The organism is Streptomyces sulfonofaciens (assembly GCF_014656295.1).
GTDB lineage: Bacteria > Actinomycetota > Actinomycetes > Streptomycetales > Streptomycetaceae > Streptomyces > Streptomyces sulfonofaciens.
In genome coordinates, this window is sequence record NZ_BNCD01000007.1 from 1 (window position 1) to 230,686 (window position 230,686).

Consider the following 230,686-nt stretch of genomic DNA (forward strand, 5'->3'; position numbering starts at 1 on the left):
AACCCGGAAGCTAAGCCTTTCAGCGCCGATGGTACTGCAGGGGGGACCCTGTGGGAGAGTAGGACGCCGCCGAACTCCTTTTGAAAGAGCCCTTGTACCGGGTCCGCCCGGTACAAGGGCTCTTTGTCGTACCGTCTACTGTCAGGTCATGCGCTACGACCTGGTCATCTTCGACAACGACGGTGTGCTCGTCGACAGTGAGCCGATCTCCAACCGGATTCTCGCCCAGTACCTGACCGAGCTGGGACACCCGACCAGCTACGAGGACTCGCTGCGCGACTACCTGGGCGGCGCCGTGCACCGTGTCCACGACCTCGTCCTCGAAAGGTCCGGCCGGCGGCTTCCCGAAGACTTCGACGAGGGCTACCACGCCCGTGTGTTCGCCGCGTTCGAAAAGGAGCTGGACGTCGTCCCCGGTGCTCCGGAGGTCCTGGCGCAGCTCGCGCGTGCCGGCGTCGCCTACTGTGTCGCCTCCTCCGGAAGCCATCAACGGATCCGCGTCGGGCACCGCAAGACCGGGCTGGACCACTGGTTCGACGACGGCCGCATCTTCAGCTCGCAGGACGTCGGGCGGGGCAAACCGGCGCCGGACCTCTTCCTCCACGCGGCCGCACGCATGGGCGTGCCTGCCGAGCGGTGCGCGGTCGTGGAGGACAGCCCGCTCGGCGTCCAGGCTGCGCTCGCGGCCGGAATGGACGTCTACGGGTTCACCGCGATGACCCCGGCCGAGCGGCTCGTGAGGGCCGGCGCCCGGCAACTCTTCGACGACATGGCACTGTTGCCGGACCTGCTGCTCCCGGATCCGCCCGGCACCGTCGCAGGGAAGGGCCCGGGCACCATCGCGGCGACGGGCGGGGCGGAACCAGCCTCCCCCGCCCCCACTGCGGTGGAATGACATCGCCTGACACATCTACCCGGAGGTAGCCCGGAGGCTTACGCTGTGCCGCCATGACGGAAGTGCTGCGGCGCGGCAGGGCCTGCCTTGCGTTCGCCTTCTTCGTTCAGGGCACCGCCTTCGCGCTGCTTGTGACCCGCATTCCCGCGATCCAGGATCGGTACGGGGTGGCCGACGCGCTGCTGCCCGCCTTCCTCGCGGCGGTTCCGGTGCTCGCGGGGGTGGGCAGCGTGACCACCGAGCGTCTGGTGCGGCGGGTGCGGCCCAGCCGCATCCTGCGCTGGTCGCAGCCCCTGGTCCTGCTGGCGCTGCTGGGCGCCGGAGCAGGGCACCGGATGTGGCAGGCGGCCGTCGCGCTCGGCCTGTTCGGGCTCTTCGTGGGCGCGCTGGACGCGTCGATGAACATGCTGGGAGTGAGCCTCCAGCATGCGTACGGCCGCAGCATCATGCTGGGGTTCCACGCGGCGTACAGCCTCGGCGGCATCCTGGGAGCTTCGATCGCCTGGGCGGGCGCCCACTGGCAACTGCCGCTGCCCGCCACGTACCTTCCGGTCGTACTGGTGCTGCTGCCGGCCGCGCTCGTCGGCAGCGGGTGGTATGTCGACGGGCCCGGGCACACCGCGGGGCACCGGCCGCCGACCACGTCGCCGCCGTCCCCCGGGACCTCCCCCGGCGCACCCGAGCCCCCCGAACCCCTGGCGTCCCCCGACTCGCCGGGGTCCCCCGGGCCCCCCGCCGCCGGCCCCCAGGCCCCCGTGGCGTTCGCGCTGCTGCTGCCCTTCTGCCTGGTGATGGCGTTCGCTTACATCGGGGACTCGACGGTGTCCAACTGGAGCGCGAAGTACCTCCAGGACGTGCTGGGCGGCTCGGAGCAGCTTTCGACGCTGCCGTACAACGTCTACATGGCGATGACGCTGCTCGGCCGTGCCCTCGGGGACCTAGGCGTCCGCAGGTTCGGAGCGGTCGCGGTGGTGCGGTGCGGCACGCTGGTCGCCGCGCTCGGATTCGCCGTGGTGGCCGGGGCGCCCGGCGCCTGGACGGGCATCCTGGGCTTCACCCTGCTGGGCCTCGGGCTCTGTGTGCTGGTGCCCCAGACCTTCGCCGCGGCGGGACGGCAGGCCGCCGAGCGGCACGGGCCCGGCGCCTCGGACGCGGCCGTCGCACGGCTCAACGTCTTCAACTACGTCGGCTTCCTCGTGGGTTCTCCGCTGGTCGGGGCGCTCGGCGACGCCTGGGACTACCGGGCGGCGATGCTGGTCCCCATGGTGCTGGTGCTCGTGACACTGTGCTACGCCGCGTCGTTCGCCTCCGGCCCCGCCCGATACGGTGGCGGGCATGAGCGGCCGCGCACAGTTGATGTGGGATGACGCAGTATCGGGTTACGACTTCGGTCCGGGGCACCCCATGGACCCGATCCGGCTCGGCCTGACCCGCAGTCTCATCGCGGCCTTCGGGCTCGACCGTGAGCTGAAGGTGGTCGGTGCCCGCCCGGCGGGGGAGTCCACCCTCCGGCTCGTGCACCGCGACGACTACATCGACGCGGTCAAGGCCGCCTCCGCGGATCCCTCGGCAGCCCGCGGGTCGTACGGGATCGGCACCCTCGACGATCCCGCCTTCGCCGGGATGCACGAGGCGTCGGCGCTGATCGCCGGCCAGTCGGTGAGCGCCGCGGAGGCCGTCTGGCGCGGCGAGGCGCTGCACGCCGTGAACTTCGCCGGCGGCCTGCACCACGCCATGCCCTCGGCCGCCTCCGGCTTCTGCGTCTACAACGACCCGGCGCTCGCCATCGCCCGGCTCCTTGAGCTGGGCGCGGAACGCGTCGCGTACGTGGACGTCGACGTCCACCACGGCGACGGTGTGCAGACGGCCTTCTGGGACGATCCCCGCGTACTGACCATCTCGCTGCACGAGCACCCCCGCACGCTCTTTCCCGGCACCGGCTGGCCCGAGGAGAGCGGCGGAGAGCGGGCCGAGGGCTCGGCGGCGAACGTGGCGCTGCCGGCCGGCACCGGCGACGCGGGCTGGCTGCGCGCGTTCCATGCCGTGGTGCCCGAGCTGTTGGCCGATTTCCGCCCTCAGGTGCTGGTGACCCAGCACGGTGCGGACACCCACTTCGAGGACCCGTTGGCGCACCTCGCGGTGTCGCTCGACGCCCAGCGTGCGGTGCAGCTCGCCTGCCACGACCTGGCGCACGAGCATGCCGAGGGGCGGTGGATCGCGCTCGGCGGCGGCGGGTACTCCGTGGTCGACGTGGTACCGCGGTCCTGGACGCACCTCGTGGCCATCGCCGCGGGACGGCCGATCGACCCCGAGGAGCAACTGCCGGAGGAGTGGCGGGCCGAGGTGTCCGCCCGAGGCCGCGGCATGGTGCCGGGGCGGATGACGGACGGGCGCCGACCGGTGTCCTGGGCGGCCTGGGAGGACGGCTACGACCCGGCCGCCCGCCTCGACCAGGCGATCCGCGCGACCCGCGGTGCGGTGTTCCCGCTGCGCGGCATGCTGCCCTAGCGGAGGCCCACCGGCCTTGGCGGGAGGCCACGGGTTCTGGAAGCCACGGGCCTTGGCGGGAGCCCGCGGGCCCTGGCGGGAGCCACCGGCTCCGGAGGGCGTCGCCCGCTCCGGCGGGGACGGGCTGCCTGGGTGGGATGCGGCCGCCCGGGCGGATGCGGCCTGTCCCGGCGGGACAGCCTGTCCCGGCGGATGCCGCGGCGCCCGCCCCGCGATCGTGCGTCCCGCGGTTGTGCGTCCCGCGGTCGTGCGTCCCGCGGCGCACGAGCTTTCCCGAACCCGGTGCCCAGGGTCGTGCGATACGGCAGCATCGGGGGCGTGCCGGTGGTGCAGAGGGCCCGCGGCGGCCCGGGAAGCACCGCGCGTGACCCGCTCGCGAACACACACACCCGAACGTCCCCGCCCACCCCGGCGCCCCGCCCACCGACGCCCGCCACGGCCCCCTCCTCCGCCCTCCTCCGCCCTCCTCAGCCCCGTCGTGCAGACACTTTGTCGGCGCTGTGAGGTCATGTTCTCGTACTGTTGCAGGGCAGAAGTGTCGACAAAACGACCCAGTTCGTCCTACGCATCTGCAATCTCCTTGACGTACGGGCAGTCGCTCTGGCGCGCGAACCCGGCGCACGCCCCGTCGCGAGTGAGACCGGCGCACACACCCGTCCACCGCATCCCGTGCGCCTCGCCCCGCCCCGTCGTCGCAGTCCCGGGTGGCCCGTCGGCGGTGTGGTCGTCAGTCGTCACGGAGGGTTTCCCGGCAGGTCAGTGCTGGTGTCGCGGTAACCGGGCGGCAGTGGCGGGGACTTCGCCAGGGTGCGCCGGCGCGAGCGGAGTGCCACTTTCCGGCTCGGCCGCGGTCGACGGCGTCGTACGTCCGGCGTCCACCAGGCGCCTACACGCTATGTACTCAAACGGGCGTGTCTGTCACAGTAGGCGGCTGAATGCTGCTCCTCTTCCCCACTCGCATCACCCGCCCCTACTCTGGGGAGTGAGCGCACAGCGACGAGGAGTCACCGGAGGGGAAGCCGGTGCCCGTCATGTGCGGAAGGTTCAGGTGTGTCATGGCTGCTGGCGAGAGGCCTCTGAACGAGGTTCAGTTCCTGACCGTGGCGGAAGTCGCCTCGGTGATGCGTGTGTCGAAGATGACCGTGTACCGGTTGGTGCACAGCGGTCATCTGCCCGCGATCCGGGTGGGGAGGTCCTTCCGAGTCCCGGAGCAAGCGGTTCACGAGTACCTTCGCGAGTCCTATGTGGGGGTGGAGACGGCCTGACGACGGACGTCCCGGATTCCGGGGGGCCTCTCGGGTGCCCCTCGGGATCCACTCCGAAGGCTTGCCGACCCCTCGATTGGAGCCCTGGCGCCATGGCGGGGTAGGCTAGTCCCTCGTAGGTCGTGTGGGCCCCAATGCAGCCCCGCACCGTGTGATTGTCCCCGCCCAGCGGGGGTTGTCCGAGAAGTGAGCGAGGGTCGACGTGGGCTCAGTTATCAAGAAGCGGCGCAAGCGGATGGCGAAGAAGAAGCACCGCAAGCTGCTCAAGCGCACGCGCGTTCAGCGTCGCAACAAGAAGTAGCGACTGCTGGACCAAGCGCGCTCTGTGGCCCTCCCACCATCGGTGGGAGGGCCACAGCCGCTTGCGTTCCGATAACGTCTCGCCCGCGCCGTCCCCTACGGGCCCCGCGTGGCGGTAGGACGGTAGGGCGGCGTGCGGCCGGGGCGGCGCGGCGCCGGGGCGGTGCGCCGGGGGACGGCGTACGGTCTGCACCACACGGCACGGTGCTCCGCGGAGCGGGAAGGCAGGCGCTGATCTTGGGCAGGATCGTGCTCGTGACCGGGGTGGCCCGGCAGCTCGGCGGCCGTTTCGTACGGCGCCTGGTGCGGGACCCCGAGGTGGAACGCGTCATCGCGGTGGACGCGGTCGCGCCCGAGCACGAGCTGGACGGCGCCGAGTTCGTCGCGGCGGACATACGCCAGCCCGCCATCGCGCGGGTGCTCGCCGAGTACGCCGTCGACACCGTCGTGCACATGGACGTCTCGGGCACCGCGCTCGGCGGCGGCAGCCGGGCCGCGGTCAAGGAGACCAACGTCATCGGCACCATGCAGTTGCTCGGTGCCTGCCAGAAGTCGCCCACCGTCGAGCGCCTGGTGGTGAAGTCGTCCACGAACGTCTACGGCTCCGCACCCCGTGACCCCGCCGTCTTCGGCGAGAGCACGCCTCCCAAGTCGCTGCCCGGCGGCGGCTTCGCCAAGGACGCCGTCGAGGTCGAGGGCTACGTCCGGGGCTTCGCGCGGCGCCGGCCCGATGTCGCGGTGTGCATCCTGCGCTTCGCGAACATCCTCGGCCCCACCGGCGACACCCCGCTCGCCGAGTACTTCTCGCTGCCCGTGCTGCCGACCGTCTTCGGCTACGACCCGCGGTTGCAGTTCGTGCACGAGGACGACGTGCTGGACGTGCTGGGCCTGGCCGCCCACGGGGCCGAGCCGGACGCGCCGAGCAGCGGCACGTTCAACATCGCGGGTGACGGGGTCCTGCTGCTGTCGCAGTGTGCGCGCCGCCTCGGTCGCCCCACCGTGCCCGTCCTGCTGCCCGCCGTCACCTGGGCCGGTGCGGCGCTGCGGACCATCGGTCTTACGGACTTCTCGCCCGAGCAACTGCGGCTGCTCACGCACGGCCGGGTCGTGTCGACCCGGCGGATGCGCGAGACCCTGGGATTCACCCCCCGGTACAGCACCGTCGAGACCTTCGCGGAGTTCGTCCGTGTCCGCGGCACCGGCCTGCTGCCGCCCGAGACCGTCGAGGCGGCCGTCGACCGGGTGGCCGCGCTGCCCTTCCTGGCCCGGGCGGCGGCGCGGACGGCCGGTGGACCGGGCCCGGCCAGTGCCGACCAGCGTCGATAGAGGAGCGCAGCAACAATGGCGGACGCCAAGGTCATTCCGTTCGACGACGACCGGTCACGCGGGGGCGCACAGCGCTCAGGCCGCCGCCGCGGCGGCCAGCCGGCGGCGTCCGACACGGCACGCGGCGGTGAGGCCCGCGGCAGGCGGAACACCCGCGAGTCCCGGAACGCGCCCGGCACGGACGGCACGGAGGACGCGAGCGAGCTGAACGGCGCAGACAGCCGAGACAGCCCAGACGACACGAGCGGCACGAACAGCACGGGCGACGCCGCGGGCACTGCGGGCCCGGACGGAACGCGAACCACCGGCGACAGCGGCGACACCGGCGCGCCGGGACCGGTGGGCGAGGTCGCTACCCTGCCCGGACAGCAGGCCCGCCGCACGGGGGCCCGCGCCGGCTCCGCGGCGGCCCCGGCCCCCGGCACGCGCAAGGACCGCGAGCCCCGCCGGCCGGCCCGCCGCCCGAAGCGCCGGGACGAGTCTACGGACGGGGCCGGCGGCAGCTCTTCCGGCCGGGGCGGCGCCACCGGCGCATCCAGCACCCCGGGCGCCGGCACCCGGCCCGACGCGCCCGACACGCAGGCCGACGCGGGCACCGGCTCCACCGCCGGCACCGCGCCCGGCAAGGACGTCCCGCCCGACCTGCACGCCGTGCCCTCCGGACCGAGCGTGTCCGGCCGGCCCACCGGGGGCGACACGTCCGCCGCGGCCACGGGGGCCAGGGGGCCCACGGACACCGCGGGGCCCACGGACACCGCGGCCCGGGACTCGGGCGACCGCTGGGAGCGGCGTCTGGCGAGCGGATTCGCCTTCCTGCGCCGCCGGCTCACCGGTGACTACGAGGTCGACGACTTCGGCTACGACGCCGAACTCACCGACCAGGTGCTGATGTCCGTGCTGCGGCCCCTGTACGAGAAGTACTTCCGGGTCGACGTCAAAGGCATCGAGAACATTCCGTCCGAGGGCGGGGCGCTGATCGTCGCCAACCACTCCGGAACCCTGCCGCTGGACGGCCTGATGATGCAGGTCGCCGTGCACGACCACCATCCCGAGGGCCGCCATCTGCGACTGCTCGCGGCCGATCTGGTCTTCATGCTGCCCGTGGTCAACGAACTCGCCCGCAAGGCCGGCCACACGCTGGCCTGCGCCGAGGACGCGGAAGCGCTGCTCGGGCGCGGTGAGCTGGTGGGTGTGATGCCGGAGGGCTTCAAGGGCCTGGGCAAGCCGTTCGCCGAGCGCTACAAGCTCCAGCGGTTCGGGCGGGGCGGCTTCGTCTCCACGGCGCTGCGTGCCGGCGCCCCGATCGTGCCCTGCTCGATCGTCGGGGCCGAGGAGATCTACCCGATGATCGGCAACGCCAGGACGGTCGCCAGGCTCCTCGGCTTCCCGTACTTCCCGATGACCCCCACCTTCCCGTGGCTGGGGCCGCTGGGCGCGGTACCGCTGCCGACGAAGTGGACGATCCAGTTCGGCGAGCCGATCGAGACCGACGGGTATCCGCCGGAGGCCGCCGAGGACCCCATGCTGATGTTCAACCTCACCGACCAGGTGCGGGAGCAGATCCAGCACACGCTGTACCGGCTGCTGGTGCAGCGCAGGTCGGTCTTCTTCTGAACGGGCCGCGGCACGGCGGGGCGGGGCACGAAAGGGCCGCGGCACGCCGGGCCGGGTCCGCGAGCCCGGTCCCCGTGGGCCCCGTGGCGCACGCTCACCGTATCCGGCTCACGCGCTCCCGCAGCCAGAACGGTCTGCCGCCGCGCAGGCGGGGGAAGCGGCGCAGGTCCTCGCGGTACTGGCGCCGGGTCGGCGGCCGCTGCCAGGTGGGCGGCACGAGGTCGTGCCCGTCGCGGAAGGTGACGCGCCAGGGCCGTGCGCCGGGGTCCGCGCGCCGGGTGGCCGGCTCCTCGTCGACGGTCAGGGTCTGGACGTACGGCGCTCCTTCCCCGGCGCGGTAGGCCGCCTCGCGCAGCCGCCACAGGGCCGCGAGCTCGGGGAAGCCGGTGAGCTGGAGGACGGTGTGCTGTGGGTCCTGGGGCGCCTCGCCGACCGGGTCCCAGCGGCGGGCTGCGGGCGGGTCCACCTCGAGCTGGACCTCCTGGTGGCCCAGGACGGCGCGGTGCTCCAGCAGCAGTGTCCGCCACGGGCCGGGCGCACAGGCCACCGCGGCTGCCGCGATCCGGTCCTTCAGGGCGCGCTCCTCCTCGTCCGGGAGCGGCCGCTCGTGGGCCCGCATCGCGCGCAGCCGCTCCGGGCGGGGCTTCCTGCCCGGGAGCATGCCGCGGTCGCCGCTGTAGGAGAACGGGACCACCAGGAACCGGACGGTGAGCGCGGTGAACCGGTCGCTGTTGTAGTACGTGCAGGCGATCACCCAGAACTCGAACGCGAAGGACACGTCGGCGGCCGTCCGGGCGAACTTCACGGGGCTGTGGTCCGCGAGCCATGCGCCGAGGGTGTTCTCCCTGCCCAGCGCGGCGGCCAGCAGCCACTGGAGGACCCCTTCCACGGCCAGGACGGCGACGAACCAGAGGACACAGGTGACGACGGCGAGGGGCGCGCCGAGCCAGGCCGGGGCCCGTTGCGTCCAGTAGCCGTAGGTGTGGCTGGGCACCCAGGTCAGGGCGGTCTCGACGGCACCGGGGAGCAGGGTCGCGTAGCCGGCGAGGATCGCGAAGGCGGCGGTGTTGAGCAGATGGCGCAGGATGCTGAGGGGGTTTCGGGTGAAGGGCCACTCGGGGCGGAAGCCCACCATGGCGCTGCCGCACTGGACCAGCAGGGCGAGCACTGCCCCGGCCACCGAGAACAGGGCGACGCCAGCATGGAAACCGGGATGTTCCTGGAGGCGTGAGGAGATGAAGTAACCGACGAATCCGGAGGCGGCGCACCGGGCGAGCCAGGCCGCGGAGATCAGCAGCCGACCGGCCGTCACCGTGGCCGCGGAGCGTGGCACCGCCTGGTCGGGCGGGGGCCGCATGGGGGGCCAGGCCAGCAGCAGGATCGAGGTCACGATCAGGGCGATGGCGAGCGAGAGGTGCGCTCTGCCCTGGCCGTGCACGTCGCCGAACGCCGAGTAGATGCCCAGTGCGATCAGGGCGAGCACGCCGAGGACGAACGCTGCGCCGCGTGCCCCCCGCCCCGACATCCCCTCATGGTAACGCCACCCCGGGCCGACGGACTTGGAGTTGCGGAGGGGATCGGGGGCCGGACGAGGCGGGACGCGCCGGGGCCACCGCCCTCTGGTGGACGGTGGCCCCGTGCCGTGCCGGGCGCCGGTGCGCACCGGGTCCGGTTACTTCTCCTGGCCGCCCTGGCCGTCGATGCCGAGCCCCAGGACTCCGGGGAGGAGGGGCGGCAGGGTGATGTCGGGCTCGGGCGTGGTGCTCCTGCCGCCCTTGGCCGAGGGGCTCGGGGGGTCGATGTCGCCGGTCGGCGGGGTGAGGATGCCGCCGGGGGAGCTGCCGAGGATGCCGCCGCCGGTGCCGGACCCCGAGGTGGACGGCTCGGGGCCACTGGTGCGGTCCCGGTCGCCGCTCCTGGAACCGCCGGGCGTCGAGGGCTCGGGGTTGCCCGAGCCGGACGGGCCGCCGGAGCCCTGGCCGCCGGAGGGCCGCCGCGAGCCGGGGCCCTGGGTGGGGGTGCGCGGCAGCAGCGGGCGGAGCGGGTCCACTTCCTGGTCTATGGCGTCGAAGACCGAGGTGACCTGGTCGCGGACGTCGCCGAGCTGGACGGGAAGCTTGTCGCGCAGGGCGGTCCAGCTATCGCGGTGCGACTGGGAGAACGAGGACAGGGCCTGGATGGGCGCCAGCGAGCCGTCGCGCCGGTAGGCGGCGAAGAGCAGGCGGTGGCCTTCGGAGGCGTCGTGCCGCATGCCGGACAGGGCGTGCCTGACCTCCGAGACGGACTCCGTGTCGAGGGGGCCCGAGCGGCCTCGCTCCATGAGCCTGCGGGCCTCGTTCAGCCGGGTGGATGCCTGGCCGAGGTAGATCTCGCCTCGGGTGGAGTCGCTGTCGGCGAGGCCGAGCCTGACGTCCTCCATGCCGCGCTTGAGGCCGTAGAGGGAGTCGCCGGGGAGCGCGTCGGTGCTGGCCGCGGCGACGCCGCCGAAGGCTCCCGCGGCCACCCCTACGGTGAGCCCGCCCGCGGCGAGCCCCTTGGTGAGGCGGGTCCGGGGGCGCAGCCCGCGCAGCGGCCTGGCCCGGTGGGACTTCCGCCCGGCGGAGCGCTGCTCGGGAACGGCGGGGTCGGTGGCCTCGCCCGGGGCCGTGCCGCCGTGCTCCAGGGCCTCCATGGCGGCGACGAGCCGTGCGCGCTGGACGGCCTTGACGTCGCGCTCCAGCTCCGGCCTCGGCAGGTCGGCGAGACTGCCGGCCAGGGCCAACATGCAGCTCTGCTCGGTGCGTTCGCCCGGCTCTTCGGGGCGCTCGGCAGCGGTGCCCCGGGCGGATCGCTCCTCCAGGGCCTGGGCGAAGGCGTTCGCCCGCCGGTGTGCCGATACGTTCGCGATCACTGGCGGCACCTCCTCTCGTCATGACGGTCGACTCCCCAGGGGGTCCTGGGGGTTGCAGCGCCCGACCAGGCTCACACGATCGAGTGAGCCTGGGCAGAGGGCGTGCAACCGCAGGGAGCCTGCATCTCGCACAACGAGTGGCGCGGCACATGGGTTACGGACGAAAGATGATCGGATCGTGCCGCCAAGTGTCTTTCACCGTAAGTGAATTGGCAATTGCTCTCCGTGTGAGCGGTTTCCGTCCGTACCGGGTGGGAGGCGGTGGGTGACGGGAGGGCGGGTGCCCGGGCGGCCTCGGTGGGAGGCTGGGCCGTGCGGGGACGGTGGCGGTGATGAGGGTGATGAGGGTGATGAGGGTCGTGAGAGTGGTGGGGGCGGAGAGGGTGGTGGGCTTGGCGGGGGTGCCGGGTGCTGTGGGGTGGTCTGCCCCGGGCGCCGCGGGGACCGGGTGGGGCGGCTCAGCGGGCGTCGTCGGGGAGGAGGCGGGCGAGGGTGCGGACCGCGCGGTACTGGAGGGTCTTGATGGCGCCTTCGTTCTTCCCCATGACGCGGGCCGTCTCGGCGACGGAGAGGCCCTGGAGGAAGCGCAGGGTCACGCACTCCTGCTGCTGGGGGTTGAGACGGCGCACCGCGTCGAGCAGGGCGGCGTTGGACAGGGATTCGAGGACGGAGTCCTCGGGGCTGCGCTCGACCTCGTTGGCGTCGAGCATCTCGCCGGTGGTGACTTCCAGGCGGAAGCGGCTGGACTTGAAGTGGTCGGCGACCAGGTTGCGGGCGATGGTGACGAGCCAGGCGCCGAAGTCGCGGCCCTGCCAGGTGAAGGTGCCGATGCGGCGCAGTGCGCGCAGAAAGGTCTCGCTGGTCAGGTCCTCGGCGGTGGCCTTGCCGCCGACGCGGTAGTAGATGTAGCGGTAGACGGTGTCGCTGTACTGGTCGTAGAGGCGCCCGAACGCCTCGGCCTCGCCGGCCTGGGCGCGCTCGACCAGCTCCATCATCCGGGCGCTGTCGCTGTCGGCGGCCGGGCGCCGCGTGGTGGTGGGGGCGGCGGCCTGGGTGGCACGGCCTCGGCGGCCGACGGCCGCGCTGCCGTCGGCCAGGGCGTAGCACGGCCCGGTGGGCCCGGTGGGGTGGGGCGCGGTACGGGTGGGGGCGGCGGGCACGGCGTACGCGGTGGGGGCGGCGTACGCCGTGCGGACGGTGGGGACGAAGCCGCGCAGACAGTCGAGGACTGTGTCGCGCAGCGTAGCCAGGCCCGAGGCGTCAACCCCGACGTGTGGGTACACAAGACTCCCAGAGGCAGAGCTTCCATCACGTGCAGTACGGGACCATTCACCCGTCGTGGCGACGCGTGGGTACCGGTATTCGTCTGAGGAGAATAACGCTTCGTACAGGCAGCACTACACCCAGTTGCTCAAAGTATCGGTTCCGTCGCTTCTGTTATCGATCGACGACCGTTTAAGTAGCAATCGGTGACCGAATGTTGATCGTTTTGGTTCAGGTTCGGTCTGGTTCCGAGGTGTGTTGTGGTCGAGTGGTACCAACGCGACTGGCGGGGGGCGTGCGGGGGTGAAGCAGCAAGATTGCGGCGTGTCCGTGCTTGTGTCGGATTGTGTGCCCTTGCGCCGTACGGACGCATGCGGCCGCCCCGGTGTTGGGCCGAACGGAGCGGGCGCTTGTACTCCGTACGGACGCCGGGTGCGGGGTGCACGGAGCGTGAACACCGCTCCGCCCCGTCGGCCTGCGGCCCCCTTCAGCCCGGGCTCCGCCCGCCTTCGGGCCGTCCGCCGGGGAGCCCCGCCCGTACCGCGTACCGCTTCCCCGGCCCCTGCCGGGGTGCGGTTCAGTGGCGGCGGCGGGAGAGGGCGATGGCGGCGGCCGTGCCGCCCGCCACCGCGCCCACGCCCGCGGCCGCGGGGATGCCGACCTTCGCTGCCTTGCGGGCCGTGCGGTAGTCGCGCAGCCGCCAGTCGTGTTCGCGGGCGTGTCTGCGCAGCTTGCCGTCGGGGTTGATGGCGTGCGGGTGGCCGACGAGGGAGAGCATCGGGATGTCGTTGTGCGAGTCGCTGTAGGCGGCGCAGCGCGACAGGTCCAGTGACTCGGCGACGGCGAGCGCCCGCACCGCCTCGGCCTTGGCGGGGCCGTGCAGCGGCTCGCCGACCAGCTTGCCGGTGTACACGCCGTCGACGGACTCGGCGACGGTGCCGAGCGCTCCGGTCAGGCCGAGCCTGCGGGCGATGATGGTGGCCGTCTCCACCGGCGCGGCGGTGACCAGCCACACCCGCTGCCCCGCGTCCAGGTGGGCCTGCGCGAGCGCGCGCGTGCCGGGCCAGATCCGCCCGGCAAGGTACTCGTCGTAGATCTCCTCGCCGATGGACATCAGCTCGGCGACCCGGTGCCCCTTGACGATCGAGAGGGCGGACTCCCGGACGTCCTGCATATGCTCCGGATCCTCGACCCCGGCCACCCGGAACCACGCCTGCTGCCAGGCGAACCGGGCCAGTTCGCGCCGCTGGAAGAACTTCCGCTTGTACAGGCCGCGACCGAAGTGGAAGAGCGCGGCGCCCTGCATCACGGTGTTGTCCAGGTCGAAGAAGGCGGCGGCCCGTTCGTCGCCGGCGACGGGGAAGGGCGCCGCGGTGTCCTCCTGTTCCCGGGAGGACTTGCGCGCTGCCTCGGCCGAGGCCTCGCCGGCGAGCACGCTCCGCGCGGTGGCGGGGCGCCTGCGGTGGGGGAGCCATCCTAGAGCGGACATGACGTGAGCATAGCCAGTTCGCGCGGCGCTCCGGAGACGGCCGGATCCGGGGTGCGTGAACTCTCCGCGACGAAACGTCGAATGCGTGCGCGGTGGGGTCAGAATGGAACCATGAGCCCCATGTTCCGGCGACCCGGGAAGAAGCCCCCCGAGGAGCGGGTCGTCACGCTGGTACGCAAGCCCGGCTGTCATCTGTGCGATGACGCGCAGGCGGTGGTCGAGAAGGTCTGCGCCGAGCTCGGGGCCACTTGGGAGCAGCGCGACATCACCCAGGACGAGGAGCTGCACCGCCGGTACTGGGAGCAGATCCCGGTCGTGCTGGTGGACGGCGCGCAGCACGACTTCTGGCGGGTCGACCCGGACCGGCTGCGCCGCGCGCTCACCACGTAGGCGGTGCGTCTCGGTTCGCGGCGTCCCGTACCGCGGCGTCTCGTATCGCGGACAGTGTTGACGCATCGCGGACAAGCGCTGACCTGCGTCGTGATGGAACAGTCACGGTACGAGGGCGTACGACGGCCCGGAAGCCGCTTACGATCGAAGGCGGTCTGATCTCGGGGGCGAGGATCGTGAGGAGTGTGTACGGCTTTGCCCCCATCAGTTGAGGAACGAAGCCGCCCGGGTGGCGGTTTCCCGCGCCCGTCCCGAGGGCGCGTGACCCCGGTCACGTTGGCCGGGCAATTCGGACACAATCTTTGTGCACGCGTTCACAAAGACATAGCCTGCATACGACGGGGCGGTCCTGGGACGTATGACCGCCCACAGCCCCGCTCTACCCGCAGGAGCATCGTGGCAACAGGCCGAACGCACCGACCGGCGACCCGCAGCCGAGGGATTCCCGAGGCCACCGTCGCCAGGCTTCCGCTGTACCTGAGGGCGCTCACCGCACTGTCGGAGCGCTCGGTTCCCACGGTCTCCTCCGAGGAGCTGGCGGCCGCCGCCGGCGTCAACTCCGCCAAGCTGCGCAAGGACTTCTCCTACCTCGGCTCCTACGGGACGCGCGGTGTCGGCTACGACGTCGAGTACCTCGTCTACCAGATCTCCCGCGAGCTCGGCCTCACCCAGGACTGGCCGGTTGTCATCGTCGGCATCGGAAACCTCGGCGCGGCCCTCGCGAACTACGGCGGATTCGCCTCCCGCGGCTTCCGGGTCGCCGCACTGATCGACGCCGATCCGGCGATGGCCGGCAAGCCGGTCGCGGGCATCCCGGTGCAGCACACCGACCAGCTCGAAACGATCATTCACGACAGCGGGGTGTCCATCGGCGTGATCGCCACCCCGGCCGGTGCGGCCCAGCAGGTGTGCGACCGGCTGGTGGCCGCGGGCGTGACCTCCATCCTGAACTTCGCGCCGACGGTCCTGTCCGTGCCGGACGGCGTCGACGTCCGCAAGGTCGACCTCTCCATCGAGTTGCAGATCCTCGCCTTCCACGAGCAGCGCAAGAACGGCGAGGAGCGCGACGAGCGCGCGGACCGGGACGAGCGCCCGCCGCGGGACACCGGCCAGGCCGTGGCCGCAACCGTCGCACCGGCCGCGGAGGCCGCGGGGCCCGGTGCGAACGCCGCACAGGGCCCGGTGGCCGGGGCGGTGCCGGGAGCGAGCCCGAAGGGGCCCGACGGGGACGTCCCCGCCGTGATGCCGGCATGAGCCTGCTCGTCGTCGGACTGAGCCACCGCAGCGCGCCGGTGAGCGTGCTGGAGCGCGCCGCGCTCTCCGCGGACGCCGCCGCCAAGCTGCTGCACGACACCGTCGAGGCGGAGCCGGCCGCGGCCGCCGCGGTGCTCGCCACCTGCAACCGCATCGAACTGTACGCGGACGTCGACAAGTTCCACGCCGGGGTCTCCGAGCTGTCCACGCTGCTCGCCCAGCACAGCGGTGTGGGCCTCGACGAACTCACTCCGTACCTGTACGTGCACTACGAGGACCGGGCCGTTCACCACCTGTTCTCGGTGGCCTGCGGCCTGGACTCGATGGTGGTCGGCGAGGGCCAGATCCTCGGGCAGATCAAGGACGCGCTGGCCACCGCGCAGGAGCTGCACACCGCGGGCCGCCTCCTCAACGACCTCTTCCAGCAGGCGCTGCGGGTCGGCAAGCGGGCGCACTCCGAGACCGGGATCGACCGTGCGGGCCAGTCGCTCGTCACCTTCGGCCTTGAGCAGCTCGCGGGCGCCGGCCCGGGCGCCGAGGCCGCGGTGCGCGCCTGGGCCGCGGGCAAGCGGGCCCTGGTGATCGGCGCGGGCTCGATGTCGTCGCTGGCCGCGGCCACGCTTTCCAGGGCGGGCGTCGCCGAGGTCGTCATCGCCAACCGCACGCACGCCCGCGCCAAGCGCCTCGCCCGGATCCTCAGCGAGAGCGTCGGCGAGGGCCCCGGTCCGCACGGCGGCACCAGGGCGGCGGCCCGCGCGGTCCGCATGGACCGGGTCGCCGACGAGCTGACACGTGCCGACGTGGTGGTGTCCTGTACCGGCGCCACCGGGCTCGTACTCACCGCCGAGGCCGTCGCGGCGGCCGTCGCCGACCGCCTGCCGCCCGGTGCCGCGGGACCGGGCGCTGCCGGCGGCGATGGCGCTGCCGCCGTCCGCGGCGCCGTCCCGGACGGCCGGACGGGGCACGCGGCGGGCCCGCAGGAGGCCGCGGGCCCCGCGGGCAAGGACGCCTGCCCCGTCGACATGGCCGCCGTGCAGGAGGCCGCCGCGGGCTTCTCCGTGCAGGGCGAGGCGGCCGTGGCCGGTATGGACGCCGCCGCGCTCGAACAGCACGCCGCCTGGGTCGACAAGGGCATAGGGGGTCCCGCCGCAGGTCGGACGGCCCCCGTGGTGCACGATCCGGCAGCCGACGCCGAGACCATCGTCGCGCTGGCCGCCGCGGCCGCCGCCGGCCGGGTGCCCGAGCGCCGCGGGCCCAGGCCGGAAGGGCCGGCCGCGCACCGTCCGCCGGTGCTCGCACTGCTCGACCTCGCCATGCCGCGCGACGTCGACGCCGAGGTGCACCGGATCGCCGGGGTCCGGCTCGTCGACATCGAGTCGCTGGCCGCGGCCTCCGCGGACGCCCCGATGGCGGCCGATGTGGACCAGGTGCGCGTCATCGTCTCCGACGAGGTCGCGGCCTTCGGCGCCGCCCAGCGTGCCGCGCGCATCACCCCGACGGTCGTCGCACTGCGTACCATGGCCGCCGATGTGGTGGCCGGCGAGATCGCCCGTCTGGACGGACGGTTGCCGGAGCTCGACGGTAAGCAACGCGCGGAGATCACCCAGACCGTGCGGCGCGTCGTCGACAAACTGCTGCACGCGCCGACCGTACGGGTCAAACAGCTTGCGGCCGAGCCCGGCGGCGCCGGGTACGCGGACGCGCTGCGGACCCTGTTCGACCTGGATCCGGAGACGGTCGCCTCCGTCTCCCGGGCCGAGCGGAACGATCTGAACGACGCCGACGTCAACGACGGCAAGAACCGAGGGCGAGCATGACCGACGGCATTATCCCGGGGGACATCCCCCCGACTCCGGGTCCTCCCGGGCAGGGTCCCGGGGCCCCCGGCGGGGGTGCGCACCCGGGCGCGCTGCGGCTGGGGACCAGACGCAGCAAGCTCGCCCTGGCCCAGTCGGGGCTGGTGGCCGAGGCGATACGCAAGGCGACGGGCCGACCCGTCGAACTGGTGGAGATCACCACCTACGGGGACACCTCGCGCGAGCAGCTTGCGCAGATCGGCGGCACGGGCGTCTTCGTGACCGCCCTGCGGGACGCGGTGCTGCGCGGTGAGGTGGACCTCGCGGTGCACTCCCTGAAGGACCTGCCGACCACCCAGCCCGAGGGGCTGACGCTGGCCGCCGTGCCGCGTCGCGAGGACCCGCGCGACGTGCTGGTCGCGCGCGACGGCCTCACCTTCGCGGGCCTGACCGCCGACGGGCCCCGGCCCGCCAGGATCGGCACCGGGTCGCCGCGCCGGATGGCCCAGCTCAACGCCTGCGCACGCGAGCACGGCACGGTGATCGAGGCCGTGCCGGTGCGCGGCAACGTCGACACCAGGATCGGCCTGGTGCACAGCGGTGAACTGGACGCCGTCGTCCTGGCCGCCGCCGGGCTCAGCCGCCTCGGCCGGCTGTCCGAGGTCACCGACTTCCTGTCGGTCGACACCGTTCTGCCCGCCCCCGGCCAGGGGGCGCTGGCGGTCGAGTGCGCGGCGTGGAACGCCCCCCTCGCCGCCGTGCTCGGCGAGCTCGACGACCCGTACACGCGGGCCGCCGTGACCGCGGAGCGGTCCCTGCTCGGCGCCCTGGAGGCCGGTTGCAGCGCACCTGTGGGCGCGCTGGCCGACCTGCTGGCCGACGGGCAGATTGTCAAGGAAATGCGCCTGCGCGGCGTCGTCGGCACCACCGACGGCACCACGCTGGTGCAGTTGTCCACCACCGGTCCCGTGCCCGAGTCACACGACCAGGCAGTGGCGCTCGGCCGTGAGCTCGCGGCCGGGATGCTCGCAAAGGGCGCGGCCGGTCTGATGGGGGAGCGAGCACTTTGAGCCCCACCACCTCGAACCATCCCACCCACTCCGCCCGCGGCGGCGCGGCCCCGAACGGAAGGGCCACCCCTCGCGGCCCCGGCGCCGCGAGGCAGCCCGGCACCGCACAGGGGCACGTCACCTTCCTCGGCGCCGGGCCCGGGGATCCGGGACTGCTGACGCTACGCGCCGTAGAGGCGCTGGCCAACGCTGATGTGCTGATCGCCGAGCCGGACGTGCTCGATGTGGTCCGGACGCACACCAGGGCCGGCATCACCGTCTGGGACACGGCCACGGCGGCACAGCCGGAGGCCCGCACGGGCACCGACCCTGCCGCAGGCCCGGGCACGGCCGACGCCGGCGAAACGGGCGCGCCCCAGCCCGCGGTCCTCAACGGCTCGCCTGTTGACGGCGCGTCAAAAACCGCTGGTGTCCCTGCTTTGAGGGATGCGGCCAATCTTGTCATGGCGGCCGCGCGGGGCGGCAAGCGGGTCGTCCGTGCGGTCGTCGGCGACCCCGGCCTCGACACCACCGCCGCCGACGAGATGCTGGTCTGCGCCGCGGGAGGCGTGCCCTTCGAGGTGGTGCCCGGCATCGCCACCGCGGTCGGGGTGCCCGCCTACGCGGGAGTGCCGCTGCGGGACGCGCAGGGCACGGACGTTCGGTTCGTCGACGCGCGCACCGCCCCCGAACGCTGCTGGACCGAGGTCGGCGCGTCGGACGGCACCGTCGTCGTCTCCGCCACCCTGGAGACGGTGGCCGCGGCGGCCGGTGAGCTGGTGGCCGCGGGCCGCAAGCCCGACACGCCGCTGACCGTCACCATCGCGGGCACGACCACGCGGCAGCGCACCTGGACCGCGACGCTCGGCACCATCGCGCAGACCCTCAAGCAGGCGAAGGTGCTGCCCTCGCCGGACGGCGCCAGGCCGGTGATAGCCGTGGTCGGCGAGCGGTCCGCGGCGGCCCAGCGCGAACAGCTCTCCTGGTTCGAGTCCAAGCCGCTGTTCGGCTGGAAGGTGCTCGTGCCGCGGACGAAGGAGCAGGCCGCGTCGCTCTCCGACCAGTTGCGCTCCTACGGCGCCGTGCCGCACGAGGTCCCGACGATCGCCGTCGAGCCGCCGCGCACCCCGCAGCAGATGGAGCGCGCCGTCAAGGGCCTGGTCACGGGGCGCTACGAGTGGATCGCCTTCACCTCGGTGAACGCGGTCAAGGCGGTGCGCGAGAAGTTCGAGGAGTACGGGCTCGACGCGCGCGCGTTCGCCGGGATCAAGGTCGCGGCGGTGGGTGAGCAGACCGCGAAGGCGCTGGTCGCCTTCGGTGTGAAGCCGGACCTGGTGCCGAGCGGCGAGCAGAGTGCCGCGGGCCTGCTGGAGGACTGGCCGCCGTACGACCCGGTCTTCGACCCGATCGACCGGGTGTTCCTGCCGCGTGCCGACATCGCCACGGAGACACTGGTCGCGGGCCTCGTCGAGTTGGGCTGGGAGGTCGATGACGTCACCGCGTACCGCACGGTCCGCGCGTCGCCGCCGCCCGCGGAGACCCGTGAGGCGATCAAGGGCGGCGGCTTCGACGCGGTCCTGTTCACCTCGTCGTCGACGGTGCGCAACCTCGTCGGCATCGCGGGCAAGCCGCACAACGTCACCGTGATCGCGTGCATCGGCCCCGCCACGGCCAAGACGGCCCAGGAGCACGGGCTGCGGGTGGACGTGATGTCTCCCGAACCGTCCGTGCACCGGCTCGCGGAGGCACTGGCGGAGTTCGGCACGGGACGCCGCGAGGCGGCGATGGAGGCCGGCGATCCGGTGACCCGGCCGAGTGAGCGCCGGCCCGGTTCCCGGCGCCGGCGGACGACTCCGTAGGCGTCCGGCGGCGCCCTGCCGCCGAGGGCCGCACCACGTGCGTGCCGCGTACGGCCCGCACCTGAGCCACGGTGCGGGCCGTACGGCGTTCCCGGGGCCGCCCCTGTGCCTCCCGCGCCCTGTCGCCTATGCGTCTGTGCTGCCTGCGTGTGCGTCCTGTCGCCTATGCGTCTGCGCTGCTTGTGCCTGCGTTCTGTCGCCCATGCGTCCGGGTTGCCCGCGCGTGCGTCTCGTCGTCCACGCGTCCGGGTTGCCCGCGCCTCTGCTCCCGTCGCCCATGCGATCCCGCCGTCCGTGTGGGCTTCCCCTCCCTTGTCCTCCCTCCTCCCCTTCCCCCTTCCCCTTCCGCTTCCCGTATCCCTTTGCCTGCGCCGGCGGGGCCCTTCGGGACGACGGCCCACCCGGCACCTGCGGCGCCGCGCCGGACACACGCCCGCCGCGCGGGCCGGTGGGCCGGGGCCGGGGCGCTCTCGCGACTGCCGATCCGGTCCGTCCGCGGCACCCGACCCACAGGACGCGGCCCTGAGTCCGCGGCCTCGGACCGGGACCGCCCGGGCCGCCGGGGCCGCCCGGGGGACCGTTCAGCGGCCGTTCAGGGGCCGACACGGCGTCGGCAAAAGCAGGACCGCGCCGGGCGTAGCGTGGAGGGCATGACGACGTACGGATCCTTCCCCGCGGCGCGGCCCCGGCGGCTGCGCCGCTCCGCGGTGATGCGGCGGATGGTCGCGGAGACTCGCCTGCACCCCGCCGACCTCATCCTGCCCGCCTTCGTGAAAGAGGGCCTCACGGCTCCGGTGGAGATCGCCTCGATGCCGGGTGTGTACCAGCACACCCGGGACACCCTGCGCAAGGCCGCCGCCGAGGCCGTGGCGGCCGGGGTCTCCGGGATCATGCTGTACGGGGTGCCGGAGGAGGACAAGAAGGACGCCAACGGCTCCGCGGGCACCGATCCGGACGGCATCCTCCAGGTCGCCTTGCGCGACGTGCGCGCCGAGGTCGGCGACGACCTGATCGTGATGTCCGACCTGTGCCTCGACGAGTTCACCGACCACGGCCACTGCGGCGTCCTCGACGAGCACGGCCGGGTCGACAACGACGCCACCCTGGAGCGGTACGCCGAGATGGCGCGGGTCCAGGCGGACGCCGGCGCCCACGTGGTGGGTCCGAGCGGGATGATGGACGGGCAGATCGGCGTGATCCGCGCCGCGCTCGACCAGGCGGACCACGAGGACGTGGCGATCCTCGCGTACACCGCCAAGTACTCCTCGGCCTTCTACGGGCCGTTCCGCGAGGCCGTCGCCTCGTCGCTGAAGGGCGACCGCAAGACGTACCAGCAGGACCCGGCCAACGTCCGCGAGTCGCTGCGCGAGCTCGCCCTCGACCTGGAGGAGGGCGCCGACATGGTGATGGTGAAGCCCGCGGGCCCCTACCTGGACATCCTCGCCAGGGTCGCGGACAGCACGGACGTGCCCGTGGCCGCGTACCAGATCTCCGGCGAGTACGCGATGATCGAGGCGGCCGCGCAACGCGGCTGGATCGACCGGGACCGGGCGATCGCGGAGGCGCTGCTCGGCATCAAGCGGGCCGGCGCGAACATGATCCTGACGTACTGGGCGACGGAGGTCGCACGGCAGTTGTGAGCCCCCGGCGGCTCCCGAGGCGGATGTCGTCCGGCCGGCGCGAGCGGGCAGTGCGCCCGTCCCCGACGCGGCACCGTGTGGCCCCGGGGACGGGCGGACGGCACCGCGGCGGGGTGCCCGTCCGGGCTCACCCCAGCAGCGCGGCCACCGCGAACAGCACCGGTACGGACGCGATCGTGGAGACCAGGATCGACTCACGGGCGAGTTCCTCGGCGACCCGGTACCGGGTCGCGTAGGTGAAGAGGTTCTGCGCGGCGGGCAGCGCCGACGTCACCACCACGTCCAGCAGGGCGGGGCCGTGCAGGCCGAACGGCCCGGCTGCCAGGGCCCAGGCGACGAGCGGCTGGACGACGCACTTGAGCAGGGCGGAGAGCACGACCGGGTGCCGCTCCGGGCCGCGGACGGGCAGGGCGCTGCCGCGCAGCGAGATGCCGAAGGCGAGCAGCACGGCGGGCACGGACATGTTGCCGATCAGGGTCAGCGGGGCCAGCACCGGGCCGGGGACGGTCCAGCCGCAGGCGGCGACCGCCACTCCGGACAGCGAGCCCGCCGCCATGGGGTTGCGCAGCGGTGTGGTCAGCCGGCGCCACAGCGGCACGCTCCCGCCCGAGCCCGGCCGGGTGAGGTCGAGCACGGTCAGGGCGAGGGGTGTCATGACGATCTGCTGGAAGAGCAGCACGGGCGCGACCAGGGCCGCGTCGCCGAGGACGTAGACGGCGATCGGGACACCGAGGTTGCCGGCGTTGACGTAACTGGAGCACAGGGCGCCGATGGTGGTGCGGCCCGCGCCCCAGCCCCGTAGCGCGCCGACCGCGACGAAGGCCGCCGCGACGGCCGCGGTGCTCAGCGCGGTGACCAGGAGCCGTTCGGAGAGGATCACGGAGAGGTCGGCCCTGGCCAGTGTGGTGAACAGCAGGGCCGGGGTGGCGACGTGGAAGGCGAGCCGGGTGAGCACCTCCTTGCCGTCCCGGCCGAGGTGGGCGCGGCGGCCCAGCACGTAGCCGACGGCTATCACCGCGCCGATCGCGGCGAAGCCGGTGAGCACTCCCCTCATGGCGTTCCCCGCTTCCGTGGGCCGCCCCCGGCGGCCCGGGGACGGCAGGGCCCGCCCCTTCGGGCCGGTGGCGGTGCGCCGGTCGTGCCGGAGCCTCGCCGCGCGGCCGCCCGCGCCCCTGCGCCACGCACGCCGCGGCAGCGGGTCAGCCGGCCGCGCCCGTCCGCTCCGCCGGCCCGGGCCCCCGGGAGCCGGACCGCTCCGCCGGGTGCAGGATCGTGCGTGCGCGGTCCGCGTCGAAGTCGTGTTCCCACTTGCCGATCACGATCGTGGCGACGGCGTTGCCCAGGACGTTGATGAAGACGCGCCCCTCGTCGAGGATGCGGTCGATGCCGACGATCAGGGGCAGGGCGGCCAGCGGAATGTGGCCGACGGCGGTGATGGTGCTGGCCAGGACGAGGAACGCGCCCCCGGCGATGCCCGCCGTGCCCTTGCTGGTGAGCATCATGACACCGACCATGACGAGCTGCTGCTGCCAGGACAGGTCGATGCCGAGCGCCTGGGCCAGGAACAGCGACGCCATCGTCAGGTACACCGCGGAGCCGTCCAGGTTCAACGAGAAACCGGACGGGATCACGATCCCGACCACCGGGCGCCCCGCGCCGAGTGCCTCCAGCTTGCGGACCACTCCCGGCAGTACGGCCTCGCTGGAACAGGTGCTGAGCGCCACCAGCAGCTCCGCCTTGAGGTGGCGCATCAGGGCGAACAGGCCGAGCCCGCAGGCCCGCACGACCAGGCCGAGCACGACGACGACGTACGCAGACCGCGGTGAACAGGACGATCAGGTGGCCGAGCTGCTTCAGGCTCTCGGCGCCGTAGGTGGCCACGACGGTGGCCAGCGCGCCGAAGGTGCCGAACGGCGCGAGCCGCATCACCCAGCCGACGATCCGGAAGACGACGTCGGACAGTGCCCTGAGGCCGCCGGTCAGCGGCGCGGCCTGCTCGCCCGCCGTGTTCTCCTCGTACCAGAACAGGCCGTAGGGCTCGATGGCGCGCCCGTACTCCAGGGCGGTGGCCAGGTCGAAGCGGCCGTTGACGTCGACGGCCAGCCGGGAGCCGTCGCCGTCGAGCACGTCGAGGACGGCCTCGATGCGGCGCAGGTCCTCGGCCGGGTCCGCGCCGCCGATCTTCATCTTCACCACGCGGTAGCCGAGGTCCAGGAAGCCGCGCATCTCGTCCTTCAGGTCCCCCAGGGTCATGCCCGGCGCGTAGTAGCCGCCGGCGGCGTGGACGAAGACGGAGTCGTCGGGACGGCCGTCGCCGTGGCGGTCGGACAGGTACCGGTACAGCGGCTGCTCCGCGATCTTCGCGGCGAGGTCGAAGAGCGCCATGTCCACGACGCCGACGGCCACCGAGCGCTCGCCGTGCCCGCCGGGCTTCTCGTTGCGCGTCATCACCTCCCACGCCCGGGCGGGATCCAGCTCGCCCCGCTCGTCCAGGAGGTCCTCGGAGGGGGCGGCGAGCAGCCGGGGGATGATGCGCCGGCGCAGGATCTCGCCCGCGCCGTAGCGGCCGTTCGAGTCGAAGCCGTAGCCGACGACCGGCTTCCCGTCACGGATGACATCACTGACGACCGCCACGATCGAGCAGTCCATCGCGCTGAAGTCGATCCATGCGTGGCGGATCGACGAGCTGATCGGGACGGTGCCCTCGTGCACGGCGGTGATCTTCATGGTGTCCGGTTTTCTCATATCTTATAAGTTGCGACGGCTGCTAGAGTCGGGTGCCTGCTCGCGTGGTGTCAAGGCTGGTCGCGTGAGGGAAGGGAACACCGGGATCGCATGGCTGGGACGACGAACCTCTTCCTGAGCAAAAGTGACCTCGCCTATGCGGAGCTTCGCGGCCGGATCCTCTCCGGCGCCCTGGCGCCCGGCTCACGACTGGCCCAGTACGAGCTCGCCGAGTCCCTGAACATGAGCATCACCCCGCTGCGCGAGGCCGTCAGACGGCTCAGCAGCGAGGGCCTGGTCGACGTCGAGACGCACCGCGACGTACGGGTGGCGGCCATCAACTCCGCCGAGGCCCGTGAGCTCTTCGAGGTCCGCCTCTCGCTGGACCCCACCGCGGTGCAGCTCGCGGCCGCCCACAGGACGCCCCAGGACGTCACCGCCATCCGGACCGCCCTGGAGAACCTGCTGCCGGTCACCCGGCAGTGGGGCGAGGAGGCCCTCGCGGCGCACCGCGCCGTCCACCGCGCGCTCTACGCGGCCTCCCACAACGACGTCCTGATCCGCTTCCTGGACGACCTGTGGGACAAGTCCGACCGCTACCGCAGGCTCGGGCTCGAACTGCCCCCCGGTGACGACCCCCGCACCCGCGACCTCGGCGAACACCACCGGATCGCCACGCTCGTGATCGACGGCGACGGCGAGGAGGCGGCGCGCCTCATGCGCGACCACATCACCATGAGCCTGACGGCTTCGGCGATCAGTGCCCTGGAGGACCGCGAGGGGCGGGGGCGGGACCAGGGTTCCGACCGTTGAGACCGCGGACGGCAGCCCGGGGGACCGGTGCCGTCCGGTGGCTTGCGGCTTGCGGCTTGTCGCTTTCCGCGTGCTGCGTGCTGCGTGCTGCGTGCTGCGTGCGGCTCCCCCGTGCGGAGCGTGGGTGACCCCGGGCCCCGGGGGTACCCGCCCTGGACCACCGGTCGGGGCGGGCCGGCCGGACCTCCGGACCGGACCGGCCCTTTGGCACGGCAACGCAGGAGGGCAACGCGATGAACGACACCCGGGGCACCGGCAGGGTCCGCGTCCGCGGGCGGCAGTTTCCGCCCACCCCCTCGGACCTGCTCGGCATCTATCTGAACGACCACCTCGCCGGTGCCACCGCCGCCGTCGAACGCGCCGGGCACATCGTGCGGACGCAGCGCGGGTCGGCACTCGCCCGGACCCTGGAGCCGATCGGCACCGAGATCGCGGAGGACCGCAGGAGCCTCCTGGAGATCATGGGACGGCTCGACGTGCCGGTGCGCCGCTACAAGATCTGCGCGGGCATGGCCGGGGAGCGGCTCGGACGGCTGAAGAGCAACGGGCGCCTGGTGCGCCGTTCGCCGCTCAGCTCGATGCTGGAGCTGGAGGCCCTGCGGCTGGGGGTGGACGGCAAGGCCGCCATGTGGGAGACGCTGCGCCGGCTCCCCGACGGCACGGGGCGCCTCGACCACCGGCGCCTCGACGACCTGCTCGAACGGGCCCGGCGGCAGCGGAACACGCTGGAGGAGGAGCGCCGCCGGCAGGCCGGGACGGTCTTCCGGGAGGGCTGATGCCTTCCCGGCGGGTCGGTGCCATCGGGCGGGCTGACGCCTGCCGGGCGGACCGAGGGACGCCGGGGCAGGAGGGGCGCCGGGACAGGGAAGACCCCGGTCAGCGGGGGACTGGCCGGGGTCATCGTGCGCGGGCTGCGAAGGGCGGTCGCCTCGCGGCGAACGGCTCCGTGGGGCTTCAGCCGAACGATCTTCCCCACGGGCTTGAGGTGAGGCCCGGGGACACTGTCCCCTCCGCACCCGCACACACAAGAACCGTGTACCGCCCCGGAATGTTCCGCCCCGGTGGTGAACCGCGTCACCTGCCCGGGGGAGGCAGGATCGCGGTGCCGGGCGGACGGGGTGCGCCCACGCCCTTCGAAGACGCGGCGGCCCTCCTCGGCCGCGGCCCCGCCCGACCACCGCGTGGCGGCCCTCAGACCTTTGGGCCGGGGGCGGCGCCGCGCGGCGTGACCTCCACGGTCCCGGCGTCCGCGTCCAGGCGCAGCCAGTCGCCGGTGCGGATGGCGGCGACCGGGTCCCGGTCCAGGTCGGTGAGCGCCGGGACGCGGGTGACCACGGCACCGAGGGCGGACTTGGTGGTGTTGACCGTGAAGATCATGCCGAGCGGTGCGGTGCCCATCAGGCGGGTGGTCTGGAAGAAGCCGGACCACCCGGACGAGCCCTTCGCGCCGGGGAAGACCAGGATCTTTCCGGTGAAGCAGACGCCGAAGAGCTCGTGCCGGCGTTCGATGACCGTGCCCGCGGCCGGGTCGATGCCGCCCCAGCCCGAGATCGTCTCCTGCGAGACCAGCGCCTCGCCCTCCACCACTCCGCCGACGACCTTCCGGCCGTGCAGGACGAAGGGCTCCGGTGCGTCCGGTGTGTCTGGTGCGTCCGGGGTGTCCGGCGCGGACGGGGCCGAGCGGCCCAGCGGGCTCTGTTCGGCCGCCTTGCGCAAGGTGCGCTCGTTCACCGCAGCTCTCCTCCCCAGCGGCCCGTGACCGCCGCGTCGATGCAGTCCTCCAGCGTGCCGAACCAGGCCTCGATGCCGAGGATCGCCGGCAGGTAGTGCGCCTGTTTCGCCGAGTCGGTGGCGAAGACCCTGGTGCCGGGCGGCGCCGAGCGCGACATGGCCGGGCAGGAGTCGACCAGGACCCGGCCGCCCGCCGCCTCGATCACGGCCGTGTACCCGCTGCGGTCCGCCACGTCCTTCAGGGCCCGCGGAGCCATGATCCACAACTGGGTTCCGGAGTGCAGCCGGCGGCCCTCAAGGGCGCGGGCCGCGGCCCTGATCTGGTCCACGGACGCGTGCGGGCAGCCCAGCAGCACGAAGTCGACGTCCGTGCGGGTGCCCTGGTTGTTCAGCGTCTCGTACACCGCGCGCCGCTCGGCCGCGCCGTACACCAGCGGCTCGGGGACGCGGCGCCCGCCGAATGCCTCCTTCAGGCTCGGTGCCTCGGGGGTGACGCCCGGGATGTGGTACATCTCCACACCGCCGGACGACGCGCTCGCCGCGCCGAAGTGCTTGAGGTCGACCAGGTCGGGGCGGTCGAGGTCGCCCGTGACCACCGGGCGGCCCTCCTGGACCAGATCACCGGTGAAGTAGCCCAGCAGGCCCCAGTCGAGGAAGCTCGTGACCCGCTCCTCGACCCGGACGAGGTGCGTGCCGAAGCGGTTCTCCGGGCAGTGGTTGCCCCAGTACGGGATCTTCCCGGTGAGGCTCGCCGCGCCGGTGGACGCCCCGCCCTCGCAGTTGGTGCGGGCGCCGAGGACCGAGTTGCAGTACACGACCGCGGACGACTCCATCCAGGCGCAGTGCTCGCCGCGCACCGGCAGATTGCCCACCTGGTACGGAGTGCAGGTGGCGAGGATGTTGACGCCGCGCCGGCCGGCGAACGCCTCGGCCTGCGTCTGGAGCTCCACGAACTCGCGCGGGTACGGCGCGATGCCCACCGAGTCGGGCCCGAAGCCCTGCTGGAGCTGGCAGGTGGGCACCTTCATGTCGGGGATGTCCAGGGTCTCGTCGCTGTCCAGGCTGAGCACCGAGAACGCCCGGTTCCAGCCGCCCTCGGCCACCAGCCGCGCCTTGGCGGGCGAGGGCTGGGTCGTGGTGCCCGCGACGTTGCGGGTGTCGCAGAGGCGTTCGGCGTCGAGGGCCTCGCCGTAGCGGACCAGCAGGTCCATGGCCGCTGCGACCGCGGGCCCCTCGGCGCCGTCGAGCATCGCCTTCTCGTCGTCGGTGAGCCTCATCGTGCGCCCTCCGCCGTGACGGGCGCCGCCCCGGGCACGGCCTTCGCGCCCGCGGTGACCGCGGCGGCGTTGGTCTCGGGACCGCGCCGCACCGCGACGTGCATCAGCAGCCCGCCGAAGACGATCAGCACGATCGGCGTGTACGCGTACGGCATCAGCTTGCTGAGCCAGAGCAGTTCGAAGGTGTACAGGCCGGGCAGGATCAGTCCGAACATATAGCCGATGCCGTAGCCGCTGGCCCGTACGGAGGCCGGGAAGCGCTCGTTGAGGTAGGTGAGGATCACCCCGAGCGGCGCCGACGGGGTCACCTTCGCCACCAGGTACACCAGCACCACCAGCCAGGGCGGCATACCGGTGCGCGGTGCCAGCGCGAGCAGGGCGAACGCCGCGGCCACCACGAACGCCATGACCAGCGAGCAGGTCATCAGCAGCCGGCGGCGGCCGATCCGCTGCCCGAGCCTGGCCAGCACCAGGATGAGGGCGATGGTCAGCACGGAGGCGATCAGTTCGGCGGTGGTGCTCAGGTCTGCGCTGGAGCCGAGCACCTGCACCAGCAGGGTCGGCAGGAACGACACGGACATCTGCGCGGCGAACCAGTAGCCGCAGGTGAACAGGAACACGCTGCCGATCAGCGCCCGGTGGGTGGTGAACAGCTCGACGACGGGCTGCCGCCGCCCCTGGGAACGGCGTGCCTCGAAGACCGCCGCGTCCTCCTGCACGGCCCGGTAGTGCCACAGGTACACCAGGCCCATCACGAAGCCGAGCAGGAACGGCAGCCGCCAGCCCCAGGACAGGAAGCCGTCCTCGGGCACGACGTTCAGCATCACCAGCAGCAGGGCGTTGATCACCAGGAAGGAGGCGGGCGCGCCGGCGCCGATCAGGCCGCCCACCCAGCCGCGCCGCTCGGGCCGCGCCTGCTCCAGCGCGAGCGGCATCGGCGCGGCGTAGCCGCCGGCCAGGAAGACGCCGCTGATCAGCCGGAGCGTGGCGAAGACGGCGATGGCGCCGTAGCCCAGGGCGGCGTGGCCCGGCAGCAGGCCCATGAGCAGCGTGCAGATGGTGAAGCCCCAACCGCTGATCATCGTGGTCCGCTTGCGGCCGATCCGGTCCGAGACGTTGCCGAAGATCACGCTGCCGATGGGGCGGCCGAGCAGGCCCACGGTGAACATCAGCGTGGTCATGGTGGCCCGGGTGGCCGCGGGAGAGCCCTCCGGCATGAAATAGCCCATGGCGGCGGGCAGCACGAGTGCGGGCAGGTAGACGTCGAAGCTGTCGACGAACATGGAGAACGCGCCCGCCCGTGCGGAACGGCGCTCTTCGGCTGGGCCGACTACGGGGGACGGTGGGGCTTCGGACTGCGTCATTGCGGCTCCTGGCGTTGGGTTCGGGGGCGGCCCCGGGGTTCGAGCGCTGGGCGCTCCTCCTCCCGCCGTGACGGCGAGCGGCCCGATGGACCTGCCGGGCGGTACCGGACGGTGCGCGGCGGGACCGGTACCGCCGGTGTCGTGGGGCGTCACGCGGCCGGGCGCCGCGCGGGCGCCCGCTCAGGTGGTGCGCAGGGTGGCCCCCTCGGACAGGGGGCGGACGGTGCGTTCGTACACGGACAACCAGCCGCGCTCGTCGTGGTCCCGCCCCGCGGCCGCGTGCCGCCCGGCGAGTTCGGCAGGGGGCACCCGCAGCTCGCAGAGCCGGCCCGGCAGGTCCACGTGCACCGTGTCGCCGTCGCGCACCAGCGCCAGCGGACCGCCGTCCGCCGCCTCCGGGCGGGCCTCGCCGACCACGATCCCGCGGTTGACCAGGCCGGAGAGCTGACCGTCGGTGACCACGGCCACGCGGCCCGTCAGGCCCGCGCGGTCCAGCGCGAAGACGATCTGCGAGGCCATGCCCATCCCGGGCCGCCCGCGCGGCCCGAGCCCGCGGACCACCACCACGTCCCCCGCCGCGATGGCTCCCGAGGCGAGCGCCGCGAGCGCGTCCTCCTGGCCCTCGAAGCACCGCGCAGGCCCGGTGAAGGTCTCGGGCCGCTCCTCGTCGACGGAGAGCTTGACGATGCCGCCGAGCGGAGTGAGCGAGCCGCGCAGCACGAGGATCAGCGGATCCCGCGAGAAGGGCCGGTCGCCGGGCCGGATGACCTCCGCGTCGGCCACCACGGCGTCCGCGAGGTCCTGACCGAGCGTCCTGCCGGTGACGGTGCGCGCCTCCAGCTCCAGCAGGCCGGACAACTGCGCCAGCACGGCACGCGCGCCGCCCGCCGCGTCGAACTGCTCGATGGTGTGCGGGCCGTTGGGCCGTACCGCCGACAGCAGCGGCGTGCTCGCGCCCAGCTCGCCGTAGAGCGCCGTGACGTCGACGTCGACCTCGGCCTCGGCGGCCACCGCCTGGAGGTGCTTGATGGTGTTGATGGACGCGCCGACCGACAGCGCGACCCGGACGGCGTTGCGCACGGCGGCCGCGGTGAGCACCGTGCGGGGCCGCAGGTCCTCCTCGACCATGGCCACGATCCGCTCGGCGGCGCGGTCGGCGGCCCGCCACATCGCCGGGGAGTTCGCGGCGACCGGCGTACTGCCGGGCAGCGCCATGCCGAGCGCCTCGGCGACGATGTGCATCGAGTTCGCGGTGCCCATCCCGGCGCAGACCCCGGGGCCGCGCACCGCGTCCTCGCTCATCTCGGTCAGCTCGTCGGTGAGCGCCGGCCCCGGTGTGCCGCAGGCGTGCAGGAAGACGTCCTCGATGTCGCAGTGCTCGCCGCGGAAGAGGCCGCTCGGCTGGTAGCCGCACGCCAGCAGCAGTGTCGGGACGTCGAGCCGGCCGGCGGCCATGAGTTGCGCGGGCGCGGTCTTGTCGCAGCTCGCGAGGCAGATCATGCCGTCGAGCTGCGCGCCCTCCACGCCGACCTCGATGTCGTTCACGATCAGGTCGCGGGCGGAGAGTATGTAGCCGCCGCCGTGTCCCGCGGAGTGGATGAAGTCGCTGGGCGCGGTGGTGCGGATCTCGAACGGCAGCCCGCCGGCCGCCCTGATGCCCTCCTTGACCCGGGCCGCCACAGCGTCCAGGTGGCTGAAGCAGATCGCCAGGTCCGACGACGAGTTCACCACCGCGATCTTCGGCTTGCGCATGTCCTCGTCGGTGAGGCCCAGCGCACGCCACTGGGCGCGGCGGGTTGCCCAGCGGACGGTGCCGGGCTCGTAGTTGCTGCGGTACATGCGTCCTCCCGTGGACGTCGGCGGCGGGTCAGCCGTCGAGGTTGTGGGCCAGCCGGGCGGCCAGCTCGCCGTGGTCGACGTCGTGCACGCTGCCGCCGGCCCCCGCCTCGTCCGTCATCTGCAGGACGTGCGCGGCGGCGGCGCCCATCGCCCCGCAGGGCCCCATCACCCGGATGCTGGACAGCGCCGCCGCGTCCCCGTCCACGCACCGGCCCGCGACCAGCAGGTTGTGCACACCGGGCGGTGTCATCGAGCGCAGCGGCACATAGTGCAGGTGCTCGGGTCCGAAGGTCTCCCAGACGTAGCCCTGCGGGCTGTCGTGCAGTTCGATGGGCCAGGCGGTGCGGGCCACCGCGTCCGGGAAGCGGGTTCCGGAGCGCACCTCGTCGACGGTGAGCTGGTGCGCCCCCTTCACCCACCGCGTCTGCCGGCGTCCCGGGAACCCGTACGAGCGCACCCGGGCCTTGGCGAACGCCGCCGGGAACTCGGCGCGCAGGAACGCCACGACCCGGTCGGCCTGCACCTTGCCGTCGAGCTGGGCGCGTGCCGCGGCGACCGGCTCCAGGGGTGCCTCGATATGGGTCATGTTGAGGACGGCGGTGTCGCGGCCGGGGAAGAAGAACGCCAGGCCGTCGTGGCGCCGCAGCCCGTACTGCTCGGCCTTCTCGGCGACCCGGGCGGCCAGCTCGGCGGGCTCCGGGCGGCCGGTCTCGGCCAGGTGCTCGACGACCAACTGCTGCGAGCCGTAGATCTCCCGGTCGGGCAGCCGGCACTCCAGGCCCGCCTCCCAGGCCAGCGCCGCGTCCCCGCTGGCGTCGACGAAGCCCGCGGCACGCACGTCGAGGGTGCCGTAGCGGGTGGCGGCGCGCAGCGAGCGCAGCCGCTCGCCGTCCCGGACGACGCCGGTGAGCACGGCTCCGGTGACCGTCCGGATGCCGAGGTCGAGGACCGTGTCCTCCACCCAGCGGCCGAGCGCGACCTCGTCGTAGCCGACGGTCGTGGTGTGCGTGCGCTTGTAGAAGAGGTCGCCGCTGGCGCCGAGGTCGCGGAAGATGTCGTCGAAGATGCCGTGGGTGAGCTGGTGGTGTTCGGGTGCGTTTCCGAAGACTCCGCAGAAGAGGCCGATCAGGGAATTGACCATCTGGCCGCCGAGCACCGGAAGCGCGTCGACGAGCACCACACTTCTGCCGAGCCGTGCCGATTCGACAGCGGCGGAAAGGCCGGCGATTCCCGCACCGACCACGCAGACATCCGCTGTGAGTTCGTGGTCGGCGGCCCGTGCCGGCTTGGTGACGGTGCGCGTTTTGAGGTCCGTAAGTGCGTGGGGCATGCCGCACAACGTAAGGATCCGGACGGTTGCTGGGAACCCGGCGGAAGATAGACATTACGTCTCGTGGATCATCGACGTGGTTTATCTTCGCAGTTCAGGGCGGTGCGGAGAGAGCGCCTCGGAGACCTGGAGAGGGCGCCTCAGAGGTCTTCCGACACACTGGTCAACATCTGCCGCAGCCATTGGTGGGCTGGATCGCGGTCGTATTCGTCATGCCACCAGAGCCTTTCCGTAATCGGTTCCGGATCCTGCGGGCAGGGCAGGACGGCCAGTCCCATGGGACCGGCCACGAGGTCGGCGAGACGTTTTTGCAGCAGGGCCACACGGTCGGTGCCCACGACGAAATGCGGTACCGCCCGATAACTTTCCACCCGCACCCGGACGTCCGGCTGGATTCCGAAGAGCGTGAGCTGGCGGGTCGTCGGCGCGGCCGTCATGAAGCCGGGGTCCGGCTGGAAGGGCGCCACCCAGCTCAGGCGTGCCATGTCCTCCGGCGTGAGGTGGCCGCGCTCCGCACAGGGGTGCGCGGCGTCCAGCACGCACACCCAGCGGTCCGTGAACAGGTCCGCCGAGCGCAGCCCCGGCACCTCGAAGCGGCTCACGGGCGGCGCGATCATCCCGTCGATGAACCGGATGGTCTCCGCGGCGTCCGTGCTGAACGCCTCGCGGACCATGCGTATGTGCAGCTCGACCCGGGGCGCGTGCTCGGCGAGCGCCGCCGAGAGGCGGGCGCCCAGCACCTCCACCGTGTAGTCGGCCATCAGCAGCGTGAACTGCCGCCGCGAGCTGGCGGGGTCGAAGCTGCTGTCCGTCGTGAACAGCCGCTCCGCCGCCGCGCACACCGTCTCCACCTGGTCGGCGAGCTGGAGCGCGAGCGGCGTGAGGACGTATCCGTTCCTGTTGCGAACCAGCAGGTCGTCGCCGAAGTGCCGGCGCAGCCGGCCGAGCGCCGCGCTGGCCGCCGGCTGGGTCACCCCGATCCGGGCCGCCGCGCGCGTGACGTTCCGCTCCCGCAGCAGCTCCCGGAGGGCCACCAGCAGGTTCAGGTCCAGGTTCGCCAGATGGACGGAGGGGTGCCGCGTCACGAGCGGACTATAACCCTCCGCCCTCCGGGCACCGGTTCGACGGTGCGGGCCGACCGCGGTCCGTGGCCGACGAGGCACCGCCGGTCACGTGGTGGGCGGTGGGGAACCCGTCAGAGCCGGTCCGGGGTGCGGATCCCCAGCAGGGCCATGCCCTGGTGCAGCGTCCGGGCCGTCGTGTCGCACAGGAAGAGGCGGTTCTCGACCACCTCGGGCGGGTTCGCCTCGCTCAGCACCTGGCACTCCGCGTAGAACGTCGTGAACAGCGACGCGAGCTGGTACAGGTACGCGGCCAGCTTGTGCGGCGCGAACTCCGCCGCGGCCTCCGCGACCGTCTCCGCGAACCGGTCGACGTGCAGGCCCAGCGCCCGCTCCGGCGCGGCGAGCGCCAGCTCGGGGTGCGCGGCGCTCCTGGCGTCGCCGGACAGCCGCAGGATCGACCGGATCCGGGCGTACGCGTACTGGATGTAGACGGAGGTGTCGCCGTTCAGCGAGACCATCTGGTCGAGGTCGAACTTGTAGTCCCGGCCGGCGGACGTCGACAGGTCGGCGTACTTCACGGCGCCGACGCCGATGTGCGCGCCGTTGGTGACGATCTCGTCCTCGCTGAGCGCGACCTTCTCGTTGTTCTTCTCGCGGACGACCGCGGTGGCCCGCTCGATCGCCTCGTCCAGCAGGTCCTCCAGCCGGACCGTCTCGCCGGCCCGGGTCTTGAACGGCTTGCCGTCCTTGCCGAGCACGGTGCCGAAGGCGAGCTGCACGGCGCTGACGTCGTCGTTCAGCCAGCCGGCCCTGCGGGCGGTCTCGAAGACCATCCGGAAGTGCAGCGCCTGCCGGGCGTCGACCACGTACAGGAGGGTGTTCGCCTTGAGGGCGAAGACCCGGTCGCGGACGGCGGAGAGGTCCGTCGCCGCATAGCCGTAGCCGCCGTCGGACTTCTGGACGATCAGCGGGACCGGCTTGCCGTCCGGGCCCTTGATGTCGTCGAAGAACACGCACAGCGCGCCCTCGGAGCGGACCGCGACGCCCGACTCCTCCAGCAGCCGGCAGGTCTCGGCCAGCATGGAGTTGTACCCGGACTCGCCGACCACGTCGGCGTCGTGGATCTCCATGTCCAGCTTGTGGAAGACCGACTGGAAGTAGAGCTTCGACTCGTCGACGAACTTCTGCCACAGGGCCAGCGTCTCGGGGTCGCCCGCCTGGAGGTCGACCACCTTGCGCCGGGCCCGGACCTTGAACTCCTCGTCGGTGTCGAAGAGCCGCCGCGCCGCCTTGTAGAGCCTGTCCAGGTTGGACATGGCCTCTTCGCCGGTGGCGCCACCGGCCTCGGGGGCCTTGTGGTCCAGCTCGTGCGGGTGCTCGACGAGGTACTGGATGAGCATGCCGAACTGGGTGCCCCAGTCGCCGATGTGGTGGCGCCTGACGACCGTCTCGCCGGTGAACTCCAGCATCCGCACCACGGCGTCGCCGATCACCGCGGACCGCAGGTGGCCGACGTGCATCTCCTTGGCGACGTTCGGCTGGGCGTAGTCGATGACCGTGATGCCCGGGTGCTCGGCGAAGGGCACGCCGAGGCGTCCCTCCGGGTCGGCGGCACGCGCCGCGAGGTTCTCGGTGATCGCCCGGTCGGAGACGGTGATGTTCAGGAAGCCGGGCCCGGAGACTTCGACATCCGCCAGCAGGCCCGGGGCGTCGACCGCGGCAAGGACGCGCTCCGCCAGCTCTCTGGGCTGCGTCCCGGCCCGCTTCGCCAGCGCCAGGATGCCGTTGGCCTGGAAGTCGGCCCGGTCGCTTCGGCGCAGCAGCGGGTCGGCGGCGGCGGCCTCCGGCAGCGCGGCCGCGAGTGCGTCCGCGAGACGCTGGTGGACAGAGGCACTGAGCGAGGTGACCGAGGCCATGGAGAGGGTGCCGTTCTCCTAGACGATGCAAAAGGGACCTGAACGCCCTCAGTATCCCACGCCCTGACAAGCGGTTTTCGCGGTTGGGAAGCGAGCTGGGAGAATGGGGCGGTAAGGCCGGGGACCTCGCGCGCACGCGCGCGGCGCCGGGGGCGCAGGGAAGAAAGAAGGACGTGCCGATCGTGGCTCAGAGCACCGAGACCAGCGACTGGGTCTCCCGTTTCGCGGACGAGGTCACCGCCGAGTCGGAGCGCCGCGGCACGGGCAAACCCGTCGTCGTGGCGTCCGGGCTCTCGCCGTCGGGACCGATCCACCTCGGCAACCTCCGCGAGGTCATGACCCCGCACCTGGTCGCCGACGAGCTGCGCCGCCGCGGCCACGTCGTGCGGCACCTGATCTCCTGGGACGACTACGACCGGTTCCGCAAGGTCCCGGCCGGCGTCGGCGGGGTCGACGAGTCCTGGGCCGAGCACATCGGCAAGCCGCTGACGTCGGTGCCCGCGCCGAAGGGCTCCGAGCACCCGAACTGGGCGGAGCACTTCAAGTCCGCCATGGCCGCCTCGCTCGCCGACCTCGGCGTCGAGTACGAGGGCATCAGCCAGACCGCCCAGTACACCTCCGGCGCCTACCGCGAGCAGGTCCTGCACGCGGTGCGGCAGCGCGCCGAGATCGACGCGATCCTCGGCCAGTACCGCACCAGGAAGTCCGGCGGGGGCAAGCAGCAGAAGCAGCTCGACGAGGCCGAGCTGGCCGCCGCCGAGGGCTCCGGCGCCGCCGGCGAGGAGGACAGCAGCGGGGGATCCGTCGGCTACTTCCCGTACAAGCCGTACTGCGGCCACTGCGAGAAGGACCTCACCACGGTCACCGGCTACGACGACGACACCACGGAGATGACGTACGTCTGCGGGGCCTGCGGCCACACCGAGACCGTGCGGCTCGCCGAGTTCGACCGCGGCAAGCTGGTCTGGAAGGTCGACTGGCCGATGCGCTGGGCGTACGAGGGCGTGGTCTTCGAGCCGAGTGGTGTCGACCACAGCTCACCCGGCTCCTCCTTCCAGGTCGGCGGCCAGATCGTGAGCGCCGTCTTCGGCGGGCGGCAGCCCATCGGGCCGATGTACGCCTTCGTCGGCATCACCGGCATGGCGAAGATGTCGTCGAGCAAGGGCGGCGTGCCGACGCCCGCCGACGCGTTGCGGATCATGGAGCCGCAACTGCTCCGCTGGCTGTACGCGCGGCGCCGGCCCAACCAGTCCTTCAAGATCGCCTTCGACCAGGAGATCCAGCGGCTCTACGACGAGTGGGACCGGCTGGCCGCGAAGGTCGCCCAGAGCGCGGGCGCGGAGCCCGGCGACGCCCCCGCGGTACTGCCCGCCGACGCGGCCGCGTACGCCCGCGCCGTCGGCACGGCCGCCGGGGAGCTGCCGCGCACACCCCGCCCGCTGCCGTACCGCACGCTCGCCTCGGTGGCCGACATCACCGCGGGCCACCGAGACCAGGCGCTGCGCATCCTCAGCGACCTCGACCCGCAGCACCCGCTCACCTCGCTCGACGAGGCCCGGCCCCGGTTCGACAGGGCCGAGGCGTGGATCAACACCCACGTCCCCGCCGAGCAGCGCACCGTCGTGCGCGACGAGCCCGACACCGAACTGCTCGCCTCCCTCGGCGAGTCCGACCGCGCCTCGCTCGACCTGCTGGTGGAGGGCCTTGAGGCGCACTGGTCGCTGGACGGCCTGACGGGCCTCGTGTACGGCGTGCCGAAGACCATGGCCGGGCTCGCGCCCGACGCCCCGCCGACCCCGGAGCTGAAGGCCGCCCAGCGGGCGTTCTTCGCCCTGCTGTACCGGCTGCTGGTCGGCAGGGACACCGGGCCGCGGCTGCCCACCCTGCTGCTGGCGGTGGGCGCGGACCGGGTGCGCAAGCTGCTGGCGGCCTGACGGCATCCCGCCCCGGGCACCGGGACCCCCGGGCACCGGGACCCCCGGGCCCCGCGCAGCCCGGGGGCTGCGCGCCTTGCGCGGTACCCGGGCGGGGCGCTCCCGCGGGGGCGGCCCCCGCGGGCGCTATGCGATGTGCTCCGCGTCGGCGTCCAGGTTCTGCTGGTAGCGGTCCCTGAAGGTGCGCAGGTAGGGCCGCAGGGTGCTCTCCGTGAGCGGACCGCCGGACTGCCCCGCGATGCCGTACAGGTCCTGGAGGTAGAGGCCGAACTGCCGGGCGTTCGGGAAGTCCATGTGCTCCCTGACGTACCTCTGGAAGGCGTGGAAGTACGCCTCGTCCCTGGAGAGGCCGTCCGGGAGCAGGGCCGCGGCCGGCTCGTCCGCGGCCTGCTGCTCCGGCTCCTGCGGCTCCTGCGGCTGCTCGCCGCCCGGCTGCGCCAGCGGGTGCTGCTCGGCGCGCGGGGCCGGGATGGGGCTGCCGCCCAGCGCGCGGGTGCGGCCGGGGCCCGCGGGGACGCGGAAGGACTGGGCGTCGTCGCCCTGCTCGGCCCCGTCCGGGCCGGCGGCGCCGTCCGCGGCGGGCACGGCGCCCCGGGCCCCGGCGCCGTGCGGGGCGGGGGTGTCCGTCGGCGTGGCCTGACCGCCCCGCGGGCCCGGGCCCCGGCGCGGCCGCCCGTACTGCCCCTCGGCGTACCGCTGTTCGGCGTACCGCCCCTCGGCGTGCTGCTGCGGCGGCTGCTGCTGCGGGCCGGCCGCCTGCTCGTCACCGGCGTACTGCTCGGCGTACTGCTGTTCCGCGTACCACTGCTCGTACTGCTCGTCCGGGCCGTACGAGGGGTCGTAGCCGCCGTCGTAGGGCCGCTGGGGCTGGGCGGCGAACCAGGGGCTCTGCGGAGCGGGCGCCTCCTCGTCGGGCCCGGCGGGCGGTTGCGCCGGGAGCGCGGCGGGATGCCCCGCGGTGGTGGACTGGCCTGGCGCGGCGGCGAGGTGCACGGGCGCGGTGGCGGCCGGGTCCTCCTGCGGTGCGCGTGACCCGGCGGCGGGCGCCGGCTCCAGCTCCACGGGCGCCGGCGCGGTCGGCAGCAGGGCGGGTTCGATGCCCGCGGCGGCCAGACCGGCGGGAGCCGTGTCCTTGAGCGGGACGCCGTAGCGTGCCAGGCGCAAGGGCATCAGGGACTCCACGGGCGCCCTGCGGCGCCAGGCGCGGCCGAAGCGGGAGCGCAGCCGGGCCTGGTAGACCAGGCGTTCCTGCTCCAGCTTGATGGTCGCCTCGTAGGAGCGCAGCTCCCACAGCTTCATCCGGCGCCAGAGCAGGAAGGTCGGCACCGGTGAGAGCAGCCAGCGGGTCAGCCGGACGCCCTCCATGTGCTTGTCGGCCGTGATGTCGGCGATCCGGCCCACCGCGTGGCGGGCCGCCTCCACCGCGACCACGAACAGCACCGGGATCACGGCGTGCATGCCCACGCCCAGCGGGTCGGGCCAGGCCGCCGCGCCGTTGAAGGCGATGGTGGCCGCGGTCAGCAGCCAGGCCGTCTGGCGCAGCAGCGGGAAGGGGATCCGGATCCAGGTCAGCAGCAGGTCGAGGGCGAGCAGCACGCAGATGCCCGCGTCGATGCCGATGGGGAAGACCAGCGAGAACTGGCCGAACCCCTTCTTCAGCGCCAGGGCCCGCACGGCCGCGTACGACCCGGCGAAGCCGATGCCGGCGATGACGACGGCGCCGGTGACGACCAGCCCGATGAGTATCCGGTGCGTCCGTGTCAGCTCGAGTGGCGCGGCCACCGTTGCTCCCTCCCTGTCGCCCCGTGCGGGTTGCCGCGCAACAGCCTGGCACATGTGTGCGGGGCACGCCGGGTCGGCATACCGGGAGCACGGCCGCGGCGGTGGCCCTGCTCCCGATAAGTGCCGTGTTGTACGGGGGAGTTGCCGTACCGTCAGCCGGCCGCCCGGACGACGCCGGGCGTCCGCCTCAGTGCCGGACCTTCCCCGTCGAGGAGTGGTGCGACGAGGAGCCCGACGAGCTCGACGAGTCCGATGAGCCCGCGGACGGGTGCCCGGAGGAGTGGGACGTCCCCGACGGCGACGCTGACGCGGAGCTGTCGTTCGCGGCGGCGACCGCGGCCACCACCTCCTTCGCGGCGTCCTCGGCGTCCTTCAGCAGGGCGTCGGCGTCCGGGGTCTTCTCGCCCGCGAGCCCGGCGCCGTTGTAGTCGACGCTCACCACGACGTTCTCGGTGCGGACCACGACCGTCTGCTGCTTGAAGGAGCCCTCCTTCTTCTTCAGGTCGTAGCGCACGGCCGTCGCCGCGTCGCCGGTGCCCGCCACCGGCGCGGTGCGCACGGAGGTGGCGCCCTCGGCCGCCTTGGCGGCCGTGACCTGCTTGTCGTAGTACTGGTCCGCCAGCTTGTCGCCGCCGCCGCGGGCCGGGTCGGACGCGAAGCGCACCAGCGACACGTTCAGCCAGCGGAACTGCGAGCCCTTCACGCCGTTGTTGTCGAGGCTGTTCCAGGAGCAGGTGCCGCGCAGCGAGGTGTCCTCGGACTTGCCGACCGTGCCCGCCGTGTCCGCCTCGGGCACCAGGTCGCCGAGCGTCTTCTTGGACAGCGTCTTGCAGGCCGACGGCAGCGCCGCGTAGGCGGGCGGCGCGCTCGCCCCGCCGCCGGGGGCGGACGCGGAGGCGGACGGGGCCGAAGGACTGGCCCCGTCGCCGTCCGAACCGTCGTCGCCCGAGCCGGACGAGCATCCGGACGCGACGAGGATCACCGGGACGGCGGCCGCGCAGGCGAGTATGCGGGTGAGTCGCTGTGCTGGTCGGTGCATGGTTCCTTCACTCGTGACGCTCGTACGGTGGTGTCTCCCGTGGCTGCGGAGGGCGCCGCCACGGGACCCGGGCTCCTCGCGGGGCCCGGTCCGAGGGGCCACGGTACGCCGAAGCCGGCACCGGCGGCCGGGCTCCGCGCGGTCCGCGGCCCGCCGGCGAGACGGTGCGTACCGTCGTCACTCGCTGAGCTTGCCGGCCAGCTTGTGCGCCAGTTCCTGCACGGTGTCCTGCATTTCCTTGCTGTCCGGCACCAGCGCCGGGTTGCTCGGCTGCTCGTCGTACTCGACGGTGACGATCACGTTCGACGTGCGGAAGACCACAGTGACGGTGCGGTGCCGGGCGGCCGACGACGGGCTGGAGCAGGTGTCGTCGAGGAACGCGGCGTCGCCGAGGCCGCCCAGCGCACGGGAGGCGAGACCGCCCGCGCCGGACGTGCCGCCGGGGGCGCCCGCGCCCGCGCCGGAGCCGGGGACCGCGCAGGAGTCGCCCGCGGTGTCCGCGCCGCCCGCGTCGGTCGAGTCCGGGCTCATGCCCTCGCCGCTCGGCGTGCCCCCCTTCTGCGGCCCCTTGCCGGGATCGGCCGGCACCTGGAGGCCGGCGTCCGTCTCCTTGGAGACGAAGACCTGCTGCGCCTCGCTGTCGTCGCTGACCGTGGTGTCGTACGAGACCACCCGCTCGAAGTCGATGAACAGGTGGTCGGTGGCGGGCCCCGACTCGCCGGTCCAGCGGCAGCCGACGCGGCGGTCGGTGTCGTAGGTCAGCGTGGCGGTTCCCTCGTAGGCGTTCTCGCGCTGCCGCTCGTCGGTGATGGCCTTGATGCCGGGCAGCATCGCGTCCAGGGTGGAGTGCTCGACCTCGCCGCACGGCTCGGGCAGGGTGCGGTACTTGCCGGGGGGCGCGGGCGCCGCCGAGACGCCGGGCTCCTCGGGCTTGGCGTCGTCGGCCGTACCGGTGGACCCCGGGTCCCGGGTACAGCCGGCGAGCAGGGCCGCGAGGGCCGCGAGCAGGGCTGCGGTGCCTGTCACCAAAGCCTTCCGCTGCACGGTGCTGGCTCCTCTCGGCGGGGGGTTCGACGGGGAAATGCGGTTGCCGCGGGCGGGCGCCCACTGGACACAATGTCTACCGCACACCCACCCGTACCCGCCGGTCCAGGGGCCCTTTCGTGGCGCCGGGTCCGTTATTTGCGGTTGGCGCATTTCTTTGCGGTGTGGGGGAACCACGGGGGAATGGAGCAGGGATGTCGTACGTAGAGGTACCGGGTGAGAAGGTGCCCATCCGGATGTGGACGGATCCGGCCGCGGTCGAGGACGCCGCGCTCCAGCAGCTCCGCAACGTCTCGACGCTGCCCTGGATCGAGGGCCTCGCCGTGATGCCGGACGTGCACTACGGCAAGGGCGCCACGGTCGGCTCGGTGATCGCGATGCGCGACGCGGTCTGCCCGGCCGCGGTCGGGGTGGACATCGGCTGCGGCATGTCCGCGGTGCGCACCTCCCTCACGGCCGGCGACCTCCCCGGTGACCTCTCGCGGCTGCGCGCCAGGATCGAGCGTGCCGTCCCGGTCGGCCGCGGCATGCACGACACCCCCGTCGACCCGACCCGCCTCGGGGCCGTGCCCGGTGCCGGCTGGGCCGACTTCTGGGCGCGCTTCGGCTCGGTGGCCCAGGCGGTGCGGTACCGCGAGGAGCGGGCGGCCAGGCAGCTCGGCACGCTCGGCTCCGGCAACCACTTCATCGAGGTCTGCACGGACACCGCCGGCGCGGTCTGGCTGATGCTGCACTCCGGTTCCAGGAACATCGGCAAGGAGCTCGCCGAGCACCACATCGGCGTCGCCCAGCGGCTCTCGCACAACCAGCGCCTCGTCGACCGCGACCTCGCCGTCTTCCTCGCCGGTACCCCGCAGATGGCGGCCTACCGCAACGACCTCTTCTGGGCCCAGGAGTACGCCCGGCACAACCGCGCCATCATGATGGCCCTGCTCAAGGACGCGGTCCGGGCCGAGTTCAAAAAGGCCCGGGTGACCTTCGAGCCGGAGATCAGTTGCCACCACAACTACGTCTCGCAGGAGCGGTACGAGGACGTGGACCTGCTGGTCACCCGCAAGGGCGCGATCCGCGCCGGGGACGGCGACCTCGGCATCATCCCGGGCTCGATGGGCACCGGCTCGTACATCGTGCGCGGCCTCGGCAACGAGAAGTCGTTCAACTCCGCCTCGCACGGCGCGGGCCGCCGGATGAGCCGCAACGCCGCGAAGCGGCGCTTCACGGCCAGGGACCTCCAGGAGCAGACCCGCGGCGTCGAGTGCCGCAAGGACGCGGGCGTGGTGGACGAGATCCCGGGCGCGTACAAGCCGATCGAGCAGGTCATCGACCAGCAGCGGGACCTGGTCGAGGTGGTGGCGCGGCTGAAGCAGGTCGTGTGCGTCAAGGGCTGAACGCGCTGCGCCCTCGGCCGACCTGACCGCGCCCGCACGCCGGTGCCCCGCGGGCGTGTCCTTTCGAGTGGGGTGCGGGGCGGGCGGCGCCCTGCGGCTCCGCCGCCCGGGAGCCCGGCCGCCGGGTGCCCCCGGCGGGCCGCGGGCGCTCAGCCGCCGTGCCGCACCGCGAAGATCATGACGAGCGCCACCAGGTGGATGCCGAAGAGGAAGTAGGCGAGGTACCACCACATCTGGCGCTCGGTGTGCCTCTCGTCGGCCCGGCGGCGCGCCTCCCCGGCGGCCGAGAGGGCGCCCGCCGGCTCCGCGGGGCCGTGCGCGCGCTGTTCGGCGCCGTCCGTGGGCTCTCCGGGGCCGTCCGTGGGCGGGCGCGGGGTGCCGTCCTGGGGCGGGGTGCCGTCAGCCATCGGTGCGGCGCTCGGTGCCGTGCAGGGCCCGGGCCCTGCCGAGGACCGCGTCGAAGTCCCGCTGCGTGTCGTCGCACCAGTGCAGGAGGTCGGCGAGGACGCGTTGCAGCGTGGCGCTCGGGCCTGCCCGCCAACCGTCCTCGGAGAGGGTGTAGGTCCGCAGGGCGGCGTCGGCGCGGCGGACCGCCGTCTCGTGCGCGTACGCGGCGTCCGCCGCGAGGTCGGCCGGGTCGGGCGTGCCCGCCGCGGCCGCGTCCGACCCGGATCCGGTGGGGGGCCCGGCCGCGGCGCCGCCCTCGGGGGCGGCCCCGTGCGGCCTGGCGTCGTCGGGCGGGTTCACAGCTCCCGGTGCACCTTCGTGTTGGATGCCTGCGCGCGCGGGCGCAGCACCAGGAGGTCGACGTTCACATGGCTGGGGCGGGTGACCGCCCAGGTGATGGTGTCGGCGACGTCCTCCGCGGTGAGCGGCTGCGCCACGCCCTCGTAGACCTTCGCGGCCTTCGCGGTGTCGCCGCGGAAGCGGGTGGTGGCGAACTCGTCCGTCCTGACCATGCCGGGCGCCACCTCGATGACCCGCACCGGGGTCCCGACGATCTCCAGGCGGAGCGTCTCGGCGAGCACGTGCTGACCGTGCTTGGCCGCGACGTAGCCCGCGCCGCCCTCGTAGGTCGCGTGGCCCGCGGTGGACGACAGCACCACCACCGTGCCGTCCCCACTGGCGGTGAGGGCGGGCAGCAGGGCCTGGGTGACGTGCAGGGTGCCCAGCACGTTGGTCTCGTACATCCGGCGCCAGTCCTCCGGGTCGCCGGTGGCCACCGGGTCCGCGCCCAGGGCGCCGCCCGCGTTGTTGACCAGCACGTCACAGGACCCGAGTCCGCGCGCGAACGCGTCCACGGCGGCCCGGTCGGTGACGTCGAGGGCGTGGGCGGTGGCCCGGTGGCCGGCCGCGGCCAGCTCGTCCGCCAGCGCCTCGATGCGGTCCTTGCGGCGGGCCGTGAGGACCACGTGGAACCCGGCGGCGGCCAGCCGGCGCCCGGTGGCGGCGCCGATACCGCTGCTTGCGCCGGTGACGACGGCGGTGCGTGCCTCGGAGTCGGAGGCGTCGTGCGCGGCGGTCATGAACGTGCTCCTTGGCGTCGTACGGGGCGGACGGGGCGGGACCGGCCGTGGGTGCCGGCCGCCGTGCTCTGCTCCGGCCGCCGGCGGTCCGTGCCGGGCGACCGGTCCTGCGGCCAGGATAAAGGGGGCGAAGTCCGCGGCACCGGGCGCGGTGCCCGGATCAGCGGTCCCGCGGCACGTACCTGATCAAGGCCATCCCGGCGAGGCCGACCAGGGCCCCGACGACGTCCCCCCGGTCCGGCCGGTACCCGTCGGCCACCACGCCCCAGGCGGGCGAGCCCGGGCCGGTTCGCGGCGGCGGAAGCGCACCCGCGAGGGGAGCCCCGGGGCGTCCACGGTGCCGCGGGTGTCAGGGCGCGGCGCTGCCATACCGGGACCGTATGCCGACCGCGTCGCGTTTGTTCAAGCCACCGGGGGGCCGCCGTCCTACGGTCGGGACATGAACGACATGCATCCTCACGCGAGCGGTCCGGCGCACTTCGGGGCGGGCGGGAGCACCGGCGGGGCAGGCGCGGCACGGCCGGTCGGCGAGCTGCTCGACCAGGCCGCACGGCTGGCCGTCCCCGTCGTCCGCGGCATCCCCGAGGACGGGCTGACGGCGCCCACTCCGTGCAGTGACTACGACGTACGGACCCTGGTGAACCACCTTTTCCACGTGCTCGTCCAGTTCCGGGGCCTCGCCGAGAAGAGGCACGCCGACTTCACCCTCGTCCCGGACTACGTCGCCGAGGGGGACGACTGGCGCGAGCGGTTCTCGGCGGCGGCCGAGCGGCTCGTGGCGGCCTGGTGCGAGCCGGGCGCCGAGGACGGCACCACGGGCTCGATGGACATGCCGGCCAGGACGGTCGGCTGCATGGCGCTGCTCGACCTGACCGTGCACGTCTGGGACCTGGCACGCGCCACCGGCCAGGAGTACCGGCCCGACGCGGCGGCCCTGCCCGTGCTGCGGGTGCTGAGGGACTCCGTCGAGGAGATGGCGCCGGTCGCCCGCAGGATGGGCTTCTTCGCGGAGCCAGTGCCGCTGGCGGAGGACGGCACGGGGGCGGACGAGTTCAGCCGGCTGCTCGCCGAGACGGGTCGCGATCCGGCCTGGACCCCGCCCGCGCCGCGGTGAGGGCGGTGGGCCGTGCGGCTCCCGCCGGCTGCCGGCACGAGGGGCCACACCGCCTGCGGCGGGCCACCGGGCCCAGCCCCGTACCGCCCCGCGCCGGGCCGCCGGGTCACCGCCCCGCGCCGGGCCGCCGGGTCACCGCCCCGCACCGGGCCGGGCGCGCGGCGTCCGCGCATCTGGCGGGACCGGTGCGGGACGGGGGTCACGGCCTGCGCCGCAGGCGCCTGCGGGCCCGGCGGACGCGGCGGCGCACGGCGGGCAGGAGGCGCCCCTGGAGGCGGCGGCAGGCACGCCGGCCGCGGGTGGCGGCCAGTTCCGCGAAGAGGAGCTCGTAGCGGGCGACCACCGGACCGGGGTCGAAACGGCGGGCGCTCTCCAGCGCGGCACGGCCCATCGCCCGCCGGCCGGGACCGTCCTTGATCACGTCGAGCAGCGCGTTCGCGAGGGCCGCCGCGTCGCCGACCGGCACCAGCCGCCCGTCCACGCCGTCGTGCACGATCTCGGCCGGCCCCAGCGGGCAGTCGGTGCTGACCACCGGCACCCCGCACCGCATCGCCTCCACCAGCGTCATGCCGAACGACTCCGCGTCCGAGGCGCTGACCACCACGGACGCCTTCGCGAACTCCGGCTCGATGGGGGAGTGCGGCCCCATCAGCACGGCCCGTCCGGCAAGGCCCAACTCGCCGATCATCGCCTCCAGACGCTCCCGCTGCGCCCCGCCGCCGTAGATCCGCAGCCGCCAGTCCGGCTCCTTCACGGCGACGGTGGCGAACGCCTCCAGGAGCAGGTCGAAGCGTTTGCCGCGGGCCAGGCGCCCGGCGGCGGCGATCACCGGGGCGGTGTGGTCGGAGGGCGCGACGGACGGCGCGGGCACGATGTTCGGCACGCACAGCACCCGCACGCCGGGCAGCGGCATCCGCGCCCGGTACACGGCCGCGTCCGCGCGGGTCGTGGTGACCACCGCGTCGAGCCGCCGGTAGTGCCGCGCGAGCACCCGGCGCAGCGCCTTGCCGTGGGCGTCGTGGCGCAGGTGCTCCTGCGCGATGCGCAGCGCGCGGCGCGGCCCGAACAGCGCGAGGTAGACGTTGATCCCCGGGCGGGTCCCGATCACCACGTCGGCGCCGCGGCCCGGCCCGGCCAGGTACTCCCGGACGCGGACGTCGACGAGCCTGCTGTACTGCCCGTGCCGCTTGTCCTCGACGGGGAAGTCCGCGGCAGGCGCGCCGAAGCCGGGCAGCTCCCGGTCCGGGCTGCGCTCCCGGGTGTCCACCAGCGGCACGAGGGTGACGCGCGGATCGACGGTGAACCTCGGCCGGGCGCGGTGCCGCATCATCGACACGATCTCCACGTCGTGCCGCTCGGCGAGCGCGGCGGCGAGGTTGAGCGTGGTGCGTACGGTGCCGCCGATCGCATAGGCGTTGTGCAGCAGGAACACGATCTTCATCAGATGCCTTCTCGGTGCCTTGCGGATGCCTTCTCGGACCGGGGCGCGTGGGACGGCCCCGACATACGGCATAGGCGCACAGAGTCCGTGCACGGTGTCACCGGACACCCCGGACCGGGTGAAATGCGGAGCGGAAGACCACCCTTGGGGCTCGGATCCGCACGCACGGGTTGACCGCCCGGTGCGAGGGGCCCACGGCACGACCGACGGACCTGCCCGACCGGTACGACGGGGCCGTGGTCGCCGTGGCCGTGGGTCGCGAGGCGTGGCGACCGGTCGCCGGGGGACGGGGGACGGGGCCGGGCACGGTGACGCGGTGTCAGGCCCGGGCGGTGACATGACACGGGCACCGGGCCCGCGCAGTGGTGCGACGTCAGGTGCCCTGCGGTGACTCAGCGTCAAGCCCGGGCCGGTGGCGGGTGTCGGGGGCCGGGTGGTGACGCGGTGTCAGGCCCGATCGGCGACGGGTGCCGGACCCGGTCGGTGACGCGGCGTCAGGGACCGGCGGGGGCAGCCGCCGTGGGCGGTGCTGAAGGCAGGACCGCCCGCCGTCAGGGCCACACCAGGCAGTACGGCTGATGCCCCGCCTCGTGCAGGCGGTGGCTGAAGTCCTGCCACTCGTGCAGGAGTTGGTAGACGTTGAAGGCGTCGCGGGGGCCCCCGCGGTCGGGCACGGTGGACCAGATGAACGCGGCCGCGCCGACGGCCTCCTCGCCGACGCCGCGCAGCGGGTCGACGACCGTCATGGGGAGCTTGACCACCGCGTAGTCGGGGTGCAGCACGACCAGCTCCAGCGGCGGGACCTTGTGCAGGGGTATGCCCTCGATGCCGGTGAGGACCATGGCGGCCATCGTCTCCGGCTTGATCTTGGTGAACATGCCGCCCATGCCGAGCTCGTCCCCGCCCAGCTCCTCTGGGCGCATGGAAATGGGCACACGGGCGGCGGTCGCGCCGTCCGGAGCGCCGAAGTACTTGTAGGTCACCCCCACCCGGCCACTCCCGCTCCCTCCCTGAGCCCACTGCATGCCGCCTCGTGCGTCGCCGCGCGCCTGCGGACCCGGGGCCGATGCGGCATTATCCGTCGTCTCGCCCTCGGAGCGCTGGTGCTCCCGCCGGTGCCTGCCCCGCCCCTGGCCGGTGGCAGGGGGGAGCCTGCGCCGGGGACCCAGGTCATCGGTCCCCTCGCCCAGTCCGCCACCGCGATGCATATCTCCACCCGACTGAATGTCCTCAACGACGCTGGTCCGCCGCGCCCGCGTGCCTCACGAACCTGGGAGGTGTCCCCACCGATCATCGTGTCAGTGACCTCCCCATCGCCCGCCTAGTGAAACGTGCCCCCAGGCACCTGTCCGCGGGATCGGAGACGGCTCTGACACCATGGTCTGCGTGACCTATCCGTACAGCGCCCCAGTTTCGCAGAACCTCTTCGACCGCGCGGCCCTCGTGACGCCAGGCGGTGTGAATTCCCCCGTGCGTGCGTTCGGCGCGGTGGGGGGTACGCCCCGGTTCATGGTGTCAGGTACGGGACCGTACCTGACCGATGCCGACGGCCGCGAGTATGTGGATCTCGTGTGCTCGTGGGGACCGATGATCCTCGGCCACTGCCACCCCGAGGTGCTGGCCGCCGTCCAGGAGGCCGCCCGGCGCGGGACGTCCTTCGGTACGCCGAGCGAGGGCGAGGTGGCGCTCGCCGAGGAGATCGTGGCCCGCGTCGAGCCCGTCGAGCAGGTGCGCCTGGTCTCGTCCGGCACCGAGGCGACCATGTCCGCCATCCGGCTGGCGCGCGGGTTCACCGGGCGCAGCAAGGTGATCAAGTTCGCCGGGTGCTACCACGGGCACGTCGACGCGCTGCTCGCCGCCGCGGGCTCCGGCGTCGCGACGTTCGCCCTGCCGGACACCCCGGGCGTCACCGGCGCCCAGGCCGCGGACACGCTCGTGCTGCCGTACAACGATCCGGACTCGGTCCGCGCGGCCTTCGCCGCCCACCCCGGCGAGATCGCCTGCGTGATCACGGAGGCGTCGCCGGGCAACATGGGCTGCGTACCGCCGCGGGACGGGTTCAACGCCGGCCTGAAGGAGCTGTGCGCCGAGCACGGCGCGCTCTACGTCTCCGACGAGGTGATGACCGGATTCCGCACCTCAGCGGCCGGCTGGTACGGCCTGGACGGGGTGCGGCCGGACCTGATGACGTTCGGCAAGGTGATGGGCGGCGGCTTCCCGACCGCCGCGTTCGGCGGCCGCGCCGACGTGATGGCCCGCCTCGCGCCCGCCGGGCCCGTGTACCAGGCCGGCACGCTCTCCGGGAACCCGGTCGCCACCGCCGCGGGCCTCGCCCAGTTGCGGCTGCTGGACGACGCCGCGTACGCCGCGCTCGACCGGGTCTCGGCGCGGTTGCGGGACCTGGTCGGCGAGGCGCTCGGCAAGGAGGGCGTCGCCCACCGCGTGCAGAACGCCGGCAACATGTTCTCCGTCTTCTTCACCGCCGACGAGGTGCGCGACTACGAGGACGCCAGGGCGCAGGAGTCCTTCCGGTACCGCGCGTTCTTCCACGCGATGCTGGCGCAGGGCGTCTACCTGCCGCCGTCCGCCTTCGAGTGCTGGTTCGTCTCGACCGCCCACGACGAGGAGGCCGTCGAGCGGATCGCCGCCGCGCTCCCGAGTGCCGCGCGCGCGGCCGCGGAGGCGACGGCATGAGCAACCCGATCGACCCCGCCGCCCCCGACCCCGCCGCCCCCGACCCCGGCGTGCCCGGCGCCGACGGCGCGCCCGCGGTCGAGGGCGCCGAGCACACCGTGATCGCCCTGGACGCCGACGTGCCCGGCGAGCGCACCGTCGTCCACCTGATGCGCCACGGCGAGGTGCACAACCCCACCGGGCTGCTCTACGGGCGGTTGCCCGGCTACCACCTCTCCGAGCTGGGCCGGCGGATGGCCGACCGGGTCGCGGGTCACCTCGCGTCCCGCGACGTGACCCACGTGGTCGCCTCGCCGCTGGAGCGGGCGCAGGAGACGGCGACCCCGATCGCCAAGGCGCACGGCCTGGACATCGCCACGGACGAGCGGCTGATCGAGGCGGAGAACATCTTCCAGGGCAAGACCTTCGGCGTCGGTGACGGCGCGCTGCGCAGGCCGGCGAACTGGAAGCACCTCGTAAACCCGTTCAGACCGTCCTGGGGCGAGCCCTACGCCGTCCAGGCCGCCCGGATGCTCAAGGCGCTGGAGGCCGCGCGGGACGCGGCACGCGGCCACGAGGCGGTGTGCGTCAGCCACCAACTGCCGATCTGGGTGGTGCGCAGCTTCGTGGAGCGGCGCAGGCTCTGGCACGACCCGCGCAAGCGGCAGTGCACGCTGGCGTCCCTGACGACGTTCACCTACCACGGCGACACGCTGGTGACCGTCGGCTACACGGAGCCCGCCCTCGACCTGGTCCCCGCCCATCTGCACGCGGGGGCGAAACCGGTGAAGGGCAAGGACAAGGCATACGGCGCCTAGGCGGGGGCCCGGTGCCGGCACACGGTGCCGCGCCTTCCGCGGGCCTTCCGCAACCCCCCTGAAAAGGCGGTTTCCGTAGGAAAGGGGGGTGCGGAAGATCCCCGAATCGGGCATGCGAAACTTTTCACATGAGTGCCGTCCGCAGCCTCCCGCACCACTTCGCACCCGCGCCCCGCGACGGGCGCGGCGCCTCGCGCGCCCTTGCCGGCAACGGGGTCCCGGGCGGCGACGCCCGCGTCCGAGGCCGTCGGGCCCGCCGTGCCGCCCTGCTGACGGCGGGCGCGCTGGCCGCCGCGACGGTCCTCACGGCCTGCGGCTCCGGTGGCGTGAACGGCGGCGCGGGCAAGACCGGCTTCGTCACCGACTCCGGCGGGATCGCCGTCGTCGAACCGGCCGACCGCAAGGCCGGCCCCGAGCTGGCGGGACAGACCCTCCAGGGCAAGAAGCTCGACGTGGCCTCGTACCGGGGCAAGGTCGTCGTCCTCAACGTCTGGGGCTCCTGGTGCCCGCCCTGCCGCGCCGAGGCGCCCAACTTCGCCCAGGTCGCCAAGGACACCGCGGCCAAGGGCGTGCAGTTCGTCGGCATCAACACCCGGGACACCAGCACGGAACCCGCCAAGGCGTTCGAGCAGGACTACCACATGCCCTATCCGAGCCTGTACGACCCGACCGGCAAGCTGATGCTGCGCTTCCCCAAGGGCACCCTCAACCCGCAGTTCATCCCGTCCACCGTGGTCCTGGACCGCAAGGGCAGGGTGGCCGCCCGCTCGCTGAAGCCGATGAGCGCGGGCGAGCTGCACAAGATGCTCGACCCCCTGATCGCGGAGCACTGATCCCCGTGCGCAGGCAGACCACCGGCCGCCGCGCGCCCGGCGCCGCCGAGAGGGGAACGGACGCGAGGCCATGAACCAGACCGTCTACAGCGGGGCCCTGCTGCTCGCCCTGCCGATCGCCGTGCTCGGCGGTCTCGTGTCGTTCTTCTCGCCCTGCGTGCTGCCGCTGGTGCCCGGTTACCTCTCGTACGTCACCGGGGTCAGCGGCACCGACCTGGCGCAGGCCAGACGGGGGCGGATGACCGCGGGCGCGGGGCTCTTCGTGCTGGGCTTCACGGCGGTCTTCGTCTCGGGAGGTGCCCTCTTCGGGTACTTCGGGACCACGCTCAAGGGCTACCAGGACGTCTCCTCCAAGGTGCTCGGCGTGCTGATGGTCCTCATGGGGATCTTCTTCATGGGCATGATGCCCTGGCTCACCCAGCGCGAGTTCCGCTTCCACGTCCGGCCGGTCGCCGGGCTCGCGGGCGCGCCGCTGCTCGGCGCGCTCTTCGGCATCGGCTGGACGCCCTGCGTGGGCCCGACCCTCGCCTCCGTCAACCTGCTGGCCCTGGATCAGGCGAGCGCGGGACGCGGGGCCATACTGACCGTCGCGTACTGCCTCGGCCTCGGGGTGCCCTTCGTCGTCGCGGCCGTCGCCTTCCGCAAGGCGCTCGGCGCCTTCGGCTGGGTCAAGCGCCACTACGCGTGGGTGATGCGCATCGGCGGCGGCATGATGATCGCGACCGGCGTGCTGCTGCTGACCGGTGCGTGGGACGGCATCGTGCAGGCGATGCAGGTCTGGTCCGAAGGCTTCAGGGTGGGGATCTGAACCATGAGCAAGTCCACAACCGACGCGGTCGAGTCCGCCAGGGCCGCCGAGAGCGCCGAGGCCGCCGGGTCCGCCGAGGCCGCCGGGTCCGCCGACGAGCGGGACCTCGGCGCCGCGGGATCCCAGCTTTCCACCGCGCCCCGCGAGGAAGCCCTGGTGAACCTGCCCTCGCTGGGGGTGATCGGGTGGATCAGGTGGTTCTGGCGGCAGTTGACCTCCATGCGGATCGCGCTTCTGCTGCTCCTGCTGCTCTCCCTCGCCGCCATCCCCGGCTCGCTGATCCCGCAGACCAGCAACGACCTGAAGGTTCAGGAGTTCAGGGACGCGCACACCACGCTGGCGCCGCTCTACGACAAGGCGGGGCTCTTCCACGTCTACAGCTCGGTGTGGTTCTCGGCGATCTACCTCCTGCTGTTCATCTCGCTGATCGGCTGCATCGTGCCGCGCACCTGGCAGTTCGTGGGCCAGTTGCGCGGCCGCCCGCCCGGTGCGCCCAAGCGGCTCGACCGGCTGCCCGCGTACGCCACCTGGCGCACCGCGGCCCGTCCCGACGAGGTGCGCGCGGCGGCGCTGGAGGTGCTGGGGCGGCGCCGCTTCCGGTCGCACACCGCGGGCGACGCGGTCGCCGCGGAGAAGGGCTACCTCCGGGAGACCGGCAACCTCGTCTTCCACATCGCGCTGATCGTGATGCTGGTCGCCTTCGCCTCCGGCCAGCTCTTCAAGTCCGAGGGCAGCAAACTGGTCGTCGAGGGCGACGGCTTCGCCAACACGCTCACCCAGTACGACGACTTCAGCTCCGGCAACCTCTTCGACCCGGGCGACCTGCCCCCGTTCAGCTTCACGTTGAACAGGTTCGTCGGCACCTACGAGCGCTCCGGGCCCAACCGGGGCACCCCGCGCACCTACAAGGCGGCCGTCACCTACAGCGAGGGCGTCGACGGCAAGCCGAGGAAGACCACGATCCAGGTCAACGAGCCGCTGAAGATAGAAGGCTCGAACGTCTACCTCGTCAACCACGGCTTCGCGCCGGTCGTCACCGTCCGCGACGGGCGCGGCAGGGTCGTCTTCCACCAGGCCGTGCCGCTGCTGCCGATCGACGGCAACGAGACCTCGTCCGGTGCGATCAAGGTGCTCGACGGCTACCGCGACGCGGCGGGCAAGAAGGAGCAGCTCGGCTTCAACGCCTTCTTCGTGCCGACCTTCGCGGGGGCCGGGAAGGGGCAGATGCTCTCGCAGTTCCCGGCCGCGGACAATCCGGTGCTGGCGCTGTCCGCCTACCACGGCAGCCTCGGGGTGGACTCCGGAGTGCCGCAGAACGTGTACCAGCTCGACACCTCCCACCTGACGAAGTTCAAGGACGCCAAGGGGGCGCTCCTGAAGCGGCGGCTGGCGCCCGGGCAGACCATGAAGCTGCCGGGCGGTGCGGGCTCGATCACCTTCGACAGGAACCTCCAGCAGTGGGCCAGCTTCCAGATCACCCACCAGCCCGGCAGCGGCTGGGCGCTCGGCGGTGCGCTCGCCGCCATCGCGGGCCTCGCCGGGTCGCTCTTCATCCAGCGGCGCCGCGTCTGGGTGCGGGCCACCGCGGGTCCCGACGGCCGCACCGTGGTGGAGATGGCCGGCCTCGGACGCAGTGAGTCCGCAAGCCTCCCGCAGGAACTCGGCGACCTCGCCGCCCTCGTGCACGACCGCGCCCCGAGCGCCCCCGACGACGCCGGGACCCCGACCCCCGATCCCCAACCCCAAGTCGCACCCGCCGAAGGGGCCAAGAAGTGAACCTCGCCGCCACCACCAACGAGAATCTGGCGCACACCAGCAATGTGCTGATCTACTCCTCGATGGCCGTCTACATGCTGGCCTTCTTCGCCCACACCGCCGAATGGCTGCTCGGCAGCCGCAGCAAGGTGGCCCGCACGGCCGCCGCGCTCACCGCGTCCGGCGCGGCGTCCGGCGGCGGCAGGCAGGCCGCCGCAGGGCCGCGGGTGCAGGTCAGGACGGAGGGCGGCGGGACCGCGGTGCTGGACCGGCCCGAGGTCGTCACCCGCTCCGCCACGGGCAGCCGGGACGTCCCGGACGGCCCCGGCGCGCACGGCGGGGACGCGCAGGGCGACCTCTACGGGCGGATGGCCGTGTCCTTCACGGTGCTGGCCTTCATCGTGGAGGCGGGCGGTGTGCTCACGCGCGCGCTGTCGGTGCAGCGGGCGCCGTGGGGCAACATGTACGAGTTCAACATCACCTTCTCCACGGTGGCCGTCGCCGTGTACCTCGGGCTGCTCGCGCTGCGCAAGAACGTCCGCTGGATCGGTCTTCCGCTGGTCACCACGGTCCTCCTCGACCTCGGCCTGGCCGTGACCGTCCTGTACACCGCGAGCGACCAGTTGGTGCCCGCCCTGCACTCGTACTGGCTGTGGATCCACGTCTCCACCGCGATCTTCTGCGGTGCCTGCTTCTACGTCGGCGCGGTCGCGACGCTGCTCTACCTCTTCCGGGACGGCTACGAGGCCAAGCTGGCGGCCGGCGGGCGGCCCGGGACCTTCGCGACGTCGGTCCTGGAGCGGCTGCCCGCGGCGGCCTCGCTCGACAAGCTGTCCTACCGCGTCAACGCGGCGGTCTTCCCGCTGTGGACCTTCACGATCATCGCGGGCGCCATCTGGGCCGGCGACGCGTGGGGCCACTACTGGGAGTGGGACCCCAAGGAGACGTGGTCGTTCATCACCTGGGTCGCCTACGCCTGCTACCTGCACGCCCGCGCCACCGCGGGCTGGAAGGGCCGCAAGGCCGCCTACCTGGCCCTGATCGCCTTCGGCTGCTGGCTGTTCAACTACTACGGCGTCAACATCTTCGTCTCGGGCAAGCACTCGTACGCCGGAGTCTGAGCACGCACACGGGCGCCCGAGCACGCACGCCGCCCCTTCCGCCCGTCCCGGTCCTCCACCGGGGCGGGCGGTGTGCTTCCTGAGCGCCTCCGGTGGCGGACGACCGCCTCCCGTGGCCGACGACCGCCTCCCGTGATGGGCGCCGGAACGGGACGCGGTACTGCGGCCCCGGCCGCCGTCACACCCGGGTGCCGCCGCGCGGGGCCGGACCCCGCACCGCGCGGGTGGGCCGAGCGCGACCACGCGGGGGACACGGCCCCGCGCAGGTCAGCCCTGCTCCCCGTCCGCCCGGTCCGTCCCGTCGGCCACGCCGCCCTGCCGGCCGCCGCGCTCCCGGCGGCGCAGCTCCTCCTCGCGGCGCCTGAGGTCGGCCTCCCAGTCCTTGAGCAGCGCCTCGTCCTTCTCGTTCTCCTCCTTGAGGGACTTCAGGAACTCGGGGTTGTCGTCGGGGGCCACGAACTGGCCGCGGCGGTCGCGGTGCCACTGCGAGGGAGTGGCGCCGCCCGCCGGCCGCGGCCCGCGGTGCCTGCCCGCGACCAGCCAGGCGATCGGTCCGATCAGCACCTCGCCGAAGAGCAGCACGATGATGATCCACACCACCTTCGGAAGGTGCCGCACCTCCTCCTCGTCAGTGGTCAGGCAGTCGATGAACGCGTAGACCCACAGCGCAAGGACCAGCAGGTAGGGCACATACCTGAGCATCTCGGTTCGGTCCCCCCGGAGAAGACGTCGGGCCGCCGCGGCCCGGTGACGGCCCACAGGTTAGCGGGTGGCGCACTCCCGGCCCCGCGCCACCACGCCCGGTGTCGGCCGCCCGTGCGCGCGGGGCGGACGCGGGGCCCGCGGCCCCCTCGGCGATACTGGGCCCCATGGCTTACGACGATCTTCGCTCGCTGCTGAGGGCGCTGGAGCGCGAGGGCGACCTCAAGCGCATCAAGGCCGAGGTGGACCCGTACCTGGAGGTCGGGGAGATCGTCGACCGGGTGCAGAAGGCCAAGGGCCCGGCCCTGCTCTTCGAGAACGTGAAGGGCTCCGACGTGCCGCTGGCCATGAACGTCTACGGCACCGACCGCCGTCTGCTGAAGGCCCTCGGCCTGACCTCGTTCGACGAGATCGGCGACCGCATCGGCGGCCTGCTGAAACCCGAGCTCCCGCACGGCTTCACGGGTGCGCGCGAGGCGTTCGGCAAGCTCGGCGCGATGGCGCACGTCCCGCCGAAGAAGGTGAAGCAGGGCGCCGCCCCCGTGCAGGAGGTGGAACTGCACGGCGACGACGTCGACCTCGACCGGCTGCCGGCCCTGTTCACCTGGCCGAAGGACGGCGGGTCGTTCTTCAACCTCGGCCTGACGCACACCAAGGACCCCGCCACCGGCGTGCGCAACCTCGGCCTCTACCGCCTCCAGCGGCACGATCGCCGCACCATCGGCATGCACTGGCAGATCCACAAGGACAGCCGCAACCACTACCAGAGCGCTGCGGAGCGCGGCGAGAGGCTGCCCGTGGCGATCGCCTTCGGCTGCCCGCCCGCCGTGACCTACGCGGCCACCGCCCCGCTGCCCGGCGACATCGACGAGTACCTCTTCGCGGGGTTCGTGCAGGGCAGGCGCGTGGAGATGGTCGACTGCCGCACGGTGCCGCTCCAGGTGCCCGCGCAGGCCGAAGTCGTCCTGGAGGGCTGGCTGGAACCCGGCACCGTGCTCCCCGAGGGCCCGTTCGGCGACCACACCGGCTTCTACACGCCCCAGGAGCCGTTCCCGGCGCTCACCATCGACTGCGTCACCATGCGCAGGCGCCCGCTGCTCCAGTCCACCGTGGTGAGCCGCCCGCCCATGGAGGACGGCCCGCTCGGCCGCGCCACGGAACGGTTCTTCCTGCCGCTCCTCAAGATCATCGTGCCGGACATCGTGGACTACCACCTGCCGGAGGCCGGCGGCTTCCACAACTGCGCCATCGTCTCCATCGACAAGAAGTACCCGAAGCACGCCCAGAAGGTCATGCACGCGGTGTGGGGCGCGCACATGATGTCCCTGACCAAGCTGATCGTGGTCGTCGACGCGGACTGCGACGTGCACGACCTGCACGAGGTCGCCTGGCGCGCGCTCGGCAACACGGACTACGCGCGCGACCTGACCGTCGTCGAGGGCCCCGTCGACCACCTGGACCACGCCTCGTACCAGAAGTTCTGGGGCGGCAAGGCGGGCATCGACGCCACCAGGAAGCTGCCCGAGGAGGGCTACACGCGGGACGGGGGCTGGCCGGACATGATCCGGTCCGACCCCGCAACGGCGGCGACCGTCGACCGCCGGTGGAGGGAGTACGGCCTGTGAGTGCCGTCGAAGGAGCCATCGGCGGGCCCGGGCCCGCCCAGCCGCACGGCAGGGTACGGGCGTTCCTGCGCCTGGTGATGATCGAGCACTCGGTCTTCGCACTGCCGTTCGCCTACATGGCCGCGCTGACCGCGATGTTCCGCCTGGACGGCAACATCCACTGGGAGCGGCTGCTGCTCGTCACCATCGCGATGGTGGGTCTCAGGACGTTCGCGATGGCGTGCAACCGCATCATCGACCGCGAGATCGACGCCCGCAATCCGCGTACCGCGGGGCGCGAACTGGTCACCGGCGCGGTGAGCGTGCGCTCCGCCTGGACCGGGGCGCTCATCGCCCTCGTCGTCTTCCTGGGCGCCGCCGCGCTGCTCAACCCGCTCTGCCTGGCCCTCGCGCCGATCGCCGTCGTCCCGATGGTGGTGTATCCGTACGGCAAGCGGTTCACGAACTTCCCGCACGCGATCCTCGGCCTCGCACAGGCGATGGGCCCGATCGGCGCCTGGCTCGCGGTCACCGGCGCGTGGTCCTGGCCCGCCGTGCTCCTCGGCCTCGCGGTGGGCGTGTGGATCGGCGGCTTCGACCTGATCTTCGCCTGCCAGGACGTCAAGGCCGACCGCGCGCACGGGGTGAGGTCCGTGCCCGCGCGCTTCGGGATCCCGGCCGCGCTGTACGGCGCGCGGGCCAGCCACGTCGTGACGATGGTGCTCTTCGTCTGGTACGGGGCGGTCACGGGCGCGGGGCCGTTCTTCTGGTCCGGCCTGTTCGTGGTCGCCGCGGCGTTCCTCTACGAGCACACCCTCGTGCGCCCGCACGACCTGAGCCGGCTGAACAGGGCCTTCTTCACCGTCAACGGCTTCATCGGCATCGCCCTGTTCGTGTGCGCCCTCCTCGACCTGCTGTTCCGTGGCCTGACGGTGTGACCGGAAGGCTCCGGCCGGTCGGCCCGGCCCGGCCGGGCGGCCCGGCCCGGACGGTCCGCCCGGCCTGACGGGCGGGACAGCGGCGGGCCCCGGCGCCCGGGCGGCACCTGGCCGGGTCGGGCCACCGCCCCGCCGCTAGGCTCGACCCCGTGGAGCACGAGAGAGCAGCCGGCCGGCCGGCACCCCGACCAGGTCAGGCCCGAGCGCCCCGGGCGCCATGGATCGTGGGCGTCTCCGGAGCATCAGGCACCCCTTACGCCGCCGCCGTGCTGCGCGCCCTGCTGGCCGCGGGCGAGAGCGTCGACCTGATCGTCTCGCGCGCCTCCCGGCTGACCCTGCTGGACGAGACCGGCATCTCCTTCCGCGACGCCCACTGGCGCGCCGACCTCGGGCAGTGGCTGGCCCGCGGCGCGGACGGCACCCCGGACGCCTTCCCCGGCACCGACACGGCCGGGGTGTCCTACTGGCCGGCCGGCGACCTGGCGGCGGGCCCGTCCTCCGGCTCGTACCCGGCCAAGGGGATGCTGATCGTGCCCGCGTCTACGGCGTGCGTGGCCGGGGTCGCGCTCGGCCTCTCCAAGGACCTGCTGCAACGCACGGCCAGCGTGACGCTGAAGGAGGGCCGCAGGCTGGTGGTCGCGGTGCGCGAGACTCCGCTGAACGGGCAGACGCTGCGCCATCTGATGACGCTGGACGCGGACGGCGCGACCGTGCTGCCGGCCTCACCGGCGTTCTACGCGGGTGCCACCCACATCCAGGACCTGGTGGACTTCGTGGCGGGCCGGGTGCTGGACGCCGTCGGGGTGGAGCACGGTCTGTACCGCCGCTGGAAGGGAGAGCTGGGCGGCGGGGCGCAGGGGGGTTGAGGGGGCGCGGGACGGCGGGCGGGCCGTGCACCGCACCCGGGGCGCGCACGGCGCCCGGTCCGGCACTCGCGTCCGGGGCGCACCCACGCCCGGGCCGGGTCCGCGGACGGGTGGGCCGAAGTGCGGGCGGGCGTTGCCGTGTCGGGGCCGAGTACCTGAGCAATCCCGGGGTAATCAAGGGTTCGCAGGCTGTCGGCCCTGTATGCCTTAGATTCTAGACGTAGAGATTCTGGCGGGACTGCAGAACGATGAAAGGCATTGGAGCTATGGACGCCGTGGACAGGCAGCTCATCCAGGCCCTGCGTGAGAACGGCAGGGCCTCCTACGCCGAACTCGGCCGGCTCGTCGGACTCTCCGGACCCAGCGTCACGGACCGCATCAACCGCTTGGAGGCGGCCGGCGTCATCACCGGCTACCGCGCCACGGTCGATTCCGCGTCCCTGGGCCTCGGTGTCACCGCCCTCATCGGCATCTCGCTGTCGGACGCGACCGACCACGAGGACGTCGCCCGGAGGCTGCGCGACCTCAGCGAGATCGAGGACTGCTGGTTCATCGCCGGTGACGACTCCTACATGCTCAAGGTGCGTGCCAACGACGTCGACGGCCTGGAGAAGACCATCAGACGGCTCTCCGGCACCAAGGGCGTCTCCCGTACGCGCACCACCATCGTGCTCTCCACCAAGTGGGAGAACCGCGTGGGCGAGCTGCCCGAGGAGGTCTAGGCGCGCCCCGCGGGCCTCGGTGCTCCGCCGGGACGGCCCTGGCGTACGGTGAACGGGGCCCGGGGCCCACCGCAGGCGGCAAGCGGCAAGCGGCAAGGAACAGCCAGCACATGGGAGGCGGTCGGCGCATGGACGCGGGTCACAAGCGCGATCTCGAAGAGAAGGTCCGCAGCGGCGAACGGCTGGCCCACGAGGACGGCGTCGCGCTCCACGAGTCGGACGACCTGGCCTGGCTCGGCGGCCTGGCCCACGAGGTGCGCACCCGCAGGCACGGCGACGCCGGGTACTTCACCGTCAGCCGCGGCCTCACCCTGACGGGCGGCGCCGAGGAGGCCGTGCGGCACGCGGCGGGCCTGGCGGCGGAGGGCGTGCGCGAGCTGCGCATCACGGCCGGCCCCGACCTGCCCTGGGAGCGGCACCCGGAAGCGCTGCGCGCGCTGGGAAGTGCCCTGCCCCATCTCGCCCTGAAGGCGTTCACGGCCGCGGACGTCCAGCGCTTCGAGCGGGCGTCCGCCCTGTCCGCGTCCGACGTCCTGGATGCACTGGTCGACGCCGGCCTTGAGTCGTTCACCGGCGGGACCGGGGGTGCGGGGCGAACCGCCGCAGGCGAGACCTCCTGGGAGGACTTCTCGCGCATCCACCGCCTCGCCCACGCCAAGGGCCTGAAGACGCCCTGCACCCTGCTCCAGGGCCGCGGCGAGGAGCCCGCGCACGGCGTCGAGCACCTGCTGCGGCTGCGTGACCTCCAGGACGAGACCGGCGGGTTTCGGGTGTTCGCCCCGCTGCGCCCGGCAGAGGGCGGCTCCGTCACCGGTGCCGAGGTCCTGAGGACGTTCGCGGTCTCCCGGCTGCTCCTCGACAACGTCCCGCACATCGCGGTCTGCCGGGCGACGCACGGCGAGCGGGCGGCGATGCTGGCGCTCCAGCACGGCGCGGACGAGGTGGATCTCTCCTTCACCGGTTTTGACGCCTCCGGCACCGCGGACGACACCGGTGCGGCGCCCACGCGCGAGGACCTGCTCGACCTGATCCGGGACGCCGGCTTCCGGCCCGTCGAACGGGACGGCCGGTACGAGGTCGTACAGGTGTACGAGGGTGCGGATCCCGGGCGCAGGGACGCGCCGCAGCCGATGCGGGTCTGAGCGTTCCGCGCGGCGTTCGGCTGCGGGTGCTGCGGGTGCTGCGGGTGCTGCGGGTGCTGCGGGTGCTGCGGTGGTCGGCGGTGGTCGGCGTGTTCATCCGCTCGGGTGCAGCGGCAGACCGGCGATGACGGATGTGCCGCGGACGGGTCGCGGCCGCACGGTCCAGGCCGCGGCGAGGTGGTCGACGAGGACGAGGCCCCGGCCGCTCTCGCACCCGGCGTCCGGGTGTGCCACGGCGGGGGTGCGTGCGTCTTCGTGCGCCGCGGGGTCGGAGACGGCGAGCCAGTAGTGGCCGTCCGCGGGCCAGAGGACGAGTTCGACGAGGTCGTCGTCGCGGTTGCCGGTGCCGTGCCGGATGGCGTTGGTGACCAGCTCCGAGGTCAACAGGCCCAGTTCGTCCGTGAGGCGGGGCCGCAGATCCTGTGGCAGGGCGTCGGCGACGGCCCGCCGGGCCCGCGGTACGGACACCGGGTGGGCGGGGAAGCGCCAGTGCGCGGGTACGACGGGGATCTCGGGCATGGCGAACTCCGTTGTGTGCGTACGGATGGGGATCGCCGGTGGCCTGCCGCCCTGGTCGCGGGCACACCCGTCCCAGGGCGGACGGGCAGCACCGCGCGGTGCGCTTCCGGCTGTTGCCTTGTGTAGCGTGCGGTGACTGAACGCTAGCGCGCAGGCTGGCCACTTGCCATGGTTTCGGTGGCACATTGCCACGATAGAGTGGGCGGCCAGAAGAGGGAGGACGGCACTTGATGCGCAGCGCACCTACGGAACGTCAGCAGCGCCTCGGGGCTGAGCTGCGAAAACTCCGCGTCGCGGCAGGGGTGAGCACGCAGTACGCGGCCGGCCTGCTGGGTCTGGACCGAGCGAAGATCTCCAATATGGAGGCCGGTACGTGGGTCACCAGTGCGGAGCGAGTGCGGACACTGGCCAGTAACTACGACTGCTCGGACCATGCCTACGTCGAGGCTCTGGCGGCGCTGGCAGAGGAGAAGGAGTCCGGTTGGTGGGAGCAGTACCGCGGGACTCTGCCGCCGGGACTTCTCGACATCGCCGAGCTTGAGTGGCATGCCAAGCGCGTGCTCACGGGACAGATCGTCCATCTGCCGGGCCTGCTGAGTACCGAGGAGTACGCCCGGGCCGTGTTCGACGCGGGGCTACCGCCCATGTCCCGCCTGGAGGTGGAGTTGCGGGTGAAGCACCGGATGGAGCGGCAGCGGGTGCTGGACGAGCCGAAGTCCCTGCCCTACGCGGGCTATGTTCACGAGGCGGCGCTCCGCATGCAGTTCGGAGGCCGCAAGGTCACTCGGGCTCAACTCCGGTACCTGTGCGTCGTGTCCGAACGCGACAACATCACTCTGCGCGTCATTCCCGTGGGATGTGACGGCTTCCCGGGCGCAGGGCACGCCCTCCTGTACGCCGAAGGCCCCGTACCGCAGCTCGACACGGTGCAACTGGATTCCACGCACGGCCCCGAGTTCACTCACGCCGAAGCTCAACTCGCCAAGTACCGTGCCCACCTCGCGTGGATGGACGAGCATTCACTTGCCCCCGAGGCGTCTCGTGACTTCATCCATGCCATTGCCCGCGACCTGTGAGGAGTTCCATGCCCGACATCGTCTGGGAAGCGCCCTTCTGCGCCGAGGGAAACAACTGCTTCCGCATAGGCACCGACCTCGAAGGCAACGCCTACATAGCCGTCAACGGTCAGGAGGACCGCTGTCTGACCGACTCCGTGGAGGCTCTGCGCGCCCTGATAGCCGACATCAAGGCGGGCAAGGCCGATCACCTGCTGTGATTCGGCAGCCGCGGCACGTTCCGCCGGTGGCCGCGCTCCGGTGATCGCCGACGTGACACCCCCTGCCCCCGGGGCAGCCGCCCGGCACGGTGGGTGAGGGGGGCCGTTGCGCGGGTACCCGCCCCGCATGGCTGATGGGGACAAAACCGCCGGCGCACGCGGCGGGGCGGGCGCGGAGCCCGAGGAGGCGTACACCGCCGAGCCCTTCGTGCCGCGGCGCGGCGGGCTCGCCGCGCTGCGCAGGGCCGCCGCCGGCTGCCGCGGCTGTCCGCTGCACCGCGACGCCACGCGCACGGTCTTCGGCGAGGGCGACACCAGCGCCCGGGTGCTGCTGATCGGCGAGCAACCCGGCGACCAGGAGGACCGGCAGGGCAAGCCCTTCGTGGGGCCCGCGGGCCGGGTGCTGGACCGCGCTCTCGACGAGGCCGGCATCGACCCCGGCCAGACGTACGTCACCAACGCCGTCAAGCACTTCAAGTTCAGCCGCGACCCCGCGCACGGCAAGCGCCGCATCCACAAGCCGCCCACCCTGCGTGAGATGTCCGCGTGCGGACCCTGGCTCGCCGCGGAGCTGGCCCTCGTCGAGCCGGAGGTCGTCGTCGTGCTCGGGGCGACGGCGGGCAAGGCGCTGCTCGGGTCGTCCTTCCGGGTGACCAGGCAGCGCGGGGCGCTCATGGAGGAGGACGTGCACGGCCGCACCGAACGGCTGGTCGCCACCATCCACCCGTCCGCCGTTCTGCGCGCGGACAAGGACGACCGGGACGCGGTGTACGGGGGGCTCCTCGCGGATCTGGAGGTGGCGGCGCGGGCACTGGGGTGAGCGGGTACGGGCGGCTGCCCGCCCGGGCCGCGGTCGCGGCGGGCGCACGCGGCGCCGGGCCGGCGCGGGCCACCCGCCTCGGGGCGCCCCCCTCCCGCGTGCTTCACTGGACGGGCAGTACCCGATTCGAAGGCATTGCCCGCTTCGGACTCATTCGGAACGGGACGGACCGGATCGGAACGGGACACTCCGGAACGGAAGTCGGATTGACATGCTCCGCTACACGTTGATGCGCCTGGGGATCTTCGCGGGCTGCTTCCTGGCCGTCTGGGCCCTCGTCGTCACCGGTGTCGTCCCGCGCGGCCTCGGTGGCTCCAACTACCTGTGGGTCGCGCTGCTCGCCCTCGTGGTCTCCGCGCCCATCAGCTTCGTGGCGCTGCGCAAGGAGCGCGACCGGGCCTCCGAGCGCATCGTGGCCCGGGTGGACCGAGCCAAGGCCAGCATGGAGCGCAGCGCCAGCCAGGAGGACGCCGCGGACGACGCGGCACGCGCCCAGGGCGCGCAGGGCGGCCAGGCGCAGGGCGGCCGGCGGGCCCAGGAGCAGGCGGGCTGACCGAGCGCGCGGCGCGTCGGCGCCGCCGGCCAGGGCCCGGGCGCCGGGCCTGTAGTCCGCGCCCGCGCCCGCGGACGCGGCTGTTCGGCCCCCCACGCGGCCGTGCCGCCCTGCCGGAAGGCGGGCGGCGGGCGGTGGGCCATGGGCGACGGCGGGCGGTGCGGCCCCGCGGCGGGGCGCGCAGCACTCCACGGACGCCGGCGGGGACACCCCGCCGGCGTCCGCGGTGAGCGGCGTCATCGCGAGGTCTCGTCGTGGTGCGGCGGGTGGCCGGGGTCGCTCCAGCCGAACGGGCTCTCTCCGCGGTCGGTGTCGACGACGACGCTCAGCAGGCGGCGCAGCTCGGCGTCGCGGGCCGGGCCGGGGTCGGGACGGGTGGTCATGTCTGGCTGCTTCCTCACGTGCGGGGACATCACGGTTCGTGATCGCTACCGAGGGAGGTCCCCGGCGGTCACCGCGGTGGACACCGGCGTTCGGTGGCGATTCATGGGTGATGGCCGCGACCGCGCCCCCGGTGGCGCCGGTCCCGGCGGCCGGGCGCCCGTGGGCGGCCGCGACCGGGCTGCCACGGGCGCCCACGGGCGGCGGTCACCCCCATCCGGACCCTAGAATGGGATGTTCCAGTACGAAGTCGGTCAAAGCGATCCGGTTGACCGCCATCGCCGCCCGTGCCGGGGTCCGTCCCGGGGTCCGTCCCGGCGACCCCGGAGACACGGCGGACGGATGCGGACCGGTGGTCCGGTTGCCGGACGGTGAGCGGGTGGCACGCTCCGTGCTCAGGCGGGCGTCCCTCCCGCGTGAGGCGGTGGGAGTGGGCGGCAAGGAGGCCGGAGCCGCGTCCCGGGACGCGGCGGACCGCGTGGACCGGCTGATGGAGCGGGCCGCGCGTGCCGTCGGCGCGCACGTCGGAGCGGTGTACCTGCTGGTTCCCGAGCGGCAGACCATGCAGATGACGGCGGTGACCGGGGTGCCGGGCAAGCTGGCGCAGCCCTGGTCGCGGGTGGCTCTCGCGTCACCGGTGCCGGTGGCCGAGGCGGTGCGCTCGGGCCGCCCGGTGTGGCTGCCCGACCAGCAGGAGCTGGCCCGCCGCTTCCCGCGCACGGCGCTCGCCTTCCCGTACGCCGTGGCCATGTACGTCCTACCGCTGCTCGTCGAGGACTCCTGCTGGGGCGCCATGCTGTTCCTGTGGCCGGGCACCCGTTCGGGTGAACTGTCCGCCCGCGAGGCCGCGGAGATCGACGGGGCCGCGGAACGGATCGGCTCGACGCTGCGGGAGGCGGCCGCACAGGGGGCCCCGGTGCGCCCGAGGGACGAGCCGCTCGCCATGGAGCCTCCGCCCGGCCGGCACGCCGACGCCGCGGCCGCTCTCACCGAACGCCTCGACGAGGGCTTCTGCGCCCTTGACCTGCACGGCAGGATCACCTTCCTGAACGCCACGGCGGCCGCGCTGCTCGGCAGGGACCGCGCCGAGGTGCTGGGCTCCCGCCCTTGGGGCGTACTGCCCTGGCTGACCGACCCGGCCTACGAGAACGCCTACCTCGCCGCGGTCTTCAGCCGTCTGCCCACCGGTTTCGCCGCCCGGCGGCCGGACGGCGCATGGCTGTCATTCGTCCTCCACCCCGACGACACGGGCATCAGCGTGCGCATCAGGCCGGCGGACGCGCCCGCGGGGCAGCAGGGCCCGACCGGCGACTCGCCGCCGTCCGCCCCGGTCCGTGCGGGCACCCTCTTCCACCTCCTGCACCTGGCCTCCGCGCTCACCGAGGCCGCGGGCGTCAGCGAGGTGACCACCTCGCTGACCGAGCAGATGATGCCGGTCCTGGGCGCCCAGGGCCTGGCCCTGCTCGTCGCCGACGAGGGCCGTGAGCGGGTCGTCGGCTCCCGAGGCTTCCCTTCCGACATGCCGGACTACTTCGACGGAATTCCGCTGTCCTCGGGTACCGCGGGCGGGCGGACCATCGAGACCGGGGCCGCCGAGTTCTACCCCGACAGCGCCGACCTGGTCCGCGCCTTTCCGCGGCACCGGCACTACCGGGACATGGCGGCCTTCGCGTTCCTGCCGCTGACGGTCTCGGGCCGTACCTTCGGCTGCTGCGTGCTCGGCTACGACGCCCCGCGGCCCTTCACCCCGGACGAGCGCGCCGAACTGACCTCGCTCGCCGGGATGATCGCCCAGGCGCTGGAACGGGCCCGGCTCTACGACGCCAACGCCCGTATCGCGCGGGGCCTGCAGGACGGGCTGCTGCCGCGCATCCCGCCGACGCCGCCCGGCCTCGGGGTCGCCGCCCGGTACCGTCCCGCGACCCACGCCCTCGACGTGGGCGGGGACTTCTACGACCTGATCGACTTCGACGACTCCACCGTGGCCGCCGTCATCGGCGACGTCCAGGGCCACAGCGTGCCGGCCGCAGCGCTGATGGGCCAGATCCGGACCGCGGTGCACACCCACGCCCGGGTGGGCGCACCGCCCGACGAGGTACTCGCCCGCACCAACCGGCTGCTCTTCGACCTGGACTCCGCCTTGTTCACCAGTTGCCTCTACGCCCATGTCGACGTGGTCGGCGCCCGGGCCCTGCTGGCGTCGGCGGGCCATCCGCCACCGATCCTGCGCTACGCGGACCGCAGGACCGAGGTGCTCGACCTGCCTCCGGGGCTGCTCCTCGGCGTCGATGCGGACGCCCACTACCAGACGGTCGAGGTGCCGCTGCCGTCCGGCTCCCTGCTCGCCCTGTACACCGACGGCCTCGTCGAGCGGCCCGGCACCGACCTGGGCGCGGCCATCGACGACCTCGCCGCCCGGCTGGCCGGGGCGGACCCCCAGCCCCTGGACCTGCTCGCCGACATGCTCGTACGGCAGGCCGAGGAGACCGTGGTCCCCGAGGCCAGCGACGACATCGCCCTGCTGCTCGTCGGGTGCGAGCGCTCGGAGGCGGAGGCCGGGCCCGGGACACCCGGCCGCGGCACCGGCTGACTTGGCGCCGGGCGCGTTCGCGCGGCCGGGGCCGCCCCGCGGGGACCGTACGCTTGCCGAAGTGGGCCGCGCAGGCGCGGGGTGTGGCGAAGGGGCAGCCGGGTGGATGTGGTGAGGGCCGAGGACGCCGGGGCGGCGGCCGGGACCGGTGAGCGGCGGCCCAAGCGGATGCCGAGGGCGGTGCGAGAGCGTCAGATGCTCGACGCGGCCGTGCGGATCTTCGGCCGGCGCGGCTACCGCGCCGCCTCCATGGACGAGATCGCCGAGCTGGCGGGTGTCTCCAAGCCGCTCGTGTACCTCTACCTGAACTCCAAGGAGAGCCTGTTCACGGCCTGCATCCGCCGTGAGGCGCAGGCGCTCGCCGAGGCCGTGCGCGAGGGCGTGGACCCGGCGCTGCCCGCGGACCGCAGGCTGTGGGAGGGGCTGCGGGCGTTCTTCACGCACACCGCGGAGCACCCGGACGGGTGGGCGATCCTGCACCGCCACGCGCGCACCCGCGGCGAACCGTCCGCGGCCGAGGTGGCGGCGCTCCGCGAGGGGATCACCGCGTTCGTGACGGAGCTGATCCAGGCGGCGGCCCGGGAGGCGCACGGCGGCCCGGGGCCCGCCGAGCGCGAGGTCGCCGGGCTCGCCCAGGCGCTGGTCGGCGCCGCCGAGTCACTGGCCGCCTGGGCGAACACGGACGGCTCGGTGGCGGCGAACGAGGCCGCGGCGACCCTGATGAACTTCGCCTGGGCGGGCCTCGGCAACCTCATGGCGGGCCACCGCTGGTCACCGGCCGAGCGGTAGTCCCCGGGGCACCGGTCGACGGCGGTACCTCTGGTCACCGGTCGACGGCAGTACCTCTGGCCACCGGTCGACGGCGGTACCTCTGGTCACCGGTCGAGCGGCCGCACCTCGCCGGTGACGTGCGGCCGCGCGCCGTCCGCGCCGCCGCGCAGCGCGAAGGCGGCGCCCTCGGCGGCGTAGGCCACCGTCGCGGGCAGCAGGACCGGCCTCAGGAACCGCGCGGTGATCCGCACCGGTCCCCGGGTGCCCCCGTGCTCGGCGAGGCACCGTGCGACGCTCCACATGCCGTGCGCGACGGCCCGCGGAAAGCCGAACGCCCGGGCGGTCAGCGGGTGCAGGTGGATCGGGTTGCGGTCCCCGGACACCGCCGCGTACCGCCGTCCCAGATCGCCGCCGAGCCGCCACTCGGCACGCCGGGGGAGGGGCGGGGCGCTTCCGTCCGCCGTGCCGGGCGCGGCCGCGTGCCCCGGCGCCGGGCCTTCCGAGGGGGTGGCGTGCCGCGCCAGATAGGTGCTGCGCGACTGCCACACCGGCTCGCCCGCGGCCCGTACCTCGGTCACCAGGTGCGCCTCGGTGCCGCGCCGGTGCGGTGTCAACCCCGCGACACGGACCGCGAGCGCGTACTCCTCACCGGTGCCGAGGTCACGCGACTGCCGGATCTCCAGGGACGTGTGGACGAGGCCCGGCAGCGGCAGCGGAAACCGCCAGGACGACATCAGCCGCATGCTCGGCGCGAAGGCGAGCACCTGCGGGTAGGTCACCGGCAGCGTCCCGCCGCCCGCGGCGAACCCGCAGACCTCCCGGTAGGCGTCCAGCCGCCCGGCCGCCACCCGCACGCCGTCGGCCACCACGGGTTCCGCGGGCACGGCACGGTCGGCGCCGGGCCTCTTGAGCGGGGCGAGCACGGCGCCGCGGATCAGATGCTGAACCAGCACGGGCAACTCCTGTCCGATGTCACGACCGACGACATCCTCCGGCTCCCCGCCGCACCTCCCGTGCCCCGGGGCCGGGTGCCGTGCGCGCCCTGGGACCGGTGCCGGCCGGACAGCGGTCCCAGGGCGCGCACGGCACCCGGTCCTCACATGGCTGGGCCGGGTCCTTGAGGACCGCCCACGGACGCTGCCCGGCCGGGCCCCGGATGTCGGCGAACACTTCCCGCAGGATCACGGGCCGGTCCACGCAAGGCTACTGACGAGTCGGGAGCAGGTCGAGAGGAGCCCCCGGCCCGCCGACCGCCCCCGCCGCGCCCTCTCCCGCTTCGCGCGAGCCGCCCGGGGGCCTGGAGCCCGGGCCTTCCGCTCTCCGTGCTTTCCGGGTTCTCCGTGTCTTCCGTGCTCTCTGTGTCTTCCGCGCCTTCCGTGCCGCCCGCGCCTTCCAGACCTTCCGGGTCCTGAAGGGGGTCCGTGCCGCCCGCCGCCTCCGTGCCGCCCGCGCCTTCCAGACCTTCCGGGTCCTGAAGGGGGTCCGTGCCTTCCGGGTTCTCGTGTCTTCCGTGCCGCCCGCGCTCTCCGTGCCTTCCGTGCTGCCCGCGCTTTCCGCGCTCTCCGTGCCTTCCGGGTGCCCGCGCCCTCCAGACCTTCCGGGCCCTCCGTGGCCTCCGGGCCGTCGGCTCGCTCGCCGCCGGCCGCCGGCCGGTCGCCGTCCACCGTCCGCTGTCCGCTGTCCGCCGTCCGGCGAGCGGCGGGTGGCGGTCGTCGGCGGCTTCCGGAACCCCCTGCGCACGCCTCGACGGCCCCTACGCCACCGCGTCCGACCAGGGGACGCCGGACGGGGGTGGCGCGGCCGGGCTGCTGCAACCGCGCCGCCCGCGCCGCCCGCGCCGCCCGCGCCGTGCGCCCTGCGCTGTGCGCCGTGCGGAGCGCGGCGGGGCGGCCGCGGGTCGGTCTCCGTCCGCACGACGGGCGGCCGGGGGTGACGGCGATACCGGAGCGGCCCCGGGGCGCAGGGTGACGCCGGGGTCCTGACGGAAGGGCGGGACCGGGCGGCCTGCGGGCGGGCCGGTGGCCGTTCCGTACACCCGCATGGGTGAATGGCGGCGTTCGGGCCACCGTGCCCCCTGCCGGGGTGCTTGCGTGGGGCAGGGGTGGCCGCTGACCGTCCAGGGGCGTTCCACCCCCTCTGGTCTGGGCTGATGCCCCGTCAGTTCGGCCCGGAACGGCCCCTCCTGTGCGAGTCGTGTGGGAGTGCCGAGGTTGTCCCTGGCCGGGTAACGCGCCCAGTGTTTACCCTCCCGGCAGACAAGGAGCCGCCCGTGCCACCCCAGCCCGCCACCCCGTCCGATCCGATACCGCCGCGCACCCCCTGGTTCCGCGCGGCGGCACCCCCCGCGCACGCCGCGGGCGCGGCGTCGGACACCGTCCTGCCCGCGCACGCCGCGCCGGACGGCCACGCATGGCACCCCGCCGTGCCCGCCGCCCCCTACGACGGCCCACGCCACGCCCGGCGCGAGGGCCGGGACCAGGGCGCACACACGTCCGAGGCCGAGACCGCCGGGCAGCCCCTCGCCGAGAACCACGGCGCGGTGCTCGCCGCGCGGGACGCGAGGTCAGGCAAGGGCGCCGCGCCCCCGCCGCCCCTCGTCCCGCCGAACCTGAGACGGATCGGCGGCGTGGTGCGCGAGGCGGCGGTGCCCGCCCTCAAGGCACCCGTGACGCGCGGTTCGCTCGCCGACATCCCCTTCGACAACGCCCGCGAGGCGCCCGGGGCCGCCGTGCTCAGCCGCAAGGTGACCCAGCAGCCCGGCGTGCACGGCGAGGCGGCCGACAGGACAGAGAGGGCGGAGAGGGCGGAGAGGGCCGAGGGAGCCCAGCGGGGCGAGAGAGCGGAGCCCGACGCGGGCTCGCGCTGGGTCGACGTCACCGCGCGCGACTTCGCCCAGGAGGTGCTCGACGTCGCCAAGGGCCTGATCGCGGCTGGTCTCGCACCGGGCGACCGGCTCGCCATCATGGCCCGCACCACCTACGAGTGGACCCTGCTCGACTTCGCCGCCTGGGCCGCGGGCCTGGTCACCGTCCCGGTCTACCCGACCTCCTCCGCCTTCCAGATCCGGTGGATCCTCCAGGACTCCGGTGCCGTCGCGCTCGCCGTGGAGACCGCGGCGCAGGCCGCCGCGCTCGAACCGGAGCGCGACCGGCTGCCCGACCTCGCCCACCTGTGGAGCTTCGAGAAGGCGCCCGGCGACCGGTTCGGGAAGGGCGGCATCCGCCGCCTCGCCGAGCTGGGCCGCACCGCGCACGTCACCGACCAGGAGGTCGCCGCGCGCCGCGCCCGCCTGACTCCCGAGTCGGTGGCCACCATCGTCTACACCTCGGGGACCACCGGCCGGCCCAAGGGCTGTGTCATCACCCACGGCAACTTCTTCGCCGAGGTCGACAACGCCGTCGAACTCCTCCACCCGTGCTTCAGGTCGATCACCAAGGAGCCCGCGAGCACACTGCTGTACCTGCCGCTCTCCCACATCTTCGGCCGGATGGTCGCGGTCGGCTGCCTGCGCGCCCGGGTGCGGCTCGGCCACGCGCCGTCCATCCGCACCGAGGACCTCCTCGCCGACCTCGCCGGTTTCCGGCCGACGTTCCTGCTGGCGATCCCGTACGTCCTGGAGAAGGTCTTCAACACCGGCCGCGCCACCGCGGAGAAGATCGGCCGTGCCGCCTCCTTCGACCGCGCCGCCGCCGTCGCCCGGCGCTACGGTGAGGCGACCCAGGCCCGGCTGTTCGGCACGGGGCCGGGGCCGGGGCCCGCGCTGCGGCTGGCGCGCGCGCTCTACGACCCCCTGGTCTACCGCAGGATCCGGGCGGCCCTCGGCGGTCGCGTCCGGTACACCATCTGCGGCGGCTCACCGCTCGGCCGCCGCCTCGCCGCGTTCTACGCCGGCGCCGGTATCGAGATCTTCGAGGGCTACGGCCTCACGGAGTCCACCGCCGCCGCCACGGTCACCCCGCCGCTGCGGCCCCGGCTCGGCACGGTCGGCTGGCCGCTGCCCGGCATGGGCGTGCGGATCGCGGACGACGGCGAGATCCTGCTCCGCGGCGGCCAGGTGTTCTCCGGCTACTGGGACGCCCAGAGCGGCGGCCCCGTCGACGCGTCCGTCGACGGCTGGCTGCCGACCGGCGACATCGGCACGCTGGACGACGAGGGGTATCTGTCCATCACCGGCCGGAAGAAGGACATCCTGATCACCACCGGCGGCAAGAGCGTCGCGCCGGCGCCCCTGGAGGACTGGCTGCGCGCCCACCCGCTCGTCGGCCAGTGCCTCGTCCTCGGCGACGACCGCCCGTACATCACCGCCCTGATCACCCTGGAGCCGGACGGGGCCGCCCACTGGCAGGAGATGCGCGGCAAGACGCACCTGAGCATGGCGGAGCTGGTCGACGACCCCGACCTCCGGGCGGCGCTGCAACGCGCCGTGGACGACGCCAACCGCCTTGTCTCCCGCCCCGAGTCCATCCGCCGCTTCGCCGTCCTGCCGGTCGACTTCACGGAGGAGAACGGCTATCTGACCCCGTCCCTGAAGGTCAAACGACGTGCGATCGAACGGGACTTCGCGGCGGAGATCGAGCGGTTGTACGCCAGGTGAGCCCCCTGGGGGCGGCCGGCCCGGACACGGCGGCGAGTGCCCCGCTGCGGGCGGTGGCCGGTGTGCCGCCCCGGCCCACCGGCCGCCGTCCACTCCGCTTCCGGTCCGCCGCTTCCGGTTCGCCCCCTTCCGGCCCTTCCGGTCCGCCCCTTGCGGCCCGCGCCTTCCGGGCGCCGCTGCACCGGCCCCGCCTCATCCGCCCCCGCTCCACCGGCCCGTCGGCGGTGCCGGTGGGCCCAGCAGGTCATGGACCATCCGGGACACCTGTGCCGTCTCGATCAGGAAGCCGTCGTGGCCGTGCGGCGAGGCGATGACCCGGTGTTCGGCGCCGGGGACGGCCGCGGCGAGGCGGGCCTGGAGCGGCGGCGGGTACAGCTCGTCGGAGTCCACGCCGGCGATCACCGCCGGAGCGGTGATCCGGGCCAGCGCCGCCGCGGTGCCGCCCCGGGCGCGCCCGATGTCGTGGTGGTTCATCGCCTCGGCGAGGACCACATAACTGCCCGCGTCGAATCTGCGCACCAGCTTCGCCGCGTGATGGTCGAGATAGGACTCCACCTGGCGGCGGCCGCCGTGCCACGGGTCCTCGCCGGGCTGTGCGGCCCGCCCGAAGCGGTGTTCCAGCTCGGCCCGGCCGCGGTAGGTGAGGTGGGCGAGCCGCCGGGCTATGCCCAGGCCGGTGTGCGGACCGCGGCCCGGTCCCGCGTCGTGGTAGTCGCCGCCGCGCCAGCCCGGATCCGCGCGGATCGCGGCGAGCTGGACCTGGGTGCAGGCCAGTTGGCGGGCGGTGGCGGCGGCGGGCGCCGCGAGGACGAGCAGTGCGCCGGTGCGCCGGGGATGGCCGACGGCCCACTCAAGGGCCCGCATCCCGCCCATCGACCCGCCCGCGACCAGCGCCCACCGCTCGATGCCCAGCAGGTCCGCGAGCCGTGCCTCGGCGGCCACCTGGTCCCGCTGCGTCAGCACCGGGAACGAGGAGCCCCAGCGCCGTCCGTCCGGCCGCCGGGCGGCCGGTCCCGTGCTGCCCTGGCAGCCGCCCAGCACGTTGGGCGCCACGATGAACCACCGGTCCGGATCCAGCGCCCGGCCCGTTCCGATCAGCCCGTCCCACCAGCCCGCCGTGGGATGCCCGGGCCCGGCGGGGCCCGCGGCGTGGCTGTCACCGGTGAGCGCGTGCAGCAGCAGCACCGCGTTGGAGGCGTCCGGCGCGAGGCGTCCCCACGTCTCGTACGCGATCCGCACCCCGGTCAGCTCGCCGCCCGCCTCCAGCGCCAGGGGCTCCGCCAGGCTCACCCAGCGGCGCCGTCCGGCCGGGTCCCCGTCCTGCCAGGCGCCGCTGGCCGGTGGCAGGGGCTCGGCCGCCGGGCCGGGCACGGCGGTGGTGTCCGTGCCCGGCCCGGCACCCGAGGGGCCGGGGGCGTCGGAGGCGTCGGAGGCGTCGGAGGGGGAGGGCAGGGCGCCGGAGCGGGCGTCGACGCTCAGGACGCGCCCTCCGCCGCCGCTCCCTTCACCGCGCGGAACCCGGCCTCCAGGTCGGCCTTGAGGTCCGCGATGTTCTCCAGGCCCACCGACAGGCGCACCAGCCCCGGCGCCGCCCCGGTCGCGGCCAGTTGCTCCCCGGTGAGCTGACTGTGCGTGGTCGACGCCGGATGGATGATGAGGCTGCGGACGTCACCGATGTTGGCGAGGTGGCTGAACAGCTCCACCGCGTCCACGAACCGCTTGCCGGCCGCCACGCCGTCCCGCAGTTCGAAGGCGAGCACCGCGCCCGCGCCGCGCGGCAGGTAGCGCTGTGCGGCGGCGTGCCAGCGGTTGGACGCGAGGCCCGGGTAGTGCACGGCGGCGACCTCGTCGCGCTGCTCCAGCCACTCGGCGAGCGCCAGCGCGTTGGCCGAGTGCCGCTCCACCCGCAGGCTGAGCGTCTCCACGCCCTGGAGCAGCAGGAACGCGGAGTGCGGCGCGATCGCGGGCCCGATGTCCCGCAGCAACTGCACCCGGAGCTTCACGGCGAAGGCGCCGGGGCCGAGGTCGGGCCAGTAGCGCAGGCCGTGGTAGCTGGGGTCGGGCTCGTGGAAGTCCGGGAAGCGGTCCGGGTGGCCGCCGAAGTCGAAGGTGCCGCCGTCCACCACGACTCCTCCGATGGTGGTGCCGTGCCCACCGAGGAACTTGGTCGCCGAGTGCACCACGAGGTCCGCGCCGTGCTCGATCGGGCGCAGCAGGTACGGGGTCGGCACGGTGTTGTCGACGATCAGCGGCAGTCCCGCGGCGTGTGCGGTGTCCGCCACGCCGCGTACGTCGAGGACGTTGCCGCGGGGGTTGCCCAGCGTCTCGGCGAACAGCGCCTTCGTGGTGGGCCGGATGGCGGCGCGCCAGGCGTCGAGGTCGTCCGGGTCGTCGACGAAGGACACCTCGATGCCGAACTTGGGCAGGGTGTGCCTGAAGAGGTTGTACGTGCCGCCGTACAGGCTCGTGCTCGACACGATGTGGTCGCCGGCGCGGGCCAGGGTCAGGATCGTCAGGGTCTCGGCGGCCTGCCCGGACGACAGCGCCACCGCGGCCACCCCGCCCTCCAGGGCCGCGACGCGCTGCTCGAAGACGTCCTGCGTCGGGTTGTGGATGCGGGTGTAGATGTTGCCGGGTTCGGCCAGGGAGAAGAGGTCGGCGGCGTGCTGCGTGTCCCGGAAGACGAACGACGTCGTCTGGTAGACCGGCACCGCACGCGCGCCCGTCGCCGGGTCGGGTTGGGCACCGGCGTGGATCTGCTTGGTCTCGAAGGACCAGGCGTGGGCGTCGGACGACGGCTCGTCGGGTGTGTGACCGGCGGTCACCGAGTCGAGCGGCTGGCTCATCGGGAGGACTTTCCCTTCGGCGGGGCGGCGGGGCCTTGCGGCCCGGAGGGGTGCGCGCGGGGTCGGAGCCCGCGGCGACAGCTACCGCTCGTCACCCGGCCGTAGTCCACGTGGCGGCGCCTCACGAGGAAAACCATGACGCAAGGTAATCACCGAAGTGCGGACGGTGCACCACCTGCCGGGCAGGTTTCACACGGTCGTAGCAAAAGCCCGGCGGATCGGTTTGCGACCGCCCTGCCCGGATCCGTCTGTGCTGCCCGCTCGGGGCCCGGTGCGCGGGCCCGACCCGGCGCGGGCGGGGACCCGGTACCGGCAGGGGGCGCCCTGCACCGGCAGGGGGCCGACAGCGGATGGGGTCCCGGGCGGGGGGCGACACAGGCAGAGGCCCCGGCCGCGTCGCGCTGGCGACGACGGGCCGGGGCCCCTTGGGTACTGCTATCCGTTCCGGATCAGGTCCCGAGGCACCTCGGGGCCCCGATTACATCGGGGTGACGTTCTCCGCCTGCGGGCCCTTCGGGCCCTGCGTGACGTCGAAGCTCACGGCCTGGTTCTCCTCGAGGGAGCGGAAGCCGGTCGCGTTGATCGCGGAGTAGTGGACGAAGACATCGGGGCCCCCGCCTTCCTGGGCGATGAAGCCAAAGCCCTTTTCGGCGTTGAACCACTTCACGGTTCCGGTAGCCATAAGCCCTCCTTGGGCCAAAGGGTTGCCCTGCTCCAGAACCTGCTGTTGTGAGGCAACTGCATAAGTCTGAAAACGACGAAAGCCTGCGGGTTACATGCTCCGCAGGCTCTGTACTGCAAGGGAAACCAAACTGCAACTTGCGTGCGAGCCTAGCACGCACCACGCCAAAAGCAATAGAGGGCAAGATCACTTCACTCGGATGCCGGAAGGCTTCGGACCGTATTGACAACGCGGCGGGTGCGGCACTCGACGGCACGGCCCCTGCCTCGCCGCGGCGCCGGCCCGAGGAGCGGTCGCCGGGCGGTCGCCGGGCGGCCGCCGGGCTGGCTGGCAGGTGTCCTCGGGGGCGTCGGCGGGGACCTGGTGGCGGTGCGCGATCGCCCGGGGGCTAGTCTCGCGATGTGGACAATTCTCCCGCGGACTCAGTCACAGGCCCGGGCGGCGATGAGCGCCCCGGCCAGCTACGCGTCAGGCCGCGCGTCGGTCACATCCAGTTCCTGAACTGCCTTCCCCTCTACTGGGGGCTCGCACGGACCGGGACCCTGCTGGACCTCGAACTCTCCAAGGACACCCCCGAGAAACTCAGCGAGCAACTGGTGCGGGGTGATCTCGACATCGCGCCCGTCACGCTGGTGGAGTACCTGCGCAACGCGGACGACCTGGTCGCCTTCCCCGATCTCGCGGTCGGCTGCGACGGCCCCGTGATGTCCTGCGTGATCGTCTCGCAGGTGCCGCTCGACCAGCTCGACGGCGCCCGGGTCGCGCTCGGCTCCACCTCCCGCACCTCCGTACGGCTGGCCCAGTTGCTGCTGTCCGACCGGTACGGGGTGCGGCCCGACTACTTCACCTGCCCGCCCGACCTCGGTCTGATGATGCAGGAGGCGGACGCCGCCGTGCTGATCGGCGACGCCGCGCTGCGCGCCAACCTGCACGACGGCCCGCGGCTCGGTCTCGACGTGCACGACCTGGGCGCGCTCTGGAAGGAGTGGACGGGGCTGCCCTTCGTGTTCGCCGTCTGGGCCACCCGCCGGGAGTACCTGGAGCGCGAGCCCCGCATGGTGCGCCAGGTCCACCAGGCGTTCCTGGACTCCCGCGACCTGTCGCTCGAGGAGGTCGGCAAGGTCGCCGAGCAGGCCGCACGCTGGGAGGCGTTCGGCGAGGACGTGCTGGCCCGCTACTTCACCACGCTCGACTTCCGCTTCGGGCCCGCGCAGTTGGAAGGGGTCACGGAGTTCGCCCGCCGGGTCGGCCCCACGACCGGCTTCCCCGCGGATGTCCGGGTGGAACTCCTGCGGCCCTAGCAGAAGCTGCCCGAATTCCGTACCGCTTTTCCGGGGCCGTCCGCATTCCGGGACGGCCCCGGGTGAATTCCACGTGACGTGCCGGTGGGTTCCGCGGTCCTTTCGCGGGCGCGCGGGTGAACGCGGTGCCTCGGGCGGTGAACGCGGCGCATTGCGGCGGCCCGCCGAATTCGCGCCGCACCGCACCACACCGCACCGCACCACGACCGGCACCGCGCCGCACCACACCGCACCGCGAACGGTGCGGTGGTGTCGCGGAGCGTGCCGGGATGAGCGCGGAGGGTGCGGGTGGGGCGCCGCGGTCGGTCGTCGCGGTCCGCCGCCGTGGCCCGCCTTCGCGGGATTCGGGCGAGGTCCCGCGGCACGTGGCTCGGGCGCAGTCCTGTGGAGCACCTCGGCCCGGGGCTACGCTGCCGGGCACAGGGGGTTCGGCACCGGACGACGGTGCCGGGCGGAGCAGTCCGCAGGGGCCGGTGCGGTGCGCGCGGTCCGGGGCGGACCTCGTTCGGGGGAGGTCGTTCGGCATGCAGCCGCTCGAAGCCGGTGAGCCGACGGCCATCGGCCCCTACCGGCTGCTCGGCCGCCTCGGATCGGGCGGCATGGGCCGGGTCTACCTGGGGCGGAGCGCGGGCGGGCGGACGGTCGCGGTGAAGATCGTGCATCCCCGGCTGGCGTCCGAGGGGGAGTTCAGGGCCCGCTTCCGGCGCGAGGTCGAGGCGGCCAGGAAGGTCGGGGGCGCCTGGACCGCGCCCGTGCTGGACGCCGATCCCGACGCGCCGGTGCCCTGGGTGGCGACGGGCTACGTGGCGGGGCCCTCGCTGGCCCAGGCCGTGACCGCCGCGCCCGGCACGCCCTCCGACCGGTGGCCCGAACCGTCCGAACCGTCTGGACCGCTCGCATCACCCGTACTATCTGCACCGCTCGTACCACCCGTACCGCTCCCGGAGTCCTCGGTGCGGGTGCTCGGCGCCGGGCTCGCCGAGGCGCTGGAGCACGTGCACGCGCTCGGCCTGGTGCACCGCGACGTCAAGCCCTCCAACGTCCTGCTGACCGTGGACGGCCCCCGGCTGATCGACTTCGGCATCGCGCGCGCCGTGACCGGCACCACCTCCCTCACCTCGCAGGGCGTCTCCGTCGGCTCACCGGGCTACATGGCGCCGGAGCAGATCCTCGGCAGAGGTGTCACCGGTGCGGCCGACGTCTTCTCGCTGGGCGCCGTGCTCGGGTACGCGGCGACCGGGCGGCCGCCGTTCCCGGGCGACTCCTCGGCAGCGCTGCTCTACAAGGTCGTCCACGAGGAGCCGGAGCTGGACGGGCTCACCGGCGAACTGCTGGGTGTGGTGCGGCACTGCCTCGCCAAGGACCCGGCCGCGCGCCCCGCGCCCCGTGAGGTCGCCCGCCGCCTGGCACCCCTGGGCGCGGCCCGCGCGGTCGCCGGAGGCTGGCTGCCGGGGCCCCTGGCGGCGGAGGTCGGCCGCAGCGCGGCACGACTCCTCGACCTGGAGGCCACCGGCTCCCCATCCGCTGTCGCACCGGCCCGTGCGTCCGAAGCCGCACCCGCCCCCGCCCCCGCTGCCGGCCCAGAACCCGGTCCCGCCCCCGACCGCGAGCCCGCCCCCGACCGCGAGCCCGCCCCTGGCCACGACCGCGAACCCGGCCCCGAACCCGAACCCGACCCCGGCTCCGCCTCCGCTCCGGTCGTCCAGCCCGATCCGGCCGCCTCCGCTCCGGTCGTCCGACCAGGTCCGGTCGCGGGGGTCTTCGGCCCGCCCGACCCGTCGTACGCCCAGAGCGCGCGGCCCGCCGGACCGGAGTGGGCGCCGGTGGACGCTCGGCAGGGGGAACGCGCCGAGGGGTCCGGGGCCGGACTGTCCGTCAGTCTCACGGCGGCCGCGGATCCGGCTGCGAACGGCCGCGGGCGCAGGCTGAGCTGCACCGTCGCCCTCGCGGTCGCGGGGGCGCTCGCCGTACTGACCGTGGGCTCCGCCTTCGTCCTCGACCTGATGCCCGGGGGCGGCCCGGACGGCGACCCGGGGGACGGCGGGGCGGTGGGGAACCCGCCCGCGGCCACGCAGCCCTCGGGGCCGCACGGCGTGCCCGCCCGCTACCTCGGCACCTGGCGCGGCGAGGCCACCGCCTCGGGCATCCCCGACGGCACCTTCGAACTCGTCGTCCGGCAGGCGCAGCAGGGCAGGCGGTTCGCGACCCTCACGCAGACGGACCTGCTGGGCGGCACCTGCAAGGACGTCCTGACGCTGGGGAAGGCCGGCGAGGGCGAACTGCTGGCCACCGGCAGGGGCGCCGAGGGCAACCCCTCGCACTGCTCGGGGGCCGCGCACACCATCCGTCTGCGGCCGGCCGGTGACGACCTCCGGTACACCTCGGACGACCCGGCCGCGGGCAACCCGGAGGCCCGGCTGTCCAGGACGCACTGACCGGGCCGCACCGGGCCACCGGGCCGATGAGCCCCACCGGCCCGCATCGAGCCCCACCGGGCGCATCGAGCCCCACCGGGCGCGCCGGCGCGTTCCGGCGCGCCGCCCTGCCACCGGATGTCACAGCGCGCGGCGCCGTCCCGTCTCCCCTTGGACACGAGGAGCGCACGGGGGCCCGGGCGCGCCCGCGCGGCGCCGCACCGCTGTCCGCCCGCCGCCCGGGCAACAGCGCCGCCGCCGGCCGGAACCAGGAGGAAGCACATGCCAGCAGAGAAGAAGACCGCCCTCTTCCAGCGTCACCGCAACCGGCTCTGGGGCATCGCCTACCGCATCACCGGCTCGATCGCGGACAGCGACGACGCCCTCCAGGAGACCTGGCTGCGCTGGGCGGGGCTGCCGGACACCGAGGTTGACGCGATCGGCGTCCCGCGGGCCTACCTGACGACCGTGATCAGCCGGATCTGCTACGACCAGTTGAGCTCGGCCCGGGCGCGCCGCGAGGCGTACGTCGGGCCGTGGCTGCCCGAGCCGGTGGTCACCGAGGCGGGCCCGGAGGACCGGGTGACGCTCGACGAGTCCGTGGGAACCGCTCTGCTCACCGTCCTGGAGCGGCTCACCCCCGCGGAGCGGACGGCGTTCGTGTTGCACGACGTGTTCGCGGTGCCGTTCCCGGAGATCGCCGAAGTGGTCCGCCGCAGCCCCGACTCCGTGCGGCAGCTCGCCTCGCGCGCCCGCAAGCGGGTACGCGCCGAGGCGCCGCGCCGCTCGCTCGCACCGGGCGAGCACCGCAGGGCCGTCGACGCGTTCCTCGCCGCCGTCACCGACGGCGACTTCGACGCGCTGCTCAAGGTCCTCGACCCGGACGCGGTGTGGCTCTCCGACAGCGGCGGCATGTTCACCACCGCCCGACTCCCGGTGCGCGGCGGCGAGAAGGTCGCGCGGTACGCGCACCGCATCACCCGCGGCTACCACCCGGCGACGATGCGGGCGCTGGTCAGGGAGGTGAACGGTGCGCCGGGGATCGTCCTCGTCGATCCGGCGAGCGGTCTGGCGGCCGTCATGGGCTTCACCGTGCACCACGGGCTGATCACCGAGATCGACTTCATGATGAACCCCGACAAGCTCCGCCACCTCGACACCGCGGCCCTGTGACCGGGATCACTCTCACACTCGTCGAGGCCATGTCGTCCACCCTGCATGACGCACACACCGCAGACGAAGCACGCTGAGCACGCAGAGCACGCAGAGCACGCAGAGCACGCAGGTCACGGAGAGCACGGAGAGCGGGCGGCGCGGGCGGCGCAGGCAGACCGCACTCCGCGGACACGGACCACGGAGCGCGCAGCGGACGAGGGGAAGCCGAACGTCGTCGTCCTGGGCGCGGGCTACGCGGGGCTGGCGGCCGCCGTCCGGCTGGCCCGGCACGCCCGGGTCACCGTCGTCGACCCCGGCACCCGGTTCACCGAGCGGATCCGGCTGCACGAGCAGGCCGCGGGCGGGCGCGACGTCACCCGGCCGCTCACCGGCCGCGGCGGAATCCTCAGCGGCGCCGGTGTCGCGCACGTGGTGGCCCGCGCCGCCGCCCTGGACCCCCTCGCCCGCACGGTGACCACGGAGGGCGGCCGGTGCCTCGGGTACGACCGGCTGGTCTACGCCCTCGGCAGCCGCACCGGCGGTACGGCCGAGGGTGCGGCTGCCGGCGGAACGTCCCGGGCCGAGGGCGAGTCCGCCGCCTTCGGGCGCGTCCACACGGCGGAGGGCGCGGCCCGGCTGCACCGGCGCCTCGCCGCCGGGCCGGGGACGGTGGCCGTGGTCGGCGGGGGCCTCACCGGCATCGAGATGGCGGCCGAGATCGCGGAACGCGCCGAGGGCCACCGGGTGCGCCTGCTGTCGGAGGACGTCATCGGCCCGGGCCTCTCGGCGAAGGGCCGCTCCCACGTCCGCGCCGTCCTGACGGAGCGGGGCGTGCGCATCGAGGAGGGCCACCGGGTCGCGGGCCCCGACGACGTCGACGCCGACGCGGTGGTCTGGGCCGCGGCCATGGTGCCCAACGCCGAACTCGGCGCCCGTGCGGGCCTGGCCGTGGACGCCTCCGGCCGGCTCGCTGTCGACACCGCCCTGCGCTCCGTCACGCATCCCGAGGTGTACGTGGTGGGGGACGCGGCCGCCGCGCACACACCGGCGGCGGGCGCACTGCGCATGGGGTGTGCGGCGGCGCTGCCCATGGGCGTGGCCGCCGCGCGCTCGATCGCCGCCGAGTCCCGCGGCGGGTCGCCGGTGCCGCTGGACTTCTCGTACCTGATCCAGTGCGTGAGCCTGGGCCGGCGGGACGGCCTGGTGCAGTTCGTGCGCCCGGACGACTCGCCCCGCGAGCGCGCCCTGACCGGCCGCCCCGCGGCCCTCGCGAAGGAGCAGGTGGTCCGCTCCACCGTCCGCCTGCTGCGCCTCGCGGTCCGTGCGCCGTACGCGGTCCGGGCGGTCCCCGGGCTCGGCTAGGACACGCCGCGGGGCCGCGGCGCACGCGCATCCCGCTGCCTCGGGGTCCGTGCCCTGCCTCTCTCATCCAATAATGTCCGCATTTGATGACGTATTATCAGTGCGTGGACCTTGCGGAAGCAGGCGGACCCTGTGAAGGAGCGGACCCCCATGAAGCACGTCAAGCTCGGTGACCTGGACGTCTCCCGGATCGGCCTGGGCTGCATGGGCATGTCCGACTACTACACCGGAGCAGGCGAGGACGACGCCGAGTCCATCCGCACCATCCACCGTGCGCTGGACCTCGGCGTCACCTTCCTGGACACGGCCGAGATCTACGGCCCCTACCGCAACGAGGAACTGGTGGGCCGTGCGGTCGCCGGCCGCCGGAACGAGGCGGTACTGGCCACCAAGTTCGGCTTCGTCTCCCAGCCGCTGGGCACCACCGGGACGCTGGACAGCAGCCCGGGCAGCGTCCGGCTCGCCGTCGAGGGCTCCCTCCGGCGGCTCGGCACCGACTACATCGACCTCTGCTACCAGCACCGCGTCGACCCGAGCACGCCCATCGAGGAGACCGTCGGCGCGCTCAAGGAGCTGGTCGAGCAGGGCAAGGTCCGCCACATCGGCCTGTCGGAGGCATCACCGGAGACCATCCGCCGCGCCCACTCCGTCCACCCGGTCACGGCCGTGCAGACCGAGTACTCGCTGTGGACCCGCGACCCCGAGGAGGAGATCCTGCCGACCCTGCGGCAGCTCGGCATCGGCTTCGTGCCCTACTCCCCGCTGGGCCGCGGTTTCCTCACCGGCACCATCCGCAGCCCCGAGCAGTTCGCCGACGACGACTTCCGCAAGGACAACCCCCGTTTCAGCGGGGAGAACTTCGACGCCAACCTGCGCATCGCCGACGAGGTCAAGGCCGTCGCCGACGAGGTCGGAGCCACTCCGGCGCAGGTCGCGCTGGCCTGGCTGCTCGCCCAGGGCGACGACATGGCGCCCATCCCCGGCACCAAGCGCACCACCCGCCTGGAGGAGAACGCCGCCGCCGACGACCTGGTGCTCGCCCCGGCGCAACTGCAACGGCTCGGCGCCATCGCCGCGCCGCGGGGCGAGCGGTACGCGGACATGTCGGGCATCGACCGCTGACCCGGACCCGTCCGGCGCCGCGGGCCCTGGCGTACGCTGGATCGGTCCGTCCACCCCTTACGAAAGGGACGCCCGGTGACCGAGCAGGCCGACTTCGCTTCCGCAGATGTCTTGGCAGGTGTCCCCTCGGACGTCTCCACGGGCGGTGGCGTCGACGTGGCGGTGGTCCTGGAGCGGGCCGCGGCAGGCGGGCGGATCAGCGCCGAGGAAGCCCTCGTCCTCTACCGCGACGCCCCGCTGCACGCCCTGGGATCCGCCGCGGACACGATCCGCAGGCGCCGCTACGCCGGCACCGAGCACATCGCCACGTACATCATCGAACGGAACATCAACTACACCAACGTCTGCGTGACGGCCTGCAAGTTCTGCGCGTTCTACGCCGCACCCAAGGACGCGGACAAGGGCTGGACCCGCGACCTCGACGACATCCTGCGCCGCTGCGCGGAGACCGTGGAGCTGGGCGGCACGCAGATCATGTTCCAGGGCGGGCACCACCCGGACTACGGCGTGGAGTACTACGAGAAGCACTTCTCGGCCATCAAGAAGGAGTTCCCGCAGCTCGTCATCCACTCGCTCGGCGCGTCCGAGGTGGAGCACATGGCCAGGATCTCCGGCGTCAGCGTGGCCGAGGCCATCACCCGCATCCACGCCGCCGGGCTCGACTCCTTCGCGGGCGCCGGCGCCGAGCTGCTGCCGGAGCGGCCGCGCAGGGCCATCGCGCCGCTCAAGGAGTCCGGTGAGCGCTGGCTGGAGATCATGGAGACCGCGCACGAGCTGGGCGTGGAGTCCACCACCACCATGCTCATGGGCACCGGTGAGACCAACGCGGAACGCATCGAGCACCTGCGCATGATCCGCGACGTACAGGACCGCACGGGCGGTTTCCGCGCCTTCATCCCGTACACCTACCAGCCCGAGAACAACCACCTGAAGGGCCGCACCCAGGCGACGGTCCTGGAGTACCTGCGCATGATCGCCATCGCGCGGATCTTCCTCGACAACGTCGCCCACATCCAGGGCTCCTGGCTGACCACCGGCAAGGAGGTCGGCCAGTTGTCGCTGCACTACGGCGCGGACGACCTCGGCTCGATCATGCTGGAGGAGAACGTGGTCTCCTCGGCGGGCGCACGGCACCGCTCCAACCGCATGGAGATCATCGACCTCATCCGCAAGGCGGGCCGCGTGCCGGCCCAGCGGGCGACGACCTACGAGCACCTGGTGGTGCACGAGGACCCCGCCGAGGACCCCGTCGACGACCGGGTGGTCTCGCACCTGTCGTCCACGGCGCTCGACCGGGGCACCGCCCACCCGGAACTCAGGCTCGTCGACGCACGCTGAGCGGCGCCGCCGAAAGCGCCGGGGCACCCTCGTATGCTGGGGCCGTGACCCGCGCATCCCTGGACAAGCAGCCGCACGAAGTCGCCTCCATGTTCGACGACGTGGCGGAGCGCTACGACCTCACCAACGACGTGCTGTCCCTCGGGCAGACACGGCTGTGGCGCCGCGAGGTCGCCAAGGCCGTCGACGCCGGACCGGCGCAGAAGGTGCTGGACCTGGCCGCGGGAACGGCCACCTCCTCGCTGCCGTTCACCCGCACCGGTGCCTACGTCGTGCCGTGCGACTTCTCGACCGGGATGCTCCAGGTCGGCAAGCGGCGCCACTCCTGGCTGCCGTTCACCGCCGGTGACGCGACCCGCCTGCCGTTCAGGGACGGCGTCTTCGACGCGGTCACCATCTCCTTCGGGCTCAGGAACGTCCACGACACCGACGCGGCGCTGCGCGAGCTGTACCGGGTCACCAAGCCGGGCGGCCGGGTGGTGATATGCGAGTTCTCGCACCCGACCTGGGCGCCCTTCCGCACGGTCTACACCGAGTACCTGATGCGCGCCCTGCCGCCGGTGGCACGCGGTGTCTCGTCCAACCCGGACGCCTACGTCTACCTCGCCGAGTCCATCCGCGCCTGGCCCGACCAGCGTGCGCTGGCCGGGCGGCTGGCCGGTGCCGGCTGGTCCGAGGTGGCCTGGCGGAACCTGACGGGCGGGATCGTGGCGCTGCACCGCGGCTTCAAACAGGGCTGACGCCCGCACCTCCGGCAGGACGCCCTGCCGGAGCCCGACCCCTGCCCGCACCGCCCGGTGCGCCGCCCGGACCCGACCGGCGCACCGGCGCCGTCCCTTGCCGGCCACGGGATCGACGGGACAGGTGTGCCACCGACGTGACCGGTGTGCCGCCGACGGGACCGGTGCGACCGCCGGGACCGAGGCCACGTCACCCCACCAGCCCCGCCGGGGAGTACCCGGGGGGCTCAGCTCCTAGAACCGCGACCGGAACGGCGGCTCCTAGAACCGCGGCTCCTAGAACCGCGACCGGAACCGCATCCCCTTCCGGCCGTCCGGCAACTCGTACCGCTCCTCCAGCTCCATCCCGATCCGCCGCGTCACCCCGACGGACCGTTCGTTCCGCGCATCGACCATCGCGACCACACTGGGGACACCCGCGGCCCGCACCCGCTCCAGGGTGACCAGCGCCGCGGCCGTCGCATAGCCCCTGCCCCAGTGCCGCCGTCCGAGCCGCCAGCCGATCTCGATCTCGCCCACCGGGCCCCAGGTCGCGTGCGGCCAGGGCTGCGCGCCGGTGAAGCCGAGCACCTCGTCGTCCTCGTCGAGCATGGTCCAGAAGCAGAAGCCGTGCTCGGCGTCGTGCTTGCGCTGCCGGGCGGTCAGCTCCTCGTAGACCGACAGTTCGGCCGAGGCACCGCCGTGGAACTCCATCACGTCGGGGTCGTCGAAGACCCGGTGCCAGGCGATGGCGTCCTCGTGGGTGGGGACGCGCAACCGTACGACGGGCAGAGCGCGGTGTGCTGTCACGGGCAGCCCTTCAGCTCGCTGATCAGTGCTCCTGCATAGACTGCCCATGTCCCGTGCCGTTCGGCACACACTTTTCGACGTCTTGGGGAGAACCCGCCGTGACCGAGCCCCTCTCCGAACACACCGCCGATGTGATCGTCGTCGGGGCCGGGCCCGCCGGTTCCACCACGGCCTACCACCTGGCCAAGGCAGGGCTCGACGTGCTGCTGCTGGAGAAGACGGCCTTCCCCCGCGAGAAGGTGTGCGGCGACGGCCTCACGCCCCGCGCGGTCAAGCAACTGGTCGGCATGGGCATCGACGTCTCCGAAGAGGCCGGCTGGCTGCGGAACAAGGGCCTGCGGATCATCGGCGGCGGCGTACGGCTGGAGCTCGACTGGCCGGATCTCGCCTCCTATCCGGACTACGGCCTGGTCCGCAAGCGCGACGACTTCGACGAGCAGCTCGCGCGGCAGGCGCAGAAGGCGGGCGCCCGCCTGTACGAGCGGTGCAACGTCGGCGAGCCCCTCACCGACCCGCGCACCGGCCGGATCACCGGCGTGCGCGCCAAGCTCGGCGAGGAGAAGACCCCGGCCACCTTCCACGCCCCCCTGGTGGTAGCCGCCGACGGAAACTCCACCCGGCTCTCGCTCGCCATGGGCCTGCACCGCCGCGAGGACCGCCCGATGGGCGTCGCGGTGCGCACCTACTTCACCTCGCCGCGGCACCAGGACGACTACCTGGAGTCCTGGCTGGAGCTGTGGGACCGGCGCGGCGGCCGGGAGCGGCTGCTGCCCGGGTACGGCTGGATCTTCGGCATGGGCGACGGCACCTCCAACGTCGGCCTCGGCGTGCTCAACACCTCGGCCTCCTTCAAGGAGCTGGACTGGCGCGAGGTGCTCAAGACGTGGTGCGCCTCCATGCCCGAGGACTGGGGCTACACGCCGGACAACATGACGGGACCGATCCGCGGCGCCGCGCTGCCCATGGCCTTCAACCGCCAGCCGCACTACACCAAGGGCCTGCTGCTGGTCGGTGACGCGGGCGGCCTGGTGAACCCGTTCAACGGCGAGGGCATCGCCTATGCGATGGAATCCGGCCAGTTGGCCGCCGACGTCATCGTCCAGGCGCACGCCCGCGCCACCTCGGCCCAGCGCGAACTGGCCCTGCGCAACTACCCCAAGGTCCTCAAGGACACCTACGGCGGCTACTACACCCTCGGCCGTGTCTTCGTGAAGCTCATCGGCAATCCCAAGGTGATGAAGGTCGGCGCTCAGCACGGCCTCACCCACCCGCTGCTGATGAAGTTCACCCTCAAGATGCTCGCCAACCTCACCGACCCCTCCGGCGGCGACACCATGGACCGCATCATCAACGGCCTCACCAAGATCGCACCGAAGGCCTGAACGCCAGGCGTGAGCACCACCCGCAGGCGCGGCGCGGGGTCCGGCACGGGGTCCGGCACGGGGTCCGGCACGGGGTCCGGCACGGGCGCTCAGCGGACCCGTGCCGGGCCGCGCGCGCCCGTGCCGGCCCATGTCCGGCCGTATCCGCGCCCGTACCCGGCCCATGCCGGGCCGTACCCGGACCATGCCGGTACCGGACCCCGTGCGGGCCCGTGCCGGGTCGGACACGTCGGAGGGCGGCTCCCCGGGCAAGGGAAGCCGCCCTCCGCGGTCCACTCCGCGGTGCACACCGCGGTGTTCGCGGGATCAGAGCACCCGCACCGCACCGCTGGCCGGGTAGCCCGAGAGGTCCTGCACGACGACGCCCTTGGAGGGGTTCGCCGCGTCCAGGTACTGCCCGTTGCCGATGTACACGCCGACGTGGAAGGCCGAGCCCGCCTGGCCCCAGTAGAGGATGTCTCCGGGCTGGACGCTCGACAGCGGCACCTGGGTGCCCGCGGTGGACTGCTCCTGCGAGGTGCGCGGCAGGTTCACGCCGACCTGCTTGAAGGCGGCCTGCACCAGACCGGAGCAGTCCCAGGAGTTGGGCCCCGTCCCGCCCATCACGTAGGCGTCCCCGAGTTGCGCGGTCAGGAAGCTGAGCACGGCGCCGGCGCTGCCGCTGGGGAGGGAGACCGAGGAGGAGGCCGACTCGGTGTGCAGGGTGGTGCGCTCGGCGGAGCGCGAGGCCCGTGCCTCGGCGGCCTTCCTGGCGGCCTCGGCCTTCTGCTTGGCCTCGGCCTTCCGCTCGGCCTGCGCCTGGGACTTCCTGGCCTCCTTCGCGGCCTTCGTCACGGCCGCGTTCTGCAGGGCCTGGGTGGCGTACGCGTCCGCGGCCTCCTGGGTGGCGTCCACGGACGCGGCGACCTGAGTGGCGAGCCCGTCGGTGAGTGCGGGCATCTCGACGGTGTCGTGCACGGGCTCCGCGGCGTTGGCGGGCCCGGAAGCTCCGGTCACGGCCAGGGTGCTGAGGACACCGCCGGCGACTCCGGCGCACAGGGCGAATCTCGGCGCGCTGCGTCGGGCTTTCCGGTGGCTGGGTATATGAGCGGTGTGGGACATGTGAACAACCGCTATCAGGGCCTGACCGTTACCTTCAAGAAACGTGGAGTGCGCCACAGTTGCCCGATAGGGGCCTGAATCCCGGGTGTGTCGCTCTTCGTCGCGCTTGAAGAGCCACTTCGTATTGAGATGATCAAGCCTGTGCTCATGCACTTTCGGTAATACGCCCGAATTGCTCCCTGCTTACCACCTGTTGGGCCGCAAGCCAAGCCTCGCCCCTGGGGCCGTTGGGGCCGATGTGGCGAGTGTCACGGAACGGCGGGCCGCTCGACCGCGTCTGCATGGGTCGGCCCGGACGCGGTCGTGGCCCCGGTCGGAGTTGGGGGGAGATGTCCCGGATTGGCCTGTGCGGCCGGCGTGCGCGGAAGGCGTGTGGATGCGGCCGACCGGGCGCGGGGGAGTCGAGTCGTCCGATCGCATGCCCGGCGCGGCCGGCGCGGCGGAGCGTGTTCCTCGCGGGGGTCGGTGCGCCCTCTGCGGGGGTCCGGGGTGCTCCCTGTGTGCAGCGGCCGGATGCGGTGTGCCCGTAGCACGAGCTTGTTACGTGCAGATGACGCATTCCTCTCGTGAACGGGAGCACACGCCCTAACCGGGACGCAGGGGCGCTTCCGACTCCCACCACCTCCTTTCGAGTGCTCTCAGGAGCACTCGTCTCCTCTCGTACCGTCTCCTCCCGTCTGTGCCCCTCCCCGTATGAACCGGGCCTTTATCAGGCAGTTCCGTCCAGCGCGAATTTGCGCCAGGGTGCACCTGCTTGATAAAGAACCGGCCTCGTGACCAGCGCACTTACGGAAAGATGTCACCTCTGGTGACCGATACGCCGCTTCGTGTGTGAAGATCGGGGCCCTTCGGGCTTCATGATCGTTCGTCAGGTGGTGGAGATCACAAGGGTGATGCGTGACCCCGTGTCGCAGATCACAGACCCGCGGGCATAAGATGCGATGCAGTCGGGCTTGTGACCTGCTTCACATGGACGCGATCTTCGTGGACTCGGTGGAGGAGCGGTGGGGTCCCGGATCGCCGGATCGGCGGTCGATTCGCTGGATGGATCGGCCGGGGCCGGCGTCCGAGGTGCCTCCGGACCAGGGGACGGGCCCGGCGCCGCCGTAGGAGTCAGCGCCGACTGAGAGGAGCGAGGAGCGGTGAACGCGTATGCGCCCATCCTCGTACTGGGAGCCCTCGGGGCAGCTTTTGCGATCTTCTCCGTGGTGATGGCCACGCTTATCGGTCCAAAGCGGTACAACCGAGCCAAGCTCGAAGCCTATGAGTGCGGTATCGAGCCGACGCCGACACCGGCCGGCGGCGGACGGTTCCCGATCAAGTACTACCTGACGGCGATGCTCTTCATCGTCTTCGACATCGAGATCGTCTTTCTCTACCCCTGGGCCGTCAGCTTCGACGCCCTGGGGCTGTTCGGGCTCGTCGAGATGCTGCTCTTCGTGCTCACCGTCTTCGTCGCCTACGCGTACGTATGGCGGCGCGGCGGCCTGGAATGGGACTGAGAAGCGAGAGACCGCGAGAGACCACGCGAGGGATAAGAGGGGTCTGAGGGGCCTATGGGACTCGAAGAGAAACTGCCGAGCGGTTTCCTGCTGACCACAGTCGAGCAGGCCGCGGGCTGGGTGCGGAAGTCCTCCGTCTTCCCCGCGACGTTCGGCCTCGCCTGCTGCGCCATCGAGATGATGACGACGGGCGCGGGACGCTACGACCTGGCGCGCTTCGGCATGGAGGTGTTCCGCGGCTCTCCGCGGCAGGCCGACCTGATGATCGTGGCGGGCCGCGTCAGCCAGAAGATGGCACCGGTGCTCCGGCAGGTCTACGACCAGATGCCGAACCCGAAGTGGGTCATCTCCATGGGTGTCTGCGCGTCCTCCGGCGGGATGTTCAACAACTACGCGATCGTGCAGGGCGTGGACCACGTCGTTCCCGTGGACATCTACCTGCCCGGCTGCCCGCCGCGGCCCGAGATGCTGATGGACAGCATCCTCAAGCTCCATCAGAAGATCCAGTCCTCCAAGCTCGGTGTGAACGCCGAGGAGGCCGCCCGCGAGGCGGAGGAGGCGGCCCTCAAGGCGCTTCCCACGATCGAGCTGAAGGGGCTGCTGCGGTGAGCGAGCGCGACGAGCAGAACAAACCGAATCCCGAGCAGGACCTCAACGCCCAGAACCTCCCCGGACAGCGCGGCGAGCAGGGCGAGGAGATCCGCGTCCAGCGCGGCATGTTCGGCGCCAACAACGGCGGTGACACCACCGGTTACGGCGGCCTGGTCCGCTCCGTCCGGCTGCCCGGGGCCGCTTCCCGGCCCTACGGCGGCTGGTTCGACGAGGTGGCGGACGAGTTGGAGGGCGCACTGGAGGAGCAGGACCTCCTCCCGGAGAACGCCATCGAGAAGACCGTCGTCGACCGCGGCGAGATCACCTTCCACATCGCGCGCGAGCACCTGCTGCGCGTCGCGAGGACGCTGCGCGACGACCCGGCGCTCCGCTTCGAGCTGTGCACCGGCGTGAGCGGTGTGCACTACCCCGCCGACAAGGGGCGCGAGCTGCACGCCGTCTACCACCTGCGCTCGATCACCCACAACCGCCTGATCCGCCTTGAGGTCAGCGCCCCCGACGACGATCCGCACGTCCCCTCGCTGGTCTCCGTCTATCCGACGAACGACTGGCACGAGCGCGAGACGTACGACTTCTTCGGCCTGATCTTCGACGGTCACCCGGCGCTGACCCGGATCATGATGCCGGACGACTGGCAGGGCTTCCCGCAGCGCAAGGACTACCCCCTCGGCGGCATCGCCGTCGAGTACAAGGGCGCCCAGATCCCGGCTCCGGACCAGCGGAGGTCGTACTCATGACGACGCAGTCAGCATCGGCACGCGAAACCACGGAAGGCACCGTCTACACGGTCACCGGCGGTGACTGGGACGAGGTCGTCGAGGCTGCCGCCAAGGCCGACGACGAGCGCCTCGTGGTCAACATGGGCCCGCAGCACCCGTCCACGCACGGTGTGCTCCGGCTCATCCTGGAGATCGACGGCGAGACGGTCACCGAAGCCCGCTGCGGCATCGGCTACCTGCACACCGGCATCGAGAAGAACCTGGAGTTCCGCACCTGGACGCAGGGCACCACCTTCGTCACCCGCATGGACTACCTCACGCCGTTCTTCAACGAGACGGCGTACTGCCTCGCGGTGGAGAAGCTGCTCGGCATCGAGGACCAGGTGCCGGACCGGGCGAGCATCATCCGCGTGATGCTCATGGAGCTCAACCGGCTCTCCTCGCACCTGGTGGCCATCGCCACCGGCGGCATGGAACTGGGCGCCACCACGATCATGATCTACGGATTCCGTGATCGTGAACTCATTCTCGACCTCTACGAACTCATCACCGGCCTGCGGATGAACCACGCGTACATCCGCCCCGGCGGGCTCGCCCAGGACCTGCCGCCGGGCGCCGTCGACCAGGTTCGTGAGTTCGTGAAGACGATGCGCAAGAACCTGCCGCAGTACGACAAGCTGGCCACCGGGAACCCGATCTTCAAGGCCCGTATGCAGGATGTCGGCTATCTGGACCTGGCCGGGTGCATGGCCCTCGGCGCCACCGGGCCCATCCTGCGCTCCGCCGGTCTGCCGCACGACCTGCGCAAGGCGCAGCCCTACTGCGGCTACGAGAGCTACGACTTCGAGATCCCGACCAGTGACACCTGCGACTCCTACGGCCGCTTCCTCATCCGCCTCGAGGAGATGCGCCAGTCGCTGAACATCGTCGAGCAGTGCCTCGACCGGCTGGAGCCGGGTCCGGTGATGGTCGCCGACAAGAAGATCGCCTGGCCGGCGCAGCTCGCCCTGGGCCCGGACGGCCTCGGCAACTCCCTGGACCACATCAAGAAGATCATGGGCACCTCCATGGAGGCCCTGATCCACCACTTCAAGCTGGTGACCGAGGGCTTCAGGGTCCCGGCCGGACAGGCCTACGCGGCGGTCGAGTCGCCCAAGGGCGAACTCGGCGCCCATGTGGTCTCCGACGGCGGCACCCGCCCCTTCCGGGTCCACTTCAGGGACCCGTCCTTCACCAACCTGCAGTCGATGGCCGCGATGTGCGAGGGCGGCCAGGTCGCCGACGTCATCGTCGCCGTCGCGTCCATCGACCCCGTGATGGGAGGCGTCGACCGGTGACAGACGTCAGCCTGGGCATGCCCCAACTGCCCGCACCCGACTACCCGGCCGATGTGCGCACCCGGCTGGAGGCGGACGCCAAGGAGATCATCTCCCGCTACCCCGGCGCCCGCTCCGCGCTGCTGCCGCTGCTGCACCTGGTGCAGTCCGAGGAGGGGTACGTCACCCGCACCGGCGTGCAGTTCTGCGCGGAGCTGCTGGATCTGACCACCGCAGAGGTCACCGCCGTTGCCACCTTCTACACCATGTACCGGCGCAAGCCCGGCGGCGAGTACCACGTGGGCGTGTGCACCAACACCCTGTGCGCGGTGATGGGCGGCGACGCGATCTTCTCCGCCCTCCAGGAGCACCTGGGCGTCGGCAACGGCGGCACCACCCAGGACGGCAAGGTCACCCTGGAGCACATCGAGTGCAACGCCGCCTGTGACTTCGCGCCCGTGCTGATGGTGAACTGGGAGTTCTTCGACAACCAGACCATCGAGTCCGCCAAGCGCCTGGTCGACGACCTGCGCGCCGGATCCCGTGTCGAGCCCACCCGCGGTGCGCCGCTGTGCGGCTTCAGGGAGACCTCCAGGATCCTCGCGGGCTTCCCCGACGAGCGGCCCGGAGCCGTCGAGGCGACCGGCGGCGCGGGCCCCGCGTCGCTGATCGGGCTGCGCCTGTCCCGGGGCGAGAGCGCCGCCGCAGCGCGCGTGGTGCACCCGCGCGCCGGTGCCACCCGGCCGGCCGCGGCCCCCGAACCCGGTGCCGAGCACCTCAGCTCGCACGACGCACCGCAGACGACCTCGGCATCCGACCCCGAGCACCCGGCCGGCCCGGTCACCGAGGAGGGGGAGTGATGACTGTGACAGCCGAGAACCCCGAGAACGGGGCCGCCGCGCAGGAGCCCCAGGCCGAGATCAGTGCCGAGAAGCTGCTGGCGCCCGTGCTGTCGGCCTTCTGGGACGAGGACGGGTCCTGGACGCTCGACACCTACCGGCGGCACGAGGGCTACGAGGGCCTGCGCAAGGCCCTCGCCATGCAGCCGGACGACGTCATCGCCTACGTCAAGGAATCCGGTCTGCGCGGCCGCGGCGGCGCGGGCTTCCCGACCGGCATGAAGTGGCAGTTCATCCCGCAGGGCGACGGCAAACCGCACTATCTAGTTGTCAACGCCGACGAGTCGGAGCCCGGGACCTGCAAGGACATCCCGCTCCTCTTCGCGAACCCGCATGCCCTCATCGAGGGAATCGTGATCGCCTGCTACGCGATCAGGTCGGAGCACGCCTTCATCTACCTGCGCGGCGAGGTCGTCCCCGTGCTCCGCCGGCTGCACGAGGCCGTCCGCGAGGCGTATGCGGCGGGCTACCTCGGGAAGAACGTGCTGGGCAGCGGACTCGACCTGGAACTCACCGTGCACGCGGGCGCGGGCGCGTACATCTGCGGTGAGGAGACCGCGCTGCTGGACTCCCTCGAGGGCCGCCGCGGCCAGCCGCGACTGCGTCCTCCCTTCCCTGCCGTCGCCGGTCTGTACGCGTGCCCCACTGTCGTGAACAACGTCGAGTCCATCGCCTCGGTTCCCGCGATCCTGAACAAGGGCAAGGACTGGTTCAGGTCGATGGGCAGCGAGAAGTCCCCGGGCTTCACGCTCTACTCGCTGAGCGGCCACGTCGCGAGCCCCGGCCAGTACGAGGGCCCGCTCGGCATCACGCTGCGCCAGCTTCTCGACATGAGCGGCGGGATGCGCCCCGGCCACCGGCTGAAGTTCTGGACGCCCGGCGGCTCCTCGACGCCGCTGCTCACCGACGAGCACCTCGACGTGCCGCTGGACTACGAGGGCGTGGGCGCCGCCGGATCCATGCTCGGCACCAAGGCCCTGCAGTGCTTCGACGAGACCACCTGCGTCGTACGCGCGGTGACCCGCTGGACCGAGTTCTACGCCCACGAGTCCTGCGGCAAGTGCACGCCGTGCCGCGAGGGGACGTACTGGCTGGTCCAACTGCTGCGGGACATCGAGGCCGGCAAGGGCGCGATGAGCGACCTCGACAAGCTCGCCGACATCGCCGACAACATCAACGGCAAGTCCTTCTGCGCACTCGGCGACGGTGCCGCCTCGCCGATCTTCTCCTCGCTCAAGTACTTCCGCGCGGAGTACGAGGAGCACATCACCGGCAGGGGCTGCCCGTTCGACCCGGCCAGGTCGACCGCCTGGGCGGACGGCCCCACCGACACCACGGAGGTGAACGCATGACGGTAACCACTGGCGCTCCCTCCGGGGGCTCGGAGGCTGCCATCCCACCCAAGGCCGCCGAAGACCTCGTCTCGCTGACCATCGACGGCATCGAGGTCAGCGTGCCCAAGGGCACCCTGGTCATCCGCGCCGCCGAACTGCTCGGCATCGAGATCCCCCGGTTCTGCGACCACCCGCTGCTCGACCCGGCGGGTGCCTGCCGGCAGTGCATCGTCGAGGTCGAGGGCCAGCGCAAGCCCATGGCGTCGTGCACCATCACCTGCACGGATGGCATGGTCGTCAAGACGCAGGTCACCTCGCAGGTCGCGGAGAAGGCGCAGCGCGGGGTGATGGAGCTGCTGCTCATCAACCACCCGCTGGACTGCCCGGTGTGCGACAAGGGCGGCGAGTGCCCGCTGCAGAACCAGGCGATGGCCGTCGGTGACGCCGACTCCCGCTTCGAGGGCACCAAGCGCACCTTCGAGAAGCCGGTCCCGATCTCCACCCAGGTGCTGCTCGACCGGGAACGCTGCGTCCTGTGCGCACGCTGCACCCGGTTCTCCAACCAGATCGCGGGCGACCCGATGATCGAGCTGCTGGAGCGCGGCGCGCTCCAGCAGGTCGGCACCGGGGACGGCGACCCCTTCGAGTCGTACTTCTCCGGCAACACGATCCAGATCTGCCCGGTCGGCGCACTCACCTCGGCCGCGTACCGGTTCCGCTCCCGGCCCTTCGACCTGGTGTCCTCGCCGAGCGTGTGCGAGCACTGCGCGGGCGGCTGCGCGACCCGTACCGACCACCGGCGCGGCAAGGTCATGCGGCGGCTCGCCGCCAACGACCCGGAGGTCAACGAGGAGTGGCTGTGCGACAAGGGCCGCTTCGCGTTCCGCTACGCCCAGCGGTCCGACCGCCTGACCGGCCCCCTGGTGCGCAACGCCGAGACCGGTGAGCTGGAACCCGCGAGCTGGCCGCAGGCACTGGCCGCCGCGGCCGAGGGACTGGCCGCCGCACGCGGCCGTGCCGGCGTGCTGACCGGCGGCCGGCTCACCGTCGAGGACGCCTACGCGTACAGCAAGTTCGCGCGCGTGGCGCTCGACACCAACGACATCGACTTCCGCGCGCGCGTGCACAGCGCCGAGGAGGCCGACTTCCTGGCCGCGCGCGTCGCGGGGCGCGGCAAGGACCTCGGCGGCGCCTCCCGTACGGAGCCCGGGTCGGGCGCCGGCGTCACCTACACGGAGCTGGAGGAGGCGCCCGCGGTCCTGCTCGTCGGCCTGGAGGCCGAGGAGGAGGCGCCCGGCGTCTTCCTGCGGCTGCGCAAGGCATGGCGGGGGCGCGGCCAGCGCACCTTCGCCCTGGCCAGCCACGCCACCCGCGGCCTGGAGAAGGCCGGCGGCACCCTGCTGCCGGCCGCGCCGGGCACCGAGCCCGAGTGGCTCGACGCGCTCGCCGGCGGCGTCGGCCTCCACGACGAGGGCGTCACCGCGGCCGAGGCACTGCACGAGGAGGGCGCGGTCATCCTCGTGGGCGAGCGGCTCGCCGCCGTCCAGGGCGGGCTCACCGCCGCGGTGCGGGCCGCGACCGCGACCGGAGCCCGGCTGGTGTGGATTCCGCGCCGGGCCGGCGAACGCGGCGCGATCGAGGTGGGTGCCCTGCCCACGCTGCTGCCCGGCGGCCGTCCGGCCACCGACCCGCACGCGCGTGAGGAGGTCGCGGCAGTCTGGGGCGTCGCAGAGCTCCCGCACCACTTCGGCCGTGACACGAACCAGATCGTCGAGGCGGCCACGGGCGGTGTGCTGGGCGCCCTGCTCGTCGCGGGCGTCGAGGTCGACGACCTGCCCGACCCGGCCGCCGCGCGTGCGGCGCTCGACGGGGTGGGCTTCCTGGTGGCGCTCGAACAGCGGCCCAGCGAGGTCACCGAGCGTGCGGACGTCGTCTTCCCGGTGGCCTCGGTCGCCGAGAAGGCCGGCACCTTCCTCAACTGGGAGGGCCGCGCGAGGACCTTCGAGGCCGCGCTGAAACCCGACCAGATGACCCGCAGGCTCGCCCCCGCCGACCTGCGCGTGCTGCACATGCTGGCGGACGCGATGGACGTCCACCTGGGCCTGCCCGACGTGCGCACCGCCCGCGCCGAGCTGGACCGGCTGGGCATCTGGGAGGGTCAGCGGGCGGACGCGCCTGCGCAGAGCCAGGCCGTCATGCCGCGTCCCGGTACGGGTGAGGCCCTGCTCGCCGGCCACCGGCTGCTTCTCGACCTGGGCCGCCTGCAGGACGGCGACGAGGCCCTCGCGGGCACCCGGCACGCCGCCTGGGCCCGGCTCTCGGCGGCCACCGCGGCCGAGGCGGGCGTCAAGGACGGCGACGTGCTCGCCGTCAGCGGGCCCGCCGGCGCCGTGGAGCTGCCGTTGAAGGTCACACGGATGCCGGACCGCGTCGTCTGGCTGCCGCTGAACTCCACCGGGTCCGGCATCGCCGCCGACGTGGGCGCGCGCCCCGGTGAACTCGTCCGTATCGGCCCGGCGGTGGCGCCGGTGCCCCAGGAGGTCACGGAGGTGACGTCATGACGGGCCCGTCGCTGGTGCCGCTCGCCGTGGAGGACCTGTCGGCCTTCGGCCACGACCCGTGGTGGCTGGTCGTCGTCAAGGCGGTCTTCTGCTTCGCCTTCCTGATGGTGACCGTGCTCTTCTCCATCGTGTGGGAGCGCAAGGTCGTCGCCTGGATGCAACTGCGCATCGGCCCCAACCGGCACGGCCCCTGGGGCATGCTCCAGTCGCTCGCCGACGGTGTGAAGCTGATGCTCAAGGAAGACGTCATCGTCAAGCGCGCGGACAAGGTCGTCTACGTCCTCGCCCCGATCGTCGCCGCGGTGCCGGCCTTCATGGCGATCGCCGTGATCCCCTTCGGCCCGTCGGGCAACGAGGTCTCGATCTTCGGCCACCGCACCGCGATGCAGCTCACCGACCTGCCGATCGCGATGTTGTACATCCTGGCGGTCGCCTCGGTCGGCATCTACGGGATCGTGCTCGCGGGCTGGTCCTCCGGCTCGACGTACCCGCTGCTCGGCGGCCTGCGCTCGTGCGCCCAGATGATCTCCTACGAGATCGCCATGGGCGCCGCCTTCGCCTCGGTGTTCCTGTACTCGGGCTCGATGTCGACCTCGCAGATCGTGGAGCAGCAGCACGACCGCTGGTACGTGCTGCTGCTGCCGGTCTCGTTCCTGATCTACATCGTGACGATGGTCGGCGAGACCAACCGTGCGCCCTTCGACATGCCGGAGTCCGAGGGCGACCTCGTGGGCGGCTTCAACACCGAGTACTCGTCGATCAAGTTCGCCATGTTCATGCTGGCCGAGTACATCAACATGGTGACGGTCTCCGCGGTGTCGACGACGCTCTTCCTGGGCGGCTGGCGGGCACCGTGGCCCATCAGCACCTTCTGGGAGGGCGCCAACCACGGCTGGTGGCCGCTGCTGTGGTTCGTCATCAAGGTGCAGCTCCTGCTGTTCTTCTTCATCTGGCTGCGCGGCACCCTGCCCCGGGTCCGCTACGACCAGCTCATGAAGCTCGGCTGGAAGGTCCTCATCCCGGTCTCGGTGGTCTGGCTGATGCTGGTCGCGACCGTGCGGACGCTGCGGAACCAGAACTACGACTTCACCAGCATCGTGCTGTACGTGGCGGGCGCCGTCCTCGTGGTGCTGCTGCTCTCCTTCGTCGTGGACGTCTTCCGCGACCGGGGGAGCGAGGAGGCCGAGGAGGAGCCGGTGGCCTTCGACCCGATGGCGGGCGGATTCCCCGTGCCGCCGCTGCCCGGGCAGACGCTGCCGCCCGTGCCGCGGCGGCGGCCCCGCTGGGACGAGCGCGAGCTGGTTGTCAGTGGCGGCGTCGGCAGTGCCAGTCCCGGGGAGCCCAAGGCCCCCGAAGCCCGTGAAGGAAAGGAGGCGTCCGATGCCTGAGCGGCCCCGCAAGCAGATCGAGTCAGGGAAGCCCGGGGAGTCCAAGGAGGGATTCCAGAACCCGGTGGCGGGCTTCGGCGTGACCTTCAAGGCCATGTTCAAGAAGCGGCTGACCGAGCAGTACCCGGAGCAGGCGAAGGTCACCGCTCCCCGCTTCCACGGCCGGCACCAGCTCAACCGCCATCCGGACGGCCTGGAGAAGTGCGTCGGCTGCGAGCTGTGCGCCTGGGCCTGCCCGGCGGACGCCATCTACGTGGAGGGCGCGGACAACACCGAGGAGGAGCGCTACTCCCCGGGCGAGCGGTACGGCCGCGTCTACCAGATCAACTACGCCCGCTGCATCCTCTGCGGCCTGTGCATCGAAGCGTGCCCCACGCGCGCGTTGACGATGACGAACGAGTTCGAGCTCGCCGACAGCAGCCGCGAGAACCTGATCTACACCAAGGAGCAGCTCCTCGCCGGCCTCGACGACGGCATGGTCGACAGCCCGCACGCCATCTACCCGGGCACCGACGAGCAGGACTACTACCGCGGCCTGGTGACCCACGCCGCGCCGGGCACCGAGCGCCAGGTCGCGCTCTCCAGGGGCGAGGCGCCCCAGGAGGCCGCCGCCGACTTCGGCCCCGGTGAGCCGGCCTCCGAGAAGGTGATCGGCCGATGAGGGAACTCGCCGCCTACACCACCTCCACCGGTGAGGCCATCCAGTTCTGGGTCCTGGCCGTGTTCGCGGTGCTCGGCGCGCTGAGCACCATCCTGATGCGCAAGGCGGTGCACAGCGCACTCTGCCTGGCCGGCACGATGATCATCCTCGCGGTGTTCTACCTGGCCAACGGAGCCTACTTCCTCGGCATCGTGCAGATCGTGGTCTACACGGGCGCGATCATGATGCTCTTCCTCTTCGTGGTGATGCTCGTCGGTGTCACCGCCGCGGACTCGCTGAAGGAGACGATCAAGGGCCAGCGCTGGCTGGCCGCGCTGTGCGGGGTCGGCTTCGGCGTCCTGCTGATCGCCGGTATCGCGAACGCCTCCCTCAAGGACTTCGCCGGCACCGGCAAGGCCAACGCCGGCGGCAACGTGGAGGGCCTCGCGGCCCTGATCTTCACCAAGTACGTGTTCGCCTTCGAGATCACCGGCGCGCTGCTGATCACGGCGGCCGTCGGCGCGATGGTGCTCACCCACCGCGAGCGCACCGAGCGGGCGAAGACCCAGCGCGAGCTGTCCGAGCAGCGGGTGCGCGAGGGCAGGCACGTGCCGCCGCTGCCGGCACCCGGCGTCTACGCCCGGCACAACGCCGTGGACATCGCCGGCCTGCTCCCCGACGGCAGCCCCTCGGAGCTGACCGTCAACAAGACCCTGCGGGCCCGCGGCCAGATCCGCGACGTCTCCCAGGAGGCCGTCAACGACCTGAAGGCCCTGGAGCAGCGCTCCGCCGACCGCCTGGAGCGGGCGGGGACCGAGGAGGCGTCCAAGTGAACCCGGTCTACTACCTCTACCTCGCCGCCCTGCTGTTCACGATCGGCGCCACCGGCGTGCTCATCAGGCGCAACGCCATCGTGGTGTTCATGTGCGTCGAGCTGATGCTCAACGCCTGCAACCTCGCGTTCGTGGCGTTCTCCCGGCTGCACGGCAACCTCGACGGCCAGATCATCGCGTTCTTCACGATGGTCGTCGCCGCCGCGGAGGTCGTGGTCGGGCTCGCGATCATCGTGTCGCTGTTCCGTTCCCGCCACTCGGCCTCGGTCGACGACGCCAGCCTGATGAAGCTGTAAGGGGTCGCTGAATCGTGCAGAACCTGATTGCGCTGCTCGTCGCGGCGCCACTGCTAGGAGCGGCCGTCCTGCTCTGCGGCGGCCGCAGGCTGGACAGGTCCGGTCATCTGATCGGCACGCTGCTGGCCGCCGTCTCGTTCGTCATCGGAGTGGTGCTCTTCTCCGACCTGCTGGGCAGGGGCGCGGACGACCGCACCCTGAACCAGCACCTGTTCAGTTGGGTGCCGGTGGGCGGCTTCCGGGCCGACATCGCCTTCCAGCTCGACCAGTTGTCGATGACGTTCGTCCTGCTGATCTCGGGTGTGGGCACCCTGATCCACATCTACTCGATCGGGTACATGGAGCACGACGAGCGGCGCCGCCGCTTCTTCGGCTATCTGAACCTGTTCCTCGCGGCCATGCTGCTGCTGGTCCTCGCCGACAACTACCTGCTGCTGTACGTCGGCTGGGAGGGCGTGGGCCTCGCCTCGTACCTGCTGATCGGCTTCTGGCAGCACAAGCCCAGCGCCGCCACCGCCGCGAAGAAGGCGTTCCTGGTCAACCGCGTCGGTGACCTGGGCCTGTCGATCGCCATCATGCTGATGTTCACCACCTTCGGCACCTTCGCCTTCGGCCCGGTGCTGCACTCGGTCGGGGACGCCGGCGAGGGCAGGCTCACGGCCATCGGCCTGATGCTGCTGCTCGCCGCGTGCGGCAAGTCGGCCCAGGTGCCGCTTCAGTCCTGGCTCGGGGACGCGATGGAGGGCCCCACCCCGGTCTCCGCGCTGATCCACGCGGCCACGATGGTGACCGCCGGCGTCTACCTGATCACCCGGTCCGGCGCTCTCTTCAACGCCGCTCCCACCGCACAGCTCGCGGTCACCGTGGTCGGTGCGGTCACGCTCCTGTTCGGTGCGATCGTCGGTTGCGCCAAGGACGACATCAAGAAGGCGCTGGCCGGTTCGACGATGTCCCAGATCGGCTACATGGTGCTGGCCGCCGGGCTCGGTCCGATCGGCTACGTCTTCGCGATCATGCACCTGGTGACGCACGGCTTCTTCAAGGCCGGGCTGTTCCTCGGCGCCGGCTCCGTGATGCACGGCATGAACGACGAGGTCGACATGCGCAGGTACGGCGGCCTGCGCAAGCACATGCCGGTCACCTTCGTCACGTTCGGACTGGGCTACCTCGCCATCATCGGCTTCCCGGGCCTGTCGGGGTTCTTCTCCAAGGACAAGATCATCGAGGCCGCCTTCGCCAAGGGCGGCACGGAGGGCTGGGTGCTCGGCGGCGCCGCGCTGCTGGGCGCGGCCATCACCGCGTACTACATGACCCGCGTGATGATCATGACCTTCTTCGGCGCCGAGCGCTGGCGCAACGCCGCCACCACCTCGCCGGACGAGCCCAGCGCGGAGCCCGCCGCGGAGCACCGCGGGGAGCACGCGGAGCCGCACCCGCACGAGTCGCCCAGGTCGATGACGATCCCCATGATCGTGCTGGCCTTCGGGTCGGTCTTCGCAGGCGCCTTCTTCGGCATCGGCGACCGCTTCCTGCGCTGGCTGGAGCCCGTCACCGGGCACCAGGAGGGCAACTCGCCGGTCGGCGCGGCCACGGTGACCATCGCCACGATGGTCCTGCTGGTGGTCGGCGCCGGCATCGCCTACCTCCAGTACGGGCGCCGCCCGGTCCCGGCCGTCGCCCCGCGCGGTTCGCTGCTCACCCGGGCGGCCCGCCGCGACCTCCTCCAGGACGACTTCAACCACGTGGTGCTGGTGCGCGGCGGTGAGCACCTCACCCGCTCGCTGGTCTACGTCGACCACACCCTGGTCGACGGGGTCGTCAACGGCACGGCGGCCTCGTTCGGCGGCCTCTCCGGCCGACTGCGCAGACTGCAGAACGGCTACGCCCGCAGTTACGCGGTCTCCATGTTCGGCGGCGCGGCGCTCATCGTGGCCGCGACCCTGCTGATGAGGGCGGTCTGATACCGATGTCCTTTCCTCTGCTGACAGCGACGGCGGCCCTCCCGGCCGTCGGGGCGGTGGCCACGGCCGCCGTGCCGGCCGCCAAGCGGACCGCCGCCAAGTGGCTCGCGCTGCTTGTCTCGCTCGCCACACTGGTGCTGGCCGGACTCGTGCTGGCCCGCTTCGAGCCGGGCGGCGACCGGTACCAGCTCACCGAGTCGCACTCCTGGATCAAGGCGTTCGGGGTGCGGTACGAACTCGGCGTGGACGGCATCGCGGTGGCGCTGCTCGCGCTCACCGCCCTGCTGATCCCGTTCGTGATCCTCGCCGGCTGGCACGACGCCGACCCCCTGGAGACCAACAGCTCGCGCTGGCGGCCGACCCAGGGCTTCTTCGCGCTGATCCTGGCCGTCGAGGCGATGGTGATCCTCTCGTTCGAGGCCACCGACGTCTTCCTCTTCTACATCCTCTTCGAAGCCATGCTCATCCCGATGTACTTCCTCATCGGCGGCTTCGGAGACCGCGCGCACGCGGGCAGCGACGAGAAGGCCGCGGCCCAGCGCTCGTACGCGGCGGTCAAGTTCCTGCTGTACAACCTGGTCGGCGGCCTGATCATGCTGGCCGCCGTGATCGGGCTCTACGTGGTCGCCGGGAACTTCTCCCTCCAGGAGATCGCCCAGGCCCGGGCCGACGGATCGCTGTCCATGGCGACCGGCACGGAGCGCTGGCTCTTCCTCGGCTTCTTCTTCGCGTTCGCGGTGAAGGCGCCGCTGTGGCCGCTGCACACCTGGCTGCCGAACGCCATGGGGGAGGCCACCGCCCCGGTCGCCGTGCTGATCACGGCGGTGGTGGACAAGGTGGGCACCTTCGCGATGCTCCGCTTCTGCCTCCAGCTCTTCCCCGGCGCCAGCCGCTGGGCCACCCCGGTGATCATGGTCCTGGCGCTGATCAGCATCGTCTACGGCGCACTGCTCGCGGTCGGCCAGCGGGACATCAAGCGCCTGGTGGCGTACGCGTCGATCTCGCACTTCGGCTTCATCATCCTGGGCATCTTCGCGATGACCAGCCAGGGCCAGTCCGGCGCCACGCTCTACATGGTCAACCACGGCATCTCCACCGCCGCGCTGATGCTGGTCGCAGGCTTCCTGATCTCCCGCCGCGGCTCGCGGCTCATCGCGGACTACGGGGGCGTCCAGAAGGTCGCCCCGGTGCTCGCGGGCACCTTCCTGGTGGGCGGTCTCGCGACCCTCTCGCTGCCCGGACTCGCGCCCTTCATCAGCGAGTTCCTGGTCCTGGTCGGGACGTTCACGCGCTATCCGGTGCTCGGCGTCATCGCCACCTTCGGCATCGTGCTCGCCGCGCTCTACACCCTCGTCCTCTACCAGCGCACGATGACGGGCCCGGTCAAGGCGGAGGTGTCCGCCATGCCCGACCTGAAGGTGCGCGAGCTCGTGGTCGTCGCCCCGCTGATCGCCCTGCTGATCTTCCTGGGCGTCTATCCGAAGCCGCTGACGAACATCGTCAACCCGGCCGTTCAGCACACCATGTCCGACGTCCAGAAGAAGGACCCCAAGCCCGCGGTGGAGGCGGCCCAGTGAGCCCAACAGCCGTCCACAGCCTGTGGACAACGGCGGCCGATCCGATCTCGAAGATCGACGCGCCGAAAATCGAGTACGGGCAACTGTCGCCCACGCTGATCGTCATCTCGGCGGCGATCGTCGGCGTGCTCGTCGAGGCGTTCGTGCCGCGCAGGTCGCGCTACTACGCCCAGGTGTTCGTCTCCGTCGTCGCCCTGGCCGCCGCGTTCGCCGCGGTCGTCGGCCTCGCGGCCGGCGGGTACGCCACCACGAAGGGCCACATCGCGGCCATGGGCGCGGTCGCCGTCGACGGTCCTGCGCTGTTCCTGCAGGGCGTCATCCTGCTGACCGGCCTGGTGGCGGTGTTCACCTTCGCCGAGCGGCGCCTCGACCCCGAGGCGCACGGGAACCGCGTCGACTCGTTCGCCGCGCAGGCCGCGTCCGTACCGGGCAGCGACAGCGAGAGGGCTGCCGTCAAGGCGGGCTTCACCACCACCGAGGTCTTCCCGCTGGCCCTCTTCGCGATCGGCGGCATGCTGGTCTTCCCGGCGGCGAACGACCTCCTGACGCTGTTCGTGGCCCTGGAGGTCTTCTCCCTGCCGCTCTACCTCCTGTGCGCCCTGGCCCGCCGCAAGCGGATCATGTCCCAGGAGGCCGCCGTCAAGTACTTCCTGCTCGGCGCCTTCGCCTCCGCGTTCACGCTGTTCGGCATCGCGCTGCTGTACGGGTACGCGGGCTCGGTGTCGTACGCGACGATCGCCCAGGTCGTCGACGGCAGCGTGCGCACCGTCGACCCGGCGCTCGCCAACACCATGGGCAACGACGCGCTGCTGCTGATCGGCGGCGCGATGGTGGTGATGGGCCTGCTGTTCAAGGTCGGTGCGGTGCCCTTCCACATGTGGACGCCGGACGTCTACCAGGGCGCGCCCACCCCCGTCACCGGTTTCATGGCGGCGGCCACCAAGGTCGCGGCCTTCGGGGCGCTGCTGCGGCTGCTGTACGTGGTCCTGCCGGGGCTGCGCTGGGACTGGCGGCCGGTGATGTGGGCCGTCGCGATCGTCACCATGCTCGGCGGTGCGATCGTCGCGATCACGCAGACCGACATCAAGCGGCTGCTCGCCTACTCGTCGATCGCGCACGCCGGCTTCATCCTCGCCGGTGTGATCGCGATGAACCCCGACGGCATCTCCTCGGTGCTGTTCTACCTGGCCGCGTACTCCTTCGTGACACTGGGCGCGTTCGCCGTCGTCACCCTGGTGCGCGACGCGGGCGGCGAGGCCACGCACCTGTCCAAGTGGGCCGGGCTCGGTCGGCGTTCGCCGCTGGTGGCGGCCGTCTTCGCGGTGTTCCTGCTGGCCTTCGCGGGCATTCCGCTGACGTCCGGCTTCGCCGGGAAGTTCGCCGTGTTCAAGGCGGCGGCGGAGGGCGGGGCAACGCCGCTGGTCGTCATCGGTGTGATCTCGTCGGCGATCGCCGCCTTCTTCTACATCCGGGTGATCGTGCTGATGTTCTTCAGCGAGCCGAGGCCGGAGGGGCCGACGGTCGCCGTGCCGTCGCCGCTCACGTCCACCGCCATCGCGCTCGGTGTCGCCGTGACCCTGGTGCTGGGCCTCGCCCCGCAGTACTTCCTGGACCTGGCGGGCCAGGCGGGGGTCTTCGTGCGCTGACACGGCCGCGCCGTGCACACGGCGGGTGCCCGACCGGTGGGCCCGGTCCCTGCGGGGGCCGGGCCCACCGTGCTGTGAGGCCGACGCGATGTCCGGCGCGCCGGGCCTGACGGGGGGCGCGCGGCGCTGCTGCGGGCGCTGGGAACTGCCGCCGGGGCCCGCCCGGCCTGTGGATAACTCGGGTGGTCTCCGCGCGGCCCCCTATCGTGGCTGTGTGGTCGGCGCGCGACGAGCGGGACACGGGGCAGGTGCGGTGACACGGCAAGGACGGGGGACCGGCGATGCAGGCGATGGGCGGGACGGACGTGGCGATCGAAGAGGACGACAGGGGCGCGGTGCGGACGGCACCGGGCGCGGTACCCGCGGGCGATGCGGCCGTGGGCGATGCGGGCGCGGCCGCGGGGCCCGTGCCGGGCGCGCCGGGACCGTCCGAGAGCGCGGCGCTGGCGACCCTGCACCGCGTCTTCGGCTACGACTCCTTCCGCGGTGAGCAGGAAGCCGTCATCGAGCACGTGGTCGCGGGCGGCGACGCGGTCGTCCTGATGCCCACCGGCGGCGGCAAGTCGCTCTGCTACCAGATCCCGGCCCTGGTCAGGCCGGGTACGGGCGTGGTCGTCTCGCCGCTGATCGCGTTGATGCAGGACCAGGTCGACGCCCTGCGCGCGCTCGGCGTGCGGGCCGGCTTCATCAACTCGACGCAGGACTTCGACGAGCGGCGCATGGTCGAGGCCGAGTTCGTGGCCGGCGAACTCGACCTGATCTACCTGGCCCCCGAGCGGCTTCGGCTGGACGCCACCCTCGACCTGCTGTCCCGCGCCAAGATCTCCGTCTTCGCCATCGACGAGGCGCACTGCGTCTCCCAGTGGGGCCATGATTTCCGGCCCGACTACCTGGCCCTGTCGCTGCTGGGCGAGCGCTGGCCCGACGTCCCCAGGATCGCGCTCACGGCCACCGCCACCCGCGCCACCCACCAGGAGATCACCCAGCGCCTCGGCATGCCGGGCGCCCGGCACTTCGAGGCCAGCTTCGACCGGCCCAACATCCAGTACCGGATCGTCCCGAAGGCCGACCCCAAGAAGCAACTGCTGTCCTTCCTGCGCGAGGAGCACCCGGGCGACGCGGGCATCGTGTACTGCCTCTCGCGCAGCAGCGTCGAGAAGACCGCGGAGTTCCTCGTCCGCAACGGCATCGAGGCCGTGCCCTACCACGCGGGCCTCGACGCCGCCACGCGTGCCACCCACCAGTCCCGCTTCCTGCGCGAGGAGGGCCTGGTCGTGGTGGCGACCATCGCCTTCGGCATGGGCATCGACAAGCCGGACGTCCGCTTCGTGGCCCACCTCGACCTCCCCAAGTCCGTCGAGGGCTACTACCAGGAGACGGGCCGCGCCGGCCGGGACGGCCTGCCGTCCACCGCCTGGATGGCCTACGGCCTGCAGGACGTCGTCCAGCAGCGCAAGCTGATCCAGTCCGGCGAGGGCGACGAGGCATTCCAACGGCGCGCCGCCGCCCACCTCGACGCGATGCTCGCCCTGTGCGAGACGGTCCAGTGCCGCCGCGCCCAGTTGCTCGTCTACTTCGGCCAGGACCCGCAGAAGCCCTCGTGCGGCAACTGCGACACCTGCCTCGCCCCGCCCGAGACCTGGGACGGCACGGTGGCGGCACAGAAGGTGCTCTCGGCGATCGTGCGGTTGCAGCGCGAGCGCCGGCAGAAGTTCGGCGCCGGGCAGATCGTCGACATCCTGCTCGGCCGCCGGACGGCCAAGGTCATCCAGTTCGACCACGACCAGCTCTCCGTGTTCGGCATCGGAGAGGATCTGACCGAGGCAGAGTGGCGCGGTGCCATACGGCAGTTGCTGGCCCAGGGCCTCCTCGCGGTCGAGGGCGAGTACGGCACCCTGGTACTGACCGACACCAGTGCCTCGGTGCTGCGGCGCGAGCGCGAGGTGCCGCTGCGCAAGGAGCAGAAGCGGCCGGCCGTGGCACGTGCGGGCGGGGCCGCGCGTGGCGAGAAGGGCGCGAAGCGCGGGAAGGCTGCCGTCGACCTGCCCGAGGCGTCCGTGCCGCTCTTCGAGGCTCTGCGTGCCTGGCGCGCCGGCCAGGCCCGCGAGCAGGGTGTGCCCGCCTATGTGATCTTCCATGACGCCACCCTCCGTGAGATCGCCGCGCTCCGACCGGCCTCGATCGCGGAGCTGGGCACCATCAGCGGCATCGGCGAGAAGAAGCTGGTGACCTATGGGGAGGGCGTCCTGAAAGTGGTGGCCGCCGAGTCGGGCGCGGAGCAGGACACCGTCTCCGGTGCCGGTGCCGGTGCCGGTGCCGGTGCCGGTGCCGGTGCCGGTGGTGCTGGTGCTGGTGCGTCTGCCGGTGCCTTCGCCGGGCAGGAGGAGGACGGTTTCGAATGGCCGCAGGAGGCTCCTGACGAGCCGTTCGACGAGATAGCGGAGGGCTGAGGACCCGGCGGCCGCTGCCGCGGCGCGCCCCCGGCCCACTGGGAGGTGTGCTTGCGGCCCGCCGGGGCTCGCGGCGCGCTGGGGCGCTCGTGGGTCCTCCGCCCTGGTGGAGGACCGGGCCGGAGCGGCTCTGGGCACCGGCGGGGGAGGCGCGGTTCGCCTTGGCCCGGTGCGTGCGGGCAGGCGTACGGGGGCGGTGGGGACCGGGGCGGCCCGGTCCCAGGGCGGGGGCGCAGGTAGGTGGTGGCGTGGGCCCCTCCGACGGACGCCGCGGCGGCAGGTGGTGCTTCCGTCTCTGTGGTGGGTCCGTTCCGGTAATCGCTCCGTTACTGCACGCCTCCGTTGCCGCGCTGGCTCCGGCCCGGCGCTGGCTCTTCCTGCGCTGGCTTCGTTCCTGCGCTGGCTCCCTTTCGGTGGTGGCTCCGTTCAGGCGGTCGCTCGGGACGCGAAGGTGCGGACGTCTGCGTCGGGGTCCGTCACGGCGGTGGCGAGCGCCGCGCGTGCCTGGGCCGCGGCGGGGGCGCCGGCCCCGGAAGCGTGCCGCAGCAGGGCGAGCACGGCGGCCTTGCGGACGTCGGCGTTGGTGTCGCCGAGAGCCTTGGCCAGCGCCGGGACGGCCTCCTCGTCGGGTGCGGACCCGAGGGCGGTGGCCGCACCCCTGCGCACCTGCCAGGCCGGGTCGGCCAGGGCGTCGACGGCCGCCGCGGCCGTCTCCCGGGAGCAGCCGGCCGCGGCCAGGCCCTCGAAGGCGGCGCCGCGGACCAGCGCGTCGGAGTCCCGGGTGAGCCGACCGAGAGCGGCGGCGGGTGCCGGCTCGGCCCGGGCGGTGGAGGAAGCGAGCGTGGCGAGGGCCTTCGCCGTGGCGACACGGACCTCGCGGGAGGGATCGGAGACGGCATGGGTGAGGGATTCCGACGCGTCGACGGAGACCAGCGCCCGGACGGCCGCGATGCGCACCGCTACGTCCGGGTCGTCGAGGGCGCCCGCGTACCGGGCGGCCTCGCCGAGGCGCAGCGCCCGCAGCACGTCCAGGGCGGCGGCGCGGACCAGCGGATCGTCCGTGGTGAGCGCATCCACCAGGGGCGCGCGCAGTGCGGGCTCGGGCGGCAGCGTCTCGACGAGTTCGCGCAGCGAGGCTGCCGCCGCGGCGCGTACGCCCGCGTCCGGGTCGGTGAGAGCGGCGGCCAGCGCGGGACCCGTACCGTCCGGTGCGGTCTCGGTGAGCGCGGCGACGGCGGCCCGCCGTACGGCGGGGTCGGGGTCGGCCAGGTAGGGCCGCAGCCGGGGCAGTTCCGGCTCCTGCTCGGCGAGCGCGACGACCTCGAGCAGCCGGGCGGGAACGCCGGCCGCCGCATCCGCCGCCCGGTACTCTCCGGTGCCAGGCCGGTGCTCTCCGGTGCCCGCCTGGTCCTCTCCCGCGCCCGCCAGGGCGCCCTCCACCGGGTGCTCCGGAGCCGCGACCGCGGACGCGGGCGTGGCGGGAGTGCGGGAGACCGGGGCCGCCTCGCGGGTACCGGCGATGGCCACGCTCTCCGGCAGCACCTCACCCAGCGCGCGCAAGGGCCCGCCGACCGGTGCGAAACCCTCGACGGGCACCAGGTAGGGCGCCACGGGCCGGGCGGTGAAGCGCATCGTGCCGGAAGGCGACTTGTACAGGTCGAGGTGGTGGAACCACCCGGTGTCGTCACGGCGCGGGTGGTCCGTGCGCTCGTGGTACAGCCCCCAGCGCGACTCGGTGCGGGCGAGCGAGGCACGCGCGGCCATCTCGGCGCAGTCACGGATGAAGGTGACCTCGGCGCACCGCATCAGCTCGTGCGGCGTCCGGGCGCCCATCGCCGCGACGTCGGCCCGCATCCGTTCGAACGCCTCCAGGGCCAGCGAGAGCCGCGCACCGGACTTGGGCGGCGCCACGTAGTCGTTCACGAAACGGCGCAGCTTGTACTCGACCTGCGGCTGCGGCGGCCCGTCCGCGTTGCGCAGCGGGCGGTAGATCAGCTCGTGCGCCTCGGCAAGCTGGTCCTGCGGCAGCTCGCCCCGGTGGGCGCGGTACTGCGCGGCGTCCTCGCCCGCCAGATCCCCGAAGACGAAGGCGCCGATCATGTAGTTGTGCGGGACGCAGGCCAGGTCCCCGGCGGCGTACAGCCGCGGCACGGTGGTGCGGGCCCGGTCGTCCACGCGGACGCCGGAGGCGGAGTGCCCGCCGCACAGCCCGATCTCGGAGATGTGCATCTCGATGTCGTGGCTGCGGTAGTCGTGGCCGCGGTTCGTGTGGAACGTGCCCCGGGTGGGTCGCTCCGTGCTGTGCAGGATGGACTCCAGGGCCGCGATGGACTCCTCCGGCAGATGGCTGAGCTTCAGGTAGACGGGCCCGCGGTCCGAGGCGACCTCCGCGGCGAACTCGGCCATCATCTGGCCCGACCAGTAGTCGGACTCGACGAACCGCTCGCCGTGCCGGTTGACCTGGTACCCCCCGAAGGGGTTGGCGACGTAGGCGCAGGCGGGACCGTTGTAGTCCTTGATCAGCGGGTTGATCTGGAAGCACTCGATGCCGGTGAGCTCGGCACCGGCGTGGTAGGCCATGGCGTAGCCGTCGCCGGCGTTGGTCGGGTTCTCGTAGGTCCCGTAGAGGTAGCCGCTGGCCGGCAGTCCGAGCCGGCCGCAGGCGCCGGTGGCCAGGACCACCGCACCCGCCCGGACCGCGACGAAGGCTCCGGTACGGGTGTGGAGGGCGGCGGCGCCCACCGCCCGGCCGTCCGCGGTGAGCACCCGGACGGGCATCAGGCGGTTCTCGATCCGGATCCGCTCCCGCATCTCGCGCCTGCGCAACTGCCGGTACAGCACCTTCTTGACGTCCTTGCCCTCCGGCATCGGCAGCACGTAGGAGCCGGACCTGTGCACCTGGCGGACGGCGTACTCGCCGTGCTCGTCCTTCTCGAACTTGACGCCGTACGACTCCAGCCGCTTCACCATGGCGAAGCCGCGGGTTGCGGTCTGGCGGAGGGTCGACTGGTCGACGATGCCGTCGTTGGCGCGGGTGATCTCGGCGACGTAGGCGTCGGGTTCCGCCCGGCCGGGGATGACCGCGTTGTTGACGCCGTCCATGCCCATGGCCAGCGCGCCCGAGTGCCGCACGTGCGCCTTTTCCAGCAGGAGTACCTGGGCACCCTGCTCGGCCGCGGTGAGCGCGGCCATGGTGCCGGCGGTGCCGCCGCCGATGACGAGGACGTCGCAGGAGAGTTCCTCGGCGTGACCGAGGGCGGGGATCTCCACGAAAGCCGCCTTTCCGGAGGATGCTGCTGGGTACGGGGGCCGGGGGGCCGGGACTCAGGGGCGCAGGGACTCGAAGATCTCGCGACGGAGCGCGACGGTGGCAGGGGCGCCGTGCGCGGACCGTTCGCGCGGGTGTGGCACCGCGCGGACGGAGTGGATCCGGCCGGCGCGCACGAGGGCCACGCGATCGCCGAGGAACAGCGCCTCGTCGACGTCGTGCGTGACGAAGACCACGGTCGCGCCGGTGCCCTGCCACACGTCGACGAGGAGTTGCTGCATGCCTGCCCTGGTCTGGGCGTCGAGCGCCCCGAAGGGCTCGTCCATGAGGACGGCGCGGGGCTGCCCAGCGAGCGCGCGGGCCAGTTGCACCCGCTGCCGCTGCCCGCCGGAGACCCGGTGCGGCAGGTGCCTCCCGTGTCCGGAGAGTCCGACGCGGTCCAGCCATGCCTCGGCCCATGCCCGGCGCTCCGGCCGGGGCACCCTGCGGATGGCCAGGGGGAGTTCGACGTTGCCGCGCAGGGTGCGCCAGGGCAGCAGCGCGTCTTCCTGGAAGACCAGCGCGCGGTCCGCATCCGGTCCGGTGATCGGCCGCCCGTCCTGTGCCGCCTCGCCCAGGAGCGGGGGCAGCAGTCCGGCGAGGGTGCGCAGCAGTGTCGACTTCCCGCAGCCGGACGGTCCGACGACGGTGAGGATGTCTCCGGCCGGGATGTCGATGTCGGCGTGCTCGATCACGGGGTGGCCGGGGTGGCCGAGGCAGGCGTCCCGCAGCGCGAGGGTCGCGCCGCTTCCTGTCCTTCCTGTCCCTCTGCTACTTCCGGTACTTCTGATACCTCCGGCCCTACTCTCTCCTCCTTCCCCGCCCTCTCTTCCTGCCCCTTCCATCCTTTCTTCCCCTTCTGTACCTGCCCCCTCTGTCCTTCCGTCGTGGTCATGGCCGTGGTCACGGTCACCGTGGCTGTGGCTGTGGCCGTCGCCGTCACCACGGGCGCGGGCCGGGTGGGTGTCAGCCGGGTGGGTGTCGGATTCGGCGGGGAGGGCGCCGGGCTCGGCCGGTTGGGCGCCGCCCGGGGCCTGGGCGGTATGACCTGCCGCCGTGGCGCCGGAGGGCTCCGCGTCCCGCGCGCTCGTGTCAGACGAGGTGGTCATGGGACACCTCCTGGGCCTGCGGTTCCCGAGGCTCCTGCGGTTGCCGTGATTGCTGTGATAGCTGTGCTTCCTGTGTTCCCTGCGGCTCGTGCGGTTTTGTCGCAGCCGGCGCCGGAGGGGCGATCGTGCCGGTGCCGCGGTCCGGGTGAGGTCCCGCGCCGGGGTCGTCGGTGGTGGACGTACGGTCGGCGGTGGTTTCGGAGGAGGCATCGGCGGGGGCGCCCGTTGCCCGGTCCGCGGCCGTCGCTCCACGGGGCGTGCGTCCCGGTGCCGGGCCCCCGCGCGCGTCCAGCGTTCGCCGGGGCAGCCAGGCGGTCACCCGGCGGCCCACGAGCTCCACCGCGGTGGACGTCAGCCAGCCCAGGACGCCGATCGTCACCATGCCGACGAAGACGCCCGGGTAGTCCACCACCGTGTAGTCCTGCCAGGTGCGGTAGCCGATGCCGTACTGCCCGGAGATCATCTCGGCGGAGATCACGCAGATCCACGAGACGCCGATGCCGACCGACAGACCGCCGAAGATGCCCGGCAGCGCGCCGGGCAGCACCACCGAGCGCAGGATCCGCCGGCGGCCGCCGCCCATGGTGCGTACGCCCTCCTCCCACACCGGGTGGAGCGCGCGCACCGCGTGCCGGGTGGAGACCAGCACGGGGAAGAAGGCCGCTGCGCAGGTGATGAAGACGATGCCCTGCTCATTGCTGGGGAAGAGGAGGATGGCGACGGGCACCAGCGCGATCGCCGGCACGGGCCGGACCACTTCGAGGACGGGGCCCAGCAGGTCCTCGGCGAGCCGGGAGCGGGCCACCGCCGTGCCCGCCAGCACGCCCAGCACCGCGGCGAGCAGAAAGCCCGTCACGATCCGGGTGAGGCTGTCGGTCAGGTCCTGCCAGTAGGCGCCGCTGCCCAGCCGGGCGCCGAAGGCACGGGCCACGTCCACGACCGTCGGGAACTGCGAGAAGCGCAGCCAGGCGTCGACCCGGAGGGAGGTGAGTAGCTGCCAGGCACCGAGCGCGGCGGCGAGCGCCGCGGCACGCAGCACGTACCGGACCGCGGGGGTGTACCGGGGCACACGGCCGGGGCGGCCGGTGGCGGGGCGGGCGTTGAGGGCGCCTCGGGGCCGGGGGGTCATGAGGCACGCTCCAGGGCCCGGGCGTAGGAGACCGTCCGTGCGCCGGGGTGTTCGGCGATGTACGCGTGTGCCGTGGAGGGGGCGACGAATGCCTTGAGGTCACCGCTGTCGGCGACCCAGACGGCCTTGTTCGCGAACCACAGCGTGCCCGTGCTGGCATCCGGTACGTACGCCGCGCGGATCGCGTGGGCGTGGTGGGCGACATAGCCGAGGAGGGCCTTCGGGCTGTCGAAGGCGCGGGTCTCCCCGGCGCCCTTGGGCCATGCCTCGCTCCTGGCCGGTGCGGGCGCTGCCGCGGCCCGGCGTGCGTAGTCCCGGCCGAGCACCGTGCGGAGGCAGTGGTCGTCGACGAAGGCGTCCACGTCGACGTTGCCGACCAGCCCGGCGGACCTGAGGACGGCCACGTCCTCCTTCAGGGCCGCGACGAGCCGGGGCTTGATGGTGGGGTCGAAGGTGGCGACGCCGCCCGCGCCGTTGTACAGGTACACCACCTCGGGGGGCAGTCCGGCGGCCTTGCCGACCCTTTCGGCGGCGGCCACCGGGTGGTCGTTGAGATAGGTCGTGGCCTCGTTCTGGGCGCGCAGGAAGGCGTTGAGGACCTTGGGCCGCTGCTTGGCGAAGTCCTGGACGGCGGTGACGCCGTGGAAGGTCGGCACGTTCAGCTCGGCGCCGTCGTAGAGTGCCTTGGCCTTGTCCTGCCACACCAGCAGGCCGGGCCAGGCCACGAACTGCGACAGCGCGTCGGCGCTGCCGGAGGAGAGCGCGGAGGCGCCGACCGCGGGCTCCTGGTTGAGCTTGTGGATGTCCTTGTCAGGGTCGATTCCGGCGCGCCGGAGGGCCCGTACGAGCGTGCCGTCGGCGGCGGAACCCACGCTGGTGGAGACGTTCTTGCCGCGGAGCCCGGCGAGCGAGCCGATCGTCGAGCCCGGGGCGGTGACGACGGTGTTGAGACCGCCGCGGAGGTTGTAGCCGGTGACGGAGACCAGACGGGTGGGGTGGCGCAGCTCGGTGCCGCGGGCCGCGTTGATGAGCAGCGGGTAGTCGCCCATCGAGCCGATGTCGATCTTCCCTGCGGTCATCTGCGCGGTGATCGGCGCACCGGTGGGGTAGTCCTGCCACACCACCTTGTACGTCTTGCCGTCCTGCTTGCCGAGGGCCTTCAGATCGCGCTCGAAGTAGCCGAGGGAGCGGAGCAGGGTGCCCGCGGTGACGGTGTTGATGGTCTTGGACTGGTAGCCGACGGTGACCGTGACGGTGGAGCCGTCGCCCGCCGAGGCGGAGCCGCAGCCCGCCAGCGGCAGCAGCAGTGCCGCGGCGGCCGCCGCCGGCAGCACGGACCGCCCGGTGCCCCGCCGCGAGGCGCCGGGCACGGCAGTGGTGCCGGCGTCGGGCTCGGAGGCGGGGGCGGGGGCGGGGGCGGCAGGGATTGCGGGGGCGGCAGTGGTGGCGTGGATGGACGTGGTGGCGGGGACGGCAGTGGAGCGCGTGTTCCTCATGGTGTCGACGGACCTCTCACCGCAGCAGGTAGGGCATGTTGACGGTCACCGCGCCGGTCGGACAGCGCGCGGCGCACGGGCCGCAGTACCAGCACTCGTCCACGTGCATGTACGCCTTGCCGCTGTCCTCGTCGATGGCGAGCGAGTCCAGCGGGCACATGTCCACGCACAGCGTGCAGCCGTCGATGCACTTCGACTCGTCGATGGTCACGGGCACGTCGGCCCGCTGGGGCGCCAAGGGCATGGCTGTCTCCAGGGAGGGTGTGCGTGTGCGAGGTGAGGGATGTTGCGGGTGCGAACGGAACAGGGCGGCCCGGGGGAGCCGGGGGAGCCCGGGGAGCCGGGAGGTGTCAGGGGAAGCGGGGCATACGGCCGCTCATCCTGATCCGGTCGCCGCGGAACCGGATGAACTCCACGTCCACCGGTCTGCCGTCGGCGAGGTGGGTCAGCCGGTCGAGCATCAGCACGGCGGCGCCGCGCGGCACGCCGAGGACGGCGGCGGAGTGCACATCGGCGCTGACGGCCTCCAGGGTGATGTCGGCGTGCCCCAGGGGCTGGCCCGTCATGCTCTCCAGGAGCCGGAAGACATCGGTGTTCTCCAGGTCCGCGCCGAGCAGCGGGGCACCGATGTCCAGTGGCAGATAGCTGACGTCGAAGGAGAGGGGCAGGCCGCCGAGTCTGCGCAGCCGCTCGATGTGCAGGACCTCCGCGCTGTCCGGCAGCCCGAGCCGCTCGGCGACCGGCGCGGGTGCGGACACCGTGCCCACCGTACGGACCTCGTTGGTGACGGGGCCGTGCTCGTGCAGGGTCTCCGCGAGCCCCATCAAGCGGTCGAGGCCGTGCTCGTACTTCTCTGCGACGACGATGGTGCCGACCCCGGGCAGCCGTTCGACGAGCCCTTCGGCGCGCAACAGGTCCAGGGCCTGCCGCACGGTGTTGCGTGAGGCGCCGTAGTCGGCCCCGATGGCCGCCTCGTGCGGCAGTACGCCGTCCGGGAAACCGCCCCGCAGCAGCAGGCGGCGCAGCAGGTCGGCGAGCTGGCGTGCCCGGTCTGCGCGCAGCCGCCGCCGGTGCGCGGCGACGGTCGTCGCCCCGGCGCCTACGTGGTCACGGATGCGTTCTGCGGGCATGCGTCGGACCATACCGACGCGTCGGGGACGGTGGTGTTGCCGCAGTATTGCGCCACCTGTGACCCGGCGGACACCGCCGCGACCTGCGGATCAGGGTCATGGGGGCGAAGATCTGCCACCGGTGCGAGCACTCGACCACGCGCCCCGCACCGGCCGCCCACCGGCGGTCGACCAGCCCCCGGCCGACCGTCGGCCAGCCGCCGGCCGACCGTCGGCCAGCCGCCGGCCGACCGTCGACCAGCCCCCGGCCGACCGTTGACCAGCCGCCGACCAGCCGCCGACCGGACTCCCACCGGCCGCGCATCCCCCGCCGACGGCGGCCTCTGCCCGGCAACCCCTGGTGCCCGACGCGGGTGGCCGGCCGCCGGTGGCCGGATGCTCGACGTGGGCGGCCACCGGTGGCACGGTGCCCGATGCGGGTGCCCGGCCCCCGGCCACCGGCTCCCGGCGGCCGCGCGTGCGGTCGTCCCGTGCTGCCGGCGACCGTCCCGGCGGCCGACCGCCGCCGCTGCGGACGACCGCTCCGGGCAGCCTCGGGCCACGGCCTCGGGCCACCGCCCCGGACTACCGCCCCAGGTCACCGCCCCGGACTACCGCCCCAGGTCACCGCCCCGGGGCCACCGCTCCGGACTACCGGCCGCTCACACAGCCGGCACGATCGCCGGTGCGATCCGGCCCCGTACCTCGCCCAGGCCCACCCTGGTTCCGTCGGGGCCGGGCGCCCAGCCGGTGAGGACCACCTCGTCGCCGTCCTCCAGGAACGTCCGCCTGCCGCCGGGCAGGTCGAGCGGGTCGCGGCCGTTCCAGGTCAGCTCGATCAGGGAGCCGTACTGGTGGCGCTCGGGGCCGCTGACGGTCCCGGAGGCGTAGAGGTCGCCGGTGCGCAGGCTCGCACCGCCCACCGTCATGTGGGCGAGTTGCTGCGCGGCCGTCCAGTACATGGTGGAGAACGGCGGCTCGGCGACCGGGTGGCCGTTGACCTCGACGGACAGCCGCAGGTCGTAACCGGCCGGCTCGTCCGCCGCGTCCCCCGCCGTGTCGTCCAGGTACGGCAGCAGGTCGTGGCTGCGCTCCGGCGGCCTGACACGCGCGGCGTCCAGCGCCTCCAGCGGGGTGACCCACGCGGACAGCGAGGTGGCGAAGGACTTGCCGAGGAAGGGACCGAGCGGGACGTTCTCCCAGCCCTGTATGTCCCGCGCCGACCAGTCGTTGAGCAGGCACAGGCCGAAGACGTGGTCGCGGAAGGCGCTCAGCGGCACGGGAGTCCCGAGCGCGGAGGGCACGCCGACCACGAAGGCGACCTCGGTCTCGATGTCCAGCCGCGCCGAGGGTCCGAACACCGGCGCCGGGTCCGACGGCGCCTTGCGCTGGCCGCGCGGCCTCACCACGTCCGTGCCCGAGACCACCACCGTGCCGGCGCGGCCGTGGTAGCCGATCGGCAGGTGCTTCCAGTTCGGGGTGAGCGGCTCGCCGTCGGGGCGGAAGATCTTCCCGAGGTGCCGGGCGTGGTGCTCGGACGAGTAGAAGTCCACGTAGTCCGCGACCTCGAACGGCAGGTGCAGGGTGACCGCGGAGAGCGGGAAGAACAGCGGTTCGAGCACCTCGCGGTGCGCCGGTACCGTCACCCAGGCGGTCAGCGCGCGCCGCACGTCGCGCCACGCCGTGCGACCCGCCGCGAGCAGCGGGCCGAGCGACGGCCGGGCGAGCAGTGAGACGTAGGGGGAGCCGAGCGCGGCAGCCGCCGCGCCCGCGTCCAGCACGGCCGCGCCGAGCCGGACGCCGACCCGGCGTTCGGCGGAACCGGCCGGGGTGAACACGCCGTACGGGAGGTTGTGCGGGCCGAAGGGATCACCTTCGGGCAGGTCGAGCGGGGTCTGCTCGGACATGGGTGCTGCCTCGCTTTCCGTGTGGGTGCGCCACACGTTACGGGCCGCTCCGCGACGCGGGCACCGCCCTGCGTGCGTCGGGCCCTGCACTGCCTGCCACCTGGCCGGATCGCTTCGCGGCGGGCCTGCTAAGTCCAAGTGGACGGCTGGTCGTTGGTGTGCTCTCCGTATCCTTGGATCATGCTCACCCCGCCGCCGTATGCGCTGATCGCGACCGACCTGGACGGCACGCTGCTGCGCGCCGGTGACACGGTCTCGGGTCGCTCCCGGGCCGCCCTCGCGCGGGCCGCCGAGGCCGGGGCCCGGCACATCGTTGCCACCGGGCGGCCGGTGCCCCAGGTGCGGTCGCTGCTCGCGGACCTCGGTTACCTGGGCCTGGCGGTCTGCGGCCAGGGCGCCCAGGTCTTCGACACCGGCACGGAGACCATGATCAGCTCGCTGACGCTGGACAGGGATCTGGCGGAGACGGCGCTCGGCAAGATCGAGGCCGAGGTCGGCGCGGTCTACGTGGCCGTCAACCAGTCCGCCGCCGACGGCCTCACGCTCGCCGAGCGCGGCTACCGCATGCCGCACCCCACCCTGCCCGCCACCAGGGTCCCGGCCCGCACGGGGCTGTGGACCGCACCGATCAACAAGGTGCTGGTCCGGCATCCGGAGCTGTCCGACGAGGAGCTGGTCGAGGCCGCCCGCGGTGTCGTCGGCGACCTGGTCACCGTCACCATGGCGGGCCCGGACACGGTGGAGCTGCAGCCCTTCGGCGTGACCAAGGCGACCGGTCTCGCGGTGGCCGCGCAGTGGCTGGGGCTCGGCCCCGAGGACGCCATCGCCTTCGGCGACATGCCGAACGACATCCCCATGTTCGCCTGGGCGGCCCGCGGCATTGCGATGGCGAACGCACATCCGGCCCTCAGGGCCGTCGCCGACGAGATCACCCTCTCGAACGAGGACGACGGCATCGCGGTGGTACTGGAACGTTTGTACGGGTGATCGGTCCCGGGTGGTGTCGCGGTGTCGCGGTGCGCGAGTGAGACGTTCCGTGCTCCCGCCCGTATCCCCTCTCGCACGGCGCGGTGCCCCATCCCCCGAGTAACGGGTGCCGCGCCGTGCCGCGCGGGAGGTGCCGCGCGCGGGGGAAGCCGCCTCGGGCACGGTGTGCGGGAAGGGCGTGGCGTACAGGAGGGGCGCGGTGTGCGGGAGGGACACGGCGTACAGGAGGGGCGCGGCGTGCGGAAGGGCGCGCGGTCCGGCCCGGACGGGTGCACGTGCGAGGGTGACTTCCGCCGGGCCGCGGCGCACGGGCGTGGCGGCCCGGGAACGGGGTTGCAGGGGCGGGACCTGGGAACGTGGGGAGGGGGCTGGAGAGGAAGTGAAGGGGAAACGAAGGGGACGCGGAAGGAAGTGGGATGAGCTGATCAGAAACCAGCCCCTGACGGTCGCATGCCGTCCGCACTGGTCGGGCAGGCGCTCACTCTGATCGAAAGTCGACCGGATACGCTGACTTGAGTGGGAGCAGCGACACATCGACAAACCATGTGACCGACCTTGTGATCGTCAGCAGACAGGAGAACCCTCGTGACCGTCGTCGGGCCCTTTGGGCTGAGCGTGCGGGACCAGGCTCTCGAAGCCGATGTCCAGGCCGGGTTGGCGGCTGTCGAGGAGGGCCTGCTCGACGCCACCAAGAGCGAGGTCCCCTTCATCACGCAGGCCGCCCAGCACCTGGTGCGGGCGGGTGGCAAGCGGTTCCGCCCGCTGCTGGTGATGCTCGCCGCGCAGTTCGGGGACCCCTACGCGCCGGGCGTGGTGCCGTCCGCCGTCGTGGTCGAGCTCACCCACCTGGCCACCCTCTACCACGATGACGTGATGGACGAGGCCGATGTGCGCCGCGGTGTGGAGAGCGCCAACAGCCGGTGGGGCAACTCGGTGGCGGTCCTCACGGGTGACTTCCTCTTCGCGCGTGCCTCGCACATACTGGCCGACCTCGGTCCTGAAGCCGTCCGCATCCAGGCCGAAGCGTTCGAACGGCTGGTCACCGGCCAGATCCTGGAGACCGCGGGGCCGCGCGACGGCCGTGACCCGGTCGAGCACTACCTGGACGTGATCGCCGGCAAGACCGGTTCGCTGATCGCCGTCTCCGGCCGGTTCGGCGCGATGATGTCCGGGGCCGACGAGAGCGTCGTGGACATCATGACCCAGTTCGGCGAGCGGCTCGGTGTCGCCTTCCAGCTCGCGGACGACGTCCTGGACATCGCCTCCGACACCGTCGAGTCCGGCAAGACCCCCGGCACCGACCTGCGCGAGGGCATCCCCACGCTGCCGGTGCTCCGGCTGCGCGAGCGGGTGCGGCGGCTCGGCCTGCCGGACGACCTCGAACTGGTCGAGCTCCTGGAGTCCGACCTCAGCGACGACGCACGGCACGCGGAGGCGCTGGCCCGGCTGCGCGCCCACCCGGCGCTCGAACAGGCACGCAGGGACGCCGTGCGCTACGCGGAGGAGGCCCGTACCGCGCTCGCGCCGCTGCCCGACCGCGATGCCAAGAACGCCCTCCTCGAACTGTGCGACGCGGTGGTGCACCGGGCCGGCTGAAGCCACGGTCCCACGGCCCCGCCGTCCCGCGGCCCCGCGGTTCCAGGGCCCTGCGGTTCCAGGGCCCGGCGCCCCGGGTGGCCTCGTGGCCCGTGTGAGACACCCGAACGGGTACACGACCCCTACGGGAGAGGGGAGTGCGTGTCCCTCGGTGTCATACCCGAGGCGTAGGCCGAGTGCATCCCGCGGTCTGACGCCTGAACCCGGCCGATTTGGTCAGATGGACAACACCACTCCTGACCAGATCGGGTGAGAATGGCGGCGCGGGGGTGGTAGCCCCGCGCGGCCAGCGGGGGGACAGTGACGGGTAAGAAGGCCGCCGCCGAGTCACGGAGGTAGGGCACAGCATGGCACCGTATGAATCCGGCGATACCCCGGCAGAAGGGCCCCAGTGGCCCGGGGCGGGCGAGGGAACGGACGCGGCGAGGCCCCGCGCGGCCCGCAGGGCGGCGCGTTACGTGGTCCCGTTCGCGGTGGTCGGGGTGGCGGCCGCGACCATCGGACTGGTCCCCGCGCTCGCGGACTCCGGAGACCCCGACCTGCCGAGGATCAGCGCCGAACAGCTCCTTGCGAAGATCGCCAAGTCGGACACCCGGCACCTGTCCGGCACCGTGAAGATCAACACTGATCTCGGCCTGCCGGACCTGGGCGCCGCCGCCGGCTTCGCCCCGCCAGGCGAGCACACCGGCGGGGGTTCCGGAGCGTCCGCCGACCCGCGGTCCAAGCTGATGGAGCTGGCCTCCGGCTCGCACACGCTGCGTGTGGCGGCCGACGGTCCGACGCGCCAGAAGCTCTCCGTGCTGGAGGACGCGTCCGAGTACAGCATCATCCGCGACGGCGACCAGTTGTGGGCGTACGACAGCGCCTCCGACCAGGCGTACCACGCCGAGGCCGACGGCGCCGACCGCATACCCGGCAGGGCGCACACCGGGAAACTCCCCGAGAGCGCCCCGGCGACCCCGGACGAGCTGGCCAGGCAGGCGCTCAAGGCGGTCGACGGCACCACCTCGGTGACCGTCGACGGCACCGAGCGGGTGGCAGGTCGCGATGCGTACAAGCTGGTCGTCAAGCCGAGGACCGGCGCGTCGTCGTCCACCATCGGAGCGATCAGCATCGCCGTGGACGCGAAGGAGGCCGTACCGCTCAAGTTCACGCTGACCCCGGCCGCTGGCGGCAGCGCGGTCGTCGACGCGGGGTACACCAAGGTCGACTTCTCCAGGCCGGCCGCGAGCACCTTCCGGTTCACCCCGCCCAAGGGCACGAAGGTCACCGAGGCTGACCAGCACGGGAAGCCGCGCTCCGACGCCCCGGGCCGGGGCGCCGTCAAGGGCGGCCTGAGCGAGCTGAAGGGCCTGGACGTCATCGGCAAGGGCTGGGGCTCGATCGCCGAGTTCACACTGCCGGGCGGTCACGGCATGCCGTCCGCGTCCTCCGGCGACGTGAATCCGGACGCTCAGCGCTTCCTGAACTCCCTGGGCGGCACGGCCCACGGCAAGTTCGGATCCGGCACGGTCTTCTCGACCCGCCTGGTCAATGCCCTCATCACCCAGGACGGCAAGATCTACGCGGGCGCGGTCACCAAGGACGCGCTGGTGAAGGCGGCGAACGCCGCGCACTGACCGGTTTCTTCGGCCGGGCGGCCGGCCGCCCGGACGGCCGGGTGGGCGGTCAGCCGGCCGGCCTCGGGTGGCCCTGGCCGGCCTCTGGCAGCCGGTCGGGCGCGGGCCCCACGGGTGGCGGCCGCCCGCCCGCCCGTCGGGCCGGGATTGCGTCCGTCCGCCTGCCTGCCCGCCCGTCCGGCCGTCCGGCCGTCCGACTGGATGTGGGATCGGGCGGACGGGGCATACGTATCCCAACCGACGACCCGGGAGAGCAGATGGCGGACCTGTCCACCGCGGACGGCAGCACGGTGATCGCCACCCGTGCGCTCACCAAGCGCTACCGCGGTGGGCAGCTCGCCGTCGACGGCCTCGATTTGGACGTCCCCGCAGGCAGCATCTTCGGCTTCCTCGGGCCGAACGGCTCGGGCAAGACCACCACCATCCGGATGCTGATGGGCCTGATCCAACCGACGTCCGGAACCGCCAGGGTGCTCGGCCATCCGGTGCCGCGCGCCGTGCGGACCGTCCTGCCCGAGGTCGGCGCGCTCATCGAGGGCCCCGCGCTGTACGGCTTCCTGTCCGGCCGGGACAACCTCCTGCGGTACGACGCCGCCGACCCGGTCGCCGACCCGCGCACCCGGCGCGCCAGGGTGGCCGCCGCGCTGGACCGGGTCGGCCTGACGGCCGCGGCGGGCAAGAGGGCGAAGGCGTACTCGCTCGGCATGAAGCAGCGCCTGGGCCTGGCCTCGGCCCTGCTCCAGCCCCGCCGCCTGCTGGTGCTCGACGAGCCGACCAACGGTCTCGACCCCCAGGGCATGCGGGAGATCCGGGCCCTGGTGCGCGAGCTGGCCTCGGACGGGACGACGGTCTTCCTCTCCTCCCACCTGCTCGACGAGATCGAGCAGGTCTGCACGCACGCCGCGGTGATGGCCCGGGGCCGGCTGATCACCCAGGGGCCGGTGGCATCCCTCGTGTCCGGGTTGCGCGGCCGGCTCACGGTGACCACGCCGGACCCGGGCGACGCCGCGCGGATCCTGAAGGAGCAGGGTGTGACGGACATCATGGTGACCGGCGACCAGGTGACGGGCGACCCACCGGAGTCCGAGCTCGCCGAGCTGAACGCCGCACTCGTGTCCGCGGGCGTCCGGGTCCGCGGCTTCGGCCTGGAACAGCCCTCCTTGGAGGACGCGTACGTGGCCCTGACCGGGGAGGGTTTCGATGTCGCGGGCTGAGGAACTGACCGGAGGGGCCGAACGGGCGGAACAGGCCGAACGGACCGAACGGGCCGAACGGACCGAACGGGCGGAACAGGCCGGACAGGCCGGGTCGACGCATGAGGCCGGGGCGACCGGAGGGACCGGGTCGGTCGAAGAGGCCGGGGCGACCGGACGGACCGGGTCGACCGAAGAGGCCAGGACTGCCGGATGTATCGGATCAACCGGACAGATCGGGGCGAACGGGTTGAGAGGGACGACCGAATCCGTGCCGGTCCCGGCGCGGGCGGGCACCGCAGCCCGGCCTGCGGACCCCGCCCCCCGCCGGGTCCGGGGCCTCACCCTCTTCCGCAGCGAGCTGACCACCACGTTCCGGCGCTGGCGCACGCTCGCGCTGCTCGCGGTGCTGGCCGCCGTGCCCGTGCTGGTGGGCACCGCGGTGAAGTTGGAGACCGGCGACGGCGGGGGTGCGGGCCCCGGCGGCGGTGGCGGCCCGGCCTTCATCGCCCAGGTCACCAACAACGGGCTGTTCCTGGTCTTCACGGCGCTGGCCGCGACCCTGCCGTTCTTCCTGCCGATGTCCGTCGGCGTGGTGGCGGGCGACGCGATCGCCGGCGAGGCGCACGCCGGCACCCTGCGCTACCTGTTGGTCGCCCCTGCCGGCCGGACCCGTCTGCTGCTCGTCAAGTACGCCACCGTGATGACCTTCTGCCTGGTGGCGACCCTGGTCGTGGCCGTCTTCGCGCTGGCCACCGGGGCGGTGCTCTTCCCGCTGGGCGAGGTCACCACGATCTCGGGAACCACCATCGGCTTCGGCGAAGGACTGCTGCGCGCCCTGCTGATCGCCCTCGTCGTCGCCGCCTCGCTGCTCGGCCTGGCGGCGCTCGGGCTGTTCATCTCCACCCTCACCAGCAGCGGAATCGCCGCCATGGCCACCACCGTCGGCCTGCTGATCACCCTCCAGATCCTGGACCAGATCCCGCAGCTTCACGTGCTCCAGCCCTACTTCTTCACGCACTACTGGCTGTCCTTCGCGGACGTGATGCGCCAGCCCGTCTACTGGACCGACCTGGTGAGGAACCTGGAGCTGCAGGCGCTGTACGCGGCGGTGTTCGGCTCGGCGGCGTGGGCCCGGTTCACGACGAAGGACATCACTGCCTAGCGCGGCCGGGCCACGGCCGAGGCCGCCCGTCGCCGGGCCCGCGCGGGCCCGGCGACGGTCTTCGGGCCCGCGCCGGGTCCGCGTCGGTCGTGAGGCCCGTACCGTCCGCGCCGGTCGTCAGGTCTGCTTCGGTCGTGAAGGCCCGCACGGGTCCGTGTCAGTCCTCAGGCCGGTGTCCCGGCCGTGAGGTCCGTTCCGGCCGTGAGGTCCGTCCCGGTCGTGTCCGCCGTCCCGCCACCTGCCCCGCTCTCGTAGGGGAACCGGGCCGGGACCGGCTCACGGGCGAAGAACGTCTTCGCCCGGGCCATCGCCCGCTCGTCGCCGAGCACGTCGCCCGGCCGGCTGCCGTTGCCGAGCAGCACGCCGCCGAAACGCATCCGCATGAACGCGGCCGTGAGCTGGAGGGTCCCTATCAGCGGTGCTGCCACCTCCTCCTCCTGGTGCGCATGCGCCGTGACGCCCCACAGCGCCCGGTCCGCCATGGTCGTCCTGAACTCCCCGGGCTCCCGCAGCCAGCCCGACCAGTAGTCCAGGTAGCGCTTGGTGGCGGCGGAGAGGGAGTACCAGTACAGCGGTGAGGCGATGACCAGGTCGGTGGCGGCCAGGGTGGCCTCGAACAGCAGCGACGCGTTGGTATCGGCGGCGCGGGTGCGGTCGGCGTGCCGCAGGTCCTCGAAGTCGGGCAGCGGATGGTCGGTGAGCCGGATCCAGCGCTGGGACGCGCCCGCGGGCAGTTCCTCGGCGGCCTTGCGGGCCAGCAGCTCGGTGTTGCCGTCGTCACGGCTGCTGCCCAGCAGGAACAGAAAGGTGCGGTTCATCGACGTCTTCCTCTTGACGGACACGGGGTACGGCGTGCCAACGCTCGGGGGAGGCGCGAACATTCCGCTCCACCGGCGCCCGCACCCGCGTCCGCCACCGTGCCGGCGCCCTCGGCCCCGAGCGGCCCACCACGCCGAGCAGTCCGCGCAGCCGAGCAGCCCGTGCCGACCGCGCGCCCGGGGGTACCAGCCCCCGGGGCTCCGTGCCGCCCCGAGCCCTCGCCCACTCCCGAGCGTCAGTGCACGCAGAACTCGTTGCCCTCCGGGTCCGTCATCACCGTCCACTCGCCCCCCGGCTCCCTGGCGTGCCGGAGCACGAACGCACCGAGCGCCCCGAGGCGGGCGACCTCGTCCACGCGGCGGCCCGCGGCACTGTGCACGTCGATGTGGAGGCGGTTCTTGGTGGTCTTGGGCTCCGGTACCCGCTGGAAGAGGATGCGGCGGCCGAGACCCGTGCCGCTCTGCTCGTCGTACGGATCGTCGGGGTGCCTGACGGCGGCCAGGTCCCGCCAGGCGGCGCGTCCCCCGACCTCGACGGTGATGGCCCGCGGCACGGCGTTCGCGGCGAGCAGCCGCTCCACCAGAGCGCTGTTGTCCTCCACGGCATAGCCGAGGGCGGCCGCCCAGAAACCGGCCTGGGCGTGCGGGTCCGCGGCGTCCACCACGAGCTTCCAGTGCAGTACGGGCTGAGTCATGCACCAGTTATAGCCAGCCGGCCCGGTACCCGTCCGCGTGTCCGCCCGTCCGCCCGTCTGCCACATCATCCCGGCGGCGACGGGGGACCGGTCCGAAGGGTGCGTGCCGACTTCCGGGCGCCGCACGGCCCGTCACATCGACCGTCCGGGCCCCGTCACATCGACCGTTCGGGGCCGGCGAAAAGCCCGCAAGCCGCCGGACGTCCGGAAGGAGCCCAGCCCAGGACCCGGTTTCAGACCGCCTGTCCCCGCTGAGCCGAAGCCCCGTCCACCTCCGCGGCGCCGTCCGCCCCCAAAGCCCCGCCCACCTCGGCAGCCCCGTCCCTCTCGGCGACCCCGTCCGTCCTGGCCGTCCCGTCCATCCCGTCCGCCTCGGCCCGCAGCCGCAGCGCCTTCGCCCGGTTCCGCCGGGCCGTGCGCAACGCGTCCCAGCTCAGCACCGCCAGCGCCACCCACACCAGGGCGAAGCCCGCCCACCGCTCGGGCGGCATCTCCTCATGGAAGTACAGGACACCCAGCACGAACTGGAGAACCGGCGTCAGGTACTGCAACAACCCCAGCGTGGACAGCGGCACCCGGATGGCCGACGCCCCGAAACACACCAGCGGCACAGCCGTCACCAGCCCCGTCGAGACCAGCAGCACCGCATGCCCGGTGCCCTGCGACGTGAACGTGCCCTCACCCCGAGCACCCAGCCACAGCAGGTACGCCAGCGCGGGCAGGAACTGGATCGTGGTCTCGGCGGCCAGCGACTCCAGCCCGCTGAGCGCCACCTTCTTCTTGACCAGGCCGTATGCCCCGAACGAGAAGGCCAGGCAGAGCGAGATCCACGGCGGTTGCCCGTACCCGAACGTCAGCGTCACCACCGCGACGAACCCGGTACCGACCGCCACCCACTGCGCCGGTCGCAGCCGCTCCTTGAGCAACAGGACCCCGAGGGCGATGGTGACCAGCGGATTGATGAAGTAACCGAGCGACGCCTCCACCACATGGTCGGAGTTCACCGCCCATATGTAGACGCCCCAGTTCACGCTGATCAGTGCAGCGGCAAGCGTCACGAGCACCAGCCTGCCCGGCTGCCGCAGCAGCGCTCCGGCCCACGCCCACCGCCGCACCACCAGGAGCGCCACCACCACCAGCAGCAACGACCACACCATCCGGTGGGCGAGGATCTCCACGGCGCCGGCGGAGTCGACCAGCGGCCAGAACAGGGGCACCAGCCCCCACAGGCCGTACGCCGCGACGCCGTTCAGCAGACCGACACGTTGCTCGCCCCTGCCCGCCACGGGCCCTCCCCAGTCCTCGGCTCCCGACCCGGCGCCCCCGCCCGCCCGGCTGCCCCACGGCAACCCGACGACGGTAACGCCGCAACCCCTCGACTGTCATGTGCGTATCGCCATACGGTCATGACGAAGCCCGGCATCCGAAGCCCGGCACCCGAAGTCCGTAGCCGATGCCCGAAGTCGTAGTCCGTAGCCGGGGTCCGGAACCCGTAACCCGTAGTGCGAAGGGCGTAGGGCGAAGCCCGCCGCCGCGCGACGCATGCCGCGCGACGCATGCCGCACACAAGAAGGCCCGGACCTGTCACCAGATCCGGGCCCCGTGGCACCGTTCTCTCAGCGGTGGGAACCGCCCGCCGGGCGGATTCCCGCACGGCTCGGCCGGACGGCCGTCAGCCGACGACCGTCCAGGTGTCGCCACCGGCGAACAGCGCGGCCAGGTCGCCCTTGCCCTGCTGCTCCACGGCCGTGTCGAGCTGCTCCGACATCAGCCGGTCGTAGACGGGCCTGTCCACGGACCGGAACACACCGATCGGCGTGTGGTGCAGGGTGTCGGGGTCGGCGAGGCGGGAGAGGGCGAACGCCGTCGTCGGGCTCGGGTTGTGCGCGTCGTGGACGACGACCTGCGATTCGTTCGCGGGCGTCACCGGCGCCACGGCGAGATCGCCGGTGACCGGGTCCCGTACGACCCCCATGGCACCCCCGGTGCCGAACCGGATCGGCCGCCCGTGCTCCAGCCGGATCACCGCGTTCTCGGCCTGCTCGCGGTCCTTGAGGACCTCGAAGGCGCCGTCGTTGAAGATGTTGCAGTTCTGGTAGATCTCCACGAGGGCCGTGCCGGGGTGGGCCGCCGCCTCGCGCAGCACGCTGGTGAGGTGCTTGCGGTCGGAGTCGACCGTACGGGCCACGAACGACGCCTCCGCGCCCAGCGCCAGCGACACCGGGTTGAAAGGAGTGTCCAGCGAGCCCATCGGCGTCGACTTGGTGATCTTGCCGACCTCGGAGGTGGGGCTGTACTGGCCCTTCGTCAGGCCGTAGATCCGGTTGTTGAACAGCAGGATCTTCAGGTTGACGTTGCGGCGGAGCGCGTGGATGAGGTGGTTGCCGCCGATCGACAGGGCATCGCCGTCACCCGTGACGACCCACACGGACAGGTCGGGCCGCGACGACGCCAGGCCGGTGGCGATCGCCGGCGCCCGGCCGTGGATCGAGTGCATCCCGTAGGTGTTCATGTAGTACGGGAAACGCGAGGAGCAGCCGATGCCGGAGACGAAGACGATGTTCTCCTTCGCCAGGCCCAGCTCGGGCATGAAGCCCTGGACGGCGGAGAGCACCGCGTAGTCGCCGCACCCGGGGCACCAGCGGACTTCCTGGTCGGACTTGAAGTCCTTCATGGACTGCTTGGCAGTCGCCTTGGGCACCAGCGACAGCGCGTCGAGGGCACGGCCCGCCCCGCCCGTTCCGTTGGCGGGGGTCACCGTCTCGGCTGTCTCAGTCATCGAGGGCCTCCTTGAGAGCCGTGGCCAACTGCTCGGCCTTGAAGGGCAGGCCGCGAACCTGGGTGTACGACCGGGCGTCGACCAGGTACCTGGCTCGTACCAGGGTGCTGAGCTGGCCGAGGTTCATCTCCGGAACGACGATCTTGTCGTACCGCTTCAGGACCTCGCCGAGGTTGCCCGGGAACGGGTTGAGGTGGCGCAGATGTGCCTGGGCGATGTGCTCGCCGGCACTGCGTAGCCGCCGGACCGCCGCGGTGATCGGGCCGTAGGTCGAGCCCCAGCCCAGCACCAGCAGCCTCGCCTCGCCCGTGGGGTCGTCGACCGCCACGTCCGGGACCTCGATCCCGTCGATCTTGGCCTGCCGGGTGCGGACCATGTAGTCGTGGTTGGCGGGGTCGTAGGAGATGTTGCCCGTGCCGTCCTGCTTCTCGATGCCGCCGATCCGGTGCTCCAGACCCGGGGTGCCGGGGATCGCCCAGGGCCGGGCCAGCGTCTCCGGGTCGCGCTTGTACGGCCAGAACGCCTCGGTGCCGTCCTCCAGGACGTGGTTGGGCGCCTGCGCGAACTGGACACCCAGCTCGGGCAGCTCGTCGACCTCCGGGATGCGCCAGGGCTCCGAGCCGTTGGCCAGGTAGCCGTCGGAGAGCAGGAAGACGGGGGTGCGGTAGGTCAGCGCGATACGGGCTGCCTCCAGGGCCGCGTCGAAGCAGTCCGCGGGCGTCTGCGGGGCGACCACCGGCACGGGTGCCTCGCCGTTGCGGCCGTACATCGCCTGGAGGAGGTCGGCCTGCTCGGTCTTGGTGGGAAGACCGGTCGAGGGGCCGCCGCGCTGGATGTCGATGATCAGCAGCGGCAGCTCCAGGGAGACCGCGAGGCCGATCGTCTCGCTCTTGAGGGCCACACCGGGTCCCGACGTGGTGGTCACGCCGAGCGAACCGCCGAAGGCCGCGCCCAGCGCCGCGCCGATTCCGGCGATCTCGTCCTCGGCCTGGAAGGTGCGCACGCCGAAGTTCTTGTGCCTGCTGAGCTCGTGCAGGATGTCGGAGGCCGGGGTGATCGGGTACGACCCCAGGTACAGCGGCAGGTCCGCCTGCCGCGACGCGGCGACCAGACCGTAGGCCAGGGCCAGGTTCCCGGAGATGTTGCGGTAGGTACCCGGGGGGAACGCGGTGGAGGCGGGGGCCACCTCGTAGGAGACGGCGAAGTCCTCCGTGGTCTCGCCGAAGTTCCAGCCGGCCCGGAACGCCGTCAGGTTCGCCTCGGCGATCTCCGGCTTCTTGGCGAACTTGGCCGCGAGGAAGCGCTCCGTGCCCTCCGTCGGCCTGTTGTACATCCACGACAGCAGGCCCAGCGCGAACATGTTCTTCGAACGGTCCGCGTCCTTGCGCGAGAGGTCGAAGTCCTTCAGCGCCTCGACCGTCAGCGTGCCCAGCGGCACCGGGTGCACCCGGTAGCCGTCCAGCGAGCCGTCCTCCAGGGGGGACGTCTCGTAGCCCACCTTCGCCATGGCGCGCTTGGTGAACTCGTCCGTGTTCACGATGATCTCGGCACCGCGCGGCAGGTCGGCGATGTTCGCCTTCAGGGCCGCGGGGTTCATGGCCACGAGCACGTTCGGTGCGTCGCCCGGCGTGAGGATGTCGTGGTCCGCGAAGTGGAGCTGGAACGACGAGACGCCGGGCAGCGTGCCTGCGGGCGCCCGGATCTCCGCCGGGAAGTTCGGCAGCGTCGCCAGGTCATTGCCGAAGGACGCGGTCTCCGATGTGAAACGGTCACCCGTCAGCTGCATACCGTCACCCGAGTCGCCCGCGAACCGGATGATCACCCGGTCCAGGCGGCGGACCTCTTTGTCGCCGGGCTCGTGGGGCAACTGCGTGGGCCGGTCACCGGCGGCGGTGCCGGCGGCCTGCCCGGCTGGGCTACTGACCTGGCTGGTCACTGAACTGGACCTCCCTCGGGACAGCTGTGCGGGGTTGGCCGGCCGACTGGCCCACCCGGCCACCACCCTACGTCGGTAAGGGTTCCCTTCCCTTGCCTGATCGGATCGTGGACGGATCTTTGAGACAGATCTCCGCCGTTCTTTGCCATGTTTTGCCCGCCTTCTGGCCTTCTTGTCAGAGCGCTTCCTACTGGTTCTCTACTTCTGGAACTCTGCCCGGGGCCCGCTGCTTCCCGGCGCCCTGGTCAGCACTGTGGGGCCCGTGGGCCATGAGTGCGTGCATCAGTGTGGGTGGTCAGGAGTTCAGATAGGTCAGAACCGCCAGGACGCGACGGTGATCCCCGTCACTCTGGGACAGTCCCAGCTTCAGGAAGATGTTGCTGACGTGCTTCTCCACGGCGCCGTCGCTCACCACGAGCTGGCGGGCTATCGCCGAGTTCGTCCGGCCCTCGGCCATCAGGCCCAGCACCTCGCGCTCGCGAGGGGTCAGGCCCGCGAGCACGTCCTGCTTGCGGCTGCGGCCGAGGAGCTGCGCCACCACTTCCGGGTCCAGCGCGGTGCCGCCCTCGGCGACCCGCACCACCGCGTCCACGAACTCGCGGACGTCGGCCACCCGGTCCTTGAGCAGGTAGCCCACGCCGCGGCTGGAGCCGGCCAGCAGCTCCGTCGCGTACTCCTCCTCCACGTACTGGGAGAGGACCAGGACCGCGAGACCGGGGTGCGCCCGGCGGAGCTGCACCGCCGCCCGGACTCCTTCGTCGGTGTGCGTCGGGGGCATACGGACGTCGGCGACCACCACGTCCGGCAGCGCTCCCTGATCGGCGAGATCGGTGATGGTCTTGATCAGCGCCTCGGCGTCCCCGACACCGCCCACCACCTCGTGCCCGCGGTCGGTGAGCAGCCTGGTCAGGCCCTCCCTGAGCAGCACCGAGTCCTCGGCGATGACCACCCGCACCCTGTCCTCCACGATTCTCGGCCCCCCGCAGCCCGCCCCCGTCGCGGACGCTCGCGCACCCGCGCCCGTGTCCGCCGTCCCTGACAGCTTCCAGCATCGCAGCATTCGAACTGTGCTGCGGAGGGCCTGTGGACAACTGTCTGCCTGCGCACGCGGCAGGCACCGGGACGGTCAGCGCGGAGGGCCGGGTGGCGAGGGCCGTCTGCTCCACGAGGCCGCTGCGACCGCGGCGGACGGTGCGCAGCAGGTCAGACACGCCCCACCAGGCATGAGGAGGCGTGACCGAAGAGGCGGCCCGACCGGACACGGGCCCCCGGCGGACCGTCCTCACGGGCGGACCGCCTTCGCCGGAGGAGCCGCAACCTGCTGCCGAGGGCGGGCCTCACCGGAGATGCCAGGCACCTGCCTCCGACGGCGATCCTCGCGGAGGTGGCCGAAGCGTGCTGCTTGCGGACGGAGGCGTGGCGGTGTACGACCCCGTGTCCGCCCCGCCTCCGTGTCCGCCCGCCTCCGTGTCCGCCTCCGCCCCGCTACCGGTGGACGCGCTGTCGGCCCTGTATGCGCGCTGCCTGTGCTGGACGCTCCGCCGCCGGCCGGGGCTCGCTGCGGTCGGTGCGGGCTCGCTGCGGGCGGCCCGGGCCGCCGCCGGGACCGTCACCGGCGGGCGGGCGCGGAGGCCGGGCGCCACGGCCCGGCACCCCCCGTGCACAGGCCACTCACCGGGCCGGTCCCGGCGGGCGGCGCGATGGGTGGTCCGGCGGACCGGCCGGGCGGTGGTCAGCCCTTCGCCGGACCGCCACACGGTGGACGAGGGCCGGCCCCGCCCCGCCCTACGGTGGCCGCAACCTGTCGCACGGGGAGGCCGGACGGGCCGGGCGGAGCGGTGGGCGACGGGTGGACGCCCTGGATCAGCTCCGCCAGGGCAGCTCCGCGGTGATCCGCGTCGGACCGCCGGCCGGCGAGTCGATCACAAGGACCCCGTCGACGGCGTCCAGCCGCTCGGCCAGGCCCTGCAGACCCGAGCCCGCCGGCGCCTCGGCGCCACCCATGCCGTCGTCGGCCACCTGAAGCATCAGGCGGCCCTCCGCCCGCCACACGTCGACCGTGGCCCTGGCCGCCCCGGAGTGCTCGCCGACGTTCTGCAGGAGCTGCGAGACGGTGAAGTACGCGATGCCCTCGACGGCAGGCGCCGGTCGGGCCGGCAGGTCCACCTCCACCTTGACGGGAACGGTGCAGCGCGCGGCGACGGAGGAGAGAGCGGCGCCCAGACCGCGGTCGGTGAGTACGGCCGGGTGGATGCCGCGGGCCAGGTCGCGCAGCTCGAGCAGGGTGGTCTTCACCTCGCCGTGCGCCTCGTCCACCATGCGCGCCGCCCCTTCCGGGTCCTCGAACAGTTTCTCCTTGGCCAGACCCAGGCCCATGGCGAGGTTGACCAGCCGGGCCTGCGCGCCGTCGTGCAGTTCCCGCTCGATGCGGCGCAGGTCCGCGGCCGCTGCGTCCACGACGACCCCGCGGTCGGACTCCAGCTCCACGACCCTGCCCGCCGGCGACGACCGCCCGAGCAGCCCGTGCACCATCAGCCGGTCGACGCTCGTCAGAGCCCGGACCACCCAGGGGGTCACCAGGGTGATCACCAGGCCCACCAGGGCCGTGACCGTGATCTCGAACGGGTTGTCCAGGTACACACTGTGCGTTCCGTCGCCGTAGAGCTGGATGCCGCCGGTGCCCGCGTACATCGGGAACACCCACTGCCACAGCGGGTACGTCAGCGTTGACCAGCCACAGGCCCAGAAGACGGTCGTGACCGTGAACGCGAAGACCGCCCACGGCAGGTGGACCACGGCGAAGCACAGGTGCCGCCACGAGGCGCCGCTCTTGAGCACGGCGGTCATCCACGCCACCGCCCCCGGTCCGGCCGGGCGCGCCGGCTCCGGCGCGCTCACGTGCAGGCCGAGCAGCCCGCGGGCCCGTGCGCGCTCCAGTGAGCCGAACCCTCGGCAGGCGGCGAGTCCCGCGGCCAGCACCGGTATGCCGAGGAACGTGATCAGCAGCCCGGCACCGAGCGAGAGCATGGTCACCGCGAGGGTGAACGACGCGATGCTGATCGGCAGGCTGAGCAGCACGTATCCGAACTCGCGCCAGGTGCGCCCCGCCAATGGCGCCCGCACTACGGCCGGCACACGGTGCCGCCGCTCGCCGGCCCCCGCCCCGCCGAAGCCGGTCCGGTCCTGCCGCCCGTACCCCTGTCCGTAACCCGTGGCCATCGGTGTGTCCGTTCTCCTCTGGAAGCTGCTCTCGGCGAGCCCCTTGGCCCTGCGCCGGCCTGTCGGCCCGGGCCCGAGCACCCCGGCCGGCTTCGGCGTCGTACCTCCACACTGGCGCCGGGGCAGGCGCCGGACCATGCGGTAGGTCGGCCTCTTGAACCGGGGGTTTTCCCTACCCCGCGCCCCCTCGGCGCCTGAGGGACCGGGCACGCCGGGCAGGGGCACCTGGCACCGGGCGGCCGGGCAGCCCGTAGGACCGAAGGGGACCGGGCGGCTCCGAGGCCGTGCAACGCTCGCAGGGCTCTGGCCGCCGCCGGGGTGTCCTATCGGTCACGCCAGGGCAGTTCCGCCGTGATGGCGGTGGGGCCGCCCGTCGGGGAGTCGATGACGAACAGGCCGTCGACCGCCCCGAGCCGGTCCGCGAGGCCGGCCATGCCGGTGCCGCCGGACAGCGAGGCGCCGCCCGCGCCGTCGTCGCGCACCTGTATCAGCAGCCGGTCGTCGGTACGCCACACGTCCACCGAAGCGGTGCGCGCCCTGCTGTGCTTGCTCACGTTCTGCAGGAGTTCCGAGACTGTGAAGTAGGCGATGCCTTCGATGGCGGCCGCCGGACGCGTCTCCAGGTCGACGGTGACCTTGACCGGGACGGTGCAGCGGGCCGCGACGGAGGAGAGGGCGGCGCTCAGGCCCCGGTCGGTGAGTACGGCCGGGTGGATGCCGCGGGCCAGGTCGCGCAGCTCCTGCAATGCGAGTTTCACCTCGCCGTGCGCCTCCTCGACCATGGCCGCGGCCGCGTCGGGATCCTCCAGGAGCTTCTCCTTGGCCAGGCCGAGCCCCATGGCGAGGTTGACCAGCCGGGCCTGCGCGCCGTCGTGCAGGTCCCGCTCGATGCGGCGCAGGTCCGCGGCCGCCGTGTCCACGACCACCCCGCGGTCCGATTCCAGCTCGGCTATCCGCTCCTCCAGCTCGTCCGACGGGGACAGCAGCCCGCGCACCATCGCCCGGTCGGCGTTCGCCAGCCCGCGCGCCAGGAACGGGAGCACGGGGAAGAGGACGACGAGGCCGACCAGCGTGACGACGAAGGTGAGGATGCCCCAGGGCAGGCGCATGAACTCGAACAGCACCGTGCGCCAGTTGAGCGGGTCCTTCAGGCTGGCCCGCAGCCAGGCCAGGAAGCCCTTGGGCCGCCGCCGTGTCCGGTCCGGCTCGGCTATCCGCACGCCCAGAAGGCCCCGGGCCCTCGCACGCTCCGCCCTCCCGAGCTGACGCGTACCGGACAGGCCGAGCCCCAGCAGCGGCAGCCCGACGAGCGTCACCGACAGGGAGGCGCCGACGCTGAGCGCCGTCACGACGTAGACGAAGCCGAGGATCGCGACCGGTAGGTTGACGAGGAGGTGGGTGATCTCCTTCAGCGTGTACCGGTCGTACCGGAACAGCCGGGGCGGGGGCAGATCGGGACCGGATGGGCCACCGGGGTCGTCCACGCCCGGCGCCGGCTCGCCGGGCGAGAGGGTGGAAGTGCGTGCGGTCATACGGAACAGCGTGCCGGGCGGTCGTGCCCGGCGCCATGAGGTGGACCGCCACGTTGCACTGTGGTTAACCCCACCCCCGGCGGCTCACCCTCGCGGCTCCGACGCGTCCGCCCGTTGTTCCGGCGAGTCGGCGTCTCCGCGTTCCGCACGGCTCCGGCGCTGCACGCCCGGACCCGCCGCCGGCCGTTCGCCGCCCGGCCCCCGTCGCTCCTGCGCGTCCGCCCGCCGTCCGAGGCCGTCCGAGGCCGTCCGAACACGACCCGGGGGCGCCCGCCCTGCTCCCCGGGGGCACCGCGCACCGCCAACGCGCCCGCCGGGTGCTTACCCGGACTTTAGACGGGCTGCTCACCCTGTCTTTGCCAGGCCCTAGACTCGCGTGCGTAAACCAGCATGCGTACAAGATGCGTACGAGTCGTCGAACCGGGCGTGCCACGACGTGCGCCCGGAACGTCACCAGGCCAGGGAGCGAGGGGCGGACGTGCCGGAATCGACCGTGCTCGCGGCGGACTACTTCCAGTCGTACTCCGTCGTCGGGCTGCTCGCCGTCGTCGGCGTGCTGTTCGTGGCCGTCGCGTTCGGCGCGGGCCGGCTGCTGCGGCCCGTCGTGCCCACCCCCGAGAAACTGCTCACGTACGAGTGCGGCGTCGACCCGGTCGGCGAGGGCTGGGCACACACCCAGGTCCGCTACTACGTCTACGCCTTCCTGTACGTGATCTTCGCCGTCGACTCCGTCTTCCTTTTCCCCTGGGCGACGGTGTTCGCCGCGCCCGGGTACGGGGCCGCCACACTGGTGGAGATGTTCGTCTTCCTCGGGTTCCTCGCCGTCGGCCTGCTCTACGCCTGGAAGAAGGGCGTGCTGACATGGGAGTGAACCGGTCCGGCCGCCGGCCCGGGCCCGATACCGGCCCCCAGGGCGGTGCTTCGCAGGACACCACCAGCAAGGACGTCTTCGCCGGAGCCGACCGCGGCGGTGCCCTGGCGGGCGGTGGCGCGGGAAGCACGGCCGTCCCCCTGCCCGAGCCGGTACGGCTGCCCGCCACGGGCGGCGGGCGGATCGGCGCCCTCGCCAGGCTCGCCCCGGAGCCCATGAAGGTGGTCCTCAACTGGGGTCGCCGCTACAGCCTCTGGGTCTTCAACTTCGGGCTGGCCTGCTGCGCCATCGAGTTCATCGCCGCCTCCATGGCCCGGCACGACTTCATCCGGCTCGGCGTCATCCCCTTCGCGCCCGGACCGCGCCAGGCCGACCTGATGGTGGTCTCCGGCACCGTCACGGACAAGATGGCGCCCGCCGTGAAGCGGCTCTACGAGCAGATGCCCGAGCCCAAGTACGTCATCTCCTTCGGGGCGTGCTCCAACTGCGGCGGCCCCTACTGGGACTCGTACTCGGTGACCAAGGGCGTCGACCAGGTGATCCCCGTCGACGTCTACGTGCCGGGCTGCCCGCCCAGGCCCGAGGCACTGCTCCAGGGGATCATCAAGCTCCAGGAGAAGATCGCCCGCGAGTCGCTGGGGGAGCGGTACGGACCGGGCGGCACGGACGCCAGGAGCGCGGGACGGCCGTCGGCCGCCGAGTTGCAGAGCGGACTCGCGAAGCCGCCGCACGGGCCGGGCGCGACCGGGGAGGCCGCGCAGTGACCGGCTGGCTCACCGCTCCCGTCGGCGAACTCTTCGGCGACGACGCGACGGCGGAGGAGGCGTACGGGCTGCTCACCGTCGACGTACCGCCCTCCTCGTGGCCGGCGGCCCTGCGCACCGCGCGCTCCGGCCTCGGCTGCACCTACTTCGACTGGCTGAGCGCCGTCGACGAGCCGGACACCGGCTTCCGGGTCGCCGCGCACGTCGTGGCCCTCGGCCCGGTGCGCCGGCTGCTGCTGCGCACCACGGTGCCGCACGAGGCGCCCGTGCTGGCGTCCGCGGTCGAGGTGTACGCCGGCGCGGCATGGCACGAGCGCGAGACACACGAGATGTTCGGGATCGACTTCGAGGGCCATCCCCATCTGGTGCCGCTGCTGCTGCCGGAGGGTTTCGAGGGGCATCCGCTGCGCAAGGACTTCGTCCTGGCCGCGCGGGTGGTGAAGGCATGGCCCGGCGCCAAGGAGCCGGGCGAGTCCGGACACGGCGGGCCCAGGCGCCGCCAGACGCTGCCGCCCGGTGTGCCCGACCCGAACGAGTGGGGCCCCCAGAAGGGCACCCTGCCCGCCGCTCCGACCCGCCCGGCCCGTGCCGCACGCGCCGCCGGCGAGCGAACCGGGCGCACCGGGCGCACCGAGCGCGCCGCGGGCGATGTGGCAGACGCCCCCGGGCGCCCGGCTGGCGGCGGAACCCGGCCGCGCCGCGCCCGCAGCGCGTCAGGGGGCTCGGCCTCGCAACGCACCGCACAGGACACAGCGCCCCATCAGCCCACCCAGGGTGGCGCTTCCGGAAGCGGCTCCCAGGGCGACGCTTCCGGAACGGGCTCCCAGGGCGGCGTCCCCGGAGCGGGCTCCCGGGAGAATGCTCCCCGTCGAGCCCCCGAGGACACCGCCGGAAACCGTCGCCCCGGCGACGACGCCCCCTGGCACCACGCCCGCCCCGCCTTCGACGAACCGGGCGCGCCCCGCACCGGCAGCACGGACACGACGGACACAGGCACGGGCACGACGGACGCAGAGACCGCGGAGGCGGCCACCACGGGCGCAGACCCCGCGGACAACGGCACTGCGGGCACCGGCACCCCGGACACCGGCGCCACCGGCACCCCGGACACGCGCGCCGGGCGCACCCGTGGCGAGGACCCCGAGGGAGGCACCGGGTGAACGACGTGCTCGACGTCGTCCTGAGGCTGCTCGTGGTCCTCGTCGTCTTCCTCGCCCTCCCTCTGATCGTCGGCCAGACCGAGCACAAGGTGATGGCCCATATGCAGGGACGTGTGGGACCGATGTACGCGGGCGGTTTCCACGGCTGGGCCCAGCTCGTCGCCGACGGCGTGAAGTTCGCGCAGAAGGAGGACATCGTCCCCGCGGACGCCGACCGGCGCGTCTTCCAACTGGCGCCCGCCGTCGCCCTCCTGCCCTACCTGCTCGTCCTGATAGCCATCCCGATCGGCCCCGGCGAGGGCGCCGTCGGCGAGGTCGTCGACGCCGGAGTCTTCTTCGTCCTCGCCGTCATGGGCGTCGGGGTGCTCGGCTCGCTGATGGCGGGCTGGGCGTCGGCCAACAAGTTCTCCCTGCTCGGCGGGTTGCGCACGGCCGCACAACTGCTCGCCTACGAGCTTCCGATGCTGCTGGCCGCCGCGTCGGTGGCGATGGCGGCCGGGACCCTCTCGCTGCCCGGCATCCTGGACGCCTTCGCCTGGTGGTGGGTGCCCTGGCAGATCGTCGGCGCCTTGGTCTTCTTCGTCTCGGGACTCGCCGAACTCCAGCGGCCGCCGTTCGACATGCCCGTCGCCGACTCGGAGATCATCTTCGGTGCGTACACCGAGTACACGGGGCTCAGGTTCGCCCTCTTCCTGCTCGCGGAGTACGCCGGGATCGTCGTCCTGTGCGGCCTGACGACCGTCCTCTTCCTGGGCGGCTGGCACGGCCCCTGGGGCGGTGCCGGGCTCGGCTGGGTCTGGACCCTGCTGAAGACGGCCGTCCTCGCCTTCCTGGTGATCTGGCTGCGCGTCAGCTACCCGCGGCTGCGCGAGGACCAGCTCCAGAAGTTGTCCTGGACCCTCCTCGTGCCGCTGGCCCTGGCCCAGATCGCCCTCACCGGAGTCGTCAAGGTGGTGATCCAGCAATGACGGAACCCTCTCCGCCCTCCCGCCCCGCCCGGTCCCGCATCCCGGGCTCGGGCCTGGCCAAGGGCCTCGCCGTCACCCTGCGCACGATGACGCGGAAGACCGTCACCGAGCACTACCCGGACGTGCTGCCCGAACTCCCGCCGCGCAGCCGCGGTGTGATCGGCCTCTTCGAGGAGAACTGCACCGTCTGTATGCTGTGCGCCCGCGAGTGCCCGGACTGGTGCATCTACATCGACTCCCACAAGGAGACCGTCCCGCCCGCCTCCCCGGGCGGACGCGAGCGCAGCCGGAACGTGCTCGACCGCTTCGCCATCGACTTCGCCCTGTGCATGTACTGCGGCATCTGCATCGAGGTGTGCCCCTTCGACGCGCTCTTCTGGTCGCCGGAGTTCGAGTACGCGGAGACCGACATCCGGGATCTCACCCACGAACGCGACAAGCTCCGCGAGTGGATGTGGACCGTGCCGGCGCCGCCCGCGCTCGACCCGGCGGCGGAGGAGCCGAAGGAGCTGGCCGCCGCCCGCAAGGCCGCCGACCGGCTGGCCGCGGGGGCGCAGCCCGCCGCCGGCCGAGACGCGCCGCCCGCCGCGCGGGGGAGCGGACAGGGTCCCGCGCCGTCGGAGGAGGGGCCCGGCACCCCGACTTCCGAGGAGCCACCGGAGGGAGCATCGTGAGTCCCGCCGCCCAGAGCCACGGCTTCCTCTCCCCGAGCGGCGCCGAGGTCGCCTTCGTCCTCGTCGGCCTCGTCACCTTCGGCGCGGCGATCGTGACCGTCACCACCCGGCAGATCGTGCACGCCGCCCTCTGGCTGGTGGTGGCGCTCGGCGGCATCGCCGTGGAGTACCTGCTGCTGACGGCCGAGTTCATCGCCTGGGTGCAGGTCCTCATCTACGTCGGGTCCGTCGTCGTCCTCCTGCTCTTCGGCCTCCTGCTCACCAAGGCGCCCATCGGTCGCTCGCCGGACGCCGACTCGGGCAACCGGTGGGCCGCGCTGCTGGTCGCCGCCGCCTCCGCCGCCGTCCTGGTCTGGGTCGTCGTCGACGCCTTCCGCGCGACCTGGATCGACCTGGACGGCCCGGCCGCCGGTTCAGCCGCCGTCACAGGAGCGAGCCTCTTCCGGCACTGGGTGCTGCCCTTCGAGGCCCTGTCGGTGCTGCTGCTCGCGGCCCTCGTCGGCGCCATCGCACTGTCCCGCAGGCAGCCCCCGGCAGCCGCCGCCGGCAGCCGAGCCCCGGACGCCGCCCAGGAAGGCGGCCGCTGATGCACCTCGTCTTCCCCGCCGTGCTGTCCATGCTCCTGTTCTGCGCGGGCGTGTACGGAGTACTGGCACGCCGTAACGCGATCCTGGTGCTGATGGCCGTCGAGCTGATGCTGAACGCCGTCAACCTCAATCTGGTGGCCTTCGACGTCTGGCTGCGCGACCGCCTCCACTCCGGCCAGGCGCTGACCCTCTTCACCATCGCCGTCGCCGCCGCCGAGATCGGCATCGGCCTGGCGATCGTGCTGATGGTCTACCGGGGCCGCGGCACGTCCGACGTGGACCGGCTCCGCGACACCGCCGAGCCGGGGCCCGGAGACCAGGACGCCGCCGACGGCCCCGCAGACGCACCCGGGACACCGGCACACAGGACTGAGGCACACAGGACAGAGGCCAGCGCGTGACCACGACCACCCTCGCCGCACTCGTCCCCCTCCTGCCGTTCCTGGGCGCGGGAGCCGGCCTGCTGCTCGGCCGGACCGCGCCCGGCTACGCACGGCCCCTCGCGGTGGTGCCCACGCTGGCGGCCACGGTGTGCGCGGTGCTGGTGGCGGCACGGCAGGGCGGCGGACGGCCCGTCGACGCGGCCACCGAACTCACCCCGACCGGTTCGGTGCCCATCGACCTCGCCCTGCACCTCGACGGTTTCGCCGTGCTCGTCGCCGTCCTGGTCGGCCTCGTCGCCACCTGCGTGCAGATCTACTCGACCGGCTATCTGCGCGACGATCCGCGCTACCCCTCGTACGCGGCCCTCGTGTCGCTGTTCACCTCCGCGATGCTGCTCGTCGTCTACTCGGGCGATCTGATGGTGCTGCTGGTCGGCTGGGAGGTCATGGGCATCTGCTCGTACTTCCTGGTCGGCCACTACTGGGAGACGCCCGAGGCGCGTGCCGCCTCCCTGAAGGCGTTCCTGGTCACCAAGCTCGGTGACGTCCCCTTCCTCATCGGTCTGTTCGCGCTGGCCGCCGACGCCGGGTCCTTCCGCATCACGACCGTCCTCGGCACGGCCGCAGGCGGCGGGCTCGGCCACCCGACGCTGATCGCGCTGCTGCTGCTCGCCGGTGTCGCGGGCAAGTCCGCGCAGTTCCCGCTGCACACCTGGCTGCCCGACGCGATGGCGGGTCCCACACCCGTCTCCGCGCTGATCCATGCCGCCACGATGGTCGCCGCCGGCGTCTACTTCGTGGCCCGCCTCCTCCCCGTCTTCGCCGCCTCCGCGGCCGCGCTCGTCGTCCTCGCCGTGCTGGCCGCCGTGACCATGACCGGCTCGGCGCTGGCCGCGCTGGCACAGGACGACATCAAGCGCGTGCTCGCCTACTCGACCGTCGGTCAGCTCGGCTACATGACCGGCGCCCTGGCCGTCGGGGACCGTGCCGCCGCCGTCTTCCACCTCCTTGCCCACGGCGCCTTCAAGGCGCTGCTCTTCCTCGCCGCGGGCGTGGTCATCCACGCCGCGGGTACCAACTCGCTTGCCGCCATGGCCCGGATGAGGAACCTCCGCGAACGCGTCCCCGACGCGTACTGGACGATGACCGTGGCGCTGCTGGCGCTCGCCGCGATCCCGCCGTTCAGCGGCTTCTTCTCCAAGGAGGCGGTGCTGGGTGCCGCTGAGCGCGCCGCCACCGGCCACCCCGCGCCGGTCCCCGCGGACGGCTCGGGCCTGCCCAGCGACCCGGGCATCGCGGGCGTGCCCACCTCGGCCGGCTGGATCGTGCTCATCGCCGGCCTGCTCACCGCGCTGCTCACCGCCGCCTACGCGACCCGGCTGTGGCTGCTGGCCTTCCGCGGCCGGGTCGGTGACGCGCCCGACCACGACGGCCAGCCCGTCGCGATGAACGCCGTCCTGTGGGTGCTCGCGATCCCCTCGCTCGCCTTCGGCCTCGCCACCGGCGTCCTGCCCGACTGGCTCGGCGGATCCGGTCTCACTCCCGTGCTCACCACCTCCGTCCTCGGTACGGGGGTCTCCCTGGCCGGCGGACTCATCGCCTACGGCGCCTGGCGGCACACCACCGCCCTGGCCGCGCGCGTCCCGCTCGGTGCCGTCGCCGCGGAACGCGACGCCGACGCCGGGTGGGTCGAGGCCGAGGCGATCGCCGCACACACCCCGGTCTACGGGGGCGTCGCCGCCGCGGACGACCCCGCCGACCCGGGCCGGCTGCTGCTGGGGCCGCTGCACCGCCACGCGGCCGTCGGCTTCCACCTCGACGCCCTGTACGCGGCGCTGTTCGTCGCCCCCGTACGGGCCGCGGCCCGGCTGGTCCGCTTCCTGGACCGCGAGGTCGTCGAGACCTATGTGCACGGCGCGGGCGCCCTGCCCCGTCTGCTGGGCGCGGCCGTGCGCCGGGCGCAGACCGGGAACGTGCAGACCTATCTGAGCGCCCTGCTCGCCGGCTCCGCCGTGCTGGCGATCGTCGTCCTCGTCGCCACCGCGGGAGCGTGAGCAGCCGTGATCGATATCAGCCCGTCCGTGATGCAGGCCCTTCTCGCGTTGATCGTGGCCGGGCCGCTCCTCGGGGCCGCGACGGCACTGCTCCCGCCGCCGCCCGGTCTGAAGGGAGCATCACCCGAACAGGCGGTCCTGCGGCACGGCGTGACCGTCACCGGTGCCGTCCTCGTCGCGGCGGTCGTCCTGGCGCTCGGCTTCGACCACGACCACCCCTCGACCATGCAGGCCACCACCGACGTCAACTGGATCCCGGCGCTGGACGTGCGCATCCACCTCGGCATCGACGGCATCTCCCTCCCCCTTCTGGTCCTGACCGCGCTGCTGACCTTCCTCTGCGCGCTGCACAGCTACGCCAAGCCGCCCCAGGGCCCCTCCGCGCCGCCTCCCAGGGCCTTCGTCGCGCTGCTGCTCCTGCTGGAGGGCGGCACCCTCGCCAGCTTCGCCGTCCTCGACCTGCTGCTGTTCTTCCTGGCCTTCGAGACGGTGCTCATCCCGATGTACTTCCTCATCGCCCGGTGGGGCGGCGAGGGCCGGCGGGCGGCCGCCTGGAGGTTCATCCTCTACACGCTCCTCGGGTCCGTGGTGATGCTGCTGGGCCTGCTGCTGGTCGGGCTTCGGGCCCACACGTTCGACATGGTGGCACTCGCCACTGACAACGGCCGGGGACTGAGTACGTCGGTGCAGGTCATCGCGGTTCTGGCGATCGGGCTCGGGCTGGCGGTGAAGTCGCCGATGTGGCCGCTGCACAGTTGGCTCCCCGACGCCCACACCGCCGCGCCCACCGTCGGCTCGGTCCTGCTGGCCGGCGTCCTGCTCAAGATGGGCACGTACGGGTTCGTCCGGATCGTCCTGCCGATCGCGCCGGACGGGCTGCACACCTTCGCGCCCTACCTCGCCGCCCTCGCCGTCGCCGGCATCATCTACGGGTCGCTCGCCTGCCTCGCGCTCGCCCTCCCGTCAGCCGGCCGCCGCCCCTCCTCGGGGCGCTTCGCGCCGCGGCCGCCCACCGGTGCCAGGGGCGACCTCAAACGACTCATCGCCTACTCGTCGGTCGGCCACATGGGCTTCGTCCTGCTCGGCATCGCCACCATGACACCGACCGGTGTGAACGGCGCGCTGTTCGCCAACGTCGCCCACGGGCTCATCACCGGCCTGCTGTTCTTCCTCGTCGGCGCGGTGAAGGACCGCACCGGCAGCACCGACCTCGACACGCTGGCGCAGGACGCCGGCGCCGCGCTCTACGGCAGGGCCCCGCGGCTCGGCGGGCTGCTCGCCTTCGGCGCCGTCGCGTCGCTCGGGCTGCCGGGCCTCGCCGGGTTCTGGGGCGAGATGCTGGCCATGTTCGGCGCGTTCCGGCCCGCCGACGGCCTCAGCCGCCCCGCCTACCTCACGTATCTCGCCCTTGCCGGACTCGGCACCCTGCTCACCGCCGCGTACCTGCTCATCGTGGTCCGCCGGGTCTGCATGGGCCCCGGACGGCTGGAGGGCACCGGGGCCGGAGCGGCCGGCGGCGGACCCGCCCCCGTGCTCGCAGAGCTGCCCGACGTGCGCGCCCACGAGTTCGCCGCGTGGACACCGCTGGTCGCCCTCACCGTCCTCGCCGGACTCTGGCCCGCCGCCCTCCTCGGGCTGACGAACCCGGCCGTGCAGCAGCTCCTCGCAGGAGGCCCCAAGTGACCGAGACCGCCGCGGGCGTCGTGCAGTCCGTCGACTGGCTCGCGATCGCGCCGCCCACCATCGCCGCACTCGTGGCCCTGGTGGTCCTCGTCGCCGATCTCTTCACGGACGACAGCAGGAAGGCCGTCCTCGGCTGGATCTCCGTCACCGGCCTCGCCCTGGCGGCGCTCTCCCTGCTGCCGCTGCTCGACGGCCACCGGTCCACCTTCTGCCGTACCGGCCGCTCCTCCGTATGCAGCTACACGGCGGACCACTTCGCCCTGGTCATCCAGTTCCTCGTACTGGGCGGCGCGCTGCTCGCCGCCCTGCTGTCGGTCAGCATGCTGCGGGACGCCAGGAGCGGGGGTGCACGGCGCGCGCGTGGCGGAGGTCGCGGGGACGCGGGCACGGACGGTGCGCGCCCGGCTCAGGGGGCCGGCCCGGACGGTGTGCGGAACGCGGCGGTCGGCTCACTCGGCGGTGCGCGGAACACGGCGGGCGGCCCGGCCGTCCCCGACGGGGAGTTCTGGTTCCTGCTGCTGTCCTCGGCCGCGGGCGCCGCCCTGCTGCCCGCCGCGCGGGACCTGGCCACCCTTGTGGTCGCCCTTGAGGTCGCCTCCCTGCCCGCGTTCGCCCTGGTGGGCCTCAAACGCGGCGACCGCAGGTCCGCGGAGGCGGCCCTGAAGTTCTTCCTGTCGTCCGTCACCGCCACCGCCGTGACGCTCCTGGGGGCGAGCTTCGTGTACGCGGCCACCGGCAGCCTCTATCTGACGGAGATCGCCGGCCGCCTGCCGCACGTCGACGGCCAACTGCACACCCTCGCCAGGGCCGGAGTGATCCTCACCCTGGTGGGCTTCGCCTTCAAGACGGCCGCCGTGCCCTTCCACTTCTGGGTGCCCGACACCTACGTGGGCGCCCCGCTGCCCGTCGCCGCGTACCTCTCCGTCGTCGGCAAGGCGGTCGGCTTCTCCGGGCTCATCCTGGTCACGGTCATAGCCTTCCCCTCGTACGCACACGTGTGGGGTCCCGCGCTCGCCGTACTCGCCGCGCTCACCATGACCGCGGGCAACGCCGCCGCACTGCGCCAGCAGCCCACGCGCGCGTACAGCGCGGTCCGGCTGCTCGCCTGGTCGTCCGTCGGCCAGGCGGGCTACCTGCTCGTGCCGATAGCGGCGGCCGGCAGCGCCGACGATCCGGAGCACGCCGTCGGCTCCACCGTCGCGTACGCCCTGATGTACGCGGTGGTCAACCTCGGGGCCTTCGCCGTGGCCGCGCTGGTCGCGCGCAGCAGCCCCCTCAACCGCATCGACGACTACCGCGGCCTCTACGCCCGGCGCCCGCTGACCGCCCTGCTGCTGGCCTTCTTCCTGCTCTGCCTCGCCGGACTGCCACCCGGTGTGATCGGCCTCTTCGCCAAGGTCACCGTCTTCTCCTCGGCGGTCGGCGCGGGCCTCGGCTGGCTCGCCGTGCTCATGGCCGTGAACGTCGTGATCGCGCTCTACTACTACCTCCACTGGACGGCACTCCTCTTCCGCGCCCCCCGGACGGACGCCCGTCCCCGCAGCGACGGCCCCGCCCCGGCGGTACCGGGCCCCGCAGCGCCAGGCACCACCGCCCCCGCGGTACCGGTACCGCTCACCGCGGCGCTCGTCCTCACCGCGGTCCTTGCGCTGGCCCTGTCCGGCGCCCCCCAACTGGTCCTGCGGTTCTCCACCGCCGGCCTGTTCTGACGGCGGTCCCTCCGCTCCGCCGCCAAGCTGCCCGGACCTCCCGCCCCGTCGCCCGGGTCCTCCGTCCCGCCGCCGGGCCCTGCGCCCCGCCGCCCGGTCCCTTTCCGCCCAGCGCAGGGCCCTCCATCCCGTTCCGCCCAGCCCAGGGCCCTCCATCCCGCCGCGCGGCCCGTGCGGGGGCGCGTCGGCCTGTGGCGCGCCGGTGGGCCGCACATCACGCCCCGCCGCCACGGACAGCAGGGAACTAGAACTCCGCGCCTGGCGTTGATCCGTACAGGAAGGTCCACCGGACCGTGGAAGCACCAGCAGCAGAGGGTTCCCTGCAGCAACACCAGGAGGGCGTACTGTGCACCGCCGGCACAACGGGCTGAAAACCGCCGTACTCCTCGGGGGACTGTCCGCACTCATCCTCGTGATCGGCAGTTTCTTCGGACGTACGGGCCTCGTCGTCGCGCTCCTCGTGGCGCTCGGCACCAACGCGTACGCGTACTGGAACAGCGACAAGCTGGCCCTGCGCGCCATGCGCGCACGCCCCGTCAGCGAGTTCGAGGCCCCCGGCCTCTACCGCATGGTCCGCGACCTCTCCACCCAGGCCCGCCAGCCCATGCCCCGGCTCTACATCTCCCCGACGGAGGCGCCGAACGCGTTCGCCACCGGCCGCAATCCCCGCAACGCCGCGGTGTGCTGCACCGAGGGCATCCTGAGCCTCCTGGACGAGCGCGAGCTGCGCGGCGTGATCGGGCACGAACTGAGTCACGTCTACAACCGCGACATCCTCATCTCCTCCGTCGCGGGCGCCCTCGCCTCTGTCATCATCTTCCTGGTGAACTTCGCCTGGCTGATCCCCTTCGGCCGCTCCGACAACGACGAGGGTCCCGGCATCTTCGGTTTCCTGCTGATCATGCTCCTCGGACCGCTCGCCGCGTCCGTCATCCAGCTCGCCATCAGCCGTTCCAGGGAGTACGAGGCGGACGCCTCCGGCGCCCAGCTCACCGGCGACCCGCTGGCCCTCGCCAGTGCCCTGCGCAAGCTGGAGGCGGGCACCCGCCAGCTCCCGCTGCCGCCCGAGCCGCGGCTCGAGACGGCGAGCCACATGATGATTGCGAATCCTTTCCGTCCGGGGCAGGGCATGGCCAAGATGTTCTCCACCCACCCACCCATGGCGGAGCGCATCGCCCGGCTAGAGCAGATGGCAGGTCGCTACCAGTGAAGACAGCCCTCAACATCATCTGGCTCGTCCTGAGCGGCCTCTGGCTGTTCCTGAGCTACTTCGCCGCCGGACTGCTCCTGTGCGTCACCATCATCGGCATCCCTTTCGGGATCGCCGCATTCCGTATCGGCATCTACGCCCTGTGGCCCTTCGGCTACACCACGGTCGAGCGCCCTGACGCAGGTGCCCCCTCCTGCGTCGGCAACGCCCTCTGGCTGATCCTCGCGGGCTGGTGGATCGCCCTGGGCCACATCGTGACCGGTGTCGCCCTGTGCATCACCATCATCGGCATCCCCCTGGGCATTGCGAACTTCAAGCTGATTCCCGTCGCTCTGCTTCCCTTCGGCCGCGAGATCGTCCGGACGGACCAGCCGTTCGCGACGGACCGCTGGTAGCGGACCGTGCAGCCCCCGGTGTACGCACTCGCGGCGTACGACGCCGAGGGGCCGGAGTACGCCGGCGGCCCCCCGGCGTACACGGAGCCGGCCCGCCCCCCGAGCCGCTCAGCGGATGCCCACGAGCGGGCCGACGCACTCGGGCGCTCCGAGGCGGACGGCCTCTGGGCGCTCTGCGCGGACGCCGCCGGCCTGTTCGCCGACCCTGCGCCCCCCTTACGCGCACGGTTCGAACTGCTCGGCTGCACCCCCGAAGGACAACTGCGTGCGGCCCTGGAGGCGCTCCGGGCGACCACCGCTCAGGGCGGTACCCCCGGGGGAGGCCGTCCCGGGACCGCACCTCGGGGAGGTCCCTACGAGGGGTCCGGCTCCTACGAGAGCGCCTTCCGAAGAAACCGGGCCGACGCTTCCCGGGCGAGCACACGGGCAGCGGGCTCCCAAAGAGAGGGATCGGCAGCCGGCTCCCGGGGAGAGCGATCCGCGGCCGGCCTCCAGGGCAGTCGATCCGAGGGCCCCAGCCGGGAAGACCGTGTCGAAGACCTCGCTCGGGAAGGCCGTCAGGAAGGCGCGGCGGAAGGCTCTAGCGAAGGCACTGCCCAGGAAGGCCGGTCCGCAGGCTCTGCCGAGCGAGGCCGGTCCGCGGGCCCCGTCGGGGGAGGCCGGTCCGAAGGACCAGCCGGGGAAGGCCGGTCCGAAGGGCTCGGCGGGGGAGGCCGTTCCGCCCCGCTCGGATCGCTCGTCCTCCAGACCGTGGACAGGACCGGACGGCGGGTAGCCGAGTGGTACCTGAAGGACGTGCGCCTCCTGGACGAGCGCCACTGCGCCCGTGACCTCTCGCTACGCGACCTCACCATCGAGGCGTCGGTTCAGGAGAGCCAGCCCGACTACCCCTACCGTCCACCACTCTCCCCGGGCTACCGCCTCCTCAGCGCGCAGGGCCGCCCCCTGGGACACTGCCGGGACCTGGCATGTGTACGGGAGCCGGTGCCTGAGCCCGAGGAGCCCTCCATACGCCTCGTCGGCTGCGTGCCCCGCGGCGCGCTCCACAGGGCGCTCGCCGTCGGCGACGAGGACCTGGGGCACGCGAAGATCCTCCGCCTGGACGCCCAGGGCCGCACCCTCCAATACGCCGTGGAGGGCGAGATACTCGCCTGGACACCCTCCGGACGCGGCCTCGTCGACCTCACCCTCGAACCCTGGTCGCCCCGGCCCCCGCTCGCCGCCCGCGAGGTCTGGGACCTGTGGTGGCCCGGATGGCCCGCCCAACGGAACCTATGGGCGCGATGCGGTTCCGAGGGCAGGCGCTACTGGCTGGTCACGGCCCTGGAGAACCACGCCAGGGCCCGCCGTGACCCTGACGCCCCGCCAGGCACGACCTACCACCTGGACGGCCGGTACGTCACGGACGAGAGCGGGTTCTACTGCGCGCTCGGAGAAGCGGTGAACGGCCCGGGCGGGTACTTCGGCCACAACCCGGACTCCCTGATCGACTGCTTATGCGGCCACTTCGGAGCCAGGGCCCCCTTCACCCTCGTCTGGCACGACTCCGCGACCGCCCGAGCCTGCCTGGGCGTCACCCCGCAGACGGCACGTCCGGCGACGTTCGAGGAACTTGGGAGAGCGTTGCGGCAGTGGGGAGTGGAGACGGTGCTGGCATGAGGACCGTCGACCTGCGGGCGGCTCCGACGCTTCGGCCGCGGGCTGCCCGGCTACGGTCTGTCCGGTACCGACAAGCCCCGGCCGCCGGCCGTCGGGCAGCGTAACGTCCGGCAGCCGACCGCAGCCGACCGCAGCCGACCGCAGCCGACCGTCAGGCGAGGGCCGTCAGGGTGGGCTGTCAGGGAAGGCATTGGGGAAGGCATCCGGGGCAGATATCCGGACACTGGAACAGGCGTCCGGTGACCGGTGCAGACGCCCGGTGCAGAGGCCCGGAGCAGACGCCCGGTGCTGGGCGTCCGGTAGCGGGCCGTACCTTCCGGCCCGAAGGTGGCGAACGCCGGGCCCTTGACGGGCCGTCCGGCAGAAGGCAGGGCCTCGGCCCCAGCGGGCCGGTTCCGCGCAACCAGTGCCGTCCTGTGGCGCGTCCTCCCTGACAACGTCACCCGATTGCCATAAGTTCGCGATCACCTGGGCATACGATCACCCGGGCGTACCTTCGCCCGGGCATCCTCCGCCCGTACGAACCGTCAACCGCCCGCCGGTGACCGAGCCCGGCCGGACGCCGGAAGCAGGGCCGCCGCACCAGGGCAGGCCCACCGATCCGACCCGACCCCGACCGTCACCGTCCACCACCCGTCCCACCCCACGACTCCCACACACCCCGTTCCACGACCGCCGTGACGCATCGCGCCACGGCGTACACGTACGAAAGGCAGGTTCCGGCATGGGTTACATCAGCTGGATCATTCTCGGACTGCTGGCCGGTGCCATCGCCAAATTCCTGCTGCCGGGCCGCGACCCGGGCGGCCTGATCGGTACGACGGTCATCGGCATCATCGGCGCCTTCATCGGTGGCTGGATCTCCTCCACCTTCCTTGACCACCCGGTCACCAAGAACTTCTTCGACGGCGCCACCTGGCTGTCGGCGATCGGCGGGGCGCTCGTCCTGCTGATCGTCTACCGCATATTCTTCGGCGACTCGCGCAGCAGGTGAGAGACGCGGTGGTCGGAGGGTGAGCCGTCCGGGTCCCGGCGTCATGCGCGTGCGGCCCCACCGCGCCGTGCGCCAATGGCCGCGATCACCGTTGCAAACCTCCTCGGCCGGGTCCGGCTCGGTCGGGCCCGGCCGAGGAGGTTTGCGGACCAGATGGACCGCGGCGGACGGAACGTACGGTGGCGAAGAGGCCCGCACCGCCGGCGGGAAGCGCTCGGAGGTTCAGCGGTAGTTGACGAACTGCAGCGCGAAGTCGAAGTCGCGGCCCTTGAGGAGCGCGATCACGGCCTGGAGGTCGTCCCGGCTCTTGGAGGTCACCCGCAGCTCGTCCCCCTGCACCTGGGCCTTGACGCCCTTGGGGCCCTCATCGCGGATGATCTTCGCCACCTTCTTGGCGTTCTCCTGGGAGATGCCTTCTTCGATGGACGCGAAGATCTTGTACTCCTTGCCGGAGAGCTGGGGCTCGCCCGCGTCGAGGACCTTGAGCGAGATGCCGCGCTTGACCAGCTTGGACTGGAACACGTCGAGGATCGCCTTCACGCGGTCCTCGGAGTTGGCCTGCATCAGGATCTTCTCGCCGGACCAGGCGATCGAGGCACCGACGTTCTTGAAGTCGTAGCGCTGCGAGATCTCCTTCGCGGCCTGGTTGAGGGCGTTGTCGACCTCCTGCCGCTCGACCTTCGAGACGATGTCGAAACTGGAGTCGGCCATGTCCTGTGGCTCCTTGTATCGGGGTGCATAGGTCACGGCCACCCGTCGCGCCGGAGGCCGCACCGTCCCAAGCGTAGTCACCCTCGGTGCGCCGGGCGCCGACCAAGGGCACCGATCAATCCGGTGGCGAAGCACCCCCGTCGATCAGGTATCGTTTACGTCGTTGCCACGGCGTTCCGCTCCAGGCGGGCACCCGGGCAGCATCCCCGGCGGTGTGCCCGAGCGGCCAAAGGGAGCAGACTGTAAATCTGCCGGCTCAGCCTTCCCAGGTTCGAATCCTGGCGCCGCCACGCTGAGGGAGACCCCCTCCGATCAGGTGACTCACCTGGTCGGAGGGGGTTTTCTTTGTCCAACCCTGTGCGATTCATCGCGGACGGGGCGTGGACGTGTCTCACCTCGTGCCGCCCGTATCGCACCGTTGATCAGTGCGTTTGTCCTCCAGGCGCCCTACCTGCCTTCGCCGGGGTGAGCATGATCACTCCGGATCGCTCCACTTCCGCAGAGCCGCATCGATCCGGGCGTTCGCCCGCTCCCGCATCCGGTCGAGCGCCTCGGCGTACACCTTGTGCAACACCGCGATGCGGTGCCCCGGCGTCCCGGCGCCCCGGCACAGCGGGTCCACCCTCTCGCATCGGCCCCGGAGAGCTTGACGGAGCAGTGGCGAACGCCGTAGGTCAGTGCCGTAGGAACGCAAGAAACGTAAGAGGGGCTTGCCGGACGTGGGACCCCCGTTTCTCGTGTGTGCCGGAGGGGTCAGGCCGCGCCTTGGAAGGTTTCCGTTGCGGGCATGCCGGCCAGCCAACGATCTGCCCAGGCGTCGCAGGTGTCGCGGCGCAGTTCATGGGTGGAAGCGTGGGGCGCGCCCTCCAGGAGTGCGTTCAGACTGTCGGTGAGACCGGTCCCCGCCAGGAAGTGGACGAGCGAGCCTACGGAGGTGGCTGCCTCCGGTGTGACGGGGCCACCGTGAGCCAGTGAGTTGCGGATGGCCCGCAGGCGCCTGGTGGAGCGCGACCACCGGCCTTCGAGGCTCTCGTACCAGGCTCGCATGCCGGCTCCGTCTGCCAACCGGGCCGCCACACCTGTAGCTCTTCTGCGCTGCCTACTGTGCCGCGGATAGACGGATATGAGGTCGGGCAACGCGGAGATGACCTCGCGGATGTCGATGTCGAAGTCTCTGCCCTTGTGCTTCACCAGTCGGCTCCGAACATCGCGGGCCGCGTTGCGCACGTCGGTTGTGAAGTGGCCGAGGTCGTCGGTGGAGTGCCAGGCGACATCGGCGAGTGTGTCCACGACCTGGTGCCGTATCCAGGCGTTCTTGTGAAAGTGATCCAAGTAGTCGTACCAGTCCAGTGCCGCGACTCGGGTGGCGAGCAGCTCAAGGATACGAACGTCGAGCACGATCGCGGGAAGGGGCGGTTGGGCACCGGATGCCTTCCACCAGCCGATCGCATCGACGACCTCGGCGAGATCAGAACCAGTTCCGGGAAGGTGGGGCGCGATACGCGGAGCCATGCGACTCAGACGCTCGGCCGTGGCGTCCATGCGCGCATACGGCATCGCAAAGTCCTCCTCCGCCAAGCGGAATGCATGGGTCCCTGCCCAGGCGCCATCGACGGTGTGGATGTAACCCTCGTACATTTCCCAACCGCGACGGTCCTCGGGGAAGGTCGAGGCCAAGATCATGGAGCGTACTTGGAGTGAGGATTCGGCCGGCGCGTTCGCATACGCGTCCGTGCCAAGGTCCACGCGGGCGAGTACCACATGAGGTTCGTCAGGGAACGACTCCGTGGGGAAGAAGGAGTCCTGGTTGGCCACCTCGGGCGGAAGCCGAGAACGGAAAGGACCGCCGGCTGCTGCATTGCCCATGAACCATTCGCGGTCGTACAGGGTGATGGGGCCGAACGACTGCACCATCCCGGCGAGGCGGGCCTTGGCGAAAGCGTGCCACACCACGTGCCGCGCCTGCCGTGGGGGAGTGACGACCGTACGAGCGCACAGACTCAGACGCTCAGCTTCTGCCACTCCGGCTCCCGCCGTCACCTCCCGGGGAGAGAGGGGCCCCGGTTCCTCGATGTCTCCAAGCGCGAGGCGGGCCATCTGGACATCCACGCGCCGATCTCGCAGAACGCCGACGAGCCTTCGTGTGACGTCGGATGACCTGCGTCCGGTTCGTTCGAGGAGGTTCTGCAGGAGAGCGATGCGGGCGCAGATCACTGCGTAGGTCTCATCACCGCGGACAGCGTCGACGACATCCGCCCAAGCACGTCCCAACTGGTCACCGGATGACGCTGCTCGGGCGAGCGCGCGCAGTGCGGTCAGGGCCCGCGCCCTTTGCTGATCCGCGTCTTTCGCGGGCAGGCCGGCCATCGCCCGGCGGACGGCACCGAGGTGGCCGCTCAGTCCTCGCCGGTACGCCGGCCCTGTGGCCTGGACCGCGAAGTCGTAGTCGTCAATGGCGGCAAGCCAGGCGAGGCGGTGGCGCTTGTGGTACTCGCGGGGTTCGTCGAGCCATGACTCGAGCTGATCCAGCGCCGCGGTCAAGCCCAGCTCTTTCCCCTCCGTCGCGATCCGCCGGTCGTTGAGAATCTCCGCCAACTCGAACGTCCACGGCGGGTCGACCTGTAATTCTCCACAGAACATGGCCCCAGTCTGCCTGCGGCGTGCGAGAGCGGTGACACGGAATGGAGAGCGAAGCGATCGTCGTACGGCCGATCGGCCGATCGGCCGATCAACCGTACGACGATCGGCTGGTCTGCTGGTCTGCCGAGCGGCTGGTCTGCTGGTCTGCTGACTTTGCTGGTTCGTTCCGAGATCGCCCGCCGCCTGGCTGCGTCGCTTGGCGCGGCTGACGTGGCGGCGGGTCGTACGGGCGCCGCCGCATGGCGAGACCCCCTTCCGACCTGCGCAATCAGCAGGTCGGAAGGGGTTTCGCCGTTCCCGGACAGCGCGCCGCGGGGCTGGGCGGGTGGCCTGCCTTCCGCGCGCTCCCCTTCCCGCAAGGATCCGGGCTCACGCTCACGCCAGGAAGCGGGCTCACGCGCGAGCCCGGAGCAGGTCCCCGCGAGGCTGTCAGCGAAGGGTGGCTTCCACATCCACGGTGGTGATGTCGGAGTCGGGGTGCAGACGGCCGGTCAGGATGGGGTCGACCGTCGTGTCGCCCAGCAGGTAGCGGCGGAAGAAGGCATCGATGCAGGTCGTGCCGACGTGGCGCTGCTGCTGTTCCGTCAGTTGCCCGGCGGCGGGCGCGTCGTCGCGGTCGGTGCAGTAGCCGGGGTGCCCGTCGACGGGGAAGGCGTCGTCTCTGGAGCCCACCTGGCCGCTCTGCGGTGACCACCGTGTGTTGAAGTAGCCGTGGTCCGCCCCGTGCACCTCGAACTGGTAGAAGCCGCTCTCGGTCCTGTCGGCCGCGCCTGCGGCGAAGGGGACGACCTCTTTGGTGACCTGCCCGTCGCAGGTGCCCCGTACCACTGCCAAGGGGGTCCTGGTGATCCGGTGGGCGGCCATGTCCTCGGTGACCAGGTTGTAGGCGGGGGCGAGGGCGACGACCGCCTTGACGCCGACGCCGGCGGGCCACTGACCTCGATGGCTTTCCGCGGCCTGCCAGGTGGCGCCCGCACCGCCGCGCGAGTGGCCCATGATGCCGACGTCGCTCATGTCGGCGTGGTGCGCGAAGGCGACGCCGCGTGGACTGCCGGTGGCCGGGTCGACGAACTTTCCTGCGAGGGCGCCCTTGCCGGTGGAGTCGAGCCGTTGCCACAGGGAGAGGTGTTCGTTGATCAGTCCGGCCAGGGAGGAGGCGTTTCCGTCTCCCCATACGGATGAGGCGTTGATGCCGTTGGCGCGGATGGACACCACGACGAAGCCCTGACCGGCCAGGTTCCGGCCCAGGTAGTCGTAGCCGCGCTCGTTGGGAAGGGGCTTCGTTCCCGGCGCGCAGGGCCAGCCGAAGAGCTTCCTGCCGGCGGCCGCGTACGCGTACGCGTCCTCGTCCCCGGCCTGCTCGGCGGCGGTGCCGCCGCCGCACGACGCCCCGCCGAGGAAGACGCGCTCCGCGCCGACGCGCCGGAACTCGGCGAGCGCGTCGCGGGCCTCGCGGTCGGCGCGGTCGATGTGCGTGCTGTCGGCGACCTTCTGCGAGGCGCCTTGGTCCGTGGCGGCGGACGCCGTGGCGGCCGATGGTCCGCTCGGCGGCGGCCGGGCCCCGCGGCGCGGGCGCGGACAGTCGCGACCTCGGCTTGGGAGACGGCCGGGGTCAGCCGCGGTGGCGCAGGTCGGTGAGGAGGCGGAACCGCTCCAGGACCAGCGGGGTGCCGTCGTCCACGGTGAACCCGGGGTCCTCCAGCGCCGCCCGGACCTCCTCGCCGTGCCAGAACCGCTCGTGTCCCGCCCGCCACTCGGCGACGCCGGTGTACCCCTCGCCCTCGTCCAGGGCATGCGCGAGATCCACCTGCGCCAGGGGCACGACACGGACGTCGGTCACCTCGATGACGGCGACGGGGCGGTCCTCGGAGTCGATGACGACGGCGCGCCGGCCGACCTCCGGAAGGGGCTCCTGCTCGTGCTCGTAGTCGACGAGGAGCCCCGTCGTGGAGGTCTTGGACCCGTCCAGGACCGCCGCGACGAGCTGGTCGCGCAGAGGGCCGGGGAAGGCGAACTCCGCCCTGGGCAAAGAAGCGGGGTCCGGGCCCGAGGGCAGGTCGGTCGTCACGCGGACAGGGTAGTCATGACGACATGGCAGTCAGGCCGAGGACAGTCATGCGGACACGGTCACGGCGGGGAGCGGGCCCGTCGCGTGGCAGGCGCCTACGCGCGCCGGCGCACAGGGTGCGTGTGACCGTTGACCGGTCGTGTGACCGTCGACCGGTCGTGGGACCGTCCGCGGGTCGTGTGACCGTCCACGGGTCGCGTGGCCGCCCGCAGCGGGGGGCCGCCCACCTAACGCCGCAGCCGCCTTCCGCGGAACACCGGCCGACCCTCTACCCGCGACCCAATACCCAGTGCCGGACCGACCCTCTGCCGAACGCCGGGCCGCCCCTGCGCCCAACACCGGGCCCGACCCTCCGCCGGACGCCGGGCCGTCCTTACCGCGGCCGCATCAGTTCCCGGCCACCGCCTTCACGGCGACCGACACCGGCGACGAGCCGCTGATCAGTTCCAGGGTCAGGCCCGCGGTCGCGGACGAGTCCACCAACTCGGCCAGGACCGCGGCCACGTCGTCCCGGGTCACGCGTCCGCGACCGGTGCGTGCCTCCAGGCGCACCTGGCCGGTGCCGGGGTCGTTCGTCAGCGCGCCGGGCCGCAGGATCGTCCAGTCCAGGCCGGACCGCCCGCGGATGTCCTCCTCCGCCTGGCCTTTGGCCCGCAGATAGGCGTCGAAGACCTCGTCACCCTCGTGGCCCGGGTCGGCGCCCTGCGAGGAGACGAGGACGAAGCGCCGGACACCGGCGCGTTCGGCGGCGTCCGCGAGCAGCACGGCGGCGTCGCGGTCCACGCTCTCCTTGCGGGCGGCCCCGCTGCCCGGCCCCGCACCCGCCGCGAAGACCGCGGCATCCGCGCCCTCCAGCAGGCCCGCCACCTCGTCGGCCGACGCCGACTCCAGGTCGCACACCGACGGCTCGGCTCCGGCCGCCCGGACGTCGTCCGCGTGTGCCGGGTTGCGGATCAGTCCCACGGCCTCGTCGCCCCGCGCGGCGAGCAGCTTCGCAAGCCGCAACGCGATCTGACCATGTCCTCCGGCGATGACAGTACGCATGCCTTCGACCGTACGCCGCACGGGGCGGGTACGCGCACCCGACGCGGCCCACCCCGGCCCTCCGGCACTCCGGTGCCCGGCTCCGCCGCATCTCGGGCAACCGGGCACTGGGGCGCTCCCGGGCGCCGCGGCACTCCCGGGCACTGGGGTCCCCTGCGTCCGCGCACCTCGGGCAACCGGACACTTCGGCGGCCCCAGGACGCCACCGCGGCGAAGGTCGCGTCCCGGCCCCCGGCTACGTCCCGTCCCACCCGATCCCGCGCGGCCGGCCGCCCTGCCGGGGCAGGTCCAGTGCCACCGCGACGGCCGAGTCGCAGTACTCCCGCACCGAGCTGATACGGGCCACGAGGCGCCCGCGGTGGATCACGACGCGGCTGTACGCGAGCGAGAGGACGTCCGCCAGCCGGCGGCCCCGCACCGCCAGCAGCTCCGCGGGGAAGCCCGCCTCCACCCGTACCTCGGGCAGGCCGAGGGCGGCGCGTGCCGCCCCGCTCACCGCGTCGTAGGCGTCGGCCGGGCCGAGCCCGTCCTGGGAGGCCAGCAGGTAGGCGGCCTCCAGCGGGTCTCCGCGGCCGACCGGGTTCGCCGTGTCGCGCAGCGCGCCGCTGCCCGCGGCGATCCGAACACCGGCGGCGCGCAGCAGCCGGACCGGCGCCGTGTCCGCACGCTCCGTGACCCCGGTCCGCTCCGGCACGCCGTCCGGCGCGGGCATACCGAGCGCGCCGAGCCCGCCGGGACCGGAGGTCCCGCAGCCGCCCTGCGGCAGGCAGACCACCGTCACCCCCGCGGCGGCGAGCCGTTCCGCCGCCCGTGCGGCGACCTTCGCGGGCAGCCGTCCGAGGCCGCCGCACGGCCCGATCGCCACGCCGGGCCGCAGCCCGCCGACCGCCGCGGCCAGCCGGGCCAGCCGGGCCGGATCGTCACCGTCCGTGTGCAGGTCCACCGGGCAGCCGTGCTCGGCCGCGATGTCCAGAACGGCCTCCACGTAGCCGGCGGGGTCGGGATCGGCGTCCGGGCAGCCGCCCACCACCGAGGCCCCCATCTTGACCGCGTCCCTGAGCAGGGCCAGGCCCTCGGCTCCGGCGGCTCCGGTCAGCACGCGCGGCACCGCCACCACCGACAGGTCGGCGAGGCCGCGCAGCGCCCGCCCGGCCTCCAGGACCGCCTCCAGGGCGTCCAGGCCGTGCACCTCGCCGATGCGCACGTGCGAACGCAGGGCCGTGGCCCCGTGGCCCAACTGGAGCAGTGCGGCCTCCGTGGCGCGCCGCTGGACGTCGTCCGCCTCGTAGCCGGCGGGCGCGTCCGCCTCGGCGGACAGGGCCGTGTCGCTGTGCGCGTGCGGCTCCGCGGGTGCGGGCAGCAGCAGGTAGCCGTCGAGGTCGACCAGCGCGGTGCCGGGCGGCGCGCCGAGGCTGCCCACGGTGCCGACCGCCTCGATGCGGGCCCCGGCCAGGCGTACGTCCACCGTGCGGCCGTCCGCCAGCCGGGCGCCGCTGAGCAGCATGCCGCCGCCCTCGCCCGCGGCCCCGCCCCATCCGTCGAAGAAGCCGGCACGGCCGGCGGACGGGGGCCACTGCGGCTGGCTGTCGGGCATCGGGCTCCTGGCGTCCGGGGGAGTACGCCGAGCCTAGGGTGACCGCCCCGGCCCGTCCGGGAGGAGCGGAATAGTCGTACCGGTGTGGTGCGCTGTACGGGAGGAGAGGGCCTGCGCCGGACTCCGGCCGGTGAAGCCCTGGCCATGACGTGGCAGGTCCCAGCGCCAGGGCTGCGAAACGGATTTGGGCGAACGGCGGGCGACCGTGTAATGTCTTCCTCGCTCGCCCCAATAGCTCAGTCGGCAGAGCGTCTCCATGGTAAGGAGAAGGTCAACGGTTCGATTCCGTTTTGGGGCTCTGATGTGCAAGGCACCTCGGCGAGGTCGGGACTCTCGTCCTCGACCGGGGTCACCTCGCGCATCGCAGCGGTGTAGCTCAGTCGGTAGAGCAAGCGGCTCATAATCGCTGTGTCACCGGTTCAAGTCCGGTCACCGCTACTCTAAGTAGCCGATTGCGGGGTCGGTCCTTCGGTCGGCTACTCTTTCTGCGTTTGTTCAGTGCAATATCTATGTCCACCGTTCGTCAAGGAGCACTCACGTGGCTGCCACCGACGTCCGCCCGAAGATCACGCTGGCCTGCGTGGAGTGCAAGGAGCGGAACTACATCACCAAGAAGAACCGGCGTAACGACCCGGATCGTCTGGAGATGAAGAAGTACTGCCCGCGCTGCAACTCCCACACGGCGCACCGCGAGACTCGCTAGCCAGGACTCGTTTTCGAGGCCGTCCCCCAGACTCACGGGGACGGCCTCGCGTCGTTTGACGGGGGCGGACGGCACCGGCGGGCCCCTCGGGTCGGACCGGGCAGGCCGGACCGTGACCGGACAGGCCGGACCGTGACCGGACAGGCCGGACCGTGCGGTTGGGACCGGGCAGGCCGGGCCTTGACCGGGCATGCCGGGGCGAGCGCGCCGGAGAAGCGGCGACCGGCAGGTGGCGGCCGCACGGGCCGGGCCGGGCGCAGGGCCGGCCAGTACGAACACATCAGAGCAGGAGGTGCCGGGCCATGGCGCTCGACCAGTCCTTCGTGGGGCGGTCCTACCCGCCCACCGACCCCTATGAGGTCGGCCGGGAGAAGATCCGCGAGTTCGCACGGGCGGTCGGGGACGACAACCCCGTCTACGCCGACACGGAGGCCGCCAAGGCGCTCGGCCACCCCGATGTGATCGCGCCGCCCACCTTCGTCTTCGCGATCACCTACAGGGCCGCGGGGCAGGTCGTCGAGGACCCCCAGCTCGGACTCGACTACAGCCGGGTGGTGCACGGCGACCAGAAGTTCTCGTACACCCGCCCGGTGCGCGCGGGCGACCGGCTCACCGTCACCACCACCATCGAGTCGATCAAGTCGATGGCGGGCAACGACATCCTGGACATCCGCGGCGAGGTCCACGACGAGGCCGGTGAGCACGTGGTGACCGCCTGGACCAAGCTCGTGGCGCGCGGGCCCGAGGAGGCATGACCCGATGACCGAGCAGACGGCACCGACGGCGCCGCGCCCCACCCACCGGCGGCCCGCCTACGACACGACCGAGGTGGGCACCGAGCTGCCCGCCCGCACCTTCCCGGTGACCAGGGAGACGCTCGTGCGGTACGCGGGAGCCTCCGGGGACTTCAACCCGATCCACTGGAGCGAGCGGTTCGCCAAGGGCGTCGGTCTGGAGAACGTCATCGCGCACGGCATGTTCACCATGGCCGAAGCGGCGCGCGTGGTCACCGACTGGGCCGGAGACCCGGGCGCGGTCGTCGAGTACGGCGTCCGCTTCACCCGGCAGGTCGTGGTCCCCGACGACGACGAAGGGGCCCTGATCGAGGTCGCGGGCAAGGTCGCCGCCAAGCTCGACGACGAGAAGGTCCGCGTCGACCTCACCGTCACCTGCGACGGCAAGAAGGTCCTCGGCATGGCGCGCGCGGTCGTACGGCTGGGCTGAGCCGGCGGGGCCACGCGTCGGAACCCTTGGCCGTCAGGCCACACAGGACGCGAAGGCAAGGGGCGCCCTCATGTGAGGGCGCCCCTTGCGGCACTCCCAAGGGCGACGTCCTCGCCGCTCCACCATCCCCCGCACACTCCGGTGCCCCGGGGCGCACGCTCCAGCACCCGGGCGCACACCCCGGCGCCACGGGCGGCGTCCCGCCCCGGGGCCTGCGTCCTGTCGGGCGGCAGCCTGCCCCGTGGTCTGCGCCCCATCGGGCGGCGTCCTGTCCGCACCTGCGTCCCATTGGGCGGCGTCTGCTCGGGGCCTGCCTCGTATCGGGCGGCGGTGCCCGGGCCTGCGTCCTGTCAGGCGGCAGCCTGCCCCGGGGTCTGCGTCCCATCGTGCGGCGTCCTGTCCGCACCCGCGTCCCATCGGGTGGCGACCCGTCCGGACCCGCGTCCCACCGGCGCCGCGGGCGCCACGCACGCGTGGCACGTCCTACTGGGCCGGGCCGGGCCGGGGCAGGTCGGCCAGGTCGGGCCGGCCTGCTCATCGCACGCCTGCCGTCCGGGCCGGCTACCGGATCGGGCCCGCGCGCCCACCCGGCTGCCGTCCGGGCCGTGCGCCGCGCACGCCGCCCCGTACGCTTTTGAACGTGCACGAACTCCACGACGCCCCGCTCGCCCCCCTCACCACCTTCCGGCTCGGTGGTCCGGCCACCCGGCTGATCACCGCGACCACGGAGGCCGAGCTGATCGCCGCGGTCCGCGCGGCCGACGCCGAGGGCGGCCCGCTGCTGCTCATCGGCGGCGGCAGCAACCTCGTGATCGCGGACGACGGCTTCGCCGGTACCGCCCTGCACATCGCCACCACCGGCTTCGAGCTGGACGGCACCGCGCTGGAGGTCGCGGCCGGCGAGATCTGGACGGATGCGGTCGCGCAGAGCGTGGAGAAGGGGCTCGCCGGAATCGAGTGCCTGGCGGGCGTCCCCGGCTCCGCGGGCGCCACACCGATCCAGAACGTCGGCGCGTACGGCCAGGAGGTCTCCTCGACCGTCACCGAAGTGATCGCCTACGACCGCAAGGTGGGCGAGACGGTGACGATCCCGAACGCCGCGTGCGCTTTCTCCTACCGGCACAGCCGCTTCAAGGCCGAACCCGAGCGCTTCGTGGTGCTGCGGGTGCGCTTCCGGCTGGAGGACGCCGACGGTCTCTCCGCGCCGGTGCGCTACGCCGAGACGGCCCGGGCACTGGGCGTGCGGGTGGGGGAGCGGGCGCCGCTGGCCCAGGTCCGCGAGACGGTGCTGAAGCTGCGCGCGGGCAAGGGCATGGTGCTCGACCCCGACGACCACGACACCTGGTCGGCCGGGTCGTTCTTCACCAATCCCGTCCTCACCGACGAGGAGTTCGCCGCGTTCCACGCGCGCGTGGTGGAGCGGCTCGGCCCCGATGCGGCACCGCCCGCCTACCCGGAGGGAGAGGGGCGCACGAAGACCTCCGCCGCCTGGCTGATCGACAAGGCCGGCTTCGGCAAGGGGTACGGGCCCGGCTCGGGCCGGGTCTCCATCTCCACCAAGCACACCCTGGCGCTGACCAACCGCGGTGGTGCCAGGACGGCCGAACTGCTGGCGCTGGCCAGGGAGGTCGTGGCCGGGGTCCAGGAGACCTTCGGGGTACGGCTGGTCAACGAGCCGGTCACCGTGGGGTGCGAGCTCTGAGCCGGTCACCGGCCACCGGCCACCGGCCACCAACCACCGGCCGCCGTTCGGCCATCGGTCTGCCACCGCCCGTCGGCCTCCGGCCCACCGTCGGCACAGCGGCCCCCGGCAAGGCGAGCGTCCGGAACGCGGACGTCGGCAAAGCAGACGTCAGCAGGCGGCCGTCGCCGACGCGCCCGGCGGCGGGGGCCGTCAGTACGCCACACCGACGCCCCGCCGCACCGTCGCCGGGTCGGACAGGGCCGTCAGCATCGCGTGGGCGACATCGGGACGGCCGATGGTGCGGCCCCTGCGCGGGGTGCCGCCGACGACCGTGCGGTAGACGCCGGTGAGCGGCTTGTCGGTGAGTTTCGGGGGGCGTACCGACGTCCAGTCCGTCGCACTCTCGGCGAGCGCGCGCTCCATGGCGGCCAGATCGGCGTAGACATCCCTGAGGAACGCCTTCACCAGGGAGATCATCGCGCGGTCGACGAACGGCTCGGGGGCCCCGGTGGGCCGGGGGCCCACCGGGGCCCCCGAGACCACCACCAGGCGGCGCACGCCCTCCGCCGCCATCGCCGCAAGCACCGTACGCGTCAGCTCCGCGGCGATCCCGGCATCGCCCCGGGTGCGCGCGCCCAGCCCGGACAGCACGGCCTCGCGCCCGGCGACCGCGGGCCGCACCGCCTCGGGGTCCCGCAGATCGGCACGGAACACCTCCAGAGCGTCCCCCCGCACCGTCAGCCGGGCAGGGTCCCGCACCACGGCCGTCACCTCGTGGCCCGTGGCCAGGGCCTGCCGGACGATCTCCCGGCCGATGCCGCCGGTCGCGCCGAACACCGTGAGCTTCATGGCACCCTCCTTCGGGGTGGGTAAGTGTTCACTCACCACTAGGGTGAGTAAGTACTCACCCACCAGTCAAGCCGCTCCGGCGGTGATTCGGGAGCGCCCATGCAGCCGAGGCCCGCCAGGCAGCGCATTCTTGACGCCGCCCACGAACTCATGCTGACCGTCGGTCTCGCCCGTACCACCACGAAGGAGATCGCGCGGGCCGCCGGTTGCTCGGAGGCCGCGCTGTACAAGCACTTCGCCGCGAAGGAGGAGCTGTTCATCAGCGTCCTCAAGGAACGCCTTCCGCAGCTCGGCACACTGCTCGACGAGCTGACCGCAGGACCTGGGGAGGGCAGCCTGGAGGCGAACCTCACCGAGATCGCGCGCCGGGCCGCCCTCTTCTACGAGCAGAGCTTCCCGATCGCCGCCTCGCTGTACGCGGAGGTGCAGCTCAAGCGCCGCCACGACGACGCGCTCAGGGAACTCGGCAGCGGCCCGCACCGCCCGATCGAGGGTCTGGCCGCGTATCTGCGGGCGGAGCAGGAGGTGGGCCGGGTCAGGCCGGGCGCCGACACCTTCGCCGCCGCCTCGCTGCTCCTGGGCGCCTGCTCCCAGCGGGCCTACGCCTTCGACATGACCGAGGCGGGGCGCCCGCCGCAGTCCCTCGACGAGTTCGCCGCCGCGGTCGCCCGCACCCTTGTGGAGGGCATCGCCTAGGCGCGGATCCCACCGGTCCTGCTGGTACTGCCGGACCTGCTGGTACTGCCGGACCTGCTGGTACTGCCGGTCCTGCTGGTACTGCCGGACCTGCTGTCGTGCCGGTCCGGTTGCCCTGCCGTCCGTCCCGTCCTGCCGTCCTGCCGTCCGTCCCGTCCTGCCGTCCTGCCGTCCGTCCCGTCCTGTCGTCCGTCCCGACCCTCCCGGCCGTCCAGGGCCGGCCGGCGTGGTCAGTCCGCGAGCCAGGCGTCGACGCCCGCGAGCAGTTTCTCGCGCACGTCGTCGGGCGCCGCCGAGGCCCGGATGGACTGGCGGGCCAGCTCGGCCAGCTCCGCGTCGCCGAACCCGTGGTGCCGCCGTGCGATCTCGTACTGGGCGGCCAGCCGGGCCCCGAACAGCAGCGGGTCGTCCGCGCCCAGCGCCATCGGTACCCCGGCCTCGTAGAGCTGCCGCAGCGGGACGTCCTCCGGCTTCTCGTACACCCCGAGGGCCACGTTGGAGGCCGGGCAGACCTCGCAGGTCACTCCGCGCGCCGCGAGCCGCCGCACCAGGTCCGGGTCCTCCGCTGCCCGCACACCGTGGCCGATCCTCGCGGCGCGCAGGTCGTCCAGGCAGTCGCGCACCGAATCGGGGCCGGTCAGCTCGCCGCCGTGCGGCACCGACAGCAGCCCGCCCTCCCGCGCGATCGCGAAGGCACGGTCGAAGTCCCTGGCCATGCCCCGCCGCTCGTCGTTGGAGAGCCCGAAACCGACGATGCCGCGGTCGGCGTAGCGGACCGCGAGCCGCGCCAGGGTGCGGGCGTCCAGCGGGTGCCTCATGCGGTTGGCGGCCACCAGCACGCGCATGCCGAGGCCCGTCTCGCGCGAGGCCGTGTCCACCGCGTCCAGGATGATCTCCAGCGCAGGCGAGAGCCCGCCGAGCCGGGGCGCGTACGAGGTGGGGTCCACCTGGATCTCCAACCATCCGCTGCCGTCCCGCAGGTCCTCCTCGGCAGCCTCGCGCACCAGCCGCTGGATGTCCTCCGGCGCTCTGAGACAGGCGCGTGCCGCGTCGTACAGGCGCTGGAAGCGGAACCAGCCGCGCTCGTCCGTCGCACGCAGCTTCGGGGGCTCGCCCCCGGTCAGCGCGTCGGGCAGGCGGACCCCGTATTTGTCGGCGAGCTCCAGCAGCGTCGTGGGCCGCATCGACCCGGTGAAGTGCAGGTGCAGATGGGCCTTGGGAAGCTCGCTTACGTCACGTACTCCTCGCTCCATTCAAGGATCTTGCCGTATCCGGAGCCGGCGGCGGTAGCCGGATTGCCTGTTCGGGTCCTTGCCCGGACGGATGAGCCGCCCGCTCCCGCCCGCTGCCGCCCGGCGGCGCGGGCCGCGCAGCAGGCCGGCGGGGGCGCGGCGGAGTCCGCCCGCGGGCCGCGGCCGGGCCGGAAACCCAGGGGCCGGGAAAGCGGAACGGGCCGTCTCCCGGACTGACGGGAGACGGCCCGCTGACGGGAGACGGCCCGTACGCGCGCGCGTGCGTGGCGCACGACGGCCGTGGGCGGCGCCGCGGGCGGCTCAGTCCCTGGCCTCCGCAAGCAGCTTCTGGAGCCGGGACACGCCCTCCACCAGGTCCTCGTCGCCGAGCGCGTAGGAGAGGCGGAGGTAGCCGGGCGTGCCGAACGCCTCACCGGGGACCACCGCCACCTCGGCCTCCTCCAGGATGAGCGCGGCCAGCTCGACCGTGTCCTCCGGCCGCCTGCCGCGGATCTCCTTGCCCAGGAGGCCCTTCACCGAGGGGTACACGTAGAAGGCGCCCTCGGGCTCCGGGCAGACCACGCCGTCGATCTCGCCCAGCATCCGCACGATCGTCCTGCGCCGCCGGTCGAAGGCCTCCCGCATCTCCGCGACGGCCGCCAGGTCGCCGGAGATCGCGGCGAGCGCGGCCACCTGGGAGACGTTCGCCACGTTCGAGGTCGCGTGCGACTGCAGGTTGGTCGCGGCCTTGACGACGTCCTTGGGGCCGATGATCCAGCCCACCCGCCAACCGGTCATGGCGTACGTCTTCGCGACGCCGTTCACGACGATGCACCGCTCGCGCAGCTCGGGGATGACCGCGGGCAGCGAGGTGGAGGTCACGTCGCCGTAGACCAGGTGCTCGTAGATCTCGTCGGTGAGCACCCACAGGCCGTGCTCGACGGCCCAGTGGCCGATCGCCTCGGTCTCGGACTCGCTGTAGACGGCCCCCGTCGGGTTGGACGGCGACACGAAGAGCACCACCTTCGTACGCTCCGTGCGCGCCGCCTCCAACTGCTCCACCGTGACCCGGTAGCCCGTGGACTCGTCCGCGACGACCTCCACCGGCACCCCGCCCGCGAGCCGGATCGACTCCGGGTAGGTCGTCCAGTACGGCGCCGGGACGATGACCTCGTCGCCCGGGTCGAGGATCGCGGCGAACGCCTCGTAGATCGCCTGCTTGCCGCCGTTGGTGACCAGCACCTGGGACGGGTCCACCTCGTAGCCCGAGTCGCGCAGCGTCTTCGCGGCGATGGCGGCCTTGAGCTCGGGGAGGCCGCCGGCCGGGGTGTAGCGGTGGTACTTCGGGTTCTTGCAGGCCTCGACGGCTGCCTCGACGATGTAGTCCGGGGTCGGGAAGTCGGGCTCGCCGGCCCCGAAGCCGATCACCGGGCGCCCGGCGGCCTTGAGGGCCTTGGCCTTGGCGTCGACGGCGAGGGTCGCGGACTCGGAGATCGATCCGACCCGGGCGGAGACCCGGCGTGCGGTGGGCTCGGAGGATGGGGTTGCAGCGCTCATACGCCCCATCGTTCCAGACCTGAAACGTCCTGGGCACACGGGTTTCACGATGCGCACATCCGGGCAGGGCGGCTTCGCAGCGGGTCCCCGGCGGCCGTCACCCGCGCCCGTCTCTGCTTTCCGTCTCTGCTTTCTGTTCGACGTCGGCCCCGGGACCACGTACACTCACCAGTCGTTGGCTCTCGACGCCGTCCGTCCGGTGCACTCGGTGCACCCGGGTGGATGCGGTACGTTGGGGGACGCAGCACAAAGGGTCGTAGCTCAATTGGTAGAGCACTGGTCTCCAAAACCAGCGGTTGCGGGTTCGAGTCCCTCCGGCCCTGCTAGCACAGATCCCGCAAGGGGTATGTGGGCAGTACGTACCGCAGAAGCACCGCCGTGCGGCTCCACCGGGCGCGGCACGGCCACGACCCGGGAATCAGGTGAGGAAGAGTGGCGGACGCCGTGGGCTCCATCGACATGCCTGATGCTCAGGACGAAGAGGTACAGGAGCCCAAGAAGGCCCGTAAGGGCGGCAAGCGCGGCAAGAAGGGCCCGCTGGGTCGGCTCGCGCTCTTCTATCGCCAGGTGATCGCGGAGCTTCGGAAGGTCGTCTGGCCGACTCGCCATCAGCTCACCACATACACCACCGTGGTGATTGTGTTCGTTGCCATCATGATCGGCCTGGTGACCGTGATTGACTATGGGCTCGATCATGTCACCAAGTACGTCTTCGGCTGAGCCGAGAGCGAAAGGCGCCCTGACCGGCGCCCCTTTCGCATGTTCCACCCCTATGTATCTCAGGAAGAAGCAGCCACAGTGTCCGACCCGAACCTGAACGACGCCGCGCAGTCCGCGAGCGCGAGCTTCGAGTCCGCTGAGGACGAGCTCGACATCGTGGAAGCGGCAGACCCGGACCTGACGGAGGGCGGGGACCAGGCCGAGGCTGCCGACGCCGCTGCGGGCGAGGCCGCCGAGGAGGCGGCCGTGCACACCGAGGGGGAGGCGGAGGCCGTCGCCGAGTCCGCCGAGGACGAGGCCGCGGCGGAAGCCGCCGTGGAGGAGGAGGCGGAGCCGGTCGACCCCGTCGCCGCCCTGCGCGAGGAACTGCGCACCCTGCCCGGCGAGTGGTACGTGATCCACACCTACGCGGGCTACGAGAACCGCGTGAAGACCAACCTGGAGCAGCGCGCCGTCTCCCTGAACGTCGAGGACTACATCTTCCAGGCCGAGGTGCCGCAGGAAGAGGTCGTCCAGATCAAGAACGGCGACCGCAAGACCATCCGCCAGAACAAGCTCCCCGGCTACGTCCTGGTGCGCATGGACCTGACCAACGAGTCCTGGGGCGTCGTGCGCAACACGCCCGGTGTCACCGGCTTCGTCGGCAACGCCTACGACCCGTACCCGCTGACCCTGGACGAGATCGTCAAGATGCTCGCCCCGGAGGCGGAGGAGAAGGCCGCGCGCGAGGCCGCGGAGGCCGAGGGCAAGCCCGTGCCGCAGCGCAAGGTCGAGGTCCAGGTCCTGGACTTCGAGGTCGGCGACTCGGTCACCGTCACGGACGGCCCCTTCGCCACCCTCCAGGCCACCATCAACGAGATCAACGCCGACTCGAAGAAGGTCAAGGGCCTCGTCGAGATCTTCGGCCGCGAGACGCCCGTCGAGCTGAGCTTCGACCAGATCCAGAAGAACTGAGGCCCAGCCTCCGTACTCGCTCGCTCACGAGGGGTGGTTCCCGAGGGAACCACCCCTCTGCGCATACCGGGGACCTCCGCTCCCCGCGCCCGTACGCCGGGCGCTGCACACCGCGCCGTGCACACCGTGCCGTGCACACCGTGCCCTGTGCCCCGTGCCCTGTGCCCCGTCCACGGGGCGGGCGGCGCGCCCGGGCCGTCGCTTCGCGCGCCCGGGCCTGGCGGTGGGCGCGCCGGACCGCTCCCGCACGCCGAAAAGAAGCCCCGCGCGGCCACAACCATCCGGCGCACCCGCGGGTCTCACCTGATGACCGAAACGCACATGGACGATGCCTTTAGTGGTTAGTCATGCCTTCTGGCCGTCATGCCACGTTATGCGTGTTTCGGGGAACGGCTGCAGAGCTCAGAGAAGAGAACTGAACCGGACCCATTGGGGGGACTTCCTCATGCGTGCTCGAAAGACCGTCATCACCGCGGCCACGTTCGCCCTCGTACTGCTTCCCGCCGCCTCGGCCATGGCCGGCAGCGGACCCGCGCCCGCGCCGGCCAAGCAGCGGGCCGCAGCCCCGTCGACGGCGCCCTCCGCCGAGGGCAACCCGCTCAGCGCCCGGGCCCAGGCCATCGAGGTGTGCGCCGACGCCTACCAGATCGGCACCACCGCGTACATCGACAGAGGCGGTGCGCACGTCGCCTCCGTCAAGCAGTTCTACTCGCCGGCCTGCGACATGAACTACGGCTACCTGTGGATCTGGGACGGCTTCCGCGACAAGTACAGCGCGTACGACACCAGCATCGGGATCTACCGCTACGACGAGGACGCCGTCGTCGGCAAGGTCAGCGCCACGGCGACGCACCAGCAGGAGTTCTGGTCCTACCCGGCCGACACGGTCAACGTGTGCACCGCGGCGACCGGCTCGCTGCGGCTCCCCGGTGACCCGGCCCCGACCTACGCCTCCACCAGCAAGCGCTGCTGACGCCGCACGGCGCGCCCGGCGAGCGGTGAGCACGCGCGGCGTGCTCACCGGCGGCCGCTGCCGCGCACTCGGGCTCCCGCGGGTCCGCCCGTCCCCCGGACGGCTCCACGGGCCCCGGACACGACCAGGTCGGACCGGCCCACCGCCGGTCCGACCTGCCGGTTTTCTGCTGCGCGGGGCCAACCGCTATCGTTGTGCGGTATGCCTCCATCCGGATGATCCGGACCGAGGCTCGAACACTCTCACTAAGACCCGGAGAGAGCATGCCTCCCAAGAAGAAGAAGGTCACTGGGCTGATCAAGCTCCAGATCCAGGCCGGAGCCGCCAACCCGGCCCCGCCCGTGGGCCCCGCGCTGGGCCAGCACGGCGTGAACATCATGGAGTTCTGCAAGGCCTACAACGCCGCCACCGAGTCGCAGCGCGGCTGGGTGATCCCGGTGGAGATCACGGTCTACGACGACCGTTCCTTCACCTTCGTCACCAAGACCCCGCCGGCCTCCAGGATGATCCTCAAGGCCGCGGGCGTGGAGAAGGGCTCCGGCGAGCCGCACAAGACCAAGGTCGCGAAGATCACCAACGCCCAGGTCCGCGAGATCGCCCAGACCAAGATGCCCGACCTCAACGCCAACGACCTGGACCAGGCCGCGAAGATCATCGCCGGTACGGCCCGTTCCATGGGCGTCACGGTCGAGGGCTGAGACGCCCCCGCGGGACCTCGCGGTCACCGCGCAGTCAGACGGTGGAAGGGCCTGCTCGGCCCGGACCACGACTCCTCGCACCGAGCGGCGGCGACCGCACGGCGCGTACCAACCCACAGGAGCAGTAGTGAGCAAGCGCAGCAAGTCTCTCCGCGCTGCGGACGCCAAGATCGACCGGGAGAAGCTGTACGCCCCGCTCGAGGCCGTCCGCCTCGCCAAGGAGACCTCCACGACCAAGTTCGACGGCACCGTCGAGGTCGCCTTCCGGCTGGGTGTCGACCCGCGCAAGGCCGACCAGATGGTCCGTGGCACCGTGAACCTCCCGCACGGCACCGGCAAGACCGCCCGGGTCCTGGTCTTCGCGACCGGTGACCGTGCCGCGGCCGCGGAAGCCGCGGGCGCCGACATCGTCGGCTCCGACGAACTGATCGACGAGGTGTCGAAGGGCCGTCTGGACTTCGACGCCGTCGTCGCCACGCCGGACCTCATGGGCAAGGTCGGCCGCCTCGGCCGGGTCCTCGGCCCCCGTGGTCTGATGCCGAACCCGAAGACCGGCACCGTCACCCCGGACGTCGCCAAGGCCGTCACCGAGATCAAGGGCGGCAAGATCGAGTTCCGGGTCGACAAGCACTCGAACCTGCACTTCATCATCGGCAAGGCGTCCTTCGAGGACGACAAGCTGGTGGAGAACTACGGCGCGGCGCTGGAGGAGATCCTCCGGCTGAAGCCGTCCGCCGCGAAGGGGCGCTACATCAAGAAGGCCGCCATCACCACCACGATGGGCCCCGGCATTCCCGTCGACCCCAACCGCACCCGCAACCTCCTCGTCGAGGAGGACCCGGCGGCGGTCTGACCGACCGCCCGGCGTCCTGGGCCCCGCACCTCCGAGAGGACCGGTGCGGGGCCCTTGTGCTGCCGCTGGAGCGTCCGGGGCGCCCCGCGGCCGGGGGCGGCGCAGGTGCAGCGGCCCTGGCGGCCGGTGCGCCGCCCTGGAGCGGCCATGCGCCGCCGCCGGAGCGGCCGCTGCCCCGCACGCCCGGCCTCGCCCGTGCCCGACACCGCCGGGCGGCGCGGGCCCCCGGGCGGCGCGGGCCTCCTGCGAGGCGTGAGGGGACGCAGGGAGGCGGAGACGCAGGGACGAGGGGACGCGGGCGGGCACGGAGGGCGCGCGCCCGCGGCGGCCGGCGTAAGGGCAGTGGTCGCCCTCCCCGGCGTACGGAGTGCGCCTGTGCGCCGACGCGCCTCCCGATGCCCCGGTCCCGAGGTCCCGAGGTGCGGACGTGCCTCTCGCGAGCCCGGAGACCCGAGCCTCGCGACGCCGACGTGCCTCTCCCGAGCCCCGAGCCCCGAGCCCCGAGGCCCCGGCTCCGCGGTGCGGACGCGCCTCTCCCGGGCCCCGAACCCCCGGCCCCGGACCCCGAGAGGCGGACGTGTCCTCCCGAGGCCCAAGGCCCGAGGCCCGAGGCCCGAGGTCCGAGCCCCCAGCCCCGAGACCCGGACGTGCCTCTCCCGCACCCCGAGGCGCTGACGTGCGCCTCCGCCAGTCCCGTCCCACGCCCCACCGCCCGATTTGCGCGTCCCCGGCGGGCTCCCGTACTCTCCTACCGAAGCCAAAGACCGCTGGTCGTCGCCGTGCGCCCGAAGGGGAGCGCGGTGGCCGAAGGATCCGCCGAAAGGCGGGCGACCCGCGTAGGTGACAGTGGAAGTGCTCCCGGACGGCCCCCGAAGCCGGTCCCGGTCGAGCTCACGCCCCGTGCGCCTGCGCCGGGGCGTTTCGTCTGTGGAGTGCCGCGCCGCCGCACAAGCGTCGCGCAGGCGCCCCGCAAACACCCTTCCCGTGTGCCTGATGCAGGCGGTCCCCGGCCGACGCACGGCTGTCCGCGAGGCCAGCCGGAGGATCATCACCCCGGAAGGAGGCCGAGGCTCATGGCGACGTCCGACAAGGTCGCAGCCGTCGAGGAGATCGCGGGCAAGCTGCGCGACTCCAACGCGGCTGTGGTCACCTCGTACACCGGACTGACCGTGGCGCAGCTCAAGGAGCTCCGCCGTTCTCTCGGCGAGAACGCTCAGTACCGTGTGGTGAAGAACACGCTTACCAAGATCGCGGCCAAGCAGGCCGGGGTCGAGCTGGACGAGCACCTCAAGGGCTCGACGGCCGTCGCCTTCGTCACCGGTGACCCGGTCGAGGCGGCGAAGGGTCTGCGCGACTTCGCCAAGGACAACCCCGCACTCGTCATCAAGGGCGGCGTCCTTGACGGCAGGGGGCTGTCCGCCGACGACATCAAGAAGCTCGCGGATCTGGACTCCCGCGAGGTTCTGCTCGCCAAGCTGGCCGGTGCCATGAAGGGCAAGCAGTCCCAGGCTGCCGCGCTCTTCCAGGCGCTGCCCGCCAAGTTCGCCCGGACCGCGGAGGCGCTGCGCGTCAAGCTGTCCGAGCAGGACGGTGCCGAGTAACCCGGCTCGCACCCTGACCGCCGCCTGGGCGGTCACAGCGGACCGCACGTCCGCGGAGTGGGCCGGCCCCCCGGCCAGCCCCCGCCGCGCCACCGGGCGCCCGCCGACCTGTACATCCGGCACCAGCCGAAATTAGTGGAAGGACCGCCATCATGGCGAAGCTCAGCCAGGACGACCTGCTTGCCCAGTTCGAAGAGATGACCCTCCTGGAGCTGTCCGAGTTCCTGAAGGCGTTCGAGGACAAGTTCGACGTCACCGCCGCCGCCCCGGTCGCCGTCGCCGCCGCCCCGGGTGCCCCGGGTGCCGCTGCCCCGGCCGAGGAGGAGAAGGACGAGTTCGACGTCATCCTCACCGGCGCCGGCGAGAAGAAGATCCAGGTCATCAAGGTCGTGCGCGAGCTGACCTCGCTGGGTCTGAAGGAGGCCAAGGACCTCGTGGACGGCACCCCGAAGCCGGTCCTGGAGAAGGTCGCCAAGGACGCCGCCGAGAAGGCCGCCGACTCCCTCAAGGCCGCCGGCGCCTCCGTCGAGGTCAAGTGACGCAGGTCGGCCGGGACCGGATCAAGCCGGTTCCGCCGACCAGGCTGTAACGCGTGCACACCGTAGGGCGATCATCCAGTCGGGTGGTCGCCCTACGGCGTTGCCCGGCCCTGCCAGGCGGCTGCCTTGCGCGCCCGCCGGCGGCAGGTATGGTGATCTTCGTTGCGCTCCGGTGGCGGGCTCCGGCCCACGGCGACGGATGATCAGTGACGATCGCGGCACCAGGTTTGGGCAGTGGGCCCTTGACGAACCGCACGCAGCGCGCAATTCTCAGGACGCGTCGTCACAACGATCCGGAAATCCGAGGCATGGATCGGCGACGGAGAGGGAAGCATCGATATGCGCACGAGGGCGTGACTTACCGCAGGTGATGAGAAGAGCGAGGGCTTCGGTATCCCGAGAAACCCGCACTGGACATCAGTGGGCCATGTGGCTACACTGACCCTTTGCGCTGCCTGTTAGCTGTCTCCTGCCCGTCACCAGGAGCATGCCCATGCTTGGCATTACGGACTTTGCGGCCCTGACCTGGGCTTTCCGTCCCCGTGTCCGGCTGGGACCGGTACGCGCGTAGTGAGTCCGAGCCCTCGGAAGGACCCCCTCTTGGCCGCCTCGCGCACTGCCTCGACCGCGAATACGAACAACGGCGCCAGCACCGCCCCGCTGCGCATCTCCTTTGCAAAGATCAAGGAGCCCCTTGAGGTTCCGAACCTTCTCGCCCTGCAGACCGAGAGCTTCGACTGGCTGCTCGGCAACGAGGCGTGGAAGGCTCGTGTCGAGGCGGCTCTGGACAGCGGACAGGACGTCCCCACCAAGTCCGGACTGGAGGAGATCTTCGAGGAGATCTCCCCGATCGAGGACTTCTCCGGGTCGATGTCCCTGACCTTCCGCGACCACCGCTTCGAGCCGCCGAAGAACTCCATCGACGAGTGCAAGGAGCGCGACTTCACCTACGCCGCGCCCCTCTTCGTCACGGCCGAGTTCACGAACAACGAAACCGGTGAGATCAAGTCCCAGACGGTCTTCATGGGCGACTTCCCCCTGATGACCAACAAGGGCACCTTCGTCATCAACGGCACCGAGCGTGTCGTGGTGTCGCAGCTCGTCCGCTCGCCCGGCGTCTACTTCGACTCCAGCATCGACAAGACCTCCGACAAGGACATCTTCTCCGCGAAGATCATCCCGTCCCGGGGCGCCTGGCTGGAGATGGAGATCGACAAGCGTGACATGGTCGGTGTCCGCATCGACCGCAAGCGCAAGCAGTCGGTCACCGTCCTGCTGAAGGCGCTCGGCTGGACCACCGACCAGATCCTCGAGGAGTTCGGCGACTACGAGTCCATGCGCGCCACCCTGGAGAAGGACCACACCCAGGGCCAGGACGACGCGCTGCTCGACATCTACCGCAAGCTGCGCCCCGGCGAGCCCCCCACGCGTGAGGCCGCGCAGACGCTCCTTGAGAACCTCTACTTCAACCCCAAGCGCTACGACCTCGCCAAGGTCGGCCGCTACAAGGTCAACAAGAAGCTGGGTGCGGACGCCCCGCTCGACGCGGGCATCCTGACCGTCGAGGACATCATCGCGACGATCAAGTACCTGGTGAAGCTGCACGCCGGCGAGACCGAGACGGCCGGTGACAGCGGCAACACGATCGTCGTCGAGACCGACGACATCGACCACTTCGGCAACCGCCGCCTGCGCAACGTCGGCGAGCTCATCCAGAACCAGGTCCGTACGGGTCTGGCCAGGATGGAGCGCGTCGTGCGCGAGCGCATGACCACCCAGGACGTCGAGGCGATCACGCCGCAGACCCTGATCAACATCCGGCCGGTCGTCGCCTCCATCAAGGAGTTCTTCGGCACCAGCCAGTTGTCCCAGTTCATGGACCAGAACAACCCGCTGTCGGGCCTCACGCACAAGCGCCGCCTGTCGGCGCTCGGCCCCGGCGGTCTGTCCCGTGAGCGGGCCGGCTTCGAGGTCCGCGACGTGCACCCGTCGCACTACGGCCGCATGTGCCCGATCGAGACCCCCGAAGGCCCGAACATCGGCCTGATCGGCTCGCTCGCCACCTACGGCCGGGTCAACGCGTTCGGCTTCGTCGAGACCCCCTACCGCAAGGTGGTCGCCGGCCAGGTCACCGACCAGGTCGACTACCTCACGGCCGACGAGGAGGACCGCTTCGTCATCGCGCAGGCCAACGCCCCGCTGACGGACGACCTGCACTTCGCCGAGGCCCGCGTCCTGATCCGCCGCCGCGGTGGCGAGGTCGACTACGTGCCCGGCGACGACGTGGACTACATGGACGTCTCGCCGCGCCAGATGGTGTCGGTCGCGACCGCCATGATCCCCTTCCTCGAACACGACGACGCCAACCGCGCGCTCATGGGCGCCAACATGATGCGCCAGGCCGTGCCGCTCATCAAGGCCGAGGCGCCGCTGGTCGGCACCGGCATGGAGTACCGCTGCGCCACCGACGCCGGCGACGTCGTCAAGGCCGAGAAGGACGGCGTGATCCAGGAGGTGTCCGCCGACTACATCACCGTCGGCAACGACGACGGCACCTACACCACCTACCGCCTCGCCAAGTTCTCCCGCTCCAACCAGGGCACCTCGGTCAACCAGAAGGTCGTCGTGTCCGAGGGCGACCGGGTCATCACCGGCCAGGTGCTGGCCGACGGCCCGGCCACCGAGCGCGGCGAGATGGCACTCGGCAAGAACCTCCTGGTGGCGTTCATGCCGTGGGAGGGCCACAACTACGAGGACGCGATCATCCTGTCGCAGCGCCTCGTCCAGGACGACGTCCTCTCCTCGATCCACATCGAGGAGCACGAGGTCGACGCCCGTGACACCAAGCTGGGCCCCGAGGAGATCACCCGGGACATCCCGAACGTCTCCGAGGAGGTCCTGGCCGACCTCGACGAGCGCGGCATCATCCGCATCGGCGCCGAGGTCATCGCCGGCGACATCCTGGTCGGCAAGGTGACGCCCAAGGGCGAGACCGAGCTGACCCCGGAGGAGCGCCTGCTGCGCGCGATCTTCGGTGAGAAGGCCCGTGAGGTCCGTGACACCTCGCTGAAGGTGCCGCACGGCGAGACCGGCAAGGTCATCGGCGTCCGCGTCTTCGACCGCGAGGAGGGCGACGAGCTGCCGCCCGGTGTGAACCAGCTCGTGCGCGTGTACGTGGCGCAGAAGCGGAAGATCACCGACGGTGACAAGCTCGCGGGCCGGCACGGCAACAAGGGCGTCATCTCGAAGATCCTGCCGATCGAGGACATGCCGTTCCTGGAGGACGGCACCCCGGTCGACATCATCCTCAACCCGCTCGGCGTGCCGTCCCGGATGAACCCGGGCCAGGTCCTGGAGATCCACCTCGGCTGGCTCGCCAGCCAGGGCTGGGACGTCTCCGGGCTCGGCGACGAGTGGGCGCGGCGGCTGCAGGCCATCGGCGCCGACCGGGTCGACACCAGGACCAATGTCGCCACGCCCGTCTTCGACGGCGCCCGCGAGGACGAGCTGGCCGGTCTGCTGGAGAACACCCTGCCGAACCGCGACGGCGACCGCATGGTCCTCCCGTCCGGCAAGGCCCGGCTGTTCGACGGCCGCTCCGGCGAGCCGTTCCCGGACCCGATCTCGGTCGGGTACATGTACATCCTCAAGCTGCACCACCTGGTCGACGACAAGCTGCACGCCCGTTCGACCGGTCCGTACTCGATGATCACCCAGCAGCCGCTGGGTGGTAAGGCTCAGTTCGGCGGCCAGCGGTTCGGCGAGATGGAGGTGTGGGCGCTGGAGGCGTACGGCGCCGCCTACGCCCTCCAGGAACTGCTGACCATCAAGTCCGACGACGTCACCGGCCGCGTGAAGGTCTACGAGGCCATCGTCAAGGGCGAGAACATCCCGGAGCCCGGCATCCCCGAGTCCTTCAAGGTGCTCATCAAGGAGATGCAGTCCCTGTGCCTCAATGTGGAGGTGCTGTCGTCCGACGGCATGTCCATCGAGATGCGTGACACGGACGAGGACGTCTTCCGTGCCGCGGAAGAGCTCGGTATCGACCTGTCCAGGCGCGAGCCGAGCAGCGTCGAAGAGGTCTGACGGGCCCTCCCGCCGCCCCCCGCCACCCCGTGGCGGCCAGGCGGCGGGAGGTAAGCCCAAAGCCCCCGGCCACGGGGGCCCGGACCCCGTACAGACCACACAGCGCCCCTCGCATGGTTGATGCGGAGGGCTCGACCCCGAAAGAGGGATTGACGACAAGTGCTCGACGTCAACTTCTTCGACGAGCTGCGGATCGGCCTTGCCACCGCTGACGACATCCGTCAGTGGTCACACGGCGAGGTCAAGAAGCCGGAGACCATCAACTACCGCACCCTCAAGCCCGAGAAGGACGGCCTCTTCTGCGAGAAGATCTTCGGCCCCACCCGGGACTGGGAGTGCTACTGCGGCAAGTACAAGCGCGTCCGCTTCAAGGGCATCATCTGTGAGCGCTGCGGCGTCGAGGTCACTCGCGCCAAGGTGCGGCGTGAGCGGATGGGCCACATCGAGCTGGCCGCTCCCGTCACCCACATCTGGTACTTCAAGGGCGTTCCGTCGCGGCTGGGCTACCTGCTCGACCTCGCCCCGAAGGACCTGGAGAAGGTCATCTACTTCGCCGCGTACATGATCACGTACGTGGACGAGGAGCGTCGCACCCGCGACCTGCCGTCGCTGGAGGCCCACGTCTCCGTCGAGCGCCAGCAGATCGAGCAGCGTCGTGACGCCGACCTCGAGGGCCGCGCCAAGAAGCTGGAGAGCGACCTGGGCGACCTGGAGGCCGAGGGCGCCAAGGCCGACGTGCGCCGCAAGGTGCGCGAGGGTGCCGAGCGCGAGATGAAGCAACTGCGCGACCGCGCGCAGCGCGAGATCGACCGGCTCGACGAGGTGTGGAACCGCTTCAAGAACCTCAAGGTCCAGGACCTGGAGGGCGACGAGCTCCTCTACCGCGAGCTGCGTGACCGCTTCGGCACCTACTTCGACGGCTCGATGGGCGCCGCGGCGCTGCAGAAGCGCCTGGAGTCCTTCGACCTGGACGAGGAGGCGGAGAAGCTCCGCGAGATCATCCGCACCGGCAAGGGCCAGAAGAAGACCCGTGCGCTCAAGCGCCTCAAGGTCGTCTCCGCGTTCCTGCAGACGTCCAACAGCCCCAAGGGCATGGTGCTCGACTGCGTGCCGGTGATCCCGCCGGACCTGCGGCCGATGGTGCAGCTCGACGGTGGCCGCTTCGCGACCTCCGACCTGAACGACCTGTACCGCCGCGTCATCAACCGCAACAACCGCCTGAAGCGACTGCTCGACCTCGGTGCCCCCGAGATCATCGTGAACAACGAGAAGCGGATGCTCCAGGAGGCCGTCGACGCGCTCTTCGACAACGGCCGCCGCGGCCGCCCGGTCACGGGCCCCGGCAACCGTCCGCTGAAGTCGCTGTCCGACATGCTCAAGGGCAAGCAGGGCCGGTTCCGCCAGAACCTGCTCGGCAAGCGCGTCGACTACTCGGCGCGGTCCGTGATCGTCGTCGGCCCGCAGCTCAAGCTGCACCAGTGCGGCCTGCCCAAGGCCATGGCGCTGGAGCTCTTCAAGCCGTTCGTGATGAAGCGCCTGGTGGACCTGAACCACGCGCAGAACATCAAGTCGGCCAAGCGCATGGTCGAGCGCGGCCGCACGGTCGTGTACGACGTGCTGGAAGAGGTCATCGCCGAGCACCCGGTGCTGCTGAACCGCGCACCGACCCTGCACCGCCTCGGCATCCAGGCCTTCGAGCCGCAGCTTGTCGAGGGCAAGGCCATCCAGATCCACCCGCTCGTGTGCACCGCGTTCAACGCGGACTTCGACGGTGACCAGATGGCCGTGCACCTGCCGCTGTCCGCGGAGGCGCAGGCCGAGGCCCGCATCCTGATGCTGTCCTCGAACAACATCCTCAAGCCGGCCGACGGCCGTCCGGTGACCATGCCCACCCAGGACATGGTGCTGGGGCTGTTCTTCCTCACCACGGACGGCTCCGCGCGCGACCTGGTGGGCGAGGAGCGCTCGTTCGCCTCGGTCGCGGAGGCGATCATGGCGTTCGACGCGGGCGAGCTGTCGCTCCAGTCGAAGGTCGACATCCGCTTCCCGGTGGGCACCATCCCGCCGCGCGGCTGGACCCCGCCGGCCGCCGACGCCACCGTGGCGTCGTTCGACGGCGAGGCGGGCATCGGCGAGTGGCAGCCGGGCGACCCGTTCCGGCTGAGGACCACCCTGGGCCGTGCGCTCTTCAACGAGCTGCTGCCCGAGGACTACCCGTTCGTCGACTACGAGGTCGGCAAGAAGCAGCTCTCCGAGATCGTCAACGACCTCGCCGAGCGCTACCCGAAGGTCATCGTGGCGGCGACGCTCGACAACCTGAAGGCGTCCGGCTTCTACTGGGCCACCCGCTCCGGCGTCACCGTGGCCATCTCCGACGTCGTAGTCCCCGAGGCGAAGAAGGAGATCGTCCGCGGCTACGAGGCGCAGGACGAGAAGGTCCAGAAGCAGTACGAGCGTGGTCTGATCACCAAGGACGAGCGCACCCAGGAGCTCATCGCCATCTGGACCAAGGCGACCAACGAGGTCGCCGAGGCGATGAACGACAACTTCCCGAAGACCAACCCGATCTTCATGATGGTGAACTCGGGTGCGCGCGGCAACATGATGCAGATGCGTCAGATCGCCGGTATGCGCGGTCTGGTGTCCAACGCCAAGAACGAGACGATCCCGCGTCCCATCAAGGCGTCGTTCCGCGAGGGCCTGTCCGTGCTGGAGTACTTCATCTCCACGCACGGTGCCCGTAAGGGTCTCGCCGACACCGCCCTGCGTACCGCCGACTCCGGCTACCTCACCCGGCGCCTGGTCGACGTCTCCCAGGACGTCATCATTCGCGAGGAGGACTGCGGTACCGAGCGCGGTCTGCGGCTGCTCATCGCCGAGCAGGGTGCCGACGGCGTCCTGCGCAAGGCGGACAACGTCGAGACCAGCGTGTACGCGCGCTGCCTCGCCGAGGACATCGTCGTTGAGGGCAAGGTGCTGGCCCCGGCCGGGACCGACCTGGGCGACGTGCTCATCGACGAGCTGGTGCGGCACGGTGTCGCGGAGGTCAAGACCCGCTCGGTCCTGACCTGCGAGTCCGCCGTCGGCACCTGCGCCATGTGCTACGGCCGCTCGCTGGCCACCGGCAAGCTGGTCGACATCGGTGAGGCGGTCGGCATCATCGCCGCGCAGTCCATCGGTGAGCCCGGCACCCAGTTGACGATGCGCACCTTCCACACCGGTGGTGTGGCCGGTGACGACATCACGCAGGGTCTGCCGCGTGTCGTCGAGCTCTTCGAGGCCCGTACCCCGAAGGGTGTCGCCCCGATCTCCGAGGCCTCCGGCCGGGTGCGGATCGAGGAGACCGAGAAGACCAAGAAGATCATCGTCACCCCGGACGACGGCAGCGACGAGACGGCGTTCCCGATCTCGAAGCGTGCCCGCCTGCTGGTGAGCGAGGGCGAACACGTCGAGGTGGGCCAGAAGCTCACCGTGGGTGCCACCAACCCGCACGACGTGCTGCGCATCCTCGGCCAGCGCGCGGTCCAGGTGCACCTGGTCGGCGAGGTCCAGAAGGTCTACAACTCGCAGGGCGTGTCGATCCACGACAAGCACATCGAGATCATCATCCGCCAGATGCTGCGCCGGGTGACGATCATCGAGTCCGGCGACGCGGAGCTGCTGCCGGGCGAGCTCGTCGAGCGCTCGAAGTTCGAGACCGAGAACCGCCGCGTGGTCCAGGAGGGCGGCCACCCGGCCTCCGGCCGTCCGCAGCTCATGGGCATCACCAAGGCCTCGCTGGCCACGGAGTCGTGGCTGTCGGCGGCGTCCTTCCAGGAGACGACCAGGGTCCTCACGGACGCGGCGATCAACGCCAAGTCCGACTCCCTGATCGGCCTCAAGGAGAACGTCATCATCGGCAAGCTCATCCCGGCCGGTACGGGCCTGTCCCGCTACCGCAACATCCGGGTCGAGCCCACCGAGGAGGCGAAGGCGGCGATGTACTCGGCCGTCGGCTACGACGACATCGACTACTCGCCGTTCGGCACGGGGTCCGGGCAGGCCGTGCCGCTGGAGGACTACGACTACGGGCCTTACAACCAGTAACCGTCCGGCTGCCTGATCCGCGGGGCGGCCACCCTGACCTTCGTCAGGGTGGCCGCCCCGCGGTGCGTAGGCGCATGATAGGGAGAGGAACGAGATACTTCTCCTCTTTCGGGTGATATGTGTCATGTCGAGTTACTCATGGCAGCCGACGCCGTGGCAGTCCCGGCGCGGTCCTCGGAGTGATGCATGGCGGCCGGCACCCTGGCCGCCCCAGCGCGGCACCCAGCCTTCTATGCTGGCCGCACACGCCGACCGGGAGCGTGCCGTCGATGTCCTGCGGGCCGGGTTCGCCGAGGGGCGGCTGAAGCAGGGGGAGTACGAGCAGCGGGTCGAGCAGGCATATCGGGCCCGCACCGTGGGTGAGCTGGGCGTTCTCGTCGCTGACCTGCCGCAGGGGCCCGTACCGCAGCAGACGGCGCCGGCGAAGCCCTCGGCGACGCCCCCGGTGCCGCGGACCTTCCTGCCGACGCCGCTGTCCGACACCAACCCCAAGTCGATCGGCGCGCTGACGTTCGGTGTGGCCGGGTTCGCCACGGTGGGGGTCACCTCGATCCCGGCGGTCGTCCTCGGGCACATGGCCCGTAGGGAGATCCGGCGCACGGGCGAGCGGGGCGACGGTATGGCGATCGGGGGTGTGGTGCTCGGCTGGCTGGGCCTGGTGCTCTTCGTGGTGGTGCTGATCGCCGCGGCCGTCTGAACCCGGGCAGCCGGTCGGCGATGCCCGGGCCGGCCCGGCGGACGTGCGGCGGCGCCGGAGTGGCCTCCAAGGCTTCTTGGCGGAAGCCGGTGCAGGTGGTCCGCCACGGCTGTCCCCTGCGTGCTCGTTCATGCGCACAGCGCTTCTCCGATCGTGCCGTGCACCGTCCCGTGCGGTCAGCGGCTCGGCGGCGTCCGTGCTCCCCCCGGGCCGGGGCCGGGTGCGGGCGCAACGGTGATCCGCCGGGTGGGCACGGCCCGCCGTGGACGGCGCGGACGGGGTGCTGCACGTGTCCCGTCCCCTTCCGCGACAGCAAGCGCCCTGCGGGCTCGCCGCTCGCGTTCAGCGGTGCGGTGTGCTCCGCCTTCGTCGGCCGTCTGCGCTGATCGAGGTCCACGCGCCGCGGGGACGGCCGCTCCCCTGGGGGCTGACGCCCTTCGCTCGCCGTCCCTCAGCCGGCGGTCTCCAGAAACGGGACGAGGTGGTGGATACGGGTGCGGGGTCCGGGGTGGGCGGCGAGTAGCCGATGCAGCGCACCCTTCTCCTTGCCTGTGCGGCCACTCTCCGTGACGAGTTCGTTGAGCCCTGTCCGTTCCCCGTGCTGCGATCGCTCCAGGGCGGCGACCAGCATCGTCCCGAAGCCGAGAGCCGCTGCGTGCCGATCAGCCCGCAGCACTCCGCGACGGCGCACGTACGCGATCAGGTACGGCGTCGCCAGCAGGAGGAACGGCAGCCCGTACAGAGCGTCGGCCATCATCACGGCGAGCACGGCGAGTGCCGGTACCACGAGACCGGTCACGAAGAGACCCGATGCCCTGAGGAATCTCGCGGCTGCCGTCCGCACCCCGCGCCAGACGAGTTGCCCGGGCACGGCGTACCACTGACCGAGCAGAGCGGACCACGAGTGGCCCCCGACGTGGTGCCCCAGTTCATGCGCCAGCACGGCAGCCAGCTCACCGTCCGGCAGGTGCCTGAGCGCGAAGCGGGTGGTACAGAGGATGTGGCCCGTGGCGGTCGAGGCGTTCAGGTCATTGGAGTCCTCGACCCAGAGTTCGTAGCTGTCCATGTGGACGCCCGCCCGCGCGGTCACCGCGCACCACGCCGGCTCCAGCCTGGCCCGCTCGTCCGGGGTGGGCCTTCGCACCTTCATCAGCCGGTGGGCGATGAAGCTCTCGGCCCTGCGCCAGAAGACCAGGATGCCGCTCAGCAGCCAGGCCACGGGGACGAGCAGGCCCGCGGTCCCCAGGGCCAGCGGCACCAGGCCCATCACCAGCAGGCTGCAGAGGAAGTTGGGAACGTACAGCAGCAGGGTGCCGACAGCGGCCGTGTCCATCTGCCGCTGTCGTTTGGCCAGGTGGATCCGCCCGGACGGGGCCGCGACGGGGCCGGACGACTCCTTTGGACCGAGAGGAAGGAGGACGTACGACGGCGGTGGAGCGTACGGCTCCGCGGGGCCCGGGGCGGAGGTTTCGTGAGGTGTACTGATGGACGGGGGAAAGGGGAGGTCCTTGGAAGGCGATGTCATGACGGGTCCCTCGTGACGGTGGGCTGGGCAGCGAAGCGCCGGAGCGGGACAGCCCGGCGACCAGGATCAGCCGGCGACGGGATCAGCCGGCGACGAGCGCCGTCGGCAGCAGGACGGCACCAGCGCAGAAGGCCATGAGGCCGATCCGGATGCACTGGTGCTTGCGTGCGGCGATGCGGCTGTTCTCCGCCAGGGCAGCGGTCAGCGCCGAGAGCGGCTCCCGCTCGGTCACGGCCAGCGCGTCCTCGAGCCGACCCGCGCGGGCTGCCTGACGCACGTCGCCGAAGTAGGTGAGTGGATCACCTGGGGACCAGCCGCGGGTCCGGTAGCGGGGGAGGACCGCGAACAGCACGGACAGCAGCGACACGGCGAGGCAGGCGGTCCCCGCCCACCACACGGCGGCCCCCGGTGGGGAGAGGAACCGGGGAGAGCCGTCACGGCTCGCGGAGAGGCCGAGGGCAGACCCCAGGGCGATGGCGAGTGCGGCGACGATGATCGATGCCTTCGTGTCGGCTCGGGAGACCTCACCTCTCAGCTCACCGAGCAGACGCTCAGCGGTGCGGACTCCGGGGGGCGGAGGGCCGGACGCGGTCACGGCGTCTTCCCTCCCGGGTGGAATCCGTGCGGGGCCCGACTGCCGGGAAGCGGCAGCGGATCGTCCTCGGGCCCGTGCGGGGGCAGGTCGGTCAAGCCCGAGCCGAGGACCGACTGAATGAAGGTGAGCGCGTGGCGTAGGGGCGCCTCGAGCTCGTGGTTCTCCACCTTCCCCTGGCTGAGCAGCCCGTTGACGAGGTCGAGCTGTTTCTGCAGGTGGTGCATCTGATGTGCCTGCATCTTGTCCATCACGCCGGCGAGGTCCTCCGGTTGCTTCATGACCTGCAACGCCCAAGGCGCCACACCGCGCTGTTCCAGGTAGTGCCGGTAGAAGTCGATCTTCTGTCGCTCCCATTGCTGAAGTTCGACCTCGTGACCGGCCTTCCGCTTCTCCTCCAGGGACAACTGGTCGATGGCCAGGAGACGCCTCTCGTGCTCGACGCTGCCCTGGTCACGGCTGAGTCTCAGGGTGCACTGGGACCTGAGGCCGGCCTCGGCGCCGAGGGAACCGTTCTTCTCCAGCGCCAGGGACAACTCGGCCTCGGCCTCCGCGCTCTGTTCGATCGGGAAGTCGCGGCTCACGGGTCGCGCCGCCCGCTGCAGCTCGTGCAGCAGCAGGTCGGGAACGTTGCGCTGCCCGCACCGTACGAACTCCTCGGGCCGGTCGACCTGCCACGTGAGCTCGACTTCGGCCTCGAACTCCAAGGCGTCGTTGCAACTGGGCAGTTTCAACCTCGCACGGACCCGGTGGACTCCCATGTCGACCTCGTACACCGCGACGAAGCGCTTGGCAGCCGTCTCGCGGCGCGTCGGTCGGACGGGGGGAAGGTACGGCTTGTACGCGCCCCCAGCCGTGGCGAAGACGAGGGCGTGATCGATACGGCTGTGCGCCGTGCGCGAGAACCCGAAGGGGGAGAGCTGCCGGACGGTGAGTACCGGGTCGATCAGCAGGCTGTGCCGGTCGGCGTCCTGCCGCCATTCCGGTTGTGGCCGGTCAGCCATGGTGCACTCCTTGGGCCGAGGGTGACCGGTGGGCGTCGAGCACGGCGAGCAGGCGGTGCGCGGCGAGCGGCGGTGCCCCACCTTCCTCGCCCGGCATGGTGCGTAGCAGATGGCTCAGCCGCCGGTGCTCGGTTCCCGTGGTCACCAGAGCCGGCAGCAGTTCGGTGAGCATGCCTTCCACCTCTGGGACGCGGTCCGCCAGCAGAACCCACTGGCGCATCCGGCTGAGCGCGGTCGTGGTGTGCTGCCTTGAGCCGAGAGCCCCGCGCCACAACATCGCCAGTGCGGGGGCGGCACTCGAAGACGCGGCGTACCAGCTCAGGATGAGGGGCCGCCCGTCGTCCTCCGCCTCTCCGACGTGGGCGCAAGCGCTCAGGAAACCGCTGAGCGTCATGTTCCGTACCGGGTCGTCGACTTCCCGGGTCCTGATGAGGTCGGCGAGTACGGTGTCCTTCGCCTCGGACAGGAGCAGCAGGTCGACCGATTCCGCGAGAGCTTGGGCGATCTTCGGATTGGGCTTCCTTCCTGCCTCGGCCGCCGGCTCCTCTGGGCGGGGGTGCCGGATCGGGTGCCGGCCCGGGCCCTCTTGCCCGTCCTGCTGGCCACGCTCCCTGTCCCGGTCATCGACCCTGGCCCGGTCCCGCTCCCTTTCCTTGGCCTCGTTGCTCTCGTAGAGCCTGCGAGCGGCCTTGCGCAGGGCCGCGAGGCTGTGTTCCGGGTCCGCCGGGCCGATGAGGGCGAGGGCGCGGATGGCGGTCCAGCACAGTCCTTCGTCCTCGCGGTCGCACCAATCGTCGAGGATGCGGGGGATGTTGGGCGTCCCCAGGTCGTGCGCCAGGGCGAGTGCGTTGGTCGCGGCGTTCCGTTGCCGGAAGAGGTGCGAAGACGCCCACTTCTCGATGACCAGGGCCATGGCCGACGGCAGGTCCATGCGGGCCAGTGCCGCGGCGGAGTACGCCGCTCGCGTACGGACAAGGGGGCGCCCGTCGGCCACGAGCGCCTGGAGCCATTTGACGAGAGCGGGGCGTGCCGAGGGGTGGCCCGTCCAGACCTCGCGCAGCAGGACCAGTGCGGCCTTCTCGTCGCGGTAGGCCGCCTTGGTCTGTTCGACCGGGCCCCAGTCGGTGTCCTCCCGCGCGCGAAAGAGCTTGGCCCGGGCGAGCTGGAGGCGCTTGCCGATGTGCGTCCCGAAGATGGGGATCTCCGGCCGCAGGCCAGAGGCCTGGGTCTCTTGAAGCAGCTCGTAGAGCACGTCGGCGACCTCCGCCGTCAGGGCGTAGGGACCACCGTCGAAGACGGCGAGCGCGATGAGGAAGGCCTTCTCGCGCAGGGGGACGTTCTCTTCGTCTTCCTCGAACCACTCCCGGACCTGATCCTCGACGATCTTGCGTGCGAATTCCGAGAGTTCCGCATGGCCCTCCCCCCGCTCGTGCCGCAGGAGGGCCTCCGCAAGGGCGGCGATCTCGCGCAACTGGTGGGTGTCTTCGTCGGCGAGGGCCTTGACCGCAGCCTCATGGCGGAGCAGACGCCGAGTGGTCCGCTCGTCCGTCTGCGCCCGAAGGTGTGCGGCGAGTACGTCGGCGGGCGAGGGTGGGGACCACGTTTCCACGGGTACGTCGGCGAGCCGCGTCGTCGGCCCCATGGTGACGATCAGATAAGCGTTCCTGGTGATGAGCTCCTCGCGGGCGGCGAGGAGGTGGGGTTCTCGCAGGGGCTGGTCTCCGCCGTAGTCGGGGTCGCACAGGAGGAGGCCCTGAGGTGCGTCCCCGCGATCCTTCAGTTGACGGGTGAGCGCAGTGGGAGTGGTGACCGGATCGAGGATGCGCACGGGCGCGGCGCCGAGGTGCCTCAGCAGCATCAGGGCAGCGGTCCGCCGCCCCGTGAACGCCGCGCCGGTCAGGACGAGGAAGCGCTCGTCGCGCAGACGGCCGGCAAGTCGGGCGAATGCGGTCTCGTCGGAGACGAAGGACCTGGCGATTCGCTCCAGCGTGACGGGGGGCACTTCGCCCGCCGTCACGGAGGACGAATCCACGGCGAACTGATAGTGGATCTCCGTCTTGGTACCGCCGACCAGGACGTCACCGGCCACGCTGCCGCCGCTGACTCCGAACTGGTCGCCGCCGACCTGACCTCCCCCGTAGCTCGCGCCCCCTGCTGGGCGGAGCTGGCGGGGGATGTGGTTGCGCAGGTCGCGGCGGGCGGACCAGGCGTCCTGGGGCCGATCCCGCTCTTCGCCGGCCTCCGTGTTCCCACCGTCGCCGGGCGGCCTGCCCGCATCGGCGTTCCCGTCCGCGGAGGCCGACGGCGCCTCGGCCGGCGCCGCGGTGCTCACCTGTTCTCACCTCGGGAGTGCTTGCGGAACGCGGCTTCGCCGATCACCAGGTCCCCGTGGACGGTACCGCCGCCGACACCGATCTGGTCGCCGTTGACCTGGGATCCGCCGAAGGCGGTGGTGCGGGGGCCCGTGGCCCCTGGGCCGTCTTCGCCGACCGGGAGGTTCCGCGCGCTGCCGGGTCCGGACGGCGCACGTCCACGGACGCTCGCCGGGACGTGTCCGTGCACCCAGGCGCCCAGCGGGCCGTTGGCGCTGCCGAGGGTGACGGGATGGAAGTCGTCCGCAGGGATGCCGCGGTGGTCATGGCGGACGATGCCGTGGTGGACGCCGTCCGAGACGCAGAGCACGAAGTCGTCGGACCGTTCCTTCAGCGCATCGCGGAGCTCGTCTGCGTTGAGGAGGCGGAAGGCGTGGTTGAGATCGGATCCGACCCAGCCGTGCCCGTCGTAGGCGACGTATCCGGTGGCGACCACGACGCGTAGCCGGATCTGGGCGGAGCTCGACGTCACTCGGTTCACCGCGCGCAGTTCGGAGGGCGCCTCGGTGAGGACGGCACGCAGCAGCTCGACGAGGGGGGCGTTGGGATCGATCAGTTCCAGGAGGCCGTCGCCGCGGTCCTCACGGTTGCGCAGGCTCTCGTCGATGCCCGCGTTCTCCAGGATCCGGTCGGCGATGCCGTAGAGCATGCGCCGCAGGTAGGTCTGCTCGACATCGTCACGGTGACTGAACCTCTCGATGTCGAAGAGCAGAATGGTGCGATTGAGGGTGGCGTTCACGGAGTGCCTCTCGGTTGCCGATGGGTGGCGCCAGAGTGGCTTCCTGGACGAGCCGGGCGTGAGGTCGTATGACGCACTCGGACTGTGACCGTTTCCACATAGGGGGTCGCGCTGGGCGACGGTGCGTGTGGGGGCCGGCGATGCCGAGTCACACCAGGCGGCCGGAGAGGGAGCAGAAACGGTCCCGGGCGGGTCGGCTGCTATCCCTCCGCGCGGGCGATCCGGCGCAACAGGTCCGGACGCATGATCAGCATTTCGCGGCGGCCCGTGGCCACCGCTCCCCTGTCCCGCAACTCCTTCAGCAGCCGCTGCACCATCTCCCGTGAGGCCCCCACCGAGCCGGCGAGCTCCTGTTTGCTCAGTGGCACCGCCACCTCGATGCCGTCGGCCGTGCGCCTGCCGTGCGTGCGGACCAGATCGAGCAGCAGGGTGGCGAACCGCTCCCGTACGCTCATGGCGGCGAACTGCAGACGCCGCCGGTCCCCGGCGCGGGTGCGGTCGGACGTCAGTCCGAGGAGCGCGAAGGACACGCTGGGCGAGGTCGCCAGGAACGTGATGAAGCGCTCGCGCTCGACGGTGACGGTGCGCACGTCCTCCAGTGCGGTCACCGTCGCGGATCGCCGCCGTCCCGTCAGCGCCGCCGACTCGCCCACGATGTCACCGGGGCCCCGCAGGGCGAGCAGGGCCTCGTACCCGTTCGGGGCCGCGGCCGTCACCTTCGTCCAGCCCTGGACGATGAAGAGCACATGCGACGAGGGCTCGTTCTGCCGCAGTAGGGTCGAGCGCGGAGTGAACCCCGTATCGCCGCCGAGTTTCAGTAGTGCGGAGCGGTCCTCAGCCTCGAGCCGGGCGAGAAAGGGAACGCGGTCGTCCAGGCCCTCGCTCTCCCGCTCCCCGGAATACCGCCCCCACGGAGAGCGTTCCCCCGGTAAGCCGCCGTTCGTACCGTCGTCGGCTGCCCAGGGTGTGCACGGCGATCGCATGGGTTCCCATCCGTCGGGGGCAGATGGTGGCTCTGTGGGACTGGGGCGGCCTGCCCATCCGCACCGGAGCCCTGTCCCTGTTCGTACCCACGGCGCGGCCCGTACGGAACCGCACGGCAGGTCCGCCGACGCACCCCCTATTGGCGGGGCCTATTCGTTTTGACCGAACTCGACGAGCTAGGTACGCTCAGACCTTGTGCCTGGGGTGTGCCCTGGCTCTCGTGCGTGCCTTGAAACCGTGCGGAGAGCCTGAAGCGGGCCACCGTGATTCTGTGCTCTTCCTCCCTTCCGGGGGGAGCCCGCAGCATTCGACACACCCGACCGCGTGGGTCGGCGAAGTTCCAGGTTAGCTTTACCCATCGGCACACAGAAACCGGAGAAGTAGTGCCTACGATCCAGCAGCTGGTCCGCAAGGGCCGGCAGGACAAGGTCGAGAAGAACAAGACGCCCGCACTGGATGGTTCCCCCCAGCGCCGTGGCGTCTGCACGCGTGTGTTCACGACCACCCCGAAGAAGCCGAACTCGGCGCTGCGGAAGGTCGCGCGTGTGCGTCTGACCTCCGGTATCGAGGTCACGGCCTACATCCCGGGTGAGGGACACAACCTTCAGGAGCACTCGATCGTGCTCGTGCGCGGCGGCCGTGTGAAGGACCTGCCGGGTGTTCGTTACAAGATCATCCGTGGCTCCCTTGACACCCAGGGTGTCAAGAACCGCAAGCAGGCCCGCAGCCGCTACGGCGCCAAGAAGGAGAAGTAAGAATGCCTCGTAAGGGCCCCGCCCCGAAGCGTCCGGTCATCATCGACCCGGTCTACGGCTCTCCTCTGGTGACGTCCCTGATCAACAAGGTGCTGCTGAACGGCAAGCGCTCCACCGCCGAGCGCATCGTCTACGGCGCCATGGAGGGGCTGCGCGAGAAGACCAGCAACGACCCGGTCATCACCCTCAAGCGCGCCCTCGAGAACATCAAGCCGACCCTTGAGGTCAAGTCCCGCCGAGTCGGCGGCGCGACCTACCAGGTTCCGGTCGAGGTCAAGCCGGGCCGCGCCAACACGCTGGCGCTGCGCTGGCTGGTCGGTTACTCCCGCGCCCGTCGCGAGAAGACCATGACCGAGCGTCTGCTGAACGAGCTGCTCGACGCCTCCAACGGCCTCGGCGCAGCCGTGAAGAAGCGCGAGGACACGCACAAGATGGCCGAGTCCAACAAGGCCTTCGCGCACTACCGCTGGTAGTCGCACACCCCACATCGAGAACCGAGAGAAGACTGAAGCCTTATGGCTACCACTTCGCTTGACCTGGCCAGGGTCCGCAACATCGGGATCATGGCACACATCGACGCGGGCAAGACGACGACCACCGAGCGGATCCTGTACTACACCGGTGTCTCCTACAAGATCGGTGAGGTCCATGACGGCGCTGCCACCATGGACTGGATGGAGCAGGAGCAGGAGCGTGGCATCACGATCACGTCTGCTGCCACCACCTGTCACTGGCCGCTCGAGGACGTAGACAACACCATCAACATCATCGACACCCCGGGTCACGTCGACTTCACGGTCGAGGTGGAGCGCTCACTGCGCGTGCTCGACGGTGCCGTGACGGTGTTCGACGGTGTCGCCGGTGTCGAACCGCAGTCCGAGACCGTGTGGCGTCAGGCGGACCGCTACGGCGTGCCGCGCATCTGCTTCGTCAACAAGCTCGACCGCACCGGTGCCGAGTTCCACCGCTGCGTCGACATGATCATCGACCGGCTGGGCGCGACCCCGCTGGTGATGCAGCTGCCGATCGGCGCCGAAGCGGACTTCAAGGGCGTTGTGGACCTGATCCGCATGAAGGCCCTGGTGTGGTCAGCCGAGACCGCGCTCGGTGAGGCCTACGACGTCGTCGACATCCCCGACACCCACCAGGAGGCTGCCGACGAGTGGCGCGGCAAGCTCCTTGAGGCCGTCGCGGAGAACGACGAGGAGATGATGGAGCTGTACCTGGAGGGCGAGGAGCCCACCGAGGAGCAGCTCTACGCGGCGATCCGCCGGGTCACCATCAACTCCGGCAAGGGCGGCGGCACGACCGTCACCCCCGTCTTCTGCGGTACCGCGTTCAAGAACAAGGGCGTCCAGCCGCTGCTCGACGCGGTCGTCCGCTACCTTCCGTCGCCGCTCGACATCGAGGCGATCGAGGGCCACGCGGTCTCCGACCCCGACGAGATCATCCGCCGCAAGCCCTCCGACGAGGAGCCGCTGTCGGCACTGGCGTTCAAGATCGCGAGCGACCCGCACCTCGGCAAGCTCACCTTCGTCCGGGTCTACTCGGGCCGCCTCAGCGCGGGCTCCCAGGTGCAGAACTCGGTCAAGGGCAAGAAGGAGCGCATCGGCAAGATCTACCGCATGCACGCGAACAAGCGTGAGGAGATCGAGTCGGTGGGCGCCGGTGACATCATCGCCGTCATGGGCCTGAAGCAGACCACCACCGGTGAGACGCTCTGCGACCCGGCGAACCCGGTGATCCTGGAGTCGATGGACTTCCCGGCGCCGGTGATCGAGGTCGCCATCGAGCCCAAGTCGAAGGGCGACCAGGAGAAGCTGGGTGTCGCCATCCAGCGCCTGGCCGAGGAGGACCCGTCCTTCCGCGTCAAGACCGACGAGGAGACCGGGCAGACGATCATCTCCGGCATGGGCGAGCTCCACCTCGACGTGCTGGTGGACCGGATGCGCCGCGAGTTCAAGGTCGAGGCGAACGTTGGCAAGCCCCAGGTCGCCTACCGCGAGACGCTGCGCAAGTCGGTCGACAGGCTGGACTACACCCACAAGAAGCAGACGGGTGGCTCCGGCCAGTTCGCCAAGGTGCAGATCGCGGTCGAGCCGCTCGACGGCGATGGCTACGAGTTCGAGAACAAGGTCACCGGTGGCCGCATCCCGCGGGAGTACATCCCGTCCGTGGACGCGGGCTGCCAGGAGGCCATGGAGTTCGGCGTGCTCGCCGGCTACCCGCTCACGGGTGTCCGGGTCATCCTGCTCGACGGTGCCTACCACGAGGTCGACTCCTCCGAGATGGCCTTCAAGATCGCCGGCTCGATGGCCTTCAAGGAGGCCGCGCGCAAGGCGTCCCCGGCCCTGCTCGAACCGATGATGAAGGTCGAGGTGACCACGCCCGAGGACTACATGGGCGACGTCATCGGCGACATCAACTCCCGGCGCGGTCAGATCCAGTCCATGGAGGACCGCCACGGTGCCAAGCTCGTCACGGGTCTGGTGCCGCTGTCGGAGATGTTCGGCTACGTCGGCGACCTCCGCAGCAAGACGTCGGGTCGCGCAAGCTACTCGATGCAGTTCGACTCCTACGCCGAGGTTCCGCGGAACGTCGCCGAGGAGATCATCGCGAAGGCCAAGGGCGAGTAGCACGGCCCGTTCGGCCGGTCACACGCTTTAGGCTTGACTCGGGAGCCCTTGGGGCATTCCACCGCAATCCCGGCGGAATGCTCCAGGCCCCGGCTTTCCAGCAAAGATCACCTGGCGCCGATGAAGTAAGGCGTACAGAACCACTCCACAGGAGGACCCCAGTGGCGAAGGCGAAGTTCGAGCGGACTAAGCCGCACGTCAACATCGGCACCATCGGTCACATCGACCACGGTAAGACGACCCTCACGGCCGCCATTACCAAGGTGCTTCACGACGCGTTTCCGGACCTGAACGAGGCCTCGGCCTTCGACCAGATCGACAAGGCTCCTGAGGAGCGCCAGCGCGGTATCACCATCTCCATCGCGCACGTCGAGTACCAGACCGAGACGCGTCACTACGCCCACGTCGACTGCCCCGGTCACGCGGACTACATCAAGAACATGATCACCGGTGCCGCCCAGATGGACGGCGCGATCCTGGTGGTCGCCGCGACCGACGGCCCGATGCCGCAGACCAAGGAGCACGTGCTCCTGGCCCGCCAGGTCGGCGTGCCGTACATCGTGGTCGCCCTGAACAAGGCCGACATGGTGGACGACGAGGAGATCCTGGAGCTCGTCGAGCTCGAGGTCCGTGAGCTCCTCTCCGAGTACGAGTTCCCCGGCGACGACGTTCCGGTCGTCAAGGTCTCCGCTCTGAAGGCCCTGGAGGGCGACAAGGAGTGGGGCGAGTCCGTCCTCAACCTGATGAAGGCCGTGGACGAGTCCATCCCCGAGCCGGAGCGCGATGTCGACAAGCCGTTCCTGATGCCGATCGAGGACGTCTTCACGATCACCGGTCGTGGCACGGTCGTCACCGGTCGTATCGAGCGCGGTATCCTCAAGGTCAACGAGACCGTGGACATCATCGGCATCAAGCCGGAGAAGACCTCGACCACGGTCACCGGCATCGAGATGTTCCGCAAGCTGCTCGACGAGGGCCAGGCCGGTGAGAACGTCGGTCTGCTGCTCCGCGGCATCAAGCGCGAGGACGTCGAGCGCGGCCAGGTCATCATCAAGCCGGGCTCGGTCACCCCGCACACGGAGTTCGAGGCGCAGGCGTACATCCTGTCGAAGGACGAGGGTGGTCGCCACACCCCGTTCTTCAACAACTACCGCCCGCAGTTCTACTTCCGTACGACGGACGTGACCGGTGTGGTGAACCTCCCCGAGGGCACCGAGATGGTCATGCCGGGCGACAACACCGAGATGCGCGTCGAGCTGATCCAGCCCGTCGCCATGGAGGAGGGCCTGAAGTTCGCCATCCGTGAGGGTGGTCGTACGGTGGGCGCCGGCCAGGTCACCAAGATCGTCAAGTGAGCTTCGGCTGACACTCGCGGGGCCGTGAGGCCCCGAGGGCCACGAGGACCCGCACGACTCCGGTCGTGCGGGTCCTCGCTGTTTCACGAGTGCGTTGTGCGTTGCTCCGGCCATCTGAGCCGACGCGGCGTGCGTGTCGCACTCATGGTGCGATCAGTGGCGCCGCTCAGTCCTTCCGGGCACCCCGTCTTCGCTCCCACTCCCTGTCCGCCCTTCACCTCGTGCCGCCTCCGCCTCGTGCCTTCCACCTCGGGCCGTACCCGTCTCAGGTCCGCGTCGACGAAAAACTTTCGGTGTGACCTTTCCATTGTTTCGGTGAAGGTTCCGCACCAGGATGTCCCTCGGTCGCGGGCGCCGGGCGCGGCCCGCGGGAAGCGGCCCGCGGTGCGGCGGGAGCGACCCGTAGGGCACGGCCCCCTGGGAGACGGAGGAGCCCGATGGACAGCCACACCCAGCGGCCGCCCGGTCGCAGAGCGGTCATCGGCGCGGGCGCCGGCGGCGCCCTGGCCCTGGGCGCCCTCGGATCCGTCCCGGGCCTGGCCGGGACGGCCCGCGCCGCCGCCCAGGAGCCGGCGGGCGGCTCCTCGCCGCGCCCCACCGACCCCGGCGCCTACGTCTCGTTCACGCCGCGGCCCGGCGCCTTCGCGCTGGTCCGGAGCAGGACGGCGGCGCCCCTGGTGGTGAGCGCGGACGACCACCCGGGCGTCCGGCGTGTCGTCGCCGATCTGCGGGACGACATCGAACGGGTCACCGGTGTCCGACCGGCCGTGCACAAGGCCCCCCGGGGCGCGGGGACCCCGAAACATTCGGGATCGGATGCCCGGGAGATCGTGATCGTCGGCACCCTCGGCCGCAGCCCGCTGGTCGACGCCCTGGTCGACGCGGGCAAGCTCGATGTGAGCGGGATCGAGGGCAGGTGGGAGACCTCGCTGGAGGCCGTGGTCGAGCGCCCGCTCGCCGGGGTGGACCGGGCCCTGGTCATCGTGGGCAGCGACCAGCGCGGCACCATCTTCGGCGCCTACGACGTCAGCCTCGGCATCGGCGTCTCGCCCTGGTACTGGTGGGACGACGTCCGCCCGGTGCACCGCGACGCGCTCTACGTCCTGCCCGGTGTCCATACCCAGGGCACGCCGGCGGTGAAGTACCGCGGCGTCTTCATCAACGACGAGAACCCGGCCCTGGGGACCTGGGCCCCCGCCTACTTCGGGCCGGGCAAGGCGGAGGGCTTCGAGGGCGGCTTCAACGCCGACTTCTACGCCAAGGTCTTCGAGGTGCTGCTGCGGCTCAAGGGCAACTACCTGTGGCCGGCGGTCTGGGGCCGGGCCTTCGCCGAGGACGATCCGGACAACCACGCACGCGCCAAGGAGTACGGGATCGTCATGGGCACCTCGCACGAGGCGCCCATGATGCGCGGCATCGAGGAGTGGAACCGCCACGCGGTCCCCGCCGTCCGGGACAAGGACGGCACGATCACCACCCCGGGCCACGACCCCTACGGCGGCACCGGCGAGTGGTCCTTCCGCAACAACGCCGACGCGATCAGGAAGTACTGGCGTGACGGCATCCGGCGGATGGTCGACCAGGGCTTCGAGGGCGTCGTCACGCTCGGTATGCGAGGCAACGGCGACACGAGTCTGCCGGACGGCGACGGCATCGACCTGATGCGGGAGATCCTGGAAACCCAGCGGAGCATCCTCGCCGAGGTCACGGGCAGGGACGTCACCACCGTTCCGCAGGTGTGGACGCTCTACAAGGAGGTGCAGCGCTACTGGGAGCGCGGCCTGCGCGCCCCCGAGGACGTCACGGTCGTCCTCACCGACGACAACTGGGCCAACATCCGGATGCACCCGGATCCGGCCGAACCCGCACGCCCCGGCGGCTACGGGCTGTACTACCACTTCGACTACGTGGGGGTCGGCCGCAACTACAAATGGGTGGACACCACCTCGCTGCCGAACATGTGGGACCAGCTCCACCAGGCCATCGCCTACGGCAACCACGGCCTGTGGGTGGCGAACGCGGGCGACCTCAAGGGCAACGAGCTGCCCACCCAGTTCTTCCTGGACTACGCCTGGAACCCGGACCGCTGGGACCTGGACGCGCTGCCCGAGTGGGAGCGGCGCTACGCCCGGCAGAACTTCGGCGAGGCCCAGGCCGGGGCCATCGCCGCCGTCCTGGCCGACTACGCCCAGCTCCAGTCGCGCCGCAAGCCGGAGCTGCTCAACCGCAGGATCAGCCTGGACGCGGCCAAGGACCCGGCACACGACGAGACCGCCGTCGTCTACGACGACCGGGCCACGCCGTTCTCGATGACCGCGCACCGGGAGCTGGAGCGGGTCACCGAGGAGTGGCGGAGGCTGGCGAAGCGTGCCGAGGCCGTCGCCCGGCGGTTGCCGGAGGCCGACCAGGACGCCTGGTACGAGCTGGTCGGCTACGAGGTGCAGGCCACCGCCAACCTGTACGTCCTGCGGGAGGCGGAGTTCACCAACCTGCTCTACGCCGAGCAGGGCCGCGCCGCCACCAACGACCTCGCGAGCGCGGCCGAGGCCCGCCTCAGGGACGACTTCGCGCTGAACGACCGCTTCAACACCAAGATCGCGGGCGGTAAGTGGCGGGGCTTCATGACCCAGCCGCACATCGACTACGGGGACGTCGAGCGGTACGGGCCCAACGCGCCCTGGCAGCAGCCGGAGATCGACAACGTCGCGATCCCCGATGTGCTCTTCCCCGCGGTCAGGCGGATCGAGCTGCCCGCGGAGTCCGGTGACGACGCCGGCGCGGGGCCCCGGATGGGCGTGGCGATCGACGGGTCGGCCGCCTGGTGGCCCAAGGCGCGGACGGAGCCGGTGCTGCCGGTCTTCAGCCCCCACCAGAGCCGGCCCGACCAGTACATCGAGGTCTTCGACCGCGGCGGCCGCCCCTTCGAGTACCGCGTCGAGCCCACCGTGCCCTGGATCGACGTGGACCGCCCGCACGGCACGGTGCGGCAGCAGACCAGGGTCACCGTCACCGTCGACTGGGCGAAGGCGCCGCGGCGGCGGACCCGGGCCGGCATCGTGGTGCACGGTCCGGACGGGGCCGCCGTCACGGTCACCGCGATCGCCGACCCGCCGGCCGTGCCCGGGCTGCGCGGCTTCGTGGAGGCGGGCGGGTACATCGCCGTCGACGCGGAGCACGCCACCCGCGTGGTCGGCGCCGGCGGTGTCGGCTGGCGGCGCATCGACCGTATCGGGCGCACCGGCGCTGGCATGACGCCCACCCCGGTCACGGCGGCCCGGCAGACTCCCGGCGGGTCCTCGCCGCGCCTGGAGTACGAGGTGAGCGTGCTGACGCCCGGCGAAGTGACGGTCTGGGCGTACCTCTCGCCGCGCAACCCGGCCCTCGCCAGGGACGGCCTGAGCTACGCGGTCTCCTTCGACGACGACGCTCCGCAGACCGTCGACGTCATCGCGGCTACCGGGGCCGACGACGGGCTGATGAACATGCGCTGGGCGCGCAACACCTCCGACAACGTGAACCGGACCGCCACCACCCACACCGTCGCCCGGGCGGGGGTGCACCGGCTCTCGTTCTGGATGGTCGACCCGACCGTCGTCCTTCAGCGTTTGGTGGTGGACACGGGCGGTCTCGAACCCACGTACCTCGGACCGCCGGAGAGCCGCATGCTGCACTGACCCGTCTTCGACCTGCTCGGACACGGGGTGACGCGGTCGCACGGGCAGGGCCCGGCGACCGCCGCAGACCGGGCCGGCGGGCATACGCCCCGACCCGCTGACCCGACCGCACGGCCGGCCCCGGCCCCGCCCCGAACCGGCCGGGGCCGGCCGTGCACCCCTCTCAGCGCCCGCCCGCGCCGGCCGCGCCCGGGACGTCGAAGGAGATCCAGGCGTCCGGCGGGACCTCCGGGCGCCCCGGCACGGGCCGGTGCTCCTCGGTCCACGCGTCCCCGGCGATCGCGGTGGCGACCCGCCGCCAGAAGCGGACGGCGCCGGTGTTGGCGTCCTGGAACGCCACCTCCCACGCGCCCGGATGCCGCGCCACGACATCCTGGACGGCCCGCAGCCCCACTCCGGCCCGGCGCGCGCCGCGCGCCACGAAGAAGCTGTTCAGCACGTACGTCGACCCGCTCAGCCCGCGCACGAACGCGAACCCGGCCGGCCGCTCGCCGCTGACCAGCAGGTACGCGGCCCAGTCCGGGCCACCCGCGAGCGCCGCGTCGAGGCGCTCCCTGCGGTACGTCCCGTCCGGGGCCGGCAGCGGCCCGCCGAACTCGGCCATGTCGTGCCGGAACAGCGGCCAGAGCCGTTCCAGAACGGGGCGGTCGGCGGGTTGCGCGGGGCGGACGGTGATCTCTGACATGGCTCCTCCACTGGTTCGGGACACAAAAAAAGCCTCCCTGGGCGGGAGGAGTCCCTGCGCCGGGAAGCATGACAGCTCAGGACAACATATCAGGTGCCCGGTCGCGGAGGAGCGGTCCCGGCACCCACCCGGCATCCGGCCCCGGCGCCCGGCCCCGGCGCCGGCGCCCGGCCCCAGTTCCGGCCCGCGGCCCCGCCCCCCGGCGCGCGCCGACCGAGCGCCCGGCCCCCCGGCCCGAGCGTCCCGGCCCGTGTCCGTTGCTCGCCGAGGACCTCGCCGCAGCGGACGGTGGACGCCGAGAGGTGGACGGTGGACGGAGAGAGACGGAAGGAGCGAGGCGGACGGTGGGAGGCGTCGCGGTCCCGGGCGCACGCTCGCACCCTCCTGAAGAGGGGAAACGCCGGCTGAGGTGACCCGGGGACGTGGCCCGCGTCACCCGCGGCGTAGCCCATCCGTTTGGGCCGGCACTCTCACGGGGTAAGATCCCCGGCTCGATTGGCCCTGGCCCCGGCGTATATGGCAGACTATCGGGGTTGCTCGGTTGAGTGCCGATGCTGCGCGCCTCCCGCCGGGGGGACCGGAAGCGAGTCCCACAGTACTCGTCGCCCCAACTGCGTCACGGGCCATCGGCCCAGATCGCAGCGCTGAGGCGGACGTACGGGAATCTTCCGGGAAGCGTCAGCGGGGCGCCGGCCAGGCACCCGGTGGACGGATCGGCTGGTCCTCGTCCCCGGCCCGTGGTCGTCGGATCGTCGATCGCACCCCTTGCAAGGGATGTCCACAGGTGGACACGCATGCGAGCGGGGAGCGACACGCCCGACCGCGTGGGTCGGAGGGGGAAGACCGTCGGACCACCGGGTTCCAGAGCGTTCAACGAGAGACAGGACTAAGAAGCAGCCATGGCGGGACAAAAGATCCGCATCCGGCTCAAGGCCTACGACCACGAGGTCATCGACTCCTCGGCGAAGAAGATCGTCGAGACGGTGACCCGTACTGGTGCGTCGGTCGCGGGCCCGGTGCCGCTGCCCACCGAGAAGAACGTGTACTGCGTCATCAAGTCGCCGCACAAGTACAAGGACTCGCGCGAGCACTTCGAGATGCGCACGCACAAGCGGCTCATCGACATCCTCGACCCGACCCCCAAGACCGTTGACTCGCTGATGCGCCTCGACCTCCCGGCGGGCGTCGACATCGAGATCAAGCTCTGAGAAGGCGGGCTGACCAACGATGACGACCAAGAACATCAAGGGCATCCTGGGCGAGAAGCTCGGCATGACCCAGGTATGGGACGAGAACAACCGTGTCGTCCCGGTGACCGTGGTCAAGGCCGGTCCCTGCGTCGTGACCCAGGTCCGCAGCGGTGACCGCGACGGCTACGAGTCCGTCCAGATCGCCTTCGGCGAGATCGACCCGCGCAAGGTGAACAAGCCCCTCAAGGGCCACTTCGCCAAGGCCGACGTCACCCCCCGGCGCCACCTCGTCGAGATCCGTACCGCCGACGCGAGCGAGTACACCCTCGGCCAGGAAGTGACCGCCGAGACCTTCGAGGCCGGCGGCAAGGTCGACGTCACCGGCAAGAGCAAGGGCAAGGGCTTCGCCGGTGTGATGAAGCGCCACAACTTCCGTGGCCTCGGCGCCGGACACGGCACCCAGCGCAAGCACCGCTCTCCCGGCTCCATCGGCGGCTGCGCCACTCCCGGCCGGGTGTTCAAGGGCCTGCGCATGGCAGGCCGCATGGGCAACGAGCGGGTCACCACCCAGAACCTGACCGTCCACGCCGTTGACGCGGAGAAGGGTCTGCTGCTCATCAAGGGCGCGGTTCCCGGTCCGAACGGCGGCCTCGTCCTGGTCCGCACCGCGGCCAAGGGGGCCTGAGGGAACGATGAGCACTGTTGACATCCTTTCGCCGGCAGGCGACAAGGCCGGGACCGTCGAGCTCCCCGCGGAGATCTTCGACGCCAAGGTCAGCATCCCGCTGATCCACCAGGTCGTCGTCGCCCAGCTGGCCGCTGCCCGACAGGGCACGCACAAGACCAAGACCCGCGGCGAGGTCCGTGGCGGTGGCAAGAAGCCGTACCGCCAGAAGGGCACGGGACGCGCCCGCCAGGGCTCGACCCGCGCGCCGCAGTTCGCCGGCGGTGGCGTCGTGCACGGCCCGGTGCCGCGCGACTACTCCCAGCGGACCCCGAAGAAGATGAAGGCCGCCGCCCTGCGCGGTGCCCTCACCGACCGGGCCCGCAACAACCGCATCCACGTCGTCTCCGGTGTGATCGAGGGCGACGCCCCGTCCACCAAGGCGGCCAAGAGCCTGTTCGGCAGGATCAGCGAGCGCAAGAACCTGCTGCTGGTCATCGACCGGACCGACGAGGCAGCGTGGCTGTCCGCCCGCAACCTCCCCCAGGTGCACATCCTGGAGCCGGGCCAACTGAACACGTACGACGTGCTCGTCTCGGACGACGTGGTCTTCACCCAGGCCGCTCTGGAGTCCTTCGTGGCCGCCCGGACCAGCGCCCCTGAGAACGCCGAAGGGAGCGAGGCCTGATGGCTACGCGTCACCCGAGCATTGCCCCGAAGGCGGCCAAGGCCGCCAAGGCGGCCCGCATCGCCAAGGCGAAGCGGCACGCCACCGAGGGCAAGAATACCGTCGAGACCCCGGCGAGCAAGTCGTACACGGACCCCCGTGACATCCTGCTCAAGCCGGTCGTCTCCGAGAAGAGCTACGCGCTGCTCGACGAGAACAAGTACACGTTCATCGTCGACCCGCGCGCCAACAAGACCCAGATCAAGCAGGCCGTCCAGGCGGTCTTCTCGGTCAAGGTCACCGGGGTCAACACGATCAACCGCCAGGGCAAGCGGAAGCGCACCCGCACCGGTTTCGGCAAGCGCGCCGACACCAAGCGCGCGATCGTGACCCTTGCCGAGGGCGACCGTATCGACATCTTCGGCCAGGCCTCCTGACGGAGCGCCCTGGTCCGAATATCGGACGAGGACTGAGAAATGGGAATCCGCAAGTACAAGCCGACGACGCCGGGCCGCCGTGGCGCCTCCGTCGCCGACTTCGTCGAGGTCACGCGGTCCACGCCGGAGAAGTCGCTGGTCCGCCCCCTGCACAGCAAGGGCGGCCGTAACAACGCCGGTCGTGTGACCGTTCGCCACCAGGGCGGTGGCCACAAGCGTGCCTACCGCCTGATCGACTTCCGCCGTCACGACAAGGACGGCGTGCCGGCGAAGGTCGCGCACATCGAGTACGACCCCAACCGCACCGCTCGTATCGCGCTGCTGCACTACGCGGACGGCGAGAAGCGCTACATCATCGCGCCGCGCGGCCTCACCCAGGGCGACCGGGTCGAGAACGGCCCCGCCGCCGACATCAAGCCGGGCAACAACCTGGCGCTGCGCAACATCCCGGTCGGTACCACGATCCACGCGATCGAGCTCCGTCCGGGCGGCGGCGCCAAGTTCGCCCGCTCCGCCGGTGCCTCCGTGCAACTGCTCGCGAAGGAGGGCTCGATGGCCCACCTGCGCATGCCGTCCGGTGAGATCCGGCTGGTCGACGTCCGCTGCCGCGCCACCGTCGGCGAGGTCGGCAACGCCGAGCAGTCGAACATCAACTGGGGCAAGGCAGGCCGCAAGCGCTGGCTGGGCGTCCGCCCGACCGTCCGCGGTGTGGCGATGAACCCGGTCGACCACCCGCACGGTGGTGGTGAGGGCAAGACCTCCGGTGGCCGCCACCCGGTCAGCCCGTGGGGTCAGAAGGAAGGACGTACTCGTTCTCCCAAGAAGGCGAGCAACAAGTACATCGTCCGCCGCCGCAAGACGAACAAGAAGCGCTAGGAGCGGGTTCAGATGCCGCGCAGTCTCAAGAAGGGGCCCTTCGTCGACGACCACCTGATCAAGAAGGTGGACGCCCAGAACGAAGCCGGCACCAAGAACGTCATCAAGACCTGGTCCCGTCGCTCCATGATCGTCCCGGCCATGCTCGGCCACACGATCGCGGTGCACAACGGCAAGACCCACATCCCGGTGTTCGTCACCGAGTCGATGGTCGGCCACAAGCTCGGCGAGTTCTCGCCGACGCGCACCTTCCGGGGTCACGTCAAGGAAGACCGGAAGTCCAAGCGCCGCTAACGCGGGGTGCAACCGACATGACGAACGTGTCAGACACTGAAGGGACAACCATGGAAGCCAGGGCCCAGGCGCGGTACATCCGCGTCACGCCCATGAAGGCCCGCCGTGTGGTGGACCTCATCCGTGGCATGGACGCCGCGGAGGCTCAGGCGGTCCTGCGTTTCGCCCCGCAGGCCGCGAGTGAGCCGGTGGGCAAGGTGCTCAACAGCGCCATCGCCAACGCCGCGCACAACTACGACCACACCGATGTGACCAGCCTCGTCGTTTCCGAGGCCTACGTCGACGAGGGCCCGACCCTGAAGCGGTTCAGGCCGCGCGCCCAGGGCCGTGCCTACCGGATCCGCAAGCGGACCAGCCACATCACCGTGGTCGTCAGCAGCAAGGAAGGAACCCGGTAATGGGCCAGAAGGTAAACCCGCACGGGTTCCGGCTCGGTGTCACCACCGACTTCAAGTCGCGGTGGTACGCCGACAAGCTCTACAAGGACTACGTCAAGGAAGACGTCGCCATCCGCCGGATGATGACGCAGGGCATGGAGCGCGCCGGCATCTCCAAGGTGGAGATCGAGCGCACCCGTGACCGTGTACGGGTCGACATCCACACCGCGCGCCCCGGCATCGTCATCGGCCGCCGCGGCGCCGAGGCCGACCGCATCCGCGGCGACCTGGAGAAGCTCACCGGCAAGCAGGTCCAGCTCAACATCCTCGAGGTCAAGAACCCCGAGACCGATGCCCAGTTGGTCGCGCAGGCCGTCGCCGAGCAGCTCTCCTCCCGCGTCTCCTTCCGCCGCGCCATGCGCAAGAGCATGCAGTCGTCGATGAAGGCGGGCGCCAAGGGCATCAAGATCCAGTGCGGTGGCCGCCTCGGCGGCGCCGAGATGTCCCGCTCGGAGTTCTACCGCGAGGGCCGTGTGCCCCTGCACACGCTCCGTGCGAACGTCGACTACGGCTTCTTCGAGGCCAAGACCACCTTCGGCCGCATCGGCGTGAAGGTCTGGATCTACAAGGGCGACGTCAAGAACATCGCCGAGGTCCGCGCGGAGAACGCGGCGGCCCGTGCCGGCAACCGCCCGGCCCGTGGTGGCGCCGACCGCCCGGCCCGCGGTGGCCGCGGTGGCGAGCGGGGCCGTGGCCGCAGGCCGCAGCAGCAGCCGAGCGCTGCTGCCGGTGCCGAGGCCGCCAAGGCCGAGGAAGGTGCCGCGGCTGCCGCGACGCCGGCCGAGACCAGTGGAACGGAGGCCTGACCGACATGCTGATCCCCCGTAGGGTCAAGCACCGCAAGCAGCACCACCCGAAGCGCAGCGGTATGTCCAAGGGTGGTACGCAGGTTGCGTTCGGTGAGTTCGGCATCCAGGCCCTCACCCCGGCTTATGTGACGAACCGCCAGATCGAGGCGGCTCGTATCGCGATGACCCGCCACATCAAGCGTGGCGGCAAGGTCTGGATCAACATCTACCCGGACCGCCCGCTCACCAAGAAGCCCGCCGAGACCCGCATGGGTTCCGGTAAGGGTTCGCCGGAGTGGTGGATCGCGAACGTCAAGCCGGGACGGGTGATGTTCGAGCTGTCCTACCCGAACGAGAAGATTGCGCGTGAGGCGCTTACCCGCGCTGCTCACAAGCTTCCGATGAAGTGCCGCATTGTCCGGCGCGAGGCAGGTGAAGCGTGATGTCGGCCGGTATCAAGGCCTCCGAGCTGCGCGAGCTGGGCAACGAGGAGCTTCTCGGCAAGCTCCGCGAGGCCAAGGAAGAGCTGTTCAACCTCCGCTTCCAGGCGGCGACCGGTCAGCTCGAGAACCACGGCCGGCTGAAGGCCGTCCGCAAGGACATCGCCCGGATCTACACCCTGATGCGCGAGCGTGAGCTGGGCATCGAGACGGTGGAGAGCGCCTGATGAGCGAGACGAACGTGACTGAGACTGCAAGCAAGAGCGGCTCCGCCGAGCGCGGCTTCCGCAAGACCCGTGAGGGTCTCGTCGTCAGCGACAAGATGGACAAGACCGTCGTCGTCGCTGTCGAGGACCGCGTCAAGCACGCGCTGTACGGCAAGGTCATCCGCCGTACCAGCAAGCTCAAGGCGCACGACGAGCAGAACGCCGCGGGTGTCGGCGACCGCGTCCTCCTCATGGAGACCCGGCCGCTGTCCGCGACCAAGCGCTGGCGCGTCGTCGAGATCCTCGAGAAGGCGAAGTAATCCTGCGGGGTCGAAGACCCCGCATGCCCCCGCTGGAGGCTCCCGCCGCCCGGGTCCACGGACCCGGCCGGCGGGCCCCCAGCACCAGTTCCGCCAGGCTCTCCGGGGTTGCCCCGGGGGGAACCGGCAGACGATCAGGAGAAAGACGTGATCCAGCAGGAGTCGCGGCTTCGCGTCGCCGACAACACCGGTGCCAAGGAGATCCTTTGCATCCGTGTTCTCGGTGGCTCGGGCCGCCGCTACGCGGGCATCGGTGACGTCATCGTCGCCACCGTCAAGGACGCGATCCCCGGTGGCAACGTGAAGAAGGGTGACGTCGTCAAGGCGGTCATCGTTCGCACCGTCAAGGAGCGCCGCCGCCCGGACGGCTCGTACATCCGCTTCGACGAGAACGCCGCCGTCATTCTGAGGAACGACGGCGACCCCCGCGGCACCCGTATCTTCGGCCCCGTCGGCCGTGAGCTGCGCGAGAAGAAGTTCATGAAGATCATCTCGCTCGCGCCGGAGGTGCTGTAGGCATGAAGATCAAGAAGGGCGACCTGGTCCAGGTCATCACCGGTAAGGACAAGGGCAAGCAGGGCAAGGTCATCGCGGCCTACCCGAAGCTCGACCGCGTCCTCGTCGAGGGTGTCAACCGGGTCAAGAAGCACACCAAGACCGGCCAGACCGCGCGCGGCTCGAAGACCGGTGGCATCGTGACCACCGAGGCCCCGATCCACGTGAGCAACGTCCAGCTCGTGGTGGAGAAGGACGGCAAGAAGGTCGTCACCCGCGTCGGTTACCGCTTCGACGATGAGGGCAACAAGATCCGCGTTGCCAAGCGGACCGGTGAGGACATCTGATGACTGCTGCCACCATTGCGCCGCGTCTGAAGACGCGCTACCGCGAAGAGATCATCGGCAAGCTGCGTGACGAGTTCAAGTACGAGAACGTCATGCAGGTGCCCGGTCTGGTAAAGATCGTGGTCAACATGGGTGTGGGCGACGCCGCCCGCGACTCCAAGCTGATCGAGGGCGCCATCCGCGACCTCGCCACGATCACCGGCCAGAAGCCGGCCGTCACCAAGGCCCGGAAGTCGATCGCGCAGTTCAAGCTGCGCGAGGGCCAGCCGATCGGAGCGCACGTCACGCTCCGTGGCGACCGGATGTGGGAGTTCCTCGACCGCACCCTGTCGCTGGCGCTGCCGCGCATCCGTGACTTCCGCGGTCTGTCCCCCAAGCAGTTCGACGGCCGGGGCAACTACACCTTCGGTCTCACGGAGCAGGTCATGTTCCACGAGATCGACCAGGACAAGATCGACCGCGTCCGGGGTATGGACATCACCGTGGTCACCACGGCGACCAACGACGATGAGGGCCGTGCGCTGCTCCGTCACCTCGGCTTCCCGTTCAAGGAGGCGTGAGCGAGATGGCGAAGAAGGCCCTGATCGCGAAGGCTGCCCGCAAGCCCAAGTTCGGCGTGCGTGCCTACACCCGCTGCCAGCGGTGCGGCCGTCCGCACTCCGTGTACCGCAAGTTCGGCCTCTGCCGTGTGTGCCTGCGTGAGATGGCACACCGCGGCGAGCTGCCGGGCGTCACCAAGAGCTCCTGGTAGTCACCACTACGCCGTAGGTCCCCGCGCCACACCTGCCCCGTCCCGGTACGGGGAGAGGGACGGCGCAGACAGGAAACCGCGGCGAGAAAGGCCATAGGCCACTTCATGACCATGACCGATCCGATCGCAGACATGCTGACCCGTCTGCGGAACGCAAACTCGGCGTACCACGACAGCGTGGCGATGCCGCACAGCAAGATCAAGTCTCATATCGCGGAGATCCTCCAGCAGGAGGGTTTCATCACGGGTTGGAAGACCGAGGACGCCGAGGTCGGTAAGAACCTCGTCCTCGAGCTGAAGTTCGGCCCGAACCGCGAGCGCTCCATCGCGGGTATCAAGCGGATCTCCAAGCCGGGTCTGCGGGTCTACGCGAAGTCCACCAACCTGCCGAAGGTGCTGGGTGGCCTGGGTGTGGCGATCATCTCCACGTCCCACGGGCTCCTCACCGACAAGCAGGCCGGCAAGAAGGGTGTGGGCGGGGAAGTCCTCGCCTACGTCTGGTAATTGGGAACGGAGGAAAAGCAATGTCGCGTATCGGCAAGCTCCCCATCCCGGTTCCCACCGGCGTGGATGTCACCATCGACGGCCGCACGGTGCAGGTGAAGGGCCCCAAGGGCGCCCTCTCCCACACCGTTGTCGCGCCGATCGAGATCGCTAAGGGCGAGGACGGCGTGCTGAACGTCACCCGCCCGAACGACGAGCGGCAGAACAAGGCCCTGCACGGCCTGTCCCGCACGCTGGTGGCGAACATGATCACCGGTGTGACCACGGGATACGTCAAGAAGCTGGAGATCAGCGGCGTCGGTTACCGCGTCGTGGCGAAGGGCTCCAACCTGGAGTTCTCGCTGGGCTACAGCCACCCGATCCTCGTCGAGGCCCCCGAAGGCATCACCTTCAAGGTGGAGAACCCGACCCACTTCTCGGTCGAGGGCATCGACAAGCAGAAGGTCGGCGAGGTGGCTGCGAACATCCGCAAGCTGCGCAAGCCCGACCCGTACAAGGCCAAGGGTGTCAAGTACGAGGGCGAAGTGATCCGCCGCAAGGTCGGAAAGGCGGGTAAGTAAGCCATGGCATACGGCACGAAGATCGCCAAGGGTGACGCGTACAAGCGCGCCGCCATCAAGCGCCGCCACATCCGGATCCGCAAGAAGGTCGCGGGCACGGCGGAGCGTCCGCGCCTGGTCGTGACGCGCTCCAACCGCCACATCGTGGCCCAGGTCATCGATGACCTGAAGGGTCACACCCTGGCGTCCGCGTCTACTCTGGACAGCTCGATCCGCGGTGGCGAGGGCGACAAGTCCGCGCTGGCCGGCAGGGTCGGCGCCCTGGTCGCCGAGCGCGCCAAGGCGGCGGGCGTCGAGGCCGTGGTGTTCGACCGCGGCGGCAACAAGTACGCCGGGCGCATCGCGGCCCTGGCGGACGCCGCCCGCGAGGCCGGGCTCAAGTTCTAGCCGCCCGTCGCGTCAGCGATCGAGGTCGCTGCGTAGCTAGCGGAAACGAAGAGAGGTAATTCCAATGGCTGGACCCCAGCGCCGCGGAAGCGGTGCCGGTGGCGGCGAGCGGCGGGACCGGAAGGGCCGTGACGGCGGCGCGGCTGCCGCCGAGAAGACCGCGTACGTTGAGCGCGTCGTCGCGATCAACCGCGTCGCCAAGGTTGTCAAGGGTGGTCGTCGTTTCAGCTTCACCGCGCTGGTCGTGGTGGGCGACGGTGACGGCACCGTGGGTGTCGGATACGGCAAGGCCAAGGAGGTGCCGGCCGCCATCGCCAAGGGTGTCGAGGAGGCCAAGAAGCACTTCTTCAAGGTCCCCCGGATCCAGGGCACCATCCCGCACCCGATCCAGGGTGAGAAGGCCGCGGGCGTCGTCCTGCTCAAGCCGGCTTCCCCCGGTACCGGCGTGATCGCCGGTGGCCCGGTGCGTGCCGTGCTGGAGTGCGCCGGCGTCCACGACATCCTGTCGAAGTCGCTCGGCTCCGACAACGCGATCAACATCGTGCACGCCACCGTGGAGGCCCTGAAGGGCCTGCAGCGTCCCGAGGAGATCGCGGCCCGCCGCGGTCTGCCCCTGGAGGACGTGGCTCCCGCGGCCCTGCTGCGTGCGCGTGCCGGGGCGGGTGTCTGATGTCCCGCCTCAAGATCACGCAGACGAAGTCGTACATCGGCAGCAAGCAGAACCACCGTGACACCCTTCGTTCGCTCGGTCTCAAGCGAGTCAACGACGTGGTCGTCAAGGAGGACCGCCCCGAGTTCCGCGGCATGGTGCACACCGTCCGCCACCTCGTGACGGTCGAGGAGGTCGACTGATCATGGCGGAGCAGAAGCCGCTCAAGATCCACAACCTCCGTCCGGCCCCCGGTGCCAAGACCGCCAAGACCCGTGTCGGTCGTGGTGAGGCGTCGAAGGGCAAGACGGCCGGTCGTGGTACCAAGGGCACCAAGGCCCGCTACCAGGTTCCGGAGCGCTTCGAGGGCGGCCAGATGCCGCTCCACATGCGGCTCCCGAAGCTGAAGGGCTTCAAGAACCCGTTCAGGACCGAGTACCAGGTCGTCAACCTCGACAAGCTCGCGGTCCTCTACCCCGAGGGTGGCGACGTCACGGTGGCCGACCTCGTCGCCAAGGGTGCCGTTCGCAAGAACAGCCCGGTCAAGGTCCTCGGCCAGGGCGAGGTCTCCGTGGCGCTGCGGGTGACGGTGGACGCCGTCTCCGGCTCCGCCAAGGAGAAGATCACCGCCGCGGGCGGTAGCGTCACCGAGGCCTGAGCAGGTGACCTGAATCACGCCAACCGGGGATACCGCAAATGGGGTATCCCCGGTTGGTCATTCCACGGGGGCAGTGTCGCCGGTAAGGTGGCCTGCACTGCCAACTTTCGCGCGCTGGCGCCAGGCGGTGCCAGCACACGCGGGTTGACAGCCACATACTTGTCGAACCTCAAGACCGTCACCTCTGACGCACGCGCGCGGGGGTCGCTGCAGGAGGCACCGTGCTCACCGCGTTCGCCCGGGCGTTCAGGACGCCCGACCTGCGCAAGAAGCTGCTCTTCTCGCTCGGCATCATCGTGGTGTACCGGATCGGTACGCACATCCCGATTCCCGGCGTCAGCTACAAGAACGTCCAGACCTGTATGGACCAGGCGAGTGCCAACCAGGGTCTGTTCGGTCTCGTGAACATGTTCAGTGGTGGCGCGCTGCTCCAGATCACGGTCTTCGCGCTCGGCATCATGCCGTACATCACGGCGAGCATCATTCTCCAACTGCTGACCGTGGTGATCCCCCGTCTGGAGGCCCTGAAGAAGGAGGGCCAGGCGGGCACCACCAAGATCACGCAGTACACCCGGTACCTGACGGTCGCGCTGGCCGTGCTCCAGGGCACCGGCCTGGTGGCCACCGCCCGCAGCGGCGCGCTGTTCCAGGGCTGCCCGGTGGCCGGTCAGATCGTGCCGGACCAGTCGATCTTCACCACCATCGTCATGGTCGTGACCATGACGGCCGGTACGGGCGTCGTGATGTGGCTCGGCGAGCTGATCACCGACCGCGGCATCGGCAACGGCATGTCGATCCTGATGTTCATCTCGATCTGCGCGACCTTCCCGTCCCGCCTCTGGGCGATCAAGAAGCAGGGTTCGCTCGCGGGCGGCTGGATCGAGTTCGGCACGGTCATCCTGATCGGCCTGATCATGGTCGGCCTGGTGGTCTTCGTGGAGCAGGCCCAGCGCCGCATTCCGGTCCAGTACGCGAAACGGATGATCGGTCGACGCTCGTACGGCGGTACGTCCACGTACATTCCGCTGAAGGTCAACCAGGCGGGTGTGATCCCCGTCATCTTCGCGTCGTCGCTGCTCTACATCCCGGCGTTGGTCGCCCAGTTCGCCAGCGGTAATTCCGCGTGGAAAACCTGGATCCAGACCAACCTCACCAAGGGTGACCACCCGATTTACATCGCGATGTACTTCCTCCTGATCGTGTTCTTCGCCTTCTTCTACGTGGCGATCTCGTTCAACCCCGAGGAAGTCGCCGACAACATGAAGAAGTATGGTGGTTTCATCCCCGGCATCCGTGCCGGGCGCCCGACCGCTGAATACCTGGGTTATGTGCTCAACCGCATCACCTGGCCGGGTTCGCTGTATCTGGGTCTGATCGCCCTTGTGCCAACGGTGGCACTGGTCGTCTTCGGCGCGAGCCAGAACTTCCCGTTCGGTGGTACCAGCATCCTGATCATCGTAGGTGTGGGTCTGGAGACGGTGAAGCAGATCGAGAGCCAGCTTCAGCAGCGCAACTACGAAGGGTTCCTCCGCTGATGCGAATCGTCCTCGTCGGACCGCCCGGTGCCGGCAAGGGAACGCAGGCCGCGTACCTCGCCAAGAACCTGTCAATCCCACACATCTCGACGGGCGACCTGTTCCGGGCCAACATCAGCCAGGGCACCGAGCTGGGTACGCAGGCCAAGGCGTACATGGACGCCGGCAACCTCGTGCCCGACGAGATCACCATCGCCATGGCCAAGGACCGGATGTCGCAGCCGGACGCCGAGAACGGCTTCCTGCTGGACGGCTTCCCGAGGACCGTGGCGCAGGCGGAGGCGCTGGACGAGATGCTGAAGGCCGAGTCCATGAAGCTGGACGCGGTCCTGGACCTGGAGGTCCCCGAGGACGAGGTGGTGAAGCGGATCGCGGGCCGCCGCGTCTGCCGCAACGACGCGAGTCACGTCTTCCACGTCTCCTACGCCCCGCCCGCCCAGGAGCGCGTCTGCGACGTCTGCGGCGGCGAGCTGTACCAGCGCGAGGACGACAGCGAGGACACCGTCCGCAAGCGCCTCGAGGTCTACCACACGCAGACCGAACCGGTGATCGACTACTACCGGGCCCAGGGCCTGGTGGTGACGATCTCGGCGCTCGGCAAGGTGGAGGACGTCACCGACCGTGCGATGAAGGCGCTCAGCGCCTCGTAGTGTCGCCCCCCCGTGGGGGGCGCGGGGAACCGCACGACCAGCAGCCGCGGACCCGTCCCCCGGCCATCGGCCCGGGGACCGCTCGCGGCGTGCCCGGACCGTCCACCGGCCCCGGGCGGCTGCTCGCGGGGTTCCCCGCGTCCCTTACGCGGGCACCGGTGGCCGTAAGGTGGAAGGCCGGTACCCACGGGCCGCCGGGCCCGCCCGCCCACACCGGCCAAGAAAGGCAACCAGCCGCCATGGTGCAGATCAAGACCCCGGAGCAGATCGCCAAGATGCGCGAGGCGGGGCTGGTGGTGGCCGCCGTCCACGAGGCGACCAGGGCGGCCGCGGTGCCGGGAGCCACCACCAAGGACCTGGACGACATCGCCCGCAAGGTGCTCGCCGAGCACGGCGCCACCTCGAACTTCCTGGGGTACGGCGGCTTCCCCGCCACCATCTGCACCTCGGTCAACGAGGTCGTGGTGCACGGCATCCCGCGGCCCGACGTGGTCCTCAAGGACGGCGACATCATCTCCGTGGACGCCGGCGCCGTGGTCGACGGCTGGCACGGCGACGCCGCGTACACCGTGTTCGTCGGCAGTGGTCACGCACCGGAGCTGGTCGAGCTGTCCCGGGTGACGGAGGAGTCCATGTGGGCGGGGCTCGCCGCGGTCAGGAACGGCAACCGCCTCGTCGACGTCTCCCGTGCCATCGAGACCTACATCCGCCGCCAGCCCAAGCCCGGCGGCGGCAAGTACGGCATCATCGAGGACTACGGCGGCCACGGCATCGGCACCGAGATGCACATGGAGCCCCACCTGCTGAACTACGTGGAGCGCAGGCGCGGCCGCGGTCCGCGGCTGGTGCCCGGCTTCTGCCTGGCCATCGAGCCCATGGTGAGCCTCGGCACACCGCGCACCCGGGTGCTCGACGACGACTGGACGGTCGTCACCACCGACGGCACCTGGTCCTCCCACTGGGAGCACACGATCGCCCTCACCGAGGAGGGCCCCCTGGTGCTGACGGCACCCGACGGCGGCAGGGCGAAGCTCGCGGAGTACGGGGTCACCACCGCACCCGACCCCCACCCGGGGTCCTGAGGGCCGGTTCCGGTCGTCCCGGGGAGCAGGGCGCAGCCCCTTGCATAACGATCTTCGCCACCGGGAAGCCATGGCAGTACGCTTCGCCGTGCAGGGGCGATTCGTCTTTCCGGGTGCACTGACGTAGACTGACTCGTCGGCTCTCGTGCACCCGCCCATCAGCATGCGCTTTGGCAGTGGTCTCCTTGCGTCCTGTGAGTTCAGTGGACCCGCTGTGATCGGCTGGGCAGCGGGATCACTGGGAGTCGGCTCAGGTAGTCGATTCGAAGGGCGAAGCGTGGCCAAGAAGCAAGGTGCCATCGAGATCGAGGGCACTGTCGTCGAGTCTCTTCCGAACGCGATGTTCAAGGTCGAGCTCCAGAACGGCCACCAGGTCCTGGCACACATCAGCGGCAAGATGCGTATGCACTACATCCGCATCCTCCCTGACGACCGGGTCGTGGTGGAGCTGTCTCCGTACGACCTCACCCGTGGCCGGATCGTCTACCGATACAAGTAGATCTTGCGGGGCCCCGCTCCCGAGGGGTCCGCACTGACCCGGAGAACCTCAATCCCATGAAGGTCAAGCCGAGCGTCAAGAAGATCTGCGACAAGTGCAGGGTGATCCGCCGTCACGGCCGGGTCATGGTCATCTGCGACAACCCGCGCCACAAGCAGCGCCAGGGCTGACGCAGGACCGCACCCTCTGCACCCGCAGACTCCGCGCGACGCAAGCACGACACGTACATACGCAGGGCCCGGATCTTCCCCTCGGGGCACCTCCCACGCCGGTACGGCGGTGGGGGAGCCCCCAGGGAGTGGGAAGCACAGAAGATCCGACACCCCCGGTCGGAGGCCGGGGACCCATTCCGTACCGCACTTTCCCCTCCGGGGGGCCGGCGGTTGGGAGCGGCACTGCGGAAGACCTCCGACTACCAACTGGAGCCATTGAATGGCACGCGTTTCCGGTGTGGACATCCCGCGCGAAAAGCGCGTGGAGGTCGCCCTCACCTATGTGTTCGGCATCGGCCGGACCCTCGCCCAGCAGACGCTGGCAGCCACCGGTGTGAACCCCGACACCCGCGTCCGCGACCTGTCCGAGGAGGACCTGGTCAGGATCCGCGAGTACGTGGACGCCAACCTCAAGACCGAGGGTGACCTCCGCCGCGAGGTCGCGGCCGACATCCGCCGCAAGGTGGAGATCGGGTGCTACCAGGGCCTGCGCCACCGCCGTGGCCTGCCCGTGCACGGCCAGCGCACCAGCACCAACGCCCGCACCCGCAAGGGCCCGCGTCGCGCCATCGCCGGCAAGAAGAAGCCGGGCAAGAAGTAGTCCTCAGCGGTCGATCGACAGCGGACGCTGCAGGACCGACCACCTCCACGGGAGAAACAGATGCCTCCGAAGGGCCGTCAGGGCGCTGCCAAGAAGGTACGCCGCAAGGAAAAGAAGAACGTCGCTCACGGGCACGCCCACATCAAGAGCACGTTCAACAACACCATCGTCTCGATCACCGACCCGACCGGCAACGTGATCTCCTGGGCCTCGGCCGGCCACGTCGGCTTCAAGGGCTCGCGCAAGTCGACCCCGTTCGCCGCGCAGATGGCCGCCGAGTCGGCCGCGCGCCGCGCGCAGGAGCACGGCATGCGCAAGGTGGACGTCTTCGTCAAGGGCCCGGGCTCGGGCCGTGAGACCGCCATCCGCTCGCTGCAGGCGACCGGCCTCGAGGTGGGCTCCATCCAGGACGTGACGCCCACCCCGCACAACGGCTGCCGCCCGCCCAAGCGCCGCCGCGTCTGATCGCTGCGGCCCCCCGGCGGGGGCCGGGTACGGGTGGTACGCCGCGTTCGGGCCGTACCACCCGTACTCTTGTAGTACGCCGCGTCTTCCCGCGCGGTCCGTCGGACGTCAAATAGCGGGCGTCCACGAAGCGAAGGATCTGATCCACACATGCTGATCGCTCAGCGCCCCTCGTTGACCGAAGAGGTCGTCGACGAGTTCCGCTCCCGGTTCGTGATCGAGCCGCTGGAGCCGGGCTTCGGCTACACCCTCGGCAACTCCCTGCGCCGTACGCTCCTGTCCTCGATCCCGGGTGCGGCGATCACGTCCATCCGCATCGACGGCGTCCTGCACGAGTTCACCACCGTGCCGGGCGTCAAGGAGGACGTGACCGACCTCATCCTCAACATCAAGCAACTGGTCGTCTCCAGCGAGCACGACGAGCCCGTGGTCATGTACCTGCGCAAGCAGGGTCCGGGCCTGGTCACCGCCGCCGACATCGCGCCGCCCGCGGGTGTCGAGGTGCACAACCCCGACCTGGTCCTCGCCACGCTGAACGGCAAGGGCAAGCTGGAGATGGAGCTGACCGTCGAGCGCGGTCGCGGCTACGTCTCCGCCGTGCAGAACAAGCAGGTCGGCCAGGAGATCGGCCGGATCCCGGTCGACTCGATCTACTCGCCGGTGCTCAAGGTCACGTACAAGGTCGAGGCGACCCGTGTCGAGCAGCGCACCGACTTCGACAAGCTGATCGTCGACGTCGAGACCAAGCAGGCCATGCGGCCGAGGGACGCCATGGCGTCCGCCGGCAAGACCCTGGTCGAGCTCTTCGGGCTGGCCCGTGAGCTCAACATCGACCAGGAGGGCATCGACATGGGTCCGTCGCCGACGGACGCGGCCCTCGCGGCCGACCTGGCGCTGCCGATCGAGGAGCTGGAGCTCACGGTCCGGTCGTACAACTGCCTCAACCGCGAGGGCATCCACTCCGTGGGTGAGCTGGTGGCGCGCTCCGAGGCGGACCTGCTCGACATCCGCAACTTCGGTGCGAAGTCGATCGACGAGGTCAAGGCGAAGCTCGCGGGCATGGGCCTGGCCCTCAAGGACAGCCCGCCCGGATTCGACCCGACCGCCGCGGCGGACGCCTTCGGCGCCGACGACGACGCGGATGCCGGGTTCGTCGAGACCGAGCAGTACTGAGCCGACCGGGGCCTCGGCCCCACAGGAGCGAGACGTCGACCGGGCGGTGCAGCCGCCCGGACCCGGCGGACGGTTCCTGCTGCGGGCCCGCTGCGGCTGGTCGCGCAGCTCCCCGCGCCTCATGGGGCGCGGGGTCTCCGACGGGCGCCCGCCCGCTCGGATACTGACCCCGGTACCTGACACGGCCGGGGCAGACACCTAGGAGAATGACGATGCCGAAGCCCACCAAGGGTGCCCGTCTGGGCGGCAGCGCCGCGCACGAGCGGCTGATCCTGTCGAACCTCGCCAGGTCGCTCTTCGAGCACGGCCGGATCACCACGACCCAGGCGAAGGCCCGTCGTCTGCGGCCGTACGCCGAGCGTCTGATCACCAAGGCGAAGAAGGGCGACCTTCACAACCGCCGCCAGGTGCTTCAGGTGATCACCGACAAGAGCGTCGTGCACACGCTCTTCACGGAGATCGGCCCGCGCTACGAGAACCGCCCGGGTGGCTACACCCGGATCACCAAGATCGGCAACCGCCGGGGCGACAACGCTCCGATGGCGGTCATCGAGCTGGTGGAGGCGCTGACCGTGGCGCAGCAGGCCACCGGCGAGGCCGAGGCGGCCACCCAGCGCGCGGTCAAGGAGGACGCCCTGAAGAAGGCCGAGGCGCCCGCCGAGACCGAGGCCAGGACGGAGGCTCCGGCCGAGCAGGCCGAGGGTTCCTCGGACGCCGAGGGCACGACCTCGTCCCAGGACTGAGACGCGGTTTTCCTTGCCGAGTGAGCGGGTCCGCCCCTGCGGGGCGGGCCCGCTTCCGCGTGCGGTGGGTGCGGCGGTCCGCCGCCGGTGAGTGCGGGATCCGGCCGTGGCCGCACCCGCCGCCGCTGACGGCGGGAGGAGGGCCACGGCCTGTGCGAAGGGGTATCGGGTGAGTGACGACGTAGTGGCCGACGGTATGGTCCGGGTCCGGCTGGACCTGGCCTACGACGGGGCCGGGTTCCACGGCTGGGCCAGGCAGGGGGAGCGCAGGACCGTCCAGCAGGAGGTCGAGGAGGCGCTGCGGATCGTGCTGCGGTCCGCGGTGCGCCCCGAGCTGACGGTGGCCGGGCGTACCGACGCGGGCGTGCACGCGCGCGGGCAGGTGGCACATGTCGACCTGCCGGCCGAGCTGTGGGCCGAGCACCGGCAGAAGCTGGTGAAACGGCTGGCGGGACGGCTGCCCAAGGACATCCGGGTGTGGGCGGTCGCAAGGGCCCCCGAGGGCTTCAACGCCCGGTTCTCGGCGCTCTGGCGCCGGTACGCCTACCGGGTCACGGACCATCCGTCCGGTGTCGACCCGCTGCTGCGCAGCCATGTGCTCTGGCACGACTGGCCGCTCGACGTGGACGCCATGAACGAGGCGGCGGGGCAGTTGCTCGGGGAGCACGACTTCGCCGCGTACTGCAAGAAGCGCGAGGGTGCCACCACCATCCGCACCCTCCAGCGGCTCTCGCTGGAGCGCGGCGCGGACGGCGTCATCACGGCGACGGTGCGGGCGGACGCCTTCTGCCACAACATGGTGCGCTCGCTGATCGGCGCGCTGCTGTTCGTCGGGGACGGGCACCGGCCGCCCGAGTGGCCGCGGCGGGTGCTGGCGGCCGGGGTGCGGGACTCCGCGGTGCACGTGGTGCGGCCGCACGGGCTCACGCTGGAGGAGGTCGGCTACCCGGCCGACGAACTGATCGCGGCACGCAACCGCGAGAGCCGCAGGAAGCGCACCGCGCCGGGGGCGGCGGCCTGCTGCTGAGCGCCCGGTGCGCCCCGGCCCGGCCGGTCGGGACTCCCGGGGCCGCTTCCCGGGCCGGCGGGGGGCCGGGCGCCGACGGGCGAGCGGGGGCGGCCCGGGTCCGGGGCCCCGGGTCCGTGAGCGGTCGGGGCGGGGCAGCCGAGGTGCGGGAGCGGCCCGGCGGCGACTCCGGCGACTCCGTTGGCTACTGGCCGTTCGCCGCCGCGGATGCCTGGGCCTCGCCCCGGTGGATGATCTGCCGGAAGGTGTACTCGGCGAGGTCGTCGCCGGCCGCGAAGACCGCGGTGTCCTTCTTGGTGACGTCGTTGCCGCTGGTGAAGCCGGCGATGGTGAAGTAGGCGTAGCGACCGTAGGAGTTCGAGGTGGAGCGGCAGACCGCCGTGGTGCAGAAGGCGGGGGCGCCGGAGCCGGAGAGCGAGACGACATTGCCCTTGTCGGTCTGCTGCGCCGCCTTGGTGGCCTGGGCCTCGACGTCGAACACGGCGACGCCGACGGTGACCGCGACGCCGCCCCCGGCGGTGTAGGTGGCGCGGATGACGCGGGTGCAGTGGTTGCCGTCGAGGGCGGGGCCGAGGTCGCCGTGTGCGGCGGAGCCGCAGCTCGGGGTGCTCCGGGTGGGGCCCTTCGTGTAGACGTGGTCACCCATGGTGATCTTCGCGGCCGGGAAGAGCGTGTCGGCGCCGAGCGGGGCCGTGTCCTTCTTGGCGCTGGAGACGTAGTCCTTGGGGTCGGGCGGCGGCGGGGGAGTGGTGGCGGCGAAGGAGGGGCCGGGCCGGGTGGTGTCGCTGGGGATGTCGGCGGTGGCGGGGAGCTGGTCGGAGGGCTTGTCCGACGCCTTGTCACCGCCGTTCGCGGAGACCACGGCAATGGCCACGACCGCTCCTATGGCGACGGTGGCGAGCGCGCCGGCACCGATCATCAGCCACTTGCGGCGCCGGGCCCGGGACTCGGACGCGTCGGCGAGCGCTGCCCAGTCGGGCGTCCGCGATCCAGGGCCCCACTCGGGCGCCCCCGGCTGCTGGGGGCCGGTGCCCCAGTCCGGCTGCCGGGGGTTCGACCCCCACTCGGGCGGCTGTGAACCAGATCCCCCGGGACCCCACTGCGGTCCCCCCTGCCCAAAGCTCATGGGCGCATCTTAGACGGGGATGTGCGCTGTGCTACCGGACGGTTGCGGTGCCTGCGGCCTCTTCCCGGCCCCGTTCGTGGCCCCGGCTGCGGCGTCGGCCCCGGCCCCGGCTGCGGTGCCGGCTGTCCGCGGCGTCGGTCCCGGCCCGGTCCGCGGTGCCGGCCGTCCGCGGTGCCGGTCCGCCCGGCGGCTGCGGGGTGCCGGGCGTGCCGTTCGCCGGGGCCGTGCGTCCGCGGCCGTGTGCCTCCGGTACACGTGGTGTCCGTGCGGGCACCACGCGTACCCGGGTGCGGTGGGACCGGTCCGGCCGGGGGTGCCGGGGGCGTTTTGACCCGCACGGGTACGCACGGGTATTCTGCGAGTTCGTTGTGTGTATTGGTCTTCTCAGTCTCACGTGAGGGGCCCTTACACCGGTCCACCGGGCCGATGACCAGCGGCAGGCATCCGGTTTGCGTCGACCGAGGTGCTGCCAGGGCTGTCGTGATCGTCCGTGGTGGCCTTGTCAGGACCCGTCCCCAGCCCCACCGGGGCAGGGTGACCCCATCACTGAAGAAGCGAAGGCTACGAACCGTGCGTACGTACAGCCCCAAGCCCGGCGATGTGACGCGCCAGTGGCATGTCATCGATGCCCGGGACGTCGTTCTGGGCCGCCTGGCCACCACCGCCGCCAGCCTCCTGCGGGGCAAGCACAAGCCGATCTACGCGCCCCATGTCGACACCGGTGACTTCGTCATCATCATCAACGCCGACAAGGTGCACCTCTCCGGCAACAAGCGGACCCAGAAGATGGCGTACCGCCACTCGGGCTACCCGGGTGGTCTGCGCTCCGTCCGCTATGACGAGCTGCTTGCCAAGAGCCCTGAGAAGGCCGTGGAGAAGGCCGTCAAGGGCATGCTCCCCAAGAACACCCTGGGCCGTCAGATGCTCTCGAAGCTGAAGGTCTACTCGGGTGACCAGCACCCGCACGGCGCCCAGCAGCCGGTGCCGTTCGAGATCACCCAGGTCGCGCAGTAAGTCCGGCCACCCCCTAAGACGAAGAGAATCTGAGGAGCATCGTGGCCGAGACCACTGCCGAGCAGCCGCTCGAAGAGACCGACGTCGAGTCGTACACGACCGAGTCCGAGGTCCCCGTCGAGGGCGAGTACACCACCGAGTCCCTGGCGTCCCGGTTCGGCGAGCCCCAGCCCGCCGCGGGCCTGGGCCGCAGGAAGAACGCGATCGCCCGTGTCCGGATCGTTCCGGGCTCCGGTCGCTGGAAGATCAATGGCCGCACCCTTGAGGACTACTTCCCGAACAAGGTGCACCAGCAGGAAGTCAACGAGCCCTTCAAGGTCCTGGAGCTCGAGGGCCGCTACGACGTCATCGCCCGGATCGCGGGTGGCGGCGTCTCGGGTCAGGCCGGCGCGCTGCGCCTCGGAGTGGCCCGTGCGCTGAACGAGGCCGACGTGGACAACAACCGCGGAGCCCTGAAGAAGGCCGGCTTCCTGCGCCGCGACGACCGCGCGGTGGAGCGGAAGAAGGCCGGTCTGAAGAAGGCCCGCAAGGCGCCGCAGTACAGCAAGCGCTGACCCCGGCCGTCCGGGCCCCCTGATACCGCGTCAGGGCGCCCGGGCAGCCCCCGCAGGGGTGCTTCAGTTGCGCCCCGTGTGGTGCGTACGACACCTTCCGTGCCCCGCGGGCACGCAGGGACACCCACGCCCCGGCGGCACGCTCCGTGCCACCGGGGCGTTCGTGTATCTGCGGCCTCCGGCGTATAACGGCATAAGATTTTCAGAAGCTTCCCGAGCCGATCACGTCAGAAGCTTCTGTGACCGCTTCGGCCTCTTCGTGGGCTGGGAGAACCTCCCGGGCCCGCGGAGCGCCGGGGAAGAGAGTTCGGAGGACAACCAGTGGGACGACTCTTCGGCACGGACGGTGTGCGCGGCGAGGCCAATGCGGATCTGACGGCGGAGCTGGCGCTCGGTCTGTCCGTGGCGGCGGCCCATGTGCTCGCCGAGGTGGGCACCTTCGAGGGCCACCGTCCTGTGGCGGTGGTCGGGAGGGATCCGCGGGCGTCCGGGGAGTTCCTGGAGGCGGCGGTGGTCGCCGGCCTCGCCAGCGCCGGGGTGGACGTGCTGCGTGTCGGCGTGCTGCCCACCCCCGCCGTCGCCCACCTCACCGGCGCACTCGGCGCCGACCTCGGTGTGATGCTCTCGGCCAGCCACAACGCCATGCCCGACAACGGCGTCAAGTTCTTCGCCCGCGGCGGTCACAAGCTCGCCGACGAGTTGGAGGACCGCATCGAGCGGGTCTACGAGGAGCACCGCACCGGTGCGCCCTGGGACCGCCCCACGGGCGCGGGCGTCGGCCGTGTCCGGGCGTACGAGGAGGGCTTCGAGGAGTACGTGGCGCACCTGCTCGGGGTGCTGCCGAACCGGCTGGACGGCCTGAAGATCGTGCTGGACGAGGCACACGGCGCGGCCTTCGCGGTCTCGCCCGCCGTGTTCGCCCGCGCCGGTGCCGAGGTCGTCACGATCGGCACGGACCCGAACGGCCTCAACATCAACGACGGCTGCGGCTCCACCCATCTGGGCCTGCTCAAGGGTGCCGTGGTCGAGCACGGCGCGGACTTCGGCATCGCGCACGACGGTGACGCCGACCGCTGCCTGGCCGTCGACCACACCGGCGCCGAGGTGGACGGCGACCAGATCCTCGCCGTGCTGGCGCTCGCCCTGCGCGAGCGGGGCGAGCTGCGCTCGGACACGGTGGTCGCCACGGTGATGTCCAACCTCGGTTTCAAGATCGCCATGGAGCGCGAGGGGATCTCGCTGGTGCAGACTGCGGTGGGCGACAGATACGTCCTGGAGGAGATGAAGGAGCACGGCTATGCCCTCGGCGGCGAGCAGTCCGGGCACGTCATCATCCTGGACCACGCGACGACCGGTGACGGCACGCTGACCGGGCTGCTGCTGGCGGCCCGGGTCGCCCAGACGGGTCGCTCGCTCGCCGACCTCGCCGGTGTGATGGAGCGGCTGCCGCAGGTCCTCGTCAATGTGCCCGACGTGGACAGGTCGCGGGTGGCGACCTCCGCAGAGCTGGCCGCCGCGGTGGCCGACGCGGAGCAGGAACTGGGCGGCACCGGCCGCGTCCTGCTGCGGCCGTCCGGCACCGAGCCGCTGGTCAGGGTGATGGTGGAGGCCGCCGACAGCTACCAGGCGCGGTCCGTCGCCGCCCGGCTCGCGGACGCGGTGAAGTCGGCACTCGGCTAGGCTTTTTCGCTCGGATGCGCCGCGGAAGCGCGTGCCGGGGCCCGCGAGCCCGGCATGATCCGAACGACGGACCCCAGTGGTCCGGGTGCTGGGTGCTGGGTGCTGGGTGCCGGGTGCCGGGTGCCGGGTGCCGTGCGGAGCGCGTGTGCGCCGCCCGTGCCGCGGCGGCCCGGGCCCGTCCGGGCGGCTAGCCGGGTCCCGGCCGTGAGAAGAGCGGCCCGGTGCGCCGCCGGGCCCAGAAGCAGCGCTGCGCCAGCAGGGTGAGCGTGCCGGCGACCACGATGCCGAGCATGTTGAACAGCAACTGCTCCACGGAGCCCCGGGTCTGCCCGGTGTCGCCGTAGCTCAGTGCGACGGCGGCGTTGGCAGCGGCGGGCACGGTGGTCACCGAGATGGCGACGCCGACCAGTGCTCCCGACTTCGCCGAGGTCAGCGAGAGGGTGCCCGCGGCCCCGGCGAGCACGGCCACCACGAAGGAGAACCAGTCGGGCGCGTACACGAAGCTCGTGTTGGGCCGCGCTCCCTCCAACTGCGCCCGGCTGAAGAGCCCGGCGGCGTCCATGAACAGGCTGAAGAGGACCGTCACCGCCATGGCGGCGGCGAACCCGGCGAGCAGCGCGACCAGCGACCGCAGCACCAGCCTCGGCGCCCGGCGCACCAGCGCCGTGCAGAACCCGGCGAGCGGCCCGAACTCCGGGCCGACGGCCATGGCGCCCACGATCAGGATGGCGTTGTCCAGGACCACACCGCAGGCCGCGATCATGGTCGCGATGGTCAGGAAGGCGACGTAGGTGAGGGAGAGCGTGGACTCCTCGTGGGTGGCGTCGGTCAGTTGGTCCCACAGCACGGCGTCGGCGCCCTCGCCGGGTGCCGCCGCCTCCGCCTCGTCGGCGCGCGTCGAGAGGGTGAGGTCGGTGTGCTCCATGGAGATGGAGCCGCGCTCGGCGATGCCGAGCTCGCGCAGCCTTCCGATGAGGGCGTCGCCGGCCTCCCGCGCCACGTCGCACAGGACGACGTCACCGGCGGGGATGCGGGCGGCGCCGGGAAGGACGGCGAGGTGGGCGGCCCCGACGGTCTCCTCGATCAGCCGGACCACGTCCTCGGTCCGGTCCGCGGGTGTGATCATGCGCAGATGCAGCATGGGCGCAGGGTAGCGGCCCGTCGCCGGGGGAGCGTCGCCGCCCCGGGGCCGGGCCCCGGGGCGGGAGTTGCGGGTCACGGCCCCGGAACGGGGCCCGGCACTCAGAGTTTGCGCAGGCTCAGACGCTGGACCTTGTGGTCCGGGCCCTTCCTGACGATCAGGGTGGCGCGGCCGCGGGTCGGTGCGATGTTCTCCAGGAGGTTGGTGCGGTTGATGGTCTGCCAGGTGGTGCGGGCGTAGTCCAGTGCCTCCTCCTCGGAGACCTGGGTGTACCTGCGGAAGTACGAGGACGGGTCCTGGAAGGCGGTCTGCCGCAGCTTGCGGAACCGTTGGAGGTACCAGCGCTCGATGTCCTCGGTACGGGCGTCGACGTACACGCTGAAGTCGAAGTAGTCCGCGAGGGCGACCCGGGTGCGGCCGTCCTCGCCGGGCAGTGCGGGCTGGAGGACGTTGAGGCCCTCCACGATCAGTATGTCCGGGCGGCGCACGGTGAGCCGCTGGTCCGGGAGGATGTCGTAGATGAGGTGGGAGTAGACCGGCGCGCTCACCTCGTCCTTGCCGGCCTTGACATCGGCGACGAAGCGGGTCAGCGCCCGTCGGTCGTACGACTCGGGGAAGCCCTTGCGGGACATCAGGCCGCGGGCCTTGAGCTGTTTCATCGGCAGCAGGAAGCCGTCGGTGGTGACCAGCTCGACCCGCGGGTGCTCGGGCCAGCGCGCCAGCAGGGCCCGCAGCAGCCGGGCGACGGTCGACTTGCCGACCGCCACGGAGCCCGCGACCCCTATCACGAAGGGCGTGCCGGACTGGGATCCGCGGGCGCCCAGGAAGGTGTTGAGCGCATCGCGCAGCCCGTGGGTGGCACCGACGTAGAGGTTGAGCAGCCGGGACAGCGGCAGGTAGACGTCCCGTACCTCGTCGAGGTCGATGACGTCGCCGAGTCCCCGCAGCTCTTCCACCTCCGCTGCGGTGAGGGGCAGGGGTGTCTTGGCGCGCAGGGCGCTCCATTGTGCACGGCTGAGATCGACGTAGGGAGTCGCCTCCGGCCTTGACCGGTGGGCGCTCCGTGACGCCGGGGAGACCGGAGCAATCACAGTTCATTGTGACCGCTGTGGGCGCTGTGCGGCAGATGGAGTACGGCACCGATCGACGGCCCGCCCGGCCCGGCGGGGCCCGGGAGGCGGCGCCAGTGGCCCGGGGGTGCCTGCGACGAGCCGTCTGACCAGGTCCGCTGCGGTCGAAGCGGGGCCACGGACGCATGGCGGACCGACCGCGCGGTTCCCGGCGCCCGGCACGGCCCGGGGTCCCCGACAGCACCGGCCTCCCTACGGCGCGCGCCCGAGCCGGGCCCCTTAATCTAGCGTTATGTGTGGAATTGCGGGATATGTCGGCGGTCGGTCGGCGCTGGACGTGGTGGTAGCGGGGCTGAAGCGCCTGGAGTACCGGGGATACGACTCCGCCGGGGTGGCGGTGCTCGCGGACGGCGGGCTGGCAATGGCGAAGCGGGCCGGAAAGCTCGTCAACCTGGAGAAGGCGCTCGGCGACCGGCCGCTGCCCGCCGGGACCACCGCCCTCGGTCACACCCGCTGGGCCACCCACGGCCCGCCCAACGACGCCAACGCCCATCCGCACCTGGACGACTCGGGCCGGGTCGCCGTCGTGCACAACGGCATCATCGAGAACTTCGCCGCGCTCCGCACCGAGCTCGCCGGACGCGGCCACGTGCTGCGCTCCGACACGGACACCGAGACGGTGGCCCACCTGCTCGCCGAGGAGTTCTCCTCGTGCGCGGACCTCGGTGAGGCGATGCGGCTGGTGTGCAGGCGGCTCGAAGGAGCGTTCACCCTGGTGGCGGTGCACGCCGACGCGCCCGGCGTGGTGGTGGGCGCACGCCGCAACTCCCCTCTGGTGGTGGGCGTCGGCGAGGGCGAGGCGTTCCTCGCCTCGGACGTCGCCGCCTTCATCGCGCACACCCGCTCGGCCGTCGAGCTGGGCCAGGACCAGGTGGTGGAGGTGCGCAGGGACGCGGTGGCGGTCACCGGCTTCGACGGGCGGCCGGCCCGCGGCCGCGCCTACCACGTGGACTGGGACGTGTCCGCGGCGGAGAAGGGCGGTTACGACTACTTCATGCTCAAGGAGATCGCCGAGCAGCCCAAGGCGGTCGCCGACACCCTGCTCGGCAGGATCGACGAGGCCGGCTCGCTGGTCCTGGACGAGCTGCGGATCTCCGCCTCGGAGCTGTGCGAGGTCGACAAGGTCGTCATCGTGGCCTGCGGCACCGCCTTCCACGCCGGTCTGATCGCCAAGTACGCCATCGAGCACTGGACCCGCATCCCCTGCGAGGTGGAGCTGGCCAGCGAGTTCCGCTACCGCGACCCGATCCTCGGCGCCCGCACGCTCACCGTCGCGATCTCCCAGTCCGGCGAGACCATGGACACCCTCATGGCGCTGCGGCACGCCCGGGAGCAGGGCTCCAAGGTGCTGGCGATCTGCAACACCAACGGTTCCACCATTCCGCGGGAGTCCGACGCCGTGCTCTACACGCACGCCGGGCCCGAGATCGCGGTGGCCTCCACCAAGGCGTTCCTGACCCAGTTGGTGGCCTGCTACCTGGTGGCCCTGTACCTCGGCCAGGTGCGCGGCACCCAGTGGGGCGACGAGGTGCGGGCCGTCATCCGGGACCTGGCGGGGATCGCGGACGCGGTGGAGCGGGTGCTCGCGACGATGGAACCGGTGCGGGCCCTCGCGCGCACCCTCGCCGACAAGAGGACGGTGCTCTTCCTCGGCCGGCACGTCGGCCACCCCGTCGCCCTCGAAGGCGCACTGAAACTCAAGGAGCTCGCCTATATGCACGCGGAGGGCTTCGCGGCGGGCGAGCTGAAGCACGGGCCGATCGCGCTGATCGAGGCGGACGTGCCGGTGGTCGTCGTGGTTCCGTCGCCGGCCGGCCGGTCCCTGCTGCACGACAAGATCGTCTCCAATATCCAGGAGATCAGGGCGCGTGGCGCGCGCACCATCGTGATCGCCGAGGAGGGTGACGAGGCGGTGGTGCCGTACGCCGACCACCTGATCCGGGTGCCCGCCACCCCCACGCTGCTCCAGCCACTGGTGGCGGCCGTACCGTTGCAGGTCTTCGCGTGCGAGCTGGCGACCGTGCGCGGCAACGAGGTCGACCAGCCGCGTAACCTCGCCAAGTCCGTGACGGTGGAGTGAAGGGCGGCGGGACCGGACAGGACGGGCCCGCGCCGAAGGACGCGGCCCGGGAGTGAGGATTTCGTGATCATCGGGGTGGGGATCGACGTGGCGGAGATCGACCGGTTCCGTGCGTCGCTGGAGCGCACGCCCGGCCTGGCCGATCGGCTCTTCGTGGCGGGTGAGCTGCTGCTGCCCAGCGGCGAGCGGCGCGGGATCGCGTCGCTCGCAGCGCGGTTCGCCGCCAAGGAGGCGCTGGCGAAGTGCCTCGGTGCGCCGGCCGGCCTGCGGTGGACGGACGCGGAGATCTACGCGGAGGACAGCGGGCGGCCGCGGCTGCGGGTCCGGGGCACGGTGGCGGCCCGCGCCGCGGAACTGGGCGTCCGTTCCTGGCACGTCTCGCTCAGCCATGACGCGGGCGTGGCCTCCGCGGTGGTGGTCGCGGAGGGGTAGGCGGCCGGGGACCGGCCTCTCGCGCCGGTGCGGACCCGCGGCTGAGGCCCGGGGGAGCCGGGGCCCGGGCGGTCGGCAGCCGCCCGGCGGGCCGCCGGTGCGGGGAACCGTCGGGTCGCCGCCGTCCGGGGGGCACGCCAGGGCCGCTCAAGCCCCACTCAAGGACCGCCCAAGAACCGCGCAAGGACCCCCGGCCGGCGGGTCCCGGAGGCGCGTGTACGGTCAACCCCTGCTCATCTCGGCCGAGTTGTGCCGCGCGGGGTGACCGCCAAACGAGGCACAGGTCTCGGCACCGGACACGGAGGGGGACTCCTTGATCGTAGTAACCGGAGCGACCGGCAACATCGGACGCGGCCTGGTCGACCGGCTCCTGGCGGAGGGCGCATCGGTGCGCGCCCTGTCCCGCGACCCCGGCGCGGCCGACCTGCCGGACGCCGTCGACGCCGTCCGTGCCGACCTCGGCGACCCCTCGTCGCTCGGGCCCGTGCTCGGTGGCGCGGAGGCGGTCTACCTGAACCTGGCGGCGGCCGGCATGCGCGGCGCTGACCAGGTCGTCAAGGCGATCGCCGAGGCGGGCGTCAAGCGCATCGTGCTGAACTCGTCGATCGCGGTGACCATCAAGGGTGCCGAGGAGGGCATGATCGCCCGCGCCCACTCCTTCGCCGAGCGCGCCGTGCGCGACTCCGGCCTGGAGTGGACGTTCGTCCGCGGTGGCATGTACGCCACCAACGCGTTGCAGTGGGCCGCGGCCGTCAAGGAGGACGGCGTGGTGCGCGGCCCGTACCCGGACGCGGTCGCCGCGCCGGTGCACGAGGCCGACCTCGCGGCGGTCTCCGCCCGTGCGCTGCTGGACGGCTCGTTCGCCGGTACGGCACCCGTCATCACGGGACCGGCCGCGATCACGCCGGCCGAGCAGGTCGCCGCGATCGGCAGGGCCATCGGCAGGGAGACCCGCTTCGAGCGGATCTCTCCACAGGCCGCGGCCGAGGCCCTGTCGAGCCCGCACTTCCCGGCGGACGCGGCCCGGCAACTGGTGGACTTCCTCGGCTCGACGGTCGGCACCACGCCCGAGATCACGGGTGAGGTCGAGCGCATCACCGGCCGCCCCGCCCGCACCTTCGAGGAGTGGGCCGCCGACCACGCCGACGACTTCCGCTGACGGAGACCGGGCCCGGATTCCGGCGGATCGGGGCCCGGGCCGGAGCCGTCGCCGACGGTTCCGGCGACGCGGAAGCAAGGAGGAGCGCTGCCGTGGGGGCGGCAGCGCTCCTCTTCCGTGTGCCAGGGGGGTGGGGCGGGTGGCCCGGACTCGGCAGACGGGGCGGGTGCCCGGACCGGGCCGGTGGGGCGGACGGCCGGACTCGGCCGACGGGGAGGACGGTGCGGCCGCGGCCGTCGCGGGGGTGCGCCGGCTGAGGGGGCGGGTCGGCCGTGGTGGGCGGGGGCGGCCGTCGTGGGCCGGTGCGTCGGTCACTGTGCGGGGCCGGGTGGTGGCGTGCCGGACGGAGGCTGCCGGACGGCTGCTGTCGGACGGCTGCTGTCGGACGGCGGGCCTCGTCTCTGGACTGCGCGGGTGTGAAGGGGTTGCTCCTGCGGCTGTCGGCCTTGGACGCGGACGCGGCCGCCGCGGTGCGGGTGATCGCCCACTTCCAGGCGCTGCTCGGCGGGGGCCTCGACGCGGCGGTGCTGGTCCGCTCGACCGCCGCCCTCGCGGAGTGCCCGGCCGGTCTGGAGCCGGCGGACGGCCGCGTGGTGCGCTGCGGTCCGGACGGGGCCCCGCTGCCCGGGCGGCCGTCGATGGTCTCCGCGAGCGTGCGGCTCACGCCGTCCGGCCGGGTGTGGCTGGAGCGCCCGGGTGCCCCGGGCCCGTTCGACGAACTCGTCCTGGAATGGATGGCGATCGCCGCCGCCACGCTCGGCGGCCGCGCGCCGCGTGCGCAGCCGCCGCAGGTGGCCGATCCACTGCTGGTCGAGCGGGTGCTCTCCGCCCACGAGCCGGTCGCCGACCGCAGCCAGGCGCTGCGCAGGCTCGGCCTCGACCCGGCGGGCACCCTGCGGGCGGTGGCGGTGACCTGCCCGGAGGGCGCCGATGCCTTACCGGGCGCCGTGGCGCTGTGCGAACGCGCTGGTCTGCCCGGTGGCGCGCGGGTGGCCGGGTGGGGCGCCGGGGCGGTGGTGCTGGTACAGGGCGGGGACGGCGCCGCCTCGCCGTGCGAGGCACTGCGGACGGTGCTGTGCGAGGGCGCCGGGGAGCGGGTCGGCGAGGGTGCGGGTTCGGGTACCCGTGGGTCGGCCGGTTCGGGTTCGGGTGCGGCGCGGTGGGTCGGCCGGGAGCCGGGTTCCGGCGGGCCGTACGGACGTACCGTCGGGCGCCGTCGGCCGGGCGCGGTACGGGCTGCCGGGCTCCGGGCCGGGGTCGGTGGTGCGGTGAGCGCGCTGGAGGCCGGCGCGAGCTGGGCGCAGGCCCGCACGGCCCTGCGCTTCACCGTCCCGGACCCGCCGTACGAGGCGGTCGCCGACCATGACGCACTGGGTCCGGTGGTGCTGCTCGCCGACGTCCCCGGGCGGCGCTTGCGCGAGCGGGCGGAGGTACGGGCTCTGGCGGAGCTCGCCGAGCAGCCCGGCGGGCGGGGCGTGATCGCCGCCCTCGCCGCCTTCTGCCGCACCGGTTCGCTCCGTCAGGCCGCCGCCGGGCTGCACCTGCACCACAGCTCGGTGGCCGCCCGGCTGACCAGGGCGGAGCGGGCCCTCGGCCGGAGGCTGGGCGACCCCCAGGACCGCTTCGCCGCGCAACTGGCGCTGTACGCCCACCGGCTGGCCACGGCGCCGGAACGCTGAGCGGGCTCGGGGCGTCGTGGACGTCGCCCACCTCGACGGCGGGCACGTGCACGCCGCGCGGCGCGTGCGGATCCCCATTGGCTGCCGGGCAGCCGCGCCCGGCGAGCACGGGGCCGCGCCGCCGGCGGGGCGCCCGCGGCGGGTCCCCGTGCCGGGCTCTGGTCCGTGCCGGGCCCCGGTCCCTGCCGCCCGGTCCGTGTCGGGCCCCGGTCCGTGTCGGGCCCCGGTCCGTGCCGGGCCCCGGTCCGTACTCGGCCCGGCCTGCGACCGCTGGTGCCGCCTCACCGCCACAGCGCCCGTCGTAGCGCCGCGTCGGCGTCCTGCGTCACGCGGCGGATCACGGCGGCGTGCTCGACCATGATCGCGCCGTGGAAGGTACCCGGGTAGACGTGCAGCTCGGCGTGGACGCCGGCGGCCAGCAGGGCCTGCGCGTAGGCGATCCCCTCGTCGCGCAGCGGGTCGAACTGCATCACGCTGACGAAGGCCGGCGGCAGGCCCGCCAGTTCACCGGCGCCGGCACGGCCGGGTGCCGCGTGGCTCGGCACACCGTCGGATCCGGGGACCCCCGCGCCCAGGTACGCGGCCCAGCTCAGCTCGGCGTTGCGGCGGTTCCAGACGGGTGTGTCGGTGTAGTGGCGGGCGCTCGCGGTGGCGAGGCGGTCGTCCAGGGCCGGGCTGCACAGGTACTGGAAGCAGATCGCCGGGCCGCCCCGGTCCCGGGCGAGCAGGGTCAGCGCGGTGGCGAGAGCGGCCCCGGCGCTGTCGCCGCACACCGCGATCCGCTCCGGCGCGATGCCCAGCTCGGCGGCGTTGCCGGCCAGTGCGCGCAGCCCGGCGTAGCAGTCCTCCAGGGCGGCGGGATACGGGTGCTCCGGCGCGAGCCGGTAGTCCGGGGAGACCACGACGACGCCGAGTTCGCGGACCAGCCGCAGGTTGGCCTCGTGGTCGACGTCGGGGAGCCGAGCACGAAGCCGCCGCCGTGCAGCGCGTAGAGCACGGGCAGCGGCTCGCCGCCGACCGCGCCCTCGGGCCGGTGCACGCGCAGCGGCACGTCGGGCGCGCCGGGCGGGCCCGGCGCGGACAGCTCGGTCACCCGCACTCCGGAGGTGTCGGCGGCGGCGACCCGGGCGGCCACCTCGCCGGCCTGCGCGGCGCGGGCCGTGGCCAGGTCGGTGATGTCCACCTCGGCCATCATCGCCAGCGCCGCGGCGAGTTCGGGATCGTAGCGGTAGCGCATGCACGGACCTCCGCTCGGCGGACCGCCGGCCGACGGTGCCCCCAGCACGGTGCCACGCGCCCGGGCCGCCGGTCATCCGACGTTCGTCGGACCAATCGCCCACGGCCCCGACAGCCGTGCACGGGGGCTGTGCAGAAGGCCGCCCGGCACTGTATGCCCTACGGGACGCGCTCCAGGAAGCGCTCCACACGTGTTCCGGGACGCGCTTCGGGACGTGCGTCGAAACGCGCGACGCGAGCACAAC

General features: G+C 72.0%; 199 protein-coding genes, 4 tRNA genes, 1 rRNA gene and 4 pseudogenes. 141 read left to right on the plus strand and 67 right to left on the minus strand.

Features of this window, described 5'->3' with window-relative positions:
• The 8 genes and pseudogenes from rrf to IE313_RS13360 form a co-directional block, all read left to right on the plus strand.
• Positions 1-75: ribosomal RNA gene (gene rrf, locus IE313_RS13325) — 5S ribosomal RNA — on the plus strand; the annotation flags it as partial.
• Between the two features lie 73 nt (positions 76-148).
• Positions 149-895 carry an HAD family hydrolase gene (locus IE313_RS13330; protein ID WP_189931653.1) on the plus strand — a complete coding sequence of 249 codons (747 nt, stop codon included), beginning with the start codon at positions 149-151 and terminating at the stop codon, positions 893-895.
• A 53-nt stretch (positions 896-948) separates the two neighbouring features.
• Positions 949-2,262, plus strand: a complete 1,314-nt coding sequence (locus IE313_RS13335; protein WP_189931655.1) for an MFS transporter — start codon at positions 949-951, stop codon at positions 2,260-2,262.
• Positions 2,231-3,403, plus strand: a complete 1,173-nt coding sequence (locus IE313_RS13340) for an acetoin utilization protein AcuC (protein WP_189931658.1) — start codon at positions 2,231-2,233, stop codon at positions 3,401-3,403. Before IE313_RS13335 ends, IE313_RS13340 begins: the two co-directional genes overlap by 32 nt.
• 1,055 nt (positions 3,404-4,458) lie before the next feature.
• Positions 4,459-4,668, plus strand: coding sequence for a helix-turn-helix domain-containing protein (locus IE313_RS13345; RefSeq protein ID WP_093781815.1), 210 nt, complete (start codon positions 4,459-4,461; stop codon positions 4,666-4,668).
• Between the two features lie 202 nt (positions 4,669-4,870).
• Positions 4,871-4,969, plus strand: coding sequence for a 30S ribosomal protein bS22 (locus IE313_RS13350; protein ID WP_003948845.1), 99 nt, complete (start codon positions 4,871-4,873; stop codon positions 4,967-4,969).
• Between the two features lie 236 nt (positions 4,970-5,205).
• Positions 5,206-6,294 carry an NAD-dependent epimerase/dehydratase family protein gene (locus IE313_RS13355; protein WP_189931660.1) on the plus strand — a complete coding sequence of 363 codons (1,089 nt, stop codon included), beginning with the start codon at positions 5,206-5,208 and terminating at the stop codon, positions 6,292-6,294.
• 780 nt (positions 6,295-7,074) lie between these two features.
• Positions 7,075-7,908 (plus strand): annotated as a pseudogene (locus IE313_RS13360) (lysophospholipid acyltransferase family protein); the annotation flags it as partial.
• A 94-nt stretch (positions 7,909-8,002) separates the two neighbouring features.
• Here the strand turns inward: IE313_RS13360 and IE313_RS13365 are convergent.
• The 4 genes from IE313_RS13365 to IE313_RS13380 all read right to left on the minus strand — a co-directional run bounded on the left by IE313_RS13365 (position 8,003) and on the right by IE313_RS13380 (position 13,550).
• Complete coding sequence (locus IE313_RS13365) at positions 8,003-9,433, minus strand: hypothetical protein (RefSeq protein ID WP_189931662.1); 1,431 nt, start codon at positions 9,431-9,433, stop codon at positions 8,003-8,005.
• A gap of 147 nt (positions 9,434-9,580) precedes the next feature.
• Positions 9,581-10,798 carry a DUF5667 domain-containing protein gene (locus IE313_RS13370; RefSeq protein WP_189931663.1) on the minus strand — a complete coding sequence of 406 codons (1,218 nt, stop codon included), beginning with the start codon at positions 10,796-10,798 and terminating at the stop codon, positions 9,581-9,583.
• A 458-nt stretch (positions 10,799-11,256) separates the two neighbouring features.
• Entirely contained in the window at positions 11,257-12,081 is an 825-nt protein-coding gene (locus IE313_RS13375) for an ECF subfamily RNA polymerase sigma factor, BldN family (protein WP_189931665.1), read from the minus strand.
• Between the two features lie 557 nt (positions 12,082-12,638).
• A complete protein-coding gene (locus IE313_RS13380) occupies positions 12,639-13,550 on the minus strand; it encodes an HAD family hydrolase (protein ID WP_189931667.1) in 912 nt (303 codons plus the stop codon).
• Positions 13,551-13,661: 111 nt separating this feature from the next.
• On the opposite strand from IE313_RS13380, the gene IE313_RS13385 reads away from it, so the two are divergent.
• From IE313_RS13385 to hemB, 6 genes are all read left to right on the plus strand, one after another.
• Entirely contained in the window at positions 13,662-13,940 is a 279-nt protein-coding gene (locus IE313_RS13385) for a glutaredoxin family protein (protein ID WP_189931669.1), read from the plus strand.
• 396 nt (positions 13,941-14,336) lie between these two features.
• Entirely contained in the window at positions 14,337-15,194 is an 858-nt protein-coding gene (locus tag IE313_RS13390) for a redox-sensing transcriptional repressor Rex (protein WP_189931671.1), read from the plus strand.
• Complete coding sequence (locus IE313_RS13395) at positions 15,191-17,011, plus strand: glutamyl-tRNA reductase (protein WP_189931673.1); 1,821 nt, start codon at positions 15,191-15,193, stop codon at positions 17,009-17,011. Before IE313_RS13390 ends, IE313_RS13395 begins: the two co-directional genes overlap by 4 nt.
• Positions 17,008-18,060 (plus strand): hydroxymethylbilane synthase, encoded by a 1,053-nt coding sequence (gene hemC / locus IE313_RS13400; RefSeq protein ID WP_189931675.1) that lies wholly within the window; start codon positions 17,008-17,010, stop codon positions 18,058-18,060. The genes IE313_RS13395 and hemC overlap by 4 nt, the downstream gene beginning before the upstream one ends.
• A 152-nt stretch (positions 18,061-18,212) precedes the next feature.
• Entirely contained in the window at positions 18,213-19,898 is a 1,686-nt protein-coding gene (locus IE313_RS13405) for a bifunctional uroporphyrinogen-III C-methyltransferase/uroporphyrinogen-III synthase (protein ID WP_373316986.1), read from the plus strand.
• Positions 19,899-20,548: 650 nt separating this feature from the next.
• Positions 20,549-21,538: a porphobilinogen synthase gene (hemB, locus tag IE313_RS13410; protein ID WP_189931677.1), complete on the plus strand. Its 990-nt coding sequence runs from the start codon at positions 20,549-20,551 to the stop codon at positions 21,536-21,538.
• A 127-nt stretch (positions 21,539-21,665) separates the two neighbouring features.
• Here the strand turns inward: hemB and IE313_RS13415 are convergent, their stop codons facing one another.
• The 3 genes and pseudogenes from IE313_RS13415 to IE313_RS36405 all read right to left on the minus strand — a co-directional run.
• Entirely contained in the window at positions 21,666-22,592 is a 927-nt protein-coding gene (locus IE313_RS13415) for an AEC family transporter (RefSeq protein ID WP_189931679.1), read from the minus strand.
• Entirely contained in the window at positions 22,589-23,500 is a 912-nt protein-coding gene (locus IE313_RS13420; protein WP_506005230.1) for a cation:dicarboxylate symporter family transporter, read from the minus strand. Before IE313_RS13420 ends, IE313_RS13415 begins: the two co-directional genes overlap by 4 nt.
• Positions 23,501-23,593: 93 nt before the next feature.
• Positions 23,594-24,283: pseudogene (locus IE313_RS36405) on the minus strand (enolase C-terminal domain-like protein); the annotation flags it as partial.
• Positions 24,284-24,373: 90 nt separating this feature from the next.
• Here IE313_RS36405 and IE313_RS13430 point away from each other — a divergent pair.
• Positions 24,374-25,075: a GntR family transcriptional regulator gene (locus tag IE313_RS13430; protein WP_189931680.1), complete on the plus strand. Its 702-nt coding sequence runs from the start codon at positions 24,374-24,376 to the stop codon at positions 25,073-25,075.
• A 233-nt stretch (positions 25,076-25,308) separates the two neighbouring features.
• Entirely contained in the window at positions 25,309-25,851 is a 543-nt protein-coding gene (locus IE313_RS13435) for a hypothetical protein (protein WP_229924619.1), read from the plus strand.
• Positions 25,852-26,266: 415 nt separating this feature from the next.
• Here the strand turns inward: IE313_RS13435 and IE313_RS13440 are convergent, their stop codons facing one another.
• From IE313_RS13440 to argS, 7 genes are all read right to left on the minus strand, one after another.
• The gene (locus tag IE313_RS13440) at positions 26,267-26,806 is read right to left on the minus strand and encodes an aconitase X swivel domain-containing protein (protein ID WP_229924620.1); all 540 of its coding nucleotides are present in this window, start codon (positions 26,804-26,806) and stop codon (positions 26,267-26,269) included.
• Entirely contained in the window at positions 26,803-28,083 is a 1,281-nt protein-coding gene (locus tag IE313_RS13445) for an aconitase X (protein ID WP_189931682.1), read from the minus strand. The genes IE313_RS13440 and IE313_RS13445 overlap by 4 nt, the downstream gene beginning before the upstream one ends.
• Entirely contained in the window at positions 28,080-29,447 is a 1,368-nt protein-coding gene (locus tag IE313_RS13450) for an MFS transporter (RefSeq protein WP_189931684.1), read from the minus strand. The genes IE313_RS13445 and IE313_RS13450 overlap by 4 nt, the downstream gene beginning before the upstream one ends.
• 180 nt (positions 29,448-29,627) lie before the next feature.
• Positions 29,628-31,286 carry a dihydroxy-acid dehydratase gene (locus tag IE313_RS13455; protein ID WP_189931685.1) on the minus strand — a complete coding sequence of 553 codons (1,659 nt, stop codon included), beginning with the start codon at positions 31,284-31,286 and terminating at the stop codon, positions 29,628-29,630.
• A gap of 28 nt (positions 31,287-31,314) precedes the next feature.
• On the minus strand, positions 31,315-32,616 hold the full coding sequence (locus tag IE313_RS13460) for an FAD-dependent oxidoreductase (RefSeq protein WP_189931687.1): 1,302 nt from the start codon (positions 32,614-32,616) through the stop codon (positions 31,315-31,317).
• Between the two features lie 140 nt (positions 32,617-32,756).
• Positions 32,757-33,701, minus strand: a complete 945-nt coding sequence (locus IE313_RS13465) for a LysR family transcriptional regulator (protein WP_189931689.1) — start codon at positions 33,699-33,701, stop codon at positions 32,757-32,759.
• 110 nt (positions 33,702-33,811) lie between these two features.
• Positions 33,812-35,596, minus strand: coding sequence for an arginine--tRNA ligase (argS, locus tag IE313_RS13470; protein ID WP_189931691.1), 1,785 nt, complete (start codon positions 35,594-35,596; stop codon positions 33,812-33,814).
• Between the two features lie 173 nt (positions 35,597-35,769).
• Here argS and lysS point away from each other — a divergent pair, with 173 nt between their 5' ends.
• Positions 35,770-37,530, plus strand: a complete 1,761-nt coding sequence (gene lysS / locus IE313_RS13475) for a lysine--tRNA ligase (protein WP_189931693.1) — start codon at positions 35,770-35,772, stop codon at positions 37,528-37,530.
• A gap of 126 nt (positions 37,531-37,656) precedes the next feature.
• Here the strand turns inward: lysS and IE313_RS13480 are convergent, their stop codons facing one another.
• The 3 genes from IE313_RS13480 to IE313_RS13490 form a co-directional block, all read right to left on the minus strand.
• Positions 37,657-39,366 (minus strand): DUF2637 domain-containing protein, encoded by a 1,710-nt coding sequence (locus IE313_RS13480; protein ID WP_189931695.1) that lies wholly within the window; start codon positions 39,364-39,366, stop codon positions 37,657-37,659.
• Between the two features lie 133 nt (positions 39,367-39,499).
• A complete protein-coding gene (locus IE313_RS13485; RefSeq protein ID WP_189931697.1) occupies positions 39,500-40,351 on the minus strand; it encodes a DUF3558 domain-containing protein in 852 nt (283 codons plus the stop codon).
• A 177-nt stretch (positions 40,352-40,528) separates the two neighbouring features.
• On the minus strand, positions 40,529-41,377 hold the full coding sequence (locus IE313_RS13490; protein WP_308439171.1) for a DUF3558 domain-containing protein: 849 nt from the start codon (positions 41,375-41,377) through the stop codon (positions 40,529-40,531).
• A gap of 212 nt (positions 41,378-41,589) precedes the next feature.
• Between IE313_RS13490 and IE313_RS13495 the strand changes: the two genes are divergently transcribed.
• Positions 41,590-42,783: an RtcB family protein gene (locus IE313_RS13495; RefSeq protein WP_189931701.1), complete on the plus strand. Its 1,194-nt coding sequence runs from the start codon at positions 41,590-41,592 to the stop codon at positions 42,781-42,783.
• Between the two features lie 149 nt (positions 42,784-42,932).
• Here IE313_RS13495 and IE313_RS13500 read toward each other — a convergent pair whose 3' ends face one another.
• The 4 genes and pseudogenes from IE313_RS13500 to IE313_RS13515 all read right to left on the minus strand — a co-directional run.
• Positions 42,933-43,190, minus strand: coding sequence for a hypothetical protein (locus IE313_RS13500; RefSeq protein WP_189931702.1), 258 nt, complete (start codon positions 43,188-43,190; stop codon positions 42,933-42,935).
• Complete coding sequence (locus IE313_RS13505) at positions 43,183-43,530, minus strand: hypothetical protein (RefSeq protein WP_189932184.1); 348 nt, start codon at positions 43,528-43,530, stop codon at positions 43,183-43,185. Before IE313_RS13505 ends, IE313_RS13500 begins: the two co-directional genes overlap by 8 nt.
• Positions 43,527-44,309: an SDR family NAD(P)-dependent oxidoreductase gene (locus IE313_RS13510; protein ID WP_189931704.1), complete on the minus strand. Its 783-nt coding sequence runs from the start codon at positions 44,307-44,309 to the stop codon at positions 43,527-43,529. Before IE313_RS13510 ends, IE313_RS13505 begins: the two co-directional genes overlap by 4 nt.
• A gap of 160 nt (positions 44,310-44,469) precedes the next feature.
• Positions 44,470-44,589, minus strand: a pseudogene (locus IE313_RS13515) (YnfA family protein); the annotation flags it as partial.
• Between the two features lie 159 nt (positions 44,590-44,748).
• Here IE313_RS13515 and IE313_RS13520 point away from each other — a divergent pair.
• Positions 44,749-45,423 (plus strand): TIGR03086 family metal-binding protein, encoded by a 675-nt coding sequence (locus tag IE313_RS13520; protein ID WP_229924622.1) that lies wholly within the window; start codon positions 44,749-44,751, stop codon positions 45,421-45,423.
• Positions 45,424-45,622: 199 nt separating this feature from the next.
• Here IE313_RS13520 and IE313_RS13525 read toward each other — a convergent pair whose 3' ends face one another.
• Together IE313_RS13525 and IE313_RS13530 are read right to left on the minus strand one after the other, a co-directional pair.
• The gene (locus IE313_RS13525; RefSeq protein ID WP_189931706.1) at positions 45,623-46,864 is read right to left on the minus strand and encodes a glycosyltransferase family 4 protein; all 1,242 of its coding nucleotides are present in this window, start codon (positions 46,862-46,864) and stop codon (positions 45,623-45,625) included.
• Between the two features lie 551 nt (positions 46,865-47,415).
• On the minus strand, positions 47,416-48,072 hold the full coding sequence (locus tag IE313_RS13530; protein ID WP_189931707.1) for a hypothetical protein: 657 nt from the start codon (positions 48,070-48,072) through the stop codon (positions 47,416-47,418).
• Between the two features lie 169 nt (positions 48,073-48,241).
• On the opposite strand from IE313_RS13530, the gene hemL reads away from it, so the two are divergent.
• From hemL to ccsB, 6 genes are all read left to right on the plus strand, one after another.
• On the plus strand, positions 48,242-49,558 hold the full coding sequence (gene hemL / locus IE313_RS13535) for a glutamate-1-semialdehyde 2,1-aminomutase (RefSeq protein WP_189931709.1): 1,317 nt from the start codon (positions 48,242-48,244) through the stop codon (positions 49,556-49,558).
• A 149-nt stretch (positions 49,559-49,707) separates the two neighbouring features.
• Entirely contained in the window at positions 49,708-50,355 is a 648-nt protein-coding gene (locus IE313_RS13540; RefSeq protein WP_189932136.1) for a histidine phosphatase family protein, read from the plus strand.
• Positions 50,356-50,483: 128 nt separating this feature from the next.
• Positions 50,484-51,188, plus strand: a complete 705-nt coding sequence (locus tag IE313_RS13545; protein ID WP_189931711.1) for a TlpA family protein disulfide reductase — start codon at positions 50,484-50,486, stop codon at positions 51,186-51,188.
• Between the two features lie 70 nt (positions 51,189-51,258).
• Entirely contained in the window at positions 51,259-51,996 is a 738-nt protein-coding gene (locus IE313_RS13550; RefSeq protein ID WP_189931713.1) for a cytochrome c biogenesis CcdA family protein, read from the plus strand.
• Between the two features lie 3 nt (positions 51,997-51,999).
• Entirely contained in the window at positions 52,000-53,772 is a 1,773-nt protein-coding gene (gene resB, locus IE313_RS13555) for a cytochrome c biogenesis protein ResB (protein WP_189931715.1), read from the plus strand.
• Positions 53,769-54,872 carry a c-type cytochrome biogenesis protein CcsB gene (gene ccsB / locus IE313_RS13560; RefSeq protein WP_189931717.1) on the plus strand — a complete coding sequence of 368 codons (1,104 nt, stop codon included), beginning with the start codon at positions 53,769-53,771 and terminating at the stop codon, positions 54,870-54,872. Before resB ends, ccsB begins: the two co-directional genes overlap by 4 nt.
• Before the next feature lie 267 nt (positions 54,873-55,139).
• Here ccsB and IE313_RS13565 read toward each other — a convergent pair whose 3' ends face one another.
• A complete protein-coding gene (locus tag IE313_RS13565) occupies positions 55,140-55,574 on the minus strand; it encodes a PLD nuclease N-terminal domain-containing protein (RefSeq protein ID WP_189931719.1) in 435 nt (144 codons plus the stop codon).
• A gap of 167 nt (positions 55,575-55,741) precedes the next feature.
• On the opposite strand from IE313_RS13565, the gene IE313_RS13570 reads away from it, so the two are divergent.
• The 5 genes from IE313_RS13570 to IE313_RS13590 all read left to right on the plus strand — a co-directional run bounded on the left by IE313_RS13570 (position 55,742) and on the right by IE313_RS13590 (position 60,846).
• Complete coding sequence (locus IE313_RS13570) at positions 55,742-57,199, plus strand: menaquinone biosynthesis decarboxylase (protein WP_189931721.1); 1,458 nt, start codon at positions 55,742-55,744, stop codon at positions 57,197-57,199.
• Positions 57,196-58,116 (plus strand): menaquinone biosynthesis prenyltransferase MqnP, encoded by a 921-nt coding sequence (mqnP, locus tag IE313_RS13575; protein ID WP_189931723.1) that lies wholly within the window; start codon positions 57,196-57,198, stop codon positions 58,114-58,116. The genes IE313_RS13570 and mqnP overlap by 4 nt, the downstream gene beginning before the upstream one ends.
• Positions 58,117-58,337: 221 nt before the next feature.
• Positions 58,338-58,982: a UbiX family flavin prenyltransferase gene (locus IE313_RS13580; RefSeq protein WP_229924641.1), complete on the plus strand. Its 645-nt coding sequence runs from the start codon at positions 58,338-58,340 to the stop codon at positions 58,980-58,982.
• A gap of 266 nt (positions 58,983-59,248) precedes the next feature.
• The gene (locus IE313_RS13585) at positions 59,249-59,704 is read left to right on the plus strand and encodes an Lrp/AsnC family transcriptional regulator (protein ID WP_189931726.1); all 456 of its coding nucleotides are present in this window, start codon (positions 59,249-59,251) and stop codon (positions 59,702-59,704) included.
• A gap of 128 nt (positions 59,705-59,832) precedes the next feature.
• Complete coding sequence (locus IE313_RS13590) at positions 59,833-60,846, plus strand: radical SAM protein (protein WP_189932138.1); 1,014 nt, start codon at positions 59,833-59,835, stop codon at positions 60,844-60,846.
• Positions 60,847-60,939: 93 nt separating this feature from the next.
• Here the strand turns inward: IE313_RS13590 and IE313_RS13595 are convergent, their stop codons facing one another.
• Positions 60,940-61,365 carry an ATP-binding protein gene (locus tag IE313_RS13595; RefSeq protein ID WP_189931728.1) on the minus strand — a complete coding sequence of 142 codons (426 nt, stop codon included), beginning with the start codon at positions 61,363-61,365 and terminating at the stop codon, positions 60,940-60,942.
• Positions 61,366-61,595: 230 nt separating this feature from the next.
• On the opposite strand from IE313_RS13595, the gene IE313_RS13600 reads away from it, so the two are divergent.
• The 4 genes from IE313_RS13600 (at position 61,596) to IE313_RS13615 (ending at position 64,014) form a co-directional block, all read left to right on the plus strand.
• Positions 61,596-62,441 carry a helix-turn-helix domain-containing protein gene (locus IE313_RS13600; protein WP_189931730.1) on the plus strand — a complete coding sequence of 282 codons (846 nt, stop codon included), beginning with the start codon at positions 61,596-61,598 and terminating at the stop codon, positions 62,439-62,441.
• An 8-nt stretch (positions 62,442-62,449) separates the two neighbouring features.
• Positions 62,450-62,641 carry a hypothetical protein gene (locus IE313_RS13605; protein ID WP_189931732.1) on the plus strand — a complete coding sequence of 64 codons (192 nt, stop codon included), beginning with the start codon at positions 62,450-62,452 and terminating at the stop codon, positions 62,639-62,641.
• A gap of 127 nt (positions 62,642-62,768) precedes the next feature.
• The gene (locus IE313_RS13610; RefSeq protein WP_189931734.1) at positions 62,769-63,461 is read left to right on the plus strand and encodes a UdgX family uracil-DNA binding protein; all 693 of its coding nucleotides are present in this window, start codon (positions 62,769-62,771) and stop codon (positions 63,459-63,461) included.
• A 211-nt stretch (positions 63,462-63,672) separates the two neighbouring features.
• A complete protein-coding gene (locus IE313_RS13615) occupies positions 63,673-64,014 on the plus strand; it encodes a DUF4229 domain-containing protein (RefSeq protein WP_189931736.1) in 342 nt (113 codons plus the stop codon).
• A 236-nt stretch (positions 64,015-64,250) separates the two neighbouring features.
• Here IE313_RS13615 and IE313_RS13620 read toward each other — a convergent pair whose 3' ends face one another.
• Positions 64,251-64,397, minus strand: a complete 147-nt coding sequence (locus tag IE313_RS13620; protein WP_189931738.1) for a hypothetical protein — start codon at positions 64,395-64,397, stop codon at positions 64,251-64,253.
• Positions 64,398-64,774: 377 nt separating this feature from the next.
• Here IE313_RS13620 and IE313_RS13625 point away from each other — a divergent pair, with 377 nt between their 5' ends.
• Both IE313_RS13625 and IE313_RS13630 read left to right on the plus strand, forming a co-directional pair.
• Complete coding sequence (locus IE313_RS13625) at positions 64,775-66,985, plus strand: SpoIIE family protein phosphatase (protein WP_229924623.1); 2,211 nt, start codon at positions 64,775-64,777, stop codon at positions 66,983-66,985.
• Positions 66,986-67,153: 168 nt separating this feature from the next.
• Positions 67,154-67,774 (plus strand): TetR/AcrR family transcriptional regulator, encoded by a 621-nt coding sequence (locus tag IE313_RS13630; RefSeq protein ID WP_189932142.1) that lies wholly within the window; start codon positions 67,154-67,156, stop codon positions 67,772-67,774.
• A gap of 86 nt (positions 67,775-67,860) precedes the next feature.
• On the opposite strand, the gene IE313_RS13635 is transcribed toward IE313_RS13630, so the two are convergent.
• Complete coding sequence (locus IE313_RS13635; RefSeq protein WP_189931739.1) at positions 67,861-68,715, minus strand: MaoC/PaaZ C-terminal domain-containing protein; 855 nt, start codon at positions 68,713-68,715, stop codon at positions 67,861-67,863.
• A 1,580-nt stretch (positions 68,716-70,295) separates the two neighbouring features.
• Here IE313_RS13635 and IE313_RS13640 point away from each other — a divergent pair.
• A complete protein-coding gene (locus tag IE313_RS13640; RefSeq protein ID WP_373316987.1) occupies positions 70,296-72,350 on the plus strand; it encodes an AMP-dependent synthetase/ligase in 2,055 nt (684 codons plus the stop codon).
• A 192-nt stretch (positions 72,351-72,542) separates the two neighbouring features.
• Here IE313_RS13640 and metX read toward each other — a convergent pair whose 3' ends face one another.
• From metX to IE313_RS13655, 3 genes are all read right to left on the minus strand, one after another.
• Positions 72,543-73,721 carry a homoserine O-acetyltransferase MetX gene (metX, locus tag IE313_RS13645; RefSeq protein WP_189931741.1) on the minus strand — a complete coding sequence of 393 codons (1,179 nt, stop codon included), beginning with the start codon at positions 73,719-73,721 and terminating at the stop codon, positions 72,543-72,545.
• Positions 73,722-73,825: 104 nt separating this feature from the next.
• Positions 73,826-75,196 (minus strand): bifunctional o-acetylhomoserine/o-acetylserine sulfhydrylase, encoded by a 1,371-nt coding sequence (locus IE313_RS13650; RefSeq protein WP_189931743.1) that lies wholly within the window; start codon positions 75,194-75,196, stop codon positions 73,826-73,828.
• 478 nt (positions 75,197-75,674) lie between these two features.
• Positions 75,675-75,878 (minus strand): cold-shock protein, encoded by a 204-nt coding sequence (locus tag IE313_RS13655; RefSeq protein ID WP_189931745.1) that lies wholly within the window; start codon positions 75,876-75,878, stop codon positions 75,675-75,677.
• A 488-nt stretch (positions 75,879-76,366) separates the two neighbouring features.
• Between IE313_RS13655 and IE313_RS13660 the strand changes: the two genes are divergently transcribed.
• From IE313_RS13660 to IE313_RS13690, 7 genes are all read left to right on the plus strand, one after another.
• A complete protein-coding gene (locus IE313_RS13660; protein WP_229924643.1) occupies positions 76,367-77,179 on the plus strand; it encodes a menaquinone biosynthetic enzyme MqnA/MqnD family protein in 813 nt (270 codons plus the stop codon).
• A 524-nt stretch (positions 77,180-77,703) separates the two neighbouring features.
• The gene (locus tag IE313_RS13665; RefSeq protein WP_189931749.1) at positions 77,704-79,614 is read left to right on the plus strand and encodes a serine/threonine-protein kinase; all 1,911 of its coding nucleotides are present in this window, start codon (positions 77,704-77,706) and stop codon (positions 79,612-79,614) included.
• A 261-nt stretch (positions 79,615-79,875) separates the two neighbouring features.
• The gene (gene sigJ, locus IE313_RS13670) at positions 79,876-80,766 is read left to right on the plus strand and encodes an RNA polymerase sigma factor SigJ (RefSeq protein ID WP_189931751.1); all 891 of its coding nucleotides are present in this window, start codon (positions 79,876-79,878) and stop codon (positions 80,764-80,766) included.
• Between the two features lie 45 nt (positions 80,767-80,811).
• Positions 80,812-82,110: an FAD-dependent oxidoreductase gene (locus tag IE313_RS13675; protein WP_189931753.1), complete on the plus strand. Its 1,299-nt coding sequence runs from the start codon at positions 80,812-80,814 to the stop codon at positions 82,108-82,110.
• Between the two features lie 150 nt (positions 82,111-82,260).
• Positions 82,261-83,232 carry an aldo/keto reductase gene (locus IE313_RS13680; protein WP_189931755.1) on the plus strand — a complete coding sequence of 324 codons (972 nt, stop codon included), beginning with the start codon at positions 82,261-82,263 and terminating at the stop codon, positions 83,230-83,232.
• A 111-nt stretch (positions 83,233-83,343) separates the two neighbouring features.
• A complete protein-coding gene (gene mqnC, locus IE313_RS13685) occupies positions 83,344-84,570 on the plus strand; it encodes a cyclic dehypoxanthinyl futalosine synthase (RefSeq protein WP_373316988.1) in 1,227 nt (408 codons plus the stop codon).
• Positions 84,571-84,614: 44 nt separating this feature from the next.
• A complete protein-coding gene (locus IE313_RS13690) occupies positions 84,615-85,310 on the plus strand; it encodes a demethylmenaquinone methyltransferase (protein WP_189931757.1) in 696 nt (231 codons plus the stop codon).
• Between the two features lie 276 nt (positions 85,311-85,586).
• Here the strand turns inward: IE313_RS13690 and IE313_RS13695 are convergent, their stop codons facing one another.
• Entirely contained in the window at positions 85,587-86,147 is a 561-nt protein-coding gene (locus IE313_RS13695) for a GNAT family N-acetyltransferase (protein WP_189931759.1), read from the minus strand.
• Between the two features lie 50 nt (positions 86,148-86,197).
• Between IE313_RS13695 and IE313_RS13700 the strand changes: the two genes are divergently transcribed.
• Positions 86,198-87,481, plus strand: coding sequence for a geranylgeranyl reductase family protein (locus tag IE313_RS13700; protein ID WP_189931761.1), 1,284 nt, complete (start codon positions 86,198-86,200; stop codon positions 87,479-87,481).
• Between the two features lie 306 nt (positions 87,482-87,787).
• Here IE313_RS13700 and IE313_RS13705 read toward each other — a convergent pair whose 3' ends face one another.
• Positions 87,788-88,582, minus strand: coding sequence for a C40 family peptidase (locus tag IE313_RS13705; protein ID WP_189931762.1), 795 nt, complete (start codon positions 88,580-88,582; stop codon positions 87,788-87,790).
• A 1,142-nt stretch (positions 88,583-89,724) separates the two neighbouring features.
• Between IE313_RS13705 and IE313_RS13710 the strand changes: the two genes are divergently transcribed.
• From IE313_RS13710 to recQ, 15 genes are all read left to right on the plus strand, one after another.
• A complete protein-coding gene (locus IE313_RS13710; RefSeq protein ID WP_189931764.1) occupies positions 89,725-90,084 on the plus strand; it encodes an NADH-quinone oxidoreductase subunit A in 360 nt (119 codons plus the stop codon).
• 54 nt (positions 90,085-90,138) lie between these two features.
• Entirely contained in the window at positions 90,139-90,693 is a 555-nt protein-coding gene (locus tag IE313_RS13715) for a NuoB/complex I 20 kDa subunit family protein (protein ID WP_189931766.1), read from the plus strand.
• Positions 90,690-91,433, plus strand: a complete 744-nt coding sequence (locus tag IE313_RS13720; protein WP_189931768.1) for an NADH-quinone oxidoreductase subunit C — start codon at positions 90,690-90,692, stop codon at positions 91,431-91,433. The genes IE313_RS13715 and IE313_RS13720 overlap by 4 nt, the downstream gene beginning before the upstream one ends.
• Complete coding sequence (locus IE313_RS13725; RefSeq protein WP_189931769.1) at positions 91,430-92,752, plus strand: NADH-quinone oxidoreductase subunit D; 1,323 nt, start codon at positions 91,430-91,432, stop codon at positions 92,750-92,752. The genes IE313_RS13720 and IE313_RS13725 overlap by 4 nt, the downstream gene beginning before the upstream one ends.
• Positions 92,753-92,769: 17 nt before the next feature.
• On the plus strand, positions 92,770-93,591 hold the full coding sequence (gene nuoE / locus IE313_RS13730) for an NADH-quinone oxidoreductase subunit NuoE (protein ID WP_189932147.1): 822 nt from the start codon (positions 92,770-92,772) through the stop codon (positions 93,589-93,591).
• Positions 93,588-94,982, plus strand: a complete 1,395-nt coding sequence (gene nuoF / locus IE313_RS13735) for an NADH-quinone oxidoreductase subunit NuoF (protein WP_373316980.1) — start codon at positions 93,588-93,590, stop codon at positions 94,980-94,982. The genes nuoE and nuoF overlap by 4 nt, the downstream gene beginning before the upstream one ends.
• Complete coding sequence (locus IE313_RS13740; RefSeq protein ID WP_189931771.1) at positions 94,979-97,525, plus strand: NADH-quinone oxidoreductase subunit G; 2,547 nt, start codon at positions 94,979-94,981, stop codon at positions 97,523-97,525. The genes nuoF and IE313_RS13740 overlap by 4 nt, the downstream gene beginning before the upstream one ends.
• The gene (nuoH, locus tag IE313_RS13745) at positions 97,522-98,913 is read left to right on the plus strand and encodes an NADH-quinone oxidoreductase subunit NuoH (protein WP_373316981.1); all 1,392 of its coding nucleotides are present in this window, start codon (positions 97,522-97,524) and stop codon (positions 98,911-98,913) included. Before IE313_RS13740 ends, nuoH begins: the two co-directional genes overlap by 4 nt.
• A complete protein-coding gene (gene nuoI, locus IE313_RS13750; RefSeq protein ID WP_189931773.1) occupies positions 98,906-99,574 on the plus strand; it encodes an NADH-quinone oxidoreductase subunit NuoI in 669 nt (222 codons plus the stop codon). The genes nuoH and nuoI overlap by 8 nt, the downstream gene beginning before the upstream one ends.
• Entirely contained in the window at positions 99,571-100,386 is an 816-nt protein-coding gene (locus tag IE313_RS13755) for an NADH-quinone oxidoreductase subunit J (RefSeq protein WP_189931775.1), read from the plus strand. The genes nuoI and IE313_RS13755 overlap by 4 nt, the downstream gene beginning before the upstream one ends.
• Positions 100,383-100,682 (plus strand): NADH-quinone oxidoreductase subunit NuoK, encoded by a 300-nt coding sequence (gene nuoK / locus IE313_RS13760; protein WP_189931776.1) that lies wholly within the window; start codon positions 100,383-100,385, stop codon positions 100,680-100,682. The genes IE313_RS13755 and nuoK (IE313_RS13760) overlap by 4 nt, the downstream gene beginning before the upstream one ends.
• 14 nt (positions 100,683-100,696) lie before the next feature.
• A complete protein-coding gene (nuoL, locus tag IE313_RS13765; RefSeq protein ID WP_189931778.1) occupies positions 100,697-102,643 on the plus strand; it encodes an NADH-quinone oxidoreductase subunit L in 1,947 nt (648 codons plus the stop codon).
• Between the two features lie 5 nt (positions 102,644-102,648).
• Positions 102,649-104,220 carry an NADH-quinone oxidoreductase subunit M gene (locus IE313_RS13770; RefSeq protein WP_189931780.1) on the plus strand — a complete coding sequence of 524 codons (1,572 nt, stop codon included), beginning with the start codon at positions 102,649-102,651 and terminating at the stop codon, positions 104,218-104,220.
• Entirely contained in the window at positions 104,217-105,866 is a 1,650-nt protein-coding gene (nuoN, locus tag IE313_RS13775) for an NADH-quinone oxidoreductase subunit NuoN (RefSeq protein WP_189931781.1), read from the plus strand. Before IE313_RS13770 ends, nuoN begins: the two co-directional genes overlap by 4 nt.
• A 281-nt stretch (positions 105,867-106,147) precedes the next feature.
• On the plus strand, positions 106,148-108,316 hold the full coding sequence (gene recQ, locus IE313_RS13780; RefSeq protein ID WP_229924626.1) for a DNA helicase RecQ: 2,169 nt from the start codon (positions 106,148-106,150) through the stop codon (positions 108,314-108,316).
• A 426-nt stretch (positions 108,317-108,742) separates the two neighbouring features.
• Here the strand turns inward: recQ and IE313_RS13785 are convergent, their stop codons facing one another.
• The 7 genes and pseudogenes from IE313_RS13785 to fahA all read right to left on the minus strand — a co-directional run bounded on the left by IE313_RS13785 (position 108,743) and on the right by fahA (position 118,373).
• Positions 108,743-111,586 (minus strand): fumarate reductase/succinate dehydrogenase flavoprotein subunit, encoded by a 2,844-nt coding sequence (locus IE313_RS13785; protein ID WP_189931783.1) that lies wholly within the window; start codon positions 111,584-111,586, stop codon positions 108,743-108,745.
• A gap of 54 nt (positions 111,587-111,640) precedes the next feature.
• Complete coding sequence (locus IE313_RS13790) at positions 111,641-112,468, minus strand: ABC transporter ATP-binding protein (RefSeq protein WP_189932155.1); 828 nt, start codon at positions 112,466-112,468, stop codon at positions 111,641-111,643.
• Between the two features lie 475 nt (positions 112,469-112,943).
• A pseudogene (locus IE313_RS13795) lies at positions 112,944-113,861 on the minus strand (ABC transporter permease); the annotation flags it as partial.
• A complete protein-coding gene (locus tag IE313_RS13800; protein ID WP_189931785.1) occupies positions 113,858-115,357 on the minus strand; it encodes an ABC transporter substrate-binding protein in 1,500 nt (499 codons plus the stop codon). The pseudogene IE313_RS13795 and the gene IE313_RS13800, both read right to left, overlap by 4 nt.
• Before the next feature lie 16 nt (positions 115,358-115,373).
• Positions 115,374-115,601 (minus strand): 4Fe-4S dicluster domain-containing protein, encoded by a 228-nt coding sequence (locus tag IE313_RS13805; protein ID WP_189931787.1) that lies wholly within the window; start codon positions 115,599-115,601, stop codon positions 115,374-115,376.
• Between the two features lie 106 nt (positions 115,602-115,707).
• On the minus strand, positions 115,708-116,487 hold the full coding sequence (locus IE313_RS13810; protein WP_189931789.1) for a GntR family transcriptional regulator: 780 nt from the start codon (positions 116,485-116,487) through the stop codon (positions 115,708-115,710).
• Positions 116,488-117,128: 641 nt separating this feature from the next.
• Complete coding sequence (gene fahA, locus IE313_RS13815) at positions 117,129-118,373, minus strand: fumarylacetoacetase (RefSeq protein WP_189931790.1); 1,245 nt, start codon at positions 118,371-118,373, stop codon at positions 117,129-117,131.
• Positions 118,374-118,553: 180 nt separating this feature from the next.
• Here fahA and IE313_RS13820 point away from each other — a divergent pair, with 180 nt between their 5' ends.
• From IE313_RS13820 to IE313_RS13840, 5 genes are all read left to right on the plus strand, one after another.
• Positions 118,554-119,360, plus strand: a complete 807-nt coding sequence (locus IE313_RS13820) for an HAD family hydrolase (protein WP_189931791.1) — start codon at positions 118,554-118,556, stop codon at positions 119,358-119,360.
• Between the two features lie 585 nt (positions 119,361-119,945).
• Positions 119,946-120,956 carry a polyprenyl synthetase family protein gene (locus IE313_RS13825; RefSeq protein ID WP_189931792.1) on the plus strand — a complete coding sequence of 337 codons (1,011 nt, stop codon included), beginning with the start codon at positions 119,946-119,948 and terminating at the stop codon, positions 120,954-120,956.
• 347 nt (positions 120,957-121,303) lie between these two features.
• Positions 121,304-122,575: a LolA family protein gene (locus tag IE313_RS13830; RefSeq protein WP_229924627.1), complete on the plus strand. Its 1,272-nt coding sequence runs from the start codon at positions 121,304-121,306 to the stop codon at positions 122,573-122,575.
• Positions 122,576-122,832: 257 nt separating this feature from the next.
• Positions 122,833-123,789: an ABC transporter ATP-binding protein gene (locus IE313_RS13835; RefSeq protein ID WP_189931793.1), complete on the plus strand. Its 957-nt coding sequence runs from the start codon at positions 122,833-122,835 to the stop codon at positions 123,787-123,789.
• A gap of 250 nt (positions 123,790-124,039) precedes the next feature.
• Positions 124,040-124,933 (plus strand): ABC transporter permease, encoded by an 894-nt coding sequence (locus IE313_RS13840; protein WP_189931794.1) that lies wholly within the window; start codon positions 124,040-124,042, stop codon positions 124,931-124,933.
• A gap of 164 nt (positions 124,934-125,097) precedes the next feature.
• Here the strand turns inward: IE313_RS13840 and IE313_RS13845 are convergent, their stop codons facing one another.
• The 8 genes from IE313_RS13845 to IE313_RS13880 form a co-directional block, all read right to left on the minus strand.
• Positions 125,098-125,751 (minus strand): flavodoxin family protein, encoded by a 654-nt coding sequence (locus tag IE313_RS13845; RefSeq protein ID WP_189931795.1) that lies wholly within the window; start codon positions 125,749-125,751, stop codon positions 125,098-125,100.
• Positions 125,752-125,987: 236 nt separating this feature from the next.
• Positions 125,988-126,446 (minus strand): VOC family protein, encoded by a 459-nt coding sequence (locus tag IE313_RS13850; protein WP_189931797.1) that lies wholly within the window; start codon positions 126,444-126,446, stop codon positions 125,988-125,990.
• 233 nt (positions 126,447-126,679) lie between these two features.
• Positions 126,680-127,732 carry an EamA family transporter RarD gene (gene rarD / locus IE313_RS13855; protein ID WP_189931799.1) on the minus strand — a complete coding sequence of 351 codons (1,053 nt, stop codon included), beginning with the start codon at positions 127,730-127,732 and terminating at the stop codon, positions 126,680-126,682.
• Between the two features lie 386 nt (positions 127,733-128,118).
• Positions 128,119-129,225 (minus strand): 2-oxoacid:ferredoxin oxidoreductase subunit beta, encoded by a 1,107-nt coding sequence (locus IE313_RS13860; RefSeq protein WP_373316982.1) that lies wholly within the window; start codon positions 129,223-129,225, stop codon positions 128,119-128,121.
• Positions 129,218-131,161, minus strand: coding sequence for a 2-oxoacid:acceptor oxidoreductase subunit alpha (locus tag IE313_RS13865; protein WP_189931800.1), 1,944 nt, complete (start codon positions 131,159-131,161; stop codon positions 129,218-129,220). The genes IE313_RS13860 and IE313_RS13865 overlap by 8 nt, the downstream gene beginning before the upstream one ends.
• A gap of 295 nt (positions 131,162-131,456) precedes the next feature.
• Positions 131,457-132,116, minus strand: a complete 660-nt coding sequence (locus IE313_RS13870; RefSeq protein WP_506005231.1) for a response regulator transcription factor — start codon at positions 132,114-132,116, stop codon at positions 131,457-131,459.
• Positions 132,117-133,024: 908 nt separating this feature from the next.
• Positions 133,025-134,380 carry a sensor histidine kinase gene (locus tag IE313_RS13875; protein WP_189931802.1) on the minus strand — a complete coding sequence of 452 codons (1,356 nt, stop codon included), beginning with the start codon at positions 134,378-134,380 and terminating at the stop codon, positions 133,025-133,027.
• Positions 134,381-134,703: 323 nt separating this feature from the next.
• Positions 134,704-135,912: a sensor histidine kinase gene (locus IE313_RS13880; RefSeq protein WP_189931803.1), complete on the minus strand. Its 1,209-nt coding sequence runs from the start codon at positions 135,910-135,912 to the stop codon at positions 134,704-134,706.
• Positions 135,913-136,390: 478 nt separating this feature from the next.
• Between IE313_RS13880 and IE313_RS13885 the strand changes: the two genes are divergently transcribed.
• From IE313_RS13885 to IE313_RS13950, 14 genes are all read left to right on the plus strand, one after another.
• Positions 136,391-136,783: an NADH-quinone oxidoreductase subunit A gene (locus tag IE313_RS13885; protein ID WP_229924628.1), complete on the plus strand. Its 393-nt coding sequence runs from the start codon at positions 136,391-136,393 to the stop codon at positions 136,781-136,783.
• Positions 136,774-137,547, plus strand: coding sequence for an NADH-quinone oxidoreductase subunit B (locus IE313_RS13890; protein WP_373316983.1), 774 nt, complete (start codon positions 136,774-136,776; stop codon positions 137,545-137,547). Before IE313_RS13885 ends, IE313_RS13890 begins: the two co-directional genes overlap by 10 nt.
• Complete coding sequence (locus IE313_RS13895; protein WP_189931804.1) at positions 137,544-138,707, plus strand: NADH-quinone oxidoreductase subunit C; 1,164 nt, start codon at positions 137,544-137,546, stop codon at positions 138,705-138,707. Before IE313_RS13890 ends, IE313_RS13895 begins: the two co-directional genes overlap by 4 nt.
• Complete coding sequence (locus tag IE313_RS13900; protein ID WP_189931805.1) at positions 138,704-139,675, plus strand: complex I subunit 1/NuoH family protein; 972 nt, start codon at positions 138,704-138,706, stop codon at positions 139,673-139,675. The genes IE313_RS13895 and IE313_RS13900 overlap by 4 nt, the downstream gene beginning before the upstream one ends.
• On the plus strand, positions 139,672-140,349 hold the full coding sequence (locus IE313_RS13905; RefSeq protein ID WP_189931806.1) for a NuoI/complex I 23 kDa subunit family protein: 678 nt from the start codon (positions 139,672-139,674) through the stop codon (positions 140,347-140,349). The genes IE313_RS13900 and IE313_RS13905 overlap by 4 nt, the downstream gene beginning before the upstream one ends.
• Positions 140,346-140,936 (plus strand): NADH-quinone oxidoreductase subunit J family protein, encoded by a 591-nt coding sequence (locus IE313_RS13910; RefSeq protein ID WP_189931807.1) that lies wholly within the window; start codon positions 140,346-140,348, stop codon positions 140,934-140,936. The genes IE313_RS13905 and IE313_RS13910 overlap by 4 nt, the downstream gene beginning before the upstream one ends.
• Positions 140,936-141,337, plus strand: coding sequence for an NADH-quinone oxidoreductase subunit NuoK (gene nuoK, locus IE313_RS13915; protein ID WP_189931809.1), 402 nt, complete (start codon positions 140,936-140,938; stop codon positions 141,335-141,337). Before IE313_RS13910 ends, nuoK (IE313_RS13915) begins: the two co-directional genes overlap by 1 nt.
• Complete coding sequence (locus IE313_RS13920) at positions 141,334-143,373, plus strand: NADH-quinone oxidoreductase subunit 5 family protein (protein WP_189931811.1); 2,040 nt, start codon at positions 141,334-141,336, stop codon at positions 143,371-143,373. Before nuoK (IE313_RS13915) ends, IE313_RS13920 begins: the two co-directional genes overlap by 4 nt.
• Before the next feature lie 6 nt (positions 143,374-143,379).
• Positions 143,380-145,056: a complex I subunit 4 family protein gene (locus IE313_RS13925; RefSeq protein WP_189931813.1), complete on the plus strand. Its 1,677-nt coding sequence runs from the start codon at positions 143,380-143,382 to the stop codon at positions 145,054-145,056.
• The gene (locus IE313_RS13930; RefSeq protein ID WP_189931815.1) at positions 145,053-146,765 is read left to right on the plus strand and encodes an NADH-quinone oxidoreductase subunit N; all 1,713 of its coding nucleotides are present in this window, start codon (positions 145,053-145,055) and stop codon (positions 146,763-146,765) included. Before IE313_RS13925 ends, IE313_RS13930 begins: the two co-directional genes overlap by 4 nt.
• A 346-nt stretch (positions 146,766-147,111) precedes the next feature.
• A complete protein-coding gene (gene htpX, locus IE313_RS13935; protein WP_189931816.1) occupies positions 147,112-147,975 on the plus strand; it encodes a zinc metalloprotease HtpX in 864 nt (287 codons plus the stop codon).
• A complete protein-coding gene (locus IE313_RS13940) occupies positions 147,972-148,370 on the plus strand; it encodes a YccF domain-containing protein (RefSeq protein WP_189931818.1) in 399 nt (132 codons plus the stop codon). Before htpX ends, IE313_RS13940 begins: the two co-directional genes overlap by 4 nt.
• Before the next feature lie 750 nt (positions 148,371-149,120).
• Positions 149,121-150,029 carry a barstar family protein gene (locus IE313_RS13945; RefSeq protein ID WP_189931821.1) on the plus strand — a complete coding sequence of 303 codons (909 nt, stop codon included), beginning with the start codon at positions 149,121-149,123 and terminating at the stop codon, positions 150,027-150,029.
• 724 nt (positions 150,030-150,753) lie between these two features.
• Entirely contained in the window at positions 150,754-151,023 is a 270-nt protein-coding gene (locus IE313_RS13950; RefSeq protein WP_189931822.1) for a GlsB/YeaQ/YmgE family stress response membrane protein, read from the plus strand.
• Positions 151,024-151,245: 222 nt separating this feature from the next.
• On the opposite strand, the gene IE313_RS13955 is transcribed toward IE313_RS13950, so the two are convergent.
• Entirely contained in the window at positions 151,246-151,734 is a 489-nt protein-coding gene (locus IE313_RS13955) for a YajQ family cyclic di-GMP-binding protein (protein WP_189931824.1), read from the minus strand.
• Positions 151,735-151,942: 208 nt separating this feature from the next.
• Here IE313_RS13955 and IE313_RS13960 point away from each other — a divergent pair.
• Positions 151,943-152,024, plus strand: a tRNA-Tyr gene (locus IE313_RS13960).
• A gap of 463 nt (positions 152,025-152,487) precedes the next feature.
• On the opposite strand, the gene IE313_RS13965 is transcribed toward IE313_RS13960, so the two are convergent.
• From IE313_RS13965 to IE313_RS13985, 5 genes are all read right to left on the minus strand, one after another.
• Positions 152,488-154,374, minus strand: a complete 1,887-nt coding sequence (locus IE313_RS13965) for a hypothetical protein (RefSeq protein ID WP_189931826.1) — start codon at positions 154,372-154,374, stop codon at positions 152,488-152,490.
• Positions 154,375-154,803: 429 nt separating this feature from the next.
• Entirely contained in the window at positions 154,804-155,589 is a 786-nt protein-coding gene (locus IE313_RS13970; RefSeq protein WP_189931828.1) for an alpha/beta hydrolase, read from the minus strand.
• Between the two features lie 397 nt (positions 155,590-155,986).
• Entirely contained in the window at positions 155,987-156,442 is a 456-nt protein-coding gene (locus IE313_RS13975) for an ASCH domain-containing protein (protein WP_189931830.1), read from the minus strand.
• Between the two features lie 387 nt (positions 156,443-156,829).
• The gene (locus IE313_RS13980; protein ID WP_189931832.1) at positions 156,830-157,486 is read right to left on the minus strand and encodes an NAD(P)H-binding protein; all 657 of its coding nucleotides are present in this window, start codon (positions 157,484-157,486) and stop codon (positions 156,830-156,832) included.
• A 235-nt stretch (positions 157,487-157,721) separates the two neighbouring features.
• The gene (locus tag IE313_RS13985; RefSeq protein WP_189931833.1) at positions 157,722-159,080 is read right to left on the minus strand and encodes an amidohydrolase family protein; all 1,359 of its coding nucleotides are present in this window, start codon (positions 159,078-159,080) and stop codon (positions 157,722-157,724) included.
• Positions 159,081-159,305: 225 nt separating this feature from the next.
• Between IE313_RS13985 and IE313_RS13990 the strand changes: the two genes are divergently transcribed.
• The 6 genes from IE313_RS13990 to IE313_RS14015 all read left to right on the plus strand — a co-directional run bounded on the left by IE313_RS13990 (position 159,306) and on the right by IE313_RS14015 (position 162,709).
• Positions 159,306-159,378: transfer RNA gene (locus tag IE313_RS13990), tRNA-Thr, on the plus strand.
• Between the two features lie 67 nt (positions 159,379-159,445).
• A tRNA-Met gene (locus tag IE313_RS13995) sits at positions 159,446-159,518 on the plus strand.
• A gap of 100 nt (positions 159,519-159,618) precedes the next feature.
• Positions 159,619-159,783: a 50S ribosomal protein L33 gene (rpmG, locus tag IE313_RS14000; RefSeq protein WP_189931835.1), complete on the plus strand. Its 165-nt coding sequence runs from the start codon at positions 159,619-159,621 to the stop codon at positions 159,781-159,783.
• A gap of 302 nt (positions 159,784-160,085) precedes the next feature.
• Entirely contained in the window at positions 160,086-160,538 is a 453-nt protein-coding gene (locus IE313_RS14005; RefSeq protein ID WP_189931838.1) for a MaoC family dehydratase N-terminal domain-containing protein, read from the plus strand.
• A gap of 4 nt (positions 160,539-160,542) precedes the next feature.
• Entirely contained in the window at positions 160,543-161,007 is a 465-nt protein-coding gene (locus IE313_RS14010; protein ID WP_189931840.1) for a MaoC family dehydratase, read from the plus strand.
• Positions 161,008-161,647: 640 nt separating this feature from the next.
• On the plus strand, positions 161,648-162,709 hold the full coding sequence (locus IE313_RS14015) for a UDP-N-acetylmuramate dehydrogenase (protein WP_189931842.1): 1,062 nt from the start codon (positions 161,648-161,650) through the stop codon (positions 162,707-162,709).
• A 192-nt stretch (positions 162,710-162,901) separates the two neighbouring features.
• Here IE313_RS14015 and IE313_RS14020 read toward each other — a convergent pair whose 3' ends face one another.
• Complete coding sequence (locus IE313_RS14020) at positions 162,902-163,540, minus strand: NAD(P)-dependent oxidoreductase (RefSeq protein ID WP_189931843.1); 639 nt, start codon at positions 163,538-163,540, stop codon at positions 162,902-162,904.
• 99 nt (positions 163,541-163,639) lie between these two features.
• Here IE313_RS14020 and IE313_RS14025 point away from each other — a divergent pair, with 99 nt between their 5' ends.
• Entirely contained in the window at positions 163,640-164,236 is a 597-nt protein-coding gene (locus IE313_RS14025) for a TetR/AcrR family transcriptional regulator (RefSeq protein WP_189931846.1), read from the plus strand.
• 230 nt (positions 164,237-164,466) lie between these two features.
• Here IE313_RS14025 and IE313_RS14030 read toward each other — a convergent pair whose 3' ends face one another.
• Together IE313_RS14030 and IE313_RS14035 are read right to left on the minus strand one after the other, a co-directional pair.
• Entirely contained in the window at positions 164,467-165,489 is a 1,023-nt protein-coding gene (locus IE313_RS14030) for an adenosine deaminase (RefSeq protein ID WP_189931848.1), read from the minus strand.
• A 300-nt stretch (positions 165,490-165,789) separates the two neighbouring features.
• The gene (locus IE313_RS14035) at positions 165,790-167,025 is read right to left on the minus strand and encodes a pyridoxal phosphate-dependent aminotransferase (protein WP_189931850.1); all 1,236 of its coding nucleotides are present in this window, start codon (positions 167,023-167,025) and stop codon (positions 165,790-165,792) included.
• Positions 167,026-167,275: 250 nt separating this feature from the next.
• Between IE313_RS14035 and IE313_RS14040 the strand changes: the two genes are divergently transcribed.
• The 11 genes from IE313_RS14040 to IE313_RS14090 all read left to right on the plus strand — a co-directional run bounded on the left by IE313_RS14040 (position 167,276) and on the right by IE313_RS14090 (position 182,232).
• Positions 167,276-167,348, plus strand: a tRNA-Trp gene (locus IE313_RS14040).
• 109 nt (positions 167,349-167,457) lie between these two features.
• Positions 167,458-167,745 (plus strand): preprotein translocase subunit SecE, encoded by a 288-nt coding sequence (gene secE / locus IE313_RS14045; RefSeq protein WP_189931852.1) that lies wholly within the window; start codon positions 167,458-167,460, stop codon positions 167,743-167,745.
• A 78-nt stretch (positions 167,746-167,823) separates the two neighbouring features.
• Positions 167,824-168,699: a transcription termination/antitermination protein NusG gene (gene nusG / locus IE313_RS14050; RefSeq protein WP_189931854.1), complete on the plus strand. Its 876-nt coding sequence runs from the start codon at positions 167,824-167,826 to the stop codon at positions 168,697-168,699.
• Positions 168,700-169,144: 445 nt separating this feature from the next.
• Entirely contained in the window at positions 169,145-169,672 is a 528-nt protein-coding gene (locus IE313_RS14055; RefSeq protein ID WP_189931856.1) for a hypothetical protein, read from the plus strand.
• A gap of 263 nt (positions 169,673-169,935) precedes the next feature.
• The gene (gene rplK / locus IE313_RS14060) at positions 169,936-170,370 is read left to right on the plus strand and encodes a 50S ribosomal protein L11 (RefSeq protein WP_189931858.1); all 435 of its coding nucleotides are present in this window, start codon (positions 169,936-169,938) and stop codon (positions 170,368-170,370) included.
• Positions 170,371-170,497: 127 nt separating this feature from the next.
• On the plus strand, positions 170,498-171,223 hold the full coding sequence (rplA, locus tag IE313_RS14065) for a 50S ribosomal protein L1 (RefSeq protein ID WP_189931860.1): 726 nt from the start codon (positions 170,498-170,500) through the stop codon (positions 171,221-171,223).
• Between the two features lie 1,073 nt (positions 171,224-172,296).
• The gene (rplJ, locus tag IE313_RS14070; RefSeq protein ID WP_189931861.1) at positions 172,297-172,824 is read left to right on the plus strand and encodes a 50S ribosomal protein L10; all 528 of its coding nucleotides are present in this window, start codon (positions 172,297-172,299) and stop codon (positions 172,822-172,824) included.
• 152 nt (positions 172,825-172,976) lie between these two features.
• Positions 172,977-173,363, plus strand: coding sequence for a 50S ribosomal protein L7/L12 (rplL, locus tag IE313_RS14075; RefSeq protein WP_189931863.1), 387 nt, complete (start codon positions 172,977-172,979; stop codon positions 173,361-173,363).
• Positions 173,364-173,963: 600 nt separating this feature from the next.
• Positions 173,964-177,449, plus strand: a complete 3,486-nt coding sequence (gene rpoB / locus IE313_RS14080; protein WP_189931865.1) for a DNA-directed RNA polymerase subunit beta — start codon at positions 173,964-173,966, stop codon at positions 177,447-177,449.
• Between the two features lie 159 nt (positions 177,450-177,608).
• The gene (locus IE313_RS14085; RefSeq protein ID WP_189931866.1) at positions 177,609-181,535 is read left to right on the plus strand and encodes a DNA-directed RNA polymerase subunit beta'; all 3,927 of its coding nucleotides are present in this window, start codon (positions 177,609-177,611) and stop codon (positions 181,533-181,535) included.
• Positions 181,536-181,767: 232 nt separating this feature from the next.
• Entirely contained in the window at positions 181,768-182,232 is a 465-nt protein-coding gene (locus IE313_RS14090; protein ID WP_229924629.1) for a DUF1707 and DUF4190 domain-containing protein, read from the plus strand.
• Positions 182,233-182,683: 451 nt separating this feature from the next.
• Here the strand turns inward: IE313_RS14090 and IE313_RS14100 are convergent, their stop codons facing one another.
• From IE313_RS14100 to IE313_RS14125, 6 genes are all read right to left on the minus strand, one after another.
• Positions 182,684-183,565 (minus strand): M48 family metalloprotease, encoded by an 882-nt coding sequence (locus tag IE313_RS14100; protein WP_189931872.1) that lies wholly within the window; start codon positions 183,563-183,565, stop codon positions 182,684-182,686.
• A 274-nt stretch (positions 183,566-183,839) separates the two neighbouring features.
• The gene (locus IE313_RS14105; protein WP_189931875.1) at positions 183,840-184,352 is read right to left on the minus strand and encodes a Pycsar system effector family protein; all 513 of its coding nucleotides are present in this window, start codon (positions 184,350-184,352) and stop codon (positions 183,840-183,842) included.
• Positions 184,349-185,353, minus strand: a complete 1,005-nt coding sequence (locus IE313_RS14110; protein WP_189931877.1) for a hypothetical protein — start codon at positions 185,351-185,353, stop codon at positions 184,349-184,351. Before IE313_RS14110 ends, IE313_RS14105 begins: the two co-directional genes overlap by 4 nt.
• Positions 185,346-187,685, minus strand: a complete 2,340-nt coding sequence (locus tag IE313_RS14115; protein ID WP_189931878.1) for a hypothetical protein — start codon at positions 187,683-187,685, stop codon at positions 185,346-185,348. The genes IE313_RS14110 and IE313_RS14115 overlap by 8 nt, the downstream gene beginning before the upstream one ends.
• Positions 187,682-188,464, minus strand: coding sequence for a hypothetical protein (locus IE313_RS14120; protein ID WP_189931880.1), 783 nt, complete (start codon positions 188,462-188,464; stop codon positions 187,682-187,684). The genes IE313_RS14115 and IE313_RS14120 overlap by 4 nt, the downstream gene beginning before the upstream one ends.
• A gap of 200 nt (positions 188,465-188,664) precedes the next feature.
• The gene (locus IE313_RS14125; protein WP_189931882.1) at positions 188,665-189,447 is read right to left on the minus strand and encodes a Crp/Fnr family transcriptional regulator; all 783 of its coding nucleotides are present in this window, start codon (positions 189,445-189,447) and stop codon (positions 188,665-188,667) included.
• 384 nt (positions 189,448-189,831) lie between these two features.
• Here IE313_RS14125 and rpsL point away from each other — a divergent pair, with 384 nt between their 5' ends.
• From rpsL to IE313_RS14150, 5 genes are all read left to right on the plus strand, one after another.
• Complete coding sequence (gene rpsL / locus IE313_RS14130; RefSeq protein WP_007823146.1) at positions 189,832-190,203, plus strand: 30S ribosomal protein S12; 372 nt, start codon at positions 189,832-189,834, stop codon at positions 190,201-190,203.
• A gap of 2 nt (positions 190,204-190,205) precedes the next feature.
• Positions 190,206-190,676 (plus strand): 30S ribosomal protein S7, encoded by a 471-nt coding sequence (rpsG, locus tag IE313_RS14135; RefSeq protein WP_007384059.1) that lies wholly within the window; start codon positions 190,206-190,208, stop codon positions 190,674-190,676.
• A gap of 42 nt (positions 190,677-190,718) precedes the next feature.
• A complete protein-coding gene (gene fusA / locus IE313_RS14140; RefSeq protein WP_189931884.1) occupies positions 190,719-192,839 on the plus strand; it encodes an elongation factor G in 2,121 nt (706 codons plus the stop codon).
• A gap of 161 nt (positions 192,840-193,000) precedes the next feature.
• Positions 193,001-194,194, plus strand: a complete 1,194-nt coding sequence (gene tuf, locus IE313_RS14145) for an elongation factor Tu (protein ID WP_189931886.1) — start codon at positions 193,001-193,003, stop codon at positions 194,192-194,194.
• Positions 194,195-194,631: 437 nt separating this feature from the next.
• Positions 194,632-197,868, plus strand: a complete 3,237-nt coding sequence (locus IE313_RS14150; protein WP_189931888.1) for a glycosyl hydrolase 115 family protein — start codon at positions 194,632-194,634, stop codon at positions 197,866-197,868.
• Between the two features lie 163 nt (positions 197,869-198,031).
• Here the strand turns inward: IE313_RS14150 and IE313_RS14155 are convergent, their stop codons facing one another.
• Complete coding sequence (locus IE313_RS14155; RefSeq protein WP_189931890.1) at positions 198,032-198,553, minus strand: GNAT family N-acetyltransferase; 522 nt, start codon at positions 198,551-198,553, stop codon at positions 198,032-198,034.
• Positions 198,554-199,452: 899 nt separating this feature from the next.
• On the opposite strand from IE313_RS14155, the gene rpsJ reads away from it, so the two are divergent.
• The 31 genes from rpsJ (at position 199,453) to truA (ending at position 217,210) form a co-directional block, all read left to right on the plus strand.
• Positions 199,453-199,761 carry a 30S ribosomal protein S10 gene (gene rpsJ / locus IE313_RS14160; protein WP_003948644.1) on the plus strand — a complete coding sequence of 103 codons (309 nt, stop codon included), beginning with the start codon at positions 199,453-199,455 and terminating at the stop codon, positions 199,759-199,761.
• Between the two features lie 19 nt (positions 199,762-199,780).
• Entirely contained in the window at positions 199,781-200,428 is a 648-nt protein-coding gene (gene rplC, locus IE313_RS14165) for a 50S ribosomal protein L3 (RefSeq protein ID WP_189931892.1), read from the plus strand.
• A 7-nt stretch (positions 200,429-200,435) separates the two neighbouring features.
• Complete coding sequence (rplD, locus tag IE313_RS14170) at positions 200,436-201,095, plus strand: 50S ribosomal protein L4 (protein ID WP_189931894.1); 660 nt, start codon at positions 200,436-200,438, stop codon at positions 201,093-201,095.
• Positions 201,095-201,511 carry a 50S ribosomal protein L23 gene (gene rplW / locus IE313_RS14175; protein WP_189931896.1) on the plus strand — a complete coding sequence of 139 codons (417 nt, stop codon included), beginning with the start codon at positions 201,095-201,097 and terminating at the stop codon, positions 201,509-201,511. Before rplD ends, rplW begins: the two co-directional genes overlap by 1 nt.
• Positions 201,512-201,550: 39 nt before the next feature.
• Entirely contained in the window at positions 201,551-202,387 is an 837-nt protein-coding gene (gene rplB, locus IE313_RS14180) for a 50S ribosomal protein L2 (RefSeq protein ID WP_189931898.1), read from the plus strand.
• 12 nt (positions 202,388-202,399) lie between these two features.
• Positions 202,400-202,681 carry a 30S ribosomal protein S19 gene (gene rpsS, locus IE313_RS14185; protein WP_004984529.1) on the plus strand — a complete coding sequence of 94 codons (282 nt, stop codon included), beginning with the start codon at positions 202,400-202,402 and terminating at the stop codon, positions 202,679-202,681.
• Positions 202,682-202,731: 50 nt separating this feature from the next.
• Complete coding sequence (gene rplV, locus IE313_RS14190; protein WP_189931906.1) at positions 202,732-203,079, plus strand: 50S ribosomal protein L22; 348 nt, start codon at positions 202,732-202,734, stop codon at positions 203,077-203,079.
• Positions 203,079-203,924: a 30S ribosomal protein S3 gene (rpsC, locus tag IE313_RS14195; RefSeq protein WP_189931908.1), complete on the plus strand. Its 846-nt coding sequence runs from the start codon at positions 203,079-203,081 to the stop codon at positions 203,922-203,924. Before rplV ends, rpsC begins: the two co-directional genes overlap by 1 nt.
• Before the next feature lie 5 nt (positions 203,925-203,929).
• The gene (rplP, locus tag IE313_RS14200) at positions 203,930-204,349 is read left to right on the plus strand and encodes a 50S ribosomal protein L16 (protein ID WP_189931910.1); all 420 of its coding nucleotides are present in this window, start codon (positions 203,930-203,932) and stop codon (positions 204,347-204,349) included.
• Positions 204,349-204,573, plus strand: coding sequence for a 50S ribosomal protein L29 (gene rpmC / locus IE313_RS14205; protein ID WP_189931912.1), 225 nt, complete (start codon positions 204,349-204,351; stop codon positions 204,571-204,573). The genes rplP and rpmC overlap by 1 nt, the downstream gene beginning before the upstream one ends.
• Positions 204,573-204,872 carry a 30S ribosomal protein S17 gene (gene rpsQ, locus IE313_RS14210; protein WP_189931914.1) on the plus strand — a complete coding sequence of 100 codons (300 nt, stop codon included), beginning with the start codon at positions 204,573-204,575 and terminating at the stop codon, positions 204,870-204,872. The genes rpmC and rpsQ overlap by 1 nt, the downstream gene beginning before the upstream one ends.
• Positions 204,873-205,019: 147 nt before the next feature.
• Positions 205,020-205,388, plus strand: coding sequence for a 50S ribosomal protein L14 (gene rplN / locus IE313_RS14215; protein ID WP_189931916.1), 369 nt, complete (start codon positions 205,020-205,022; stop codon positions 205,386-205,388).
• Between the two features lie 2 nt (positions 205,389-205,390).
• Positions 205,391-205,714: a 50S ribosomal protein L24 gene (rplX, locus tag IE313_RS14220; protein ID WP_189931918.1), complete on the plus strand. Its 324-nt coding sequence runs from the start codon at positions 205,391-205,393 to the stop codon at positions 205,712-205,714.
• Positions 205,714-206,274, plus strand: coding sequence for a 50S ribosomal protein L5 (gene rplE / locus IE313_RS14225; protein ID WP_189931920.1), 561 nt, complete (start codon positions 205,714-205,716; stop codon positions 206,272-206,274). Before rplX ends, rplE begins: the two co-directional genes overlap by 1 nt.
• Before the next feature lie 5 nt (positions 206,275-206,279).
• Positions 206,280-206,465 (plus strand): type Z 30S ribosomal protein S14, encoded by a 186-nt coding sequence (locus IE313_RS14230; protein ID WP_003956452.1) that lies wholly within the window; start codon positions 206,280-206,282, stop codon positions 206,463-206,465.
• A 105-nt stretch (positions 206,466-206,570) separates the two neighbouring features.
• Positions 206,571-206,969, plus strand: coding sequence for a 30S ribosomal protein S8 (gene rpsH, locus IE313_RS14235; RefSeq protein ID WP_030831671.1), 399 nt, complete (start codon positions 206,571-206,573; stop codon positions 206,967-206,969).
• Between the two features lie 20 nt (positions 206,970-206,989).
• Positions 206,990-207,529, plus strand: a complete 540-nt coding sequence (gene rplF / locus IE313_RS14240) for a 50S ribosomal protein L6 (protein ID WP_189931922.1) — start codon at positions 206,990-206,992, stop codon at positions 207,527-207,529.
• Positions 207,530-207,532: 3 nt separating this feature from the next.
• Positions 207,533-207,916, plus strand: a complete 384-nt coding sequence (gene rplR, locus IE313_RS14245) for a 50S ribosomal protein L18 (protein ID WP_189931924.1) — start codon at positions 207,533-207,535, stop codon at positions 207,914-207,916.
• 64 nt (positions 207,917-207,980) lie between these two features.
• A complete protein-coding gene (rpsE, locus tag IE313_RS14250; RefSeq protein ID WP_189931926.1) occupies positions 207,981-208,586 on the plus strand; it encodes a 30S ribosomal protein S5 in 606 nt (201 codons plus the stop codon).
• Entirely contained in the window at positions 208,586-208,768 is a 183-nt protein-coding gene (rpmD, locus tag IE313_RS14255; protein WP_189931928.1) for a 50S ribosomal protein L30, read from the plus strand. Before rpsE ends, rpmD begins: the two co-directional genes overlap by 1 nt.
• A gap of 2 nt (positions 208,769-208,770) precedes the next feature.
• Positions 208,771-209,223 carry a 50S ribosomal protein L15 gene (gene rplO, locus IE313_RS14260; RefSeq protein WP_189931930.1) on the plus strand — a complete coding sequence of 151 codons (453 nt, stop codon included), beginning with the start codon at positions 208,771-208,773 and terminating at the stop codon, positions 209,221-209,223.
• Positions 209,224-209,444: 221 nt separating this feature from the next.
• Positions 209,445-210,758, plus strand: coding sequence for a preprotein translocase subunit SecY (secY, locus tag IE313_RS14265; RefSeq protein ID WP_189931932.1), 1,314 nt, complete (start codon positions 209,445-209,447; stop codon positions 210,756-210,758).
• Complete coding sequence (locus tag IE313_RS14270) at positions 210,758-211,408, plus strand: adenylate kinase (protein ID WP_189931934.1); 651 nt, start codon at positions 210,758-210,760, stop codon at positions 211,406-211,408. Before secY ends, IE313_RS14270 begins: the two co-directional genes overlap by 1 nt.
• A 239-nt stretch (positions 211,409-211,647) precedes the next feature.
• The gene (map, locus tag IE313_RS14275; RefSeq protein ID WP_189931936.1) at positions 211,648-212,490 is read left to right on the plus strand and encodes a type I methionyl aminopeptidase; all 843 of its coding nucleotides are present in this window, start codon (positions 211,648-211,650) and stop codon (positions 212,488-212,490) included.
• Between the two features lie 277 nt (positions 212,491-212,767).
• On the plus strand, positions 212,768-212,989 hold the full coding sequence (gene infA / locus IE313_RS14280) for a translation initiation factor IF-1 (protein WP_003948620.1): 222 nt from the start codon (positions 212,768-212,770) through the stop codon (positions 212,987-212,989).
• A gap of 56 nt (positions 212,990-213,045) precedes the next feature.
• Positions 213,046-213,159, plus strand: a complete 114-nt coding sequence (gene rpmJ, locus IE313_RS14285; protein ID WP_003974245.1) for a 50S ribosomal protein L36 — start codon at positions 213,046-213,048, stop codon at positions 213,157-213,159.
• 262 nt (positions 213,160-213,421) lie between these two features.
• A complete protein-coding gene (gene rpsM / locus IE313_RS14290; protein WP_189931937.1) occupies positions 213,422-213,802 on the plus strand; it encodes a 30S ribosomal protein S13 in 381 nt (126 codons plus the stop codon).
• Positions 213,803-213,862: 60 nt separating this feature from the next.
• Positions 213,863-214,267 carry a 30S ribosomal protein S11 gene (rpsK, locus tag IE313_RS14295; protein ID WP_003948617.1) on the plus strand — a complete coding sequence of 135 codons (405 nt, stop codon included), beginning with the start codon at positions 213,863-213,865 and terminating at the stop codon, positions 214,265-214,267.
• A gap of 150 nt (positions 214,268-214,417) precedes the next feature.
• Entirely contained in the window at positions 214,418-215,440 is a 1,023-nt protein-coding gene (locus tag IE313_RS14300) for a DNA-directed RNA polymerase subunit alpha (protein ID WP_189931939.1), read from the plus strand.
• Positions 215,441-215,652: 212 nt separating this feature from the next.
• Complete coding sequence (gene rplQ, locus IE313_RS14305; RefSeq protein ID WP_189931941.1) at positions 215,653-216,183, plus strand: 50S ribosomal protein L17; 531 nt, start codon at positions 215,653-215,655, stop codon at positions 216,181-216,183.
• Positions 216,184-216,379: 196 nt separating this feature from the next.
• The gene (gene truA, locus IE313_RS14310; RefSeq protein WP_189932163.1) at positions 216,380-217,210 is read left to right on the plus strand and encodes a tRNA pseudouridine(38-40) synthase TruA; all 831 of its coding nucleotides are present in this window, start codon (positions 216,380-216,382) and stop codon (positions 217,208-217,210) included.
• A 184-nt stretch (positions 217,211-217,394) separates the two neighbouring features.
• Here the strand turns inward: truA and IE313_RS14315 are convergent, their stop codons facing one another.
• Positions 217,395-218,336, minus strand: coding sequence for a hypothetical protein (locus tag IE313_RS14315; RefSeq protein ID WP_189931943.1), 942 nt, complete (start codon positions 218,334-218,336; stop codon positions 217,395-217,397).
• A gap of 570 nt (positions 218,337-218,906) precedes the next feature.
• On the opposite strand from IE313_RS14315, the gene rplM reads away from it, so the two are divergent.
• The 3 genes from rplM (at position 218,907) to glmM (ending at position 221,584) form a co-directional block, all read left to right on the plus strand.
• Positions 218,907-219,350: a 50S ribosomal protein L13 gene (gene rplM, locus IE313_RS14320; RefSeq protein ID WP_189931945.1), complete on the plus strand. Its 444-nt coding sequence runs from the start codon at positions 218,907-218,909 to the stop codon at positions 219,348-219,350.
• A gap of 41 nt (positions 219,351-219,391) precedes the next feature.
• Positions 219,392-219,904, plus strand: a complete 513-nt coding sequence (gene rpsI / locus IE313_RS14325; protein ID WP_189931947.1) for a 30S ribosomal protein S9 — start codon at positions 219,392-219,394, stop codon at positions 219,902-219,904.
• A 321-nt stretch (positions 219,905-220,225) separates the two neighbouring features.
• Complete coding sequence (gene glmM, locus IE313_RS14330) at positions 220,226-221,584, plus strand: phosphoglucosamine mutase (protein WP_189931949.1); 1,359 nt, start codon at positions 220,226-220,228, stop codon at positions 221,582-221,584.
• A 187-nt stretch (positions 221,585-221,771) separates the two neighbouring features.
• Here glmM and IE313_RS14335 read toward each other — a convergent pair whose 3' ends face one another.
• Both IE313_RS14335 and coaA read right to left on the minus strand, forming a co-directional pair.
• Positions 221,772-222,725, minus strand: coding sequence for a DUF389 domain-containing protein (locus IE313_RS14335; RefSeq protein WP_189931951.1), 954 nt, complete (start codon positions 222,723-222,725; stop codon positions 221,772-221,774).
• Between the two features lie 101 nt (positions 222,726-222,826).
• A complete protein-coding gene (coaA, locus tag IE313_RS14340; RefSeq protein WP_189931953.1) occupies positions 222,827-223,816 on the minus strand; it encodes a type I pantothenate kinase in 990 nt (329 codons plus the stop codon).
• A 271-nt stretch (positions 223,817-224,087) separates the two neighbouring features.
• Between coaA and glmS the strand changes: the two genes are divergently transcribed.
• From glmS to IE313_RS14360, 4 genes are all read left to right on the plus strand, one after another.
• The gene (glmS, locus tag IE313_RS14345) at positions 224,088-225,935 is read left to right on the plus strand and encodes a glutamine--fructose-6-phosphate transaminase (isomerizing) (protein ID WP_189931955.1); all 1,848 of its coding nucleotides are present in this window, start codon (positions 224,088-224,090) and stop codon (positions 225,933-225,935) included.
• Positions 225,936-225,998: 63 nt separating this feature from the next.
• A complete protein-coding gene (locus IE313_RS14350; RefSeq protein ID WP_189931957.1) occupies positions 225,999-226,367 on the plus strand; it encodes a holo-ACP synthase in 369 nt (122 codons plus the stop codon).
• Between the two features lie 313 nt (positions 226,368-226,680).
• Complete coding sequence (locus tag IE313_RS14355) at positions 226,681-227,526, plus strand: SDR family oxidoreductase (RefSeq protein ID WP_189931958.1); 846 nt, start codon at positions 226,681-226,683, stop codon at positions 227,524-227,526.
• Positions 227,527-227,942: 416 nt separating this feature from the next.
• Complete coding sequence (locus IE313_RS14360; protein ID WP_189931960.1) at positions 227,943-229,205, plus strand: helix-turn-helix domain-containing protein; 1,263 nt, start codon at positions 227,943-227,945, stop codon at positions 229,203-229,205.
• A 281-nt stretch (positions 229,206-229,486) separates the two neighbouring features.
• Here IE313_RS14360 and IE313_RS36210 read toward each other — a convergent pair whose 3' ends face one another.
• Positions 229,487-230,107 carry an alpha/beta hydrolase gene (locus IE313_RS36210; protein WP_308439172.1) on the minus strand — a complete coding sequence of 207 codons (621 nt, stop codon included), beginning with the start codon at positions 230,105-230,107 and terminating at the stop codon, positions 229,487-229,489.
• Positions 230,108-230,686: the final 579 nt, after the last annotated feature.

Coding starts and splice junctions, on each gene's coding strand:
- rpmC (WP_189931912.1), top strand. CDS start 204,349: ATGTCGGCCGGTATCAAGGCCTCCGAGCTGCGCGAGCTGGGCAACGAG.
- IE313_RS13610 (WP_189931734.1), top strand. CDS start 62,769: ATGGCTGATGGGGACAAAACCGCCGGCGCACGCGGCGGGGCGGGCGCG.
- IE313_RS14030 (WP_189931848.1), bottom strand. CDS start 165,489: ATGGAGCGAGGAGTACGTGACGTAAGCGAGCTTCCCAAGGCCCATCTG.
- IE313_RS14035 (WP_189931850.1), bottom strand. CDS start 167,025: ATGAGCGCTGCAACCCCATCCTCCGAGCCCACCGCACGCCGGGTCTCC.
- IE313_RS14110 (WP_189931877.1), bottom strand. CDS start 185,353: ATGGCTGACCGGCCACAACCGGAATGGCGGCAGGACGCCGACCGGCAC.
- IE313_RS13805 (WP_189931787.1), bottom strand. CDS start 115,601: ATGCCCTTGGCGCCCCAGCGGGCCGACGTGCCCGTGACCATCGACGAG.
- IE313_RS13520 (WP_229924622.1), top strand. CDS start 44,749: ATGAACGACATGCATCCTCACGCGAGCGGTCCGGCGCACTTCGGGGCG.
- rplK (WP_189931858.1), top strand. CDS start 169,936: ATGCCTCCCAAGAAGAAGAAGGTCACTGGGCTGATCAAGCTCCAGATC.
- IE313_RS14100 (WP_189931872.1), bottom strand. CDS start 183,565: ATGGACACGGCCGCTGTCGGCACCCTGCTGCTGTACGTTCCCAACTTC.
- rplB (WP_189931898.1), top strand. CDS start 201,551: ATGGGAATCCGCAAGTACAAGCCGACGACGCCGGGCCGCCGTGGCGCC.
- IE313_RS14005 (WP_189931838.1), top strand. CDS start 160,086: ATGGCGCTCGACCAGTCCTTCGTGGGGCGGTCCTACCCGCCCACCGAC.
- IE313_RS13525 (WP_189931706.1), bottom strand. CDS start 46,864: ATGAAGATCGTGTTCCTGCTGCACAACGCCTATGCGATCGGCGGCACC.
- IE313_RS13830 (WP_229924627.1), top strand. CDS start 121,304: ATGGCACCGTATGAATCCGGCGATACCCCGGCAGAAGGGCCCCAGTGG.
- rplP (WP_189931910.1), top strand. CDS start 203,930: ATGCTGATCCCCCGTAGGGTCAAGCACCGCAAGCAGCACCACCCGAAG.
- IE313_RS13495 (WP_189931701.1), top strand. CDS start 41,590: ATGTCGTACGTAGAGGTACCGGGTGAGAAGGTGCCCATCCGGATGTGG.
- IE313_RS14055 (WP_189931856.1), top strand. CDS start 169,145: ATGCGTGCTCGAAAGACCGTCATCACCGCGGCCACGTTCGCCCTCGTA.
- IE313_RS13415 (WP_189931679.1), bottom strand. CDS start 22,592: ATGAGGGGAGTGCTCACCGGCTTCGCCGCGATCGGCGCGGTGATAGCC.
- rpsS (WP_004984529.1), top strand. CDS start 202,400: ATGCCGCGCAGTCTCAAGAAGGGGCCCTTCGTCGACGACCACCTGATC.
- IE313_RS13650 (WP_189931743.1), bottom strand. CDS start 75,196: ATGAGCCAGCCGCTCGACTCGGTGACCGCCGGTCACACACCCGACGAG.
- IE313_RS13905 (WP_189931806.1), top strand. CDS start 139,672: ATGACGGAACCCTCTCCGCCCTCCCGCCCCGCCCGGTCCCGCATCCCG.
- IE313_RS13860 (WP_373316982.1), bottom strand. CDS start 129,225: ATGACTGAGACAGCCGAGACGGTGACCCCCGCCAACGGAACGGGCGGG.
- IE313_RS13705 (WP_189931762.1), bottom strand. CDS start 88,582: ATGTCCCACACCGCTCATATACCCAGCCACCGGAAAGCCCGACGCAGC.
- IE313_RS13455 (WP_189931685.1), bottom strand. CDS start 31,286: ATGTACCGCAGCAACTACGAGCCCGGCACCGTCCGCTGGGCAACCCGC.
- IE313_RS13850 (WP_189931797.1), bottom strand. CDS start 126,446: ATGACTCAGCCCGTACTGCACTGGAAGCTCGTGGTGGACGCCGCGGAC.
- rpsC (WP_189931908.1), top strand. CDS start 203,079: ATGGGCCAGAAGGTAAACCCGCACGGGTTCCGGCTCGGTGTCACCACC.
- IE313_RS13550 (WP_189931713.1), top strand. CDS start 51,259: ATGAACCAGACCGTCTACAGCGGGGCCCTGCTGCTCGCCCTGCCGATC.
- rpsM (WP_189931937.1), top strand. CDS start 213,422: ATGGCACGCGTTTCCGGTGTGGACATCCCGCGCGAAAAGCGCGTGGAG.
- rplO (WP_189931930.1), top strand. CDS start 208,771: ATGGCGGAGCAGAAGCCGCTCAAGATCCACAACCTCCGTCCGGCCCCC.
- IE313_RS13800 (WP_189931785.1), bottom strand. CDS start 115,357: ATGAGGAACACGCGCTCCACTGCCGTCCCCGCCACCACGTCCATCCAC.
- IE313_RS14300 (WP_189931939.1), top strand. CDS start 214,418: ATGCTGATCGCTCAGCGCCCCTCGTTGACCGAAGAGGTCGTCGACGAG.
- nuoK (WP_189931809.1), top strand. CDS start 140,936: ATGCACCTCGTCTTCCCCGCCGTGCTGTCCATGCTCCTGTTCTGCGCG.
- IE313_RS13595 (WP_189931728.1), bottom strand. CDS start 61,365: ATGCCCGAGATCCCCGTCGTACCCGCGCACTGGCGCTTCCCCGCCCAC.
- IE313_RS13890 (WP_373316983.1), top strand. CDS start 136,774: ATGGGAGTGAACCGGTCCGGCCGCCGGCCCGGGCCCGATACCGGCCCC.
- IE313_RS13810 (WP_189931789.1), bottom strand. CDS start 116,487: ATGCCCGCAGAACGCATCCGTGACCACGTAGGCGCCGGGGCGACGACC.
- IE313_RS13875 (WP_189931802.1), bottom strand. CDS start 134,380: ATGGCCACGGGTTACGGACAGGGGTACGGGCGGCAGGACCGGACCGGC.
- IE313_RS13565 (WP_189931719.1), bottom strand. CDS start 55,574: ATGCTCAGGTATGTGCCCTACCTGCTGGTCCTTGCGCTGTGGGTCTAC.
- rplV (WP_189931906.1), top strand. CDS start 202,732: ATGGAAGCCAGGGCCCAGGCGCGGTACATCCGCGTCACGCCCATGAAG.
- IE313_RS14315 (WP_189931943.1), bottom strand. CDS start 218,336: ATGAGCTTTGGGCAGGGGGGACCGCAGTGGGGTCCCGGGGGATCTGGT.
- IE313_RS13510 (WP_189931704.1), bottom strand. CDS start 44,309: ATGACCGCCGCGCACGACGCCTCCGACTCCGAGGCACGCACCGCCGTC.
- IE313_RS13365 (WP_189931662.1), bottom strand. CDS start 9,433: ATGTCGGGGCGGGGGGCACGCGGCGCAGCGTTCGTCCTCGGCGTGCTC.
- IE313_RS13545 (WP_189931711.1), top strand. CDS start 50,484: ATGAGTGCCGTCCGCAGCCTCCCGCACCACTTCGCACCCGCGCCCCGC.
- IE313_RS13585 (WP_189931726.1), top strand. CDS start 59,249: ATGGACGCCGTGGACAGGCAGCTCATCCAGGCCCTGCGTGAGAACGGC.
- IE313_RS13845 (WP_189931795.1), bottom strand. CDS start 125,751: ATGAACCGCACCTTTCTGTTCCTGCTGGGCAGCAGCCGTGACGACGGC.
- IE313_RS13985 (WP_189931833.1), bottom strand. CDS start 159,080: ATGCCCGACAGCCAGCCGCAGTGGCCCCCGTCCGCCGGCCGTGCCGGC.
- hemB (WP_189931677.1), top strand. CDS start 20,549: ATGACGACGTACGGATCCTTCCCCGCGGCGCGGCCCCGGCGGCTGCGC.
- IE313_RS13630 (WP_189932142.1), top strand. CDS start 67,154: ATGCCGAGGGCGGTGCGAGAGCGTCAGATGCTCGACGCGGCCGTGCGG.
- IE313_RS13675 (WP_189931753.1), top strand. CDS start 80,812: ATGACGCACACACCGCAGACGAAGCACGCTGAGCACGCAGAGCACGCA.
- IE313_RS13740 (WP_189931771.1), top strand. CDS start 94,979: ATGACGGTAACCACTGGCGCTCCCTCCGGGGGCTCGGAGGCTGCCATC.
- IE313_RS13605 (WP_189931732.1), top strand. CDS start 62,450: ATGCCCGACATCGTCTGGGAAGCGCCCTTCTGCGCCGAGGGAAACAAC.
- rpsE (WP_189931926.1), top strand. CDS start 207,981: ATGGCTGGACCCCAGCGCCGCGGAAGCGGTGCCGGTGGCGGCGAGCGG.
- rplQ (WP_189931941.1), top strand. CDS start 215,653: ATGCCGAAGCCCACCAAGGGTGCCCGTCTGGGCGGCAGCGCCGCGCAC.
- IE313_RS14150 (WP_189931888.1), top strand. CDS start 194,632: ATGGACAGCCACACCCAGCGGCCGCCCGGTCGCAGAGCGGTCATCGGC.
- IE313_RS13725 (WP_189931769.1), top strand. CDS start 91,430: ATGACGACGCAGTCAGCATCGGCACGCGAAACCACGGAAGGCACCGTC.
- recQ (WP_229924626.1), top strand. CDS start 106,148: ATGCAGGCGATGGGCGGGACGGACGTGGCGATCGAAGAGGACGACAGG.
- IE313_RS13955 (WP_189931824.1), bottom strand. CDS start 151,734: ATGGCCGACTCCAGTTTCGACATCGTCTCGAAGGTCGAGCGGCAGGAG.
- IE313_RS13790 (WP_189932155.1), bottom strand. CDS start 112,468: ATGGAAGGGGCAGGAAGAGAGGGCGGGGAAGGAGGAGAGAGTAGGGCC.
- nuoI (WP_189931773.1), top strand. CDS start 98,906: ATGCCTGAGCGGCCCCGCAAGCAGATCGAGTCAGGGAAGCCCGGGGAG.
- IE313_RS13695 (WP_189931759.1), bottom strand. CDS start 86,147: ATGGGCAGTCTATGCAGGAGCACTGATCAGCGAGCTGAAGGGCTGCCC.
- resB (WP_189931715.1), top strand. CDS start 52,000: ATGAGCAAGTCCACAACCGACGCGGTCGAGTCCGCCAGGGCCGCCGAG.
- rpsG (WP_007384059.1), top strand. CDS start 190,206: ATGCCTCGTAAGGGCCCCGCCCCGAAGCGTCCGGTCATCATCGACCCG.
- nuoE (WP_189932147.1), top strand. CDS start 92,770: ATGCCCCAACTGCCCGCACCCGACTACCCGGCCGATGTGCGCACCCGG.
- IE313_RS13655 (WP_189931745.1), bottom strand. CDS start 75,878: ATGGCTACCGGAACCGTGAAGTGGTTCAACGCCGAAAAGGGCTTTGGC.
- IE313_RS13330 (WP_189931653.1), top strand. CDS start 149: ATGCGCTACGACCTGGTCATCTTCGACAACGACGGTGTGCTCGTCGAC.
- IE313_RS13755 (WP_189931775.1), top strand. CDS start 99,571: ATGAGGGAACTCGCCGCCTACACCACCTCCACCGGTGAGGCCATCCAG.
- IE313_RS13385 (WP_189931669.1), top strand. CDS start 13,662: ATGAGCCCCATGTTCCGGCGACCCGGGAAGAAGCCCCCCGAGGAGCGG.
- IE313_RS14010 (WP_189931840.1), top strand. CDS start 160,543: ATGACCGAGCAGACGGCACCGACGGCGCCGCGCCCCACCCACCGGCGG.
- IE313_RS14025 (WP_189931846.1), top strand. CDS start 163,640: ATGCAGCCGAGGCCCGCCAGGCAGCGCATTCTTGACGCCGCCCACGAA.
- IE313_RS13430 (WP_189931680.1), top strand. CDS start 24,374: ATGGCTGGGACGACGAACCTCTTCCTGAGCAAAAGTGACCTCGCCTAT.
- rpsK (WP_003948617.1), top strand. CDS start 213,863: ATGCCTCCGAAGGGCCGTCAGGGCGCTGCCAAGAAGGTACGCCGCAAG.
- IE313_RS13485 (WP_189931697.1), bottom strand. CDS start 40,351: ATGCACCGACCAGCACAGCGACTCACCCGCATACTCGCCTGCGCGGCC.
- argS (WP_189931691.1), bottom strand. CDS start 35,596: ATGGCCTCGGTCACCTCGCTCAGTGCCTCTGTCCACCAGCGTCTCGCG.
- rplE (WP_189931920.1), top strand. CDS start 205,714: ATGACTGCTGCCACCATTGCGCCGCGTCTGAAGACGCGCTACCGCGAA.
- rplL (WP_189931863.1), top strand. CDS start 172,977: ATGGCGAAGCTCAGCCAGGACGACCTGCTTGCCCAGTTCGAAGAGATG.
- IE313_RS14270 (WP_189931934.1), top strand. CDS start 210,758: ATGCGAATCGTCCTCGTCGGACCGCCCGGTGCCGGCAAGGGAACGCAG.
- IE313_RS13500 (WP_189931702.1), bottom strand. CDS start 43,190: ATGGCTGACGGCACCCCGCCCCAGGACGGCACCCCGCGCCCGCCCACG.
- fusA (WP_189931884.1), top strand. CDS start 190,719: ATGGCTACCACTTCGCTTGACCTGGCCAGGGTCCGCAACATCGGGATC.
- IE313_RS13835 (WP_189931793.1), top strand. CDS start 122,833: ATGGCGGACCTGTCCACCGCGGACGGCAGCACGGTGATCGCCACCCGT.
- glmS (WP_189931955.1), top strand. CDS start 224,088: ATGTGTGGAATTGCGGGATATGTCGGCGGTCGGTCGGCGCTGGACGTG.
- IE313_RS13340 (WP_189931658.1), top strand. CDS start 2,231: ATGAGCGGCCGCGCACAGTTGATGTGGGATGACGCAGTATCGGGTTAC.
- IE313_RS13335 (WP_189931655.1), top strand. CDS start 949: ATGACGGAAGTGCTGCGGCGCGGCAGGGCCTGCCTTGCGTTCGCCTTC.
- IE313_RS13590 (WP_189932138.1), top strand. CDS start 59,833: ATGGACGCGGGTCACAAGCGCGATCTCGAAGAGAAGGTCCGCAGCGGC.
- rplF (WP_189931922.1), top strand. CDS start 206,990: ATGTCGCGTATCGGCAAGCTCCCCATCCCGGTTCCCACCGGCGTGGAT.
- rpsH (WP_030831671.1), top strand. CDS start 206,571: ATGACCATGACCGATCCGATCGCAGACATGCTGACCCGTCTGCGGAAC.
- IE313_RS13380 (WP_189931667.1), bottom strand. CDS start 13,550: ATGTCCGCTCTAGGATGGCTCCCCCACCGCAGGCGCCCCGCCACCGCG.
- IE313_RS13950 (WP_189931822.1), top strand. CDS start 150,754: ATGGGTTACATCAGCTGGATCATTCTCGGACTGCTGGCCGGTGCCATC.
- IE313_RS13680 (WP_189931755.1), top strand. CDS start 82,261: ATGAAGCACGTCAAGCTCGGTGACCTGGACGTCTCCCGGATCGGCCTG.
- IE313_RS13600 (WP_189931730.1), top strand. CDS start 61,596: ATGCGCAGCGCACCTACGGAACGTCAGCAGCGCCTCGGGGCTGAGCTG.
- IE313_RS13665 (WP_189931749.1), top strand. CDS start 77,704: ATGCAGCCGCTCGAAGCCGGTGAGCCGACGGCCATCGGCCCCTACCGG.
- sigJ (WP_189931751.1), top strand. CDS start 79,876: ATGCCAGCAGAGAAGAAGACCGCCCTCTTCCAGCGTCACCGCAACCGG.
- IE313_RS13715 (WP_189931766.1), top strand. CDS start 90,139: ATGGGACTCGAAGAGAAACTGCCGAGCGGTTTCCTGCTGACCACAGTC.
- IE313_RS13460 (WP_189931687.1), bottom strand. CDS start 32,616: ATGCCCCACGCACTTACGGACCTCAAAACGCGCACCGTCACCAAGCCG.
- hemC (WP_189931675.1), top strand. CDS start 17,008: ATGACCGACGGCATTATCCCGGGGGACATCCCCCCGACTCCGGGTCCT.
- fahA (WP_189931790.1), bottom strand. CDS start 118,373: ATGTCCGAGCAGACCCCGCTCGACCTGCCCGAAGGTGATCCCTTCGGC.
- IE313_RS14125 (WP_189931882.1), bottom strand. CDS start 189,447: ATGCGATCGCCGTGCACACCCTGGGCAGCCGACGACGGTACGAACGGC.
- IE313_RS13435 (WP_229924619.1), top strand. CDS start 25,309: ATGAACGACACCCGGGGCACCGGCAGGGTCCGCGTCCGCGGGCGGCAG.
- IE313_RS13445 (WP_189931682.1), bottom strand. CDS start 28,083: ATGAGGCTCACCGACGACGAGAAGGCGATGCTCGACGGCGCCGAGGGG.
- truA (WP_189932163.1), top strand. CDS start 216,380: ATGGTCCGGGTCCGGCTGGACCTGGCCTACGACGGGGCCGGGTTCCAC.
- IE313_RS13480 (WP_189931695.1), bottom strand. CDS start 39,366: ATGTGCCAGGCTGTTGCGCGGCAACCCGCACGGGGCGACAGGGAGGGA.
- rpmJ (WP_003974245.1), top strand. CDS start 213,046: ATGAAGGTCAAGCCGAGCGTCAAGAAGATCTGCGACAAGTGCAGGGTG.
- IE313_RS14090 (WP_229924629.1), top strand. CDS start 181,768: ATGCTGGCCGCACACGCCGACCGGGAGCGTGCCGTCGATGTCCTGCGG.
- IE313_RS14335 (WP_189931951.1), bottom strand. CDS start 222,725: ATGCTGCATCTGCGCATGATCACACCCGCGGACCGGACCGAGGACGTG.
- rplD (WP_189931894.1), top strand. CDS start 200,436: ATGAGCACTGTTGACATCCTTTCGCCGGCAGGCGACAAGGCCGGGACC.
- IE313_RS13450 (WP_189931684.1), bottom strand. CDS start 29,447: ATGACGCAGTCCGAAGCCCCACCGTCCCCCGTAGTCGGCCCAGCCGAA.
- IE313_RS13540 (WP_189932136.1), top strand. CDS start 49,708: ATGCGCCACGGCGAGGTGCACAACCCCACCGGGCTGCTCTACGGGCGG.
- IE313_RS13980 (WP_189931832.1), bottom strand. CDS start 157,486: ATGCGTACTGTCATCGCCGGAGGACATGGTCAGATCGCGTTGCGGCTT.
- IE313_RS14230 (WP_003956452.1), top strand. CDS start 206,280: ATGGCGAAGAAGGCCCTGATCGCGAAGGCTGCCCGCAAGCCCAAGTTC.
- IE313_RS13395 (WP_189931673.1), top strand. CDS start 15,191: ATGAGCCTGCTCGTCGTCGGACTGAGCCACCGCAGCGCGCCGGTGAGC.
- IE313_RS13345 (WP_093781815.1), top strand. CDS start 4,459: ATGGCTGCTGGCGAGAGGCCTCTGAACGAGGTTCAGTTCCTGACCGTG.
- map (WP_189931936.1), top strand. CDS start 211,648: ATGGTGCAGATCAAGACCCCGGAGCAGATCGCCAAGATGCGCGAGGCG.
- nuoH (WP_373316981.1), top strand. CDS start 97,522: ATGACGGGCCCGTCGCTGGTGCCGCTCGCCGTGGAGGACCTGTCGGCC.
- IE313_RS14020 (WP_189931843.1), bottom strand. CDS start 163,540: ATGAAGCTCACGGTGTTCGGCGCGACCGGCGGCATCGGCCGGGAGATC.
- IE313_RS13770 (WP_189931780.1), top strand. CDS start 102,649: ATGTCCTTTCCTCTGCTGACAGCGACGGCGGCCCTCCCGGCCGTCGGG.
- IE313_RS13570 (WP_189931721.1), top strand. CDS start 55,742: ATGGCTTACGACGATCTTCGCTCGCTGCTGAGGGCGCTGGAGCGCGAG.
- rplX (WP_189931918.1), top strand. CDS start 205,391: ATGAAGATCAAGAAGGGCGACCTGGTCCAGGTCATCACCGGTAAGGAC.
- IE313_RS13965 (WP_189931826.1), bottom strand. CDS start 154,374: ATGTTCTGTGGAGAATTACAGGTCGACCCGCCGTGGACGTTCGAGTTG.
- rplR (WP_189931924.1), top strand. CDS start 207,533: ATGGCATACGGCACGAAGATCGCCAAGGGTGACGCGTACAAGCGCGCC.
- IE313_RS13615 (WP_189931736.1), top strand. CDS start 63,673: ATGCTCCGCTACACGTTGATGCGCCTGGGGATCTTCGCGGGCTGCTTC.
- hemL (WP_189931709.1), top strand. CDS start 48,242: ATGGTCTGCGTGACCTATCCGTACAGCGCCCCAGTTTCGCAGAACCTC.
- IE313_RS13530 (WP_189931707.1), bottom strand. CDS start 48,072: ATGCATCGCGGTGGCGGACTGGGCGAGGGGACCGATGACCTGGGTCCC.
- rplJ (WP_189931861.1), top strand. CDS start 172,297: ATGGCGACGTCCGACAAGGTCGCAGCCGTCGAGGAGATCGCGGGCAAG.
- rpmD (WP_189931928.1), top strand. CDS start 208,586: ATGTCCCGCCTCAAGATCACGCAGACGAAGTCGTACATCGGCAGCAAG.
- IE313_RS14155 (WP_189931890.1), bottom strand. CDS start 198,553: ATGTCAGAGATCACCGTCCGCCCCGCGCAACCCGCCGACCGCCCCGTT.
- IE313_RS13820 (WP_189931791.1), top strand. CDS start 118,554: ATGCTCACCCCGCCGCCGTATGCGCTGATCGCGACCGACCTGGACGGC.
- rplC (WP_189931892.1), top strand. CDS start 199,781: ATGACGACCAAGAACATCAAGGGCATCCTGGGCGAGAAGCTCGGCATG.
- rplW (WP_189931896.1), top strand. CDS start 201,095: ATGGCTACGCGTCACCCGAGCATTGCCCCGAAGGCGGCCAAGGCCGCC.
- rpsQ (WP_189931914.1), top strand. CDS start 204,573: ATGAGCGAGACGAACGTGACTGAGACTGCAAGCAAGAGCGGCTCCGCC.
- IE313_RS13620 (WP_189931738.1), bottom strand. CDS start 64,397: ATGACCACCCGTCCCGACCCCGGCCCGGCCCGCGACGCCGAGCTGCGC.
- rpsJ (WP_003948644.1), top strand. CDS start 199,453: ATGGCGGGACAAAAGATCCGCATCCGGCTCAAGGCCTACGACCACGAG.
- IE313_RS13880 (WP_189931803.1), bottom strand. CDS start 135,912: ATGACCGCACGCACTTCCACCCTCTCGCCCGGCGAGCCGGCGCCGGGC.